The organism is Acinetobacter sp. YH12155 (assembly GCF_013418255.1).
GTDB lineage: Bacteria > Pseudomonadota > Gammaproteobacteria > Pseudomonadales > Moraxellaceae > Acinetobacter > Acinetobacter indicus.
The window spans coordinates 115,344-296,889 of record NZ_VPCK01000002.1; the positions used below are offsets into that span (position 1 = coordinate 115,344).

Here is a 181,546-nt window from a genome sequence, read left to right on the forward strand (position 1 = left end):
TTGGCAACTGTTTTAAATAGCCCAGAGAAACCAGGGTGCTGGTAATACGCGCCACGGTCGGTTTGGGCAAATTGGTCATTTGCGCAATTTCCTGATTACCTAACAACTGATTGGTCGCCGAGAAGCATCTTAAAATCTCAAGTCCACGTGCAATAGAGGCAATGAACTGCGGATTATTTTCGCGGTGAATATGCGAAATCGGATCCAAGCGAATTTCATCAAAGTTAGGGATTTCACCTGTTTTATTTTTTGTCATGTTCAGCATAAATAGAGTAAATTAATGAATATGATAGCAACTTAGTTTCACGATACAAAATAAAACACATAAATTATTGATAAATTGCACAAAAAATAAATGATTTTTATTCTGTATCGCGGCCAAACAGGTTGCGATAAATTTTTATAATACGATAAAAGTAACGTTTGTACTTTTAGAGTAAAACCTCCAATAAAGCAATGAATTTTATTGTTTAGTGCCTAATTTTATGGTCCCTTAATCATTTCTGATTAATATTCATCCTTAAATTTAAATTTTTAAAGAAATAATTTCGTATTATGAAATTTTATTCTATATTAATCAAAACAGAAATTCAGTAAAAATTTGCTTATTTATAGAAAAAATAAATTTTTTCATAAAATTTCTTGCTGAAATCTTAATTTTGTGATTATTTATTTCGTATTGCGAAATGAAAATAAGGGTGAAGGAATTTACCCAAACCAGATAAAACGGAGATTCCTATGATTCGTGATCCAGAAATGCTTGATCAACTTCTATCAACGATTCGCGATTTTGTGAAAAACGAGCTCGTTCCACTCGAGCATGAAGTAGAAGAAAATAATGCCATTCCTGAACACATTGTTGATCAGATGAAAGAACTGGGGCTGTTCGGTCTGACCATTCCTGAAGAATACGGCGGTTTAGGCATCACCATGGAAGAAGAAATTCTGGTGGCGATGGAGCTGGGCCGGACTTCTGCTGCTTTCCGCTCTTTAATTGGTACCAACAATGGTATTGGTTCAAGCGGTATCGTAATTGATGGTACAGAAGAGCAAAAGCAAAAGTATTTACCACGTTATGCAACGGGTGAAATCATTGGCTCGTTCTGTTTGACTGAGCCAGATTCTGGTTCAGATGCAGCATCTTTAAAAACCAGTGCGGTAAAAGATGGTGATTACTACGTTTTAAATGGAACCAAACGTTTTATTACCAATGCACCACGTGCCACCACTTTCACGGTCATGGCGCGTACCAATCCGGAAATTAAAGGCGCCAGCGGTATTTCAGCTTTCTTGGTTGAAGCAGGTACGCCAGGTTTAAGTCTGGGCAAAATTGATAAAAAAATGGGTCAGCATGGTTCATATACCTGTGACGTAATTTTTGATAATTGCCGCGTTCATAAAGATCAGCTGATTGGTGGAGTTGAAGGCGTTGGCTTTAAGACAGCCATGCGTGTACTCGACAAAGGTCGTTTGCATATTGCCGGCTATAGCGTCGGTATGGCAGAACGTATGCTGGAAGATGCCTTAAATTATGCGGTGGAACGTAAACAGTTTGGTCAGCCAATTGCAAATTTCCAGCTGATTCAGGGTATGTTAGCCGACTCAAAAGCTGAAATTTATGCAGCCAAATGTATGGTGCTAGATGCAGCACGTAAGCGTGATGCCGGTCAGAATGTCACGGTTGAAGCCTCATGTGCCAAAATGTTTGCCACTGAAATGTGTGGCCGCGTTGCTGACCGCTGCTTGCAGATTCATGGTGGTGCCGGCTATATCAGCGAATATTCAATTGAACGTTTCTATCGTGATGTGCGTTTATTCCGTTTATATGAAGGAACGACCCAGATTCAGCAAATTATCATTGCACGTGAAATGATTAAACAAGCGACTGCTTAATCGAAATAAGAAAGGATGATAGACATGACAAAAATTAGATTTGACTGGCAAGACCCATTCCTGCTGGAGCAGCAGCTGACTGCAGAAGAACGCATGATCCGTGATACTGCTGCGGCCTATTGTCAAGACAAGCTGATGCCACGTGTATTAGAACAGTTCCGTCATGAAAAAACCGATCCGACCATTTTCCGTGAAATGGGCGAGCTCGGTTTGCTGGGCCCGACCATTCCTGAGCAATACGGCGGTGCCGGTTTAAATTATGTCAGCTATGGTCTGATTGCCCGTGAAGTTGAGCGTGTTGATTCAGGCTACCGTTCTATGGCCAGTGTACAAAGTTCGCTGGTGATGGTACCGATTAATGAATTTGGCTCGGAAGAACAAAAACAGAAGTATTTACCAAAATTAGCTACGGGTGAATATATTGGCTGCTTTGGTCTGACCGAACCGGATCATGGTTCTGACCCGGGCAGCATGATTACCCGTGCCAAAAAAGTCGATGGCGGTTATCGTTTAACAGGCGCAAAAATGTGGATTACCAACAGCCCAATTGCCGATGTATTTGTGGTCTGGGCCAAAGAAGTTTCACCTGAAGGCAATGTCGGTGACATTCGCGGCTTTATTCTGGAAAAAGGCTGGGAAGGGCTGTCTGCGCCTGCGATTCACGGCAAGGTCGGTTTACGTGCTTCCATCACCGGTGAAATTGTAATGGATAACGTATTTGTCCCAGAAGAAAATGCTTTCCCAGAAGTCCGTGGCTTAAAAGGTCCGTTTACCTGTCTGAACAGTGCCCGTTATGGCATTGCCTGGGGTGCGATGGGGGCGGCAGAGTTCTGCTGGCATACCGCACATCAATACACCATGGACCGTAAACAGTTTGGTCGTCCTTTGGCTGCCAATCAGTTAATCCAGAAAAAACTGGCTGATATGCAAACTGAAATTGCTTTAGGTTTACAGGCCGCATTACGTTTTGGCCGCATGAAAGATGATGGTATTGCCTCGATTGAAGGAACATCTTTAATCAAGCGCAATAACTGTGGCAAGGCGCTGGATATTGCCCGTTTGGCTCGTGACATGATGGGCGGTAACGGCATTTCGGATGAGTTTGGTGTAGCGCGTCATCTGGTGAATCTGGAAGTAGTGAATACCTATGAGGGTACCCATGACGTACATGCCTTAATTCTGGGCCGTGCACAGACCGGAATTGCTGCGTTTGTTAACTAAAAAATTGATCCTCTCTAGCCGGCATTTGCTGGCTAGAACTCCTGCTGTTTTATGGACTTTGACCATGATTTAACTTCATCTGGCAAGAGTAAATACCAAAAAATGAAGTCGGAAAATGGAAATAAAAACTGGATGTTTTTAATTATTTTCCAAGCCAGAATCAGGGTTTGAATAACAGTCATCATCTCATCACAGGATGATAAGTTATCTCAAAAGTTCTGCAGGCACAGGAATGCTAAAGAAATATTAAGGACGCTATGAACACAATCAGCTCCCAACAACACCAGCTGGAAGGTGAAAACAGACCAAAGAAAAAAGTCTGGATTTTAGCCTTTATTTTCTCGTTTTTAGCATTATTGGTGGATGGGGCAGATATTGCCTTATTGGCCTATAGTCTGACCAGTCTTAAACAGGAATTCTCATTAACGAATATGCAGGCGGGTGCCTTAGGTAGCTGGACACTTGCTGGAATGGCCATTGGTGGCTTTTTTGGTGGTTGGGCTTGTGACCGCTTTGGGCGAGTTCGCGTGATTGTGATTGCTATTGCGCTCTTTTCAACCTTAACCTGCTGGTTAGGATTCGCAGAAAGCTATGATCAATTCAAGTGGTTACGTTTTATCTCTGCAATTGGCTTAGGGGCTTTATATATTGCCTGTAACACGCTCATGGCAGAATACGTGCCAACCAAGCATCGCTCGACGGTACTGGCGGCTTTAATGACCGGCTGGACCTTAGGTTCGGTGGTGGCCACGGCGCTAGCAGGCTGGTTATTGCCAGAATATGGCTGGCGTTATCTGTATTACATCGCCATTATTCCAATTGTATTGGCTGTAGTGATGCACTTTTTGGTGCCAGAACCACAGGCTTGGCTCGATGCGCGTAAAGCACGCCAAGAAGCAAAAGCCAGCGGTATTTTTCAGGAAAAGCCAAAAAATACCTTCAAAATGGTGTTTGAAGATGCCTTAAGCCGTCGCATGTTCATTCTCTGGTCATTCAGTACCGCATTTTTACAGTTTGGTTATTACGGTGTAAGTAACTGGCTGCCGGCTTATTTAGAATCTGATCTGGGCATCAAGTTTAAAGAAATGACCATGTACATGATTGGCACATTCCTGATCATGATGTGTACCAAAGTCATTGCCGGTTATATTGCTGACCGTATTGGCCGTCGTGCTGTATTTGCCTTCGGGACCATGGGCACCGCGATCTTTATTCCAGTTATTGTATTTGGCAATACCCCAGACAATATCCTTTGGTTGATGCTGTTCTTCGGTTTCCTGTATGGCATCCCATACGGTATTAACGCGACCTATATGACAGAAAGTTTCTCGACCAAAGTCCGTGGGACCGCGGTGGGTGGTGCCTACAACGTGGGCCGTTTAGGTGCAGTTTTCGCGCCATTAACCATTGGCTACTTTGCTCAAGGTGGATCAATTGGTACCGGTTTATTGATTATGGGCGTTGCCTATTTTCTTTGTGGTCTGATTCCCGCGCTCTTTATTAAAGACCGTTTATTTGACCCACAAAAAGCAGATTAATCTGTATATCGCAACATAGAAAAGATGCTAGGAAGCAAGATGATGAATAAAATCACACAGGATATCGAGGCAATACTGAAACAGATTCCTGATGGTGCGCACATTATGACCAGTGGTTTTGGTCTGGCAGGGCAACCGATTGAACTGATTGAAGCATTAATTGATCTTGGTCCGAAAGAATTAACCATTATCAATAATAATGCAGCGTCTGGCGATCGTGGACTGACCAATTTGCTGTTGTCTGGACTGGTCAAGAAAATGATCTGTTCTTTCCCGCGCGCCAATAATTCCACTGTATTTGAAGATTTGTATAAAGCCGGAAAAGTTGAACTGGAACTGGTACCACAAGGAAATCTGGCTTGTCGTATTCAGGCCGCCGGTGCAGGACTAGGCGCCATTTTCACACCAACCGGCTTTGGGACCAAAATCGCAGAAGGCAAAGAAACCCGCCACATTAACGGTAAAGACTATGTGCTGGAATATCCGATTCATGCCGATTATGCCTTGATCTATGCCAATCAGGCTGATCGCTGGGGTAATTTAACCTACCGCAAGGCCGCACGTAACTTTGGCCCGATTATGGCCAAGGCGGCCAAAACGACCATTGCCCAGGTGCATGAAATTGTCGAGCTGGGTGAGCTGGACCCTGAAATTATTGTAACGCCGGGCATTTTTGTACAGCATGTGGTTCAGGTTGGAGATATTAAATAATGAATATTCAAAAACGTACACGTGAACAGATTGTACAACGCGTCGCACAAGACATTCGAACCGGCTCTTTTGTCAATTTAGGAATTGGTTTGCCAACACGCGTGGCAGGCTATTTAAAACCGGAGCAGGAAGTCATTTTACATTCTGAAAATGGTGTCTTGGGTTTTACCGCCTTGGGTGCAGATGAACAGCCAGACAATGACCTGATTAATGCAGGAAAAGAGCTGGTCAGTATGCTTGAAGGCGGCAGCTTTATGAATTCTGCTGATTCCTTCGATATTATGCGCGGCGGACATTTAGACATCTGTATTATGGGTGCATTTCAGGTGGCAATTAATGGAGATCTGGCCAACTGGCATACTGGTGCTTCCGATGCGGTGCCAGCCGTCGGCGGTGCCATGGATCTGGCGGTCGGTGCGCGCTGTGTCTATGTTTGTATGGAGCATGTCACCAAAAATGGCGAAGCTAAAATTGTGGATGAACTGACTTATCCAATTACCGGTAAACACTGTGTTAACCGTATTTATACCGATTTATGCGTAATTGAGCTGAAAGACAATCAGGCTTTCGTACTTGAAATGGTAGATGGGCTGAGCTTTGACGAACTGCAGCAGCAAACTGGTTGTAAACTGATTGATGCGCGTCAGGTGGCTTAAAATCATCTCATTTCTTCTTTAGGTAATTAAAAAATCGCAGCTTCGGCTGCGATTTTTTATATTGAAATTATTAAATCTCTTTGATCAATCACAAAATATTCGTTTTATTCATATTTAAAAGAAGATTAAAAACGCCATCTCTTGTATCAGATATGGCTCAGGATGAAGATGGATCACAACCTTTTTCTTAGGGGCGATGCAGGTGATTTCTTGGTAGAGGAAGGAGCTTTTCTTGCTTTATTCTGCACATTTCTCATTTTAGTATTGCGAGCAGAAAGCAAGGCTAAGACAAAAAGACTCTTACTGGGCTCCAGTTTTAAAAGATCAATAATAAAAACCCTAAAACCAGTGCCATGAGTTTTAAAACCTAAAGATATGATTCCAGATCATCTCGTTTCCGCGGGTGAAATGAGGCGGTGAAAGCGCTAAGAGGTGAAGCTTTTATTTAGGAATCGACTTTAAAGTAGTTCAGACTTCGGTCTTGCTAAGCGCAAAACAGCAGTCTGAAAAGATCAGTCCTAAAGCCGATATATAAAGGACAGAATGACTAGACGGTCTGGATTAGGGTTGTGGCTGAATATTAATTAAATTCTTTTCCCGGCTTAAATCATAGCGGTTTACCGCAAAAATCAGGAGGGCGAAGGCACATCCCAACAGCACACAAGCCGACCAGCCATACATCTTCCATAAATTTAAAGATAAAAATGCGCCCAGGCCAGCACCGGAAAAATAGCAGGTCATATAAATGGCATTAATACGCGAACGCGCTTGAACTGAAAGGCGATACACCAGATTCTGGTTTAATACGTGTAAAGATGAAATACCAAAATAGGCAATAATCAAGCCTAAAATATACAGCTCTAAACGGTCTTGGGCAAAAAACAGGGGAATCCAGGCTAAAATTAGCCCGCTGGTTGCCAGCTGCGCCAGCCATTTTTCCCGGTGGCGGCCAATCATCTTCCCGGTCCATTGAGATGACCAGATTCCGACCACGCCCACAATCCCCATCAACCCAATCTCAAAATCATTAAAATGGTAGGGGGCTTCCGCCAGAATAAAGGTCATGGTGGTAAAAATAATACTGAGCATCCCAAAAGCCAAACCACCAATTAAGCTGCGGCGCATCAACATCGGTTCTGTTTTGGCGAAGGTAAATAAAGAGCGGTAAATCTGCAGAATACTCATTTTTAGCTGACTTCTGGCCGTGGGCAATTGATACCACATGGCAATGCTGAGCAGTAAAATTGAACAGCCACTGAACAGATACACCGCATGCCAGGACCATAAAGTTGAAATTAATCCGGCCACGGTACGTGCAAATAAAATACCGACTAGTACGCCACTCATTAGCAGGCCAACCACTTCGGCACTTTTTTCCCGTTGGCTCAGGTTTGCAGCAAAAGGAATCAGAATCTGGGTGGTAATGGAACAGAACGAGGCCAATAGGGTAAAGCCATACAGCATCTGGAGATTATCGCTGACAGACAGTCCAATCAGGGCCAGACCGGTACATAGCATCAGGCTACAGATATACAGACGCTTTTCAAATAAATCGCCCAACGGCACAAATAAAAACAGACCGGCTGCATAACCGATCTGTGTCAATACCACTGTCCAGCCCGATTGCTCTAGACTAATATTCAAGTCCTGGGCAATTGAATAAATTAAAGGCTGGTTAAAATAATTACAACCTGCGCAAAGTGCGCAGGTCATGGCCATCATAAACATAAAACGGCGCGAGGGTTGTTGCCCTTGGGTTGACATCCTTGTCTCCTGAAGCTTTAAAAACTATAGTTGGCAGAGAGGTTGATACGTGAAACATCCGCTTCTCTATTATCAAAAGTTTCACGTTTACCGTGATGGTACTCTGCACCGAGATTAATCTTTGGAACAGGAGAGTAGATCACGTTTGCTACATAGTCAGTTAAACGTTTATTGGTCTTAGGATTCGCGCGTGCATAGTCGCTGGAATCATCAAAATCAACAACGCTGGCATTGATGCTACTACGTAGTTTCGGCGTGAATTTATGCGTAAAGCCGATACTTAAACTATTAAACTCATTGAGCAAAAGTTCATTATTGATTGGATCAACTGAGTAATCTCCACCCCAGGCAGCACCGTCGGTGGTTGAACCTTGAGTCAAGAAAGCTGCAATACGCTGGTCGCCGACCATATGGAAATAGTTACCTTGGATCGAGTTCTGATCATTAAAACGGTAACGTCCACCAAGGCCTACACCCCAACCAACTTTTTCAATATCACCTGTATCAGTTTGTGCCTGCTTTTGATTGACAAAGCCTTGAGCCAATAAATGCAGCGGACCTGATTGATGAACATATTTAGTGGTTAAAGCAGGCAAGGCAGAAGAGCGATCGCCACCGGCCATATACTCCAGACCTACATTCCAGGTATTTTCCGGATCAAGTTTGAAAGCATAGCTGACTTGAGGCGTACGTAGGACTGATCCACCCAGCAATAAACTGTAGTCGACAGCTTCAGTACTAATTTCCGGTGTCGACATCAATGACCAGGCCTGACCAAAAGTCCAGTTATAGTATTTTAAATGTGCATGACGAATACGTAGTCCACCATCGCCTTTACCATTATTGGTCCAGAAGTCAGCTTCTAAACGTGCAGAAACATTCGGGTTTCCACCCAAGTCTTTCGCCAGGAAACCAATTCGGCTGGCAGCTGCAGTAAAATCTGAACGGGTAGAGTCAGGTTCAGTGAAAGGCACTTTATTAATCTGGTTAATGGTACGGCCACGAGCTTCAGTGGTACTTTTGAAATCGACTGCGCCATCAAAGCGGATCAAGCCATAAACATCGACATTATCCACCATCGAACTCAAAGTTTTAGAGTCTTGCGCTTTGGCTTCTTCCTGCTGGTTCTTTAACGCAAGTTGTGCAGCCTTTTGCTGTTCCAGTTCAGCCTGGATTTGCTTTAACTGTGATTCTAAAAACTGCATCCGGTCTTCAGACGCTTCTGCTGAAAATGCCTGTGCTGAAGCAATACCACATAATGTCGCTAAAACTAATTTTTTCATTTCTTAATCCCTAAAGAAATTTTCTGATATCTAAAAAGGAAAATCTTTCCTTGTCATTGCTCTCATTGCTAAATGCAGAGATGCTGACTTTTGAATGATGAATACGCGATCAGTTCAACCCGACACATCCTGATCAGATCAAAGCATATGGACTCGATATTAAAGTCATGAAATTTGGATTCAGGAGAGCCGTAAATACACAGCTCTCCTGATTTAAAACTTATTCTGCTTTTTGCGGATCGTATAAACGGTCCTTAATAAACAGGGCAGGAATCAAACCGCATAGGAAGTAAGCTGCACCCATAACCATCAGGCCGGTACCAATAGAACCATTCATGGCCAAATAACCGATGGTAATTGGAGCAAAGACAGCACCTACACGGCCAATGTTGAATGCACCACCAACCGCTGTACCACGCACCGTTGTTGGGAAACTCTCGGTCAGATAAGTTGCATTAATTGCGTATGGAATACCGTACAGGAAACCAAAGATCAGCATTAAAACACCGATATTTTCAGGGGTATGCATATACACCACCACTGGAATAAACAGCGCAGTTCCCATGGTGCCGAAAGCGAACACAATACGGCGACCAATTTTATCTGCCACATATCCGGCAATGACTTTGGCGAAAATCATGGTCAGGAAGGTACCAATCATGTACAGCGCCATTTCCTTGAATTTAATGCCTAATTCTGCTTCCAGGTAGGTTGGCAACCAGTTACTCACACCGAAGTAACCGAACAGCAGGAAACCAGAACTAAATGACCATAAGATAAACATCTTGCCGTGGGTCTTGTCTTTCAGAATGGTGATGTACGGATTACCTTTTTTCGCGGTAGTGTCCACAAGCTGGCCAGTACGTTTCATTTCACGCACGCGCTTCCAAGACTCAGGCTCAGGAACCAGGAAGTGCATTAGAATACCTAAAGCCAATGGCGCAATGGTGATCCAGTACAGCATACGCCAGCCGTATTCAGGAATAATCCAGCCAGACAGCATGGTGATAACCAGTGAACCCAGGGTAAAACCAGTCATCAGGGTAGCCAGTACCGTAGTACGATATTTGGTTGGGACATACTCTGACATCAAGGTATTACAGGCAATATATAAACAGCCCAAACCTAAACATGAGAGGGTACGTAAAATTGCAAATTCAGTATAAGACTGTGCAAAACCTGAATAAGCTGAAAGGATGGAGAAGGAAATTGTTGCCACAACAATTACCCGGACACGGCCAAAGCGGTCACAGGCCCAGCCGCCAATAAATCCGCCAATTCCCATACCAAATAACGACCAGCTCCCCAAAGCACCGGCCTGCATTGAGGTTAATCCCCATTCTGCTTTCAGACTGGTGAGACTGAAGGCCAAAATACCAATATCGGCACCGTCACAAAGCAAGATCAGGAACGCAAAGATAAAGGCAGTAACCCACAGACGTTTGGGTGCCTGCTTGATTGGTTCCTCAGCAGAGATGGGTTGCCTATTCTCTCTGGTTTCGATTGTTTCGGTTGTCATTGTTATATCCTCTACTTTATAAAGTAGCACTCCTGTGCTACCGCCTAACAAAGTCATGTATGCATGACTTCTGATTTATTCGGGCTTGAGAACACGCTCTTTTAACAGCACCGCTCAAACATCCTGGTTGAACCTGTTGTGTCTGCTATCGCGTCATTTAGATAACAACTATGTCATTTGTGATACATACTTATTATTCAAATGAACTAATATTTCGTTTCTCAACACTTACTTCTACATGAATGGTTCAATTCACTTGTAAAATTCCATCCAGCTTATAACCTCAATGCTCTGTTTATCTTGATCTGGTTTCAGGATATAAAAACTAAATCAATATAAAACAATGTCTTATTTATAAATAAGCCAATTGAAAGCTAAGCCAGCTACAAGCTGAAATTTTCAAGAAAAATTAAATAATCTCGTGTAATTTCGTTATACGAAATCAATTAATCATAAAACACAGTTTATAACAAGATATTTTGTCTATTTTTTAATAAAAATATCTTTTTTACGCTTTATCCGCAAAAAAACTTGCATTCCTGGGGAATAAACCTTAATTTTTATACAAAATAAATTTTCGCTATACAAAATAAATGGAGATTTGCATGGAACAGGTCGTTCAAGTAGAACAAATCAATGCTCATGTCGCACTGGTGAAAATCCATCGACCTGAAGCAAAAAACGCCTTAAATACTGAAGTACGCCAGAAACTGGCTGAAGCTTTTCGTCAACTGAATGATGATGCCAATATTCGCGCCATTGTACTGACCGGCGGAGAGCAGGATTTTGCTGCAGGTGCCGACCTGAAAGAGCTGGCCAATGCAGAAACCATTCAAATGATGCAGCGTCGTACTGAGCGTTACTGGCAGGCGATTGCACAATGCGCCAAACCGGTCATTGCCGCGGTTAATGGTTATGCCTTAGGTGGTGGCTGTGAACTGGCCATGCACGCCGATATTATTATTGCCGGCAAGAGCGCGACCTTTGGTCAGCCTGAAGTCAAAGTTGGGGTCATGCCAGGCGCCGGTGGTACACAGCGCCTGTTCCGTGCCGTGGGGAAATTCCATGCCATGCGCATCATCATGACCGGCTGTCTGGTGCCGGCACCAGAAGCCTATCAAATTGGTCTGGTCTCTCAAGTAACTGAAGACAGCGAAACCATTGCCACGGCCATCAAGATGGCTGAAGGTCTGGCAAAACTGCCACCAATTGCCCTGGAACAGATTAAAGAAGTGGCCTTACTGGCAGAAGATGTACCGTTGAATGCGGGGCTAAGCCTGGAACGCAAATCATTCCAGATGCTGTTTGCTTCTGAAGACCAGAAAGAAGGCATGCAGGCCTTTATTGAAAAACGTAAACCAAATTATCAGGGACGATAAGCATGACTGTACATATTCAGAAAATCGGGATTATTGGTGTCGGTACCATGGGTGCCGGAATTGCCCAAATTGCCATTCAGTCTGGCCATGATGTGGTCCTGTTTGATGCCAAAGCTGGCGCTGCAGAGCAGGCTCAGGAAAAACTGGCCAAAACCCTGAATACCCTGGCAGATAAAGGCAAATTCAGTCATGAAAAAGCCGCTGAAGATCTTGCCCGTCTTTCAATTGCCGAGCAACTGGAAGATTTAAAAGATTGTGATCTGGTGGTAGAGGCCATTATTGAAAATCTGGAAATCAAACAGAAGCTGATGCAACAACTGGAAGCGATTGTCAAACCGGAAGCAATTCTGGCGTCGAATACGTCTTCATTGTCGATCAGTGCCATTGCAGCCAACTGCAGTCAACCAGAACGTATTGCAGGCTATCATTTCTTTAATCCGGTACCGCTAATGAAAGTGGTGGAAGTGATTGAAGGCTTTAATACCCGTGCCGATATTCTGGATGCCTTGACTCAACTCTCGATCAAGATGGGCCATCGTCCAGTGAAAGCCAAAGATACTCCAGGATTTATTATTAACCATGCCGGCCGTGCCTTTGGCAGTGAAGCCTATGCTATCCTGAATGAAAATGTCACGCCATTTTATGACATTGACCGGATTTACCGTGATGGGATCGGTTTTAAGATGGGACCATTCGAGCTGGGCGATCTAACCGGCATGGATGTATCGCATCCGGTCAGTGAGTCGATTTATCATCAGTATTATGAAGAAGCACGTTACCGTCCAAGCGTAATTACCCGTCAGCGTTTTATTGCCAAGCAACTGGGCCGTAAAACCGGTAAAGGTTTTTATGACTACACTTCTGGCAGCAAACAGGGTGATGTTGCACCAGTACTGGCTGAAAAACTGGCGCAATATCCATCGGTCTGGTTAGGCACCGAATATAGCGACGACCGTCAGGCGCTGGAGCAATATCTGCAACAGTTCAATATTCTGGTGGAGCAGTCTGAACAGCCATCTCAAGATGCACTGGTGCTCATTGCCACCTATGGTGAAGATGCCACTTCGGCGGCTGTACGTTATGGCGTTGCCCCACAGCAGGTGGTGTGTATTGATCTGCTCTATGGCCTGAATAAACACCGCACTTTAATGCCGACTTTTGTGACCAAAGCTGAACTGACCCAGGCGGCGCAATCTATTTTTAATCTGGATGGTGTGACAGCCAGCGTTATTCAGGAAAGTGTCGGTTTTGTGGCGCAGCGTGCGTTGGCCATGATTGTAAACCTGGGCTGTGATATTGCCCAGCAAGGTGTTGCCACAGTTGAAGATATTAATATCGCCGTGAAACTGGGTCTGGGTTATCCGCATGGTCCAATTGAATGGGGCGATGTTTTAGGCGCGGAAAAAATTCTGAAAATTCTGGATCGCATGACCGATATTACCCGCGATCAGCGTTATCGTCCAAGCCCATGGTTACGCCGTCGCGTCCAGTTGGGTCTGCCACTTGTTCATAGTTCTAATTAATCTAAAGTTAAGGGAATAACACTCATGTTAAATGCATATATTTATGATGGTTTACGTTCACCAATCGGTCGTCATGCCGGCAGTTTGTCAAGTGTGCGTCCAGATGATCTGGCTGCAACCGTGATTAAAAACCTGCTGGAAAAAACCGGTATTCCAGCTGCCGATGTCGAAGATGTGATTTTCGGTAGCACCAACCAGGCCGGTGAAGACAGCCGTAACGTAGCACGTTTTGCCGCACTTTTAGCCGGTATGCCAGTGACTGTACCGGGCCAGACCGTAAACCGTTTATGTGCATCTGGTTTAGGTGCCGTGATTGATTCGGCACGTGCCATCACCGCAGGTGAAGGCGATGTCTATATTGCTGGTGGCGTAGAAAGCATGTCACGTGCACCTTTTGTATTGGCGAAAGCAGAAACAGCCTTTTCGCGTGATGCAAAAATGTATGACACCACCATCGGAACCCGTTTCCCGAACCGTAAATTTACCGCTCAATTTGGCGCACACAGCATGCCAGAAACCGGTGACAATGTAGCGGAAGAATTTGGCATTAGCCGTGAACAGGCCGATACCTTTGCCGCTGCATCACAGGCAAAATATCAGGCAGCCAAAGAAGCAGGATTCTTTGAAGGTGAAATTACTCCAATTGAAGTTTCACAAGGGCGTAAATTACCGCCTAAACAGATCACTGAAGATGAACATCCGCGTGCATCTTCAACATTTGAAGCATTAACCAAGCTGAAACCCCTATTTGAAGGTGGTGTGGTCACAGCAGGGAATGCATCAGGTATCAATGACGGCGCTGCAGCACTGATTATCGGCAGTGAAAAAGTTCAGGAACAGTATGGGTTAAAACCTTTGGCGCGTATCCTGTCTTCTGCAGCAGCCGGCATTGAGCCACGCATCATGGGTGCGGGGCCAATTGAAGCGATCAAAAAAGCAGTACAACGCGCGGGTTTAACCCTAGATGATATGGATATTATCGAGATTAACGAAGCGTTTGCCAGCCAGGTATTGTCCTGCTTAAAAGGTCTGGATGTGGCCTTTGATGATCCGCGGGTCAATCCAAATGGTGGTGCGATTGCGATTGGCCATCCACTGGGTTGTTCTGGTGCACGTTTAGCCTTGACCGTTGCACGTCAATTACAGCGCACAGGTAAAAAATATGCCGTGATCAGCCTGTGTATTGGCTTGGGTCAAGGTCTTGCAATGGTCATTGAAAACCCTGAAGCAGCCTAAACTGGTTTAAGTCGAAATTAAATGCCATGCATATCTAATATGCATGGCATTTTTTTGTTAAATATTTAGCCATAAAAAATCCCCGCAGATGCAGGGATAGGCTAGTTCTGGTCGGAATCAAGCGCGCTTGGTCACCAGTAAAGTGGCCGAACCAAAGGCATAGACTTTACCATCTTGATCGACAATACGACCTTCTGAAGTCAGTACGTTACGGCCGACGCGAATCACTTCACCAATGGCGGTATAGGTTTCGCCACTTTGCATGGCTTTGAGCATTTTTACGTTTAAATCAATCGTTGAAAAACTGACCCCGGCATCGACAGTGGTGTGTACAGCAGCACCCGTAGTACTGTCCAGCACGGTGGCACAAAAACCGCCATGAATACCGCCTTGTAAATTGAAATGGCGATGATCTGGTCGTACCTCATATTCCACATAATTTTCACGTACGACGGTCAGACGCATGGGAATAATTTCACTCATGGGTGAGCTGGCAATTTCACCATTCTTGATAGCGGTTAAATACGCGAGTCCATTCATTTGTGATGTCGACATACAGGCTCCTTCTTATTTATTATTTCGCTATATGAAATAATATTCTGTTTTATTAAAAGTATGATATAACATGAAAGTGAACATAATGCTATATATTCCAGGATGGAACGATGACAATAAAAAACCTTGTCACAGCTGCCGAATGGCAAGCCCGATGTGAGCTGGCGGCACTGTATCGCATCATTGCGCATTACAAAATGACCGATTTAATTGACACCCATATCAGTTTACGGCTGCCCGATCAGCCCGACTGTTTTTTGATTAACCAGTATGGTGTGGCCTTTGAAAAAATGCAGGCCTCCACCCTGGTCAAGATTAATCATGCCGGAGCAGTGGTAGAAAGCTATGAACAGGAAAAACCGGTCAATATGGCGGGTTTTGTAATTCATTCTGCAATTCATGCAGCGCATCCGCATCTGAATTGTGTCATTCATACCCATACCGCAGATGGAATTGCCGTGTCAGCCCAGAAACACGGTTTATTGCCTATTTCGCAGCATGCCTTGAAGTTCTATCAGTATTTGGCTTATCACGAGTATGAAGGCGTGGCATTGTCTACCGATGAGCAGGAACGCTTGATTGCAGATTTGGCCGGACATCGTGCCATGATTTTACGCAACCATGGTCTGCTGGTGGCTGGCGAATCGATTGCACGCGCTTTTCATGAAATTTATTTTCTGGAGCGGGCTTGTCAGGCGCAAATCAAGGCGCTGAGTGGCGGTGCAGAATTGCATTATCCAAGTGAAGAGGTTTGTGTTAAAACCGCCAAACAGTTTGCCAGTCCACTGGTTGAGCCGATTTTACAGCGTGCCTGGCTGGCGGCCTTGTCGCTGATTGAGCATCAACAGGCGGAGTACAGCGCATGATTGTCATTTCCAGTACGCTTCCCGATATCCAGAAGATTCTGGTTAAAGTATTTGAAAAATACGCTCCTCCAAACAGTTTTTGTGTTGCACAAAGTCCTGAAGCCAAAGAGGCCACCACAGCCGCATGCTGGTTTCCCGATATGCCATACTTGCAAACTCTGCCCAAATTGCAAGTGATTCATTCGATTGCGGCCGGGGTTGAACATCTGAACTTGAATGAAGTGAGTGCAGAGCAGTTTGTATGCCGGGTCTTAGATGAGCATCATCAAAAAGGTATGTTCGATTATTTGCTTTGGGGTGTGCTGTATTATCAGCGTTATTTCGACCGGATGTTGCAGCAGCAACAGCAGCAGATCTGGAAACAGCATCGTCAGAGTTATAGCCATCATATCCAGATTGGGATTATGGGGCTGGGACACATGGGCGGCTATGTGGCAGAGCGCTTTGCTGCCATGGGTTATCAGGTTTCTGGCTGGTCCAATTCGGTCAAAGATTTAGCCCAGGTAAAAAGCTATGTCGGGACCGAGCAGCTGGCGGAGTTTTTAGCTCAGAGTCAGATTCTGATTAATTTAATGCCCTTAACCGCAGACAATACCGCTATTTTATCTGAGGTCTTGTTTCAGCAGTTACCAGAGCAGGCCGTCTTGATTCAGGTCGGTCGTGGTCAGCATCTGGTCGAGCAGGACCTGCTCAACGCACTGGATTCTGGGCATTTACGCGGTGCAATTGTCGATGTATTTGATGAAGAACCGTTGGCCGCAGATCATCCATTCTGGCAGCATGACAAGATTGTGGTCACGCCACACATTGCCTCGCATGCTCCGATGTCGGTGGTAGTCGAGCAGATTCTGGAAAATGACCGCCGTATACAGGCCAATTTACCGTTATGTAATCAGGTCGATCTGACTAAAGGTTATTAGGATAAAACCAGAAGAATAAAAAAGGATATTAAAGAGATGTTCACAACCATTCAAACCGAAGTGAGCCAGGGCGTGGCGATACTGAGGTTCAATCGTCCAGACTGTTTAAACAGTTTTAATGTGACAATGCATCAGGAAGTTCAACATGCGCTCAAAGACTGGAGCCAAGATGCAGCAGTCCGGGTCATTGTCATTCGTGGCAATGGCCGAGCTTTCTCTGCCGGGCAGGATTTAAAAGAACGCTCCGGACAACTGGCACACATTCCTTTACCCTCAGAAGGCTCACTGGCCAAATATTATAATCCTTTGGTTGAGCTGATCCGGCATAGTCCAAAACCGGTGATTGCAGCAGTGAATGGGGTGGCTGCTGGTGCAGGCGCCAATATCGCTTTGGCCTGTGATCTGGTGATTGCCAAAGAAAGTGCCCAATTTATTCAGGCTTTTTGCAAAATTGGCTTAATTCCAGATGCCGGTGGGACCTGGATGTTACCACGCCTGATTGGTCATGCACGCGCGGCTGCATTAATGCTCTTGGGTGAGCCGGTATCTGCTGTTGAAGCGGCTATTATGGGCATGATCTGGAAAGCCGTACCCGATCAGGAATTTGACGATTATATTGTTGAAGTCGCCCAGCAACTGGCCAAGCAGCCGACCTATGCACTGGCATTAATTAAACAGTCCTTGCAACGCAGTGCTGAGCATAGCCTGAGCCAGCAGCTGGAACTGGAGCAAAACCTGCAATATCTGGCCTTAAACAGTCAGGACTATAAAGAAGGCGTACGGGCCTTTGTGGAAAAACGCCCGGCACAATTTATTGGCCGCTAAGGAGAGTATTCATGAGCATTCAAACCCGTGTAACCCAGATGCTGGGCATCCGCCACCCGATTATTCAGGGCGGTATGATGTGGGTCGGTACCGCAGAAATGGCCAGTGCCGTTTCCAATGCCGGCGGATTGGGCACCCTGACTGCCTTGACCCAGCCAAGCCCTGAAGCCTTGGCCCAAGAAATTGCCCGGTGCCGGGAAATGACCGATCAGCCTTTTGCCGTCAACCTAACCTTGCTGCCCGCAGTCAATCCGCCGCCGTATGCGGAATATCGGCAGGCAATTATTGACAGTGGTATCAAGATTGTTGAAACCGCAGGCAATAAGCCGCATGAGCATATTGAAGTGTTCAAGCAACACGGCATTACCGTCATTCATAAATGTACCTCGGTACGCCATGCCTTATCAGCACAGAAAATTGGTGCCGATATTATTTCCATTGATGGCTTTGAATGTGCCGGACATCCGGGTGAAGACGATATTCCAGGATTAATCCTGATTCCGGCCGCGGCTGATCAGCTCACAGTGCCGATTATTGCCAGTGGTGGCTTTGGCGATGGTCGAGGATTGGTAGCCGCACTGGCGCTTGGGGCAGAAGGTATTAATATGGGCACCCGTTTTTGTGCCACGCAGGAAGCGCCGATTCATGACAACATCAAACAGTTTTATTTAAACAATGATGAACGGGCAACGAATTTACTCTATCGGCAATTTAGAAATACCGCACGGGTCGCGAAAAACTCGGTTTCTGACCTGGTGGTACAAATGAGTCAGGACCCGAATCTGGAGTTTGAACACATCCGCCCTTATGTCAGTGGTTTAAAAGGCAAGCTGGCCTTGGAAACAGGTGATGTGGATGCCGGCCTGATTACCGCCGGGCAGGTTTTAGGACTGATTCATGATATTCCAAGTTGTGATGACTTGATTCAGCGGATGATTCAGGATGCCGAACAGATTATTCAGCAACGTCTGGCAGGGCTAATTCAGGCTTAAAGCTGCAATAGGGTACGCTAGAAATGAAGATGCCATTCAGCAGTGAATGGCATTTTTTTATGGGCAAAATTAAATTAAAAATCGAATTTTTGTGTCATGACTAGATTTTAGCTTTCAAATTATATTATAGTGGATTTAAAACATAGTTTCGTATTATGAAATATTAACTCATAAATACCGTAAACAGGACTCATACAAGGGAATTACGATGAGAAATTATATTGCACCATTAAAAGATATGAAGTTTGTGCTGAAAGATTTGCTGGATGTTGAACAAAAATATCAGGGGTATGCAAAATTTGAAGACAAAGTCTCTATGGACATTATGGAGCAATATTTAGAAGTTGCTGCTGATTTCTGCCAGAACGAGCTTTTACCTATTAATGCCACAGGCGACCAGCAAGGCTGTCGTTTAGAAAATGGTGTCGTGACCACACCAGATGGCTTTAAAGAAGCCTATAATAAATATGTTGAACTGGGCTTTACCTCATTAACCGGTGATGAAAACTACGGTGGTCAAGGTTTCCCGACACTGTACCGGATTGCTATTTCTGAAATTATTACGGCCACCAACTGGTCATGGGGCATGTATCCGGGCCTGTCACATGGTGCAATGCGTACCTTGGAACATCATGGCAATGACGAACAAAAACAGAAATTCCTGGTGCCACTGATTGCAGGGCGCTGGACCGGTACCATGTGTCTGACCGAATCACATGCTGGTTCAGATTTGGGCCTGATTCGTACCAAAGCGGTTCCAAATGCCGATGGCAGCTATAGCATCAGCGGTGAAAAAATCTTTATTTCGGCAGGTGAACATGACCTGGCTGAAAATATTGTGCATATCGTTTTGGCACGCTTACCGGATGCACCGGCAGGCACCAAAGGCATTTCACTCTTTATCGTACCTAAATTTAATTTAGATGAAGACGGTAATGTCGCAGAACGTAATGGCGTAGTCTGTAGTTCTATCGAACATAAAATGGGCATTCATGGCAATGCCACCTGTGTCCTGAACTTTGAAAATGCCAAAGGCTTCCTGATTGGTCCTGAAAACCGTGGCCTAAACTGCATGTTTACCTTTATGAACTCTGCACGTATTGGTACCGCCATTCAAGGTCTAGCGGCAGCTGAATCTTCTTATCAGGGTGCCTTGGCCTATGCCAAAGACCGTCTGGCCATGCGCTCACTGGAAGGTGCAAAAGCGCCGAATTTGCCAGCAGATCCAATTATCGTGCATCCGGCAGTACGTAATATGCTGCTGACGCAGAAAGTCTTTGCTGAAGGTTCACGTGCATTGGCTTATTACTTAGCCACTTATGCAGATATTGCTGAAGCGACTGAAGATGCAGCCGAGAAAAAAGCCGCGGATGACCGTCTGGCTTTATTAACTCCAATTGCCAAGGCTTTAATGACAGAAACCGGACTGGAAGCCGCCAAACATGGTATGCAGGTCTTTGGTGGTCATGGTTATATTGCCGAGCATGGCATGGAGCAAATTGCCCGTGATGCGCGTATTGCCTGTTTATATGAAGGCACCACGGAAATCCAGTCGATTGACCTGTTGGCACGTAAGGTTCTAGGTTCAAAACTCAGCTTATTAACAGCATTAACTGATGAAATTCAGGCCTATATTAAAGAGCAACAGGCCCATCCTCAATTTGCAGGCTATGCACAGCAGGTAGGTGAGCTGACCCAGCAATGGCTGGAGCTGACTCAACTGATCCAGACGCAGGCACAACAATCTGCCAATGAAATTGGTGCAGCCTCTGTTGATTATTTATATTTCTCAGGCTATGTGGTGTTTGCGTATCTCTGGCTCAAGATGGCGGTTGTGGCACAACAACGCGTCGATGAAGGACAAAGCGATCCGTACTATGCAGCTAAAGTAAAAACGGCTCAATTCTACTTTGAACGTATTTTGCCAAGAACCTGTACGCATCGCGCCAATATTCAGGCCGGTGGAGCAAGCCTGTTCCTGCTGACGCCAGAAGAATTTAAATTTGATTAATCCGCTTTTGCACCCACAGAGAGAGCCTACTGTGGGTGTATTTTTTTAAGCCTGTTCTCTATAGCAAAAATAGTTCAGGTTTCATTGCTTGAAGAGCATCACAAGTAGAATTTTACCAGATCAATTGCAGATAAAATAACAAGATCAGGAGTCTATATGGAATTAGACGCACGTTCACAACAGTTTCCCTATGCGAGTACCCAGCTGACCTATCATGAAGTCGGCCAGCCCTCCGTACATCCAACCATCATTTTAATTCATGGTACGGGTGGTAATACCCAAAAACATTTTAATTATATTTTCCCGATGCTGGGCATTCATCAGCGCGTACTTTCGATTGACCTCTATACACCGGAGAAAGCGGATTTAAAGCTGACAGATTTTAGCGAGCAGGTAGAAGCTTTAATTCAGCATGCAGTGGCGGAGAATGAACCGATTACCGTGGTCGGTTATTCTTTGGGCGCTGTGATTGCCGCCCAGGTCGCGGCCAAGTTACAACAACGAATTTCACAGTTGATTTTATTGGCAGGATGGGTCAAAACCAGTTCGGTGCAGCAACTGCGCAATACCATCTGGCAGCAGTTATTTAATGAACAATCCAAGGCATTGCCACATTTTGTAAATTACTGTTTATACAGTGATCACTACCTGTCTTTACGCACTGAACAGCAGGTTCTGGAGCTGGCACGCTTTGTTACGCCCTCTGCTGATGCAGCCAGACAGCGTGAAATGAACTATCACCTCGATATCAGCAATATTCTGGCTGATATTACCGCAGATACCTTAATTGTAGCCTGTCATGAAGACCGCATGATTCCTTTGGCTCAAGCCAAGTTACTGTTTGCCTCGATTGAACGCAGCCGTTATGTCGAAATTCATTCCGGACATGCCTTGCATATAGAAGCACCGGCGGAGATTGTGCAGCTGATTAACCAGTTTAATCAGCATCCCGAGCAATATCCGATTAACCAGAAAATCCAGCGATTTGCACCTTAAAGGAGAAGCAGCATGCAAGCTCATGTACAGCGTAGCAAAATTTTAATTGTCGGTAGCGGTTTTGGTGGCTTGGGCATGGCCATTCGGCTCAAACAACAGGGCATCGATGATTTTAAAATCATTGAACGGGCAACAGAAGTCGGTGGAACCTGGCGGGATAATACCTATCCGGGTGTGGCTTGTGATGTGCCGTCGCATCTGTATTCTTTTTCTTTTATTAAAAATCCGTACTGGTCGCGTATTTTTCCGCAAGGAGCAGAAATCCAGCGTTATCTGGTTCAATGTTGTGATCAGGAGCAAATCCGCCCGTATATTGATTTTAATACAGCACTGGAAAAAGCCCACTGGAATACAGCACAAAGAATTTGGGAAATTCAGACTTCACAAGGAGCGTATCAGGCCGAGTTTTTAATTACCGCCACAGGGCATCTGGCCGATGAGCATCTCCCGGATATTCCCGGTTTGGCTCAATTTCAGGGGCAGGTGATGCATTCTGCACGCTGGAATCATCAGGTTGATTTGGCTGATCAACACGTGGTGGTGGTCGGTTCCGGCGCATCAGCAATTCAGCTGGTGCCGGAAGTGGCGAAACTTGCCAAAAACCTAACCGTGTTGCAGCGCAGTGCACCCTATATTTTACCGCGACCGGACCGGCCTTATAGCGAAACGGAAAAACAGCTGTTTCGTAAAGATCCGGAAAGTATGGCGGCTTTACGCCATTCCTTGTTCTGGGATAATGAGTTTAATTTTGCCCAGCGCCGTAATTTAAAAAGTCATATTCAGCGGGTCAAAAAATCCTGCTTACAGTTTCTAAAACAGCAGATTGATGATGCTGAATTACAGCGTAAACTGACACCACATTATGAGCCGGGCTGTAAGCGGGTTTTATTATCAAATACCTATTATCCAACTTTTTTACAGCCGCATGTCACGCTGGAAGATTCCGCGCTGGCAGAAGTCACACCAGAAGGCGTGATCAGCCAGTCAGGACAATATTTCCCAGCCGATGTAATTATTTTCGCCACCGGTTTTGAAGCGGCACGGCCACCGTATGCAGCAAAAGTGCTGGGTAAACATGGCTTAAGTCTGGAACAGCAGTGGTCAAGTGGCATGCAGGGCTATCAGTCGACTACAGTACATAATTTCCCCAATTTATTTATTTTAAATGGACCGAATACCGGCAGTGGACATAATTCTGCCTTGTATTTTCTGGAAGTGCAGTTTGATCTGGTGCTGGATGCACTCGAATTTTTTGAACAGGAACAGATTCAGGTGTTTGAAGCAGATCAGGCCGCAGAAGATGCCTATATGGAGCAGTTACAGCAACTGTCTCAGGGCAGTGTCTGGCTGTCGGAAGGCTGTAAAAGCTGGTATCTTGATCCGGTCAGCCGCAAACTGACCTTAATCTGGCCGGACTTTGCTCATTCCTTTAGAGACAAGAACCGGCAGTTTATGCGCAGTGGCTATCACTTTCACTATATTGAGAATCCTCAGCAGAATGCTGTTTAAATGGCGTACCTGAGCTATTAAAAAACCAGTCATCAGACTGGTTTTTAATATGTTTAATTGGCCTTTTGCGGATCGTATAAACGATCTTTAATAAATAGCGCAGGTATCAGACCGCAGATAAAATAGGCCGCAGCCATAATCAGTAAGCCCGTTCCAATAGAACCGCCTTGGGCAAAATAACCAATGGTTAAGGGCGCAAATACCGCACCAATTCGGCCAATATTAAATGCACCACCGACTGCCGTACCGCGAATGGAGGTCGGAAAACTTTCAGTCATATAGGTGGCATTAATGGCAAAAGGCATGCCATAGAGAAAGCCAAACATCAGCATCAAATATAAAATATTGGTGGGGGTATTAAAGTAGATAATGACCGGCAAAAATAATGCCGTTCCCATGGTGCCAAAGGCAAATAACGCACGGCGGCCAAAACGGTCTGCCAGAATGCCGGCCACCACTTTGGCAAAAATCATGATTAAAAATGTGCCGACCATATAACCGGTCATTTCTTTAAAACTGATGCCAAGATCAGACTCCAGGTATGCCGGAAGCCAGTTACTTAAACCGGCATAACCAAACTGCAGGGCACCGGCACTTAAAATCCACAGCATAAACATCCAGCGATGTTTTTTGTCTTTTAAGATGACCAGATAAGGATTCTATTTTTTGATTTTCACTTTGCTATGTAAAGCTTCCTGACGCTTGAGCTCACGAGAACGTAACCAGGATTCAGGCTCCGGCACCAGAAAGTACATTAAAAAGGCAAGAAAAATAGGGAAAGTCGTAATCCAGTACAGCATACGCCAGCCATACTCAGGAATAATCCAGCCGGCCAGCAAAGTGGCACATAATGAACCTAAGGTAAAACCGGTCATTAAAGCCGCAAGTACCGTAGTCCGATATTTGGTCGGCACATACTCGGACATTAAGGTATTACAGGCAATATAAAGTGAGCCAAGGCCAATGGCTGCAATACTCCGCACAATCAGAAACTGATAATAGGAATCGACAAAACCCAAGGTACAGGACAAACTTGAGGCCAGAATCATATAAAATACAATAACTTTAACCCGGCCAAATCGGTCACAGGCCCATCCGCCAATTACACCACCCACCAGACTCTAGCTGCCCAGCGCACCGGCCTGAACAGTAGTAAGGTTAAATTCTGCTTTAATACTGGTCAGGCTGTAGGCGAGAAAAGCCAGATCAATCCCGTCGGCAAGCAGAATAAAAAAACATAAAATAAAAGCGGTTTTCCATATTTTCTCTGGCTGAGCTTGTACCTGCTCAGCCACCATCACTGAAGCTTTTTGCGTCATCACTGATATCCTTTCATCATTCGTTCTTGTTTTATGAATAATTTTTCATGGTTATTACTCATTATTCATGAGTTTAGTTTTCAGCAAAAAACCTTATATTTCGTATAGAGAAATCTTGTTTTTCTTTATTTTTAGACCAAAGACTAGGGTCTGTTGACATTTCATAATGGTAGCCAAATAAAGATACAAGCTAAGGCAACAGAATTTTCATAGCTTTGCTTTAGCTTGTCATAGCGTGTGGCAATTCCTCTAAATTGCTTTAATCTAGCAAAGGCATTCTCAATTAAATGCCTGATTTTATAAAAATACCAATCCACATGATCATTATTTGAAAGTGTATTGGATTTCTTGGGAATATTAGCTTGAGTTCCCGTTTTTTCTATCTGTTCTCTCAAGGATTCAGAGTCATAACCCTTATCGGCACAGAGAATTTCTGTCTCGTGCAGGTCTATATTGTTAACTAATTTCGGTGCCACTTTTACATCATGGGTCGTACCATCCTCTATCAAAAACTGAACAGGGTTCCCATGAGAATCAACTGCCAAATGAATTTTAGAACTATTTCCACCGATACTTTTTGAGATAGCCTGATCCTTGATTCCTGTAGCATGCTGATGAGCCCGCACATGGCTAGCATCAATAAATACCCACTCTAGATCAGCATCAGATGAAATTAACTTAAATATTTTTAATAACTTATTATCTTTCGACCACCGGGAAAATTTCTTGAATATGGAGTTTGGCTTTCCGAAGGCAGCAGGTAAATCCCGCCACGGGCAGCCTGTACGGATTCTATAAAGAATAGCTTCAATAAAATTTCGAAGATTTTGTTTGAGATAAATACGAAAATTACGGAAAATGTTTTCTAACTTAGACCAGTGTTGATCAGTCAACATTGTACGAGGCATAGCGAGGAGTAGATTTGGTTTGGCGATTAAATTCTACTTTCTCGCTATTTTTTTTGCACAGTAAATGTCAACAGACCCTAAAATATCACCACTAATGATTGATTTTAATTTGTAAAAAATTGCTAAAAAGCCGATCAAGCATTGATCGAAGGTCGAATTTAAAGCTATTATCAAATAATACAAAATATAGTTTCACTATACAAAATAAAAGAACGCAAGCGATAGGAGAGAGCTTCAATGAGCACACAGCCATGGATTGCTGAATATCAAAAATGGAATGTAAATCCTGAATTTACTCAGCCAGATCCCACCCAGACCTTGAGTCAGACCATCGCTGAAAATCTAGAGAAATTTCAGGATAAAACAGCCTTTATCTATTTAGATAAAAAGTTCAGTTATCATGATATTGATGTGTATAGCCAGAAAATGGCGACCTTTTTACAGAATTTGGGGCTAGAGGCGGGTAGCCGTATTGCGGTGATGCTGCCAAATATTATTCAGTATCCAATTGCAACCTTTGCCATTATTCGTGCCGGTTATATTCTGGTGAATGTCAATCCGATGTATACCCAGCGCGAGCTGTATCATCAGTTGCAGGATTCTGGTGCAGAAGCTTTATTTATCCTGAATCAGACTTTAGATCAGCTCAAGGATCTGGATGAATGCCAGACGCTTAAATATGTGATTTCGACCCATCCACTGGATCTGGTGAAAGCGCAAGATACCGCAGTGCATCCACAGGCAGCGCAATATCCGGCCAAGACATTCTTTGATTTTAAGCAGGCACTTGATCAGGTCGACACGATTGATTTTAAAACACCACCCCAACAGCAAAATGACACAGTCATTCTGCAATATACCGGTGGCACAACAGGTTTATCTAAAGGCGCTGAACTGAGTCACCGCAATATTTTATTTAATATTGCCCAGAACAGTACCGTGTTTATTAGCCATTTTGGCGACCGGATGGCAGAAGAACATGAATATGTATTTTGTGCCTTGCCGCTCTACCATATTTACGGGTTTACCATCTGTCTGTTCAGTTATGGCCTGAGCCGTGGTTTTGCCAATGTGCTGATTCCGAATCCGAGAGATCTAGACGCTTTAATTGACCAGTATGCCAAGCATCCTCCGACGGTTTTTCCGGGGGTAAACACCATGTTTAATGCCTTGGCACATCATCCACGTTTTAGAAGTCTGGATCATCGTCAGCTGAAGACCACCACCGGTGGGGGTGCGCCGGTACTGAAAGCCACAGCTGACCTGTGGTATGAAGTCACAGGCCGTTATATTTATGAAGGCTATGGTTTATCCGAAACTTCACCGACTGCAACTTTTAACCCGCCTTTAAGCCAGCGTTTTAGTGGCACCATCGGTTTACCTTTGGCAGGTACCGATATTCTGATTCTGGATGATGCAGGCCAACCGGTAGCGATTAACCAAGCTGGAGAAATTGCCATTCGCGGCCCACAGGTGATGAAAGGCTATTGGCAGCAACCGGAAGCCACGGCGCAGGTATTTACCAAAGATGGCTTTTTCCTGACTGGCGATATTGGTTGTATGAATGAACAGGGCTATATCAGTATCCTTGACCGTAAAAAAGATATGATTCTGGTGTCTGGCTTTAATGTGTATCCGAATGAACTGGAATATGTGCTGTCTCAACATGTCAAAGTGTTAGAAAGTGCCGTGATTGGAATTGATGATGAAAAGTCTGGTCAGGTCCCGAAAGCATTTATTGTTAAACAGGATGCTAGCCTGAGCGAAGATGAAGTCATGGCTTATTTAAGACAGCATTTAACCAGTTATAAACTGCCTAAATATATTGAGTTTGTGGCGGAGCTGCCAAAATCTGCAGTCGGAAAAATCTTGCGTAGGGAATTGCCAAAAACCCATCAGGCGGATGCTACAGCCTGTTAGTTCAGATTTAAGAGAGACGTAGGAGAGGAAATCCTCCAATAAAAAAGGAATCCGAGGATTCCTTTTTTATTGTCGGTGGGATGCAGCCTTAGCGCTGCTGGATAATCTTTTTGGCTTTATATGCCTGCATTTCTTCTGCGCTTAAAAACTGGCTTAAGATATTGTCGGTATCTTCACCTAAGCACGGTGGGGCTTTTTTATATTCAACCGGGGTTTTGGACAGTTTAATTGGCGAGCCAATTGAGGTGTAATCTTCGCGCAGGGTATGCGGCATCTGAATTACCATTTCACGTGCCAGCACCTGTTCTTCTTCCAGAGTCTGTTGCAGGTTATTGATCATGCCCACAGGGACCTTGACGGCGTGAATTAAATCGACCCAGGTTTTGGCCGGTTGGGTATAAAAATGTTGCTGTAAAATTTGGGTGACTTCTTCACGATGCATCACTCGGCCAGAGTTGCGACTAAAACGTGGATCTTTCGGTACTTCAGGTAGGCCTATGGCATCACACAGCGCCAAGAACTGCTGATCATTGCCGCAGGCAATAATAAATTCGCCTTCCTGCGCCTTAAATACCTGATAAGGCACAATATTGGCATGTGCATTACCAAAACGGCCCGGCACTTTGCCTGAGGTCAAATAATTCATGGCCAGCACCGATAAAGAGGCCACCTGAGTATCTAACAAGGCCATATCAATATGTTGGCCTTCACCGGTTTTTTCACGCGACAGTAAGGCGGCCTGAATGGCAATTGCAGAATATAAACCGGTGGTCAGATCGGCAAAAGCCAATCCAGCTTTTTGCGGGCCGCCACCGGGTAAATCATCGCGTTCACCGGTAACGCTCATCATGCCGCCCATGCCTTGAATAATAAAGTCATAACCCGGTTCATGAGCACGTGGACCATGCTGGCCAAAACCGGTAATCGAACAATACACCAGACGCGGGTTTATATGGCTCAGGCTTTCATAGTCCAGACCATATTTTTTCAAAGAACCGGCTTTATAGTTTTCAATGACCACATCACTGGTTTCAGCAATTTTTTTAATAATCTGCTGGCCTTCCGGGGTTGATAGATCAACAGCTACGGAATGTTTGCCACGATTGGCCGAAAGATAATAGGCAGATTCATGGGTATCTTGTTGCTGGTTGTTTTTAAGCCAGGGCGGTCCCCAGATGCGCGTATCATCGCCATGATCAGGCTTTTCAATTTTAATTACTTCTGCACCCAGATCGGCCAGAATTTGACTACACCAAGGTCCAGCCAAAATACGGCTGAGATCCAATACCCGAAAGCCTGTTAAAGCACCCATCTATTCTCACACTCCTTGTTCCGTTTTTATTTCATGTCTACATATTTTAATAATCACAGTAAACCTATATTAAAACGATCCAACACTCAACTATGCGACCGTTAATTTCGTATAACAAAATAATATATCAAAATTTGTTTAAAATTATTTTTATCTTGTCTACCCTGAGTGAGCTAAAAAGAACGACCAAAAAACAAACAGAGGCTGAGAAGTCTTCATGACAGCAACAAAAAGATCAGGAGCAGCACAGCTATGGATTGAAAAACGCAGCACAACAATAGGCTCACATCAGGAACTTCGTGAGCGATAAGCAACTGAAAAATAAACAAGGAATAGAAAGAACAAGGATATTTAATTCATGACGGATTTGGTAACTGAGCTAAAAAAGATTCAACCCACCACCAAAAGAACCCAGCAAATTGCATTTGTATTTGCCTTTCTGGCGCTGCTGGTCGATGGGGCAGACATGCTCTTGCTCTCCTTTAGCTTAAACAGTCTGAAAGCAGAATTTGGCTTAAGCAATTTACAGGCTGGTGCCCTGGGAAGCGCGACGCTGGCCGGCATGGCCGTAGGTGGTTTTCTTGGTGGCTGGGCCTGCGACCGGTTGGGTCGGGTTCGGACGGTAGTGATATCAAGTAATAAAAAAATGAGCCTTGAAAGGCTCATTTTTTTGATTCCAGAAGTCTTATCTTCAATGTTTAATCAAACGTCCGAAGCAGTATTCTTCTGGGCAATTTGAATGCTCTTTAGCCCATCATTAACTTTGTTTAACAGGTGAATCAGAGTCACCACATCATCAAAGGCCAATGTATTTAAAGCCTGGCCATAAAAATTAAAGAAGTCATCTTGCAGGCTGTCCCAGGTTTTAAGACCTGCATCGGTCAGCGCAACATTTTTTGCACGGCGGTCCTGTTCATTAATCACGCGCTGTACCAGACCTTCGCGTTCCAGCCGTTTTAATACGGCATCCAGGTTTTGACGGCTCACACCCAGATAGTCGGTTAAATCGGAAAATGACATTCCGGATAGAACCCGTGGGCGAGACAAAGCCCCTAAAACTGCCCAGTGCACCGGAGAAATCCTCAATTCGTTGGAGCATTTGCGGTCCAGTGTATTTCCCACCTGAAACAGTCTAAAAAAAAGTCTATTGTGGGCGGAATATAAGGATTGATCATATTTTTTTGTTAGAGCATCAGTCATTCTAAAAGACCACCCTGATCAAATTCATTCAATAAGCTGCATTATACTCAAAAGGTATCTTGTATAAATCAGTCTCTGTTTTCTATCTGGCTGTAATTCAGAGGGGATCAGCAATTTTTCTTTGCTGGTCGTGCCCACATTTTTGCGCCTCCGTTCAGTACTGTATAGATGAACCATCCTCTTTCTTGGTTCTGTCACATCTGCTTGCTTTACGCATAAAACTTAAGGTTAAAGCCAATTTATGTCAATGTGTTTATTTTTAATAAATCATAAATAATTGATATATTTAATTTAAATTAATTTTAAATTTTATTTTATGTAAATGTATTGACATAAAATTATTCTACTCCTATTGTAAAGAACATGGGTATTGAATAAAAAACGGCCAGGCAAATTGGCATAAGAACAGCGCAGGGAGACATAAATGAAAGGCTTAAAGGATAAAGTGGTTATTGTGACAGGCGGTGCAGGTGGAATTGGTTCAGCAACCTGTCGCCGGCTGGCAGAAGAGGGCGCTAAAGTCGCAATCTTTGATATGAATATGACCGCAGCAGAGCAGTTGGCGCAGGAGATTAACCAGCAGAACGGTCAGGCATTGGCAGTACAGTGTGATATTACCAATCACAATACAGTTGAGCAGGCTGTACAGCAGGTCGAAAGCCAGCTGGGGCCGGTAGATGGCCTAGTCAATAATGCCGGTTGGGATATTTTTAAGCCTTTTGTTAAAACCAATCCACAGGAATGGGACAAGCTGATCCAGATTAATCTGGTTGGTATGCTGAATATGCATTTTGCTGTCCTGAAGGGCATGGTTGAGCGTAATACGGGCAGTATCGTCAATATTGCATCAGATGCTGCGCGCGTCGGTTCTTCAGGTGAAGCGGTTTATGCGGCCTGTAAAGGTGGACTGCTGTCATTTTCGAAAACGCTGGCACGTGAGCATTCGCGTCATAACATCAAGATTAATGTAATTTGCCCGGGTCCAACCGATACAGCACTCTTGGCTGGCGTGACCGAAGGTGCATCGAATCCGGAAAAATTACGGGAAGCCTTTATCCGCTCAATTCCACTGGGCCGTTTGGGGCAACCTGAAGATTTGGCCTCTGCAATTGCCTTCTTTTTAAGTGAAGATGCCAGCTTTATTACCGGACAGGTGCTGAGTGTTTCAGGTGGTTTAACCATGAGTGGCTAAGTCGAAACCCGCATTAAAGGTCAAAAATAAAATCAGATGAGTACAGATAGGATTAATACAGGAAGTATAACCATGAATTTTGAAGATATTTTATATGAAGTGAAAAACGGCGTGGCCTGGATCACCATTAACCGCCCCGAAAAAATGAATGCCTTTCGCGGGACCACGTGTGATGAGCTAATCAAGGCTTTAAATAAGGCAGGCTATGACCGGGATGTGGGTGCCATTGTCCTGGCAGGAGCAGGTGAAAAAGCTTTCTGTACTGGCGGTGACCAGTCTGCACATGATGGTAATTATGATGGACGCGGCACCATTGGCCTACCGATGGAAGAATTACATACCGCCATCCGTGATGTGCCCAAACCGGTGATTGCCCGTGTACAAGGTTATGCAATTGGTGGCGGGAATGTGCTGGCGACCATTTGTGACCTGACCATCTGTTCTGAAAAAGCGATTTTTGGCCAGGTCGGTCCCAAAATGGGCTCTGTCGATCCGGGCTATGGCACAGCATATCTGGCGCGTGTCGTCGGTGAGAAAAAAGCCCGTGAAATCTGGTACTTGTGCCGCCGTTATAGCGGTCAGGAAGCGGTTGAAATCGGGCTGGCCAATAAGTGCGTACCGGCTGATCAGCTGGATGCCGAAGTACAGGCATGGGCAGAAGAAATCTGTCAGCGTAGTCCGACAGCAATTGCTATTGCCAAACGCAGTTTCAATATGGATACCGCACATCAGGCCGGAATTGCCGGGATGGGCATGTATGCCCTGAAACTGTATTACGACACAGAAGAATCACGCGAAGGCGTCAATGCACTTAAAGAAAAACGCCAGCCTGAATTTCGTAAATTTTATAAATAATAAGGAAAATACGTATGACTCAAAATCCTTATATCACGGAAGAACTGGCATTTTTAGCAGAAACGGTTGAAAAATTTGCACAAAAATATATTGCACCCGGTTTTTTAGCGCGTGATCAAAGTCGTGTCTTTGATCGTGATCTGGTGAAAAAAATGGGCGAGATGGGCTTTATTGCACCAGAACTTCCAGAACAATACGGCGGCCAGGACATGGGCCGGCTGGCTGCGGGTATTATTCATGAAGCGGTGGCCAAGGCCGATTTAAGTTTCTCCTATATTAACTTGCTGGCTTCCTTAAATGGACAGATTCTGGCGGAACATGGTCAACCTGAGGTGGTGGAACCGTGGCTGAGAAAGCTGACCGCAGGTGAAGCCATTTTCTCAATTGCACTCACCGAGCCACGTGGGGGTTCAGATGCCGCCAACTTGCGTTTGAAAATTGAACGTGAGGGAGATGAATATGTCATTAACGGTGAAAAAACCTCGATTTCTGCAGCCGATCAGGCTGATGCATCGGTGGTGTTTGGACGTACCGGTTCGGTTGAAGATGGTGCACATGGCGTAACGGCATTGCTGGTGCCGATGGACTTGCCGGGTATTAGCACCACACGTTTTGATTGTCATGGCCAGCGTGCCATTGGTCGCGGTTCCATTTTCTTTGATAACGTTCGGGTTCCGGTCAATCATCGTCTGGGAGATGAAAACAAAGGGTTTGTCCAGGTTATGCAAGGATTTGACTTTTCCCGTGCCTTAATTGGTTTACAGGTACTGGCTGTAGCACGGGTGAGCCTGGATGAAGCCTGGGAATATGCAGCGCAGCGCGAAGCTTTTGGCCAGCCTCTCACGGCATTTCAAGGTATTTCGCATCCTCTGGCTGAATATGAAACCCAGGTCGAAGCTGCACGATTATTGTGTCTGCAAACGTTATGGCTAAAAGACAACCATTTACCGCATACCTCTGAAGCCGGGATGTGTAAATGGTGGGGACCGAAACTGGCCTATGATGTGATTCATCAATGCTTACTGACCTTTGGTCATGCAGGCTATGACCGCGGAGTGATGGAGCAGCGTATGCGCGATGTACTGGGCTTCCAGATAGGTGATGGCACTGCGCAAATTATGAAAACCATTATTGCGCGTAAAAAAGCCGGACGTAAAGCTGTCCCGGCCTGATGGAAACAGGTCAGCATCATCGTTTATCAAAAGTACTGATCACAATCGCATACCACGTGTTGCTGTGCGATTGGTCAAGCAGATCTATCTACAAATAGTGCCTCACGCTTAAGCACTTTAACAAAGTGAACAGGCGGATCATGATAAAAATGGAGTTATGGAATGGATTTCGATGCGGTTCTTCTACCCCCACGCCGGGAAAAAATGGTGCAACAAGGCTACTGGTTAAATAAAACCATCCTGCAATCATTAGATGAAGCAGTACAGCAAGATCCAGATAAAATTGCCTTGGTCAGCTATAAAACTGAAAGTCAGTCAGAGCAAAGTTTTACTTACCGGCAAATGCTGGAGACAGCCAATAAAATTTCGTTGGGATTAAAACAGTTAGGTGTACAGAAACAGGATATTGTGTCTTGCCAACTCCCCAACTGGTGGGAGTTCACTTTATTGTATATCGCCTGTCGTCGGATTGGGGCCGTACTCAATCCGCTGATGCCGATTTTTAGAGAGCGTGAACTGTCATTTATGCTGAAACATACGGAAAGTAAGGTTTTTATTGTACCGAAAGTCTTCCGTAAATTTGACCATGAAAAACTGGCCTATCAGTTACAACGTCATCTTGAAAGTTTGCAACAGGTGATTGTGGTCGGTGGAGAGGGTGAGAATAGTTTTGAAAAATTATTACTTAACCACGGTCTGGAGAATGATCCGCAAATCCTGAATAGCCTGAATGAAGTCACCATCACCGCTGATGATATTGCACAGCTGGTCTTTACCTCCGGCACTACCGGTGAACCCAAAGGGGTGATGCATAGTGCAAATACCTTATTTGCCAATATTGTTCCCTATGCTGAACGTTTACATTTGAACCACAACGATGTGATTTTTATGGGATCACCAATGGCGCATCAAACCGGTTTTATGTATGGGCTGATCATGCCGGTTTTATTAAAAGCCAAAGCCGTCTTGCAGGATGTCTGGGATGTCAATCTCGCCATTGAGCTGATGCATCAGCATCAGGTGACTTTTACCATGGCGTCGACCCCATTTTTAAATGATTTATCTGAAGCCGTCTTACACAACCATCAGACTTTAGACAGTTTAAAAATATTCCTGTGTGCGGGCGCACCGATTCCAAGCACCTTGGTACAAAAAGCACGTCAGAATATAGGCGTTAAAGTCATTTCAGCTTGGGGTATGACCGAATGCGGCGCAGTAACCACCACCCGCCCTGAAGATGAGGATGAGCGTTCCTTTAATACCGACGGCTTGCCACTTCCTGGCGTTGAAGTGAAAGTGGTTGGCGATGATGGTGAAGAATTAGCACCACATCAATCGGGCACCCTGATGATTCGCAGTTGTTCCAATTTTGGTGGCTATATGAAGCGCCCACATTTAAACGAAACCAGTGCAGATGACTGGTTCGATACTGGTGATATTGCCTATCTGGACGAGCAAGGTTATATCCGGATTGCTGGACGTAAAAAAGATGTGATTATTCGCGGTGGCGAAAATATTCCTGTGGCCGAAGTTGAATCTTTAATTTATTTACATCCAGATGTGGCAACGGTGGCGTTAATTCCGTATGCAGATGAGCGACTGGGCGAGAAAGCCTGCGCCATCGTGAAGCTCAAAGAAGGCACGCAAACCATGCAGTTAAAGGATTTGGTCGAGTTCCTGAAAGCACACAATCTGGCAATTCAGTATATTCCAGAGCGTTTAGAAATCTGGGATGAAATTCCAATGACCCCATCAGGGAAAATCCAGAAATTTAAACTTCGGGAAATGCTGGCCCAGCATATTGCATCTGCCAGTTAATTCCTTTCATTAAAAGCAAAACTCCTGATAATTAATTCAGGAGTTTTCTATTAAGCACAAAAAGCGATGACGTCGATGTCTATGCTTATTTCGAGAATTTCAATAACGCTTCTGCGGTCGCCTCTGAGGAGGCCGGATTCTGTCCGGTAATCAGCAAACCATCTTGCTGTACATGCACCTGCCAGTCCTCGGCTTTTGAATATTGCCCGCCGTATTCTTTCAGCATATCTTCAACTAAAAAGGGCACAATATTGGTTAGCCCAACTGCATCTTCTTCTGTATTGCTAAAACCGGTTACAGTCTTGCCTTTGACCAGCGGTTGGCCATCCTGTGCTTTGACATGACGTAATACTCCCAGCGCATGACAGACCAACGCCACCGGTTTATTTGCTTGCAATGTTTGTTCAATCAAAGAGATGGAGTCCGGGTCTTCGGCCAAATCCCATAAGGGTCCATGACCGCCCGGATAAAACACGGCATCAAAATCGGCAATCGACACCTCACTGAGTTTGCGTGTCTGCGCCAGATCTTGCATGGCGGCGGTATCCGCCTTAAAACGCTCGGTGGCTTTGGTCTGAGCATCGGGTTCATTACTTTTCGGATCAAGAGGCGGTTGACCACCTTTAGGAGAGGCCAAGGTCACCTCGGCGCCAGCATCAACAAAAGCATAATAAGGGGCGGCCAGTTCTTCCAGCCAGAAACCGGTCTGTTTGCCTGTATCACCCAGACGGTCATGAGAGGTCAGCACGATGAGAATCTTCATATCATTTTCCTGAATGGTTCATATTATTCGGTTCATCGACTGTTAATTTAGCAAGCGTAATGGGCGCTAAGTGTTGTGATACGTTCAGTTGCTGTATCGGCATGTGTCAATCTCCAGATACTGCAAAGGATTTTAAGTGCCCATTAACAGGGCCTGCTGCACATCGGCCTGTTTGCGCAGGAAATCCCAGACCAGTTTGATTTTCGGCTCATGCTGTAAATCAACTAGGGTCAACATCCAGAAGGTATGGGTAAAACTGACCTGATCGCCCAGAACTTCTTGCAGATCGGGTTTATCATGCACCAGAAATCGCGGCAAAATTGCCAGTCCGGCGCCGGTACTGACCGCAATCTGCTGGGCCAGAATACTGTTACTGCGAAAACAAGCTGTCACTTGCAGCGGCAAACGTTCCAGCGAATACAGCGCCGAGCTATACACCAGATCATCAATATAATCGACAAATCGGTGCTGTTTCAGATCTTCCAGCTGTCTAATTGGTGGATTTTGCTGTAAATAGCTTTGACTGCCGTACAGTTTTAAACAGTAATTTGAGAGTCGGGTAATGATATAAGGCCCGGATTTGGGCCGGTCAATTGAAATGACAATATCGGCCTCACGATGTGAAAGTTTGATGGTTTTTGGCACCGGAATCAGGTCAATAGTCAGCGAAGGATAATGCTGTGAAAACTCCGCCAGCAGCCGGGCCAGAAACGCCGTCCCGAAACCTTCCGGCGCACCAATGCGTACCCGGCCTTGTAAAGGGTCATGGCGTTTATCAATCTGGATAAAAGACTGTTCCATCTGTTCGACGCGGGGCACCAGTGCCAGACCTTCCGCAGTCAGCTCATAGCCTTTGGCTTCACGTTTAAACAGCTGGGTACCCAAGGTATTTTCCAGCGCCTGAATGCGCCGTGCCACGGTGCTGTGTTCCACTTCCATCAGGCGCGCAGCATTGGTGAGGGTTTTGGCCCGGGCCAAGACCAGAAAAAAGCGTAAGTGATCCCAATCAACTTTCATTTTATGTTTAACATCCTGTTAAATCTCTGTGCAAATTTGCACAATCGTCGTGCGCCAATCTCTATTGGTGCCAAAAGTGTTCTTTGTTAGTCTGCTGAAACAGCGTAAAAATAATACGTTAAAAACAGCCAGTAAAGGCAGATAAAACGACAATAACAAACCAGCACGGAGCGACCATGAACGCGATTCATCATCCCCATTCGAATACCGGCCTCACCACGGCAAAACTGCTGATTAATGGTGAATTTATCGACTCCAGAACCAGTCATTGGCAAGATATTGTCAATCCTGCTACCCAGGAGGTTCTGGGTCAGGTGCCGTTTGCCACTGCAGAAGAAGTCAATGCCGCCATTGCCGCAGCCCAACAGGCTTTTGCCAGCTGGCGTGAAACACCTATTCAGGCCCGTATGCGGATTATGCTGAAACTGCAGGAGCTGATCCGTCAAAACTTAAAAAGTATTGCACAAGTCCTGACCGCTGAACAGGGCAAAACATTAGCAGATGCCGAAGGTGATATTCAGCGTGGCCTGGAAGTGGTGGAACATGCCTGCTCGGTCGGTTCGCTGCAAATGGGTGAGTATATTGAAGGCGTGGCGCGCGGGGTGGATACCTATACCATGCAGCAACCCTTAGGTGTCTGTGCCGGAATTACCCCGTTTAATTTCCCTGCGATGATTCCGTTGTGGATGTTCCCAATGGCCATTGTCTGCGGCAATACTTTTGTCTTAAAGCCGTCGGAGCAGGATCCGCTATCAACCATGATGCTGGTCGAACTGGCGATGCAGGCTGGTGTTCCTGCCGGGGTACTGAATGTGGTGCATGGTGGTAAAGAAGTGGTCGATCTGCTGTGTACGCATTCTGATATCAAGGCCATTTCCTTTGTCGGTTCTACGGCGGTGGGTACCCATGTCTATAACCTGGCAGGCCAGCATGGCAAACGGGTACAGTCAATGATGGGCGCCAAAAACCATGTGGTGGTAATGCCGGATGCCGATAAAGAACAGACCTTAAATGCCTTGGTTGGTGCAGCCTTTGGCGCCGCCGGTCAGCGCTGTATGGCCCTGTCTGTGGCGGTGATGGTCGGTGAAAGCAAGCATTGGGTCGATGAGCTGGTCAATAAAGCCAAAACCTTAAAGGTCAATGCTGGCCATGAACCGAATACCGATGTCGGACCGGTCATCTCAACCCGTGCCAAAGCCCGTGTGATTGACCTGATTAACAGTGGTGTCGAGCAGGGTGCAGAACTGCTGCTAGATGGCCGCGAGGTGCAGGTTGCCGGCTATGAGCAAGGCAATTTTGTTGGTCCGACCATTTTTAATCAGGTCACGACCGAGATGCGCATTTATAAGGAAGAAATCTTTGGTCCGGTCTTGGCCATCATTCATGTCGATACGTTAGAACAGGCTATTCAGCTGATTAATACCAATCCGTTTGGTAATGGCGTGGGCTTATTTACCCAAAGCGGCAGTACCGCACGTACTTTCCAGAACCAGATTGATATTGGTCAGGTCGGTATTAATATTCCAATTCCGGTGCCGGTACCATTTTTCAGTTTTACCGGTTCCCGTGGCTCCAAACTCGGTGATTTAGGCCCGTATGGCAAACAGGCCGTGCAGTTCTATACCCAGACCAAAACTATCACCAGCCGCTGGTTTGAAGATGATCAGGAAAGTGCTGGTGTGAATACCACCATCAGTCTGCGTTAAGGAGAATGACCATGAAAATTGCATTTATTGGTTTAGGCAACATGGGCGGCTCCATGGCACAGAACTTACTCAAAGCCGGCCATCAAGTGTTTGGCTATGACTTGAGCGAGATCGCTTTAGAACATTTTGCCCAGGCCGGTGGCGTGGTTTGCCAGAGTCCGCGAGATGCAGCCCAACAGGCCAATGTGGTGGTGACCATGCTACCTGCGGCCCAGCATGTACGCACGGTGTATCTGGGTGAACAGGGTATTTTAAACGTGCTGCCGGCTGGCAGTTTATGTATCGACAGCAGCACCATTGACCCGAAAACCATTCAGGTCGTGGACGCAGCCGCACAGGCTCGACAGATTCAGGTCTGTGATGCACCGGTGTCTGGTGGAACCTTAGGCGCCAAAGAGGGCACCTTGACCTTTATGGTTGGGGGCGATGCCGCCACATTTGAAGCAGTGAAGCCGGTACTGAGTGCGATGGGGAAAAATCTGGTGCATTGTGGTGCTATTGGCACCGGGCAGGTGGCAAAAATCTGTAATAACCTGATTCTGGGTATTTCCATGACGGCGGTCGCCGAAGGCATGGCACTGGGAGTAAAACTCGGGATTGATCCGCAAGCGCTGGCCGGAGTCATTAACAGCTCATCTGGGCGCTGCTGGAGTTCTGAAGTCTATAATCCGTGGCCAGATATCTGTGCCAATGCGCCAGCATCTCGTGGTTATACCGATGGTTTTGCCGCACAACTGATGCTGAAAGATTTAGGGCTGGCGGTTGATGCTGCACATCAGGCCGAGCATCCGATTGTTCTGGGCAGTCTGGTGCAACAGCTGTATCAGCAGTTGTGTCAGGAAGGTCATGCACATCTGGATTTCTCCAGCATCATGCATCATTATACCGCGCCAACAGCGTAAAAAAATAGCAACATGATGGAGCAGGGACAGGCTACATCCATACACCTTGTCAGTAATAACGATAAATTCAGGCTGAGGTACATATGTTAAATTATCAAAAAACGGTTCAGGAATTTGATCTCAATACGGTTGCACGCCAGTATCTGTCTGGCACCATGCAGGCACTTAATGCCTGTTTTGAATGCTGCGACCGCCACGCCGGTTCAGATGCGATTGCCTTGTACTGGCATGGTAAAGATGGCCGCAAAGAGCAGTACAGCTTTGCCGAGCTAAAAAAATATGCCAGCCAGTTTGCCAGCTTTTTAAAAGCGCAGGGTGTGCAAAAAGGTGACCGCGTTTCTGGCTTATTGCCACGCACTCCGGAACTGATCATTACTATTTTGGCCACCTGGCGAATTGGCGCGGTGTATCAGCCGCTGTTTACCGCCTTTGGACCCAAAGCCATTGAACACCGTATTCAGCTGGCTCAAAGCAAGCTGGTGGTCACCGATTTGGCCAACCGCGATAAATTGGTGGATATTGCGAACTGTCCAGACATTGTGACCGTGCATGCAGAGCGCCAGGCCGATGCCTATCCGCAAGATTTCAGTTTCTGGAGCGTATTGAAGGGTCAGGCCGAGCACTGTGAACTGGAAATGCTGACGATTGATGATCCATTTTTATTGATGTTTACTTCGGGCACCACCGGGCCGGCCAAACCGCTGAAAGTGCCACTAAAAGCCCTGATTGCATTTGGCGGCTATATGCAAAATGCCATTGGCCTGCAACCGGAAGATGCGTTCTGGAATATTGCAGATCCGGGCTGGGCGTATGGTCTGTACTATGCCATTACCGGGCCATTGCTACTGGGGCATTCGACCCTGTTTTATGAAGGTGGTTTTAATGCCGAAAGTGTCTGCGAAATTGTTCAGCAATATGGCATCACCAATCTGGCCGGTGCCCCGACGGCGTACCGGATGATGATGGCTGCCGATCAGGCACAGATGGCACAGCTACGTGGCAAATTACGCGTGGTCAGCAGTGCCGGCGAACCATTAAATCCAGAAGTAATCCGCTGGTTTGAACAGGTACTGGATGTGCCCATTTACGACCATTATGGCCAGACCGAAGTGGGGATGGTGGTGTGTAATCATCATGCCTTGGAACATCCGGTACGTTCAGGTTCAGCCGGCTTTGCCAGCCCGGGCTATACCATTGCCGTGGTTGATGAGCAGGGTCAGGCCTTAGCAGCAGATACTGCGGGCATTCTGGCGATTGATATCCGTCAATCACCAATGATGTGGTTTGGCGGTTATGATGAAAGCCGTAAGTCACCATTTGTTGGAGATTATTACTTAACTGGCGATACCGCCGAAATTCACGCCGATGGCAGCATGAGCTTTGTCGGACGTAGTGATGATGTCATTACAACGTCAGGCTATCGGGTTGGCCCATTTGATGTGGAAAGCGCCTTGCTGGAACATGATGCGGTGATTGAAGCCGCCGTGATTGGTGTACCGGATCCGGAGCGTACCGAAGTAATTAAAGCCTTTGTGGTGCTGGCCCAGCAGGTACAAGCCACGCAACAACTTGAAGAAGAACTGGGACAGTTTGTCAAAAAACGTCTGTCTGCACATGCCTATCCACGCCTGATTGAATTTGTGACTGAACTGCCAAAAACCCCAAGTGGCAAAATCCAGCGCTTTTTACTGCGTAATCAGGAAATCAGCAAATTACAGCAGGCCAAAACTGCATAAAACGCTAAAAAACGAAAACGCCAACAGATCAAGAAAGACATCTCAATAAGAAGATTAAGGGAAGCAGGTATGCAATTTACGGAAGAACAACAGCTGATTCAGGACATGGCCAAAAGTTTTGCCCAGGAGCAGATTAAACCGAATGCTGGCGAATGGGATGAAAAAGGCATTTTCCCGAAAGAGGCTTTGGCCCAAATGGGTGAACTGGGCTTTATGGGAATGCTGATTCCGGAAGAATGGGGCGGTTCAGGCACGGGAACGCTGGCCTATGTGCTAGCCCTAGAAGAAGTTGCCGCAGCCGATGGTGCGACATCGGCCATTATGAGCGTGCATAACTCAGTTGGCTGTGTGCCCATTCTCAAATTCGGCACCGAGCAGCAAAAGCAGCAATATTTAAAGCCACTGGCTCAAGGTCAAATGATTGGCGCTTTTGCCTTAACCGAACCACATACCGGCTCGGATGCTGCTGCTATTAAAACCCGCGCAGTTAAAGATGGCGATCATTATATTATTAATGGTGCCAAACAGTTTATTACCTCGGGCAACAACGCCGGCATGATTATCGTGTTTGCCGTAACCGACCCGAATGCCGGCAAAAAAGGCATGAGCGCCTTTTTAGTGCCACGCGATACACCCGGTTATGAGGTCATCCGGGTGGAAAATAAACTGGGCTTACATGCTTCCGATACCTGTCAGATTGCCTTAACCGATGTGCGCATTCATGAAAGTTTAAGGCTGGGCGCCGAAGGTGAAGGCCTAAAAATTGCCCTGGCCAATCTGGAAGGCGGGCGCATCGGGATTGCCGCGCAGGCGGTAGGTCTGGCGCGCGCCGCTTTAGAAGAAGCCAGCCGCTATGCGCATGAGCGTGTGGCCTTTGGCAAACCGATTTTTGAACAGCAGGCCATTTCTTTCCGGCTGGCCAGCATGGCCACCGAAATTGAAGCAGCACGGCAGCTGGTGCATTTCGCGGCCCGTAAAAAAGAAGCTGGTGAAAGCTGTTTAACTGAAGCCTCCATGGCCAAACTGTTTGCCTCAGAAATGGCAGAACGGGTTTGTTCCAAAGCCTTACAGATTTTTGGCGGCTATGGCTATTTAAAAGATTTTCCAATCGAGCGTATTTATCGGGATGCGCGTATTTGCCAGATTTATGAAGGCACCAGCGACATTCAGCGTCTGGTGATTGCACGTAGTTTATAATTGAACAGGGAGATTGATCATGCAATGGGAAACAATTTTACTTGAACAGCGCAACGGGGTTGGACTGATAACCTTAAATCGCCCAAAAGCCTTAAATGCCCTGAACCATCAGCTGATTGTCGAAGTTAATCAGGCGCTGGACCGGCTGGAAAAAGACCCGGATATTGGCTGTATCGTCATCACCGGTTCAGAAAAAGCCTTTGCTGCCGGCGCCGATATTAAAGAAATGGCAGATCTCACATTTCCACAAATTTATCTGGATGATTTTTTCAGTCTGGCCGACCGCATCGCCCAGCGCCGTAAACCGTTAATTGCCGCAGTCAGTGGCTATGCCTTGGGCGGTGGCTGCGAACTGGCGCTCATGTGTGACTTTATTTACTGTGCTGATAATGCCAAATTTGGCCTGCCTGAAGTGACTTTGGGTGTATTGCCGGGCATTGGCGGTACCCAGCGTTTAACCCTGGCAATTGGTAAGGCCAAAGCCATGGAAATGTGTCTGACGGCCCGCCAGATGGGCGCGCAGGAAGCTGAACAAAGTGGACTGGTGGCACGGGTGTTTGCCAAAGAGGAATTGTTAGAGCAAACTCTGCAAGCCGCAGAAAAAATTGCCGAAAAATCCCTGCCAGCAGTGATGATGATTAAAGAATCCATCAACCGTGCTTTTGAAGTCAGTCTGGCCGAAGGCTTGCGTTTTGAGCGACGTATTTTCCATTCCATTTTTGCCGGTCAGGACCAGAAAGAAGGTATGCAGGCCTTTGTCGAAAAACGCCCGGCCCAATTTAGCCATCAATAAAAATCATAATAGGAAAAATAAATGAGTACGGACAATAATTTAGCCATTCATGTGCAGGGTGGTCTAGGCATGATTAGCCTGGACCGGACCAGCCACTTAAATGCCTTAACCTTGCCGATGATTCAGGGTATTCAGGCACAACTGGAGCAATGGCGTGAGGATGCTGCGGTACAGGCCATCCTGATCAATTCCAACAGCCCGAAGGCCTTTTGCGCGGGCGGTGACATCCGTTATCTGTATGACAGTTATCAGGCCGGCAATACCCAATATCAGGATTTTTTTGCCACTGAATATCGTATGTTGAGCAACATCCGGAATTTTCCAAAAACCGTTATGGTGATGCTGGATGGCTATGTGCTGGGCGGCGGTTTTGGTCTGGCGCAAGCCTGTCATATCAAGATCAGCAGTGAAAAATCCCGTTTTGCCATGCCGGAAACTGCAATCGGCTTTTTCCCCGATGTCGGTGCCACCCATTTCCTGTCACGGCTAGATGATGTTGGTGTATATATGGCGCTGACCGGTGAACAGATCAGCAGCAGCGATGCCTTGTATTTAGATTTAATTGACTATCATGTGCCGAGTGCGCGCTTTGCTGAATTAGAAGCAGCGTTAATTGCAGCGCCGCTACTCAACCCGATTGAAATCCGCAAAATCATCAGCAGCTTTATTACCCATCCGGCAGAAAGTGAATTGCAAAAGCGTATCGAGCAGATCAATAGCCATTTCTCTTATGCAACGCTGGACGATATTGAACACAGTCTGGCTCAGGCAGGTACCGGTCCAGATCAGGAATGGGCGCAGAAAATGCTGGCTATTTTGCAGCAGCGTCCAGTAATGGCCAAACAGGTCAGCTTAAAGCTGCAACAGGTCGGGCAAAACTTGTCGCTGGAAAAATCAATGCAGCTGGAACGCAATTTACAGGATGTCTGGATGCAGCAAGGTGATTTTGTTGAAGGCGTGCGTGCTTTAATTGTCGATAAAGATAAAAATCCACAGTGGCAAACTGACAATACTGCTTTTGAAAAAGTACTGGAAACTTTGTGGCCGGTCTGGAATACCCAGCCGCTGGAACAGATTTCTTAAACAGTTAAATATCCAAACCTTAATAAAAACCCTCTTTCAGATTGAAAGAGGGTTTTTGTTTAGAGCATCTAAACTGGACGTTTAGCTCTGCATAATTCCGCTGACACCGGTCACAATCATATCAATGGCGATGGTCCCAATCAGCAAGGCGGCCAGACGCCCGACAATATCGACATACAAATCAATATAATTGGAATGTTTATGCTGCAAATGATCATGTGCATATTTCATTAAAATAAGCAGGCTACAGGTCAGAAACAGTGTCACAAAAATCACCAGCACCAGTTGCCACAGGCTTAGCTGAATTCCGGTAATGACCGCGGCGCTGATGGTTCCCGGGCCAATCATAAACGGCATGGCAATGGTGCCGGCCAAATGATGTGGCGCACCGCGCATCACCCCAATGGTATCGGCGCCTTCAAACACATAGCGATAACCAATCACCAGAAAAATAATCCCGCCAAAAATCTGGAAAGATTCAAAACGGACATGCAGGACATCATGAAAAAAGGCTTCACCGGTTTTGGCGAAAATAATAAACACCACAAAGCTGATTAAACTGCCCTGAATCAGGGCGCGATTAAACACTCGGGCCTCGGAATTACGGATAATGCCGAGCATATAAATACTCATTAAAAACGGGTTTAATAATGAGAAAAACAGTGCAAAGGCGTGAAGCGATTCAGACATCCTACAGATTCCTTATTGATCCGGGTCTGGAAAGAGCGGGCGCTTGCCTGGACTAATCCGGTTGATGTGCAAGAACATCAAATGGCGCTCGTATTTATCCAGAATGTCGTTAATGACCTGTTCCTTGCTATAACCCACCAGATCATTGCCTTGCGAGCCTTCAAACAGATAGGTTTCCAGACGGTAATAGTATTTCTTGGTGCGTTTGCCGCGTGAACTGAAGTTGGGTGTGTCATAACGGATTGGCCAGATCTGGTAAACGAAGTTTTCTTCTTCATCCAGCTGAATGGTTAAATCCAGATGTGACAGTTCCGGTTCATCATCCAGGGCTTTTTCCGCCAGATCGACCTGAATGCCTTTGTTGATGAATTCTGTGGCCACCGCCTGCATTGCCGGTTTACAGACCTCTTCCAGCATTTGCTGGGTCTGCGATAAATTGGCATGCAGCATTACCCGGCTGAGGCGTTTTTTCCAGTTAAAGATGTCGACATTGCCGACCACGGGCGCCGCATTCATGCTGGTACTGGCCTGACGGAAATCTTCCAGACGCAAGGACTTATACAGTCCGGCCATCACAAAGAAAATCACGAAACTAAAAGGCAGACCCATAATAATCGTGGTGTTCTGTAATGCTGTCACGCCATTCGCCATGAGCATTGCCAAAGTTAGCAAACCGATAGCAATGGCCCAGAACACACTGAGCCAGCGCGGTGAATCATGCTCAATATTAGTGAATTTAGTGGTGAAGTTCCCCAATACCAATGCCCCTGAATCCGCTGAAGTCACATAGAACAGCAAACCTGTAATGGTGGCGACACCTGCGAGAAATGTGAAACCTGGATACTGTGCTAGCAGATCATAAAAACCATGTGCCGGATTTTCTAAAACTGTCGTAGCAAGTTGAGTATTACCATCAAAAATCACGCTGTATAAAGCACTGTTACCGAAAATAGACAACCAGGTCAGGGTAAATAACAGAGGAATAACCAAAGTCCCGGTGACAAATTCGCGAATGGTACGACCACGGGAAATACGGGCCAGGAACAGACCAACAAAAGGTGACCAGGCGATCCACCATGCCCAGAAGAACAGCGTCCAGCTATTCATCCATTCTTTAGGCTGCTCAAAAGGAAAACTGCTTAAAGAGAGTTTCGGGAACTGGCTGAGATAATCACCAAAATTCTGAATTAGAGCCGCTAATAAAAACTCTGTATTTCCCATAAAGAGAATAAAGAGCAGCAACCCGATTGATACATAGATATTAATTTCAGACAGAACCCGAATACCTTTATTGACACCCGCAGTCACGGAAATAATAGTAATAATGACTGCAACACCAATTAATGCAGTTTGAATCCAGATATTTTCCGGCAAGCCAAACAGGACATGCAGACCGTAATTTAGCTGAACCACACCGATACCGCAGGTGGTGGCAATACCAAAAATCGTACCGAGTACTGCAGCTGTATCTACCGTATGGCCAATCGGGCCATTAATTCTTTTTCCAAAAATAGGATAAAGCGCAGAGCGAATTGTCAGTGGTAAATTATAGCGATAACTGAAATATCCCAACGCAACCCCAATCAGCGCATACATGCTCCAGCCGGTCAGACCATAGTGAAACAGGGTCCAGACCATAGACTGGCGTGCAGCTTCAAAGGTTTCAGCTTCACCGACTGGAGGACTCATATAATGAGACAGGGGTTCAGCGACCGAGAAGAACATCAAGTCAATCCCGATCCCGGCTGAGAACAACATGGCCGACCAGCTCAGCAGGCTGAATTCGGGTTTAGAATGTTTGGGACCAAGCTTGATTTCGCCATAACGCGACAGGGCAATAAACAGTACAAAGACCAGATATAAGGTGGCCGCCAGCAGGTAATACCAGCTAAAGGTCCGACTGACCCAGTTCAAGATTTGGGTAATGAGCTGATTCGCCTGGTCATTAAATAAAATCGTAACCAGCGAAAACAGCAGGATGAGTGTTGCCGAAAGAAAAAAGACAACTTTGTTCAGACTATCGGTCGTCTGTTCAGTTTTCTTTTGCATAAATCTGTGACCATATTTTTTTAATTCGGATCTACAGCGCAGTGTGTTTTGGCTTAACCAGACTATAGGCATGGCTCTCATTACAAACATTTGCAAATGAAAAACAAACTGAGCTGTACATCAGGAAGCAGACGGGACTATAATTTATTTTAATTGAACGTTCAATTAAAATAACGTTTTTATATGTTACCTTGCCTTGTGTATGATTTTTATTAGTCAGGTCGATCTTATGCCTAAAGTTGGTATGCAACCGATTCGTCGTCAACAGCTGATTGATGCCACCTTATCTGCCATTAATGAACTGGGTTTTGCTGAAGCGTCTATCAGCCAGATTGCCCAGCGGGCAGGTGTGTCTACAGGCATCATCAGTCATTATTTTCAGGGCAAGCATGGCCTGATTGAAGCGACCATGCGTTATTTGCTGCAACAGCTGGGCGATGCCATTTCGGCCAGTTTAAACGCCGCAGAAAATACCCCGGAGCAGCGCCTGATTGCGATTGTGCGTGCCAATTTCTCGGCCGAACAGACTGACAAAGCGGCCATGAAAACCTGGCTGGCATTCTGGGCCAACAGTATGCATCAACCTGACTTGCATCGTTTGCAGCAGGTTAACCATTACCGCCTGCATTCCAATATCAAGCATGAGTTTGCCAAACAGCTGGACCGCGATCAGGCCGAACGCGCCGCACAGGGTCTGGCCGCACTGATTGACGGTTTCTGGTTACGCGGTTCCTTAATGACCACTGAACTGGATGCCGATTTACCTATTCAGATTTGTGCCGACTATATCCGTCAGCAACTCAATATTCACTAAATTACGAGGAGAACCAATTGATGCAATTCAATACACAACGACCTTATATTCACGGTCAGTTTGTCGATGCTTCATCCTCTGAAACATTCCAAAGTATTAATCCGGCCAATGCTGAGGTGTTGGCCACCATTCAGGCATGTAACCAGGCCGATGTTGATCGGGCAGTACAGTCTGCCAAACAGGGACAAAAAGTCTGGGCAGCCATGACCACCATGCAGCGTTCACGCATTTTAAATCAGGCCGTAGCCATTTTACGGGCACGCAATGATGAGCTGGCAGAAATTGAAAGCCTGGACAGTGGCAAGCCTTTAAGTGAAACCCGGAGCGTCGATATTGTGACCGGGGCAGATGTGCTGGAATATTATGCCAGCATTTTACCAGCGCTCGAAGGCCAGCAAATTCCATTAAGAGAAAGTTCTTTTATTTATACCCGCCGTGAACCGCTGGGTGTGGTGGCCGGTATTGGCGCTTGGAATTATCCAATCCAGATTGCGTTATGGAAATCTGCACCGGCCTTGGCCGCAGGCAACGCCATGGTATTTAAAGCCAGTGAAATTACCCCACTGACCGCGTTAAAACTGGCCGAAATTTATAGTGAAGCCGGAGTACCGGACGGCGTCTTTAATGTGGTGACCGGTGGTGGCGATGTGGGTAGCTATTTAACTGAGCATCCGGAGATTGCCAAAGTATCCTTTACCGGCGGTGTGAGTACCGGTAAAAAAGTAATGGCACAGGCGGCGGCGTCCAGCTTAAAAGAAGTCACCATGGAACTTGGTGGAAAATCACCGTTAATTATCTGTGAAGATGCCGATCTGGATCTGGCTGCCGATATTGCCATGATGGCCAATTTCTACAGTTCTGGACAGGTGTGTACCAATGGAACCCGGGTGTTTATTCCTAGTGCATTAAAAGCCGCTTTTGAAGAAAAGATTCTGCAGCGCATTCCCTATGTGCGCATGGGTCAGCCTTTAGACCCGAACACTAATTTCGGGCCACTATCCAGCTTTGCCCATATGGAAAAAGTATTGCATTACATTGAGCTGGGCAAGCAACAGGGCGCCCGTCTGTTAACAGGTGGACAGCGCGCAGCGGCAGCTGAATTTGCGCACGGGGCTTTTGTCGAACCCACAGTATTTACTGATTGTCATGATGAAATGTGCATTGTTCAGGAAGAAATTTTTGGCCCGGTTATGAGTATTTTAAGTTATGACAGCGAAGATGAAGTAATCCGCAGAGCCAATGCCACCACCTATGGTCTGGCTGCTGGTGTGGTCAGTCCGGATTTAAGCCGTGCCCATCGTATTATTCATCAGATTGAAGCGGGGATTTGCTGGCTGAATACCTGGGGCGAATCTCCGGCAGAAATGCCGGTTGGTGGCTATAAACAGTCCGGTGTTGGCCGTGAAAATGGTCTGGTGACCTTACAGCACTATACCCAGACCAAATCGGTTCAGGTGGAACTGAGTCCTTTCCAATCTGTATTTTCAGCTTAAGGGAGGATCATGCTGCATGAACTATGACTATATTATTATTGGTGCAGGTTCTGCCGGGAATGTGCTGGCGGCTCGATTAACCGAAGATCCAGACACGACGGTGTTGCTCCTGGAAGCAGGTGGGCCGGACTACCGGCTGGATTTTCGTACCCAGATGCCTGCCGCGCTGGCTTATCCCTTACAGGGCCGGCGTTATAACTGGGCCTATCTGACCGATCCGGAACCGTATATGAATAATCGCCGTATGGAATGTGGTCGCGGTAAAGGCTTGGGCGGGTCCTCCCTGATTAACGGCATGTGTTATATCCGCGGCAATGCGATGGATCTGGAACAATGGGCCAGTTTGAAAGGACTGGAGCATTGGAGCTATGCCGACTGCCTGCCTTATTATAAAAAGGCCGAAACCCGTGATATTGGCGGCAATGACTATCATGGCGACAGCGGTCCGGTACAGGTCGCCACCCCGAAAGCCGGAAATAACGAGCTGTTTCATGCCATGGTCGACGCTGCGGTGCAGGCCGGCTATCCACGTACCGATGATTTAAATGGCTATCAGCAGGAAGGATTTGGTCCGATGGACCGTACCGTAACCCCACAGGGACGCCGTTCCAGCACGGCGCGTGGTTATCTGAATATGGCCAGACAGCGCCCGAATTTAACCATTCGCACCCATGCCATGACCAATAAAATTCTATTTAATGGCAAGCAGGCTATAGGCGTCGAATATTTTCAGGGACAAAGTACCGCGCAGCCACTCCAAGTCTTTGCTGAAAAAGAAGTGTTGCTCTGTGGGGGTGCCATTGCTTCCCCGCAAATTCTGCAGCGTTCCGGTGTCGGTAATGCCCAGCATCTAAAAAGCCTGGAGATTCCGGTGGTTCATGATTTACCGGGCGTGGGCGAAAACCTGCAAGATCATCTGGAAATGTATTTACAGTATCAGTGCAAAAAACCGGTCAGCTTATATCCAGCCTTAAAATGGTATAACCAGCCAAAAATTGGCGCAGAATGGCTGTTTTTAGGTCAGGGTGTGGGTGCCAGTAACCAGTTTGAAGCCGGTGGCTTTATCCGCACCTCCGATGAGTTTGCCTGGCCGAATATCCAGTATCACTTTTTACCGGTCGCCATTAACTACAATGGCAGTAATGCCATTCAGCAGCATGGTTTTCAGGCGCATGTCGGTTCCATGCGCTCTCCATCCCGCGGTCGGGTCAAACTGCGCTCCAAAGATCCGTTTCAGCATCCAAGTATCCTGTTCAATTATATGAGTACCGAACAGGACTGGCGCGAGTTCCGTGATGCCATCCGCATTACCCGGGACATCATGCATCAACCGGCTTTAGATGCCTATCGCGGCGAAGAAATCAGCCCGGGCAAACAGGTACAAAGCGATGCCGAGCTGGACGAATTTATCCGTAACCACGCTGAAACTGCGTTCCATCCATCTTGCAGCTGCAAAATGGGTGAAGATGATATGGCGGTGGTCGATGGCTACGGGCGGGTACATGGGCTGCAAAACCTGCGTGTGATTGATGCTTCGATCATGCCGCTGATTATTACCGGCAACCTGAATGCCACCACCATTATGATGGCCGAAAAACTGGCCGATCATATTCGCGCCAAACCGGCGCTGGCCAAATCTACGGCGCCATTTTACCGGGCCAATACGCCAGTCCGGTCAATCTAGCCGCAACAGAACGCTTTGATCTCTTAGATCATTTTGATGTGCATTTTTATACACATCCTTTTTTCTTAGTTAAAATCACATATCCAACCATCCGCACAGCTCACGGTCGGATGGTTGGCTGGGATTTTTACATTCAATCAGGTTAAATTTTAAAACAATGATTCCATTTACAAGAACGGTGGTCGCCGCCGGGTGTCTATCATGTATCAGCATGTCCAGCTGGGCCAATGATGCATCCTCTTCCTCTATTGATGTGTCTGGTCAGCTGACCGCAGTATCTAAATATGTGTCGCGCGGTCTGACCAATGCACCAGAAAATGAAGACCTGGCTTTGCAGGCCTCTTTAACCCTGGGTTACGGAAATTTTTATGCCGGTTATTGGGGCAGTACACTGGGTTATTCATACCGCGATTTACAACAAGGCCGGCAATACAGCACCGATAAAATGGAACATGATTTTATTGTCGGGCATGTGTCAGATTTTAAAGGCCTGACTTGGGATCTGTGGAATGCGACCTATTATTATCCGGGTGGGGACAGTACCACCTCCAATGAACTGGGCCTGCGTGTCAGCAAGAATGTGAATGATCAGGCTACACTAACCTTTGGCGTGTCGACCTATTTATATGATGTGGTGTATATGAATCAGGGCGATACTTATGTCAGCCTGAACTATGCCCATCAGCTCAGCGACAAATTAACTGGAAATCTGGCCGTTGCCGGTTCTTATTTTAATGACTCCGGCAAATATGAAGGTCAGGAATTTTTAGATACCCAGACCGATACTGCTTTCCGTTTTGCCTCGGTCGGGCTGGATTATGCAGTTGCGCCGAATGTGAATGTCTTTTCCGACTTCATTCTGGGTGGCTATGACCGCAGTAAAATCAAACAGAAAAATCAGGCGGTTTGGGGCTTAAGATATAGCTTCTAATCTAGTCCCCAAGCATCAACCCTTTAATTGAGCGTGGAAGAGGGCTGCTCCGGCCGAATGCGAATGCTTAAACCCTGAGGAAGGTTCAGGCTTAAATCCATCTGGTAGTGATGATGTTGGAGCAGCGCTTTCACCAAAGCCAGCCCTAAACCATGACCCTGTTGCTGGGCAGATTTACGCCAGAAGCGCCGGGTCATCTGGGTCAGTTCCGCCGCAGTCAGCCCCTGACCATCATCTTGTACCAGCAGTTGCTGATCATGCATGATAATTTCAATCCGGCTTAAGCCTTGGGCATGTAGCAGGGCATTTTCCAGCAGATTTTTCAGGATGGTATGCAAGCTCAGCGGTGGCAATTGCAGGGTTTGCAGACTTTCCCAATCGACCTGCAAGATAGTGTTTAAATGTGGATAAACCGGACTTAATTCCTCCATCACTTGCCTCAAAACCGGCGCGACTTCGGTGGTTTCCGAATCTGTGGCGGCTTGCGCTGCTTCATGATCGGTCTGGCTGAGTAATAACAACTGTTCCAGCAACTGCTGATAGCGCCAGATACTGTTTTCGGCCTGTTTCAGGTTTTCAATCAGCTTGCTGGCCTGCGCCGGATTCTGCTCGACCATCATCCGGCTGAGTTGTACATGGGTTTTAATTGCAGTTAAAGGACTACGCAGTTCGTGTGCGGCATAGGCGGTAAACAGTTTTTCATTTTCCAGACTATGATGCAGGTTCTGAATCAGCTGATTGGAATTATCGACAAAAGGCTGGACTTCTTTGGGAATTTTACGCGCATCCAGATGTTGCAAATAATGCGCCGCATCTGACAGCGAATGCTGTTTATCTGCCAGTTGCTGGGCCATATCATCTAAAGGGCGGAATTCTTTACGCAGAATATGAATCACCAGCGCCATACAGATCAATAGCGATAACACCAGCGGAATCAGCACCGATTGCAGAATCTGTTGCAATAAAGAGGCTCTAAGCACCAGCCGTTCTGCGGCCACCACCTGAATATCACCTTTACGCAGCACATAACTGCGCCATTCCACACCATTTTCCTGCCAGGTACTAAAGCCCGGTTGCTGTCCGGTTAGCTGCGCCGGCGCACCGCGGGTGCGAGCCACCACATACGGCCCCAAGGTAATATCCGAGCTAAACACCGACACCTCACAGGCAATCAGGTTTTGCGCATGATACTGTTCGGCCACCTGTTTTAAGGAATCGGGATTAATTTCCTGGAGCGGCAAATGCTGAATCAGCCGCGCCACCATTTGTGCAGAGGCAAACAGGCGCTGATCCAGCGTATCTTGCAGCCGCTGCTGCAAATCATAATACAGCCAGCAAAACACCAGACTCCACAGGCTAAGAAACACCACCATAAACATGCTGACCAGCCGCCATTTTAAACTGTAGTTCTGCATATTCAGCTCTCGGTTTCCGGTACTTTAAACATATAGCCCACACCACGAATGGTCTGAATCAGCTGCGGCTCTAGTTTCTGGCGTAAATGATAAATATGCACATTCAGCGCGTTGCTCTCGATACTGTCCTGATAGCCATACAGTTTATCGAGCAGCTGTTCATTTTTTAAAATCTGGTTGGGATGGCTCATCAGGGTTTCCAGCAGGCTGTATTCACGCCGTGACAGAGTCACCGGCTGCTGCTGGAACGTCACTTCCTGGGTATCGCGGTTTAACTGCAAATCGCCCAGTTGTAACAGATTGGAAGAAAAACCTCGATTACGCCGTGCCAGCGCATGAATACGGGCAATCAGCTCATCCAGTTCAAAGGGTTTGGTCAGGTAGTCATCGGCCCCCAGATTTAAGGCTTCTACACATTGCCGGGTTTGATGCCGGGCAGTTAGAACCAGTACCGGCAGATGAATTTTATCCTGACGCCACTGCTGCAGCAGTTCCAGACCATCCTGATCGGGCAGGCCCAAATCCAGCAGGCACAGGTCGACCGCACTTTGCCGGATAAAATAATCGGCAGCACGCGCAGTAGCCACATGCTCAACTGAAATATTTAAATAGTCCAGCGCTGAACAGATACTTTGGGCAATATAAGGATCATCTTCGACCAGAACCACAAACATAGTTACTCTCCACCTGAAATCCTATTTTATAAATAATGAGCTATGTTAATGTTCTCTTAATTTAATCTTTTTAATAATGAATCGGGTTTTCTACAGAAAAATGGACGTCATGATTACGCGTGTAAGTGCTTTGCTTGTGGTTCTTTGTGCATTCTGGCCAGTTTGGTCACAGGCGCAGGAGTTCTTGCCACCCGATCAAGCGTTTCAGTTTCAGGCGCGTTCTATTAGCGATGATCAGGCGGAACTGCGCTGGACCATCGCCGAAGATTATTATTTATATCATGATCAGCTACAGGTGCGTAGCGATGCTGGTGCGCTAAAATTACAGCTGCCGGTCCCGGAAGATAAGAACGATCCGACCTTTGGCCAGACCAAGGTGCATTATCATCAGGTCAAGACCACGATTACGGTCGCGCCAAACCAGCAATTTAAAATTCAGTGGCAGGGCTGTGCCGAAAGCGGTTTATGTTATCCGGTGCAACGCGCCAGCATTCAGACCGATGCGCAAGGCTTGTTGCCCCAGTCAGATGCACCTTCAAGCGAACGGCGTTTATTAAGCGCTGCCAAACCGGTCGCGCTGGATGCACCGGCTAAAATTGAAGCGGCACCAAGTAAACCTGAAAAAACAGTACTGACAACCACACCAGCTGTAGTAGAAGCAAATGTAATTGAAGATGACGCGATTGCCGCAGTAGAGAATACAGAGCCGACAAAACTCACTGATGCTGTCGCGGCTTCAGAAATTTCAGTCGTAGCGTCTAATCCGGTGCCGGCCAGTGAAATCGCAGGCGAGACACAAACGGCAGCCACCGCATCATTACAATCTGAATGGAACAACGACCAGTATTTTTTCAATTTACTCTCGGAACATCATTTATTTTTTAATCTGCTGATTTTTTTAGGTTTTGGTATTTTACTGGCCTTTTTACCTTGTTCTTTGCCACTGATTCCAATTCTGTCCGGTATTCTGGTACAGCGTCATCGCGGTTATCGTGCTGCGTTGATTGCGCTGGCTTTTGTGCTGGGTATGGCCGCAGTGTATGCGGTGATGGGACTGGCGGTTGCACAACTGGGCTATAGTTTCCAGCGCTGGTTCCAAAGCCCGATCTTTATTGGCATCTTTGCGGTGCTATTTATCTTGTTTGCCTTGAACCTGTTTGGGGTGTATCAGCTGTCCTTACCACAAGGTTTATTACAACGACTGGACCGATGGCAGCAAAAACAGCAGGGCGGTACGCTGGTCGGTGCTGCGTTAATGGGGATGATTTCCGCGCTGATTGTAGGTCCGTGTATGAGCGCGCCTTTGGCCGGTGCTTTGCTGTTCGTATCGCAACTGGATCAGCCGGTACTCGGCGCGACCTATCTGTTTGTACTGGGTCTGGGCCTCGGGATTCCTTTATTTATTGCCGCTGTATTTGGCGCCAAATATTTACCGAAACCGGGTTTGTGGATGGACCGGTTGAAATTCAGTTTCGGCTTTTTAATGCTGGCGCTGGCAGTTTATTTCGCCCGCCCATTGCTGCCGACTGTGGCCTATTTCCTGTTGATGGGCATTATTTTCCTGGCACTGGCGATTTACTGCTTCGATTTAATCCGCAGACATCTGCAAGGGAAAATTTCGCGTGTTGGCGTTATTGTGCTGGCGCTGGCCATGACCGCTATTGGTATTTGGCATATTCAACATGGCCTTCAGCAGATGGGTGCGGTCCATGCCCAGCAAACACTCAGCTGGCAAAAGGTGCATACCCAGCAGGAACTGGCACAGCTGCTACAGCAAAACAGTGGACGCAGTATCGTGATTGATGTCTATGCCGACTGGTGTGTGGCCTGTCAACCGGTAGAAAATGAAGTCTTGCCCCGTACCGATGTACAGGCCGCCTTGCAGGATGTGGTACGAATTAAACTGGATTTAACCGAGTATCATCCATCTCAAGATGCATTACTGCGTGACTGGCAGATTCTTGGCCCACCGACCATGATTTTCCTGGACAGCCAGCAGCAGGAACAGCGTACTTTGCGTTTAACCGGCACCTTTAGCGCGACCCAACTTATTCAGCGCTTACAGCAACTTCAGCAGGCAAAAACACCATGATGGTTTCTGCAACGGCGCTGCATATAGGCCCACTGATGTTGCCGTGGCAGATTGTGCTGCTGCTCACCGGATTAGTGCTGGTGTATGGGACAGGGCGATATTTCAGACACAAACAGCAATGGCCTGAACCTAGCTGGTGCATCTTTAGTGACAGCTTGTGGACGTCATTCTGGGTGGGATTAATTGCCGCACGACTGGTTTTTGTGCTGATGCATGCCGATCTTTATCTGGCGACACCACTGGATATAATCAAGATTCAGGACAAAGGCTTTCATTTTTATGGTGGATTGATTGCCGGCATTGGGTGGTTTTTATGGAAAAACCGGGCATTGGCCAATCTGCCTAAAGCGATATTGATCGCGCTATTTGTTGCGATCCAGCTTTGTCTGAACTGGGGTATTCAATCAGTCTTGCCACAGCAGAATCAGTATCCTGACCTGCAATTTCAAAATTTACAGCAGCAACAGGTGCCGCTACAGCACTGGGTTGGCAAACCGACCGTCATCAACCTGTGGGCCAGCTGGTGTCCGCCGTGTCACCGGGAAATGCCGGTTTTACATCAGGCCCAGCAGGATTATCCGGACATTCATTTTGTAATGCTGAATCAGGGCGAAACGACTGACACGGTACAGGATTATCTGCGTCAGCATGGTTTTAATTTCCAGCATGTCCTGTTTGATCCTCAAGGTGACATGGCCACCCAGATGAATATGTACGGCTTGCCAAGCACCTTGTTCTTTAATGCGCAAGGACAGCTCGTGCATCGGCATATGGGCGAACTGACCCAGCCGATGCTGCGTCGCTATATCAACGATCTTTCTGCTCCATCTTCAAAATAACAGGAAATTCTCATGAAAATGATTTATCCCGCTGCGTTGTTCCTGCTGCTGTTAAATACGACAGCATTTGCCCAGACTGATCTGAAAAAACAGATTGAGCAGGAAGGATTTAAATTTATCAAACAGATTGAAGCGCCAGAAAAAATGACCGGATGGGCCGGGCATATGCAGCAAAGTCCGGCAACCGTGTTTATTTCCAATGACCAGAAATATTACATTATTGGCGATTTGCACAATGCCAAGGGTGAGAACCTGACCATCAAAGCGCTTGAAACCCATGTCAAAGACGCCGTGCTGGATGATGTCTGGAAAAGTCTGGAAAACTCCACCTGGATTCAGGACGGACAAAAAGATGCGCCGCGGATTGTATATGTATTTTCAGACCCGAATTGTCCGTATTGCCATACCTTCTGGCAAAAGGCACGTCCGTGGGTGAAGGCGGGGAAGGTACAGCTTAGACATATTCAGGTGGCAGTCATTCGTGATGAGAGCCGCGGGCAAGTGGCGACCATGCTGATGGCTAAAAATCCGCAGCAGGTATTTACCAGTTACAATGCCAACAAAGGGCAAAACAAGTTAAAAATTACCAAGAATATCCCTGCTGATATTGCTGCAAAAATAGATGCCAATCAGGAACTGATGGCTAAATATGGTTTCTTTGCCACGCCGTCAATGGTGTGGAAAAACCAGCAAGGCGAGTTTAAGTCCGCCCAAGGGATGACGGAGGATTTAAGAGAGATTTTTGAGAAGTAAAAGGTTCATGAACAATGGCAGATGTTGTTTAGGTTATCACCTGTGGCTTAAAAATTCTCCCCTTGCGGAATGCTGTTCCTCACCTCTTTAATAAATAGGGGGTAGAGGAGATTAGATATAAAAAAGACCGTCGCTAAGGGCGGTTTTTGATCATAACTTGCTAATAATGACAATTGTCGCTATTATGTATTTAATACAGCCGCCACGCTTAGTTCTTCTTTTGAAGTCCGCGCAACCTTGGCGGTTTTTTATGCCTCGATTTTAGTGAATTATGTTAAAACCTTATAATAAAAAGCCTTTATCATATGCTGAGCAAGTGCATCATCTACAGTCTAAAGGATTGAGTATTCATAATGTTGCTTGGGCTGAAGGAATATTGGCAAAATATGGTTATTATCGCTTAAGTGCATATTGGTATCCTTACCGACTAAGGTCAGGAAATAATGTCTTAGATCGATTCAAGCCGGGCACTTCGTTTGAAAAAATTGTGCAATTATATGAATTTGATACTGAATTACGATTACAAATATTCGGTGCTATCGAAATTATAGAAACGTTTTTACGAACGAAATTAACGTATTATCTCGGTCATCAATATGGTGCATTTGGTATCTACAATGCACAAAATTTTTATCCCAAATTTAACCATAGAAAATTTTTAGAAACATGCAACAAAGAAGTTGGACGCTCTAAAGATACGTTCATTCAGCATTTTCAACAAAATTATGATGGTTTTCCTCAAATCCCAATTTGAATGCTGACAGAAGTTTTAAGTTTTGGTTCATTGTCATTTTTATATAGTGGTTTAATAAATAATAAGGCAAATAATAAAGAAGATAAGAAAGCAATCGCACAGTATTTTTCTTTGCATCATGAAAAATTAGCTGAATGGTTGCATATATTGACCTATGTAAGAAATATTTGTGCCCATCATGGACGGTTATGGAATAAAGAATTAGCAATTAAATCTAAAGCTGACAAAGATCCAAATTGGCAATCACCGATTACACCGACGAATAAACGTATCTTCTATGTACTCTTAATCTTAAAAACCTTGCTAAGACCGACAGGATTTGATTCAGAGTGGTGCTATCAATTGAATAAACTCTTAAAACCTATTGTGAAAGATGAAAATTGGCGTGTTGCGATGGGTTTTCCTGATAATTGGGAAGAACATCCTATTTGGAGCTTATGAAATATGGTAAAAAAAATACCAGAATTTTTAGAAGGTCGTAGCCCTGATCGTCAAAATCGCATTTTGGAAAATACAAAAATAATCTTAAAAGATTGTGTTATGGATGAGGTTTATTTATTACAACTAGCAGAAAAAGCGAAAAGTGAAGAAACTATCAGGGTAACTTTAGCTGACTTAAGAGTTCGAGTTCACAAAAACCGCACTTAAAAGTTTGATAAGCTGAAACCGCGTATCGCTTAGTCTATCAAGTCATTGACGCCAAAATTGTGGTGCTTGTCTTAGACGTTGACCGCCGTGACACCATTTTTAAAAAGATGTAAAAAAGACCGCTATATTGCGGTCTTTTTAGTATTTAGACTTTTATAATTTCACCAACTCCACCCGACGGTTTTTCGCCTTACCATCTTCAGTCGCATTATCTGCAACAGGCTGAGTATCCCCAAAACCTTTGGCTGTCAGACGATTTGTATCAATGCCTGCTTTGGTTAGAGCAGTCACCACAGCTTGCGCACGTTGCTCAGACAATTTTAAATTATGCGCCGCATCGCCTGTATTATCAGTATGTCCGTAAATGCCAAGTTTTAAATCATCGTTATCTTTCAGTAAAGCAATAATCTGATCTATTTGTTCTTGTGAGTCTGGCAAAATATCGGCTTGATCTGTGGCAAAGTTAATTTGCACACTCACTTTACTGTCCTGATCCAGACTTTGTTTCAGTGCACTCGACGTCAGTGCTTTGGCAGTGATATTTAAGGGCTGACTTTCCGCTACCATTAAACCCATATAGTGACCAGATTGCGCCAAATGGAACCAAATATTTTTATCCGCTTGTCGAATCACATACGTTTGCGCAGGGTAATTATAAATATCAGCCAAACCTGAACCATGTTGCACCCGAATGGCATCAGGCAGACTGTTGGCAAGCTCTTTGGGGATTTGACTATTGGCAACTTCTACACCGCCAAGCTGTTTAATTACCGCATCAAGATTACGCTGTATTTCTAAATAACTGCCTTCTTTATAATCTGATTTAGCGGTAATACCCGAACTAAACAGTTTTCCTTCAACCCAGTGAAAGTCATGTCCTGTCCAAAACGGCACACGTTCAAACTTTCGATTTTCATCATTCTGATAGCGATAACCCTGTGGTAACTCAATATAAGGAAACTCGCCAAGCACTGCGGTCGAAATGGGGATGTTATTCAGATCAAAATCTGAGCTGGCTTTGGCAGTTTCATTTGAATCCGATGTGATTTCAGAAGTACTGACTTCAGTTTCAGCCTGATCAGAAGCCGGTTTGGTACAGCCATACATAAGTGCCAGTACACAACTTAAACTTAGCCCCAAAATTGTTTTTTGAAAAGTCATCAGATATTTCCTTATTTTACTGATCTCAATATTCTGCTTATATTTTAAACAGTATAGCTGAGCCGGTTTAAATTTTCATTTCTTATAGAAGCTGAAAGTCGCAAAGTCGTTTCTCAAGGAAATTGGGCTACAGAAGAACACTGCATCTATTCGTTTAATAGGAAGGTAAATCACTGATTATTTACAAGCTAAACCCCTTGATTTTTCCTCATCTTCAACTGAGCCAAATTCATGTTGATGCTTTTATAGACATTTTTATATAAGCGCCGTTTGACCTAAACAGACCAGATCCAAATATTTAGGCGAGCCAATTTTTTATTCCATCAAGAAGCTCATTTTCTTCAACAAAATGTGAAGATGTTTAGCTACAATAAAAATTATAAATAATTGTTTTTATTAAAATTAAAAAAATATATTTTGATTCTAAATCTAGCTTTTTGGCCTTTTTCCAGCAAGAAAAATTGGACTCGATTGATGACTCATAGGGCAGTCTATTTTTCTATATTTTCGCCTTAAATAACGCTATTCAAATCAAAACATGAATTTAATTCACTATTAACTTAGATTAAATCATTTTTATTCATCTTAGGGTTCACGTATAACTAAAACCAGAAAGACATTCAGATTTTTATTTTTAGATATTTAAAGCGGTGGAACAGATGAGTCAACAGTTTGCATGTTCAATTCAACGTATTCGTTTTGATGAAAACTATCAACCAGCGGACAGTACCCGTTTAACAACCAACTTTGCCAATCTGGCGCGTGGTGAAAGCCGTGAACAGAACCTGCGTAATACGCTGCGCATGATCAATAACCATTTTAATGCCTTGGCACATTGGGACAATCCGAAGGGTGACCGTTATTCACTGGAAATTGATATTGTATCAGCAGATCTTGATGTCGAAGGCAATGGTAACGCCTTTCCAGCCATTGAAATGCTGAAATCGACGATTGTTGATCATCGTACCAATCAGCGTATTGAAGGCATGATCGGAAACAGTTTTTCATCGTATGTACGTGATTATGATTTTAGCGTGCTTTTATTGTCCCAAGGCTATAAAGCAGGGGAAATACCAGACAACTTTGGTGATTTGCACGGCAAGCTGTATCAGTACGTGGTGAATTCCGAGGCGTTCCAGTCACATTTTAATAAACAGCCGGTGATCTGCCTGAGCGTATCGACCACCAAAACCTATTATCGTACCGCCAATGTTCATCCGGTGCTGGGTGTTGAATATCAGCAAAATGAATACTCAAGAACAGATCATTATTTCGCTAAAATGGGTTTAACCGTTCGCTATTTTAAACCAGAAAATAGTGCTGCACCTTTGGCATTCTATTTTAGCGGTGATTTATTGGCAGATTATACCGATCTTGAATTAATCAGCGCGATTAGCACCATGGAAAGCTTCCAGAAGATTTATCGTCCTGAAATTTACAATGCCAACTCGACTGCAGGTCAGGTCTATCAACCTAGCCTGGAGTACCCGGATTATTCATTGACACAAATTGTCTATGACCGTGTCGAGCGTAGCCAGTTGGCCGTAAAACAGGGCAAATGGACAGAAGAACACTTTATCAAACCGTATCAGCACATCCTGGAACAGTGGGCTGCCAGCTACACCGTAGAAACCAACGCTGCTTAATTCAACGTATAGAGATAGAAGATTAGAGATGAGCATTTTACTCCCAACCTCAACCGCAGGCAGCTTACCGAAACCGTCCTGGCTGGCAGAACCGGAAAAACTCTGGTCGCCGTGGAAACTTGAAGGTGATGCACTGCGTGAAGCCAAACAGGATGCCTTGAGCCTGTCACTGCATGAACAGTTACTGGCCGGAATTGATATTGTAAGCGATGGTGAACAAACCCGTCAGCATTTTGTCACCACCTTTATTGAACATCTCGAAGGTGTGGATTTTGAAAAACGGGAAACGGTGCGTATCCGTAACCGTTATGATGCCAGCGTACCTTCGGTGATCGGTGAGGTGGCCCGGAAACAGCCGGTGTTTGTAGAAGATGCCAAGTTTTTACGCAGCCAGACCACTCAGCCGATTAAATGGGCTTTGCCGGGTCCAATGACCATGATTGATACCCTGTACGATGGTCATTACAAAAGCCGTGAAAAACTGGCCTGGGAATTTGCCAAAATCCTGAATCAGGAGGCAAGGGAACTCGAAGCGGCTGGGGTTGATATTATTCAGTTTGATGAACCTGCTTTTAACGTGTTCTTTGATGAAGTCAATGACTGGGGCGTGGCCACACTGGAACGCGCACTGGAAGGACTGAAATGCGAAACCGCCGTGCATATCTGTTATGGCTATGGCATTAAAGCCAATACCGACTGGAAAAAAACCTTAGGCTCTGAATGGCGACAATATGAAGCCGTATTCCCGAAATTGCAACAATCCAAAATTGATATTGTATCGCTGGAATGCCAGAACTCGCGCGTACCGATGGACCTGATTGAGCTGATCCGTGGCAAAAAAGTTATGGTTGGCGCTATTGATGTGGCCACCAGCCAGATTGAAACAGCAGAAGAAGTGGCCAATACCTTGCGTAAGGCCTTGCAATTTGTTGATGCCGACAAGCTTTATCCATCGACCAACTGTGGTATGACGCCGTTATCACGTCAGGTGGCGCAAGGCAAACTGCGTGCTTTAAGCGCCGGCGCCGATATTGTGCGTCAAGAACTGAGTGCTTAACACGTAAGCACATCATGTGGCATAGCTGATGGGAAGGGATGGGAAACACCTGATCCGGCCCATCCGCTTAACAACCATTTCAAGCATAACCCAAGAACATGAAGGAATCCGGTGATGATTGAAGCAGCAGACTTTAGAAATGCCATGTCTTTGCTCAGCAGCGCGGTCAATGTGGTGACCACGGCAGGGGCATCCGGTGTGCATGGATTTACCGCATCTGCCGTGTGTAGTGTAACCGATACACCACCGACCTTATTGGTTTGCATGAATCAGACCTCACGTTCACATGCTCATTTTATTGAAAATAAAATCTTGAGCGTGAATGTGCTAGGCGCGCAGCATCAACAAATCTCCAATGTCTTTGCCTCCAAAATGAAGTCTGAAGAGCGCTTTCAATATGGAACCTGGACTGAGCTGGAAACCGGCGCGCCGGTGTTAACAGATGCCTTGACCAGCTTTGATTGCGAGATTGAGCAGATTCAGCAGGTGGGTACGCATAGCATTTTTATGTGCCGTGTGCTGGCCATTCAGCACAGTCAGCAAGAACATGGTCTGGTGTATTTTAATCGTGCCTATCATCAGGTTGGTGAGCTGGAACTTGCTTAAGGCGCCTTGTCTTTAATTTCAAATTATTCAGTCAGTATTTCGTGGAAATTATCATTTTTTTAATTATCGGGGCATGCGCAGGTTTTGCCGCTGGGCTGTTTGGGGTCGGTGGCGGAACAATCATTGTACCACTGTTATATATCGTGTTTATGCAGATGGGTTATAGTCCGGATGTGATTATGCATTTGGCTTTAGGTACATCGCTAGCAACTATTGTGATCACCTCTATCAGTTCATTGATGGCGCACCATAAGAACGAGGCAGTGCTGTGGCCAGTCTTTAGACATCTAGCTCCGCCTATGGCCATTGGATGCTTTAGGTTCGGGAATTGGTTTTGCTTCAGCCATCTTTGGGATTGGCGGTGGCAGCTTGACCGTACCGTATCTCAACCGTTATGGCGTGGTCATGCAACAGGCAGTAGGCACATCTGCAGCCTGTGGTTTCCCCATTGCAGTTGCCGGTGCTTTGGGATTTATGATTTTTGGGATGCAGGCGCAGGTGAATGTGCCCAATACTATTGGCTTTGTTCATATTTATGCTTTTCTTGGTATTAGCATTATGAGTTTCTTTACTGCCAAACTTGGGGCGAAAACAGCACATGCATTATCGCCACAAATCCTGAAAAAATGTTTCGCCGTGTTATTGGTGATTGTGGGCTGTTTCTTTCTGGTTAAGGGTTTGGGTTAAGCTGAAGGCAATTGGAAGATAACGAATACGCTCATAATAGTGGTTTGATTATAGAGCGTATGCTTCTTAGCAGATTCATGATCTAAATAATTATCTTTAGAAGGAGCTTCCTGTTCAATTTGGATTACTTGATTTACTTAGAAGAAGTCGGTTACCTCAATTAAAAATAGATCAATAAATATTAATTTTTTTCATTTCAAAGCAGTGTTCATTGTCTGTTTTATGAAATTTTTCCTGTGAAGTTTCAAGCCAGGAAAGTACTCAATAAAATTTTTAAATAATAATTTTACATCATTAATAATAATGATTATCATTTGCCACAAAATTAACAATTGCAATCTAGGGAATGAAAATGCGGCGATCTCAATTTAATCTTTGTCTTCTCACAATCGCTATTTCTATGCATCTTTATGCAAAAGAGAGTAGCCCAGCAGCTGCACCAGAAAAACCGGATATCACTCAACTTTCAACAATGGTGATGACCGCCACACGTACACCTAAAACAATCGCCGAGATCGCAGGGACAGTACAAACCATTCATGGCGAAGCAATTGTTCAACAAGCTGGCGCAGGTCGAAAAGTCGCGGATATTTTAGCGCAGCTTGTACCATCTTTAGCACCTAGTAGTGGAACTACAAGTAATTATGGTCAGACCATGCGTGGACGTAATGTACTGGTCATGATTGATGGAGTTTCACAGACAGGTTCACGGGATGTTGCTCGTCAACTGAATAGTATTAGTCCAAATATGATTGACCATATTGAGGTGGTTTCCGGCGCATCCAGTATTTATGGTTCAGGTGCTACGGGTGGCATTATTAATATTATTACCAAACGCGCAGATAAATCTGAACCCGTAAGTTTTCAAACCAAGCTGGGCATCACATCAGCCGATAATTTCCGCCGTGACGGTTTAACTTACCAAGTAGGTCAAACTGCCTCATTTAGTAATGATCAAGTGGATGGATTTTTAGGCCTAGATTATACCCGCCGAGGTTCTCAATTTGATGGTCGAGGAGAGCGTATTTCATTAAGTCCTTGGCAGGGTAGCACAATGGATACCGATACCCTTGACATCAATGGCCGTTTAAACTTTGACTTAACAGATACGCAAACTTTCAGTGTAGGGGCGCAATATTATAAAGATAAACAGGATACAGAATATGGACCAGACTATTCCTACTTACAAACTGGTACTGAGCCTTCCCATAAAGCAATAAAAGGATGGAGCCTCGATAATCAGCCCTTTACAGAGCGCTATGCCGTTAATACCCAATATCAAAATCAAGATGTCCTTGGACAGACTTTGAATGTGGAGGCATATTATCGTAATGAAAAAGTACGCTTTGTACCTTACGGCTATTCGAAAGATGGGAGTAAGGTAAAGCAAAGCCAATCCAATATTGACTATGCCGGTATTCGTTCTACCATTCAATCTAATATACAGGTCGCAGATCGAGATTTAAAACTGACTTATGGCCTCGACTATGACTGGGAAAAAGACCATCAATGGGCAGATTACTATACACCTAGTCATAATGGTCTGGTTTATACCGCTACAGGGGAAAAACAGGGTTCCGGTCCTGATACAGAAATTCAGAATATTGGCACATTTGTCCAAGGAGATTATGCCTTAACAGATCGTCTAAATATTCAGGCCGGTGTGCGTTATCAATATGTTCAGGCAGACACTGACAGTTATTTAACCGCACGTAAACCGATTACTTTAATGGCGGCTGACTCCACCCATTCGGACAAATTTCTATTCAATTTGGGTGCAGTCTATGAGTTAACAGACGCGCAGCAAGTTTATGCTAACTTCTCACAGGGTTATAGTTATCCAGATGTACAACGGGTGCTGCGTGATGTGGCTGCTTATACCTTAACGACTTCTGGTATTGCACCGATTACAGTAAACAGCTATGAATTAGGCTGGCGTTTAAATCAGGACACGGGCTTAAATCTTGGCTTAACCGGTTTTTATAATACCTCGGATCAGGTGGTACAGTTTAATGCTGACCGTTCTGTAAACGTAGTAGATGCTGATCAAAGAGTATATGGTGCAGAAGCGACTGTCAGCTATCCATTTATGCAAAACTATAAGGTCGGAGGTACTCTAGGTTATACACGTGGGCAGTATAAAGATGTTGCCGACAATTGGCATGAATTAAATGCTTTTGCCATTTCTCCAACCAAAGGAACTTTATTCGCTGAATGGAATAACGACGCTGGCTATGGTGTCCGTGCACAAATACAGGCCATTAAAGGTACCAATAAAGCCTATAAGGATGACCAGCAATTAAAGACAGCCGGTTTGACTGACAGCAATAGTGCTGCAGATATTAAAGGCTACAGTACTATGGATGTATTGGCCCATTTTCCAATGGCAAAAGGGCGCGTAGATTTTGGTATTTATAATCTTTGGGATAGCCAATACAAAACTGTATTTGCTCAACAGGCTGCGGTAACAAATGCCAATTCTTTATTAGCAATTCCTGCCGAAGGCCGAACTTTTGCCTTAAGTTATACTATCAACTATTAATTTTAATGATGGTAGTTCTTGAACAAGTACTTAAGAATCGGATTATGAGTTCGCAACTCTATATACCTTTAGCAAATATCTCCAGTGAAGTTGTGCCAACATACAGTTTGTATAGGGCACAATCCCCGACATGCTATTTAACATAATATACATTATACGAAATATAGCATATTAAATAAAAGCCATCCTGTAGATGGCTCTTATTCCTTTAATGACCACTTAAATCACTTCAAACTCAATACGACGGTTCTTTTTACGACCCTCAGCTGTTGAGTTGTCTGCCACAGGTTTGTTGGCGCCTAAACCTTCCACACTCAAACTATCTGCAGGAATATTTTTGCCAATCAAATAATCTTTTACCGCCTGTGCACGCTCTTTACTTAAGATCAGGTTTTTATTGGCATCACCAGAGCTATCAGTATGGCCAATAATTTTCACCTGCTTGCCACCAACCTTATTTAAGGCAATCGCCATCTCATCAAGAATTTTTGTCCCAGATGCGGCTAAAACCGCACTGCCAGATTCAAATTCAATAATCCGGTTTTTCAAGGCATCATCAATAATTTTCTGTTCGGCCTGATTTACAGATAACTGTGCATTAAAACGATATGGCGCCTGTACCAAGCCCTGAAAAGCATTTGTGGTTGGCTGGATATCATTTTGATTGGACATTTTTCCATTTAAATCAATTTGCGTACCGCGTACCGACAATTGACCCTGCTTCACTTTTTTTAGGTCTGGCGTGATCATTCGTGTGACCGATTCGCTCCAGCCATTGGGTGCAGCAACCGATTTAACCTGAATTTTATCAATGACTTGGTCCGCACCATACACACTGTGCATTTTAGTCAGGATGGCCTGTTTGCTGGCTTCATTCGGGACCACGCCTTCAACTACAATCGGCTGTGCACATACCCAGCTACTAACACTGAACAAGAGTACAGACAGCCATTGTTTTTTATATGTATTTAATTGATTTTTAATCATTTTATCCATCTATAAAAGTCTGTCTAAAGAGTTTGATTCCCTGGCTTAAGCTAAGCTGGCGTTCACATAAAGCCTGTTCCAACGCCGCCAAACCTGCATTTTGCTCCAGATACGGATCAATCCAGCTGGCATTGACCAATGAGACCCAATGTGAACTGTCCAGGTTTTGGGTGAAAATTTCGCTTAAAGCCTGAATATCTGCGCCATGAAAGCCAAAAATCAGCAAGGGTTTGTCATAATGCAGTAAACCGACCAGCAATTCTGTGTTCTGATTGGCGACAAAACGGCTAATCAGACTGACCCAAAATGCTGCAATTTCATAGCAATAGGCATGATTATTAATCGGTAAAATCAGCACTTTATTTAATTTACTGGTGCCTTGATGGATCACCGGTTGCAGCAATAATCCCAGTCCAATCATGCTTTGTGCCAGCTCATAGGTGCTGATTTTCATCAACTGGGCAAAAGAATGTGTCGTATGATGTTCATAAAATGCTGCACTTTCATGCACATCAAACACCTGAATCTGGTTATTCAGTTTGGCCAGCTTGTCCAGCAAAATCTCAGGATCACGAATCGACTTGAGCACCCGGTTTTTCTGAAACAGATCAATCAGGGTCTGTTTATAGCGATAAGGCGCATACAGCAAATGCTCCAGGGGGACATCTACATCTAACAGATGGCTCAGTACCATCGGAAACTGTCGTCCCGAACTGTCTTCGCTGGCAATTAAGTTGGCCACCAGAAATTTATATTCCTGCGGATTGGCAATGAAAAAATCCAGTGATGGCAACTGCGTATAGCGCCTTTGAAACTCTGGAGATTGCATCGCTTTTTCCAGCGCCTCAGTAATCCACTGATCCAGTACCTGAATCAGTGAAGATTGGCCTTTGGTTTTCAAAAAATCGCCTCGGGCCGGACATTTACCATAATAAAATGGCAGGGTTTTCAGCTCATTCATCCCTGCTCTCCCACTCGCCTGTTCTGGCTGATCATGGCTGTACTCCTTCAATTCCTTTTAAAGGCGATGTGCTATTGGTGCGTGCAGTGGCAGGTGTCGGTGCTGTTTGCGCAGCCACAACACGTACCGATTTATTGGTAACCACCTGATCAACCAGCTGTAAACCCGCATAGCCACGGCTTGAGCCAATATTACCCGAGTTGCCGCTAATCAGTCGGAAGTTCAGTTTCACCGCAATATTCGGGTCCTGCTTGCTTTTCCAGACCATTTCAAAGCTGCCGCCTTGCTGGGTACGCTGAGCCGTGTCAATCAGACGGTTAATGCCGTACTCACCCGGTTCATCAAAGACGGTATGGGTTTTACCTTCTAAATCCACCGCTGTAATACGCGCACCCGGAATCGCACCCGGATTTGGCCAGACGAAATTCACCCATTGCTGAATGCCATTTTCATAAACCATACGCTGCCCATCAATATCAATGGTATAGGCCAGTAATTGCGGATTCTGTAATGGATAGAACTGGAAGTTGGACTGATTCACCGGTGCTTGCGCCGCGGTTTGAGACAATTCTCCTGTCGCCATGCCATTGCTAGGCGCGACATAGCTCTGGAAATTCATCACAAATTGCGGGTTCAGGCTGATACCTAAATCTTTCCAGGTTTTTGAGGTTAAGGTATAGCCACGACGGATCACCAGCGGATCTAAATACTCTTTCACAAAACGGGCGATACTGCCATTTTCACCAAAAATCTGGCTAATTTCATTGCTGGTCGCCTGTAAGGTCGCAGATGAATTAAACGGATATTTTTTGCTTAAATTGGCGCTAAATGGCTGATAAGCCTGCATGGTCCAGAGTTTATTGATTTCATCCTGTGCCGGAATTAACAGGCTTTCAAATGAATGCGTTAATGGACTGATCAACAGTTTTTGTAATAGCTGCTGGTCACGTTCATTTAAGCCCACCGTCATCTTCTCATCGACCAGTTTCTGGGTACTGTTAAACACCGAACTTTGATCATTGATGGTCTGTTTCACCAAGGTCATGGCCGATGGACCAATATCGCCCGCACTTTTCAGGTCATTGAACTTGCTGCGCACCTGAGCAATCGCTTGCATATACTCATCCAGTAAAGACTTGTTCTGCTGGTCATCACGCTTACGTACCAGCTGATAGAACATCTGGAATTCTTTGGAAATTGGTCCTTGTGCTCTGGCTACGGCCTGTTCCGCCATTTTCGCTTCATCGCGGTTCAACACTTTACGTTTAAACCAGGCAATAAAACCTTTTTGCGGTGCGGCTAGTTCTGCCTGAACCACCGGATTATCCCACGAGGTTTCCTGTGCAATCCGGGTAATCATCTGACGGATTGGTGAATTTTCCGGTTCACCCAGTTTTTCAATATTCTGCGCAGACTGTTTAAATTCCTTGCCTTTGGCATAGTGCACACCAGCCAGGAATTTACGCCATTCTGCAATATATTCCTGCTTGTACAGATCGGTCAGCTGTTTACGGATCTGATCGGGGCTGCCACTAAAGGTCAGGTCATCGGACTGGGTACTGTTTAACACCCAGTCTTTAGAATCTGTTGGCCGGTTGGAGACTTCATCAATGGCGGTTTCGACATATTCTGCCCAGGCTTTCTGGGTAAATACACCCGGTAAGGCATAACTGCCCAGCACCACCGCCTGATTATTCTCACCGACCATCTGTTTGACGGTTAAGGCCGGGAAACGTACCGCTGCACGCATTTTAATTTCGTTATAGACCCGATCACGTGCCGGCATACCACGCACCACAGACAATAACACCTGACGCGACTGATCAACCACCAAGGTATCCGCTTCCAGATTCGGGAATTTGGCATCATTGGCCAGGGTCATGGCATAAGATAAAATCTGCTCGGCATCTTTCAGCATTTGGCCGCGCGCCAAATCCCCCCGGTTGGCATCTAACCACGGACGCCAGAAACGCGTGACCTGATCACTTAAATGACCAGCTTCACGATATTCCGGATTGCTCATCATCAAGTAGGCTTTCAGTGCATTGTACGCATCTTGCGGATTACTGTCCGATGGCTCCAGATATTTCTGCTGGTTGGCCGCCTGCTTGATTTCCACATTGACATGATTGGCCTTCAGGGTTTCTTCATTGGCTTTTACCCGTTGCAGATACTGTGCCATGTTTTGCTGTGCTGGCTGCAGCACAATCTGCTGCACGCCTTGCAAATATTCAGTCTTCAGCTTTTCACGCAGCTCATTGCCCTGGTATAAACCAAAGCCAAATTTTAATGGACGATCTTCAGCAAAACTGTCCAGCTGTGACATACGGTTTTGCAGAATCAGCAAGGCTTCAAGCTGTCCGGCCAGTTCGGTGCCAGAGCGCTGCTCGATTTGCACGACTTTATTCAGGTCTTGCTGCACTTCGGCAATTAACTGCTGGTTATTGCGATACGACCAGACCCACAGTCCCAGAATAATCGACACACCAAATAATGCAGCAATAAAGCCAACATAACGCTGGCGTTTACGCAGTGGATTAATATGCTGTTTGACCAGATTCTTGTCTTTCAGAATCACATCAGAAAACAGCCCTTTCAGGAAGTAACCATGGTTTTGTGAAACTGAACGGGTCGGCACACCATGTTCACTGTTGGGAATCTTGGTCAGTAAAAAGTCTTGCGCAATCTGTTCGGTCATCGGGCTTTCAATGGTGCCTTCCTGTAAGGCACTGGTGAAATAAAAACCACGGAATACCGGTTTAAACTGGTACGGATTATCTTCAAACAAGGTACCAATAAAGGTTTTCAGTGCTGGCTTTAAGCTCTTGAATTCCAGCGGGAAAGTCATGACGCTTGGGGAAATATTCTGTGAATGGCGGCGACTTAAATGGGTGGTGCTCACGCCTTTTAAACCGTCATATAAAATGCCGTAATGCTTTTCAAACAACTCGACCGCATTTTGAGAAGATTCCGCATCATAAGGTAAGGTTGCGCCCCAGACCTGATCAAACTCATTCACTTCATAACATTCAAAGAATTCGGTAAAGCCGGCAATCAGGTCCATTTTGGAAAACACCAGATACACCGGTGGATAAATTTCCAGACGCTCGGTTAAATCCTGAATCCGGGCACGTAAATTCTTGGCCAATTTAATTGATTTTTCCGGACTCTGGCTAACCAGCTCGGCAATGCTGACAATTACAATCAGGCCATTAATTGGCGCCTGAGAACGGTTTTTCTTCAGTAAACCTAAAAAACCGAGCCATTCAGAATGATCTTCGGAATAGACCGAATAACGCCCGGCTGTATCCAGCAATACCCCTTCGGTGGAAAAGAACCAGTCACAGTTACGGGTACCGCTTAAACCGGCAGACACCATTTTCTGATGGCTTTCTTCAAAGGGAAATTTCAGACCGGAATTATAAATCGCCGAACTTTTTCCGGCGGCCGGGTTACCAATCACCATATACCACGGCAATTCATATAAGGCCGCATTGCCCTTTTTATCGCCCAGTTTAGACTTGCGGATCAGCTGAATCGATTCTTTCATTTGTTGTTGAATCAGCTGTAATTCTTCTTTATCTTTCTGCTTGCCGTATTCAGCTTCGGTGTCTTTACTGATGGCTTCGGCCAGCTCTTCGCCCTGCTTTTCATGACGATAACGCTGGATCAAGGCATAAATCCCGTATCCGACCACACCCAGAATATACACTGCCATCAGCGCCCAGAATAGATTGCGCGGAATGGTGTTATAAGATGCTATGAGTGCCACAAAAATAGACAGTGCAATAATCGCTTTCGGATTAGTCACATACTGCCAGACATAGCCTAAAATGGTATAAAACATACTGTTCTCGTTGTTCTAAAATTCGCGCGATACTGCAACATCAGCCTTGTGGGGTTTCATGAGAAACCGGCATAAAAAGTACGTGGGTGGCCGGATGTTCGGTACTGTAAATCATGGAAATAATTCCCTCTGGAAGATGCATGCCCAACATGAAAGAAAACACTTTCGATAAGTGTTGGGTATGACCAATACTTTGTTTTGTATATAAAAAATGATGAGTTTCGATTTGAGACTCAGCAAAACTCTGTTCAATCTGCTTCACGACTTTAATCTGGGTCGGATCATCCGGCATCAGCACAAAAGGCTGTTCCTGATCGAATTGCGCCAGTTCTGTCATCTGATGCTGCTGCAGGTAATGGGCAATATTTTTTTCATTCAACACCAGCTGCAGCATTTTGAATGGTTCTAACTGGTTAATCTGCACCGCGGTGGAGGCCACAATACAGCTAGAGACAAATTCAGCCGGTAAATAATGGTCGGTCAGCCAGGTTTTTTCATCAATCACGTCCTGATCAATTTCAGAATCGACCAGCACAATTAGTGATACGTCTTCGGTTTGTGCTGCGGTCTGTTCCAGCAATTCAAACCAGTCCTGATAGGCATTTTTACTGCCCCAGTAATGATGCTCGATATGAATCTGCTCCGGAATTACCTGAAAATCCTGGATAAACTCCATGATCATCTGCTGGCTGTCCATTTCATTCCACAAATGCAGCAAATCTTCTGCCAGCACCACATGAATATTAATCCGGTTTAAACGCATAACAGGTTGCACCGGCTCAGGTTCAAGGCTGTCATCTTCCTGATGGTTGGGATCAATCCAACCCGGATGCATACGGTACTGATAGGCCAGCTCGCTGTCATAGAACAGTGCCGACTGTTTTAAATGTTCGGCAATTTGCATCAGTACATCGCTGTGCTGAACCAGCTGCTGCTGGACCAGCCGGCGCATACGTAAACTGCGCTGGCTGTCAACGCTATATTCATCTGCATCGTCGTCCAGCTCAATTTCATCATCCAAGTCTTTAATCCGATAGGACAGAATTGGCAAGCCGTAGGCATTTAACAGCTGATGATCCAGCTCCGGACTGGTGAAATTTTTTAATTCTTCAACAATCTGTTCATTTTCACCAAAGGCATGCTGGCTATAACCACTGTACAGGTTCAGCGCCACCGTTCTGACCGGCTCCACTTTTTCTTCAGGAATCTGTTGCTGGGCAAGTGCCGCCTGCTCCTGCTGCTGTTTTTGTTCTTCCTGACGTTTTTTATAACGCTGGACTGCGCTATAAATGATGAAAGGTGACGTCAGCAGCAGCGTAATCGCCAAAGGCAAAAACACAAAAAATGCCAGCATATCTGCCGTATCGGGATCATGCTGAATATCGCGCCAGTAAAAGATAATGGCGGTGCTGACCAGAATAAAAATACTGACAAAAGTGCCAATGATCCACTTGATCATCTTTGATCCCCCAACAGCGGATAACAGCTATCACGATTATCTGCCCGTGCCTGTGGCATTAAAAAAGCCCCTTGCCCTAGCCCCGCATGATGACTGGAGTTCAGACACAAAGGCTGAATGTCTTCTTTGCTCAGCACCAAACGCAAGTCAACCATTAGAGTCGGACTGCACCAGGTCTGTAAGAGTTTTTTCAGTTTAGTGCTGGCTCGCTGTCCCGGTAAAAATTCCTGATATTGCTGCCGGTTTAAAGGTCCGACTTCAATTTCAATCTTGCCATCAATCTGGCGGATGGTTTCCCCACAAAAGGTATTTACTCCAAGCAAGGCCGGATTGCTGCCGCCTAAACAGGTTTTATGCGCATCATCCAGTTTGAATTTTTCTTCAATAAATTCATGTACAGTAAAATCGGTTTTGAAAATACAGTTCAGCACGGTTTTTAAGGCATGTGCGGTGTTGTTCTGGCCCTGCATCAGGCCTGAAAATTCTGCAAAATAATGATCCATCTCATCCTGTTCATGTTGTGAACGGATGTAACCATTGAGCGCATGCAGAATATCCAGATAATGATTGTCGTGTTCGACCTCATAACGTACCGGCAAGTTATAAGCCAAGCTGGCTTCAATATATTGGCCGGTCAGTTTGTTATTAAACAAACTGAGGAACTGCACGGTTTCTTCACGCTGGATACGTGGACTCTGGCGGATGCGCTGGGTATAGGTATACGGTAAGGCCCCCTGAATGCCGGTGAGTCCCACCATTAAATTGGTCAGCTGAATCTGATCATCTTCAACCGCCAACGTTTCAATTTCTGCCGCCGGAAAATTCAGATTGAGCGAGGTCTGAAACTGAAAGCCCTTTTTCCAGTCGGTCTGTACGGCCTGTTCAGGTGCATGACGCAGCAGCCGCGTGGCCTGAATAAACTCATACGCCGTCGGCTGTTCAACCAGATCTGCAATTACAGAAGTTTCTTGCCACCAACGTTCTGCACGCATTGGTATAACTCCTGTAAGCTGTTGGCATCGCGCACCACCACATCCACAAAGCTGTTCATCTGAACTTTTAAGTTAAAGATATGACTGAGCAAGGTACTGAAAATATAAAGGCTATGGCCACGAAATACCTGTGGATCAATATCCAGATGCACTTTCAGACCACGGACAAATAAAGGAAAGGGTTTAGCTTCGACCATTTTCTGGGTTAACGAAAACTCGACCGCTTTAATTGAGTCAATAATTAAATGATTTTCTTTAGATTTTGGTAGGTTATAAAGTTCAAGCAGCTCTTTGATATGACTGATCGCATCGCCTTTCATCAAAGACAAGGTGTTTAAGGATAAATGCGAGATCACCCGCCATTGTTCCATTTTATTCTGCTCAAAATAATACGGCTTATTCGGACGCTTCAGTACCAGAGCGCGCCGTGCCAGACTGCTGTCATTCAGATTTAAAATATTATTGGCTTGGCTTAAAGCCTCATGTGGCAAGTCACGGTTTGAGCAAAGCAGTTTGGCGCTGATAAAATCCGACTTGGTGTGCTGCGGTTGTAATTGCTTTGACAATACACTGTAGCCCGTTTCCACAAAACGGTTATGCAGCTGCTTGGCATTTAGGGCGTAATAAAACTGAATATCTTCATGCCGATAATGACTCATGGCAAAAAATGGATAAACCGGAAAAATCACCTGATCCTGATTGGTTTTTTCCCGGATCATGTTCATTTCCTGAATGCTGTACATCTGATAAAACTCAGGATGATGCGCATCGGTCACCAGTGGATATTCCAGCTGCTTGTGGTCAATTTTTTGCGGTTCGGCCTGCTTCTCAAACAGGTTCACCACCGGTGTGGCAAATAATTTAAAGTTGGCCACGTTCAGTTCGGAATAATTGCGAATCACCATCTGATCATTCAGGTTCAGTTTCAGATGAATCAGCAATTCAAACTGGCTCTGATCTTCAAGATAACACAGAAAATCCAGATTCAGACTCAGGAAATTAAACTTTTCCGGAAAGCAGAAATATTCCAGCAATAACCGGTAGGCATGATGGGTATGCTCATCTAGCGGCAGTACACTCTCCTGCTCATGCATGCCCATCAGCTGAAACGGATTAGCAATCTGAATTTGGCGCTGGCCAATTTTTAATGAAAATCCGGTACTGGGACTGAAAATACCATCGAGTACCTGAAGCGGAAAATTGGAAATCGCATCCAGATAAATTGGCAACTGCTGTTGTTGCAGCAATGTGTGTGCCTGATTAAAAATTTCAAAACCCAGACTTAAGGTTGCATTCTGGTTCAAGTGCATATGCGCACTCGGATTGCTCTTGAATTCCAGCTTGTTGAGCTGAATTGGCAATAAATTCACGCTGTGTGTGCTTGAAAACTCGCATTGAACGCCTTTGAAACTTCTGGATTTTAACGCCGTGCCTTTGGGAATTGTATGTGCTTCGGTCAGCTGTTTAATTTTATTGAGATCTTCAAAGCTGACCACAGAACAGGCCGGAAATGGCTTTAGGTACTGTGGAAACATGACCTCAAACAAGGCGCGGGTAAAAATGTCGTAGCTGTCTGCCAGTTTTTTATCAATACGCGCGGCTATTAGTGAAAATGCCTGAATTAAACGCTCGATATGCGGGTCATCAATCTGTTCCTGATTTAAAGACAGACGCTGGGCAATTTTAGGATATTTTTGGGAAAATTCACGAGATTGCTGGCCGAATTCTTGCAGCTGTTTTTCGTAATAAGGTAACAAGTCTTCAATCACAGGAATCCCACTTATGCACGTGCCGAAATAACATATTGTTGTGTTGTTGGTTTTAATAAAGCATCAAAAATCACAGGTTCATATAAAGGATGAATATTGATATAGGCCTGAATACTCAAGCACAATGCCCCCATATCCTGTTCATCTAATAACATTTCAACTTTAATCTGTCTTAAACGCGGTTCATGTGCCGCGATGGATTGTGCAATAGACTGGCAGATTTTATCGCGGTCACTTGGATTAGCGGTCGATAAGCCGACAAAATCAATAATCCCGAACTGCATAATGGACTTTTTGACCAGTGGAAAATCATCAATCTGTTCATGTAAAGATGCCATGCGGCTATTGAGCAGGTCTTCCAGATCTGCAGCGACAGATTCGCGAAGTTCCTGTAATGACAACCCCTTTAAATGATAATCTTCTGTAGTTAAAAGCCGGTCAAATAATGTAGTTCTAAAACCGTACGGATAAAGCTGGTCTAAATTCATGTATTACTAATTAAGCATAAAATCAGGTAGAGGCTGGCAGAACGCCAGCCTCCCGTGGTCATACAAATTAAGCAGCGTAAGAGGCTGTATTATTTGAAAGTGACCATTTTTTAGTAACTGCACCTTTTTGGGTACCGTTAATATCTTGCTGGTTATAAGTCCACTCGACTGCAGCATATTTCAAACCGAATGATTCAGTTGGAACACCTTCTTCATTCACGGTTGGCGTTACACTTGAAACCAGTACATGCTTCAGTTTGATTTGCAGGTACTTGATACGCTTGTCACCGTTAGCACGATAGAAATCGATCTGTACTTCATCGAAGGTATAACCCGCAGAACATGCTTCCCAAAGTTTTGGACTGGTTGCATCCAAATCTTTAACAAAAACCATGTCTGAGTGTTCTACACGCTCAGCAGTATGACCACCTACACTTGAAGAAGTCGCTGATTTAGGCTGACGGATATTGTGCGCCCAAGAATTTACTTCTAGCCAATCTTTGTGCTCTGCGTCACGCGATTCGCCATCAACTTTATACTTCCCTCGAAACTGTACGTAGATATCTTTCATTTTATAAATTTTCCTGTTTTAGTTAAAAGTTATTATAAGTTGCCTCAATTTGAGGACTGAGGTAACTCAGTAACAAGTCGCAAAGAAACCGACAACTCGTCCAACTGGAAATGTGGTCTTAAGAAAACCACAGACTTGTAGTGTCCCGGCTGAGCAGGATTTTCTACAACCTTTACCGATGCTTCACGAAGTGGATATTGTGCTTTCGCTTCCTGAGAGGCACCGTCGTCAAGCAAGACGTATTGCGATAACCAGTCATTTAAAAAGGCTTCAACATTGCCAGCAGAGGCAAAGCTGCCGACCTTGTCGCGCATCATGGCTTTTAAATAATGGGCAATACGCGAAACCGCCATAATATATTGAATCTGGCTAGATAAGGCCGAGTTGGCATTGGCGCTATCGCTGTCGTATTTCTTCGGTTTTTGTGCAGATTGCGCACCAAAGAACGCCGCGTAGTCAGTATTTTTACAATGTACCAGTGGAATGAAGCCTAAATCGCTTAATTCTTTTTCACGACGGTCAGTAATGGCAATTTCAGTTGGACACTTGAAGACCACTTCGCCATCGCTGGTTTTAAAGGTATGGACCGGCAGGCCTTCGACCAGACCACCACCTTCAACGCCACGAATTGCCGCACACCAGCCATGCATATCAAAGGCATTGGTTAAACGGGTACCAAAGGCATACGCCGCATTCATCCATAAATATTCATCATGGTTTTGGCCCGACACTTCTTCAATAAAGTTAAAGCCTTCAGTGGCTGCACCATCTTTCGGATGGAACGGTAAACGGCCCAATACACGCGGCATGGTCAATGCGACATAACGTGAATCTTCGCTGTCACGAAATGAACGCCACTGTACATATTCTGCAGTTTCGAAAATCTTGGATACATCACGTGGACGGTCAATATCGGTAAACGATTCCAGCCCCAGAATGCTCGGACTTGCCGCAGAAATAAATGGTGCATGCGATGCCGCAGCCACGTGCGAAATCTGCTCCAGCAGATACATATCTGAAGGCGTACGGTCAAACTCGAAGTCACCAATTAAAGTCGCATACGGTGCACCACCAAATGAACCATACTCTTCTTCATAGATTTTCTTGAACAAGGTACTCTGATCAAAATCAGTCGCGCCCTGGAAATCTTTGACCAGTTCTTTTTTGGTCGTATTCAGCATGCGGATTTTAATCAGCGGATTCGACGGTGTTTCCTGACAGAAATAATATAAACCGCGCCAGGTCGATTCAATTTTCTGGAACTGCTCATGATGCATGATTTTGCTGAGCTGGGCAGAAATCAGCGCATCAATTTCAGCGATACGTTTGTCAATCGACAAAGTCATGTTTTCAGAAACAGTGATTGTGCCGGCCATGACTTCTTTGGCCAGTTCACCAATCAGGCTTTTGGCACGGTCATGTTCTTCTTCATTGCGGGCAATCCGGCTTTGCTCGACAATCGAGTCCAGCAAAGTCAGTTCTTCTGCAGTCTGGGTTTGCGCCTGAACGGCCTGAGCATTAGTCATGATCTGCCTCCGCGCTTAATTTACGAATCTGGTCAGTATTTTTTAATACTTCATCCAGCAGATCTTCCAGACGTTCGCTATTGGAAATCTTGTTACGCAAATCGGTTAAACGCTCACGTGCTTCGACCAGTTTACGCAGCGGATCAACCTGTTGTACTACACTTTCCGGACGGAAATCTTCCATGGAAGTGAAGGTCAGATCCACCGACATGCGACCGCCCTCTTCAGTTAAGGTATTTTCCACATCGAATGCTGCACGTGGCGCCAAAGATTCCATCACTTCATCAATGTTATCCAGGTCAACATTAATGAATTTTTTATCTTTTAATTTGGTCTTTTCCAGTTCAGAAGCAGCAGAGAAATCCCCCAATACCCCCACCACAAAAGGCAATTCTTTCACTTCTTTACCATCACCCACTTCAACATCATAAGTCAGTTGAACACGTGGAGGACGAATGCGCTGAAGTTTCTTTTGTACACTTTCACGTTTAGCCATAATACAGTGATCCTGTTTTATTATTTTCGTAGCGATTCAAATGGATTATTTGAAGCCGCTGGTTTTGCTGCCGGAGCAGTTGTTCTTGTTGCAGTTGCTGCCTTGGTCGATGCGGTACGTGTGGTTTTAGCACGACTTGCATTACTGCTTGCTTTACGTGCTGCAGCACGTTGGGCTGCAGCTTTTTTGGCAAGCGATGCATTGGTAATGGCCTTGGCAGAACTGGTATCCGGAGCAGGCACTGAAGCGCGGATAGTATCCGATAATTCCTTGGCCGCTGGATAGGTCACTTCGTCAGATAAAAAGCGCATTTGCTCGGTACGCATATAGTTTAAGGCATTTTTGGCAATCGAAACGCCTGCTAAAAAGTGCGCATCAGTCAGGTCTGGATGGCGTACGCCCTGGTTTTCCAGCTGTTCTACCAGCTGCAGGGTCTTCATATTTTTACCAAGTTCCTGAAAACGTTTTGCGGCTTGAACTTGCAGTTCTTGTTTCACCTCTTGATTTTTTTTATTTTCTTTGGCACACACTTGCTGATAAATCCCCAACAATGCCTGATCAGTTTCTCCCTTAACCAGCGGATAATCCTTGATACAGCCTCGTTTTAGCTCAATCTGCTCATCTGCATAAGCAATTGGGGTGGCACAAAGTGTCGCCATTAGGGGAAAAAGAAGAATACTTTTTTTCAAAACGAGCCTCTAATTTCTAAATTCATTTATAGTGAATGGGTGTATTTGAAAACTGAACACGAACAATTTTTATCAAAAAAAACATCGCGCAAATTTAACAAAAAATAAACTTCTGGCGTCAAGACAAATTCTGCCAACTATCGACAATAATTGTCATACTTTTGTTTCCGGTAAAATTATTTTTGTCTTATTTGTTTTCATTTTTGAAAAAATTTTAGGTAGAATACTACAACCCTAATATTTATATCAATATAAATTATTGATATGTAAGTAAAATTTATTTTATTTACTGAAAACGATGTTCAGCCCATGGTCGCTACTTTAACCCATTTGGACTGGAATTATAACTAGAGCGTGTTATGAATAATTTAAAAATTTTGATTAATAAACTATCAAGTCATGCCAGAACAGCCTTAGAAAAGTCTGCCAATGCCTGTATTAATCAGCAGAACTACGAAATTGAAATAGAACACTTTTTCCTAGAATTATTAACCCAAGACCATAAAAATGACCTGAGTCTCCTTCTCGATAAATATAAAATTTTAAAAGATGATCTCATTCATGATTTAAAAGAAAGTGTCAGTCACCTGCCAAAGGGTAATTCTCGTACACCTATCTTTGCAAAATCTATCATTCGTCTGTTAGAGCAAGCCTGGTTATTAGCCTCGGCCGAGCAAAATCCGCAAATTCGTAGCGGTCACTTACTGGTTGCTTTGCTAACCGCACCTGATCTTTATCAGATTGCAGTGCGTGCTTCGAGCTTGTTTGACCTGTTCCCAATTGACACCATGAAGCACAAATTCTTAGATGTATGTGTCAAAAGTGTCGAAAATGAAAACGCTACTGTCCCGGAAACGGCTGAAACTGAAAGCATCACAGCTATCGAGCCTGCACCAAATAGCAAAAAAACACCTGCGCTGGATCAATACACCATTAACCTGACTGAAAAAGCCAGAACGGGCGCAATTGATCCGGTGATTGGCCGTGAATTTGAAATCCGTCTGATGCTGGACATTTTAATGCGTCGCCGTCAGAACAATCCGATTTTAACGGGTGAACCGGGTGTCGGAAAAACTGCGGTGGTAGAAGGTTTGGCACTTAAAATTGCCAATAACCAGGTACCCGATGCGCTGAAAAACGTGCATTTGCATGTGCTGGATATGGGCCTGTTACAGGCTGGTGCCAGTGTTAAAGGTGAATTTGAAAACCGCTTAAAACAGGTGATTCAGGAAGTTCAGGCTTCGACTCATCCGATTATCCTGTTTATTGATGAAGCGCATACCTTAATTGGTGCTGGTGGTCAGGCCGGTCAAAATGATGCCGCCAACCTGCTGAAACCAGCACTGGCTCGTGGTGAGTTACGTACCATCGCGGCCACCACCTGGGCGGAATATAAACAGTATTTTGAAAAAGATGCCGCGCTCAGCCGCCGTTTCCAGGTGGTCAAAGTTGAAGAGCCAACTGAAGAAGTCGCAATTGATATGCTGCGCGCCATGATTCCGGTGATGGCCAATCACTTTAAGCTGAATATTGATGATGAAGCAATTGTCACGGCTGTGCATGCCTCACATCGTTATATCAGTGGTCGCCAGCTCCCGGATAAAGCGATTAGTGTATTAGATACCGCCGCTGCACGTGTGGCGCTGACTCAAAATGCCCAGCCGGTGAAACTCGATCAGTTACAGGCGCAGCTGCACAATTTAACACTTGAACGCGAAATTGTTGAAAAAGAACATGCACACTTCCCGATTCATCATGAACGTTTAGACGGTTTAAATCAGAAAATTACTGCTCTTGAGCAGGAAATTGCCGATACACAACAGCAATGGCAACAAGAACTGGAACTGGTTCAGCAGATTCAGACGCTAGAACAGCAGACCGAAGCCGATGAAAACAGCCAGACCCAGATGCAGCAGTTACGCAGCCAGTTGCAGCAACTGCAAGGTCAACATCCGCTGGTATTTGAACGCGTCAATGCCCAGATTATTAATGAAATTATCTCGGACTGGACCGGTATTCCTGTCGGAAAAATGGTTAATGATGAAATCAAGCAGGTTCTGACCTTAGAAGATAAACTTTCTGAGCGTGTTATGGGGCAGGACTTTGCCCTGCATCAGCTGGTGCAAGGCATTAAAACCTCTAAAGCCAAGCTGGAAGATCCAAACAAACCGCAAGGCGTATTCCTGCTGGTCGGCCCAAGTGGGGTTGGTAAAACTGAAACTGCCCTGGCCTTGGCCAATGAGTTATACGGTGGCGAATCGCATCTGATTACCATCAACATGTCGGAATATCAGGAAGCGCATACGGTTTCATCTTTAAAAGGTGCGCCGCCAGGTTATGTCGGTTATGGTCAAGGCGGTGTGCTCACAGAAGCCGTGCGCCGCAATCCGTATAGCGTGGTTCTGCTCGATGAAATTGAAAAAGCGCATAGTGATGTGCAGGAGCTGTTCTATCAGGTGTTTGATAAAGGCATGCTCGAAGATGGTGAAGGTCGCCTGATTGACTTTAAAAATACTACCATCCTGCTGACCTCTAACGCCGGTTCCAGCGCCATCATGCAAAGTTGCCTGCCGCTGCCGGTAGATGAATGGCCAAGCGCAGAACAGCTGATTGAAAAGCTGAAACCAAGTTTGTACAAGCAGTTCAAACCGGCCTTTTTAGGACGTATGCGGATTGTGCCGTATTACCCATTGCATGATGATTTACTGGTGCAAATTATCCAGCACAAACTTGGTAAAATTACCGCGCGTCTGGAACAGCAGTACCAGACCAAAGTCAGCTATTCCGACGATTTAATTGAATTACTGCTGAGTCGCTGTACCGAAGTCGATAGTGGTGCACGTAATGTCGACAATATTCTGAATTCTTCGGTGCTTCCGGCCTTGGCGACAGAAATCCTGATGGCACTGGCCGAGCAAAAAATTCCGCAACTGATTCATATTGATGTCAAAGACGATGAAATCATCTATCAGCTCGATCCGGAACAAAAAACGGCCAAAAAACGAAGCAGTAAAAAAGCAAAGATGACTGAAGCGTGATCAAGGATTCAGAACAGCAATGAACCTCAACCTCGATGTATTGTTACACCCCATTTCGGCTGAACAGCCTTGCGGAGAAGACTATTCTTTTTCCAATGAGTTTCATGCCATTAAAAAGGCCAAAACTCAGGATGATCCGCTTCTCGATCAGGGCGATTGGGTCTCCGAACCCAAACAGGCCGACTGGGGCTTTGTACATAGCAAATCGACTGAATTACTGGAAAGTAAAACCAAGGATATCCGTTTATATGGCTGGCTGCTGGAAGCATGGAGCAATTTGTATGGCTTTGAAGGCATTGCTCAAGCCATACAACTCAGCCATCGCAGCTTAAATGAATACTGGTTGCAGCTGCATCCGGAAATTGAAGATGATGATCTGGACCAGCGTATTGGTTTATTACAAGGTTTGATCAACCAGATTCCGGTGCTGATTAAAACCGTGCCGATTGTGACTGCACCGCACCTGAGCCTGCGTGATTATGACAATTTTCTGTATCAGGACAATTTGCGTCGCAAGCAAAGTGAAGATTCATCTGATCAATCGGCTGCGCCACAGCTGGAACAGTTTGATCAGGCGCTGTTGAATACCTCGAAGTCGCTGCAATACCAGAATTACCAGCACTTTCTGGACATTTTGCAGCAGTGGTCAAGTTTAAAAGAAGTACTGGATCAATTAATGGGCCTGGATGCGCCAAGTTTTGCCGCTATTGACTCACAGCTTGATTCGATTCATTCCACGCTTAAAAAATTATATAAAACAGATGCCTTTGCCGCGCAGACTCTGGTTGAAGCACCTGAACAGAATAACATTGTGACTGCTGATGCCATTAATACTACAGCAGCCCCTGCCATAGCGATGCCCATCATGAATGCACCGACCGGTTTTCAACCGCAACCTCAAAACCATCTGGCCAACCGTGAACAGGCCATGCAGGTTTTACAGGAAATTGCCGATTACTTTCAGGCCAATGAACCCCATAGCCCGGTCAGCTACATGCTGCAAAAAACCATTAAATGGAGTCAGATGCCGCTGCATGAATGGCTGACTCAGGTAATTAAAAATGACAACCCGCTTGAAAATATTCAGGAATTACTGGGTGTGCAAAGCTCTAATGAAACAAATAGTGATTGGTAAGTGCCATGTTTAAAGCAGATAAAATTCTTTGGGGCGAAGGCTTATTTTTACGCCCGCAACATTTTCAGTTGCAAGACAGCTATCATGAACAGCGCCTGAACCATACTGTTCGTTCCACCATTCCATTTGCTTATGGTGTGCAATCTATAAAGTTTGATGAAGCTCAGCTAAATACCCATGTGCTGGCTTTAGAAAGTATTGAAATGCTGTGGCAAGATGGAGAAATCTATCAGGCGCCAGCACGTGATTTACTACCTGAACCGGTACAGCTGGATGACCTGAATCTGCGTGGTGAAATGCTGGTTTATCTAGCGCTACCGATTGTACAGCCAAATAAAAATAATGTGGTGTTTGAATCTGGCGCTCAACCGGGCCGTTACCATTCACATCTCACTCAAACCCATGATTTATTCACCGACGCTACCCCGGCAGATATTACCCTGCTGAAACGCCGTGCCGAATTTAAACTGCTGGATGCCCAGTTTGAACCAAATCATGAAATGGATGGCTTTATCTATTTGCCGGTGGCCAAAATCAAACGCCACAGTTCCGGCCATTTCGAGTTTGAGCGCAAATTTATTCCACCAATTTTACATATTGAATCGAGCGACAGCCTGCTGCAAGGCCTGCGCCGTACCTTGAATGTGATTAAAGCCAAAATCAAAACCATTCAAACCAATAACCGGGAAAATGAACAGAAACTGATTGAGTTCCGTTCTGGCGATATTGTTTCGTTCTGGCTGGTGAATGCCTTAAATACTGCACATGCGACTTTAAGTCATGTTCTGCAATATCCCCAGATTCATCCGGAACGTCTATTTTTTGAATTATTACGTTTAACTGGTTCTTTGCTGACCTTCTCGACGGCCTATGAAGTCGATCAGTTGCCGCGTTATAAGCATCATCAGCTACAGGACAGTTTTGAACAGCTGGATGTCATCCTCAGAGAATTGCTGGATACCATTATTTCCAGCCGTTATATCAGCATCGCCCTGAAAGAAATCCGTCCGTCTTATTGGGTCGGCAGTCTGGAATCCGACAAGATTACTCGCGATACCCGTCTGTATATTGCCGTGTCCAGCTCGATGATGCAGGCGCATGAACTGATCCAGATTGTGCCACTGCGTTTTAAAGTCGGTAATACGGTTGATGTTGAACAGCGCGTGATGGCTGCCTTACCGGCTATTCCAATTCATCACCTGATGCAGGTTCCGACCGCTATTCCGGTACGTTCCGGAGTGAGCTATTTTGAAATTGAGCCGAATAATGACCTGTATCAACGCATGCTCGACTCGGAATCGATCTGTATCTATGTGCCGGCCGGCTTCCAGGATCTTTCTATTGAACTTATTGCTGTCATGAACGGTTAAGGACATTTTTTCATGAATACTCCACATCATGCACCTTCCTTATTTGATGATGGTCAGATTGGTACTGGTCTGACCCCACCACAGGTCAACCCGAAAATTAGCAATAGTGCCAATCTGGTCGATTTACTTCATGACGGCTTCTATATTGTGTTCCTGATCAAGAACCAGTATGTGCCAGGCAATGTTGAAGCATTCCGTGAAAAAATCATGGATATGCTGAACCGCTTTGAAACCCAGGCAAAAAAACTGCAGTTTTCAGCCGATGATATTCACGATGCCAAATATGCGTATTGTGCCTTGCTGGATGAAACCATTGTGACCCAGCAGGACCCGCAATTTTTTGATTTGCAGAATCACTGGCTGATTAATCCCCTACAACTCAATCTGTTCGGTTCGCAGCTGGCCGGCTATCGCTTTTTTGAAATGCTGGAACAGCTCAGAAGTCGTGGCAAAGAACGTCTGGCGGCTTTAGAGGTTTATCATTACTGCATGCTGCTGGGCTTTCAGGGCAAATATCGTATTGAGTCGATGGAAGCGCTGAACCATATTGTGGCGCGTGTTGGCGATGAAATTGATTATCTGAAAGGCAAGAAAACCGCGTTTTCGCCTTTTGCCGCCTTACCGGATCAGATCAAACATATTATTCACCGTGAATTACCTTTTTTCTGGATTTTGCTGTTCTTAGCCCTTTTTGCCTTATTGTCCTTTGCCGGCCTGCGTTACATGCTGTCCAACCAGAACAGTAGCGCAATGAGCCAATATCAAAACGTGATTACTGCACCAACGGAACAGGCGCATATCACCATTCATTTACCATAAAATTTAGATAAAACATGGCAAACGAAAAACAAACTTCATTACGGATTTTACAAAGTAACAAGCCAAAATCGCCGTCGCCACTTTTATATAGTCTGGGCGGTTTTGTGGCGGGGGTCGTGGTCACCGGTTTAGCCGGTTATGCCTATTTTTATGCAGGCCAGCCATCGACAACACTAGCAGAGTCCACTCAGGCAATGGCCGCGCCAGCGGCTACTCCATCGGAACTGCCGGCAGAACTGGAAGAATTAAAAAACCAGATGACCGATCACTCTGGCAGTTTTGACGAGCTCGAAAATATGCAGGCTGAACATCCGGTTGAGTTTCAGCAACCCAATGATGGTGAACTAAGTAAAATCTTTGCCCATCAACCAGCAAAAGTTGCTGCCCAGCCTGCGCCAAATCAAGCGCGTGTAGCTCCGAACTTTCCGCAAGACATGGCCAGTGCTCCTGCGGCGACAGCAAAACAGCCATCTGTACAAAAACCAGCTCCAGCACCAGCCAAAGCTGTTCCTGCTAAACCGGCTGCACCGGTCGTGGTACCAATGGCCGCCGTAGAACCAGAAGAAACACCACAGGCCAGTGTCCAAATTTCGGTCACCCGTAAACCGGTAGAAAAAGTTGAAACTGTAAGCGTACAGGACACTGCTATTCATCCATGATTGCGGTTATTTTTATTGCCTTTGTGCTTGTTGCCTGCAGTTTGGCACTGCTATTGTCTTATGAACTGCGGGCCAAGGTATTATCCGGTTTTCAGGCACTTATTCCCAACGGCAAAAAACAGTTGAGCTCGGTGAAAAGTCTGGCTCAACAGTTTAATCATGCGGCTGCAGCAGAACAGACTCAAACCCATTGGCATATTCAGCAATGGTGGATTCTGATTGCCGGATTTTTTCTGTTTTCCAGCATCATCCTGTTTGCCTTTACCCGCCCGATTAGCGCCACCAAAATTGAAGCTGACTATTTAAGAGAAGTCGATCCTCAAGTTTATGCCCTGCTTGAAGGTGAAATGCTGTCGCCACCCCCTGAAGTAGAAGAAGCACTGGTTGAAGCCGCCGTGGTTGAGGCCATGCAACTGGAAAATCAGTGGGCGGCTGTGCCGGCAGATCAGCATAGTTATGATCCAGCGGTGGAAGATTTACATGCTCATTCTCATGTCAATCCATCAATTGTGAGCGCTGACCGAAAGTGGCATAAGATGAATCCGCGTTATAAACAGCGCCTGCTGATGGTGTTTAAAATCATGAAAGAACGCCACGGCTATGAGCTGGTGCTATTGGAGGGTTATCGTAGTCCGGAGCGACAAAACTCGCTGTCCAAAAATAAAAACACCACCCGTGCCCGTGGTTATCAAAGCTATCATCAATTTGGTTTAGCCGCCGATGTGGCCTTTAAACGCAATGGCAAAGTGGTGATTTCCGAGCGTGACCCGTGGGCAATGCGCGGTTATGAACTGTATGGCGAAGTGGCGGAGTCGGTTGGTCTGACCTGGGGTGGCCGCTGGAAATCCATTAAAGATTATGGTCATACCGAATACCGGATGCCAGGCTTAAAGAAAACCCGGGAAATGGCGGAAAAGCTGACCTCGGAAGGTCAGCTGATGGCCAATGCACTTGATTAAAACAATACCGGGCTTATGCAGATAAAAACTGCTGGATTTTATCAACCACTTCAGCAGTTTTCTCTGCATGCAGCCAATGGCCCGCATTTTCAACAGTTTCAATGCTAGCCTGACTAAACTGCTGTTCAATGGCCGCATAGTGTTCCGGTTTAGATAAATACGGAGAGGCGCCGCCACGAATAAATAAACTTGGTGCATCCACCTTGACTGACTGCCAAGATAAAATTTTCGGATAAGATGCATAAAGTGCATCAACATTAAATAACCACTGCCCTTTACTAAACGATTTCATCAGAAACTGAATCACTGCATCTTCACGCAAATGCTGCTGCATAATCTGGGTGGCATCCTGGCGTGATTCCACTTGTGCTTTTTTGACAGCAAATAGCGCATCAAACACCTGATCATGATGATTTTCCTGATAGGCAAATGGTGTCATGTCCAGCACCACCAGTTTTTCCACTCGCTCTGGTGCAAGGTCAGCCAGTTGCATGGCAATTTTTCCACCCATGGAATGGCCAATCACGATAAATTTTTGTACCTGAATCGCATCCAAGGTTTCCAGTACATCTTGCGCCATCTCGGTATAGCTCATGCTCTGGCAATGTTCCGATTTTCCGTGGTTACGCACATCAATCTGAATGACCGGATAACGTTCCTGTAACGCACGTGCCAGCACACCTAAATTACTCAAGCTGCCAAATAAACCATGAATAAGAACAACCGGAATGTCGGTGCTTGATAGATGTTGTTGTGAAGTCTGGAAATTGAGCAGCATTTTTGATTCCTTGAATGCATCGGTTTTGGCTATCTCGATATTATAGGATAAGTGTTTTATTAAAATTGTATTTTTGCTTAGGCTATTTTGTATCGGTTCAAAAATATCGGCCAGTTGCACGAAAGCATTGGCCGATCCAGTTTATTTGTTGAAATAATTGAGTGGCAGTTTCAGATAGCGCGTGCCATTGGCTTCCGGTTCAGGGAAATGTCCGGCCACCATATTGATCTGAATGGCAGGCAGAATCAGTTTTGGCATCGATAAACCGGCATCACGGCGATTACGCATTTCTACAAACTCAGCTTTTTGCGTGCCATCGTGAATATGGATATTCTCGGCTTTTTGCTGCTGGATACTGGTTTCGTGTATAAAGACCTCACGCCCTTCAGGCAGATAGTCATGACATAAAAATACCCGTGTCTGCGCTGGCAACTTATACAGTTTTTGCACAGAATCAAACAGTTGCTCTGCACTACCCTTCGGGAAATCGCAGCGTGCAGTACCATAATCCGGCATAAACAAGGTATCGCCGACAAAGACTGCATCACCAATCACATAGCTTAAACAGGCTGGTGTATGCCCTGGTGTTGGAATATTGTAGGCCGTTAATTCACCAATACTGAATTGCTCATGATCATCAAACAGATAATCAAAGGCTTGATGCGCATTCAAATATTTCAAATCCAGATTATAAATACGGCCAAACGTATCCTGCACCACAATAATCTTGTTACTGATGGCAATTTTTCCACCGAGCTTTTCTTTTAAATACTGGGCTGCGGTCAGATGATCTGCATGCACATGGGTTTCTAAAATCCATTCAACGCTTATGCTATTTTGCTGAATATAGCTAATGATTGCGTCGGCACCTTCAGTCGAGGTAGATGCCGAAGCCGCATCATAATTCAAGACGCTATCAATAATTGCACATTGCTGCGTGGCCGGATCAGTCACTACATAGCTGAATGTATTGGTCTCTTTGTCAAAAAAATGTTGTACAACTGGCGTAGCGGTCATGATTTTTTCCCTAAAAGTCGATGATGGAGATACATGCCATACATCATCGCAGCAATAAAGTACAGCGCCTGATAATAGCCCAACCCAATTAACGTAAAGCTAGGTGCAGGACAAATGCCGGCAATTCCCCAGCCAATCCCAAACAAAGCGCTGCCGATAATCAGTTTAGAATCTAGCTGATTTTGCCGCGGTAACTCAATGGCCTCATGATACACCGTCTTAGGTTCGGCCTGACGTACTGCCTTTTGAAACGGAATAAAAGCCACGGCGATGGCACCCATCATCACAAAAGCTAGACTGGCATCCCAATCCCCAAAAATATCCAGAAAACCTAGTACTTTTTCCGGATTGGACATACCCGAAATCATCAGGCCCAATGAAAATAATCCGCCAAATAGAAACGCCCAGATATTTTTCATTTTAGAATGCTCCTGTGATATGGCGGATGACATACACTGTCAATACGCCCGTCAGCATAAAGGTCAAGGTCGCTACCATCGAACGTTTGGATAAACGGCTGATTCCACAAATACCATGACCACTGGTACAACCCGAACCTAAACGGGTCCCAAAACCAACCAAAATACCGGCCACCACCATCATGAGTGGTCTGGCGTCAAGTTGAATCTGTGGCTGCTGCCAGATTCCATAAATAAACGGCGTAACAAACAGTCCCAATAAAAACCACAGCGCCGGTGTTTTAAAGATGGTGCTTGGCTGCATCACCTGAGCCAGCAAACCACTAATCCCTGCGATTCGTCCGTTCACATATAAATAGCCGACCACGGCGGCCCCTAATAAAAGACCACCTAAAAACGCAATCAGGAAATCATGCATCGCCATACACCCAAAACATTATATGTTTTTATAATATATAAAATATCAATAAATAGCTATCCTTTCTTACAAAGAGCTAACCATCCTCCCCCCTTCCTTTATTCTGGCTTTTGCGTTGTCATTTGCTGATTAAGGAGAGTATTGCTTAGGCTATTTTAGGGATAAAGGAATGAGAATGAAGCGTTTAAAAAATAAGGAAATAAAAAAGCTTCCAATGACTAGAGGCTTAGCGCGGCCAGCACATCTCTAAAAATAGGACTTGGATAAAGACTATTTTAGTTTAATAAACCGCCTTACAGGTTGTAAATGGAAAACAGTTTGCTAGAAAAATCATCTGAATTAATTAGCTGATCTTGATAGTTGAGCAAATTCCCTGAATATATCCTCGGGAAATTTTGTACTTCGGCATAATATTATGTAGTTTTGCTTTAATTTCTTGGCGTTTTAAAGCTGCTGATCAGAAATAGAGATGAGTACCCATCCAAGTGAACTGGCTTACTCAAAAGCATTTAAAACTTTCTCTACAAACCACTCTGGCAACACCTGCACCTCGGGATTTATTTTAACAGCTCGGCGTTTTCAATTTCGGCCAGGAACGATGCGGCTTGACCATCCGTTGAGTTATCAAAAAAGTAGGTTCGATCTGTGGCATCCACCGCCTGCATTAATAAATCCATACTGCGGTAGTAACGCTGTTTAATCTTCTGTTCAGGCACGCCATGCCCACCCTTCTCTACGCGATACTGCACCCGTGCAATATTAATCAGCGGATCAACCGTGGAAACATAGTACAGATAGGTTTTAAATCCCTGACGTTTTACCTCATGTAAAAATTCTACCTTGGAAATATGCGACATCACTGTTTCAAAGGTAAAACTCACCTTTAAACGTAAAAATTCCAGGCGAATATAATCAATAATACGCGCGCATAAATAGGAATCGATTTCTGCAGGATCAAACTGTACGCAGCTTGCACTAATCAGTACCGGTGGCTGACGTAATAAAGGCACCCATGTATTTGCCTGCGGTCGTTGTTTTTGTTCTAGAAAGAAAATTAAAGCAGCTGCATTCAATGCCCGATGATAATGGTCCAAATGCAAAACTGCAGAGTGTTTAAGCTGATATTCGAGTTCATCTGCATTTAAATATGCCCCAATATGATGGGGCAACAAATATTCCTTAATGGTACTTTTTCCTGAACCATTCGGACCTGCGAACATCCTGATGCGGGGTTGTGGCATAAATTAGTGAACGGTCTGTAATTTCTTTTTACGTGTCAAGGTTTTTGGAAGATGCTGCGCACTACGATAAGCCGCCGATACATCTTTCATTACGCTTTCCTGACCATTCGGCTGGCGCTGTACCAGTTGCTGATCTTTCACATACACCACAGTTGAAGACGCACATGCCTGCTTAAAGGCATCACGAAATGCGTGAATCGCCAGTTTTGGAATCATATCATCCTCCACCTTGCCTGCTTTCATAATCGTATAAGCTGTCATTGGACAACTCCTGTTCACACTGTGTGTAATATGTCTTTATCTTAGCACATCAGGGCTATTTGTCTATTTATACAGCACTTCGCCGATACAGAGTTGTCACAGGCTGAATTAGATAGATCTGCCTTATTTAGGCTAAATTAAGATATTCGTCGCTTTTAAGAAGATTTCCCCTTAATAAAGCAATACTGTTATTTTTTAATTCTAAAATCAAGGCCCTACTCGCCAAATCAGTTTAGGCAATACGTGAACTATCAAATTTTGCCAACCTTGCCTGAACGGCTTTCGTACAGAAAGACACGAAACTGTCTTTTTCAATGAAAGAATTGGTCAATGACTTCCTGAAAATAAATCCAACACTTTTGAATCCACTCTACTCTAATTCTCTTCACAATGACTGTTCATAATCAGGATTGCTCATCTCTTGTTAGCGTCTTAACCTATTCCCATACACCCTCTATCTGAAAGATCAGCCCAACTATTAAGCACATGCTAAACTGATCTAAACAGCACGCTAATGACTGATCTAAGTACTATATCCCAAGCACAGAATAAAGATAAATATTTGTAATTCAATAATAAATAAAGATAGCAACACGGTAGTTTAAAGCCAGATAAAACAGAATCTATAGCGGCAACCTCTCAGCAGATATATTGAATGGTATAAATTTTAAAACGCGGCCAATTCAATATAGAAATCAGGAGGAGGATAAAAACTCCCCAAATTCAGGGATAGCATTCCGGGGGAAATCCAGAGATAAAACCGGATGCACATGTAGGCCATCTACTTGGGCTTAAACTCATCAAACTATTTTGCGGCAAACCTGTGAATGGTTTTGGTCAATTCTCATTACAATGTAAAAAACCGTCATTTCGTGCAAATTTGGAATCTTTTAACATTGCGAATTGTATGCAAAGTTTGCATGATATAGCCATATTTTGCGACATGCTTTTCACGTAAATTTAAAGAAATTATAAAAAAAATGTGGAATTTCATGCCATAATAAGCAAACTTTGCAGACATCTTGCAAAGACTATTTGCAACTTATTAATTGGAGCAGGCTGGATGAGTTCAACCATTTTGGTTATTCATGGACCGAATTTAAATTTGCTAGGAAAGCGAGAACCTGAGGTTTATGGACACCTTACCCTTGAGGATATAAATCAGCAGCTCATGACACAAGCGCAAAATGCATCATTTTCGCTAGAAACTTTCCAGAGTAACTGGGAAGGTGCCATTGTCGACCGAATTCATCAGGCAGGTCAAGAAGGCGTTCAATTCATCATTATTAATCCTGCAGCCCTGACCCATACCTCAGTCGCAGTACGTGATGCACTTCTTGGCGTTGCCATCCCGTTTATTGAAGTCCATCTGTCTAACGTGCATGCACGTGAAGCATTTAGACATCATTCATATTTGTCCGATAAAGCTGTAGGCGTGATCTGCGGATTGGGTGCAAAAGGCTATGCTGCTGCACTTGACTACGTTATCGAAAAAATTCAACTCACTTCGCAATCTTAATTAGGAATACTGTCTCATGGATATCCGTAAAATCAAGAAACTCATCGACCTGATGATTGAATCTGACTTACAAGCGATTGAAGTTAAAGAAGGCGATCAGGCGATTGCGCTTACTCGTCGCAGTCCAGTAGTAGCGGCAGCAGTTCCAGCAATGCCTGCTCCAGCAGCAGATCTGCCATCAGCACCGAAATCTTCTCCACGTGGCGCAGTTGAAACTTCTCCTATGGTTGGCGTGTTCTATGCAGCACCTAGCCCAGGTGAAGCACCTTTTGTGAAAATCGGTCAAACCGTTTCTGCAGGTGAAACCTTAGGTATTATCGAAGCCATGAAAATCATGAACCCGATTGAAGCAACTCAAAGCGGCGTGATTGAAGAAATTCTAGTTAAAAATGGTGAAGTGATTCAGTTTGGTCAACCACTCTTCCGCTACCGCGCTTAAGACCACGGGGACTCACAATGTTGCAAAAAGTTTTAATTGCAAACCGTGGTGAGATTGCGCTTCGCATCACCCGGGCCTGCAAAACTTTAGGAATCAAAACTGTCGGTATCTATTCCGATGCCGATAAAGACCTGATGCATTTACGTTTCTGTGATGAAGCCGTGTGTATCGGTCCGGGCGCGAGCAGCGACAGTTATCTGAATATTCCTGCGATTATTACCGCAGCAGAAATTACCGGTGCTGATGCCATTCACCCGGGTTATGGTTTCCTGTCTGAAAATGCGGAATTTGCCGAAATTGTAGAAAGCTCAGGCTTTATCTTTATTGGTCCGCGTCCAGAACACATCCGCTTAATGGGGAACAAGGTTTCTGCCATTACCGCCATGCGTAAAGCCGGCGTACCGACTGTACCGGGTTCTGCTCATGCAGTAACACCACAAAATGCCCTGGCTGAAGCCAAAGAAATCGGCTTTCCACTGATTGTTAAAGCAGCTGCCGGTGGTGGTGGTCGTGGTATGCGTATTGTTGAACGTGTCGATACCCTGCTGGAATCGGTACAAGCGGCGCAGCGTGATGCGGAAATGTGGTTTGGTGATGATACGGTCTATATGGAACGTTTCCTGCAAAAGCCTCGTCACGTTGAAGTGCAAGTACTGGGCGATGGTAACGGCCATGCCATCCATCTGTATGACCGTGACTGCTCTTTACAGCGTCGCCATCAAAAAGTTCTGGAAGAAGCACCAGCACCAAACCTGCCAGAGCAAGCACGTGCAGATATTTTAGAAGCCTGTGTCAACGCCTGTAAGATGATGCAGTATCGCGGTGCCGGTACTTTCGAGTTCCTGTTTGAAGATGGCGAGTTTTTCTTTATCGAGATGAACACCCGTGTTCAGGTAGAACACCCGGTAACTGAAATGGTCACAGGGATTGATATTATTGAACAACAGCTGCGCGTTGCCGGTGGTTTAGGCCTCGACATTCAGCAGGAAGATGTTCAGGTGAAAGGTCACGCCATTGAATGCCGTATCAATGCGGAAGATCCATCGACATTCCTGCCATCACCAGGCAAGATTGAAAACTTCTACGCGTCTGGTGGTGCCGGTATCCGCTTAGATTCACATATCTATCCGGGCTATAGCATTCCGCCTTATTACGACTCGATGATCGCTAAACTGATTGCGCATGGTAAAGACCGTAGCACCAGTATTGCGCGCATGCGTCAGGCGCTGGATGAAATGATTTTGACCGGTGTGAAAACCAATATTCCATTACATAAAGATCTGATCTTGCAAGATGAAAACTTCTGCAAACAGGCAATGGATATTCACTACCTGGAAAAGCATTTGTTAAAGCAGCTTGAAGGTGCCAACAAGGAAGCCTAAGCGTTTCCTTGTGAAAATAAAAAAACCGCTGATTTCAGCGGTTTTTTTATGGCTGAATTTCAGCTTTAAGGCAAAACACGGCGCAAAGTGGCAAAGCACTGTTCGGCTTTTTCATTACTACAGAAATGAATAGTATGCGGGTTTTTCCATTGCACAAAATATTGTGAAATCTCCCCGGTCTGATCTTCCTGATAACCGGAACAATCGACCTCATTATTGTCATATTTAATTTGCATGATTAAGGCAGGTAAACTGCTGGCCGGATCTTCTGCCGGCTGATAGTCATAGATGCCAGACGACCATTCCTGACCGCTTTTGATAATGACATCGTTATCGCCCCGAAAATTATAATATTCAATACATTTGCGGTTATTTGGAATTTCCATGCCCCACAATCCCACAATTTCAGGACGGGTAATGACACGAACAGTATTGGCAATGACAGGCGCTTTTGCAGCAGTTGCGGCAGCACTATTTGTTGTTGTCGTTTTTGTTTCATTGGCCATCACGGCAGTGCAACATACTAACATTAAACTGGTGAGATAAAGTTTTTTCATACATTGATTCAATGATATAAAGTACCCGCTAACGTTAGCATATTTTTTGCAATAAACTTAGTGCATAAACATAACTCAACAATTTTTTTAAGCCCCAAAATCGCTAATTTTTACTGTTTAAATTTTAATCTCGCCTTGCAACTTTGCGTAAAATCTCTTACAACAGTTTCTGACAATTTATATTTTCAGGATTGAAAATGAAGTTACAAGAATATTTAAAATATGATGGTCTGGGGCTGGCCGAATTAGTGGCAAAAAAAGAAATTCAGGCATCGGAACTGCTGGAACTGGCCGTACAACGCGCCGAACAAAGCAAAAGCCTGAATGCAATTATTATTCCGATGCATGAACATGCCCAGCAACGCGTACAAGGACCATTGTCTGGTCCATTTGCTGGGGTACCCTTTCTGGTCAAAGACCTGTTTCAGGAATATGCGGGCTACCCAACTTCTTATGGCTGTCAAGGCTTAAAAAGAATGGGCTATATTCCCGAAACAAACGCTGAAATTGTCAATCGTTGGGAACAGGCCGGAATTGTGACTTTTGGCCGTACCAACACTCCTGAATTCGGAATCAAAGGCATTACCGAACCGGATGCTTGGGGCAGCTGTAAAAACCCGTGGCATTTAAAACATAATAGTGGAGGCTCATCGGGTGGTTCTGCGGCTACTGTGGCCGCCGGTATTGTGCCACTGGCCGGTGCCGGCGATGGCGGTGGCTCGATTCGTATTCCTGCCTCTTATTGCGGCTTGTTCGGTTTAAAGCCGAGTCGTGGCCGTACCCCATGGGGACCGTCCATGAGTGAAGCCATGCACGGCGCTGCCATTCAGCATGTGTTGACGCGCAGTGTCCGGGATAGCGCTGCCATGCTTGATGCAACCCACGGCGAAGAACACAGCTCTTTATTTAAGATTCAGCGCCCGGAAGGTCAATATCTGCAGCTGATGCAGCAAGCACCAAAAAAACTGAAAATTGCGTTTAGCACCCGCTCTCCAATTGGCACCGCTGTATCGAAAGACGCTATTCAGGCGATTGAGCACACTGTAAAACTCTTAACCAGCCTTGGGCATGAAGTAATTGAAGATCAGCCGGCTATTGATGGCATGCAACTAGCCAAAGATTTTATTACCACCTGGTTTAGTCAGTTCTCTTATATGCTCAGCCAGATTCGCGCACAGTATCCTTCACGTGATGATGATTTCGAGCTGGACTCACTGGCGCTGGCTGCATTTGGTGCCAAAACCTCTGCGCTGGACTATATTCACAACCTGAATAACTGGGGCGTTTATACCACGCAAATGAACCAGTTCTTTGACCGTTATGATTTATATCTGACCCCAGCCACAGCCTCGGTAGCTCCCCAGAATGGCGAAGTTAAAACGCCAGCCTGGCAAAAACCGGTGTTAAAAGCCTTGTTGAAAGTCGGACAGGCGCATCTGTTAACCCAAGGCAAACTGGTCGATCAGATTGTACGGGAAAACCTGAAATGGGTACCTTTTACCCAGCTGGCCAATATTACCGGCTTACCGGCGATGTCTGTGCCACTGTACTGGAATAAACAGCACTTGCCTTTAGGTTCTCAGTTTATTGCACCTTTTGCTCGTGAAGATGTATTACTACAACTGGCTGCACAACTGGAACAGGCTCAGCCGTGGTTCCCGCAATATCAGCACATCAAAATTTAAAGACTTGAATAGCCTGATTCAACAGCCGGTCGATATGACCGGCTTTTTCTATACCTGTTTTTGCAGCTGGTTCGGTAAACTAAAGACCAGTAACAAGCCCAGCAATGTAGATAAGCCAGCCCAGATAAAGACCGTTTGCCCTGAAAAAATATCCCAATAATAACCGGCCAGAATACTTCCCAACGCCACACCCATACCCCACATGGTGCTATAGATGGCTTGTCCTCGCCCTTGCTGCCCCAAACTGAAATTCTGAAAAATCACCCGCATCGCAATCACATGGAATAAGCCAAAACTAAAGGCATGGATGGTTTGGGCAAAAAACTGGGCGATAAAACTGTCAGGTAGCATACCCACAATAATCCAGCGTAAACCGGTCAGCAGCAAACAGGCCATCACCAGCGTTCGCCATGACCAGCGCGACAGAAAAAAGGTTGCATAAGCAAACATGATAATTTCCGCAATCACACCTACTGACCACAACAAACCAATTATTGAAGTACTAAAACCAGCCTGACTCAGATAATTGCTATAAAAACTGTAAAACGGCGCATGCGAAAATAGCAGAATAAACTCAATGAGGAAAAAACAGGCCACCACAGGCCGTTTTAACACCGGCCACAAAGGCTCCAGCTGTTTTTGGGAACTAGGTGCAGCGCTGGGTTCTTTAATACTAAAAGACCAGATAAATGCCAGAAACGCGATACATAGCAACAATACCGGCAGCATGGAGATTGGAATAATTTCCAGCAAGGCACCGATACCAAATACCGCAACAATAAAACCGACCGATCCCCATTTACGCACCTTGCCATACAGCTGTTCACGTTGATCGCCCAGCCAGAATAAAGTCACCCCTTCAAACTGGGCCAAAATGGCATTCTGGAAAAAGCTAAAAATTAGCATCAGCAACGCGACTGACTGAAAACTATTCGGAATGATAAACAGCATGAACCAGATACAGGCTTCCATCCAGGTGGCAATACGCACCAGCAACATGCGTTTACCGGATTTATCGGCAATCCAGCCCCAAATAAAAGGGGCAAAAAAACGGGTGATAATTGCAATGGAAGACAGAATCCCGATTTCCTGATAATTGAAGCCCTGATCTTCCAGATACAGGCTCCAAAACGGCATGAAGGTTCCAACAATAGCGTAGTAGAAAAAGTAGAAACCACCGAGCCGTGTACTGATTGCAAGTGATCGCATTAGCCGCCCAATCCTTGCATGTTAAATCTGTGATGGAACTTTATGAGTGCATTGGGTTGCATGTATTTTCCTTTGCTTGCAGTTGAGGATACTGCTGAGAAACTCTGCCGAATTTCAGTATTTTAGCACTTGCTTTGTGATGCAACTCAACAGATTGAAAAAAGAAATCCTTAAGATGAGATCAGATGCAGATCATTTAATATGCAGCCAGAAGCCCCTTATCTTTCGTGATCACTGATCATCTGGGCGATTTAACTCAATAAATCGTCTAGTAGCGCAATCTATTACAAGCTTCTTATCGAAGCCTAGAATTGACCAATGGGCGCTATTAAGATTGTTTATATAAGTCAAATTTTCTCATTTTTTTATCATCCCTAATCGAATGAATGTGTGATCCCCCCAAATCTGGAACGCTACGTTGCATTTGTCCGGTTTCCGAGCAAACAAGAACAGATTAGGATAAAACGGATCTTTTTATCCTCTTCTAGAATATGAATAACACATCACTCTACTACACCCGCACCGCCCAAGTCTTGCACTGGCTTATGGCAATTATTTTTATAGCGGCCTGGATTATTGGTTTTTTATAGCGGTAACTTTTTGAGTTATGAAGCAGATGGCAGCTTTAAAGGCGTTGTCATTAAATTGCATAAAAATATTGCCACCACGCTCATCTTCCTAATTGTCATCCGGATTTTCTGGCGCTATACCCATCCGGTGCCAAAACTCCCCGACACCATGTCACCACTTATGCAAAAACTGGCTCATCTGGGTCATTTAGCTCTGTACTTTATGCTACTGGCCTTGCCGATTACCGGCTGTTTATTTAGCTGGAGCGCCGGTCATCCGGCACCGGTACTTTATCTGTTTGAAATTCCACGAATGGTACAGGCCAATCTGCAGCTGTTAGCCATCGTCAAACCCTTACATATCTATTTATCCTGGGCAGCAGGCCTATTATTGATAGGTCATGTACTGGCGGCATTAAAACATCATTTTATTGACCGCGATCATGTCCTGAAAAGTATGATTTCGAGCGATAACTAAATATCGGTTTTAAATCAGAATAAATCAGGCAGTTTATCCACTTAAACTGTCTGATATAAATAGGACAAAACTGTCATAAATAAAATACCCTTGTATATAAATAAAACCCACGCCTCTCTTTATTCTATTTAAAAGCATGTAACCGTTTAATACGACGTGAATATCTGCCGCTGATTTGTATCGCTTTTATTGCTTTTCATCTTTTGCGCGATAGCTTGCATTAGAGTGAAAAAAATCCTGTTCTTGAGGCAGCAGTATGGCCAAGTTTCGTCATCATGAACTGCAACAACATGCGGAGGTCTTTACCGCTAACGGCGTTCATCTGGGCCAAATTGAACAGTTTCTGGATTTAGATCGAATTCAATTAAGTCAGGATGCCGAAGGCAAAGCACATCTGATCCCGCTATCCTGGGTGGGTGATATTTGTGAGCAGCGCATTATCCTGATTAAAAACCTGCAAGAAGTACAAGAAACCTGGATTGAAATACCGCAATAAATTTTGATATCAACCGGACTTTATTCGAGGATCTGCTTATGAATCAGCTGCCGCATCTTTCATCCGTTCAACAATCTTCGCTTTCAATACAGGCCTGTCTGGAATGCATTGTTGCCTGTCAACGCTGCGCAGATGCCTGTTTACACGAAGAACATGTGCAGATGATGCGAACCTGCATCCAGCGCTGTTTGGACTGTGTTGAAACCTGCAAACTCTGTGTTGCCTTTGAAGTTCGCAACTCGGAGCTACATCATTTAGCCATGGACCTGTGTGCCAAAGCCTGTGAACTGTGTGCCGAAGAATGTGGCCAGCATGAAGATGAACATTGTCAAAACTGTGCCCGCGCCTGTCGTGCCTGCGCAGAAGCCTGTCAGATTGAAGGTTAATATGGTTTAACGAATCTCAACTGGAAAATAAAAACCACCCGAAGGTGGTTTTTATTTTTAAAAGAGCACGACTCTGGTTTGCCCTAATAAGTAAATCAGACAGGTGATAATACATGAAGCACTCACCAGAACCGTAATATCTAAAGACCGTCGTGTATTCACTTTCATATCCATACTCCTTTCTTATTATTGTTCTATTCTTATAACAAGAAATAGTGATATGACCAATTGCATTATATTACAAAAGCTCACCTATTTATAATATACATCCCCCACATGTATATAAATCCAGAATACTTGGTAATTTATATTAAATTTCTATCACCAAAATTAGCAAAAAATAACATTTACTTTTTATCTATTTAAAAATCCAGATTATTCTTTTTCCACAAAACTTAATTCATACTCATCCTGGGTCACTTTTAGCTTGATTCCACGATAACGGCGCTTGTCCGGATCGAGTGCAGAATCTCGGACTTCCTTGGAAAAACGCATATCATGCATAAAATGCGCATACAATTTATAGCCCAAACGTAGTTTTTTCGGTTTCTTGCCCTCTTTTAGGCACTTATCAATGGCCTGATTTAAAAACTCCAAGCTGACATCGTTCATCTGCTTTAACCTCACTTTAACCTTTATTCATTAGTTTTAAATATAAGTAGCAAAAGTTTCATTTTTAAGAATATAGAAAAAATAATATATAAATGTATAATATAAAAAATATCAGTTATTTAACTTTGCTCGATTTTTACCATTGTTTAAAATATTTTAATAAATTACATTTCTATTAAAAACTGGACAAAAAAAAGAGTCCATACGAGGGATGTATGGACCCAAACTCATAAAGAGGAAAGTCAAGAGAAAATAATAACTTACAGCGCATATTTCCTGATTAAAATTGTCCTATTTTCCTGGATTTCCAGCATTGGCAAAAGCTTCCATTTTTTATTTTTTTAAACGATAAGTCATATTTTTCAAAGTAATTTCAAAACGTTACTTGTCACATTTTGTTGACTAAGGTGCTGGCGTTAGCTGATAACCCAAGCCTTGCGCCGCACCCAGTTGTGTGGCCGAAATGGTAAAGATGGCAGTCTGGCCGGTACTGGCACCACACACAGTAATATGTACCAGACCATCATGCCCGAGTGCTTCATTATAAACTTCTATCCCGGCCTGCTGCAGTTGCTCTTTCAGCTGCTGTAAACGCACTTTGGGATCATCCCCCTCACACTGCTTTAAACCTAAGGACTTGGTCACATCTACCTGTTGTGCTGGTGTAGAAGGTACGCTCTGACATGCCATTAGCGTACAACTGGCAAGCATGCCAAATAATAAACCGATCTTCATCTTGCATCTCCTTGATCAAACTGCTGCGAGCTCTGCGCTATACTGACGCTTCCTGTCCTGCAACACGTTTGATTTAACTATGAGAAATTAGGAGCCGATGGATAAGTCTCCTCCAGACTTAGCGCTGTACGGCGGTATCCTGTTTATCTCTTGGATGTTGTGGATGCGGATTCTTTTTATTTGGAATCACTTGTGAATCGGTCTTGGGTTGAGGTTGCTGTTGCTGGGTCTTTTCATTCGAGGTTTTTTCTGGTTTAGCCATCATCGACTCCTGTCTTTATTGTTGTGTTGAACTGTTTTTATTGTTCATGATTTAGGACAGCCGCGCTGTATGGCTTTGGTCAATATTTCAGCTTTCTTGTTAATTCAGGCTTTGTTCTTGCAACAGTTTTTAAAAATAAGGCGTATAAAAAAGCCGCCCGCAGGCGACTTTCAGTATTATGCCACAGTCACGACTTTGACAATAATACGTTGCAGGTTTTCTGGCTCTGCTGCATTCTGGACGCGTTTCAGTTCTTTACTAATCACTTTAAACTGATGGTTCTGATAAGAAATTACTTCAGGAATCTGGTCAAAATATAAAGCATCGGCCTGTAATTCTTCCTGGAAAAGTAAGGTTCCTAACTGGTAGTCGAGGTCTTTTAAGACCATATATTTCACAATCGTTTTCATTGTATTAACCTACTTTCACTAAGCACTTTATTTTTAGTTTTACCATTCTTTTGCAGCAGAATAAACCGATAATTTCGAGTTTCGCCTAACTGCTATACAATTGAAACCGGAACGCGCGATCTTTAGTGCTAAATGCCTGAATCCGCAACAAGATTGAGGCTGATCTCGCTTAAAATCGCTTGGAAAAGAAGAAGAAATGGAGATTCATCATGCTGAAACGCTGCTGTGATGCGCTGGAACAACAGCAACTGACCATTGCCTTTATTGAAAGTGCCAGTTCAGGCTATTTATGCAGCCAGTTTTCAATTTATAAAAATAGCGGCGCAGATATTTTACTCGGGGCGCTGGTCAGCTATGACCCGAGCATTAAAGCCAACCTGTTACAGATTGATCCGGCACTGATTGCGCATTACACGGCGGAATCTGCGGAAATTACCGCGCAGATGGCCTTGCATGGCCAGGCTCTGTTTAAACAGGCCAATATTGTGGTGGCCTGTACCGGCTTGCTGAAACCTGGTGGCAGCGCCTGCGCAGAGAAACCCGAAGGCACTTTTTATATTGCCATTCACTATCAGCAGCAATTGCATAATTTTCATTATCTGCTGGATGGTAGCCCGATTGAACGGCTGGATCAGCTGACCCAATTGGTGGCACAGGAAGTATTGGCACTTATTCTATCTTCACCTGCTTAGATACACTGTTTCTCATCTTTTCTCCATGATTTTAGCTTAAAGTAAAACCATATCCTGCAATGTGGAGTCGAAGTATGAAACTGGTTCAACCATTCTTATTTTCTGCTTTGGCCTGTCTGCCCATCATCAGTTTTGCCACCGTCGGCGGCCAGCAACGGATTGAAGTGCTGGGCTATGACCAGAAAGATCAAAAAGTCTATCTGCTGCGCCATTATGAAGATGGCCGTGGCCGTTTGCCACAGCTGTATTATTACAACTTTAAATCGAAACAGCCGAATCAGCTGGTTCAGGTCAACTCGCTGTATATTAACCCCAAAACCAAAAAGATTGACTATGACCAGCAGCCTACCCGCTTTAATGCCGAGTTGGCCAAAATTAAAAACCGCCTAAACCCCTTAACCAAGCTTAGAACGCAACAGGCACAAATTAAGGTTTTGCACAGTAGCAAACGTAGTGCCGACTGGATTAATGGTACGGAACCAGTGCCGCAGTGGCAGTATTGCTATCGGGTTGATGCGGGGAACTTCCGCAGTACGGTCCAGCAAGCCACCAGTTACAAGCAAGGCTTGAACATTCACCAGGTCTATAACATCCCGCAGCAGTCCAAAATGCTGGTGACTGTAAAATATTTAGGTATTCCGTTTGAAATGGGCTATCCAATTGAAGATCCGGTTCTGCTCAGCAACTCTCAATAACAGCAAAAATGGAGCGAAAAAATATAGCAGCAAAAAATAAAGCCTCAGATGAGGCTTTATTCAAGTACACGGTAGATTAAGCCGCCGAGGTACGCTCTGCAATTGGCACCACTTTACGCAGTTCTGGACCGGTATAATCCGCACTTGGACGGATAATACGGTTATCTGCACGCTGTTCCATCACATGCGCCGCCCAACCGGTCACACGCGACATCACAAAGATTGGCGTGAACAGCTTGGTTGGAATACCCATAAAGTGATAGGCCGAAGCATGGAAGAAGTCTGCGTTGCAGAACAGTTTTTTCTCGCGCCACATCACTTCTTCACAGCGGACCGATACCGGATAAAGCACAGTATCACCCACATCTTTGGCCAAACGCTCTGACCAGACTTTAATAATGCCATTACGCGGGTCATTGTCCTTATAAATAGCATGACCAAAGCCCATGATTTTCTCTTTACGCTCCAGCATGCCCAGCATTTCACGCTCAGCTTCTTCTGGAGAGGTCCAGTTTTCAATCATTTCCATAGCCGCTTCATTGGCACCGCCGTGCAGTGGACCACGCAGTGAACCAATCGCGCCGGTAATACATGAATGCATATCAGACAAGGTTGATGCACACACGCGCGCCGTAAAGGTGGATGCGTTAAACTCATGCTCTGCATACAGAATTAACGACACGTTCATCACCTGTTCATGCAACTCATTTGGTTTTTCACCACGTAACAGATGCAGGAATTGCGCGCCAATTGAATCATCATCGGTATTTTCATCAACACGTACGCCGTCATGGCTAAAACGGTACCAGTAACAGATAATGCCCGGTAAAGCGGCCAAAATACGGTCGGCAACATCTTGCTGTACATCAAACGACTGTTCGGTTTCCAGATTGCCAAGCATCGACACGCCAGTACGCATCACATCCATGGGATGTGAATCGGCCGGAATACGCTCCAGCACTTCTTTTAGTGCATCTGGTAACTGACGTAAAGATTTCAGCTTGGCTTTATAGCTGGTTAGTTGTTCGCTGGTAGGTAATTCACCAAAGAAGATCAGATAAGCGACTTCTTCAAACTGGCAGTTTTCCGCCAGATCCTGCACGTCATAACCACGATAGGTCAGACCCGCACCGCTTTTTCCAACCGTCGATAATGCGGTTTTCCCTGCGACTTGTCCGCGCAATCCAGCGCCAGTCAGTACTTTTCCTTCAGCCATTGTTTTAATTCTCCTGCTTGAACAGTTTATCTAATGTGTTTTCAAAGGTGTGGTAATCTAAAAATTCATATAATTCTTTGCGTTGCTGCATTTTATCCAGCACATGGGTTTGTGTGCCATGCTCACGAATCGACTGCATCACTTCCAGCGCTGCTTTTTGCATTGCACGTGTTGCCGACAATGGATATAACACCATACGCACGCCCTGCTCAGCTAGTTCATCAGTGGTGTAATACGGCGTATCACCAAATTCGGTAATGTTGGCCAGTACCGGTACACCGACTGCATCACAAACAGTTTTGTACATGGTAATGTCGGTCATGGCTTCTGCAAAAATGGCATCTGCACCTGCCTCGACACAGGCACAGGCCCGGTCAATCACCGCCTGCAAACCTTCTTTTTGCAAGGCATCGGTACGCGCCATCACCACAAAGTTGGGATCAGTTTTGGCATCGACTGCCGCTTTAATACGATCCACCATTTCCTGCTGGGTCACAATTTCCTTGTTCGGGCGATGGCCACAGCGTTTTTGCGCCACCTGATCTTCAATATGCACCGCAGCAGCACCTGCTGCAATCATTTGCTTGATGGTACGGCCAATATTAAATGCACCGCCCCAGCCGGTATCAATATCCACCAGCACAGGTGTATCGACACGTTCTGTAATACGGCGTACATCTTCCAGGACATTATCGAGGCTGGTCATGCCCAAATCCGGCAAACCGTAGGAATAATTGGCGACACCTGCACCCGATACATAAATGGCTTTATAGCCGACCTGTTTTGCCATCATGGCTGCATAGGCATTGACTGTACCGATAATTTGTAAGGGCTTTTCCGTGTCCAGCGCCTGTCTGAATCTTAAGCCTGCAGATGTTTGTTCTGTCATCGTCCTTTCCACAGTAGTTTCTAATTATTGAGGCTTGAGTATACTCAGAATCTTTGCCTAAACCATGACCAATTAGAATAAAGTCCCTAAAACTTTAGTCAAATATTCAAGTAAATCTGTAAGAAAAAAGTCAATACATTTCCGTCTACGCTATTCCATGCCAAGCGGTCATATATTTGCTACAATTATATTTATTCCTTACCAATTGGCGGCCTGCTCCCTGATTATGCATGATTTGGCTCAGTTAGAACCCTTTAGCAAAGATGTCCCTCCGACCAAGCGTGGGCATGAACGCTGTCTGGCTTTATTATTGAGCGCCAATGACCTGTTTCTGGAACATGGCTACGATGCTGTCTCGCTGGATGATATCGTGCATCATGCCGGTGGTTCCAAGGCCTTTATCTATAAATATTTTGGCAATAAAGAAGGCCTGTTTACCGCCATTTGTGATTATCGTGCGGAAAAGTTCTTTAAAGACATTTGCTTACCCTTTGAATCTTTTGAGGGTGATTTACGGGCTTATTTAATTCATACACTAGATAATTTTAAAAGCCATTTAAGTGTGCCGGCCAATTCTGCCTTTTTAAGGTTAATTTTGGAGCGCACCCAGCACAATGTGGAACTGGCGCGTTATATCTATGAACAAGGCCCCAAGCATTTGCAAACTTCCATTGCACATGCGCTGGATCATGCCGCCGCCCAGGGTCTGATTCGCTGTGAGAATTCACTTTATTCAGCGCAGCTGTTCTTTGGCATTCTGCGTAATCTGGAATGGCGGATTTTAATGGGCTTGCCTGTTCAGGATGACCCGCAAACCACAGATGACTATATTCATTACTGTGTCGATCACTTTCTGCAAGGTCACCAAATCGTCTAGTTTTTTGCAATTTCGATTCAATATAGTATATTAGCCGATTCCCTGTTTTATTTAACCAACCAACAACTAATTGTTGTTTTGATTTCAATTTCAGCAATTATTGTGGAGTAACGAATGGCTCTACGTCACTTTCTCACTTTACGCGACCTGTCGACTTTAGAACTTAACCAGATTTTGCAACGCGCAATTGAACTTAAACGCAAGCAGCATCAGCATGAAGTTTTCCAACCTTTTATTGGTAAAGTTTTGGGCATGATTTTTGAGAAGTCGAGTACCCGTACCCGTGTATCGTTTGAAGCTGGTATGAATCAGTTTGGTGGTAGCGCAATTTTCTTATCTCCACGCGACACCCAGTTAGGTCGTGGTGAGCCTATTGAAGATTCAGCACGCGTGATTTCAAGCATGCTGGATATTGTCATGATTCGCACCTTTGGACATGACATTGTGGAGCGTTTTGCTTCTTATTCCAAAGTGCCGGTGATTAATGCCTTAACTGACGATCATCATCCATGTCAATTACTGGCCGATATGCAAACCTTCCTTGAACATCGCGGTCCAATTGAAGGCAAAACTGTAGCCTGGATTGGTGATGGCAACAATATGTGTAACTCGTATATTGAAGCGGCACACATGTGGGGCTTCAAGCTGAAAGTGGCTGCACCTAAAGGTTATGAGCCACAAGAAAAATTCCTGTCTGAATTTGCTCACTGTGTTGAACTGGTCGATTCTGCTGAAGATGCCGCAGTCAATGCCGATTTAATCGTGACTGACGTGTGGGCCAGCATGGGGCAGGAAGAAGAACAGAAAATCCGTGAACAGGCATTTGCCAACTATCAGGTTAATGAACGCCTTATGGATCTAGCGCATCCAGATTGTCTGTTCATGCACTGCCTGCCTGCACACCGCGGTGAAGAAATTTCAGAAAATATGCTGGATCATAAAAATTCTGTGGTTTGGGATGAAGCGGAAAACCGTCTACACGCACAAAAAGCCCTAATGGAATTCCTGATCAACGAGCATTTAAAATAATTGCTAACCGCATCAAGATAAAAAAGCACCGTTCATTCCCGGTGCTTTTTTCGTTTTGATCAAGTCATGAAATCCGGATTAATGATCATCTTTTAAATAGCGCGCTTCACGAGGAATTTGCAGACTATAGAAGAAACAGATCACCAGCATCATAATCACATAGATAAAGAAACTGTTTTCAATACCGGCTGATTTAAACTGTAAAGCCACTGAAGGGGCTGAGCCGCCAAATACTGCATTACCAACCGCATAAGAGAAACCAACACCGAGTGCACGCACATGCGGCGGGAACATTTCCGCTTTTACAATTCCACTGATCGAGGTATACAGACTTAACAGCATCATCAGGAAAATCAACAGCAAGGCCACCATCATGGGTGAATCACTAAAGGCACGCATCCAGATTGCCATAACAGGATAAATGGCAATCGCCATCAGACCACTAAACAGCAGCATCGAATTTCTGCGACCAATCCTGTCTGATAAAATCCCGAAGAATGGCTGCGCCACCATCAGAATAAAAATACAGCCCGTCATGATTAGCCCGACCGTCTGCGAATCAATGCCGATATTGGTCAGATAGGTTTTGGAATAAACCGTAATCACATAGAAACTAAGTGAACCCGCCGAGGTATAGCCCACCACCAGCAAGAAAGTTTTCCAGTGATTTTTAAACAGCTCTTTTAAGCTGCCCGACTCTTCTTTATCGCTGTCTTCATGTGACAACGTTTCTTCCAGACGGCTTCGTGCCAGCAGTGAGGCAATGGCAGCCAGACCACCAATCACAAACGGAATACGCCAGCCGCCGTCTTGCAACTGCTGCTCGGTCATAAAACTCAGGAAAATTACACCCAGCAAGCTGGCCAGTAACTGTCCGCCGGTTAAAGTCACATATTAGAACGAGGCAAAAAAGCCGCGCTGACCTTTTAAACCCAGCTCACTCATATAGGTGGCAACCGCACCATATTCCCCGCCAACCGACAAGCCTTGTAACAAACGCACCAGCAACAGCAGGAACGGTGCCGCCATCCCGACTTGCTCATAAGTCGGCAATGCAGCAAACAGAAAGGAACTGAAGGCCATTAGGCAGATGGAAATCAACATGGACTTTTTACGGCCATGTTTATCGGCAATACGTCCAAACAGCCAGCTGCCAATCGGACGCATAAAGAAGCTTGCCGCAAATACCCCCCAGACATAAATGGCCTGGGTAGAACTATCCATGTTCGGTGCAGTCAGCGCTTGGGTAAAGTAAACAGCAAATACAGCATAGATATAGAAATCGAACCATTCGACGAGGTTGCCCGAGGCCGCCCCGATAATTCCCTTAATTCGACTGGCTTTTTCCTGTTTGGTATAAGCTTGGCTCAAGGTTTATCTTCCTCATTTTTAATTTATTGAAATTTCTCATGTATAGGCGATAAGCTCTTGCCACATAAGGAGATATTTTTGCTTAGATACAGCATAAGCGCGTTGCTAATATAACTTTTAGTGGAAACTTCACACAAAAAATAAAATGTAATTTTTGATCAATTTTTTAGTTAAAAAGTCTTTAAATATAAAAATTTACAGATAAATAGATTATATATTTCTTATATTTATAAAGATGAAGCCAGATCGGGTGGTTGCTTATCCTCCCTATTCATGTTGATATAAATACCTAAAATACAGCTCATAATGTGTGACTCGAATGAACAATAAAATCTATTTGTCGACAGTTTTAGCCCTCGGACTCAGTGCCCTTTCATTCACCAGCCATGCCAGTGAACTGGACCAGTATCTGCAACAAAAACAGATCATTGATGCCGAGTACAAAATCAAGAATACGACCGGACTTAATGAAATTCTGAATATTATTAGTGTGGAAGATTCACGCACCCTGCCGTATCAGGTCGATCAGAATACGATTATTGAACAGATGCAGCTATTTGCAGACCGAGTTGAAGTGAAAGGTTTGATTAACAGCCCGGATTTCGAGCAGTTTGCTCAGGATGTTGGCCATAGCGAAGTGAAAAAAATCATGAAAAAGAATTTACTGCAGAATTGCGAGATGATTTTTGAGCATCAGTTCCAACGCGTCAATCCCTACCGGATTGAGCTGCAGTTAAGCTCGGCGCAGCAGCAGTATCAGTTACAGCTAAAAAATTCGGAATGTAAATTCTAAACCAACCCGATTAATCACTAACTGCGGTAGTAGATCCTGCCGCAGTAAATTCCCATTTTCAGCCCACAATGACAATAGAAAAATTAACGCACCAGTCCTTGTGGCTGCAAAATAATAATCAGCGCGCCGCACATCACCACCAGACCACCCAGCAGATCCCAACGACTTAAACTGACTTGATCGACAAATTTCAGCCACATCAGCGCGGTAAAAATGTAAATTCCACCATAAGCGGCGTAAATTCGCCCTGATGCTGCCGGATGCAAGGTTAACAGCCAGACAAATACCGCCAAGGCCAATACTGTTGGTAACCAGAGCCAATGTGATTTCCCCTGATTCAAAATTAAATAAGGAAAGTAACAGCCCAAAATTTCCGCCACCGCCGTCACCAAGAACAGGCAAACCGTGGTCAGAATTTTAGTGATAGAAAAATCCATAAAAACTCACAATACAAGTGACGCGCAGCTTTCCAATAGAAAGGTAAAAAGATAAACCTTAAGCAAACAAAAGCCCGTGCGTACACGGGCTTTCATATTCAAGTACAGGATTAAGCCGGTTCAGCGGTTTGATCTTCAAATACTTCAAGTTTCAAACCGGTGGCTTTACCGTTTTCTTTCTTGACAGATACGGCTACATTGCCGCCGTGTTCAACCAGCTCACCAAACAGGATCATCTCTGCCAGTGGTTTCTTCAGGTGTTCCTGAATTAAGCGCTGCATTGGACGTGCACCCATTAAACGGTCATAGCCATGTTCAGCCATCCATTCACGTGCATCCTGATCTACTTCAAGAATGACTTTTTTCTCATCCAGCTGGGCTTGCAGTTCAGTCAGGAACTTGTCGACCACGCTTTCAATCACGCTGGTCGGCAAGGCTTTAAACTGAATCACACTGTCCAGACGGTTACGGAACTCAGGCGAGAAGGCCTTTTTCATTGCTTCCTGGTTGTCATTACTGTTGTCCTGTTCCATAAAGCCAATGCTGACACGAGAAATACTTTCTGCACCAATATTGGTGGTCAGTACTAGCACCACATTACGGAAGTCTGACTTACGTCCGTTATTATCGGTCAATGAGCCATGATCCATAATTTGCAGCAACAGGTTAAACACATCCGGATGGGCTTTTTCAATTTCATCGAGTAGCAGCACACAATGCGGATTTTTATGAATCGCATCGGTGAGCAAACCACCCTGATCAAAACCGACATAGCCCGGCGGCGCACCAATTAAACGGGACACCGCGTGGCGTTCCATGTACTCCGACATATCGAAGCGGACCAGCTCGACACCCAGCAATTTGGCCAGCTGCTTGGTGACTTCAGTTTTACCCACCCCGGTCGGGCCGGCAAATACAAAACTACCCACTGGTTTATCAGGCGATTTCAAACCGGCGCGTGACAGTTTGATGGCAGATGCTAACGCTTCAATCGCTTCATCCTGACCGAACACCACACGTTTCAGATCACGTTCCAGATGCTCAAGCACAGTCTTGTCATCTTTAGACACCGTTTTCGGTGGAATACGGGCAATTTTCGCCACAATATCTTCGATATTTTCCACGGTAATCAGACGATCTTCCTGCTCATCTTTCAGACGGCGCTGTGCACCGGCTTCATCAATCACGTCAATGGCCTTGTCTGGCAAGAAACGGTCATTAATGTATTTAGATGACAACTCAACCGCAGAAACCAGTGCTTTATCATCATATTGGACATGGTGGAAATCTTCAAATTTTGATTTCAGGCCACGTAAAATATCAATGGTTTCAGGAATTGATGGCTCATTGACATCAATTTTCTGGAAACGACGCGACAAGGCATGATCTTTCTCAAAGACCTGACGATATTCCTGGAACGTCGTCGAACCGATACAACGCAAAGTGCCATTGGCTAGCGCCGGTTTAATCAGGTTCGAGGCATCCATGGTGCTGCCCATGCTGGAACCGGCACCAATAATCATGTGGATTTCATCAATAAATAAAATCGCTTCCGGCTTTTTCTTTAACGCATTTAACAGCTGTTTCAGGCGTTTTTCAAAATCACCGCGGTATTTGGTTCCGGCCACCAAGGCACCAATATCCAGACTGTAAATTTCTGAATTGAGCAGTGGTTTTGGCGCTTTACCATTCACGATTAACCAGGCCAGACCTTCGGCAATTGAGGTTTTACCCACCCCCGGATCACCGACCAGCAGCGGGTTGTTTTTGCGACGGCGACATAAGATTTGCGCGGCGCGTTCAATTTCTTTTTCACGGCCAATCAGTGGGTCAGTTTTGCCCTTCACCGCTTCATTGTTGAGGTTGGTGGTATACAGCTCCAGCGGACCGCTATTGGCCGAAGTTGAGCTTTCCCCATCGAGTTCTTCAATTTCTTCTTCGGCTTGCGATTCTTCTTTACGCGTACCATGAGAAAGATACTGAGTTAAGGTTAAACGGTTAATTTGATGGCGTTTTAATAGATATACGGCAAAAGAATCCCGTTCCGAATACATCGCAACCAGAATATCTGCGCCTTCGACTGTGCGATCACCACCACTGGATTGCACATGGAAAATTGCTCGTTGCAAAATACGGTCAAAGCTTTCCGTTGGATGCGGTGCCTGATCGCTGTTTTCACCGAGTTTAGGGGTATGTTGTTCTACATATTCTTCAAGTTCTTTGCGCAGCACAATAATATCTGCCCCGCATGCTTTTAGCGCATTTACTGCAGAATCATTGTCGAGCAAAGCCAATAATAAATGTTCTACCGTCAGAAACTCATGTCTCTTTTGACGAGCCATGCTAACAGCCAAACGTAATGATACTTCTAATTGACGACTGAGCATGTAACCCCCTTAGTTTTTAGGCTCAATCTGACAAAGTAATGGATGACCTTGAGATCGAGCGTAATTATTGACTTGGTTTGCTTTGGTCTCTGCGATGTCTCGCGGATAAACCCCTGCAATACCTTTTCCTTCGTAATGTACAGTTAGCATTACTTGAGTCGCTTGGTCAAGATTCATTGCAAAGTATTGTTGTAAAATTTCAATTACAAAGTCCATTGGGGTATAGTCATCGTTCAATAAAACGACAGCGTATAGTGGTGGACGCTTTAATTCAGGCGGCGCCGTCTGTACGGCAATGTCTCCGTCCTCATGCTCATTCGGCTCATCCGTACTTAAACGCGGATTAAAATGCCAGTCCACCATGCCAGACTGCTGAAAAGACTGTTTGATTTCGTTTAAACAAATTGGTCGTTTGTTACTTCGCATAAGAGATTTATTTCACAGTTATTGCGCAGTGGCTTCTGCTTGCGGTATTTCAGAGATAAAGGCAGAAGGCGCTTCCGTGGCTTTTCCACGTGCCCAGCTGAATCGCTTGGTCACAGGGGTACTACCAGTTAAACGCACTTCAATAAATTGCGGACTAAAGCCTTTTGGCATGGTCCAGCGGCCGGTTAGGCGCTCATAATTATCAAAATTGAAATTATTGTCTTCCATGGGCACCACCAGCACCTCGGTGCCCTGAATCAGACGCAGTTCAACATTGCCTGAAGCACGGCGCTTATTCGGGCTGATTTGCACCAGATCGAGCTGATATTCATAGGCATTATCGGGTAAAGGTTTAATCCCAATATTCTGGATGGTCAGACTTAAACCACCCCGATTACGCAGCACTTCACGGTATAAATTGCCCATGCCATCGGCCTGGATTTTATCATTACGTGCCTGATTCAGGGCCGCATACAGGTCATTGGCATTGCTGACCGCTACATCACGCTCCTGAACCGCTGCATTCAGGGTTTTATTCAGGCTTTCCAGACGAACTTTCTGTTCCTGTACGACTTCAACCAGCTGCTCTGCATCGGCATCATAACCGACCACAGTCAAACCCTGACGATGCCCCACCGAATAGCCCAAAAAGCCGCTGCCTAACATTAATACAGCTGCACCGAGTACGAGAGGTAAATTGCTTTGCATAAAAGGTTTTTTCGGTGGCGTCGGTTGTGACGTGGTATTGGTATCCGTATTCTGCATCGTCATCTCTTGTTTTGATTGCATTCAAACCACACATTTAAATCGAAATCTAAATGTGTGTGAAGTCGAAAAGCGTTTCTTATGGTAATAGACCAATCACCTCGAGGCCAGCCTGCTCTGCAAAGCCAAACATCAGGTTCATGTTTTGTACTGCCTGACCTGCTGCACCTTTCACCAGATTGTCCTGCGCCACCAGCACCACCAGTTTCTTCGGTTGCGGCTTGTACAGCGCAATACGTAACTGGTTCGCGCCGCGTACTGAACGCGTTTCAGGTGAGCTGCCTGCTGGCATTACATCTACAAACTGCTCTTGCGCATAAAACTGTTCATATAGCGCCTGTACATCTGTCGCATCCCCTGCATCGGTCAGGTCAATATACATGGTGCTGAGCATGCCACGAATCATCGGCACTAAATGCGGTACAAACACAATGTGGTTAAACACATCTTTTTGACCAGAAATATTTTCCAATGCTTCCACAATTTCCGGATGATGACGGTGACCTGCCACCCCATAAGCCTTGAAGTTATCGGCATTTTCAGAGTAAATCATGCCCAGGCTGGCTTTACGGCCGGCACCAGATACGCCTGATTTGGCATCAATAATAATGCTTTTAGGTTTAATCAAGGTTTCAGTAGATTTTAATAATGGCGCCAAACCTAATTGCACGGTAGTTGGATAACAGCCCGGGTTGCCAATCACCTGTGCTGTTTTAATCTGCTCACGGTTCAGTTCAGATAAACCATAGACTGAATCTTTAAGAATGTCCGGACACGCATGTTCCATGCCGTACCATTTTTCGAATTGGGCCAAATCCTGTAAACGGAAATCTGCCGCCAGATCAATGACTTTGGTATTGGCCGCAACCAGATCGGCCGCGTGTTTCATGGCAACACCGTGCGGCGTGGCAAAGAACACCACATCACACTGTTTTAAATCTTCAATATTTAAATCTGAATAGCATAAATCGGTATGACCACGCAGACTTGGGAACATATCATCGACACGGCGACCAGCTTCAGTACGTGAGGTTAATACAGTGACCTGTACCTCTGGATGTCGTAGTAAAAGACGTAAAAGTTCAACGCCTGTATAACCTGTACCGCCGACAATACCTACTGAAATCACGTTCATACCTCAATCAAGTGTGCTATGTTCAATAAAGCAGTAGTATGACAGGAAGTTTGTGCTTTCTAAACCTTTTTACTCGGTATTGATGGTTTTTTGTCTTATGTATCTATTGGATCGACCAGAGTACTGATTTTTCAAGAAAATGAACGAGGAATGGGTGAGTTCAACAAGGATGATCCGGCACCCTCACCCCAACCACCAATACGGCAACTGAAAGCGTTTTAAAAATTGTCGATGCTGCTGAAACTCAGGATCATGCCGCGCCACCTCTGCCCAAAAGCGCGGGCTATGATCAAAATGGCGGGTATGCGCCAACTCATGCACACAGACATAACGACAAATCGCTTCTGGCATTAATACCAGCGCACTATTCAGCATAATATCGTGGCGGGCCGAGCAACTGCCCCAACGGGTTTTCGGCTGGCGGATATTACAGCCGTTAAAGTTCAGCCCAGTATCCAGACTTAACTGTTCTAAATACAGCGGCAAATGCTGCTTGGCATAGGCAATAATAAAAGTTTTTAAATAAGCTTCAGGATGTCGATCACTAATCCACAGCTGTAAAGCCGATTCATCCCAGATAAAATTCTGTTTCTGGCTCTGATAACCAATCTGAATAGGCGTATTGAGATTAAACAGTTGTAATTCAGCAGGCAGGCTCTGATCAACCCGCTGCAACTGGGCCTGTTGCGCTTGCCAGGTTTTTAACAGCCAGCTTTCGGCATCGGCAATAAATTTCTGGATTTGACGATTGCTACAAAAAACAGGCGCCGTGACTTTAATCTGCTGACCATCGACACGTAAACGCAGTCGCGTCGCACGAACATTACGGGTGATTTGAATTTCAGGAAGGTCGGATAATGTCATTATTGTTCTTTTTAGAGAGTCCTCCCCGGCCCTCCGTTAATCAAGGAGGGAGAAAAGCCCCTCTTTTTTAAAGAGGGGCTTGGGGAGATTAACTCTTAAAGCTGTTAAGTTTAAATTGCAGTACGCTCTTCAATACCGTTATTGGTTGCAACAATGGCAATATCAGCTTTGTTTAAAGCAAAAATACCGTTACACACCACACCCGGAATGTCATTGATGGTTTTTTCCAGTTCCAGTGCGTTCAGGATGTTCAGGTTATAAACATCTAAAATCACATTGCCGTTATCGGTTACCACACCTTCACGGTACGCCGGATCACCCCCAAGTGCGACCAGCTTGCGTGCCACGGCAGAACGTGCCATTGGAATTACTTCAACCGGTAGCGGGAATTCACGGCCCAACTGTTCAACCCATTTTGAATCATCAACGATACAAACAAATTTTTTCGCAATCGACGCGACAATTTTTTCACGGGTTAACGCCGCACCGCCACCTTTAATCATGTGCATATGACGGTCAATTTCATCTGCACCATCGACATAGGCATCTAAACCGCCCACGCTGTTCATATCCACGACCTCAATGCCCAGCTTTTTCAGGCGCTCTGCCGTTGCTTCAGAACTGGCCACAGCCGCTTCCAGTTGCAATTCTGGCAATAAATCGATGAGGAAATTGACGGTACTGCCTGTGCCTACACCCAGAATCCCGCCTTTAGGCAAATGTTTTAAGGCTGCTTTTGCCGCAGCTTGTTTCTTCTCATCTTGGGTTGCATACAGACTCATGACTTCGCTCAACTATTTTTTGACATTTGATGCTGATTTTACAGCCCAAATGTACAGGGGTTTGTTACAATAAACCCCTATTTTAAACTGTTAGATGGAAGATTAACATGCTGTCTCGTTTGGTTCGACAAATTTTACAAGCAACAGTCTACGATGTTGCAATCGAAACCCCACTCGAAGCAGCGCCACGAATTAGTGAACGACTGAATAACAACATCCGCTTCAAGCGGGAAGATTTACAACCGGTCTTTTCTTTCAAACTACGCGGTGCCTATAACCGTATTAGCCAACTACCTAAAGCGCAGTTAGAACGTGGCGTGATCACAGCTTCAGCCGGCAACCATGCTCAAGGCGTGGCTCTTTCAGGAAAAAAACTGGGGATTCGTGCCATTATCGTGATGCCTAAAACCACGCCAGATATTAAAGTACAGGCGGTAAAACGTTTAGGTGGCGAAGTAGTACTACACGGCGATTCGTTTGATGTAGCCAACAAATATGCCATTCAGCGTGCCCAGGATGATGGCATGACCTTCATTCCACCTTATGATGATGAACTAGTGATGGCCGGCCAAGGCACCATCGCCAATGAAATTTTACGTCAATGGCGCGATGTCGATTATGTCTTTGTTGCCGTAGGTGGCGGTGGCCTGATTGCCGGTGTAGCAGCGTACTTGGGTGATGTCGCTCCGCATGTCAAAGTCATTCCAGTGGAATATGATGAATCAGCCTGTCTGAAAGCAGCCTTAGAAGCTGGTGAACGTATTGTTCTGCCTTCGGTCGGTCTATTTGCCGATGGGACCGCCGTGGCACAGATTGGTGAAAAACCCTTTGATGTGATTCGTCTGCAAAAATCAGATAACTCTGGCCCGATTGTCGAACCGGATGTGGTGCTGGTGAATACCGATGAAATCTGCGCTGCAATTAAAGATACTTTTGATGAAAACCGCAGCATTGTAGAACCATCAGGTGCTATGGCGCTGGCCGGCATCAAAAAATATGTCGAGCAGCATGAGCTGATTGGTAAAAATATCGTGTCGATTGTTTGCGGCGCGAACATGAACTTTGACCGCCTGCGTTATATCGCCGAGCGTACTGAACTGGGCGAACGCAAAGAAGCGATTTTTGCAGTCACCATTCCAGAGCAGAAAGGTTCCTTCCTGAACTTCTGCCGCGCCCTGCAAGGCCGTAATATTACCGAGTTTAACTATCGTGCCAGTGATGCATCGGCCGCACAGGTCTTTGTCGGCATTAGCTTGAAAGGCGGTGAAAAAGAACGTCATGACATCTTTGAAGCCTTGAAAGTGCAATATGATGTTGATGATCTGTCTGATGATGAAGTGGCTAAGCTGCACATCCGCTATTTAATTGGCGGTCATGCCGATATTGAAAATGAACGTCTGTTCCGGGTGGAATTTCCGGAGCGTCCAGGCGCCCTGCTGACCTTCCTGGAGCGTTTAGGCCCGACCCATAACATCACCCTGTTCCATTACCGTAACCACGGCGCCGCCGAAGGCCGTGTGCTGGTTGGTCTGGAAGCCAGCGATGCCAAACAGAACCCGGACGGGCTGATTGAAACCCTGGAAAGCATTAGCTATCCATATGCGGAAATTAGCAATAACTTAGGTTATCAGCGCTTCCTGAAATAAAATCCAGTTTAAAAAACCGCCATTTGCTGGCGGTTTTTTTATTGGTTTACACAAACACCCTAAGAAAAATGATGTAAATATCCACCTGATCTTTAAAATAAATTTATATTCACGCTAACCATAAAAATGTAATTAGGAACACACTATGGCGCAATTTGCAGTCATTGGCTTAGGCAGTTTTGGTGCCACCGTTGCCACGCAACTGGTCAGCCTGAAACATGATGTGATTGGCATCGATATTAATAAAAAATATGTGGAAAATATTGCCGAGGAAATTACCCACGCCGTGATTGCCGATGCTACCGACGAACACGTGCTACAGGAGCTGAATATTCAGAACTGTGATGCGGTGGTGGTGGCCATTGGTGAAGATATTGAAGCCAGTATTTTATGTGTGCTGCATCTGAAAAATATGGGGCTGGAAAAAATTTATGTCAAAGCCAAGTCCAAAGCCCACCACATGATTCTGACCCATCTGCAGGTCAGCAAAATTATTCATCCGGAAGAAGATATGGGTGTCCGCATTGCCCAGTCACTGAGTTATCCGATGGTCAGCCGCTATATGGCGCTGGAAGATGACCACTTTATTGTCAAAGTGGAAGTCACTGAAGCCTTAAACGGTACGCGCTATCATGAGTTTATCGGTCATGCGCCAGAAGTGAAAACCCTGCTGCATAAACGCGGCAGCGAGATTCAGTTCAGCCTCGATCCGCAGTTAATTATGCAGCAAGGCGATATTCTGGTGCTTGAAGGCCAGGTTGAACAGCTGAAACGCTTATCCAAGCATTTTAAATAGCCATGAACCACATGACGAAGAATAAGACTGCCTATAAAAATACGGCGAAGCCCAGCACAGCAACCACGGTCAATTTAAGCCCGCCGAGTCTGCTCGCACTGGGATTTTTAAGCTTTATTGTGATTGGGACCTTGCTACTTAAACTGCCCTTTGCCCATGAGGGGGACCTGAGCTGGTTACAGGCTTTATTTACTGCCACCTCTGCGGTGACCATTACCGGCTTGTCGGTGGTCAATGTCGGCGAGGCCTATACCGTATTTGGCCAGATTGTGATTATGCTGTTGCTGCAATGTGGCGGGCTGGGCTTTATGACGTTCGCAATTCTGGCCGCCATGAGCCTGTCACCGAAAATTGGCTTAAAACAGCAGATGATGGCCCAGGAAACCATTGGTCAGACCAGTCTGGCGACGGTGGGCTTTACCATTAAAGGCGTATTACTCTATTCACTGTTTTTTGAAGGCATCGGCACCTTTATTCTGACCCTGGCCTGGCTGCAGGATTATGATTTTCTGGAAGCCTTTTTCTATGCCGCCTTTTACAGTGTCTCGGCTTTCAATAATGGCGGATTTTCATTATTTCCCAACAGTTTAATGAGCTTTGCCGACCAGTACCTGATTACCTTTACCATCAGCATGCTTTACATTATTGGCGGTGTGGGCTTTGTGGTGCTGATGGACATTAAAAAAACCCAGCGCTGGCATAAACTCAGCGCCAACAGCAAGCTGATCCTTTCCACTATTCTGGGTTTAAACCTGTTTGCTTTTATCACCATCTGGCTGCTCGAAGCCAGCAATCCTGCGACGCTGGCCGCCATGAGCCTGACCGATCAGGCCTGGAATGCCTGGTTCCATGCTACCGTACCCCGTTCTTCCGGCTTTAACAGTCTGGATATTGCCAGCATGAGTGATGCTTCCAATTTACTGACCATGTTCCTAATGTTTATTGGCGGAGGCTCTTTAAGTACCGCCGGTGGCATTAAAGTCGGCACCTTTATTATTGTGGTATTAAGCGTGATCAGCTTTTTACGACGCGCCGATGAAGTGCGGGTGTTTCATTATTCGGTACCGGAAAAAACCACCTTTAAAGCCTTGGCTGTGGTGTCAATTACTGCATTTTTAGTCTTTGCCGGGATTTTCAGCCTGTTGCTGCTGGAACCTGAACATGAGTTTATGGACTTGCTGTTTGAGGCGGTTTCTGCGGCCTGTACCGTGGGTTTATCTCGCGGGATTACCGGGGAATTACAACCCTTAAGTCTGGTGGCCTTAATGCTGCTGATGTTTGCCGGCCGTTTAGGCCCACTGACCTTAGCCTATTTAATTGCCACGCCTAAACGCAGCCGCCTGCAACATCCCACCACCGATATTCAGATTGGTTGATGCGCGAGTTCCGTTATCAACTGAAATTAAAAAAGCCACTGTCTACAGTGGCTTTTTGCGGGTGCATGCATTTAGAACCAGTTCATTAACGATACACCTAGGCCGACATAGGTCGCGCGGTGGTTATAATCAATCAGGCTTTCTCCATAGCCATCAAACAGCTGGAAATGCCCTCTTAATTTGCCGCTAATCGGGAATACCCAGTCAAACTGGGCAGCGCCATGCGCATCATCTCCACCTTTTAGGCTATGCCGTAACATCAGCGAGAAATCATGATCTTTCCAGCGGTAGAATGCCAGCATATCGCCACGGCCAATATAGTTTTTAATATCCGGGTTGTTGTCATCACTGCGGTCTTCTTCAATGCGATACCACGGACGCAACATCAGCGCAAAATTGTTCTTTTCAAAGCCCAGATTCAAAATGACCCGGTTCCAGCTCCGTGACAGCGGATCGGAACGGCCATTGGACTGATGGTTCAAGGTCAGGCCTAACAAGCGCCCATTCAAGCCCAGAATCTCATAATTAGTTCTGAACATTAAACTGGCTTCAGGTTCATAATTGGTTTCACGAAACGGACGTGATTCTTCACCATTATAAACCTGCCAGCGTGAGGACTGGGTATAACCGAGCCAGAGATCGCCATTATCGCCCAACAGGTTTTCAACCGCTTTGGTTTTTAGTGACAACTGAAATTTGGCTTCGGTTGATGTCAGGTTCTGCTGCTGTGCTTCAGTAACGGTATTGTTTTCATTGGGACTGGATGGACGTTCGTTTTTATCGGAGGTCCAGAAGCCCGGCATCAGATACACCGGTTGATAAGCCCGGATATTCCAGGTGCCCAGCTTGCTTTCGGGTGCCAGTTCCCAGCGTTTATCCAGTAACGACACATTCGGATCAATATGTGAGCCTTCCAGCGAAAACAGGTTGTTCACCCCGGCCACAATTTTTTCTTTAACGGTTTCTGGTGGAGGGGCCAATTGCTGCGCCGCCTGACGCTCGGAAACCAGATCAGCCTTTTCTGCTTCCGGCAACTTGAATAAAGCATCATAACAGGCTAAACGCTCGCCATTGGACTCCAGCGCCACACAGGCCTCCGGTGTCGGCGGAATGGTGACCACCGTTGCTTCCAGCGCCTGTACATGTGTCACAAACAAAGCGCTGAGTGCAGTAACACTCAGCGACCAGCTTGTGCGCTCAACAGGATTGAACGCCATAGAACTTCCTCTATTGTTTTTTTAATTGACTTGTTTGATCTGGAAACCCAGCTCCTGCAGCGCTTCACGTTTCGCCACCGGTGCCACCACCGATTTCACCGGGGTTTGCTGACGTAAATAAACGTCGGCCACACGTTTCAGATCATCTAAAGTAACCGCCAGTAAACGCTCACGCAGTTTGGTTCTAAAGGCCGGGGTGCGCGCATGCAGTAAGGCATAACATGCGGTAATTGCTTCACCGGCTGGAGAGCCTGGTTTATCCATGCTGGCAATCAAACCTAGAATGGCTTCTTCCAGCTGATGCGGTAACTGCTCGGTATTCAGCAACCAGTCCACACTGGCGTCAAAATCCTTAAAGGTTTCAGCCAGACGCGGGTCACGGTAGCTATAGAAACGGAACGAGCAGGCATTGCCATCATAGCTGGCACCGCCACCATAGGCGCCGCCTTTTTCACGGATGGCACTGTGCAGGAAGCCATTGCGCAAATACGCCGCCAAGACCATCAATGGTGCTGCATCTGGATGCGATACTTCCACCGCAGGATACGCTGCCGCACAGAACTGTACATTGGCCTGAATCAGCCAGGCTTCATCTGCATTGTTATTTTCAACAGGCACTTGAGTTAAAGCTGCCTCGTGCGGTTCAATTGCCAGCTTGTCCCACACGGTCTGGATTTCTTCAATCAAACGGTCTGATTGTGGCTCTTCACAGACCAGCAGGAACTGTTTTGGCGCTTGCAGCAACATACTGTGAATCAGCTTAAGCTCATCCATCAGCGCATCAAAAGCAGCATCATCCTGTTCAATTTTGCTGACCAGCTCGCTTAACCAGTTCAATGCACCCAGACCAGTATTGTGATAGTCACGCAGCGCTAAAGCACTGTGGTTACGTGAAGCGGCCTGCATGGCATAGCTATGTCCTGCACCCGATACCCGTGACTGCCAGCGCGTTTTACGTTGCTGTAATAGCTCGATAATCCGGTCTTTTTCATCAAAACGCAGTTGCTCAAAGGCAATTTTTAGCAGGCGGATGGCATCAAAATTATTCACCAGTGATTTGGTGGTTAAGGTCAGCCAGGCACTAATCCGGTTTTTGTCATCGACCTTAGAGCGTAAGGATGCCCCCATACCCAGACCGCCACTCACTGCAGTTTGCAGCTGTTGCAGTTCCAGATAATCATATTCACCGGCACCGACTTCACCCATTAAAATCGACAGCAGATTAAAATAAGGCGATTTCACGATCTCATCGGGAATACGCACCAAGACCTGCTGGTAATAAATACCGTTGGTACCGGCATGATACAGGTTTAATGGTGTATCAATGCGGTTGCAGATAATCTCACGTAGCTGCCCCTGTACAATTTGCAATTCTGCCGGCACATCTTCGAGGCCGACTTTTGGCAGCAGGTTTAAATCATCCGGGGTATCCTGATGCACTTTTAGCGCTTCGGTCTGGGCGATAATTTCTGCTTTTTGTGCTTCGGTCAGCTGCGCACCAATTTCAGCCAGACGGGCTTTTTCAGCTTCGGCATCTTTGGCTGATTTGCTGGCATCTGGGACCAGGGTCATTTGGACGCGATGCGGATTATCAATCAAGTGCTGCTGAATCAACTGAGACAGCCACATTGGATCTTTCAGTTCTTCTTTAACCTGTTCAATGGCACTGTCAACATCCCAGACATGCACCGGATCACTATGGTGAATCGCGCTGCTCAAGCCGTTTAGAATCAGGCTTAAACCGTATGGCATACCATCGCCGTTAATTTCACGCTGATGCAGCTCGATCTGGTGTAAAATGGCATTGACGGTATCGCTGTCGACCGGTTTAGACGCCACTTCTTGCAGTACCTTGAAGACGCCCTCTTTAAAGGTTGCTGCATGCTCAGGATTAGAACCTTGAATGGCACAGAAGAAAGTCATTTCAAAGTTGGAATCATCCACGCCCATAAATGGCCCGGTTGATTGCGCATAACCACAGGTTTCTAAATAATGACGCAGTGGTGAAGCCGAGTTTTCCAGTAACACACCTTCGACCAGACGCATGCCCAAACGCAGTTTAATATCACTGGCTTCTGGCAATAACCAGCTTAGAACATGGTAAGTTTTGTCTTTTAAATCTTCAGCATCGACCGCATAGCTTTCAGTTACGGTCACTGGCGCAGCCAAACGGCGCTCAGGTTTTGAATACAGGGTTTCGCCCTGTTCAAACTTGGCTAAAGCCAAGCTCTGGAACTGTTCTTGCAAGTCATACGCTGACTGATTACCAAAAGTCATAAATACCGCATTACTTGGGTGATAATGGGATTTATAGAAATCCACTAACTCTTGGTAAGTTAAGTCCGGAATATCTTTAGGGTCACCACCGGAATTGTAATGGTAGGTGGTTTCCGGGAACAAATGATGCGCCAATTGGTGATACAACTGATCTGAAGGCGAACTCATCGCGCCTTTCATTTCATTAAAGACCACGCCTTTATATACAGGCTCACCATTTTCCAGCTCGATACGAATCCCTTCCTGGGCAAAATCCAGTGGATTCAGGTTGGCTGCAAAGGCTGCATCCAGATACACCTCCAGCAGGTTCTGGAAATCTTTCTGGTTTTGGGTGGCAAATGGATAGGCTGTCCAGTCAGCTGCAGTAAAGGCGTTCATAAAGGTGTTTAATGAACGGCGAATCATCAGGAAAAACGGGTCACGTACCGGGAATTTTTCAGAGCCACACAGTGCAGTATGTTCCAGAATATGCGCTTCGCCCTTGGAATCCATAGGCTGGGTACGAAATGCCACCAGAAATACATTTTCATCATGATTGGTGGCCAAATGATAATGCACCGCACCGGTAACCCGATGCTTATATTCAGACACTAAAATGTCTAAGGCTTCAACATGGTGTTGACGTACCAACTGAAACGCAGGATGAACGGTTTGAGAAATGGTTTCAGTGACATCTACAGTCATGCGATCTCCTAATCATCAAAATAAAAAAACTAAAGCCATTATAGCTTTAGTTCTTGATATAATTCACGCTTAAATCCCGACTAAAATTATAGAAATTTGCAACCCAGGCAATTTTCAAACCCCAGTCCGAAGCTCATACTGCCGTTTAAACCAGATATTTAAAATAATTATAATTCGGATGGTTTTCGACATAGACATAATTCTGCTTCTGGTAAAAATGCGCCGCAGATTTGGTTTCGGTATCCAGACATAGGGCCGAAAAATGAGGACGCGCCTTTTTCTCTAAGTATTGCAATAACAGCTTGCCCACGCCATGTTTACGATATTCAGGCAATACATAGAAACGGCGCACCCGGCCAATTCCCTGTTCCACTTCCTGATCATTCCACTGCTGGTTCAGGCCACCACAGGCAATCAGCTTGTCCTGATCATAAGCAAAAAGTAAAAACTCCCCAGGCTGATCGAAACGATTCTTGGCACTCTGATACTCATCAATTAAACGCTGTACAAAAGCAAAACCCTCTTTCGATGCCTGTTTCTCAAGCTCTACAATTTGCTCTGGTAATCCTTGCGCTTCTTTTATCTCGATATTCATTTCACTATCCTGATCTGCTTTACTAACTTTCCTCAATGAATAAAACCGTCTAAAAAATGAATTTTATTCACAAATCTACAGCAATCCTGAGCATTGGTGTAAACTTAGCATTTATTTTTTGATGTGATTGAACGACATGGCAACTGTTGACCTCTTTGCAATTGGTAATGCACTCATTGACCAGGAATTTCAAGTCTCTGATGACTTCCTTACTCAACAAAATTTGCAAAAAGGCACCATGCAGCTGACCGATGGCGAAACCCAAGCAAATTTATACAACAACTTACAGCAAACGCAAAGCTATAAAGGTCAAGCTTCAGGCGGTTCGGCTGCAAATACAACAGTTGCCTTTAGCGCATTGGGCGGTTCTGCCTTTTATGCCTGCCGCGTGGGCAATGATAACTTGGGTGAAATTTACCTGAACGGCCTGAATGATGCGGGCATTCGCACCACCACAAAATCGGTCAGTGAAGGCGTAACCGGAACCTGTATGGTATTAGTCAGCCCGGATTCTGAACGTACCATGCATACCTATTTAGGTATTACCGCAGAACTCACCGATGCGCAAATTGACTTTGAACCCTTAAAAACCGCGAAATGGCTGTATATCGAAGGTTATTTATCGACTTCGGACAGCGCACGTCAGGCGGTAAAACAGGCGCGCGAAATTGCCAAAGCTCACCAGACCCAAATTGCCTTAACCTTATCTGACCCGGCAATGGTGCAATATGCGCGTCAAGGTTTAGATGAATTACTCGATGATGGCGTGGACCTGCTGTTCTGTAACCAGCAGGAGGCCATGATGTATACCGGCACCGAAACGGCAGAAGCCGCTTTGGAACAGCTGAAGCAAAAAAGCAAATACGTTGTCATTACAATGAGCGCACAAGGCGCAATGATTTTTGATGGTCAACATACCTTTAGCGTTGCAGGCCGTCAGGTGCATGCCATTGATGCCAATGGTGCGGGTGATGCCTTTGCCGGTGCATTCCTGTATGCCTTGAATGCCAACCTTGGCTTTAAAGCCGCTGCCGAGCTGGCCATTTTAATTTCCAGTGAAGTGGTGTCACAATTTGGTCCACGTCTAGAGGTTGAACAGTACGCAACCCTTCTTCAGAGCTATAACAAGGAATGTGCCTAATGCATAAAATCTGCATGACCGAAGATATCCCTGAACGCGAAGCACGCTCGTTCGAGCTTCCAGATGGCGATACCATTTTTATTACCCAACGCGATGGCATGTTCTATGCCTATCAGAACCTGTGCCCGCATTTGCAGGTCGAGCTTGAATTTCTGGAAAACCAGTTTTTAGACCGGGATCAGGAATTTATTGAATGTTCGACCCACGGTGCGCTGTTTGTGGTTGAAACCGGGGAATGTATTTCTGGCCCATGCCAAGGTCAAGCACTTGAAAAAGTAGAGATTACCGTGCATTCTGATGGCGGAATTTACTTAACAGAATAATTTTAAGCCCCATCTGCAGGTTACGCCATGCTTGAGTTTGTATTAGACATCGACTTAATTCCTTTTCATTTAAGTCTGATTGCGCTTGTCTTGCTCAGCCTGGCGGAAATTGTGGGGCATTATTTTAATCTCAAGCCCAGCGCGATATTCAAGCAGCTCTTTCCGCAGCGGCTGCTAGACTCTCCCTTACTCAATGTCAAATTCTCCAAACTGCTAATTTTCGTGTTTCTGCTCCTGAATTTTAGTGTTGCAGGCTATTTCCTGCAGTTTGCGCTCTATTCGCAGCAGCAAAGTTTTGTTCCATCGTACTATCTGATTTTACCGGCGCTTATCATTGCCCTGTTTTTTACCGTGTTTATGATTCACTGTCTGGATCAGGTGATTAAACCGCAAAAAACCATTCAGCATGTCAATTTGCTGGGCCGACTGGCCACCATTTCCAGTGGCAATGCCCGTCCCGGTTTTTCGGCTCAGGCCCGGGTTCGTGATGAATACGGCCAGCTGCATTACGTGCAGGTCGAACCGGAATTTGGTGAACTAGAATTTCAGGCGCAAGTGATTTTAATCCGGCAAAAAAAATCCTATTACATTGCCAAGAAAATTTCCGCCTCGAACAATCTGTTCTATGGCGAAAGTAGCAGCTGATTTAAGCTCGCTCATCTTTCAGCCACGAGTCAGATACACATCCTTACTTTGTCCAAGATAAAGCTACAACGCCATGTATCTCGCAGCTTTCCCTTCTTCCTTGCCGTGTACGTTCGTTCTTTCCGTTTAAGCTGCTCGATTCACTTTCTCTTGGCCTCAAGATCAGCTGTTCTGCACATTATGACCATCGCTGTGGTTGTTCGTTGTGATTGTTCACTCTGCCCTCCACGTTGAAGACTAAAAAAGAAATTTTCCGTGTCGCTGCTTATTGCACTTTTATCGCACTTCATTGTGCATATTTGCTACAAATTGCTTCATTTTGGTGCTTGATTGTTTTCCACGCAAATGCTTACACCTCAAGCCTTACAGCCATTTTTTGACACCCAACTATTGAATAAAAGTTAAAAATTAAAAGCTGGAATTTTTAATAAAATCGTCAAAATTTTCAAATATAACTATTTTAGTCAGAATTAAATTTTAATTCGCACCATTTTAGTCAGAATAATAATTACTATAAATACAAGCATTTTAGTCAGGTTTTTAACTGGAATTTTTTTGATTAAAAATTAAAAAAACTTTTTATAAGTTATTGTATTTTAATACATAAACAATATATTTTTATTTTAACTGTGCAGGCTATTTATTTTTTGTATTATTTTGTTTAATAATATAAGACACAGTTTAAAAAACAGGCTTGTTTCTATGAGCTTAGTCCCGAAAGATTTGAACCGTCGCGTAACCCGAGAAATAGCAGCCATTTTAATAATTAAGGTTGTTATTTTAATGGCGATTAAAAATATCTGGTTCGATGCCCCTACCATTCCTGAAAATTTTGACTCTCAAGTTGCTGAGCGTATTGCCAGCAATCCTTCCCAAATCAAGGAGACACGTTGATGATTTCTGAAAGCGTGGTCGATCTCTCGCGGTTCCAGTTCGCAATGACCGCGATGTATCATTTTATTTTTGTTCCACTGACACTTGGTCTTGCTTTTATTCTGGCCATTATGGAAACCACCTATGTGATTTCCGGCAAAGAAATTTATAAGGACATGACCAAATTCTGGGGAAAACTGTTCGGTATTAACTTTGCTTTAGGGGTAACTACCGGCCTGACCATGGAGTTCCAATTCGGTACAAACTGGGCGTATTACTCGCACTACGTGGGTGATATTTTTGGTGCTCCGCTGGCCATTGAAGGCTTGATGGCTTTCTTCCTTGAATCGACCTTTATTGGTCTGTTCTTCTTCGGCTGGGATCGTCTGTCCAAGGTACAACACTTGTGTGTAACCTGGCTGGTGGCCTTGGGCTCAAACATGTCGGCGCTGTGGATTCTGGTGGCTAACGGCTGGATGCAAAACCCGGTTGGTTCTGCGTTTAACTATGAAACCATGCGTATGGAAATGATTGATTTCGGTGCGCTGATTTTCAACCCGGTGGCACAGGTTAAATTCGTCCATACTGTTTCTGCCGGTTATGTTACAGGTGCGATTTTCGTTCTGGCGATTTCGAGCTACTACCTGCTGAAAAAACGTGACCTGCCATTTGCGCGTCGTTCTTTCGCGATTGCGGCTATCTTCGGTCTGGCATCTACCCTGTCTGTAATCTTACTAGGTGATGAGTCTGGTTATGAACTGGGCGATGTCCAAAAAACCAAACTGGCTGCGATTGAAGCAGAATGGGAAACTCACCCGGCACCGGCTGCATTTACCCTGTTTGGTATTCCAAATCAGGAAACTCAGACTACCGATTATGCGATTAAAATTCCGTATGTGATGGGTCTGATTGCCACACGTTCAACCACTGAAGAAGTGACCGGGATCAAAGACCTGATTGCCCAGCATGAAGTGCGTATCCGTAACGGTATGGTGGCTTATCAGCAACTTGAACAACTGCGTGCAGGTGACACCTCACCAGAACTCAAAGCGGCATTTGATGAATCTCAAAAAGACCTGGGTTATGGCCTGTTACTGAAAAAATATACACCTAACGTGGTAGATGCGACTGATGAGCAAATCAAACTTGCTGCAGCAGACACTATTCCACACGTTCCAAGCTTGTTCTGGGCCTTCCGTGCCATGGTGGCTTCTGGCTTCTTAATGCTACTCCTGTTCGTTCTGGCAACACTGGCTGTAGCAAAACGTAATGCAGAAAACAAACCTTGGTTATTAAAATTCGCCCTGATTGCCCTACCATTGCCATGGATTGCTGCGCAAACTGGCTGGTATGTGGCTGAAGTAGGTCGTCAACCTTGGACTATTGGTGAAGTTCTACCAACATATCTCTCTGCATCTAGCTTAAGTACTGGCGATGTATGGGGTTCAATCATTGCATTAGCATCGTTCTATACCGTACTGCTGATCATTGAAATGTACCTGATGATTAAATTCTCTCGTCTTGGTCCAAGCTCGTTACATACCGGCAAATACCATTTCGAAAAATTGGAAGCTGCCAAAAAAGCATCTGAGGAGACTCAAGCATGATCGAATATGAATTACTCAAAATCATCTGGTGGGTACTGGTGGGCGTACTGCTCATCGGTTTCGCCCTCACCGATGGTTTCGATATGGGCTCTATGGCGATCATGCCATTCGTTGGAAAAAATGATGAAGAACGTCGTGCGGCAATCAATACGATTGCCCCACACTGGGACGGTAACCAGGTCTGGTTCATTACTGCTGGTGGTGCACTATTTGCTGCATGGCCAATGGTGTATGCAACTGCCTTCTCGGGCATGTACTGGGCGCTGCTTTTAGTCCTGTTTGCGCTATTCCTGCGTCCGGTCGGCTTTGACTACCGCTCCAAGCTGGAAAACACTAAATGGCGTACTGCCTGGGACTGGGGTCTATGTATCGGTGGTGCAGTACCTGCGCTGGTATTTGGCGTAGCGTTCGGTAACATGTTCTTGGGTGTACCTTTTGAACTGGATGAGACTGTACGATCCAACTACACCGGCAGCTTCTTTGCCCTGCTTAACCCGTTTGCTTTGGTCTGCGGTATCGTGAGTCTGGCCATGCTGTGTGCGCATGGTGGTGCATGGTTAATGTTACGTACCGATGGTGCTTTACGCGAGCGTTCTGCTAAAGCCACCAAAATCAGCGGTATCGTGTTCCTGGTCTGCTTCCTGCTGGCAGGTGCATGGTTATACTTCGGTGGCATCCAAGGTTATACCCTGGTTACACCATATGACACCGGTAGCGTTGCAAACCCGTTAGCCAAAGAAGTGATGACCAATGCCAACCCGGGCTGGATGAACAACTACTCGGCTTACCCGATCACCATGATTGCGCCAATTATGGGTATTCTAGGCGGTATCATTGTGATTCTGGCAGCCTCTAAAGGTAAAGCAGGTTTAAGCTTCACTGGTTCTGCACTGGCAGTAACAGGTGCGATTCTGACTGCAGGTTTTGCCCTGTTCCCATTCCTGATGCCATCGAGCATAGATCCTGTATCTAGCTTAACCATGTGGGATGCGGTATCTAGTCAAAATACCTTAACGGTAATGACCGTTGCAGCCTGTATCTTTGTGCCAATCATTTTGCTGTACACCACTTGGTGTTACTACAAGATGTGGGGCGTGATTACCAACAAACACATCAAAGAGAATTCGCATAGCCTGTACTAAGGCTATGCTCTAAAGGAGTAAAGATTATGTGGTATTTTGCTTGGATTCTCGGTATTTTGATGGCCTGTTTTGCAGGTGTACTGAGTGCGCTCTATATCGAGCATCATCAAGACCTGGATGAGGAATAAGTCATGACAGAGGTTGTAATGGAAACTCCAGTAATCGAAAAAAAACCGAATAAACTTGCGATGGTCATTTCTTGCTTATTGGCCTTTCCATTGGCAGCCGTGTTATTACTTCATCCAGCTGCCATGTTGGATGCCGATGGCAATTATAGCCACAGTGCCATGATGTACATCATGATTGGCATTTCCGGCGGATTTATCCATGGTGTTGGTTTTGTCCCACGTTTCTGGCTGTGGAAATGGCTGTTTAGTCCATTTGTGGCCTGGCCATTAATGATCTGGGGCTATTACACCTGGTTCTTTTCTTGATGAAACAAGCTCCCTTCGGGGAGCTTTTTAATTTCTGGGAGATCCATTCTGATACAAAATGGGATCAGCACAATTTCATCACAAGATGATTTCCCACATCCTTTAAAAAAGATCAGCCCGATCTCTTTTAAAAATTAAAATCTATTTTTATCCAACCCCGCTTTTTATTTATATCTGAATTGATGTCTATATGGATGCTTAATTTAAGGTGGTGATAAAGCAACCAATATTTAGATTCAAGCTCAATCAACTTCTGTATTTATCTCATTAATCGTGGTATTTTCTTATGAAATTTCAAACGGATACAACCTATCGCCATAAAAAAAGCCGGACATTCAGTCCGGCTTCTTTAATCTGGGATAATTAAGGCTCAATCGGCGCAAATGGCGCCACCACATCGGCATTTTGTGCACGGTGACGTAAGAAATGATCCATCAGCACAATCGCCAGCATCGCTTCCGCAATTGGTGCAGCACGCACACCCACACATGGATCGTGACGGCCTTTGGTCAGTACATCGGTATCTTCACGGTCAATGGTAATGGTTTTACCCGGTGTGGTAATAGACGCCGTTGGTTTAAGCGCAATCGCCACACGAATGGTTTGACCACTGGAAATACCACCCAAAATACCGCCAGCATGATTGGCCAGGAAGCCTTGTGTGGTCAGTTCATCACGGGTTTCATGACCGAACTGTTCCGCCACGGCAAAACCATCGCCAATTTCTACGCCTTTAACCGCGTTAATCGACATCATGGCATGGGCAATATCGGCATCTAAACGGTCAAATACCGGCTCGCCCCAGCCTACAGGCACTTTTTCGGCCAGAATTTCCAGTTTGGCGCCACAGCTGGTGCCTTGTTCACGTAATGAAGTCACCAACGCTTCAAAACGTGGCACAGCATCGGCATCGCCACAGAAAAACGGGTTATTCGGCACTTCATTCCAGTCCAGCTTTTCCGCTTTTTCTGTACCAATTTGGGTCACATGACCACGAATCAGAATCCCGAATTTTTCTGCCAAATATTTTTTGGCAATCGCACCGGCAGCTACACGCATCGCAGTTTCACGGGCACTGGAACGACCACCACCACGATAATCACGGAAACCGTACTTTTGCGTATAAGTATAGTCGGCATGACCCGGACGGAAAGTCTGGGCAATGTTGCCATAATCCTTGGATTTCTGGTCGGTATTGCGAATCAGCAAGCCAATTGGTGTACCGGTGGTTTTACCCTCAAATACCCCAGAAATAATTTCAACCTGATCTGGCTCTTTACGCTGGGTTGCAAATTTGGAAGTCCCCGGCTTACGGCGGTCCAAATCGTGCTGTAAATCGGCTTCTGTCAGTTCCAGGCCCGGCGGTACACCATCAACAATGGCCATCAGGCCTACACCATGCGATTCACCACAAGTCGTGACACGGAAGAGTTGTCCAATACTATTACCTGCCATGTGCAACGACTCCTTTATGAATTAACAGATTGAATGAATAAATCGCGGTATTGACGGCACTGTGCTGCGGTTAGGGCAAAAATGCCTGAACCACCTTTCTGGAATTGTAACCAGTGGAAATCGACGGTATTAAAGTTCTGTTTCATGGCCCATTCAGAGTTACCGACTTCAATCACAATCAGGCCATCTTCGGTTAAATAGTCTGCCGCTTGGGCCAGCATTTTACGCACCAAGTCCAGACCATCCTGACCGGCAGCCAACGCCAGCTCTGGCTCATGACGGAATTCATCTGGCAGATCGGCCATGTCTTCGGCATCGACATACGGTGGATTCGACACAATCAGATCATACTGATTTTCTGCTGGAATTTTAGAGAATAAATCCGATTCAAGCAGCGCCACCTGATACTGCATGTTGTGATGTTCGGTGTTAATGGCCGCAACTTCTAAAGCATCTTTAGAAATATCGGTCGCATCCACTTCCGCATCCGGGAAAGCATAAGCCAATGCAATTGCGATACAGCCTGAACCGGTACACATATCCAGAATACGACGTGGCATTTGCGGATTTGGATTGGCCGGCAAGTTATTATTGGCTTCGCCCATCTGGCCATTTTCATCCAGACAATATGGCGCAAAACGGTTTTCGATAAGTTCAGCAATTGGTGAACGTGGAATCAATACACGCTCATCGACATAAAACGGTTTGCCATAGAAATAGGCCAGATTGAGCAGATAAGAGGTTGGCGTGCGTTCATTAATACGACGCTCCAGCAGACTTAAAAATTCCTGCTTTTCGCTCGGCAGTAATTTGGCATCCAGAATTTCTGCATCGGCATTCCAGTCCAGCGACAGGGTTTGTAATACCAACGCGGAACTTTCAGCAAAATAATCTTCTGTACCTTGACCTAGATGTGCATCATATTGACGTAATGCTGTTACACCAAAACGGATAAAATCACGAATGGTGACTAATGTTTCAGCGGCTTCCTGCAAATGTTCAGGGCTAATAGTCGGTCGATCCACCTAAGGTCTCTCCAGAGTCAATTTTTTAAAACGCCTTATGATACCTTGTTTTGTGCGCTTTTATAATGTCTCTGTGCGTAAAAGCCGGATTTCAATCTGATAAATTGATCTCAACTTTCACGGCCTTAGCCAGATTTGGAATAAAGCCCTGAAATGGTAAGTACACGATTAACGGGCAATAAATTTGCTCTGATAATAATTGGCCTGATCAATCACCTGTGCCAGCGTACAACGCGATTGCTGCAATTTGGCAACATCACCGTTCATGCCCCGATAGCATTGCTGCTTTAAACGCTGCTCCCACAGCGCATGTTGCTGGGCAATATTGGCCTGATGTGCCCCACTGGCCCGATAGTAAGACTTATAGCTTTTCTTTAAGCGTTTTTGCTGCTGTTTCAGTTCTTTATTGACACATTTTTGCAAGACCGATGTTTGCCCATAAGCATGATTGCTACATTGAATATACTGTTTTGAATAACTTTCCTGCGCATAGGCCGAACCCGCCAGCAGCGCCCAGGCCATTCCCCCGATGAATGCTAAACGCATCATATTCCCCTTGCTGCCAAACACAGCGATCATCTTTGTTTTAATTTATGTAAAGCATATTACTGAACTTCAAGCAAAAAACCTATAGCGATGAACAGGATAGAATTTCCAGATCTTCACAATTTCCTGCCATTTTGCGATTGAATCTGCAAAAATAGACCTTATATTGACTATGAGACTCCCGTGAACCTGTTGATATGAGTTACAAACACAATAACCTGCTGGCCATGCGTCAAAACTACTGGAATGACAACGATTCACCGCGTGTCTTGCAGGAAAAACAGTTTTTACAGCAGATGCTGGTGGAACGCGGCATTTTTCAGGACGCGACTTTGGATGATGCCAAATATCTGTTCTTTAACCTGCCCAGCATTATTATTGTCAAAGGCTATGCGCATGGTTTTCTGCATGAATCGGTACAAAGCCTGATTTTAAAATACATTGATGAAAACAAGCCGATGCTGCAACAAAAAAGTACCCTCAAGATTAAATTCCGGATGTGAGTGAGCGAAATTGCATCTTTATAGATTTTGCTTAGGCTATTTCATAGAGAATGCAAAACTTAACTCGACATTCAGCAACTTGAACTTTTTTAATACGTTAAGACCCGTTAATATTCGTTAAACTATGACCTTTCTGCGAATTGCTGATTGAAGGATTAAATTTACATGTCAGATCAGAACGATAAGCTTAAACAATTGAAAACTTCCTCTATGGATCGACGCTTATCGATCGCGAAGGCATCGTTGCTGGCCGGGACACGTTGGGCCGCCTCCAGCGCCGGTTCAATCTTTTCCAGTGAAGAAGAAAAAGAAAAGAAACGCAAAAAAGCCATGAAAGAACAGGCCGATTATCTGGTCGCAGAAATTGGCAAACTGAAAGGCTCTATCGTTAAAATTGGCCAGATGATGGCGCTTTACGGCGAACATTTCCTGCCTGAAGAAATCACCCAAGCCCTGAATACCCTGAATAACCAGACTGTTGCCCTGGCCTGGCCTGCGATTAAAACCCAGTTACAGGACCAGTTAGGTTCCAAACTTAATGATCTCACCATTGACCATGAGCCTTTAGGTACCGCCTCTTTGGCTCAGGTACACCGCGCCACCCGTAAATCTGATGGTATGGAACTGGTATTAAAAATCCAGTATCCGGGTGTGGCCGATGCCATTGATTCGGATATGAGTCTGTTTAAAAACATGCTGAAACTGACCCGCATGGTGCCGCAAACCCGCGAATTTGATCAGTGGTTTGATGAAGTCCGCGAAATGATGCACCGCGAGGTCAATTATCGGATTGAGGCAGCCACCACACGCCGTTTTGCCGAGCGTTTAAAGCAGGACCCGCGCTATATCGTTCCAACCATTATTGAAGATTACTGTACCGATCAGGTGCTGTGCATGACCTTTGAACGTGGCGTACCAATCAACAGTCCGGTGATGCTGTCTTTACCACAAGAACGTCGTAACCTGCTTGGTGAAGCCTCTTTAGAAGTGGCAGTGCGGGAAATTTTTGAATGGGGCGAAATGCAGACCGACCCAAACTTCGGTAACTATCTAGTACGTCTGGGCAATGGCGCAGATGTACAGGATAAAATTGTGCTGCTGGATTTCGGTGCCATTCGCCAGTTTGATGACAACCTGCTCTCGGTCGCACGTAACCTGATTCAGGCCGGCTATCAGCATGACGCGGAGATGATGGTGAAAGCCATGACCGGTTATGAGTTTTTTGACTCCATTCCACAAAGTATTAAGCCGGATATGGCCAAAGTCTTTTTACTGGCCACCGAAGCCTTTAGCAGTCCTGAAAACAACCCGGATTTACCAGCCGGTGTGATGGATGATCAGCATCGTTATGACTGGAAAAAAAGCCAGCTGCATAGCCGGGTGATGCAACAGGCCTCTAAATCCATGGCTTCACGTTATTTCAGTGTTCCGCCGAAAGAGTTTATGTTTATTAGCCGTAAATTTATTGGGGCTTATACCTTTATGACCGTGATTGATGCCAAAACCAATGTGCGCGACATGATCAAAAAATTCCAGTAAAGCCACACCCGACCCGAATGCAGCTAATGTCATTCGGGTCAATCCTCTCCCTTCCCCGCTCTTTCCAAAAATTAAAAATATAAACAGAAGCAACTATTTAGATTCCTGTTTCATCTTGCAACAACCGTTTATCTTTGACAATTGAGTATGTCAGTTCTGACATGGTTTTTTAAACAGCCGCGTGTCAGCATAAAAATAATCACCCGCATGATGGAACAACAACAATGACCAATATGGTAAACAAGGCCCAAGGATTTGGACTGTCGCTGCTCACTCGGCTTGCCAGCAGCGAGGTTTTAGACCAGCTCAAACTGCGTAAATTTGTAGAAAAATCTTTATATCAGGGTGCCAAAGCCGGCTTTAAAACCTTAAGCGTGACCCAGAAAGCTTTTCAAAAGCACGATGATGTACCCAGACAGCGTTTACCCCATCAGCAAAAATCCCTGTTTGATTTAAGCCTGAGCGAAGAACAGCAAATGACGGTAGATACCATGCAGCAGTTTGCCACAGAGGTGCTTTATCCACTGGCGCATCAGGCGGATCATCTGGAACAGTTTCCCGAAGTGTTATGGCGACACAGTCAGGATTTGGGCCTGAATGATTATGCACTGCCGGAGGCTTTGGGTGGCGTGGCCAGCGAGCAGAATATTGTCACTAATATTCTGATGGCCGAGCATTTGGCCCGGGGTGATTTCAGCCTGACCGCAGGTTTATTGTCGACCTTTGGGGTAATCAATGCCCTGACCCGCTGGGGTTCTGAAAGCATCCAGTCACGTTATCTGACCAGTTTTGCAGAAGATTCGGAACTGCGCGCCAGCTTTGCCGTGCAGGAAGCTACACCGGCTTTTGATCCGCTGCGTTTAAATACACAAGCCACTTTTAGCCAGGGCCAGTACTGGATTCAGGGTGAAAAAACTCTGGTAATGCTGGGTGAAACGGCGGACTTGTATCTGGTAAGTGCTGAATTCAATGGCCAGCCAGAAGTATTTGTGGTGAAACGCGACAGCAGCATTCGTGCACAAAAAAGCCCGGCAATGGGGCTGAAGGCCACAGAAACAGTCACCCTCAGTTTTCAGCATACCCCAGCCGAACGTCTGGGCGATGATGATTTTGACTATAGTGCTTTTATTGATTTGGGTAATTTAGTCTGGTGTGCCATGGCGGTTGGGTGCTGCGAAGCCGTGAAAGCCTATTGTATTGACTATGCCAACCAGCGCACGGCCTTTGGCGAGCCCATCTCACATCGTCAAAGTGTGGCTTTTATGATTGCCGATATGGCGATTGAAATTGATGCGATGCGCATGCTAGTGCTGAATGCTGCCAGTCTGGCCGAAGCTGGACAGGACTTTCATCGGGAAGCCTATCTGGCACGCTTGTTATGTGCAGAAAAATCCATGCAAATTGGCACAAATGGCGTGCAGATTCTGGGCGGTCACGGCTTTACCAAAGAACATCCGGTCGAGCGCTGGTATCGTGATCTGCGCGCGACCGCGATTGTCCAGTCTGGCCTGCATGCCTAAATAACCATAAAAATAAGGAACAGCCCATGAATTTACAGAACCCGAAAAAATTTAAACTGCTGATTGATCAGGCACATGAGGTTGCCCTGAATGTCCTGCGTCCAATTTCACGTAAATATGATAAGGCGGAACATGCCTACCCGAAAGAACTGGATATGCTGGCCTCAGTGGTCGACGGCATGAATGCAGGTGGCGATGGCATGAACGCCGGCGCTGCGGTGAATAAACGTGGCGATACCGCCAGTGGCAATAAAAATGGCGTCAATATGTCCACCGCTTTAAGTATTGTCGAAATGTGTTATGGCGATACCGGCCTGCTGCTGAGTATGCCGCGTCAGGGTCTGGGGAACTCCGCCATTGCTGCGGTGGCCAATGACGAGCAGTTACAGCGTTTTCACGGCACCTGGGCCGCCATGGCCATTACCGAACCCGGCTGCGGCTCTGATTCAGCGGCAATTCGCACCACAGCGGTCACAGATGGCGATGATTATATCCTGAATGGCGAGAAAATCTTTGTGACCTCGGGTGAACGCGCCGATGCCGTGGTGGTCTGGGCCACGCTGGATAAAAAGCTCGGCCGTGCTGCCATCAAGTCTTTTGTGGTGCCGAAAGGCACGCCCGGCATGACCGTAGAGCGATTGGAGCATAAACTCGGGATTAAAGCCTCCGATACTGCAGCCATCAGCTTTGTCGATTGCCGGGTGCCAGCCAGCAACCTGCTTGGCAATGCCGAGATTGATGTCTCCAAAGGCTTTGCCGGGGTGATGGAAACCTTTGACAACACCCGTCCTTTGGTCGCGGCCATGGCCATTGGCTGTGCCAAAGCATCCCTGGAACGGATAAAGCAGATTTTTAAACATGAGCTGGATGAGCATTATCAGACCGCCTATTTACACAGCTCCCAGATAGCCGCGCAGATTTATCGGATGGAAGCCGAATGGGAAGCAGCGCGTTTATTAATGCTTAAAGCTGCCTGGATGGCCGATAACAAGCAGCCTAATTCCAAAGAAGCCTCAATTGCCAAAGCCAAAGCTGGCCGTGTCGGGAATGAAATTACCCTGAAGTGTGTAGAACTGGCCGCCGCTGTGGGCTATAACGAAGATGAACTGCTGGAAAAATGGGCGCGCGATTCCAAAATCCTGGATATTTTTGAAGGCACCCAGCAAATTCAGCAACTGATTATTGCCCGACGTGAACTGGGCAAAAGTTCCAGTGAACTTAAATAAGATACCGAGTACAGCATCAAGCGACATTTAAAGTCCAATAGATGTGCCTCAAATCTGCTCAAGAGATGAATATTTAGTGATAAAATTCATCTCTTTATCTTTTAGCACTGCGCTTATGTATTTTTTACGCCCGATTCAAGCCCAAGACAATCCTGCACTGGCCCGTATTATTCGTGAGGTTTCCAAAGAATTTGGACTGGCGCCAGAATCCGGTTTTGCCGTGGCCGATGCTGCGGTCGATAATTTATATGCGGCGTATTCACAGCCACACGCACAGTATTGGGTCGTTACCAATGATCAGGGCGATATTTTTGGTGGTGGCGGAGCTGCGCCTTTACAGGGCGATGCAAGCCGCCTAGAAATCCAGAAAATGTATTTTCTGCCGAAGGTACGCGGCTACGGGTTTGCCAAACAGATTCTGGAACACGCTTTTGACTTTGCCCAACAGGCTGGTTTTCAGTCCTGCTATCTGGAAACCACAGCATCACTGTGGCAGGCAGTAAAACTCTATGAAAAGCTGGGGTTTGTACATTTATCTGCCCCACAAGGCCAGACCGGTCATAGTCATGCCTGTGAAATCTGGATGGAAAAGAGCTTTAAATGCAGATAAATCTGCATAACATCAACCGCCTGAGTACAAAAAAGCCCTACTCACCATAGGGCTGATTAAAACAGTCGAATGGATTTTTATACAATTAATCTGCCTTCAGGCCGAACTTTTTAAACAGGCTTAAACGGCGTTTCGGCTGGATATTGGCTTTGTTTAAATCACCTTTGTAATGCTTGAACACGCGCTTATCCATCATTTTAAACCACAGCGGTGGAATCAGCGCCGGCAGCAACATACTGGCATAACCGCTTGGCAATTCAGGCGCTTCATCAAAGTGTCGCAAGGCCTGAAATGGACGGGTCGGATAGGCATGATGATCAGAATGACGCTGTAACTGATATAAAAACAGATTGGTGACAATATTATTGTTGTTCCAGCTATGTTCCGGCTGGGTACGCTCATATTTGCCCTGCGCATCTTTTTGTCGAAGCAAGCCATAATGCTCAATATAATTGACCAGTTCAAACAGGCTGATGGCATAAAAGGCCTGCGTGCTTAAATACGGCACAATGCCTTTCCCAAAGCTGGCCAGCATTCCGGCATGAAACAGCGCACTCATGCCCCAACCTTGTAGCAATTCATTGTCTTTGGACCAGAAATTCTTGCCTTTGCGTTTTAAACGCTGGGTTTCAATTTCAATTGCCGATTTAAACGAGCCTTTCACCGTACGTGGCCAGAACTCATAAAAGGTTTCGCCCATACGGGAAGACGCCGGATCTTCTGGGGTTGCAGCACGTTTATGATGCCCATACGGATGTTCAATCCGGAAATGGTTATACCCCGATGGTACCAGTGCCAGATGCGACAGATAATGCTCCAGTTTGGAGGATTTATGGCTCAATTCATGCGCAGTATTAATCGCCACCCCATTAACCAGTCCCATCGACGCACCCAGAAAAATTTTATCCAGCAGCGAAGTCTCTTTACGCGATACCAGATAGGCCGCATAAATATTGGCGATATACTGCAAAGGAATAAAACTTTTTACCAAACGGGAATAATACGGATCCTGCTCCAAAAGCTTGACTTCTTCCGGGCTTGGATTGTGCTCATCTTTACCAACCAGAGTATCAATGCTGGGAATAATCACATGAATTAACAGTGGTCCACCTAGGGCAAATACAGTTTTAAATGGTTTCGGTGCAAACTGGTAACCGGCCAGAATCCCAATACCCAAAACCGGTAAAAATGGGCTAATCAGCCATAAATAACGTTTTTTATCTAAAGCCAGACCGGATTTTCCAAGTAAAAATTGCTGTTGTTGTTCTGTGAGCTGTAGCGGAGCATTCATTGCCTGCACTTCCATCCTGCTTAACTTATCTATATATTTCAGCAAACAAGCCACAGAGAACAGTTGCAAACGTCCAAAAAAGCTATGTAAACGTCTTTGGCCCACATTGCCTGAAATTGGCCTTTCATCACACGATAAATTCAGGCTTAATGACCAAATAGCTAAGCTCGAAATAAGAAGATATCAACCCGGTATGGATGCTTTAAGTAAAATTTTTGATGATATTCATCTCAACAAATCTGAATTTATCTATTTGAATCCACAGGGAAACTGGGCATTTCAATATCAGGATCACAGCGCCATTATTGCCTATGTGGTACTAAGTGGTGAATTATATCTGGAATTATCGACCCAGCGTCAGGTCTATGCGCAGGCCGGTGATATTGTGCTGATTCCTTCCGGCTGTAGCCATGTTGGCAAAAGTAGCACGCAACTGGAGTGGCTAGATGCCCTGGATATTAGTGACCTGTTTCAGCAGAAACGCCAGCAGACCATCGAGTTTGGTGAAGCATCCGGTGAAAAATCATTTATTTTAGCCATGCACGGCACAATGGACAGCATTATGGCCAAGCCGCTGTTAAATGCCTTGCCGGACTATATGCATATTCATCATATTATGAGCAGCACTGCGCCAGAATGGTTGCAAATTGGCTTACAGTTTCTGGCAGTAGAAAGCCATCAGATCCGGCCCGGCCGCGATAAAATTCTTGATCATCTGATCAGTATTTTATTTATTGAATGTGTGCGTGATTATATTGCCCAGCTGAATGATTCTAATAACTGGCTCAGTGCCCTGACCCATCCGGAACTGTCCAATGCTTTAACCGCCATTCATGGACAACCGGAAAAAAGCTGGACCGTCGAAACCCTGGCCGAACAATGCTGCATGTCGCGCTCAAAATTTGCCAATCTGTTTACCCAGATTGTTGGCGAATCTCCACTGGCCTATTTGCAGCAGCATCGCTTAAGGCTGGCGGCTCAATATTTACGTCATGGCCAGCTCTCAATCCAGCAAATTGCCTATAAAGTTGGCTACTCTTCTGAAACTGCCTTTAGCCAGACTTTTAAAAAGCAGTTTTTCCTGACCCCAAGCCAGTACCGGCAGCAGTTTCAGCAGGCTCTTATAAAATAGCCAGAATTGCTGCCACCGGGTCTTCACAATTGCCGGATAGCAGCTGTTTATGCATGGTACGATGCTGCATCACCTGAATTTGTGCAGCTTCAATATGCATCAGCTTTTCAATTTCATGCGCCAGACGCTCTGGTGTAGCCTCTTCTTGAATCAGCTCTTCAATGACTTTTTTGCCGGCAATAATATTCGGTAGCGAGTAATACGGAATTTTAACCAGCAGTTTGGCAATCCAGTAGGTAATCCGGTTGAGCTTATAAAAAGTCACCATTGGACGATGCAATAACATCGCTTCCAACGTTGCAGTACCTGAAGCCAGCGCAACAATATCCGCTGCATTCATGACCTGACGGCCAATTTTTGATTCTGTATCGGTATTTTCCAGCAGACTAACCCGTGATCTCAGATCAGCAGCACAATGCTGTAATAAACTTTCAATCTGCTGTTTACGCGCATCGTTAATGGCGGGAATTAAGAAGTGATAGTTTGGATATTTCGCAGCCAGAATTTCAGCGGCTGCCAGAACCAATGGCCCTAAACGCTCAATTTCACCACGACGACTACCGGGCAATAAGGCAATATGCTTTTGCGAAGCTTCCAGCCCCAGTTCCAGTTTGGCATCGGCCAGATTATTATCGACAGGCAACTGACTCGCTAATGGATGCCCGACAAAGGCAGCCGGAACCTGCCATTTTTGATAAAAGGCTTTTTCAAATGGAAATAAACACAGCACCAGATCAATATTGGCTTTAATGCCGTGGACACGGCCCTGACGCCATGCCCAGACCGAAGGACTGACATACTGCACGGTTTTAATGCTTGGACTTTTCTGCTTCAGGCTTTTCGATAAACGCAGGTTAAAATCCGGCGCATCAATCCCAATAAAAACATCGACCGGCTCCTTGCTCCACTGTTCAACCAGTCCATCACGCACGGCAAACAGCTTTTTAATGTCTTTTAAGACTTCAACAATGCCCATGACCGACAAAATATCCATCGGATAATAGCTTTTAAAGCCTTCAGCAATCATTTGCGGGCCGCCAATACCTTCAAATTCAGCCTCAATGCCTTGCTCACGAAAACGGCGGATCAGTCTGGCACCCAAGGTATCCCCAGAAACTTCTCCCACCACAATGCCTATTTTCAGTTTTCGTTTTTGCAAGACCTTGCTCCTTCAATTGCTGCGTGGAATTTTAACATATTCTGCTTGAAGTGACTGTAACGACTGTTTGTCCTGAGCTGAGAAAAAATTCAGGTTTTTCTATATTTTAACTGCTTTGTTTTTATCCAGTATGGCTATCAGGTTTGATTGATGATGCTGTGCTGGGCCCATTCATTTATCACGCTTTCACCGCTTTATCTCACTCTATTCCACCTGACTTGCAGTTTCATGACCATTAACTGCTTTTTATCATGCTGAAAGATTGATCAAATAAAATCCAAAACCCCAACACATGTCATCCCTATGTAATGACACTGAATACACAAATAATAATTTTAAAGTGAAATTTCCTGCTATTTTTAATCTTTTTATCTTTCCATTTTGCTGCGCTGTCATCACAAAATCCGTCTATTCGGCCCTGCACATCCTGATCTTTTTACTAAAAAATCCCCTTTTTTTCAGCTTTAAATCCAGCAGATTTCAGATAGATCTACTCCACGCTGTTTCACTATAAATGTTGATCTTTTTCTCATCTTTAGCATTTTTTAGAATAAGCAAATCATTAATCATGCCAACGACTTATATCCGAAAGTCATAAGATAAGCACGTTTTTTGATGTATGGCATATCCCCATGTTTGGTGCAGTTGAGTTTATTTTGGCAGGTGTTTTGGTTGGCTTCTGTGTAGGTGTGACCGGTGTAGGCGGTGGTTCGTTAATGACCCCGATTTTAATCAGCCTGTTTAAGATTGAACCGCACATTGCCATTGGTACCGATCTGCTCTATGCCGCAATTTCCAAATTCTGTGGTTCACTGGTCCATGCCAAAAAAATGAATATCGTCTGGCCAATTGTGATCTGGCTGTCTGTCGGCAGTATCCCGGCGTCTTTTGCAACGCATTGGGTACTCGACAACTATTTAAGTCAGTCCACGCATTATAAAGCTGTGCTGACCATGGTCTTGGGCTTTATGCTGACCCTAACCGGCATATCTATTATTTTCCGCAGCCAGATTGAAAAATTCTTCAACAAATATCGCAAACATGAATTGCCAGATATGACCCAAGACCTGGAAAAGGTCGACCTGAAGGCCACCAACAAACGTGTGATGATTGTGGTGATGGGAATTGTCCTGGGTGTGTTCGTCACCCTATCTTCGGTGGGTGCAGGTGCGTTTGGCATTATGGCGCTGGTGCTTATGTTCCCGAACTTGCCGATGATCCGCATTATCGGCTCCGATGTGGTCCACGCAGTCTTACTGACCTTTGTCGCCGGTATGGGACACATGACCTCGGGCAATGTCGATTTTGAGCTGCTGATGTGGTTACTGGTCGGTTCTATTCCAGCAATTGTGGTCGGTACTTTAGTCAGTTCACGTTTACCTGAAAAAATTATCCGTAAAGTGCTGGGCATTACCCTGTTTGCGCTTGGAGTGAACTTTATGCTGAACCCGGTCAAATCCAAACCGGCACAACCAGTTGAAGCGGCGATGGTGGTGAGCGCTGAAAAAACATCGCCAGTTTAATTTATCTCTGCGATTCATCACTTTTTTTTCAATAATCTATTGATCTTTTTTATAACAATAGGCTGCTATATTCGTGTTATATTCAGGCTATTAAACAATCTTGTATACGATTAAACCAGTGACGGCAATGAACACTTTACAGTCTAACCCTATTACACCTTCAGATATCGATGATGTGAATATTAAAAGCATCCAGCCACTTGTGACCCCTGCTGAACTCAAAGCAGAACTTCCACTGACTGACTCTGCTTATCACACCGTACTGAAAGGTCGTGAAACCATCCGCAATATTCTTGATGGTAAAGACAAACGTCTGTTTGTGGTCATTGGGCCTTGCTCGATTCATGATCCTGTGGCAGCACATGATTATGCAGACCGCCTGAAAGTGCTGAGCGAAAAAGTAAAAGATACCTTATACATCGTAATGCGGGTGTACTTTGAAAAACCGCGTACGACCGTGGGCTGGAAAGGTCTGATTAACGACCCGGACATGAATGACTCTTTCAATATTGAAAAAGGTCTGCGTATTGGCCGTAAACTGCTGCTGGAACTGAATGAAAAAGGTCTGCCTTGTGCCACTGAAGCACTGGACCCGAACTCTCCACAGTATTATCAGGATCTGATTTCCTGGTCAGCGATTGGTGCGCGTACCACAGAAAGTCAGACTCACCGTGAAATGTCTTCTGGCCTGTCTTCACCGGTTGGCTTTAAAAATGGTACCGATGGCGGCTTAACTGTTGCGACCAACGCAATGCAGTCTGTAAAACATGGTCATAGCTTCCTGGGCTTGAACGAACATGGTCAGGTGTCGGTAATTCGTACCAACGGTAACAACTATGCACACGTGGTATTGCGTGGTGGTAATGGCAAGCCAAACTATGATGCCGGTTCAGTCGCCGATGCAGAAGCAGCGCTCATTAAAGCCAAAGTCAGCACCAAAATCATGATTGACACCAGTCATGCCAACTCCAACAAAGACCCGTACCTGCAACCACTGGTCTTAAAAAACATCACCGAACAGATTTTAGATGGCAATAAATCAATTGTCGGGATTATGGTCGAAAGTCATTTGAAAGGCGGTCGTCAAGATATTCCTGCAAATCTTTGCGATTTGGAGTATGGTAAGTCTGTTACCGATGGATGCATCGACTGGGAAACCACTGAAAAATCCCTGCTTGAGATGCATGAAGCATTGAAAGAGGTTTTAGCCAGCCGCTAAAACTGACTCAAAAACGCCATCGTCAAGATGGCGTTTCCATTTCAGTTGCAGGAAATTTTATCTGATGAATGAAATTGAAACCGCTTTAAGCCAAATTGATCACTTTCAGTTTGTGCATGAACACCTGTACACATCCGGCCAGCCGAATGCGGAACAGTTACGTCAGATTAAAGAATATGGCATTACCACTGTGGTTAATGTCGCACTGAGTGATGCCGAGCAGCATCTAGCCAATGAAGATAAAATCTGTCTGGAACTGGGCCTAAACTATGTACAACTGCCCATCTCTTGGGAAACTCCATCTGACGCCCAATGTCTGCTGATTTTAGACCTGATTGATCATCTAGTGCAGGATCAGATGGTGTGGTTGCACTGCGGTACCAATCAGCATGTCAGCAGCCTGATGTATTTATATCGTCAGTATTATATGAATATGGACATGCCTACCGCGCAGGAAATGTTGCACCAGATCTGGGAACCGAATGAAACCTGGACCGGTCTGATTCATGCTGTTGCCTTACAACTTCAGGGCCGTAAAGCAACCCAGGAACTGCAAATTTCCTTAATGAAAACCGATCACTTTGCGTGACAAATTAACACCGTAGCTGTAGCCAGAATTCCTTCCTGACGGCCGGTAAAGCCTAATTTTTCCGTGGTGGTGGCTTTAATGCTGATTTGAGTCACATCCACATCCAGTACATCGGCAATGCTCTGGCGCATTTCCAGATTGTGCTTGGCCAGTTTCGGGCGTTCACAGGCCACGGTAATGTCGGCATTATTCAATAGATAACCGCGGTCTAAAATCAGCTGATAAACATGCTTCAGCAACACCCGGCTGTCAGCGCCTTTAAATTCAGGATCAGTATCGGGAAAATGCTGCCCAATATCGCCCAGTGCCAATGCACCCAATAAGGCATCGCATAGCGCATGCAAAATCACATCCCCATCTGAGTGGGCTTTCAGAGCATGGGTATGTGGAATTTTAACCCCAGCCAATGTCACAAAATCGCCTTCTTCAAAGGCATGTACGTCTATTCCCTGCCCAATTCGTATTTGTGCAACCATATTCAACTCCTTCAGAAATAAACGATTGAAATCTTGTATTCACAGTTTCTCTTTCGCTATAGTTAGCTTACGCAAGCTAATGAAAGTATAAGCGATCATGCTGTTGAAAACCGAGATGAATCTTATAAAAATCATTGGAACCCTGTTGTTTTTGGGCGCCGCGGGCACCCCGCTGTCGCATGCACAGAAAATCAATTGCGAGCAGGCCAACACGCCTGCTTTCAATAAAATCTGCCATGCCGATTTACAGGAGATTCGTGAGCAGCTCAATGATCAGTTTCTGACGGCTTTTCTGGTGACTGATGCCCCGCTGCGTATTCTGCAAGATACCCATCAGCTCTGGTTTAAACGTGCGCAGCAGTGTAAAACGACCGAGTGTTTTAAACAGCAGTTTGAAGCGCGTCTGGATCAGTTAAATTTCTTTAGCTCGATGAACCAGAGCATGACCCAGCATTATCTGAAATTTGAACAGGGACAACTGGCCAAGCAGCCGGTACATTTGCAGATTCATCAACTAAATAAAGACAGTATTAAAATTGAAGGTGTGGCCTATCGCAGTCCAAACAACAAGCTAGACACCCAAACCATTTCCTTACTGGCCTATACCTCACCGCAGCAAAAGCAGCATATTATTGATAATGAACATGACTGCAATTACCAGCTCGACTTCCAGAAGGCTTATTTAGCCGTGCGTACTGAACAAAAAGGCTGCGAGCGTTTTAGCGGTATTTATCGTCTCTATGATTAAAACCTGACAGCGCTTTACATCACCCACCACAAAATCAATGGCAAACTGAACGCCGCACACACAGTCTGCAGGCTAATCACACTGGCCATCAGCTGGCTATCTCCCCCTAAAACTTTGGTCAGAATATAAGCCGATGAGGCCGTCGGTAAGGCAAAAAACATCACCAGAATCTGGGTATGTAGGGCCGGCAGATTCAATGCCAGACAGGTCGCCAACGCAATCATCGGCATCAACAGCAAGCGTCCAAAAGTGTTTAATAACAAGGTCCGCAGATCTTTACGCAGCCCCTGAAACTGTAATGCTGCACCAATACACATCAAGCCCAATGGCAAACTGGAAATGGCAATCTGTTTTAAATAATTTTCAAAGCCAATCCATAAGCGTAAATTCAGCAGATTAAACACCCCGCCTGCAATACAGCCTAAAATTAAGGGATTTTTCAACAATGATAACAGGATGGATTGCAAGCGCATCCCTTCTGAATTGGTCAGAGCCAAAACCGAGAGAATATTGACCAGAGGAATGCAAAACACCAGCAGAATAGCAAACAGCGCCATACCTTGCTGATAAAACAAAGACGCCGACAGCGCCAGACCGATATAGGTATTAAAACGCACCATGCCCTGCATATACACGCCAAAACGTGCCGCTGCAGTGCCATACAGCGCCTTGAGGATATATAACAGACAAACCGCAATCAGCAGGGTCAGACCCGCTCCCAGCATCATGTGGCGAATTTCGCTGGCCTGAATTTCGGCATGCGCCAGGCCCAAAAACAGCATCACCGGGAACAGCAGATAGTAGTTGAGCTTTTCTGCACCGTGCCAGAATTTATCTTCTAAAAACCTAAAGCGCTTGAGTACATAGCCCAACGCAATCAGAAAGATTAAAGGAAATAGCGCAACCAGAATTATATTTGCCATCGTTTATCCATACATATCGCGGTCTGCCCAGGACGGCAGCATCTCAATCCATTTTTTTAATGGCAGTTCAAAATCTTAAAGCAAAAAGATATTTTATTTAAAGCCTGAGTATAAGCCAAATAGCCCGTTGAATTGACAGCGATTCGCTTCATTTTGATGGATTTATTTTGCCAGAACCCGGCAGATGATCAGCATCTCTCCTAAAGCCCTGTTACTTTAAAACAGAGCTTAACTGAATGTTCTCATTACCCGGTCACCGGATAATGCTGCGCAATTTCCTGACTAATCATCAATGCTGTCGCCGCAGATAAGGTCCAGCCCAGATGCCCATGGCCAGTATTATAAAATACCCGTGGATGCTGGCCCTGCCGAATCACCGGCATCATATTTGGCATCATCGGACGTAAACCTGCCCACGGCACCACGCTTTCGGTTGAAATATCAAAATTCCGCTGCACCCAGCGCACCAGTGGCTGAATCCGGTCATGGCGAATATCGCGATTATAACCATTAAATTCGGCCGTTCCGGCAATCCGCAGCCGATCTGTGCCTAAACGTGAGGTCACAATTTTGGCACTTTCATCTAGCAGACTGACCCAAGGTGCCTGCTTTTGGCTCTGTTCATCCTGTAAATTGACGGTAATGGAATAGCCTTTGACCGGATAAACATTGACCCGATCACCTACCTGTCGCGCCAATTGATAACTACTCACACCACCGCAAATCAGCACGGCATCGGCATGTAAGGTTTCTACCATCGGCTGATCTGCCAGAGGATCTTCAATGGCTGGCCGATAACTCAGCTGTACCTGCTGGGCGTTTAGCTCAATATCCTGAACATCCCGGCCAAAAATATAACGTACACCCTGCTGCATGGTGACTTGAGCCAGCCCCACCGTGAATTTATGAATATCGCCGGTGGCATCTCCCGGGCAATAAAAACCCGCATAATACTGTCCGGTTAAACTTGGTTCAATCTGGCGGATTTCATCCAGACTGACCTGATAACGCTCCAGCCCGCCCTGACAGAGCAAATCATTGACCCGAATTGCAAAGTCAAAATCCGCTTTATTATGATAAAAATGCAAAATTCCACGTTTTTCCAAATTGAAATCAATCTGTTCCTGTTCTGCAATTTCAAATAAACGTTTGCGTGCCAGAAGTGCCAGGCGCACTGTTTCCTGGGTATTGTGTTCATAATGGCGAATATTGCTTAAGAACTCGATCAGCCAGCCATACTTATGCAGATCAAATGCAGGATTTAATAAGAGCGGCGCCGACTTTTGCGACATCCATTTTAGGCCTTTCAGTACAGTGGCTTTCTGATTCCAGACTTCTGCATTACTGGCTGATAACTGGCCACCATTGGCATACGATGTTTCCATCGCCGGGTATAAATGCCGGTCAATCACCGTGACTTGATAGCCCAAACGCATCAGCTCATAGGCTGAAGTGACCCCGGTAATTCCTGCACCAATGACAACAACATGCGGCATAAAATGCTCCTTGGAACAGCTGTTCCAGACGTGATGCCCCATCTGTCAGGGTACCTGAGAGCTTCGATTGAACTGATGTTCAGCCCAACCATCCCCTTCGGTGAGCACTGCGCGTGCTTCTCTCCAGATTTTTGAATTATTACGGTCCTTTTGCCTGAGAGTTTCCGGGGTCGTTGCTCCTTCGGCGAGCATCAAGTGCCGCTCTCCCGCAATAATTTTTATTGTATAGCTTGAATATGAGCAAAATCCGGGCCAAGCACGAGTAGAAATTTGTATCTGATGTTCAAGAAACCTCAAAATCTGGATATAAAAAAACTGCCCCAATTGGAGCAGTTTTTTGAATCAGCTTCAAACAGCGTGTTAGCGTACAATCCCGCGTTTAGACTGTTCTAGTGAATCAATTAAACGCTGTGCTTCCGGCACTTCTGGCAGAATCTCTGCACGGATTTTCTGAATGGCTTCTTCAGTGGTTAATCCTGATTTGTAAATCAGTTTAAAGGCGTCCCGTAATCCTTGAATCACATTTTTCGACCAGCCTTTACGACGCATACCTTCAATATTCATAGCAAAAGCATGCGCAGGATTACCCGAAACCATCACATAGGCCGGTACATCTTTCAGAATTAAAGATGCGCCGCCAATCATGCTGTAAGAGTCAATTTTACAGAACTGATGAATACCCGAGTTTCCACCCACCACCACATAATCACCGACATGCACGTGCCCTGCGACACCAACATTATTGGCAAAAATATTGTGATCACCCACGATACAGTCGTGAGCAATATGCGTATTGACCATCAACAGGTTGTGGCTACCAATTTTAGTGATGCCTTTGTCCTGAACCGTCCCGCGATGTAAGCTGGAATGTTCACGAATCAGGTTATAGTCACCAATTTCCAGCCAAGTTTCTTCACCCTGATATTTCAGGTCCTGACAGACTTCGCCAACACTTGCGAACTGGAAAATCTCATTATGCTCACCAATACGGGTATAGCCACCCACCACCACGTGTGAATGCAGCTTTGTACCCGCACCAATGCTGACATTCGGACCAATAATACTATAAGGTCCAATTTGCACATCAGGCGCAATGACTGCAGAGGAGTCAATTATAGCGGTGGGGTGAATGAGGGGGTTATTGCTCATGCTTGCTCTGTTTTCTGATGCGAAATCATAATTTCCGCGGTTGCTGCAACAATGCCATCGACCGTGGCGATACAATTATATTTGTAAATACCACGTTTCTGCATTACTAATTCAGATTTTAATACAAGTTGGTCGCCTGCAACCACTTGTTTTTTAAATCTAACTTTTTCGGCACCGGCAAATAGGAATAATGCACCCGCAGTCGGTTTCTGATTATTCATAATAAAGCCAAGCACGCCTGAAACCTGTGCCAGCGCTTCTACAATCAACACCCCTGGCATAATTGGATATTCAGGGAAATGTCCTTGTAAAAACTCTTCATTAATCGAAACGTTCTTATAACCCACAATCCCATTGTCAGTTACATCAACGATTCGATCTACCAATAAGAATGGATAACGATGTGGCAAATATTCACGGATGGTTTGAATATGCATTGGCAATTCAGGTTTCGTAAATGTTGGGGTATTCGACTCAGTCATCATAATTATTTACGCAATTTTAAAGTTGATTCAAGGGACTCAATTTGAGTCTGCATATGATCGAGTCTTTTCTGCAATTGGGTCAATGGCACATCTGCTAATTGTCTAAAGCGAATCACCGCGCGTTTCCATTGCGCATTTGGTAATGCACCGGTGCCCGAAGAATAGGTTCCTGGTTCAGAAATACTCTTTGTGACCATTGACATTCCGGTTAAAGTCACGTTGTCAGCAATAGAAAGATGACCAGAGACCCCACACGCACCTGCCAGAATACAGTTTTTGCCAATGATGGTACTGCCGGCAATACCGCATTTTGCAGCGATAGCAGTATTGGCCCCCACTTTCACGTTATGCGCGATTTGCACAAGGTTATCAATTATGACACCATGTTCCAAAATGGTGTCATCCAGCGCACCACGGTCAATACTACAATTCGAACCAATTCGTACATCATTACCAATCTGTACTGAACCTAACTGTGCAATGCGGTGCCATTTGCCCTGATACGGAGCAAAACCAAAGCCTTCACTCCCGATCACGGTATTGGCATGAATGCGGACCCGGTCAGCAATTTTGGCTTCACCAGTGATGGTGACATGCGAATCAATAAAACATTCTTTACCAATTTCAACAAAATCATCAATTTTGCTATGCGATTGGATAATGGTTTTATCACCCACCACACAATTTTCACCCACCACCACATAATGGCCAATATAAGCACTTTCGGAAATGATCGCTGAGGGATGAATTTGTGCGGTACTTTCAATACCGGTTTGAGTGTGCTTACGCTCAAAGACATGGGTTAAAATTGCAAACGCCAAATAGGGATTTGCCACCACAATAAAGTTCTGATGCGTATCAAGCTGCTGCTGTAACTCGGGCGTGACAATTAAAGCACCCGCTTTAGATACTTTTGCCTGCTCCACATACTTGTCAGCATTGACAAAAGCAATGTGCTGCGGTTTAGCAAGCTCCAGGCTCGCTAAACCCTGGAGACCTAAATCGGCCTGACCGACCAGCTCGCCCTGGACCAGACGAGCAAGTTCTTCTAAGCGATAATGTTGATAACTCATTGATTACTTGATTGCATTAACCTTTTGAATCATTTTATCAGTTAAATCATACTTAGGGTCATAGGCAAGTGCTGAGTTTTTGTTCAAAACCACATCTAAATTATTTTCTTTACGCAATTGTTCTGCTGCCTGCTTGATGCGCTGCTCAAAACTGTCATTCATTTTTTGCAGATCAGCCTGCACTTTGGTCTGCAAACTTTGCTGTAAAGTATTAAATTCTTTTAACTTGGCCTGATACTGCGCCGATAATTTTTGCTTATCGGCTTCAGATAAGTTCGCTGACTGCTGGGCACGTTGCTGCAAATTTTCCAGCTCTTTACCCAGCTGTTCAAGTTTAGTGGTTTGAGGTTTAAGCGATTGTTGCAATGCACTATTTTGCTGTTTTAAATAGCTGCTGCTTTCAACCACACGCTCTAAGCTGACCACACCATAACCTGCCGCCTGTGCCGCTGCGGCACAGGACAGTGTGAAACCTAAAACCGCCAGTTGTATCTTCTTCATCTTGATCTATCCCTATTTCAAGCATCCATGAACAGACCGTACTTAGAACGTACGGCCAATTTCAAACTGGATATTCTTGGTTTCATCGCCTGGTTTTTCATTCAGCGGATATGCATAACTTAAGGACAATGGGCCAATCATGGTAATCCAGGTAAAGCCTACACCGACGCTATAACGCATATTGCCAAAGTCAAAGCCAAAGTTATCTTCACAGTACTGTTTACTACTTACTGAATCCCCATTTACGAAAATATCGTTATTAGAAACATTACATTGAGTATCGAATACTTGTGCACCTTCAGCAAAAATCACCGGACGAACCTGACGTGCCCAGTCCCCTTTAAATGGTACCGGCAAAGCCAGTTCAGTACCAAACTGTACTAAAGCATTACCACCCACTTCTTCTGGAGATGGATCAGTCTTTCCAATATCAGAGAAATAAACACCTGGATATTTTGGTCCTAAGGTACTGTTGTCATAACCACGTACCGAACCATAACCACCGGCATAGAAGTTCTTATAGAATGGTAAGTCATTACCATAACCCACCTTACCATAACCACGCAGCACAAAATCTTTACCCAGCGGATAATAGGCCTGCGCATCATAGGTAACTTTTTGATATTCCACATCACTGCCTGGTAAGGCAATTTCTGCATTCACCCGATGCGACATCCCCGTTGTTGGGAAAATCGGACGGTTAAGGGTATTATATGACCAACCTAAATTTAGGTTATAAGTCAGGAAGTCACCCTTAAACTCTCGACCATATGGGATGGTTTCAACTAGAGTTCCTTTTTCATCTACACACTCCCCATCTGCATTGATATTTGCTGGACAATGATCGCCTCTTTGTGTTTCTCGACCACCATGGCTTTCTAAATAATCTGCCACATAAGTCGATACATAAGGACCAGTTGTCACTTCAGTATTATCAATATTTAAACCAGCACTAATGCTCTGGTTTTCATCAATTGGATAACCAAAGTTAATTCCGCCACCAAAACTGTCGGTCACATAGTTGTTAACGTTATAGTCATCATCCAGTTTGGTTTTACGGTAGTACATATTATAACCGCGACGCACACCATCAATGGTAAAGTACGGATCGGTTACGCTTAGGTTATAGTAGTCCTGTGTTTCAGAACGCGACAAGTCAATCGACACGGCATTACCGGTACCCAGGAAGTTGGTCTGGCTTAAACCGGCCTGGAAAGTTACACCGCCACTTTGCGAGAAACCCACCGCCAAGGTACTGGTACCAGAATGCTGTTCTTCCACTGCAACGTTAAGATCAACCTGATCCGGTACATTCGGAACACGCACCGGTTTAATATCCACGGTTTTAAAGAAACCAGTACGTTCTAAACGGACTTTAGACAGGTCAATTTTTTCATTACTGGCCAATGCACCTTCCATCTGGCGCATTTCACGACGTAGCACTTCATCGGCAGTTTTGGTATTACCGCTGAAGTTAATCCGGCGTACGGTGACTTGCTGACCCGGATTAATGTAATAGTTCAGATCAACCTGTTTGGTTTCTTCATTAATTTGTGGCACCACATTCACTTCTGCATAGTAATAACCCGCATTACCATACTTGCGAAGCAGTAACTGTTTAACGGCATTAACCTTTTCTTGCGAATAGGTTTCACCATCTTTATAGATTTGCAGCGCTTTTAATTCTTCTGGTGCATATAAAGCATCACCCAGGAATTTGGTTTGACCAAATTTGAACTGCTCACCTTCATCAATCGACACTTCAATGAAGATGTGCTGTTTGTCTTCACTTAAGTTCAGGCTCGAATTATTGATATTAAAGTTGATATAACCACGGTTTAAATACAGCGCACGTAAAGCTTCCAAGCTTGCTGCCATTTTCTCACGCGCATAACGGTCATTACGTGAAATCACAGAAGCCCAGCCACTTTCTTTGACTGCAAAGGCCTGTTTAATTTCGCTGTCTTTAAAGACGGTATTGCCAATGATATTAATATCAAAAACTTTGGCCGCTTTACCTTCAATAAACTCGATGGTCAGGTCGACGCGGTTATTCGGACGTGCTGTGGTAATGACTTTGACATCGGCATCATAACGGCCTTGCTGCATGTATTGCTGTTCAAGTTCCGATTCTAGTGTTTGCAAAGCAGACTTTTTCAGCACTTCACCTTCAGCCACGCCCATTTTCTTTAAGCCTTCTTCAAGGGCTTCTTTTGGAATTAATTTATTGCCTTTAAATTCGACTTTCGAAATGATCGGACGTTCTACCACCTGAAACACCAAGGTATCACCTTGCTGGGCAGCTTTAATATCATCGAATAAACCTGTGGCATACAGGCTGCGAATTGCATTTGCAATGGTGGCATCGTTGACACGATCACCACTATTTACAGGAATCATTCCATAAACATTGGCTGGCGTTAAACGAACAAGTCCGTCAATTTGTATATCTCTTACGATAAATTCATCTGCTGCATATACTTGTTGTACTGCTGCCATAGCACTAACCAGTGCCAGAGGCATAAATAAATGTGTGTGCTGCATGCCAGTCTTTTCCAATGTTAAATTTATTGCCTATCCACGTTGTTATAAACGCATAAAATCATTAAATAATGCCAGAAGCATCATGCTACCGAGCAATACCATACCAATTTTTAAACCAACTAATTGTATTTGTTCAGAAACAGGTTTACCACGAATTAGTTCTATAAAATAATAAACCAAATGTCCACCATCCAGCATTGGAATTGGCAGTAAATTTAGAATACCCAAGCTTACACTCATTAGGGCCATAAACGAAATAAAAGTTTGCCAGCCCATTTCAGCGCTTTGTCCTGCCACCTTGGCAATGGTAATCGGACCAGACAGGTTATCTAAACCAATCAGACCACGCACCATTTTGACGATGGAGTTCAAAATCATCGAAGAGATTTGACCGGTTTTATCGACCGCCATCATTAAGGCTTCTGTAGGACTATATTGAATGGTTTGTTTATATTCTTCAGGAATTGTTATTTTTCCAGGGTCACTTTGTACACCTAACATACCGGTGGTGTTGCCCATATTGTCGCGTTTGGCCTGCGGCATAATTTCCAGCTGTACCCGCTGATCTTGACGCAATACGTCAATCTTTAACAGTTTCTCTGGCGATGCCTGTACCACTTGTACCACATCGTACCAGTCTTTCATGACAACACCGTCAATCGCTAAAATCTGGTCACCTTCTTTCATCCCTTGACGAATGGCAGCGCCATCTTCACTCAGTTTGCTGACCACTGCTGGAATATTCGGACGATATGGCGTAAAGCCCAGCACCTCAAGTGGTGACTGAGATTGATCTTTCAAGAAATCTTGAATCGGTAATTGAAAGTTTTGTGGCTGACCATCGCGGTTGGCCTGAATATGAATGGTACCTGTTTCACCGGCACGATCCACCAGCGCAAAATTCAGTTTTTCCCAGGTGCTAACCTGGGTACCATCGACTGCGGTAATCCGGTCACCCGGCTGCATATTCACTTCAGCCGCAGGCGTTTGTGGCAAGACTTTCCCAACACGGGTATTCAGCTGTTCCTGAGACGGTAAAAACAGAATCCAGAACAGTACAATCGCAAAAACTAGATTAATTAAAGGACCTGCCGCGACAATCGCGATCCGTTTCCACGGATGCTGACGGTTAAAAGCAAAAGGCAGATCTTCTTCTGCCACATTGCCCTCACGTTCATCCAGCATTTTGACATAGCCACCCAAAGGCAAAGCCGAGAGCTGATATTGAATACCGGATTTCTTCGAGGTCCATTTCAGCACTGTCGGGCCAAAACCAATAGAATAAACCAGGACTTTGACCCCCAGTTTGCGTGCAACAAAGTAGTGCCCAAATTCATGAATTGCAATTAACGGCCCCAACAAAAGAATGGCCGCAACAATAATAAATAAGGCACTCATGTCTTAGCTTCCTGTCTGAATCACACACTGCTGTGCAAAAGCACGGGCATTCTGGTCTGCCTGAAGAATGGTTTCAATTGAATCTGCGGCGCGATTGGCCAGATGATTCAGGGTCTGTTCAACAATTTCTGGAATCTGGGTAAACCCAAGCTGGTTTTGCAAGAAAGATGCCACTGCAATTTCATTGGCCGCATTTAGCAAGGTCGGTGCAATACCACCTGCCTGCATGGCCTGACGTGCCAGCTTTAAGGCCGGGAAACGCGTGGTGTCCGGTGCCTGAAAATTCAGCTGTGAATGGATAAATAAATCCAGCGGCGGAACATGCGTCTGCAGACGTTCCGGCCAGGCCAACGCATGCGCAATTGGCGTACACATATCCGGATTACCCATTTGCGCCAAAGTTGTTCCATCGACATATTGAACCATGGAGTGAATAATACTCTGTGGATGCACCACCACTGTAACAAATTGTTCTTTTACTGCGAACAAATGGCAGGCTTCAATCAGCTCCAGACCCTTGTTCATCAGGGTGGCGGAATCGACGGAAATTTTTTGACCCATAGACCAATTGGGATGTTTACAGGCTTGCGCCGGGGTCACACTGTGTAACTGTTCCAGACTATGATTTAAAAATGGCCCACCCGATGCGGTCAGCAGAATCTGCTGCACACCCAGTTTTGGTTGACCATTACGCTCGACCTCAAAATAGTTTTGCGGCAGGCACTGGAAAATTGCATTGTGTTCGGAATCGACCGGCAATAATAAAGCGCCATGATCACGCGCTGCCTGCATCATCAGGTCACCGGACATCACCAGGGCTTCTTTATTGGCCAGTAGCACGCGCTTACCGGCCTGCACTGCGGCCAACGTTGGCATTAAACCTGCGGCACCAACAATTGCCGCCATCACCACATCCACTTCAGGATGTGAGGCCACAGCTATTAAACCAGCTTCATCACAGAGGATTTCAATATCGGCAAGATTGGCCTGCTGTAACAGCTGTCTTAAGGAATCGACCTGTGCAGCAGGTACCACGGCCACTTTGGGATGAAACTGTTTGCATATTTCAACCAGCTCAGCAATACGACTGTGAGCCGTTACGGCATATACCGAATATTTTTCAGGATGTTGTTGCAGTATTTTTAAGGTGCTTTGACCAATTGAACCTGTAACACCCAATATACAAACAGCTTGTAACATCTATAAATCTACGCCAATAAGTTTCAGTACATACATGCTTGCAGCAAAGATTGGAGCCGCTGCGAGCAAGGAGTCAATGCGGTCCAGCACTCCACCATGTCCTGGCAGAATACGACCAGAGTCTTTAATTCCGGCACGGCGTTTGATCATGGATTCAAACAGATCGCCCAGTACCGAACTAAATACGGTTATCATGGACAGAATCAGGAATAAAATATGTTGGGTCAGGCTTAAGTCCAGATAGACAATTTCCACGAACAGCACAATCAGGATGGCGGTAAACACGCCACCATATAAACCTTCCACCGATTTGTTTGGACTGACATGTGGTGCCAGTTTCTTTTTACCAAACTTGCGTCCGACAAAATAAGCGCCAGAATCTGCACCCCAAACCAGCAGGAACAGATACATCAGCCACCACGGTGAATGGGTCCAGACCGCATAAATGGCAGTCACGGCGGCAGAAATCAGCACAAAGCCAATAAAGTTCAGGCTTGGATTGTACCAGCCATCATATTCAGGATAGGATTTGACCCAATACAGGCTGAGCAGCCAGGTTAAAATCGAGGCTGACCACAGCAATAACGCAATATCACTAAAATATAAAGCAAGCGCGGAAAGAGCGGCGGTCACCAGACCATAACCCCAAGCCATGGGCTTGATGACATATTTTGTTGTTCTTGGCATGAGTTTGAACCACTCATAGCCCGCAACCCCTGCTGCAAAAATCATCAGCACAAACATTGGATAATGGGACTGAGTTGCAAACATACAGCTCAGCACCACAGCGACCAATACCAATGCGGTAATTATCCGCTCTAACATGTATTAATTCTCAAGTTTCTCTTGTTGGATTTGCTCTGAAGTTTTTCCAAAGCGACGTTCGCGTCCTGCAAACACATGAAACGCATCATCCAGCTCTTCCACACTAAACTCTGGCCACAAGGTCGGAGTAAAGTACAGTTCGGCATACGCGGCCTGCCAAAGCAAGAAATTGGACAGCCGATAATCACCACCCGTACGAATCAACAGGTCCACAGGCGGTAAATCGCCCAGGCACACATATTGACCGAACAGCGTGCTATCAATCTGTTCCAGCGCGACTTTATTGGCCAGCACATCAGCCGCAATCTGTTTGGCTGCTTCTGCCATATCCCACATGCCACCATAACTGATGGCAATGGTTAAAGTCATGCTACTGAACTTAGCAGTCCTTTGTTCAGCATGCAACATCAAGTCACGTAGATGTGGGGATAAACGGCTGCGATCACCAATAAAACGCAAGGCAATCTGGTATTTTTCCATGCGCGGCATTTGCTCATGAATCGTGTCTTCCAGCAATTGCATGAGTAAATCAACTTCATATTGCGGACGATTCCAGTTTTCACTTGAAAATGCAAAAACGGTGAGTGCCTGAATGTGTTTGCTGCGACAATAGTCAACAATCGGATCTAGAATATTTTTACCTTCACGGTGACCGTCGCCTTTTTGCAATTGATTTTTCTTGGCAAAACGGTTGTTGCCATCCATGATGATGGCAACATGTTTTGGAAGCGTCTGACAGTCTTCAGATGTGGTCATCGACAATTAGACCTTCATCAACTCAGCTTCTTTAGCAGCCAAACGCTTGTCGACTTCAGCAACATATTTGTCGGTGATTTTCTGGATATCATCACCTGCACGACGTTCATCATCTTCAGAAATTTCTTTTTCTTTCAACAATGCTTTGATATCGCCCAAGACGTCACGACGGATGTTACGAATCGCCACTTTGGCATTTTCCGCTTCAGAACGCGCAACTTTCTGCATGTCTTTACGGGTTTCTTCGGTTAAAGCTGGTAGCGGCACACGAATCGAATCAGCGGTAATCGGGTTCAGACCGAGGTCAGACTCACGAATCGCCTTGTCAATTGCAGACACCATGGTACGTTCAAATGGCTGTACGATTAGAGTACGTGAATCTTCAACACCCACGTTCGCCACCTGGTTTAACGGCACATCTGAGCCATAGTAAGGAACCATCACACCGTTTAAGATTGATGGATGGGCACGGCCGGTACGAACTTTGGCAAAACCTTGCTCCAAAGACTCCAGAGTCTTTTGCATACGCTGTTCGCTGTCTTTTTTAAGATCGTTAATCATATGATCTTCCTTACTTAATTCTTAAAGATGTAATTACTAAAATAGCGTGTAGTATAAAGAGCTTTCAGGCCCACGTACATTAGTTCGTAACGTGAGTTCCTTCTTTTTCACCCATAACCACTGAAAGTAAAGCGCCGGCTTTATTCATATCGAATACCTGTAACGGTACATTGTGGTCACGGCATAAGCAGATTGCGGTTAAATCCATCACGCCGAGCTTTTCATCTAACACCTGATCGAACGTCAGGGTGTCATATTTCACCGCATCTTCGTATTTGCTTGGATCTTTATTATAAACGCCATCTACCTTGGTGGCTTTCAGAATCAGATTGGCTTCAATTTCAATACCACGCAAGCAGGCAGCTGTATCTGTGGTAAAGAACGGGTTACCTGTACCGGCAACGAATACGCACACTTCACCTTGAGTTAGGTGGCGAATTGCATCACGGCTTGAATAAGATTCTACAACGGTACCAATTGGTAGTGCTGAAAGCAGACGTGTTTTAATGTTACGGCGTACTAAAGCATCACGCATGGCCAGACCGTTCATCACAGTCGCCAGCATACCCATCTGGTCACCAGTCACACGACCGACCAGACCGTCTTTTTGTAACTGGCTGCCACGGTACAGGTTACCGCCACCAACCACGATACCCACTTGCACACCCAGACCGACTAGGTGCGCAATTGCCAAAGACATCTGATCAAGGATTTGGGCATCAATCCCCATATCCTTGTTACCCGCCAGTGCCTCGCCTGAAAGCTTCAGCAAAATACGTTCATAACGTGGTTTTTTAGAATCCAACATCATCAAACTCCAAAGTATTTAATTTAAATTTTTTCTGTATATCAGTACTTAAGCAGATTTGATCGCAATCAGCTTGGCAAATAAATCGTATTCATCTGCATCGGTAATTTCGACTTCAAGCAAATCGCCTGCTTTAATTTTTGACTTGTCGATATCTTCAACAAACACGTTACCATCAATTTCAGGTGCATCTGCATAAGAACGCGCAACGGCAACCGGGAATTCTTCTTCCAGATCATCCACCAGCACAGTCATGGTCTGACCAATACGTTTTTGCAGTTTTGCGGCTGAAATTTCCTGCTGCACCTGCATGAAACGTTCATAACGTTCCTGCTTGATTTCTTCCGGCACATGATCTGGCAAATCATTCGCAGTTGCACCTTCTACTGGTGAATAGGTGAAGCAACCGACACGATCCAGCTGCGCTTCTTTCAACCAGTCCAGCAACATCTGGAAGTCTTCTTCGGTTTCGCCCGGGAAGCCAACCACGAAGGTGGAACGAATCACCAGATCCGGACATTTTTCACGCCATACATTTAAGCGCTCTAGTGTATTTTCACTGTGCGCCGGACGTTTCATCAGTTTCAGGATTTTCGGACTGGCATGCTGGAATGGAATATCCAGGTACGGCAAGATTTTGCCTTGCGCCATCAGGTCAATCACAGCATCGACGTGCGGATAAGGATAGACATAATGCAAACGGACCCAGATACCCAACTGGCCCAGGGCTTCACACATGTCATAGAATTTGGTTTTAACTGGCTGGCCGTTCCAGAAATCTAGCTTGTATTTGGTATCCACACCATAAGCTGAAGTATCTTGAGAAATGACCAGAACTTCTTTTACACCAGCACGTTTCAGCGCTGCGGCTTCCTCCAGAACAGAACCGACCGGACGGGAAACTAAATCACCACGCATGCTCGGGATGATACAAAAAGTACAACGGTGGTTACAGCCTTCTGATATTTTCAGGTAAGCATAATGTTTCGGGGTTAAACGGATCCCCTGTTCTGGCACCAGATCAATAAACGGATTGTGCTTTGGTGGCTCCGGCACATACTGATGCACGGCATCCATAACTTCTTCATAGGCTGCTGCACCAGTCACTTTTAAGACATTCGGATGCATTTGACGAATCTTGTCTTCGTCTTTACCTAAACAGCCAGTCACAATGACGCGACCATTGGCATTCATGGCTTCGCCAATGGCGTCTAAAGACTCTTGTACTGCAGATTCAATAAAACCACAGGTGTTAACCACGACTAAATCAGCACCGTCATAATCCGATGCGACATCATAACCTTCAGTCTTTAACTGAGTTAAAATTCGTTCAGAATCTACCAATGCCTTAGGACAACCTAAAGAAACAAAACCGACTTTGGGGGACTTCATGAATCTGCGCTCCACTAGAATGCGCGTATTGTATGACTTTTCTGGCCATAAAAATAGAGAAATAGCCCACTCTTTGCATAATGCACCAAAATACAACCACTAAAGCCGGCTTATACACAATATTGCACCATTTTGACTCACTTTTGGTTTACAGCACTGGCGTTATCCGCTATACCTGAATCAACCCGTCCATTTCAGCGCATTTTTCTCATAAATTGGCTTGATTTACAGGAATTTGAACAAAGTTGGCGTGCATTTTGCTTAATTTGCATCATTAACGTTCTTAATTCAGAAACCTATTGCTTTATGAAGATACCATTGCGCTATTTTAATACAGGATGCCACCGCTAATGGATCAAAGCCCGGCTATCGACTATCGCCTTTTAGTGGACAATTTGACCACTGCCATTTTACTGGTTGACAGCAACCTGAATATTTTTTACCTCAATTCATCTTGTGAGGCGCTGTTTGATATCAGTTTATTACGTGCTGCCGGACAGCCGGTAATGAATTTACTGCATCTCCCGACCGATGAATTTAATACCTACGAAGCACTACAGAATACTTTAAGCACCGGACAGCCTTATACCCGCCGTGAAGCTACCATTAATGTCAACTTTAAAGACATTCATGTCGATTACACCGCTTCGCAGCTGAATGCGGGCAAAAGCTATCATCCTTTATTGCTGATTGAACTGAATCCGATTGACCGGATGCTGAAAATTTCCAAAGAAGAAAACCTGATTCAGCAGCATCAGGTCGCGCGGCAACTGGTGCGCGGCGTGGCGCATGAAATTAAAAATCCACTGGCCGGGATTCGCGGTGCAACCCAGCTACTAGCACGCAGTCTGAATGACTCTCAATATGCCGAGTTTACCGACATTATTATTAATGAAGTCGATCGGCTCAGAAATCTGGCTGACACCATGCTGGGTTCACGTCAGTTACCGAGTTACGAACTGGTCAATATCCATGAACCACTGGAACGCGTGCGCTCGCTGATTGCCAACCAGACCAAGAAAAAAGTCAAAATCATCCGGGATTATGACCTGTCGTTGCCGGAAGTGATGGCGGATCGTGACCAGCTGATTCAGGTCATGCTGAATATTAGCGTCAATGCGGTACAGGCCATGATGGAAAACAAGGAGTTCTTTGTAGAACATCAACCCGAACTGATTTTAAGAACCCGTATTCAGCGCCTGGTCACCATTAATGGCGTGATTCATCGCTCGGTGGTACGGGTCGATATTGAAGACAACGGCCCCGGTGTGCCGGAAGAAATTATTGAATCGGTGTTCTATCCGCTGGTTACGGCGCGCGCCAAAGGCACCGGACTGGGCCTGAGCATCGCACAGAATATTATGCATCAACACAACGGAATGATTGAGTGCCAATCTGTTCCAGGAAAAACAATATTTAGCTTATATATACCTTGGGAGTCTAACCATGTCGCGAAATAAAATTTGGGTAATTGATGATGATCGTGCCATGCGCTGGGTACTGGAAAAAACCTTCAAGGAAGAAGGCTTTGACGTTACCAGTTTTGAAGAAGCCCAATCTGCCCTGGAGCAACTGGGTGTCGATGCACCGGATGTAATTCTGACCGATATCCGTATGCCGGGTATTGATGGCCTGACCTTCCTCGGTAAAGTCAAAGCCAGCTATCCAGATTTACCGGTGATTATCATGACTGCACATTCGGATCTGGAATCTGCAGTGTCGAGCTATCAAACTGGTGCCTTTGAATATTTGCCAAAACCGTTTGATATTGATGAAGCGCTGGCGCTGGTGAATCGTGCCATTTTGCATATCACCAAATTACAGCAACAGGAATCAGCCAAAACCGCACAGCCCATTCAGTCGACCGAAATTATTGGTGAATCACCGGCAATGCAGGAAGTATTCCGTGCCATTGGCCGTTTATCACAATCGCATATTACCGTACTGATTAATGGTGAATCGGGTACCGGTAAAGAACTGGTGGCACATGCCCTGCATCGCCATTCACCGCGTAGCAGCAAACCGTTTATTGCGCTCAACATGGCCGCCATTCCGAAAGACCTGATTGAAACCGAATTATTTGGTCATGAAAAAGGTGCCTTTACCGGCGCCAACACCCAGCGTCAGGGCCGTTTTGAACAGGCCAATGGCGGCACCTTGTTCCTGGATGAAATTGGCGATATGCCATTTGAAACCCAGACCCGTTTATTACGTGTTTTAGCCGATGGTGAATTCTACCGTGTTGGTGGCCATATTCCGGTGAAGGTAGATGTGCGTATTGTTGCAGCAACGCACCAAGACCTGGAAAAGCTGGTACATGAAGGCCGTTTCCGTGAAGACTTGTATCACCGTCTGAACGTGATCCGGATTCATATTCCAAAACTGGCGCATCGTAGTGAAGATATTCCAATGCTGGCGCAGCACTTCCTGGCGCGTGCCGGTAAAGAGCTAGGCGTGAGTCCGAAAATCTTGCGTCCGGAAACCCAGGAGTATATGCAGCAACTGCCTTGGCAAGGCAACGTGCGCCAGCTGGAAAACACCTGCCGCTGGTTAACCGTCATGATTACCGGCCGTGAAGTCTATCCGGAAGATTTACCTTCGGAACTGAAACAGATTCCAATTGAAAAATCAGGCGATGTACCGTCCAATCTGCATTTAGACCGCGTCTCGATCCATCACTGGGATGAGCTGCTGGGTCAATGGGCCGTACAGAAACTGAAAAACGGCGAAATGAAAATTCTGGACATCGCCACACCGATGTTTGAACGCACCCTGATTAATGCCGCGCTGCAACAGACCCGTGGCCGCAAACGCCATGCCGCTGAACTGCTGGGCTGGGGACGTAATACCCTGACCCGCAAGCTGAAAGAACTGGGCATGGACAGTGCTGATGATGATGTCGAGGAAGAAATTGAAGGCTAAACCAGCCTGATCTTTATGATAAAAAATAAGCTCCTTATGGAGCTTATTTTTTTAATTGGATTCCGGCACAGCAATGCCGATATAACGCGATAAATCCTGCACACCCAAATCAGTGCGAATGATCAGATAATGCGGAAAGCTGGCTGTGGTCAGTTCCTGAAACATATTGAGCTGATCATCATGTGCGTGAATTTCATCGACACTACGCGCCATGGTTGCTTCAAATACATCGGCAATATATTCAAAACCCAAATCCAGCGCCACAAACAGCGTATGCTCACAGGGCTGAATATACTGCTCTTGTGACCAGTCAATAATCGCCTGCTGGCAGCAAGGACAAATCACGTTGGCATCGGCATCGGGCTGTTGAATCAGTTGATAAGACATGTATTGATCATCTCATGGACTTTATCCTTAGTGTAAAGGATTTGTAGCCATAACTTAAGCTCACCAGACATGACAACGGCGAAAAGAGACGCTGCAAAAACCTCACAAATCAAATTGACAGCCCAGAACAATCATAATTTAATCTGCTTATCGTTGCATAAATGGAATAACTACACATGCTTTCGGACCTCGATGATTTTTACTGCTTTGCCCAGGTGGTTGAGCATGGCGGTTTTAGCGCCGCAGAACGTGCAACCGATATCCCCAAATCCAAACTGAGCCGCCGTGTGCACAATCTGGAAGAACGTTTGGGCGTGCGCCTGATTCAGCGCAATTCCCGCCATTTTGCCGTAACCGATATTGGCATGAACGTGTATCGACATGCACAGGTGATGGCCAATGCAGCACAGGCAGCGCATGATCTGGTTGATCATCTGAGTATTCAGCCGCGCGGCCTGATTAAAGTTAGCCTGCCGGTCTCCATTGCCCAGAATGAAATGTCCAGAATTCTGCCGGAATTTTTAAAGACCTATCCGGAAATTAAAGTCCAGCTTCTGGTCAGTAACCGCCGGGTTGATCTGATTAATGAAGGGATTGATCTGGCCTTACGTGTGCGCAGCAATCTGGATGATGACCCAAATCTGGTGATTCGTACCTTTGAAACCATTGAACAGCATCTCTTTGCCAGTCAGGCCTATTTAAACCAGCACGGCGACCTGAAACAGCCGGAAGATCTGGCCAAGCACCATATTCTCAGTATGGCTGATGATCATGTCGATCAGCATATTGTGGTCTATGATGAACATCAGCGGCAGAAGAAAATTAAAGTCAACCCGACCGTAATGGGTTCGGATCTGATGCTACAGGCACAACTGGCCCGTCAGGACTGTGGGATTGCCCTGCTCCCGGACAATATTGTGGAACCCTATATTCAGTCAGGCGAACTGGTACGCGTGTTACCAAACTGGCGTGCGCCGCACGGGGTTTTTCATGCCGTGTATCCATCCCGTCGCGGCCTGTTACCGGCAGTACGGGTGTTTATTGATTTTCTGGTGGAAAAACTGTCACAGCGTTAAAGCCAACTCAAATTTCAGGCAAAAAAAAAGCTTATCCAGGGATGGATAAGCTATAAAAACCAGAAACTACAGCAAGAATCTATAAATACATAATATGTACAAAAGACAGCATTAACAAATAGCTAATTTATATCACTTAATACTTTTAAAGTATAAATAAGCCGTTTTATAGCTAGATTTCCGGGTATTCTCCAGTACCTTCCGGCCACGGCGACAGCACTTCAAAGCCGGTTTCAGTCACGGCAATCATATGTTCCCACTGTGCAGAAAGTGATTTATCGGTGGTCACGACGGTCCAGCCATCATTGAGCTCTTTGACTCTGGAGCCGCCGGCATTAACCATCGGTTCAATCGTGAACACCATACCTGGCTTGAGTTGTAGCCCCTGACCCGGCTGGCCATAGTGCAGTACACTTGGCTGTTCATGATAAATTTTACCAATACCATGCCCGCAATATTCACGCACCACTTTATAGCCGGCCTGCTGCGCGACAGTTTGAATTGCATGACCAACATCGCCTAAAGTCGCACCCGGTTTCACCGCATGAATCCCTGCGACCATTGCCGCATAGGTGGTTTCGACCAGTCTTTTCGCTTCCGGCTTGATCGTGCCGACGTAATACATGCGACTGGTATCGCCGTAGTAGCCGTCTTTAATTACCGCCACATCAATATTGATAATATCGCCATCTTTAAGCACAACCGACGCAGATGGAATACCGTGACAAACCACTTCATTCGGTGAAATACAGGTGGTTTTGGTATAGCCGCAATAGCCAACATTGGCCGGAATCACCTGCAAGGTATTGACAATATAGTCGTGGCACAGGTCATCTAGATATTCAGTGGTTACACCCGGCTTGATATGCTCCCCGATCATCGCCAAAACCTGAGCAGCCAAACGACCTGAAACACGTAATTTTTCTAAATCCTGCTCGGTTTTAATCGATACGGCAGACGCTCTCATGCTTAAAATCCCCTATGAAACATTTGCTTAGTATAGTCCTTTTCAGTGACTTTTGTTTGATCACAAGCGGTTCCATCTGCCACAAACCCACTACTGCTTAAATATTCAACAATTAAAAACCTTTATATTTATTGACTGTTTTTTCAAATTTATCTTTTGATATTTAACAGTTTTCATCTTTTAAAAATTAAATCAACAATATAGTTTCACAAATTTTTGACAACCCGATCAATTTCCCAAGCCAAGATATAAAAATAATTCATAAGATTTATAAAATAAATTAGCCAAAGCAGTTGCCATGTTCTAGAATCGCTTTCTTTTGTTTAACCGATCTATCTCCCTTATGACGAGTTTACGTACACGGGATATTATTGCCTTAGGTTTAATGACCTTTGCACTATTTATCGGTGCCGGCAATATTATCTTTCCGCCTATTGTTGCACAGCAGGCAGGTGAACACGTTTGGTTAGCAGCTTTCGGCTTTTTAATTACAGCCGTGGGCTTGCCGGTGTTGACCATTATTGCCCTGTCTCGTGTAGAAGGTTCGATCCAGCTTTTAAGTTCGCCACTGGGCAAAGCAGCCAGTCTGATTTTGACCGTGGTGTGTTATTTAGCGGTAGGCCCTTTATTTGCCATTCCCCGTACCGCAACCGTTTCTTATGAAATTGGTTTCTCCTCTTATTTTGGTGCAGCTCCGAGCAGCTTGCTGATTTACAGTCTGATCTACTTTATTGTGGTGACTATTGTTGCGCTGTATCCCAACAAGATTCTGGATACGGTGGGTTATTTCCTGTCGCCCCTGAAAATTTTATCGTTAATTATTCTGGGTGTTGCAGCAACGTTCATTCCCGCGGGTCATATTCCGCCAGCCATTAATAACTATATCAACAGTCCAGTCTCTGAAGGTTTCGTCAATGGTTATTTAACCATGGATACCCTGGGTGCCTTGGTATTTGGTATTGTGATTATTAATGCCATGCGTTCGCGTGGGGTCAGCGATAAAAAGCTGATGACCAAATACGCCATGATTGCCGGACTGATCTCTGGTATCGGTTTAACCCTGGTGTATTTAAGCCTGTTCAAACTGGGCTTGGGCAGTCATGAAGTAGCACCGAATGCAGCCAATGGCGCAGTGATCCTGCATGCCTATGTGCAACATGCTTTTGGTGACTTAGGTTCACTATTCTTAAGTGCCATGATTTTCATTGCCTGTATGGTAACCGCGATTGGCCTGACCTGTGCCTGTGCAGAATACTTCTCGCAAATTACCCGCATTAGGTATCGTACTTGGGTATTTGTATTAGTCGGTTTCTCGCTGGTGATTTCCAACCTCGGTCTGACCAAACTGATTGCACTCTCAGTGCCGGTATTGAGTGCGATTTATCCGCCTGCGATTGTAGTGATCTTACTGGGCTTTTTCTGGAAAAACTTCCATTCTCCAGCGCGTGTAATTCGTCCGGTCACCGCAGTAGCCTTATTCTTTGGCGTGATTGATGGCTTAAAAGTGGCGGGGTTAGATGGCTTTTTACCAGAAGCTTTACTGAACTTACCGTTAAGCGCGCAAAACCTGGCCTGGCTGATTCCATCTACCATTGTCCTGCTGATTTGTATTGTGATCGACAAGGTTAAACACTAAGCCTTAACCCGAGTCGTTAAAGTCTGGTTTTACCCAAACCCGATTTTAAATTGCTCAATAATGGTCAAGTTTTACCCAAACTGACTCTTATTGTGTCACTTTCTTTCAGTCTGGTTTAGCTCAATCTTGCTCAACTTCCAGGTCAATTGAAGTAAGCTCATCCACTTTCGCTTCTCCTCATTCTCTGAAACCCTTCAATTCAGCGCAATGCTGCTCTTTACCCTCTTTTTGCATACCTTCTACCAAAGCCTAATAGCTGCCCTATTGTTAAGCTGGCATAAATAATGCTACATCTTTACTCACTTCTTTACAGTGATGCCCTAATATTCCGTAAATAAATGAACTGAATTCGAGCATTTATTTATACACACTATGTTCTTTCAAAATATTGCGATAGGCGCTTGAAATACACTGCAATTCGCAGTACAACTAAACAAACTAATCCGATCAAAATAGTCTGTTTTTGATCAAAATACAGGAGGGATGGAGATGTTATCATTACATTTCAATAAGCAAGTCTTCATTAACGCTCTGAAGGCAAATAACAATTTAGTGACTTTCCTCAGCACCACCTTTGCGCTGCTGCTGACGCTGGTCTTTCAAGGATTGATTCAGGGCAACCTGAAACCGGCGTATTTTATGTACGCACTAATCGTCTGTATCGCCTTCTATATTTGGGCTGTGGTCGATGAAAAATATCGACAGCCGGCTCCCATTGATCAGCACAACTCTTAATTTTTAACCGACCCAGATGGATGAGCCTTCATCCATCTGCTCAGAATCAGAAAAATAGCTTTTTATACTGCTTGGCAACACACCCTTAAGCCCATAAATATAATCCCGCACCCACCACCAGTAGCAAGGTGGCCAGTACCTCACCCAGTACCAGCAGCAACATCGCCAGACTCATTAAACTTTTTGGCAGATGCCATTTGCCCAACTGATGCGGAGTTTTAAACTGATTGGTGGTGTCCTTTAAATAACCATGCAGTGCATAACTCAAGATTGAAAAAGCAAAGAAAAACAGGTTAATTGCCACCAGTAGCAAATTCAGTTCGGTGGACCATACCGAAAAATAAGCCATGGCTGCCAGAATCAGACTGGCCGGCGCATAGAGCAAACTGCTACGATGCGCAATATCGACATAATAATGAGCACGCGCCTGTGGTGAATGCCGAATCTGCCAGTATTTCCATACCCCGGTCAGCATGCCCACCCATAAAAATATACCGCTGGCCAGAATCGCCCCTTTCACCGCAACATCAAGATCCATTGCATTCATTTCGTTTTGTCCTTATTTGAATTGCCTTACTGCATGACCCCGAAGTCAGAGATTGCAACTGCATTCACAGCAAACTCCTTTACATTAGAGTCATTCACTTTTTTTAATGTTCATCCTATGACTTCGTTTGACCCCGTCCATATTACCTGCGCAGATGGCTATCAGCTGAGTGGGCGCTTCTACACCCATCAGGCTAAAAAGCAGCCTTACCCTGTCCTAATTTGTCCCGCGACTGGCATCACGCAAGGGTTTTATCATCCTTTTGCCGAGTGGTTAAGCCAGCAAGGTTATGACGTGCTCAGTTTTGATTTTCGCGGTATTGGCGGCTCTTTACAAGGGAAATTAAAGCACTCACAAGCCAGTATTGTCGATTGGGGCCAACTGGACATTGCAGCCGGTATCGAGCATCTATTGCAACTGAGCCAGGCCGAACAGGTGATTTTATTGGGACATAGTGCTGGCGGCCAGCTGCTGGGTATTTGCCCCAACCATGCCAAGGTGGCCAAAGTTGTAGCGGTATCGGGTTCGACCGGCCATGTCAAAGGCCTTAAAGGACGCACCAAACTACTGGCGCCACTAATGTTTCAGGTCATTTTCCCGATCGCCCGCATTACCCATGGATATGGCCCAACCCAGGCCATTGGTATGGGCGAAAATTTACCGAAAAATGTGGCCCGGCAATGGGCCGAGTTTTGTGGCAAACCCGGTTATGTGATCAATGCTATTGGTAAAAGTGTATTTGAAGATTTTCATGCTGACATCCGCAGCCCGATGAGCGTGCTCTGGAGTTCCGATGATGAAATTGCCACCGAAGCCAACGTCAAAGATTTACTGCGCCTCTATCCTAATGCTGCTACCCGAATGATTGAGCTAAAACCGCAGCAGTATGGCCACAAGGCAATTGGTCATATGCTGATGTTTAAACGCTCTCACCAGAACCTGTGGCCGGTGATTGCAGCTGAACTGCGTATCTAAAACTGTAACGCTCTTGAGAAAAATGAACTTTAGATAAATACCAGACATGAAAAAGCCCCACATCAGTGAGGCTTTTTTGATTTACCAACTTTTGGCAATTAAGCGTAGGTAATCATCACGGTTTTAATGCGGTTACCTTCCAGTTCGGTGACTTCAAAGTGTACACCCTGATAGTCCAGATGCGTACCGACTTGTACATCACCCTGGGTTTTATCCAAGATTAAGCCGGCAACACTAATATAGCCTGCATCTTCTTCCACCAGATCCAGCATACCCAGTTCCAGCTCAAGCTGATAAACGTCCAGCATACCGGTCGCTTTCCAGGTGGTCTCGTTAACACGGATTAAATCTGGCTGTTCATCGGCATCCGGGAACTCACCGGCAATCGCTTCAAACACATCCAGCGGCGAAATCAGACCTTGCACATTACCAAACTCGTCACTCACCAATACCAATGAACCTTTTGAAGTACGCAAAGTATTGATCGCATCAATGACTTTCATTTTTTCAAAAATGTAAATTGGACGGTGACGTTTCACCAGCGCCTTAAAGGCTTCTTCATCATCCAGCACATCCAGTAGCTCTTTGGCACGAACAATACTGATGACTTTGTCAAGGCTACCACGACACACCGGGAATAAACTGTGCGGTACCGACAATACCTGCTCACGAATCTGTTCTGGTGTATCTTCAATGTTCACCCAGGAAATCTGGTTACGCGGCGTCATAATCGACGCAACCGAACGTTCTGCCAGCGTTAATACGCCGCCAATCATATAACGCTCTTCATGCGCAAAGGTTTCTTGTGCTTCACTTGAATGCATGTCCGTAGTTTCAATACGGCCGCCCATTAACTTCAGAATCGAATCTGCAGTACGGTGACGCAGCGGAATTTTCGCTTCATGTTTTGCCGCATTACGCTGCCCAAACTGGTTAAAGGCTTCAATGGCAATGGCTACACCAATACCTGAATAGATATAACCTTTCGGAATGTGGAAACCAAAACCTTCTGCAATCAGGCTGATACCAATCAACAGCAGGAAGCTTAAACACAAGATTACCACGGTTGGATGACGGTTAACAAAGGCTGTTAGCGGTTTAGACGCCATTAACATGACCGCCATTGCTACAATCATGGCGGCCATCATCACATAGATGTTGTCGACCATACCAATTGCGGTAATAACAGAGTCTAAAGAGAATACGGCATCCAGGATTACGATCTGGGCAACCACTGCGGTGAAGCTGGCATAAACCACATTGGTGGTCACTTTAACTTCCGGCTTGCCTTCCATCTTCTCGTGCAATTCGGTCACGGCCTTATAGACCAAGAACAAACCACCGAACAGGAGAATCAGATCCCGCCCTGAGAATGTTAAATCAAATATCGAAATAAGCGGTTGAGTCAAGGTGACTAACCAAGAGATTGCGAATAATAACCCCAAACGCATGAGCAAGGCCAAAGACAAGCCAATCACACGGGCTTTATCACGCTGCTCAGGAGGTAATTTTTCTGCCAGAATGGCAATAAAGACTAGGTTATCAATACCTAGAACAATTTCTAAAATAATAAGTGTTATTAAACCAACCCAAATTCCCGGATCTAATAAAAACTCCATTAGTTCATCTCTCCGATAGGGTTAGCGTGTAATTCGAAATATAGACCTGGGCCCGGCGACGGATCCATAAATTTAACCTTTTCAACTGTAGATAAAAACATTATGCATAATCTTCTATTTTTGTAATCATTTTTTCGGAATTTTTTTGGGGTAAATTCCTGTATTGGTTAAATTAAGCCAAGTTTCCTGCTTAAAAAAAGTACAAGTTTGTAATTAAATTTCAGGTTTTATTAAAATTACCACAGAGAGATAAATGACTACAATCAGAGCAAAAATCGGGGCTATATTTCACAACTCAAATATAAATGTTTGATTTTTATTATCTTATTAAATAAATCAATTCCAAGATGTTAATTTTCTATCTCAAGGACTCAAATTTCTAGTACTGAAATAAATGCAGCCCAGTTTTCAATTTGTTACTTTTACTTAAACAGCTTGAAAATAAGTCCTGAAGAAAGATAAGCAAGTCCCTGACTCAAATGCTTTACTCTTAACAGCATCATGATCATTTTCATGCAAAAATAACGGATAAAAATATATGACAATACAACAAATATACGTTTATCAAAGTACTGCGCGAGAGAGGTGTCACGCTCTATCAGTTGCTATTTCAAGCAGAAAAAAACAGCCAATTAAGATCAAGTGAAATTGGTTGTTTTTTAGGAGACAAGACCTTGGGGTGTTTTGGGCAGAATGATTGCTGGATAAAACGCGCATCGTCATTACTCATACTTTAAAAATACGCATCTTTAAGATGAAATACTGAAGTTTACACAGAAGATTATGACCATTTATCAGGACTAAAATAGGGATGATCTCTCCCTAACTATTCCGGTCTAAGCCAGCTGATCTCCCGATAAAAACGCTTTGCCTCAGCCTTTTATTGACGAATACGATTAAAACAACTTGCTAAGCATATGACATTTCAAATAAAATGTGATGGGATTTCACACAAATACAATTAAAAATGCAAGGAATAACTAAATGACCAAGAAATATTCCAAATTTCTGCCTTCTACTGAAGACTTCAATATTGAGCAGTTTCCTTATTACTGGGTAACCCAAGTCCATGCTCAATATGTGTTAAATGTCGATCATGCACTCAAGAAATATGGTCTGGATAACTCACGCCGCCGCATTCTGATTGCGCTAAAAGCCAAACCGAATGCCAGCGTTTCCGACCTGTCAGACATGGTGGTATCAAAGATGTCGACCACCACCAAAATTGTCTATCGCCTGAAAGAAGAAGGCCTGGTGGAGACCTACTCCTGTGAAGATGATGCGCGCATCACCCGGGTTATTCTGACCGATCAGGGCCATGCCATGACCGAAAAAATCAATGATCTGACCGGTGTAGTACTGGAACAGTCCTTTGAAGGTTTAACCCCGCTACAGATTGAAAAAATGATGGACAGTTTGCGTCATATTTTTAATAACTTATCGCGTTAATCATCCAGCATTCTACACACTGCTTATGACAAAGAATCGAAAAAGTTCAGTTGGGGACTAACTTTTTCGATTTTTATTTTTGGCACATGCGAGCATTCAAACTCTTCAACTGGAAAGCCTTCGACAAAACGCTGAATATCCGGCTGAGTTTGGCCAAGCCATTCTTGTAAACGTGCATGTGGAATCACAATCACCGAACGTTTGACATTGCCCGGCTCATGAAAGTCTTTCATCATTGGGTGGTCGATCGCGTCCATGGTAATCATGGTGCAGGAACGAATAATCTCATCCTGAATTTTGCAAATTTCATATAAAGCCGCAATATAAAACGCCTGCCCATCTTTACGGCGCACGCCCCAGCGCTGCGGTTTATTGTCAATATATTTGGATTCATAAAACTCCGTTACCGGAATGACCCCAAACTTGCGTTTCAGCACCGCTTCCTGAAAGCTGGGTTTCTGTAACAGGGTTTCATTACGGGCATTATAGGTTTTATGGGCAATACTCTTATCTTCCGCCCACTTCGGCACCAGACCAAACATCACCTTACGCCATTCCAGTCCCTGTTCAGATTTGAACAGTAAAGGCAAGTGATAACCCGGATAGACCTCATCTTCATATTCAAAAGGAATATCCGGGAGATTTAAATCCTGTCGCTGTTGTGGTGTAAGCGGTTTAAAGTTGGCACACATGACAATATGGCTGCTCAGTTTAGACAGCTCTATTATACGCCTTCAGGCGGTTAAGTTGCGTCTGTGCTTTAACTGGGTAGCGTTAACCAGTGGGTGCGACAAAACTCCTCCAACACCCATTGACCATTAAAACGTCCCAGACCTGAATTTTTCTCACCGCCAAAAGGTGCATTCGGATAATCGGCTACGGTAATGGCATTGATATGCGTCATCCCGACGTCAATCTTTAAAGCAAAAGCTTTGGCACGTTCAATATTGGCGCTACAGACCGCGCTCGATAAGCCAAAACGTGTGGCATTGGCCAGCATCAGTGCTTCGGCCTCATTTTGTGCTTTAATCACGGGCAGTACCGGCCCAAAACTTTCTTCTTGCGCCAGACTCGACGCCGGGTCAACATCAATAAAAATATGCGGTGGAATCACATGACCGCGCGTGGCACCTTGCAGTACCAGTGTCGCACCGGCCTCTTGCCCTTGCTGGATAATACGCTGAATCTTCTGCACCTGATCGCGGTTAATAATTGGGCCAATCACCGTAGCCTCATCATTTGGATCACCAAAAGGAATGCTTTTACTGCGTTCAACCAATTTACCAACAAAACTGTCATGCACTTTTGCATCGACAATAATGCGGTTGGTACTCATACAAATCTGGCCCTGATGCAAAAAGCGCCCCATCACCGCCAGTTCTACTGCCAAGTCCAGATCGGCATCATCCAGCACCACCAAAGGTGCGTTTCCGCCCAGCTCCAGCGCCAGCCGTTTTAAATTCGGGCTACCCACTGCCAATTGCCCTACGCGCTTGCCCACTTCGGTAGAACCAGTAAAGGAAATCAGTTTCGGCACTTCATGTTCAACAAAATAATCACCAATTTCACTACCTGCACCTGCCAGCACACTAAGGCTGCCCATCGGAGCACCGCCTTCTTCAAACAGTTTCGCCAGTAGCAGGCCACCGGTAATTGGCGTATCACTGGCCGGTTTCAGTACCACAGTGTTGCCCAGCGCCAGTGCTGCAGCCACCGAACGCATACTTAAATGAAAAGGAAAATTCCATGGGCTAATTACCGCCACCACACCCAGCGGTTTACGTACCGCATAGCTTTGACGGGTCGGATCGGGAGATGGTAGTTCCTGAGTTAACATGCGCTCCGGGAAAGTCGAGCTTTCTTTTAAAATGCCTATTGCTGCATCGACTTCAATATTGGCTTTTAAACGGGTACTGCCCGATTCCTGAATCAGCCAGTCGATAATTTCCTCCCGACGCGCCTGAATAATCTCAATCACACGCAGCAGCAGGTTTTTTCGTGCTTCAGCTGAACTGTCTGCCCACTTTGCGGCATACTCCAAAGCCGCCGCATAGGCACTGTCGACATCGACAATACTGGCACCTTGTAATTTTAAAATGCTTTCTTGGGTATAAGGATTCAGATTGTCCAGGATTCGGGTTGAAGTGCCCTTGATCCATTCACCGGCAATAAACTGTTGATCAAGAAATTGATACGCGCCCATAACATCTTCCAGATTTTGATGATTTCCTTCACTCTAAAAGGTCTGCACAGAAAGTTCTAGTGCTGTTCGGTGTGTAATTATTGCCATAAAAAAAAAGCCTTCCGAAGAAGGCTTTTTAGATCAGGCAAATTCAGGATTAGTCACCTGTATAACCTTTTAATTTTAAACGCGCAGCGTGTAAAAGTGGCTCTGTATAACCAGAAGGTTGCTCACCACCTTTAAAGATTAAGTCAGACGCAGCTTGGAATGCGATGTTGTTCTCAAAGTCGTTAGACATTGGCGTATATAATGGATCGTTGGCATTTTGCTCATCCACAATTTTAGCCATACGCTGCATTACTTCCTCAACTTGCTCACGTGTCACGATACCGTGACGTAACCAGTTGGCAACGTGTTGTGAAGAAATACGTAACGTTGCACGGTCTTCCATCAAGCCAACATCGTTGATGTCTGGAACTTTAGAACAACCTACACCTAAATCTACCCAACGTACAACGTAACCCAAGATACCTTGACAGTTGTTTTCAAGCTCTTTAGTTTTTTCTTCGTCAGACCAGTTAGTGTCTTTCGCCAATGGCGGAGTTAACAAGTCATCTAAAGATAAAGGCTCAGTTGCCAACAATTCTTGTTGACGGTCTGCTACGTTCACTTGGTGATAGTGGATAGCGTGAATCACAGCACCTGTAGGTGATGGAACCCATGCACAGCTTGCACCCGCTTCAGGATGTTCAGTTTTGGTTTTGTACATGTCTAAAAGCATGTCTGGTTTTGGCCACATGCCTTTACCAATTTGTGCTTTACCACGTAAACCTGCTTTCAAACCAATCATCACGTTACGGTTTTCATACGCTGGGAACCAAATTTGACCTTTTACTTCGCCTTTACGAACGAATGGACCTGCTTCCATGAAGGTATGGATTTCGTCACCTGTACGGTCCATGAAACCAGTGTTAATGAAGATAGTACGGTCTTTAGCTTGAGCAATACAGTTTTTCAAGTTTACAGAAGTACGACGTTCTTCATCCATGATACCGATTTTTAAAGTCTTCGCAGGCAAGCCAAGTACTTGTTCAGCACGTTCAAACAATTCAACTGCAAATGCAACTTCATCTGGACCATGCATTTTTGGCTTCACGATGTACATAGAACCTTGACGTGAGTTCTTGATCGTGTTTTCACCGCGAATGTCAGCAAAAGTCAATAATGGAGTGATCAATGCGTCCATGATCCCTTCATAGATTTCTTGACCATCAACCAAAATTGCAGGGTTAGTCATTAAGTGACCTACGTTACGTAGTAACATTAATGAACGACCATGAACTTTAGTTTCACCGCCTTCTAGGTTTTTGAAAGTACGGTCAGCGTTCAATGTACGAGTCATGGTTTTGCCATTTTTCTCGATTGACTCTGATAAAGTACCTTTCATTAGACCTAACCAGTTACGGTAGCCTTCAACTTTTTCTTCAGCATCTACAGCTGCAATTGAGTCTTCCAAGTCTTGAATTGTCGTTACAGCAGCTTCAAGAACTACGTCTTTAACACCAGCAGCATCAGTTTGGCCAATTGGGCTGTTGGCATCAATCTGGATGATGACGTGCAGGCCGTTATTTTTCAGCACAACTTCAGTTGGTGCAGCCGCTTCGCCGTTATAACCGACAAATTTAGCAGCATCTGCAACAGTCGTAGTTGAGCCATCTTTCAGGCTAACAACCAGTGCATTGCCTTCAACCGCATATTTTGTTGCATCTGCGTGTGAACCTTGCGCCAATGGGAAAGTTTCATCCAGGAAGTTTTTCGCGAATGCGATAACTTTCTCACCACGTTTCGGGTTATAGCCTTTGCCTTTTTCTGCGCCATCTTCTTCAGAGATTACGTCAAAGCCGTATAGTGCGTCATATAGAGAACCCCAACGTGCATTGGCTGCGTTCAGGCAGTAACGCGCATTACGTACAGGGACAACTAACTGTGGGCCTGCCAGTAATGCAATTTCTTCATCTACATTTTCAGTCGTAATTTGAAAATCTTCTACTTCTGGTAATAAGTAGCCAATTTCAGACAAGAAGGCTTTGTAAGCTTCTAGTTCAAATGTGTTATTGCGATGCCATTCGTCAATCTTCGCTTGCAGATCATCACGTTTGGCAAGCAATGCCTTGTTCTTAGGCGTAAGGTCGACAACGACTTGCTCAAAGTTTTTCCAGTAGGTGTCACTGTCTAAACCAGAACCTGGTAATGCTTCATTTTCGATGAAATCGTAAAGTTCTTTAGCAATCGCTAACTTGCCTTTTTGAATACGTGCAGTCATTGTCTTTCCTGATATTGCTACTTTTTATACAAGAGATTCTAGTATACCGATTTATATTTGGCTGAATAGTATTATCACATTGCTAAATAGTGATCATTTTTTATTAAATAAATATTGCTATTTAAAAATAAAATAATCTTAGGATGTGACATTATCATTAAGCGAAATATATAACCTACAGTGTATAAAGTTTTTGAAATGTCGAAATTAGACTTAAGTTCAGAATTGTAAAGAAAATTCGGCACTTCAGCCCTTCCGGGTTTTATTATTAGCCAAGATTAAGCCATGAATTGAACAAAATGTCGATAAAAGCAGCAAAGATTTTTTGCTACAAAAAAAGCGCCCGGTTGGACACTGCTGTCCCATAGTTTGCTTTAAATAAAAAAACCTGAGTCCTAACAGTTAAAATATGAGTGCAAACAAACACTTTAACGACCAGGATTCAGGTTTTGTCACATCAGAATACCGTATTTCATGAG

159 protein-coding genes, 7 pseudogenes and 1 riboswitch (1 of these 167 running past the window's edge) are annotated in these 181,546 nt (G+C 45.1%); of the genes and pseudogenes, 87 read left to right on the forward strand and 79 right to left on the reverse strand.

Annotated features, from left to right (window positions below; all coding sequences use genetic code 11):
• Nucleotides 1–256, reverse strand: partial view of an IclR family transcriptional regulator gene (locus tag FTU86_RS01960; RefSeq protein ID WP_034597686.1) — the 5' portion only. 581 nt of this gene lie to the left of the window's left edge; the window shows 256 of its 837 coding nt (coding positions 1–256); the start codon lies at nt 254–256; the stop codon falls past the left edge of the window.
• Between the two features lie 482 nt (nt 257–738).
• Between FTU86_RS01960 and FTU86_RS01965 the strand changes: the two genes are divergently transcribed.
• The 5 genes from FTU86_RS01965 (at nt 739) to FTU86_RS01985 (ending at nt 6,019) form a co-directional block, all read left to right on the forward strand.
• Nucleotides 739–1,893 (forward strand): acyl-CoA dehydrogenase family protein, encoded by a 1,155-nt coding sequence (locus FTU86_RS01965; protein WP_005178038.1) that lies wholly within the window; start codon nt 739–741, stop codon nt 1,891–1,893.
• A gap of 15 nt (nt 1,894–1,908) precedes the next feature.
• Nucleotides 1,909–3,114, forward strand: a complete 1,206-nt coding sequence (locus FTU86_RS01970; protein WP_034597549.1) for an acyl-CoA dehydrogenase — start codon at nt 1,909–1,911, stop codon at nt 3,112–3,114.
• A gap of 257 nt (nt 3,115–3,371) precedes the next feature.
• Entirely contained in the window at nt 3,372–4,652 is a 1,281-nt protein-coding gene (locus FTU86_RS01975; RefSeq protein ID WP_168405865.1) for an MFS transporter, read from the forward strand.
• 39 nt (nt 4,653–4,691) lie between these two features.
• Nucleotides 4,692–5,363, forward strand: coding sequence for a 3-oxoacid CoA-transferase subunit A (locus FTU86_RS01980; RefSeq protein WP_005178033.1), 672 nt, complete (start codon nt 4,692–4,694; stop codon nt 5,361–5,363).
• Nucleotides 5,363–6,019 carry a 3-oxoacid CoA-transferase subunit B gene (locus FTU86_RS01985; RefSeq protein WP_180036353.1) on the forward strand — a complete coding sequence of 219 codons (657 nt, stop codon included), beginning with the start codon at nt 5,363–5,365 and terminating at the stop codon, nt 6,017–6,019. Before FTU86_RS01980 ends, FTU86_RS01985 begins: the two co-directional genes overlap by 1 nt.
• 561 nt (nt 6,020–6,580) lie before the next feature.
• Here the strand turns inward: FTU86_RS01985 and FTU86_RS01990 are convergent.
• The 3 genes from FTU86_RS01990 to FTU86_RS02000 all read right to left on the reverse strand — a co-directional run bounded on the left by FTU86_RS01990 (nt 6,581) and on the right by FTU86_RS02000 (nt 10,585).
• On the reverse strand, nt 6,581–7,783 hold the full coding sequence (locus tag FTU86_RS01990) for an MFS transporter (protein ID WP_180036352.1): 1,203 nt from the start codon (nt 7,781–7,783) through the stop codon (nt 6,581–6,583).
• Between the two features lie 17 nt (nt 7,784–7,800).
• A complete protein-coding gene (locus FTU86_RS01995; RefSeq protein ID WP_180036351.1) occupies nt 7,801–9,066 on the reverse strand; it encodes a DcaP family trimeric outer membrane transporter in 1,266 nt (421 codons plus the stop codon).
• Between the two features lie 220 nt (nt 9,067–9,286).
• Nucleotides 9,287–10,585, reverse strand: a complete 1,299-nt coding sequence (locus FTU86_RS02000; protein WP_005178018.1) for an MFS transporter — start codon at nt 10,583–10,585, stop codon at nt 9,287–9,289.
• Nucleotides 10,586–11,190: 605 nt separating this feature from the next.
• Between FTU86_RS02000 and FTU86_RS02005 the strand changes: the two genes are divergently transcribed.
• Genes FTU86_RS02005 through FTU86_RS02015 form a run of 3 tightly spaced genes read left to right on the forward strand, consistent with a single transcriptional unit; the run spans nt 11,191 to nt 14,723 of the window.
• Nucleotides 11,191–11,964, forward strand: coding sequence for an enoyl-CoA hydratase (locus tag FTU86_RS02005; RefSeq protein ID WP_005178015.1), 774 nt, complete (start codon nt 11,191–11,193; stop codon nt 11,962–11,964).
• 2 nt (nt 11,965–11,966) lie between these two features.
• Nucleotides 11,967–13,487, forward strand: a complete 1,521-nt coding sequence (locus FTU86_RS02010) for a 3-hydroxyacyl-CoA dehydrogenase (protein ID WP_104489418.1) — start codon at nt 11,967–11,969, stop codon at nt 13,485–13,487.
• Nucleotides 13,488–13,511: 24 nt separating this feature from the next.
• Nucleotides 13,512–14,723 carry a 3-oxoadipyl-CoA thiolase gene (locus FTU86_RS02015; RefSeq protein ID WP_180036350.1) on the forward strand — a complete coding sequence of 404 codons (1,212 nt, stop codon included), beginning with the start codon at nt 13,512–13,514 and terminating at the stop codon, nt 14,721–14,723.
• Nucleotides 14,724–14,840: 117 nt separating this feature from the next.
• Here FTU86_RS02015 and FTU86_RS02020 read toward each other — a convergent pair whose 3' ends face one another.
• On the reverse strand, nt 14,841–15,278 hold the full coding sequence (locus tag FTU86_RS02020) for a PaaI family thioesterase (RefSeq protein WP_104473214.1): 438 nt from the start codon (nt 15,276–15,278) through the stop codon (nt 14,841–14,843).
• Nucleotides 15,279–15,388: 110 nt separating this feature from the next.
• Here FTU86_RS02020 and FTU86_RS02025 point away from each other — a divergent pair, with 110 nt between their 5' ends.
• The 7 genes from FTU86_RS02025 (at nt 15,389) to FTU86_RS02055 (ending at nt 23,397) form a co-directional block, all read left to right on the forward strand.
• Nucleotides 15,389–16,144 (forward strand): class II aldolase/adducin family protein, encoded by a 756-nt coding sequence (locus FTU86_RS02025; protein ID WP_104491841.1) that lies wholly within the window; start codon nt 15,389–15,391, stop codon nt 16,142–16,144.
• On the forward strand, nt 16,141–17,064 hold the full coding sequence (locus FTU86_RS02030) for a glyoxylate/hydroxypyruvate reductase A (RefSeq protein ID WP_180036349.1): 924 nt from the start codon (nt 16,141–16,143) through the stop codon (nt 17,062–17,064). Before FTU86_RS02025 ends, FTU86_RS02030 begins: the two co-directional genes overlap by 4 nt.
• A gap of 36 nt (nt 17,065–17,100) precedes the next feature.
• The gene (locus FTU86_RS02035; RefSeq protein WP_104473217.1) at nt 17,101–17,889 is read left to right on the forward strand and encodes an enoyl-CoA hydratase-related protein; all 789 of its coding nucleotides are present in this window, start codon (nt 17,101–17,103) and stop codon (nt 17,887–17,889) included.
• Nucleotides 17,890–17,900: 11 nt separating this feature from the next.
• Entirely contained in the window at nt 17,901–18,881 is a 981-nt protein-coding gene (locus FTU86_RS02040; protein WP_104489415.1) for a nitronate monooxygenase family protein, read from the forward strand.
• Between the two features lie 208 nt (nt 18,882–19,089).
• On the forward strand, nt 19,090–20,892 hold the full coding sequence (locus tag FTU86_RS02045; RefSeq protein WP_104489414.1) for an acyl-CoA dehydrogenase C-terminal domain-containing protein: 1,803 nt from the start codon (nt 19,090–19,092) through the stop codon (nt 20,890–20,892).
• A 156-nt stretch (nt 20,893–21,048) separates the two neighbouring features.
• The gene (locus FTU86_RS02050; RefSeq protein ID WP_104473219.1) at nt 21,049–21,888 is read left to right on the forward strand and encodes an alpha/beta fold hydrolase; all 840 of its coding nucleotides are present in this window, start codon (nt 21,049–21,051) and stop codon (nt 21,886–21,888) included.
• A 12-nt stretch (nt 21,889–21,900) separates the two neighbouring features.
• Nucleotides 21,901–23,397, forward strand: a complete 1,497-nt coding sequence (locus FTU86_RS02055) for an NAD(P)/FAD-dependent oxidoreductase (protein WP_104473220.1) — start codon at nt 21,901–21,903, stop codon at nt 23,395–23,397.
• Nucleotides 23,398–23,450: 53 nt separating this feature from the next.
• Here FTU86_RS02055 and FTU86_RS02060 read toward each other — a convergent pair.
• Together FTU86_RS02060 and FTU86_RS02065 are read right to left on the reverse strand one after the other, a co-directional pair.
• Nucleotides 23,451–24,716: pseudogene (locus FTU86_RS02060) on the reverse strand (MFS transporter).
• 161 nt (nt 24,717–24,877) lie between these two features.
• Complete coding sequence (locus tag FTU86_RS02065; RefSeq protein ID WP_127799590.1) at nt 24,878–25,624, reverse strand: IS5 family transposase; 747 nt, start codon at nt 25,622–25,624, stop codon at nt 24,878–24,880.
• A gap of 237 nt (nt 25,625–25,861) precedes the next feature.
• Between FTU86_RS02065 and FTU86_RS02070 the strand changes: the two genes are divergently transcribed.
• The gene (locus FTU86_RS02070) at nt 25,862–27,544 is read left to right on the forward strand and encodes an AMP-binding protein (RefSeq protein WP_168406547.1); all 1,683 of its coding nucleotides are present in this window, start codon (nt 25,862–25,864) and stop codon (nt 27,542–27,544) included.
• Between the two features lie 88 nt (nt 27,545–27,632).
• Here the strand turns inward: FTU86_RS02070 and FTU86_RS02075 are convergent, their stop codons facing one another.
• Nucleotides 27,633–28,856, reverse strand: a complete 1,224-nt coding sequence (locus tag FTU86_RS02075) for a CaiB/BaiF CoA-transferase family protein (protein WP_005177978.1) — start codon at nt 28,854–28,856, stop codon at nt 27,633–27,635.
• Nucleotides 28,857–29,214: 358 nt separating this feature from the next.
• Here FTU86_RS02075 and FTU86_RS02080 point away from each other — a divergent pair.
• Nucleotides 29,215–29,490, forward strand: a pseudogene (locus FTU86_RS02080) (MFS transporter); the annotation flags it as partial.
• A gap of 68 nt (nt 29,491–29,558) precedes the next feature.
• Here FTU86_RS02080 and FTU86_RS02085 read toward each other — a convergent pair.
• The gene (locus FTU86_RS02085) at nt 29,559–30,056 is read right to left on the reverse strand and encodes a MarR family winged helix-turn-helix transcriptional regulator (protein WP_180036348.1); all 498 of its coding nucleotides are present in this window, start codon (nt 30,054–30,056) and stop codon (nt 29,559–29,561) included.
• 424 nt (nt 30,057–30,480) lie between these two features.
• Between FTU86_RS02085 and FTU86_RS02090 the strand changes: the two genes are divergently transcribed.
• The 4 genes from FTU86_RS02090 to aliA all read left to right on the forward strand — a co-directional run bounded on the left by FTU86_RS02090 (nt 30,481) and on the right by aliA (nt 35,093).
• On the forward strand, nt 30,481–31,248 hold the full coding sequence (locus FTU86_RS02090; protein WP_005177943.1) for a glucose 1-dehydrogenase: 768 nt from the start codon (nt 30,481–30,483) through the stop codon (nt 31,246–31,248).
• Nucleotides 31,249–31,320: 72 nt separating this feature from the next.
• Complete coding sequence (gene badI / locus FTU86_RS02095; RefSeq protein WP_005177941.1) at nt 31,321–32,103, forward strand: 2-ketocyclohexanecarboxyl-CoA hydrolase; 783 nt, start codon at nt 31,321–31,323, stop codon at nt 32,101–32,103.
• A gap of 14 nt (nt 32,104–32,117) precedes the next feature.
• Nucleotides 32,118–33,275 (forward strand): cyclohexanecarboxyl-CoA dehydrogenase, encoded by a 1,158-nt coding sequence (gene aliB / locus FTU86_RS02100; RefSeq protein WP_180036347.1) that lies wholly within the window; start codon nt 32,118–32,120, stop codon nt 33,273–33,275.
• 162 nt (nt 33,276–33,437) lie between these two features.
• Nucleotides 33,438–35,093, forward strand: coding sequence for a cyclohexanecarboxylate-CoA ligase (aliA, locus tag FTU86_RS02105; protein WP_168405817.1), 1,656 nt, complete (start codon nt 33,438–33,440; stop codon nt 35,091–35,093).
• Between the two features lie 85 nt (nt 35,094–35,178).
• On the opposite strand, the gene FTU86_RS02110 is transcribed toward aliA, so the two are convergent.
• Together FTU86_RS02110 and FTU86_RS02115 are read right to left on the reverse strand one after the other, a co-directional pair.
• Nucleotides 35,179–35,856, reverse strand: a complete 678-nt coding sequence (locus tag FTU86_RS02110) for a type 1 glutamine amidotransferase domain-containing protein (protein ID WP_180036346.1) — start codon at nt 35,854–35,856, stop codon at nt 35,179–35,181.
• Nucleotides 35,857–35,988: 132 nt separating this feature from the next.
• A complete protein-coding gene (locus FTU86_RS02115; protein ID WP_104471333.1) occupies nt 35,989–36,873 on the reverse strand; it encodes a LysR family transcriptional regulator in 885 nt (294 codons plus the stop codon).
• A gap of 176 nt (nt 36,874–37,049) precedes the next feature.
• On the opposite strand from FTU86_RS02115, the gene FTU86_RS02120 reads away from it, so the two are divergent.
• From FTU86_RS02120 to FTU86_RS02145, 6 genes are all read left to right on the forward strand, one after another.
• Nucleotides 37,050–38,579, forward strand: coding sequence for a CoA-acylating methylmalonate-semialdehyde dehydrogenase (locus FTU86_RS02120; RefSeq protein ID WP_168418666.1), 1,530 nt, complete (start codon nt 37,050–37,052; stop codon nt 38,577–38,579).
• Between the two features lie 11 nt (nt 38,580–38,590).
• Entirely contained in the window at nt 38,591–39,481 is an 891-nt protein-coding gene (gene mmsB / locus FTU86_RS02125; RefSeq protein WP_180036345.1) for a 3-hydroxyisobutyrate dehydrogenase, read from the forward strand.
• 83 nt (nt 39,482–39,564) lie between these two features.
• Nucleotides 39,565–41,217: an AMP-binding protein gene (locus FTU86_RS02130; RefSeq protein WP_180036344.1), complete on the forward strand. Its 1,653-nt coding sequence runs from the start codon at nt 39,565–39,567 to the stop codon at nt 41,215–41,217.
• A 69-nt stretch (nt 41,218–41,286) separates the two neighbouring features.
• Nucleotides 41,287–42,414 carry an acyl-CoA dehydrogenase family protein gene (locus tag FTU86_RS02135; RefSeq protein ID WP_104470213.1) on the forward strand — a complete coding sequence of 376 codons (1,128 nt, stop codon included), beginning with the start codon at nt 41,287–41,289 and terminating at the stop codon, nt 42,412–42,414.
• A gap of 19 nt (nt 42,415–42,433) precedes the next feature.
• Nucleotides 42,434–43,207, forward strand: a complete 774-nt coding sequence (locus FTU86_RS02140) for an enoyl-CoA hydratase (protein WP_104470214.1) — start codon at nt 42,434–42,436, stop codon at nt 43,205–43,207.
• Between the two features lie 21 nt (nt 43,208–43,228).
• Entirely contained in the window at nt 43,229–44,290 is a 1,062-nt protein-coding gene (locus tag FTU86_RS02145; RefSeq protein ID WP_180036343.1) for an enoyl-CoA hydratase/isomerase family protein, read from the forward strand.
• Nucleotides 44,291–44,371: 81 nt separating this feature from the next.
• On the opposite strand, the gene FTU86_RS02150 is transcribed toward FTU86_RS02145, so the two are convergent.
• Nucleotides 44,372–44,980: a MarC family protein gene (locus FTU86_RS02150; RefSeq protein ID WP_005177911.1), complete on the reverse strand. Its 609-nt coding sequence runs from the start codon at nt 44,978–44,980 to the stop codon at nt 44,372–44,374.
• A 12-nt stretch (nt 44,981–44,992) separates the two neighbouring features.
• Nucleotides 44,993–47,029: a choline transporter gene (locus tag FTU86_RS02155; protein WP_180036342.1), complete on the reverse strand. Its 2,037-nt coding sequence runs from the start codon at nt 47,027–47,029 to the stop codon at nt 44,993–44,995.
• A gap of 229 nt (nt 47,030–47,258) precedes the next feature.
• Here FTU86_RS02155 and betI point away from each other — a divergent pair, with 229 nt between their 5' ends.
• From betI to FTU86_RS02175, 4 genes are all read left to right on the forward strand, one after another.
• Nucleotides 47,259–47,843: a transcriptional regulator BetI gene (betI, locus tag FTU86_RS02160; RefSeq protein ID WP_168400231.1), complete on the forward strand. Its 585-nt coding sequence runs from the start codon at nt 47,259–47,261 to the stop codon at nt 47,841–47,843.
• A 17-nt stretch (nt 47,844–47,860) separates the two neighbouring features.
• Nucleotides 47,861–49,336: a betaine-aldehyde dehydrogenase gene (betB, locus tag FTU86_RS02165; RefSeq protein ID WP_171525513.1), complete on the forward strand. Its 1,476-nt coding sequence runs from the start codon at nt 47,861–47,863 to the stop codon at nt 49,334–49,336.
• A gap of 16 nt (nt 49,337–49,352) precedes the next feature.
• Nucleotides 49,353–51,020, forward strand: a complete 1,668-nt coding sequence (betA, locus tag FTU86_RS02170; protein WP_180036341.1) for a choline dehydrogenase — start codon at nt 49,353–49,355, stop codon at nt 51,018–51,020.
• Nucleotides 51,021–51,177: 157 nt separating this feature from the next.
• On the forward strand, nt 51,178–51,951 hold the full coding sequence (locus FTU86_RS02175; RefSeq protein WP_075166629.1) for a TorF family putative porin: 774 nt from the start codon (nt 51,178–51,180) through the stop codon (nt 51,949–51,951).
• A 23-nt stretch (nt 51,952–51,974) separates the two neighbouring features.
• Here the strand turns inward: FTU86_RS02175 and FTU86_RS02180 are convergent, their stop codons facing one another.
• Together FTU86_RS02180 and FTU86_RS02185 are read right to left on the reverse strand one after the other, a co-directional pair.
• Nucleotides 51,975–53,366: an ATP-binding protein gene (locus FTU86_RS02180; RefSeq protein ID WP_180036340.1), complete on the reverse strand. Its 1,392-nt coding sequence runs from the start codon at nt 53,364–53,366 to the stop codon at nt 51,975–51,977.
• A gap of 2 nt (nt 53,367–53,368) precedes the next feature.
• Nucleotides 53,369–54,040: a response regulator transcription factor gene (locus FTU86_RS02185; protein WP_171431915.1), complete on the reverse strand. Its 672-nt coding sequence runs from the start codon at nt 54,038–54,040 to the stop codon at nt 53,369–53,371.
• Nucleotides 54,041–54,149: 109 nt separating this feature from the next.
• Between FTU86_RS02185 and dsbD the strand changes: the two genes are divergently transcribed.
• From dsbD to FTU86_RS02210, 5 genes and pseudogenes are all read left to right on the forward strand, one after another.
• The gene (dsbD, locus tag FTU86_RS02190; protein ID WP_180036339.1) at nt 54,150–56,132 is read left to right on the forward strand and encodes a protein-disulfide reductase DsbD; all 1,983 of its coding nucleotides are present in this window, start codon (nt 54,150–54,152) and stop codon (nt 56,130–56,132) included.
• Entirely contained in the window at nt 56,129–56,971 is an 843-nt protein-coding gene (locus FTU86_RS02195; RefSeq protein WP_180048348.1) for a TlpA disulfide reductase family protein, read from the forward strand. Before dsbD ends, FTU86_RS02195 begins: the two co-directional genes overlap by 4 nt.
• A 12-nt stretch (nt 56,972–56,983) precedes the next feature.
• Nucleotides 56,984–57,724 carry a thiol:disulfide interchange protein DsbG gene (dsbG, locus tag FTU86_RS02200; RefSeq protein ID WP_075175219.1) on the forward strand — a complete coding sequence of 247 codons (741 nt, stop codon included), beginning with the start codon at nt 56,984–56,986 and terminating at the stop codon, nt 57,722–57,724.
• Nucleotides 57,725–57,995: 271 nt separating this feature from the next.
• Nucleotides 57,996–58,919 (forward strand): annotated as a pseudogene (locus FTU86_RS02205) (Abi family protein).
• A gap of 3 nt (nt 58,920–58,922) precedes the next feature.
• On the forward strand, nt 58,923–59,126 hold the full coding sequence (locus tag FTU86_RS02210) for a hypothetical protein (protein WP_180036337.1): 204 nt from the start codon (nt 58,923–58,925) through the stop codon (nt 59,124–59,126).
• Nucleotides 59,127–59,279: 153 nt separating this feature from the next.
• On the opposite strand, the gene FTU86_RS02215 is transcribed toward FTU86_RS02210, so the two are convergent.
• Nucleotides 59,280–60,287 (reverse strand): OmpA family protein, encoded by a 1,008-nt coding sequence (locus FTU86_RS02215; RefSeq protein WP_180036336.1) that lies wholly within the window; start codon nt 60,285–60,287, stop codon nt 59,280–59,282.
• Nucleotides 60,288–60,946: 659 nt separating this feature from the next.
• Here FTU86_RS02215 and FTU86_RS02220 point away from each other — a divergent pair.
• The 5 genes and pseudogenes from FTU86_RS02220 to FTU86_RS02240 all read left to right on the forward strand — a co-directional run bounded on the left by FTU86_RS02220 (nt 60,947) and on the right by FTU86_RS02240 (nt 66,825).
• Nucleotides 60,947–61,933: a DUF1852 domain-containing protein gene (locus FTU86_RS02220; RefSeq protein ID WP_180048347.1), complete on the forward strand. Its 987-nt coding sequence runs from the start codon at nt 60,947–60,949 to the stop codon at nt 61,931–61,933.
• A gap of 28 nt (nt 61,934–61,961) precedes the next feature.
• A complete protein-coding gene (locus tag FTU86_RS02225) occupies nt 61,962–62,990 on the forward strand; it encodes a methionine synthase (RefSeq protein ID WP_005177880.1) in 1,029 nt (342 codons plus the stop codon).
• A 114-nt stretch (nt 62,991–63,104) separates the two neighbouring features.
• A complete protein-coding gene (locus FTU86_RS02230; RefSeq protein WP_180048346.1) occupies nt 63,105–63,596 on the forward strand; it encodes a flavin reductase in 492 nt (163 codons plus the stop codon).
• Nucleotides 63,597–63,637: 41 nt separating this feature from the next.
• Nucleotides 63,638–64,283, forward strand: a pseudogene (locus FTU86_RS02235) (sulfite exporter TauE/SafE family protein).
• A gap of 352 nt (nt 64,284–64,635) precedes the next feature.
• Nucleotides 64,636–66,825, forward strand: coding sequence for a TonB-dependent receptor (locus FTU86_RS02240; RefSeq protein ID WP_180036333.1), 2,190 nt, complete (start codon nt 64,636–64,638; stop codon nt 66,823–66,825).
• Nucleotides 66,826–67,044: 219 nt separating this feature from the next.
• On the opposite strand, the gene FTU86_RS02245 is transcribed toward FTU86_RS02240, so the two are convergent.
• The 11 genes from FTU86_RS02245 to FTU86_RS02295 all read right to left on the reverse strand — a co-directional run bounded on the left by FTU86_RS02245 (nt 67,045) and on the right by FTU86_RS02295 (nt 80,580).
• On the reverse strand, nt 67,045–67,812 hold the full coding sequence (locus FTU86_RS02245) for an OmpA family protein (RefSeq protein ID WP_075175237.1): 768 nt from the start codon (nt 67,810–67,812) through the stop codon (nt 67,045–67,047).
• A 1-nt stretch (nt 67,813) separates the two neighbouring features.
• Complete coding sequence (gene tagF, locus FTU86_RS02250; RefSeq protein ID WP_168381391.1) at nt 67,814–68,773, reverse strand: type VI secretion system-associated protein TagF; 960 nt, start codon at nt 68,771–68,773, stop codon at nt 67,814–67,816.
• Nucleotides 68,774–68,804: 31 nt separating this feature from the next.
• Entirely contained in the window at nt 68,805–72,620 is a 3,816-nt protein-coding gene (gene tssM / locus FTU86_RS02255) for a type VI secretion system membrane subunit TssM (protein ID WP_180036332.1), read from the reverse strand.
• 40 nt (nt 72,621–72,660) lie between these two features.
• Nucleotides 72,661–74,079 (reverse strand): hypothetical protein, encoded by a 1,419-nt coding sequence (locus FTU86_RS02260; RefSeq protein WP_168399662.1) that lies wholly within the window; start codon nt 74,077–74,079, stop codon nt 72,661–72,663.
• A complete protein-coding gene (gene tssG, locus FTU86_RS02265) occupies nt 74,076–75,071 on the reverse strand; it encodes a type VI secretion system baseplate subunit TssG (RefSeq protein ID WP_160243206.1) in 996 nt (331 codons plus the stop codon). Before tssG ends, FTU86_RS02260 begins: the two co-directional genes overlap by 4 nt.
• Complete coding sequence (tssF, locus tag FTU86_RS02270; RefSeq protein WP_180006510.1) at nt 75,035–76,840, reverse strand: type VI secretion system baseplate subunit TssF; 1,806 nt, start codon at nt 76,838–76,840, stop codon at nt 75,035–75,037. Before tssF ends, tssG begins: the two co-directional genes overlap by 37 nt.
• A gap of 11 nt (nt 76,841–76,851) precedes the next feature.
• Nucleotides 76,852–77,328, reverse strand: a complete 477-nt coding sequence (gene tssE, locus FTU86_RS02275) for a type VI secretion system baseplate subunit TssE (RefSeq protein WP_045795669.1) — start codon at nt 77,326–77,328, stop codon at nt 76,852–76,854.
• 67 nt (nt 77,329–77,395) lie between these two features.
• Nucleotides 77,396–77,899 (reverse strand): type VI secretion system tube protein Hcp, encoded by a 504-nt coding sequence (locus FTU86_RS02280; RefSeq protein ID WP_005177807.1) that lies wholly within the window; start codon nt 77,897–77,899, stop codon nt 77,396–77,398.
• A 44-nt stretch (nt 77,900–77,943) separates the two neighbouring features.
• A complete protein-coding gene (gene tssC, locus FTU86_RS02285; RefSeq protein WP_005177804.1) occupies nt 77,944–79,425 on the reverse strand; it encodes a type VI secretion system contractile sheath large subunit in 1,482 nt (493 codons plus the stop codon).
• The gene (tssB, locus tag FTU86_RS02290; RefSeq protein ID WP_045795670.1) at nt 79,418–79,921 is read right to left on the reverse strand and encodes a type VI secretion system contractile sheath small subunit; all 504 of its coding nucleotides are present in this window, start codon (nt 79,919–79,921) and stop codon (nt 79,418–79,420) included. Before tssB ends, tssC begins: the two co-directional genes overlap by 8 nt.
• Before the next feature lie 20 nt (nt 79,922–79,941).
• Nucleotides 79,942–80,580, reverse strand: coding sequence for a hypothetical protein (locus tag FTU86_RS02295; RefSeq protein WP_104483770.1), 639 nt, complete (start codon nt 80,578–80,580; stop codon nt 79,942–79,944).
• A gap of 389 nt (nt 80,581–80,969) precedes the next feature.
• On the opposite strand from FTU86_RS02295, the gene tssH reads away from it, so the two are divergent.
• Genes tssH through FTU86_RS02325 form a run of 6 tightly spaced genes read left to right on the forward strand, consistent with a single transcriptional unit; the run spans nt 80,970 to nt 88,590 of the window.
• Nucleotides 80,970–83,648, forward strand: a complete 2,679-nt coding sequence (gene tssH / locus FTU86_RS02300; protein ID WP_180036331.1) for a type VI secretion system ATPase TssH — start codon at nt 80,970–80,972, stop codon at nt 83,646–83,648.
• A gap of 19 nt (nt 83,649–83,667) precedes the next feature.
• Nucleotides 83,668–84,783 carry a type VI secretion system protein TssA gene (gene tssA, locus FTU86_RS02305; protein WP_180036330.1) on the forward strand — a complete coding sequence of 372 codons (1,116 nt, stop codon included), beginning with the start codon at nt 83,668–83,670 and terminating at the stop codon, nt 84,781–84,783.
• Between the two features lie 5 nt (nt 84,784–84,788).
• Entirely contained in the window at nt 84,789–86,153 is a 1,365-nt protein-coding gene (gene tssK / locus FTU86_RS02310) for a type VI secretion system baseplate subunit TssK (RefSeq protein WP_005177795.1), read from the forward strand.
• 12 nt (nt 86,154–86,165) lie between these two features.
• The gene (gene icmH, locus FTU86_RS02315) at nt 86,166–86,972 is read left to right on the forward strand and encodes a type IVB secretion system protein IcmH/DotU (protein WP_075175230.1); all 807 of its coding nucleotides are present in this window, start codon (nt 86,166–86,168) and stop codon (nt 86,970–86,972) included.
• A 14-nt stretch (nt 86,973–86,986) separates the two neighbouring features.
• Nucleotides 86,987–87,631 (forward strand): hypothetical protein, encoded by a 645-nt coding sequence (locus FTU86_RS02320; protein ID WP_180036329.1) that lies wholly within the window; start codon nt 86,987–86,989, stop codon nt 87,629–87,631.
• Entirely contained in the window at nt 87,628–88,590 is a 963-nt protein-coding gene (locus FTU86_RS02325) for a M15 family metallopeptidase (RefSeq protein ID WP_180036328.1), read from the forward strand. Before FTU86_RS02320 ends, FTU86_RS02325 begins: the two co-directional genes overlap by 4 nt.
• 13 nt (nt 88,591–88,603) lie before the next feature.
• On the opposite strand, the gene FTU86_RS02330 is transcribed toward FTU86_RS02325, so the two are convergent.
• The 6 genes and pseudogenes from FTU86_RS02330 to FTU86_RS02355 all read right to left on the reverse strand — a co-directional run bounded on the left by FTU86_RS02330 (nt 88,604) and on the right by FTU86_RS02355 (nt 92,724).
• Nucleotides 88,604–89,368, reverse strand: coding sequence for an alpha/beta fold hydrolase (locus tag FTU86_RS02330; protein WP_180036327.1), 765 nt, complete (start codon nt 89,366–89,368; stop codon nt 88,604–88,606).
• Between the two features lie 141 nt (nt 89,369–89,509).
• On the reverse strand, nt 89,510–90,385 hold the full coding sequence (locus FTU86_RS02335) for an MBL fold metallo-hydrolase (RefSeq protein WP_180036326.1): 876 nt from the start codon (nt 90,383–90,385) through the stop codon (nt 89,510–89,512).
• Nucleotides 90,382–90,804, reverse strand: a complete 423-nt coding sequence (locus FTU86_RS02340) for a DUF6691 family protein (protein ID WP_005177782.1) — start codon at nt 90,802–90,804, stop codon at nt 90,382–90,384. Before FTU86_RS02340 ends, FTU86_RS02335 begins: the two co-directional genes overlap by 4 nt.
• A 1-nt stretch (nt 90,805) precedes the next feature.
• The gene (locus FTU86_RS02345; protein WP_168384171.1) at nt 90,806–91,222 is read right to left on the reverse strand and encodes a YeeE/YedE family protein; all 417 of its coding nucleotides are present in this window, start codon (nt 91,220–91,222) and stop codon (nt 90,806–90,808) included.
• 495 nt (nt 91,223–91,717) lie between these two features.
• Nucleotides 91,718–92,463, reverse strand: a pseudogene (locus FTU86_RS02350) (zeta toxin).
• A 3-nt stretch (nt 92,464–92,466) separates the two neighbouring features.
• Nucleotides 92,467–92,724 (reverse strand): hypothetical protein, encoded by a 258-nt coding sequence (locus tag FTU86_RS02355; RefSeq protein ID WP_005177774.1) that lies wholly within the window; start codon nt 92,722–92,724, stop codon nt 92,467–92,469.
• A 1,063-nt stretch (nt 92,725–93,787) separates the two neighbouring features.
• Between FTU86_RS02355 and aroQ the strand changes: the two genes are divergently transcribed.
• From aroQ to accC, 3 genes are read left to right on the forward strand one after another with little or no spacing between them, the layout of a single operon-like run.
• On the forward strand, nt 93,788–94,243 hold the full coding sequence (gene aroQ / locus FTU86_RS02360; RefSeq protein ID WP_005177772.1) for a type II 3-dehydroquinate dehydratase: 456 nt from the start codon (nt 93,788–93,790) through the stop codon (nt 94,241–94,243).
• Nucleotides 94,244–94,259: 16 nt separating this feature from the next.
• Nucleotides 94,260–94,682, forward strand: coding sequence for an acetyl-CoA carboxylase biotin carboxyl carrier protein (gene accB, locus FTU86_RS02365; protein WP_005177770.1), 423 nt, complete (start codon nt 94,260–94,262; stop codon nt 94,680–94,682).
• Nucleotides 94,683–94,699: 17 nt separating this feature from the next.
• Nucleotides 94,700–96,064 (forward strand): acetyl-CoA carboxylase biotin carboxylase subunit, encoded by a 1,365-nt coding sequence (gene accC, locus FTU86_RS02370; RefSeq protein WP_005177767.1) that lies wholly within the window; start codon nt 94,700–94,702, stop codon nt 96,062–96,064.
• 65 nt (nt 96,065–96,129) lie between these two features.
• Here the strand turns inward: accC and FTU86_RS02375 are convergent, their stop codons facing one another.
• Nucleotides 96,130–96,621: a hypothetical protein gene (locus FTU86_RS02375; protein WP_180036324.1), complete on the reverse strand. Its 492-nt coding sequence runs from the start codon at nt 96,619–96,621 to the stop codon at nt 96,130–96,132.
• A gap of 197 nt (nt 96,622–96,818) precedes the next feature.
• On the opposite strand from FTU86_RS02375, the gene FTU86_RS02380 reads away from it, so the two are divergent.
• Nucleotides 96,819–98,306 carry an amidase gene (locus FTU86_RS02380; protein ID WP_180036323.1) on the forward strand — a complete coding sequence of 496 codons (1,488 nt, stop codon included), beginning with the start codon at nt 96,819–96,821 and terminating at the stop codon, nt 98,304–98,306.
• A 48-nt stretch (nt 98,307–98,354) separates the two neighbouring features.
• Here the strand turns inward: FTU86_RS02380 and FTU86_RS02385 are convergent, their stop codons facing one another.
• Entirely contained in the window at nt 98,355–99,515 is a 1,161-nt protein-coding gene (locus FTU86_RS02385) for an MFS transporter (RefSeq protein ID WP_180036322.1), read from the reverse strand.
• A gap of 491 nt (nt 99,516–100,006) precedes the next feature.
• Here FTU86_RS02385 and FTU86_RS02390 point away from each other — a divergent pair.
• The 3 genes and pseudogenes from FTU86_RS02390 to FTU86_RS02400 all read left to right on the forward strand — a co-directional run bounded on the left by FTU86_RS02390 (nt 100,007) and on the right by FTU86_RS02400 (nt 101,444).
• Nucleotides 100,007–100,562, forward strand: a pseudogene (locus FTU86_RS02390) (cytochrome b).
• A 256-nt stretch (nt 100,563–100,818) separates the two neighbouring features.
• Nucleotides 100,819–101,058 (forward strand): DUF2171 domain-containing protein, encoded by a 240-nt coding sequence (locus FTU86_RS02395; protein WP_005177756.1) that lies wholly within the window; start codon nt 100,819–100,821, stop codon nt 101,056–101,058.
• A gap of 38 nt (nt 101,059–101,096) precedes the next feature.
• Complete coding sequence (locus FTU86_RS02400; protein WP_016658164.1) at nt 101,097–101,444, forward strand: four-helix bundle copper-binding protein; 348 nt, start codon at nt 101,097–101,099, stop codon at nt 101,442–101,444.
• Between the two features lie 375 nt (nt 101,445–101,819).
• Here FTU86_RS02400 and FTU86_RS02405 read toward each other — a convergent pair whose 3' ends face one another.
• From FTU86_RS02405 to FTU86_RS02420, 4 genes are all read right to left on the reverse strand, one after another.
• Complete coding sequence (locus FTU86_RS02405; RefSeq protein ID WP_005177751.1) at nt 101,820–102,056, reverse strand: hypothetical protein; 237 nt, start codon at nt 102,054–102,056, stop codon at nt 101,820–101,822.
• Nucleotides 102,057–102,458: 402 nt separating this feature from the next.
• Nucleotides 102,459–102,791 carry a hypothetical protein gene (locus tag FTU86_RS02410; protein WP_075167745.1) on the reverse strand — a complete coding sequence of 111 codons (333 nt, stop codon included), beginning with the start codon at nt 102,789–102,791 and terminating at the stop codon, nt 102,459–102,461.
• A gap of 118 nt (nt 102,792–102,909) precedes the next feature.
• Nucleotides 102,910–103,053, reverse strand: a complete 144-nt coding sequence (locus FTU86_RS02415) for a hypothetical protein (RefSeq protein ID WP_005177747.1) — start codon at nt 103,051–103,053, stop codon at nt 102,910–102,912.
• Nucleotides 103,054–103,229: 176 nt separating this feature from the next.
• Entirely contained in the window at nt 103,230–103,463 is a 234-nt protein-coding gene (locus tag FTU86_RS02420) for a hypothetical protein (RefSeq protein WP_005177745.1), read from the reverse strand.
• 209 nt (nt 103,464–103,672) lie between these two features.
• Between FTU86_RS02420 and FTU86_RS02425 the strand changes: the two genes are divergently transcribed.
• Nucleotides 103,673–104,155 carry a CinA family protein gene (locus FTU86_RS02425; RefSeq protein ID WP_104470139.1) on the forward strand — a complete coding sequence of 161 codons (483 nt, stop codon included), beginning with the start codon at nt 103,673–103,675 and terminating at the stop codon, nt 104,153–104,155.
• Nucleotides 104,156–104,229: 74 nt separating this feature from the next.
• Nucleotides 104,230–104,850: an aminotransferase gene (locus FTU86_RS02430; RefSeq protein ID WP_180036321.1), complete on the forward strand. Its 621-nt coding sequence runs from the start codon at nt 104,230–104,232 to the stop codon at nt 104,848–104,850.
• A gap of 76 nt (nt 104,851–104,926) precedes the next feature.
• On the opposite strand, the gene prpC is transcribed toward FTU86_RS02430, so the two are convergent.
• Both prpC and prpB read right to left on the reverse strand, forming a co-directional pair.
• Nucleotides 104,927–106,066 (reverse strand): 2-methylcitrate synthase, encoded by a 1,140-nt coding sequence (gene prpC, locus FTU86_RS02435; RefSeq protein WP_104513285.1) that lies wholly within the window; start codon nt 106,064–106,066, stop codon nt 104,927–104,929.
• 4 nt (nt 106,067–106,070) lie between these two features.
• The gene (gene prpB / locus FTU86_RS02440) at nt 106,071–106,955 is read right to left on the reverse strand and encodes a methylisocitrate lyase (protein ID WP_016658168.1); all 885 of its coding nucleotides are present in this window, start codon (nt 106,953–106,955) and stop codon (nt 106,071–106,073) included.
• 226 nt (nt 106,956–107,181) lie between these two features.
• Between prpB and FTU86_RS02445 the strand changes: the two genes are divergently transcribed.
• Nucleotides 107,182–107,832: a TetR/AcrR family transcriptional regulator gene (locus tag FTU86_RS02445; RefSeq protein WP_075167741.1), complete on the forward strand. Its 651-nt coding sequence runs from the start codon at nt 107,182–107,184 to the stop codon at nt 107,830–107,832.
• A 114-nt stretch (nt 107,833–107,946) separates the two neighbouring features.
• On the forward strand, nt 107,947–108,861 hold the full coding sequence (gene argF / locus FTU86_RS02450; RefSeq protein WP_005177730.1) for an ornithine carbamoyltransferase: 915 nt from the start codon (nt 107,947–107,949) through the stop codon (nt 108,859–108,861).
• A gap of 78 nt (nt 108,862–108,939) precedes the next feature.
• Here the strand turns inward: argF and FTU86_RS02455 are convergent.
• Nucleotides 108,940–110,232, reverse strand: a pseudogene (locus tag FTU86_RS02455) (MFS transporter).
• A 319-nt stretch (nt 110,233–110,551) separates the two neighbouring features.
• Between FTU86_RS02455 and FTU86_RS02460 the strand changes: the two are divergent.
• The gene (locus tag FTU86_RS02460) at nt 110,552–111,025 is read left to right on the forward strand and encodes a hypothetical protein (protein ID WP_075167739.1); all 474 of its coding nucleotides are present in this window, start codon (nt 110,552–110,554) and stop codon (nt 111,023–111,025) included.
• Nucleotides 111,026–111,108: 83 nt separating this feature from the next.
• Here the strand turns inward: FTU86_RS02460 and FTU86_RS02465 are convergent, their stop codons facing one another.
• The 7 genes from FTU86_RS02465 to rpiA form a co-directional block, all read right to left on the reverse strand.
• On the reverse strand, nt 111,109–111,462 hold the full coding sequence (locus FTU86_RS02465; RefSeq protein ID WP_005177718.1) for a YnfA family protein: 354 nt from the start codon (nt 111,460–111,462) through the stop codon (nt 111,109–111,111).
• Nucleotides 111,463–111,572: 110 nt separating this feature from the next.
• Nucleotides 111,573–113,849 carry an ATP-dependent Clp protease ATP-binding subunit ClpA gene (gene clpA, locus FTU86_RS02470; protein WP_180036320.1) on the reverse strand — a complete coding sequence of 759 codons (2,277 nt, stop codon included), beginning with the start codon at nt 113,847–113,849 and terminating at the stop codon, nt 111,573–111,575.
• Between the two features lie 9 nt (nt 113,850–113,858).
• Nucleotides 113,859–114,275, reverse strand: a complete 417-nt coding sequence (gene clpS, locus FTU86_RS02475; protein ID WP_035363010.1) for an ATP-dependent Clp protease adapter ClpS — start codon at nt 114,273–114,275, stop codon at nt 113,859–113,861.
• Between the two features lie 18 nt (nt 114,276–114,293).
• Nucleotides 114,294–115,040, reverse strand: coding sequence for a DUF6776 family protein (locus FTU86_RS02480; RefSeq protein WP_005177701.1), 747 nt, complete (start codon nt 115,038–115,040; stop codon nt 114,294–114,296).
• Nucleotides 115,041–115,119: 79 nt separating this feature from the next.
• A complete protein-coding gene (gene argC, locus FTU86_RS02485) occupies nt 115,120–116,175 on the reverse strand; it encodes an N-acetyl-gamma-glutamyl-phosphate reductase (protein ID WP_171502408.1) in 1,056 nt (351 codons plus the stop codon).
• 183 nt (nt 116,176–116,358) lie between these two features.
• Entirely contained in the window at nt 116,359–117,039 is a 681-nt protein-coding gene (locus FTU86_RS02490) for a M48 family metallopeptidase (RefSeq protein WP_160241336.1), read from the reverse strand.
• A 110-nt stretch (nt 117,040–117,149) separates the two neighbouring features.
• Nucleotides 117,150–117,821, reverse strand: coding sequence for a ribose-5-phosphate isomerase RpiA (rpiA, locus tag FTU86_RS02495; protein ID WP_005177689.1), 672 nt, complete (start codon nt 117,819–117,821; stop codon nt 117,150–117,152).
• A gap of 107 nt (nt 117,822–117,928) precedes the next feature.
• Here rpiA and ilvA point away from each other — a divergent pair, with 107 nt between their 5' ends.
• The 3 genes from ilvA to FTU86_RS02510 all read left to right on the forward strand — a co-directional run bounded on the left by ilvA (nt 117,929) and on the right by FTU86_RS02510 (nt 121,639).
• On the forward strand, nt 117,929–119,467 hold the full coding sequence (gene ilvA / locus FTU86_RS02500) for a threonine ammonia-lyase, biosynthetic (RefSeq protein WP_005177685.1): 1,539 nt from the start codon (nt 117,929–117,931) through the stop codon (nt 119,465–119,467).
• A gap of 145 nt (nt 119,468–119,612) precedes the next feature.
• Nucleotides 119,613–120,263 (forward strand): TrkA family potassium uptake protein, encoded by a 651-nt coding sequence (locus tag FTU86_RS02505; RefSeq protein ID WP_005177682.1) that lies wholly within the window; start codon nt 119,613–119,615, stop codon nt 120,261–120,263.
• Between the two features lie 11 nt (nt 120,264–120,274).
• Complete coding sequence (locus tag FTU86_RS02510) at nt 120,275–121,639, forward strand: TrkH family potassium uptake protein (RefSeq protein ID WP_180036319.1); 1,365 nt, start codon at nt 120,275–120,277, stop codon at nt 121,637–121,639.
• Nucleotides 121,640–121,710: 71 nt separating this feature from the next.
• Here the strand turns inward: FTU86_RS02510 and FTU86_RS02515 are convergent, their stop codons facing one another.
• The 3 genes from FTU86_RS02515 to FTU86_RS02525 form a co-directional block, all read right to left on the reverse strand.
• A complete protein-coding gene (locus tag FTU86_RS02515) occupies nt 121,711–122,856 on the reverse strand; it encodes a phospholipase A (protein ID WP_160241337.1) in 1,146 nt (381 codons plus the stop codon).
• Nucleotides 122,857–122,877: 21 nt separating this feature from the next.
• Nucleotides 122,878–125,817, reverse strand: a complete 2,940-nt coding sequence (locus FTU86_RS02520) for an insulinase family protein (protein ID WP_180048345.1) — start codon at nt 125,815–125,817, stop codon at nt 122,878–122,880.
• Nucleotides 125,818–125,962: 145 nt separating this feature from the next.
• Nucleotides 125,963–126,412, reverse strand: a complete 450-nt coding sequence (locus FTU86_RS02525; protein ID WP_005177673.1) for a GNAT family N-acetyltransferase — start codon at nt 126,410–126,412, stop codon at nt 125,963–125,965.
• A gap of 136 nt (nt 126,413–126,548) precedes the next feature.
• Here FTU86_RS02525 and FTU86_RS02530 point away from each other — a divergent pair, with 136 nt between their 5' ends.
• The 8 genes from FTU86_RS02530 to FTU86_RS02565 all read left to right on the forward strand — a co-directional run bounded on the left by FTU86_RS02530 (nt 126,549) and on the right by FTU86_RS02565 (nt 132,577).
• Complete coding sequence (locus tag FTU86_RS02530) at nt 126,549–127,553, forward strand: adenosine kinase (protein WP_160241339.1); 1,005 nt, start codon at nt 126,549–126,551, stop codon at nt 127,551–127,553.
• 14 nt (nt 127,554–127,567) lie between these two features.
• The gene (locus FTU86_RS02535; protein ID WP_171065079.1) at nt 127,568–127,876 is read left to right on the forward strand and encodes a Rieske (2Fe-2S) protein; all 309 of its coding nucleotides are present in this window, start codon (nt 127,568–127,570) and stop codon (nt 127,874–127,876) included.
• A 27-nt stretch (nt 127,877–127,903) separates the two neighbouring features.
• A complete protein-coding gene (locus tag FTU86_RS02540) occupies nt 127,904–128,521 on the forward strand; it encodes an OB-fold-containig protein (RefSeq protein WP_104489428.1) in 618 nt (205 codons plus the stop codon).
• Between the two features lie 702 nt (nt 128,522–129,223).
• Nucleotides 129,224–129,415 (forward strand): cytochrome oxidase putative small subunit CydP, encoded by a 192-nt coding sequence (cydP, locus tag FTU86_RS02545; protein WP_005177663.1) that lies wholly within the window; start codon nt 129,224–129,226, stop codon nt 129,413–129,415.
• Nucleotides 129,415–131,001, forward strand: coding sequence for a cytochrome ubiquinol oxidase subunit I (locus tag FTU86_RS02550; protein WP_005177660.1), 1,587 nt, complete (start codon nt 129,415–129,417; stop codon nt 130,999–131,001). Before cydP ends, FTU86_RS02550 begins: the two co-directional genes overlap by 1 nt.
• Nucleotides 130,998–132,143: a cytochrome d ubiquinol oxidase subunit II gene (gene cydB, locus FTU86_RS02555; RefSeq protein WP_160241340.1), complete on the forward strand. Its 1,146-nt coding sequence runs from the start codon at nt 130,998–131,000 to the stop codon at nt 132,141–132,143. The genes FTU86_RS02550 and cydB overlap by 4 nt, the downstream gene beginning before the upstream one ends.
• A 26-nt stretch (nt 132,144–132,169) precedes the next feature.
• Complete coding sequence (gene cydX, locus FTU86_RS02560; protein WP_002120988.1) at nt 132,170–132,271, forward strand: cytochrome bd-I oxidase subunit CydX; 102 nt, start codon at nt 132,170–132,172, stop codon at nt 132,269–132,271.
• A 3-nt stretch (nt 132,272–132,274) separates the two neighbouring features.
• Nucleotides 132,275–132,577, forward strand: coding sequence for a cyd operon YbgE family protein (locus FTU86_RS02565; RefSeq protein ID WP_005177656.1), 303 nt, complete (start codon nt 132,275–132,277; stop codon nt 132,575–132,577).
• Between the two features lie 363 nt (nt 132,578–132,940).
• On the opposite strand, the gene aroC is transcribed toward FTU86_RS02565, so the two are convergent.
• The 3 genes from aroC to FTU86_RS02580 form a co-directional block, all read right to left on the reverse strand.
• The gene (aroC, locus tag FTU86_RS02570) at nt 132,941–134,032 is read right to left on the reverse strand and encodes a chorismate synthase (protein ID WP_016658184.1); all 1,092 of its coding nucleotides are present in this window, start codon (nt 134,030–134,032) and stop codon (nt 132,941–132,943) included.
• Between the two features lie 14 nt (nt 134,033–134,046).
• The gene (gene prmB / locus FTU86_RS02575) at nt 134,047–135,057 is read right to left on the reverse strand and encodes a 50S ribosomal protein L3 N(5)-glutamine methyltransferase (RefSeq protein ID WP_045795711.1); all 1,011 of its coding nucleotides are present in this window, start codon (nt 135,055–135,057) and stop codon (nt 134,047–134,049) included.
• 168 nt (nt 135,058–135,225) lie between these two features.
• Nucleotides 135,226–135,603, reverse strand: coding sequence for a lysozyme inhibitor LprI family protein (locus FTU86_RS02580; protein ID WP_034597667.1), 378 nt, complete (start codon nt 135,601–135,603; stop codon nt 135,226–135,228).
• A gap of 197 nt (nt 135,604–135,800) precedes the next feature.
• On the opposite strand from FTU86_RS02580, the gene FTU86_RS02585 reads away from it, so the two are divergent.
• The 5 genes from FTU86_RS02585 (at nt 135,801) to FTU86_RS02605 (ending at nt 141,001) form a co-directional block, all read left to right on the forward strand.
• Nucleotides 135,801–136,106 (forward strand): hypothetical protein, encoded by a 306-nt coding sequence (locus FTU86_RS02585; protein ID WP_180036318.1) that lies wholly within the window; start codon nt 135,801–135,803, stop codon nt 136,104–136,106.
• Between the two features lie 165 nt (nt 136,107–136,271).
• A complete protein-coding gene (locus tag FTU86_RS02590; RefSeq protein ID WP_005177645.1) occupies nt 136,272–137,645 on the forward strand; it encodes an AarF/ABC1/UbiB kinase family protein in 1,374 nt (457 codons plus the stop codon).
• Between the two features lie 224 nt (nt 137,646–137,869).
• Nucleotides 137,870–139,165, forward strand: coding sequence for an acyl-CoA dehydrogenase family protein (locus FTU86_RS02595; RefSeq protein ID WP_005177643.1), 1,296 nt, complete (start codon nt 137,870–137,872; stop codon nt 139,163–139,165).
• A gap of 26 nt (nt 139,166–139,191) precedes the next feature.
• The gene (locus FTU86_RS02600; RefSeq protein ID WP_180036317.1) at nt 139,192–140,391 is read left to right on the forward strand and encodes an acyl-CoA dehydrogenase family protein; all 1,200 of its coding nucleotides are present in this window, start codon (nt 139,192–139,194) and stop codon (nt 140,389–140,391) included.
• A gap of 115 nt (nt 140,392–140,506) precedes the next feature.
• Nucleotides 140,507–141,001: a GNAT family N-acetyltransferase gene (locus FTU86_RS02605; protein ID WP_104498771.1), complete on the forward strand. Its 495-nt coding sequence runs from the start codon at nt 140,507–140,509 to the stop codon at nt 140,999–141,001.
• Nucleotides 141,002–141,086: 85 nt separating this feature from the next.
• On the opposite strand, the gene FTU86_RS02610 is transcribed toward FTU86_RS02605, so the two are convergent.
• Nucleotides 141,087–142,292 carry an alkane 1-monooxygenase gene (locus FTU86_RS02610; protein WP_168381374.1) on the reverse strand — a complete coding sequence of 402 codons (1,206 nt, stop codon included), beginning with the start codon at nt 142,290–142,292 and terminating at the stop codon, nt 141,087–141,089.
• A 193-nt stretch (nt 142,293–142,485) separates the two neighbouring features.
• Between FTU86_RS02610 and FTU86_RS02615 the strand changes: the two genes are divergently transcribed.
• A complete protein-coding gene (locus tag FTU86_RS02615; protein WP_180036316.1) occupies nt 142,486–143,424 on the forward strand; it encodes an AraC family transcriptional regulator in 939 nt (312 codons plus the stop codon).
• Here the strand turns inward: FTU86_RS02615 and lpxB are convergent.
• A complete protein-coding gene (gene lpxB, locus FTU86_RS02620) occupies nt 143,414–144,583 on the reverse strand; it encodes a lipid-A-disaccharide synthase (protein ID WP_045795717.1) in 1,170 nt (389 codons plus the stop codon). The genes FTU86_RS02615 and lpxB overlap by 11 nt on opposite strands.
• Before the next feature lie 632 nt (nt 144,584–145,215).
• Between lpxB and FTU86_RS02625 the strand changes: the two genes are divergently transcribed.
• The 3 genes from FTU86_RS02625 (at nt 145,216) to FTU86_RS02635 (ending at nt 147,914) form a co-directional block, all read left to right on the forward strand.
• Nucleotides 145,216–146,106, forward strand: a complete 891-nt coding sequence (locus FTU86_RS02625; protein ID WP_104490724.1) for a sulfite exporter TauE/SafE family protein — start codon at nt 145,216–145,218, stop codon at nt 146,104–146,106.
• Nucleotides 146,107–146,233: 127 nt separating this feature from the next.
• Nucleotides 146,234–147,325 (forward strand): 3-deoxy-7-phosphoheptulonate synthase, encoded by a 1,092-nt coding sequence (locus FTU86_RS02630; protein WP_180036315.1) that lies wholly within the window; start codon nt 146,234–146,236, stop codon nt 147,323–147,325.
• Nucleotides 147,326–147,389: 64 nt separating this feature from the next.
• On the forward strand, nt 147,390–147,914 hold the full coding sequence (locus FTU86_RS02635; RefSeq protein WP_160243251.1) for a protein tyrosine phosphatase family protein: 525 nt from the start codon (nt 147,390–147,392) through the stop codon (nt 147,912–147,914).
• On the opposite strand, the gene ispF is transcribed toward FTU86_RS02635, so the two are convergent.
• Nucleotides 147,902–148,390, reverse strand: a complete 489-nt coding sequence (ispF, locus tag FTU86_RS02640; protein ID WP_005177629.1) for a 2-C-methyl-D-erythritol 2,4-cyclodiphosphate synthase — start codon at nt 148,388–148,390, stop codon at nt 147,902–147,904. The genes FTU86_RS02635 and ispF overlap by 13 nt on opposite strands.
• Before the next feature lie 97 nt (nt 148,391–148,487).
• Here ispF and FTU86_RS02645 point away from each other — a divergent pair, with 97 nt between their 5' ends.
• Nucleotides 148,488–149,138: a hypothetical protein gene (locus FTU86_RS02645; protein WP_005177627.1), complete on the forward strand. Its 651-nt coding sequence runs from the start codon at nt 148,488–148,490 to the stop codon at nt 149,136–149,138.
• 14 nt (nt 149,139–149,152) lie between these two features.
• On the opposite strand, the gene FTU86_RS02650 is transcribed toward FTU86_RS02645, so the two are convergent.
• From FTU86_RS02650 to rimO, 14 genes are all read right to left on the reverse strand, one after another.
• Nucleotides 149,153–150,061 (reverse strand): AEC family transporter, encoded by a 909-nt coding sequence (locus FTU86_RS02650; protein WP_005177626.1) that lies wholly within the window; start codon nt 150,059–150,061, stop codon nt 149,153–149,155.
• Between the two features lie 245 nt (nt 150,062–150,306).
• On the reverse strand, nt 150,307–151,557 hold the full coding sequence (locus FTU86_RS02655) for a D-amino acid dehydrogenase (RefSeq protein ID WP_168405388.1): 1,251 nt from the start codon (nt 151,555–151,557) through the stop codon (nt 150,307–150,309).
• Between the two features lie 132 nt (nt 151,558–151,689).
• A riboswitch (glycine riboswitch) is annotated at nt 151,690–151,776 on the reverse strand.
• Between the two features lie 141 nt (nt 151,777–151,917).
• On the reverse strand, nt 151,918–152,706 hold the full coding sequence (lpxA, locus tag FTU86_RS02660; protein ID WP_016658197.1) for an acyl-ACP--UDP-N-acetylglucosamine O-acyltransferase: 789 nt from the start codon (nt 152,704–152,706) through the stop codon (nt 151,918–151,920).
• Nucleotides 152,703–153,188 (reverse strand): 3-hydroxyacyl-ACP dehydratase FabZ, encoded by a 486-nt coding sequence (gene fabZ / locus FTU86_RS02665; RefSeq protein ID WP_087662207.1) that lies wholly within the window; start codon nt 153,186–153,188, stop codon nt 152,703–152,705. The genes lpxA and fabZ overlap by 4 nt, the downstream gene beginning before the upstream one ends.
• Nucleotides 153,189–153,193: 5 nt before the next feature.
• Entirely contained in the window at nt 153,194–154,264 is a 1,071-nt protein-coding gene (lpxD, locus tag FTU86_RS02670; protein ID WP_075174889.1) for a UDP-3-O-(3-hydroxymyristoyl)glucosamine N-acyltransferase, read from the reverse strand.
• 3 nt (nt 154,265–154,267) lie between these two features.
• Nucleotides 154,268–154,765, reverse strand: a complete 498-nt coding sequence (locus tag FTU86_RS02675) for an OmpH family outer membrane protein (protein WP_016658199.1) — start codon at nt 154,763–154,765, stop codon at nt 154,268–154,270.
• Nucleotides 154,766–154,807: 42 nt separating this feature from the next.
• Nucleotides 154,808–157,309: an outer membrane protein assembly factor BamA gene (gene bamA / locus FTU86_RS02680; RefSeq protein WP_180036314.1), complete on the reverse strand. Its 2,502-nt coding sequence runs from the start codon at nt 157,307–157,309 to the stop codon at nt 154,808–154,810.
• A gap of 42 nt (nt 157,310–157,351) precedes the next feature.
• Nucleotides 157,352–158,707, reverse strand: coding sequence for an RIP metalloprotease RseP (rseP, locus tag FTU86_RS02685; RefSeq protein WP_104498766.1), 1,356 nt, complete (start codon nt 158,705–158,707; stop codon nt 157,352–157,354).
• Nucleotides 158,708–158,710: 3 nt separating this feature from the next.
• The gene (ispC, locus tag FTU86_RS02690; protein WP_005177604.1) at nt 158,711–159,907 is read right to left on the reverse strand and encodes a 1-deoxy-D-xylulose-5-phosphate reductoisomerase; all 1,197 of its coding nucleotides are present in this window, start codon (nt 159,905–159,907) and stop codon (nt 158,711–158,713) included.
• The gene (locus tag FTU86_RS02695) at nt 159,908–160,732 is read right to left on the reverse strand and encodes a phosphatidate cytidylyltransferase (protein ID WP_045795728.1); all 825 of its coding nucleotides are present in this window, start codon (nt 160,730–160,732) and stop codon (nt 159,908–159,910) included.
• A gap of 3 nt (nt 160,733–160,735) precedes the next feature.
• Nucleotides 160,736–161,488 (reverse strand): polyprenyl diphosphate synthase, encoded by a 753-nt coding sequence (uppS, locus tag FTU86_RS02700; RefSeq protein ID WP_005177599.1) that lies wholly within the window; start codon nt 161,486–161,488, stop codon nt 160,736–160,738.
• Between the two features lie 6 nt (nt 161,489–161,494).
• Nucleotides 161,495–162,049, reverse strand: coding sequence for a ribosome recycling factor (gene frr / locus FTU86_RS02705; RefSeq protein ID WP_005177597.1), 555 nt, complete (start codon nt 162,047–162,049; stop codon nt 161,495–161,497).
• 79 nt (nt 162,050–162,128) lie between these two features.
• Nucleotides 162,129–162,857 (reverse strand): UMP kinase, encoded by a 729-nt coding sequence (gene pyrH, locus FTU86_RS02710; protein ID WP_005177594.1) that lies wholly within the window; start codon nt 162,855–162,857, stop codon nt 162,129–162,131.
• A gap of 48 nt (nt 162,858–162,905) precedes the next feature.
• Nucleotides 162,906–164,249: a 30S ribosomal protein S12 methylthiotransferase RimO gene (rimO, locus tag FTU86_RS02715; protein WP_005177586.1), complete on the reverse strand. Its 1,344-nt coding sequence runs from the start codon at nt 164,247–164,249 to the stop codon at nt 162,906–162,908.
• A gap of 350 nt (nt 164,250–164,599) precedes the next feature.
• Here rimO and glnL point away from each other — a divergent pair, with 350 nt between their 5' ends.
• Nucleotides 164,600–165,709, forward strand: coding sequence for a nitrogen regulation protein NR(II) (gene glnL / locus FTU86_RS02720; RefSeq protein WP_005177582.1), 1,110 nt, complete (start codon nt 164,600–164,602; stop codon nt 165,707–165,709).
• Nucleotides 165,696–167,171 carry a nitrogen regulation protein NR(I) gene (gene glnG, locus FTU86_RS02725; RefSeq protein WP_005177581.1) on the forward strand — a complete coding sequence of 492 codons (1,476 nt, stop codon included), beginning with the start codon at nt 165,696–165,698 and terminating at the stop codon, nt 167,169–167,171. Before glnL ends, glnG begins: the two co-directional genes overlap by 14 nt.
• 51 nt (nt 167,172–167,222) lie before the next feature.
• Here the strand turns inward: glnG and FTU86_RS02730 are convergent, their stop codons facing one another.
• Entirely contained in the window at nt 167,223–167,558 is a 336-nt protein-coding gene (locus tag FTU86_RS02730) for a hypothetical protein (RefSeq protein ID WP_005177579.1), read from the reverse strand.
• 176 nt (nt 167,559–167,734) lie between these two features.
• Between FTU86_RS02730 and FTU86_RS02735 the strand changes: the two genes are divergently transcribed.
• On the forward strand, nt 167,735–168,634 hold the full coding sequence (locus FTU86_RS02735; protein WP_016658206.1) for a LysR family transcriptional regulator: 900 nt from the start codon (nt 167,735–167,737) through the stop codon (nt 168,632–168,634).
• Between the two features lie 172 nt (nt 168,635–168,806).
• On the opposite strand, the gene map is transcribed toward FTU86_RS02735, so the two are convergent.
• Complete coding sequence (gene map, locus FTU86_RS02740) at nt 168,807–169,601, reverse strand: type I methionyl aminopeptidase (RefSeq protein WP_104488974.1); 795 nt, start codon at nt 169,599–169,601, stop codon at nt 168,807–168,809.
• A 343-nt stretch (nt 169,602–169,944) separates the two neighbouring features.
• On the opposite strand from map, the gene brnQ reads away from it, so the two are divergent.
• On the forward strand, nt 169,945–171,237 hold the full coding sequence (gene brnQ / locus FTU86_RS02745; RefSeq protein ID WP_160243258.1) for a branched-chain amino acid transport system II carrier protein: 1,293 nt from the start codon (nt 169,945–169,947) through the stop codon (nt 171,235–171,237).
• Nucleotides 171,238–171,726: 489 nt separating this feature from the next.
• Nucleotides 171,727–171,972: a hypothetical protein gene (locus FTU86_RS02750; protein ID WP_005177570.1), complete on the forward strand. Its 246-nt coding sequence runs from the start codon at nt 171,727–171,729 to the stop codon at nt 171,970–171,972.
• A gap of 85 nt (nt 171,973–172,057) precedes the next feature.
• Here FTU86_RS02750 and FTU86_RS02755 read toward each other — a convergent pair whose 3' ends face one another.
• Nucleotides 172,058–172,519, reverse strand: coding sequence for a hypothetical protein (locus FTU86_RS02755; protein ID WP_005177567.1), 462 nt, complete (start codon nt 172,517–172,519; stop codon nt 172,058–172,060).
• Nucleotides 172,520–172,636: 117 nt separating this feature from the next.
• Here FTU86_RS02755 and FTU86_RS02760 point away from each other — a divergent pair, with 117 nt between their 5' ends.
• Entirely contained in the window at nt 172,637–173,494 is an 858-nt protein-coding gene (locus FTU86_RS02760) for an alpha/beta fold hydrolase (RefSeq protein WP_035363003.1), read from the forward strand.
• A 98-nt stretch (nt 173,495–173,592) separates the two neighbouring features.
• Here FTU86_RS02760 and FTU86_RS02765 read toward each other — a convergent pair whose 3' ends face one another.
• On the reverse strand, nt 173,593–175,113 hold the full coding sequence (locus FTU86_RS02765) for a transporter associated domain-containing protein (RefSeq protein WP_104488977.1): 1,521 nt from the start codon (nt 175,111–175,113) through the stop codon (nt 173,593–173,595).
• 984 nt (nt 175,114–176,097) lie between these two features.
• Between FTU86_RS02765 and FTU86_RS02770 the strand changes: the two genes are divergently transcribed.
• Nucleotides 176,098–176,562 (forward strand): MarR family winged helix-turn-helix transcriptional regulator, encoded by a 465-nt coding sequence (locus FTU86_RS02770; protein WP_005177561.1) that lies wholly within the window; start codon nt 176,098–176,100, stop codon nt 176,560–176,562.
• Nucleotides 176,563–176,585: 23 nt separating this feature from the next.
• Here the strand turns inward: FTU86_RS02770 and FTU86_RS02775 are convergent, their stop codons facing one another.
• The 3 genes from FTU86_RS02775 to FTU86_RS02785 form a co-directional block, all read right to left on the reverse strand.
• Nucleotides 176,586–177,254: an SOS response-associated peptidase gene (locus tag FTU86_RS02775; RefSeq protein ID WP_005177558.1), complete on the reverse strand. Its 669-nt coding sequence runs from the start codon at nt 177,252–177,254 to the stop codon at nt 176,586–176,588.
• A gap of 68 nt (nt 177,255–177,322) precedes the next feature.
• A complete protein-coding gene (locus FTU86_RS02780; RefSeq protein ID WP_180036313.1) occupies nt 177,323–178,765 on the reverse strand; it encodes an aldehyde dehydrogenase family protein in 1,443 nt (480 codons plus the stop codon).
• Between the two features lie 136 nt (nt 178,766–178,901).
• Complete coding sequence (locus FTU86_RS02785) at nt 178,902–181,067, reverse strand: malate synthase G (protein WP_180036312.1); 2,166 nt, start codon at nt 181,065–181,067, stop codon at nt 178,902–178,904.
• Nucleotides 181,068–181,546 lie beyond the last annotated feature (479 nt).

Bases quoted from the DNA above. Each gene is read 5' to 3' on its own strand.
- glnG (WP_005177581.1), top strand. From the start codon at position 165,696: ATGTCGCGAAATAAAATTTGGGTAATTGATGATGATCGTGCCATGCGC.
- tssG (WP_160243206.1), bottom strand. From the start codon at position 75,071: ATGCGTGCAGAACGTTGGTGGCAAGAAACTTCTGTAATTGCAGATCTG.
- dsbG (WP_075175219.1), top strand. From the start codon at position 56,984: ATGAAAATGATTTATCCCGCTGCGTTGTTCCTGCTGCTGTTAAATACG.
- FTU86_RS02185 (WP_171431915.1), bottom strand. From the start codon at position 54,040: ATGTTTGTGGTTCTGGTCGAAGATGATCCTTATATTGCCCAAAGTATC.
- FTU86_RS02750 (WP_005177570.1), top strand. From the start codon at position 171,727: ATGTTATCATTACATTTCAATAAGCAAGTCTTCATTAACGCTCTGAAG.
- cydB (WP_160241340.1), top strand. From the start codon at position 130,998: ATGATCGAATATGAATTACTCAAAATCATCTGGTGGGTACTGGTGGGC.
- FTU86_RS02050 (WP_104473219.1), top strand. From the start codon at position 21,049: ATGGAATTAGACGCACGTTCACAACAGTTTCCCTATGCGAGTACCCAG.
- FTU86_RS01985 (WP_180036353.1), top strand. From the start codon at position 5,363: ATGAATATTCAAAAACGTACACGTGAACAGATTGTACAACGCGTCGCA.
- FTU86_RS02460 (WP_075167739.1), top strand. From the start codon at position 110,552: ATGAACAATAAAATCTATTTGTCGACAGTTTTAGCCCTCGGACTCAGT.
- tagF (WP_168381391.1), bottom strand. From the start codon at position 68,773: ATGAATGAGCTGAAAACCCTGCCATTTTATTATGGTAAATGTCCGGCC.
- cydX (WP_002120988.1), top strand. From the start codon at position 132,170: ATGTGGTATTTTGCTTGGATTCTCGGTATTTTGATGGCCTGTTTTGCA.
- FTU86_RS02590 (WP_005177645.1), top strand. From the start codon at position 136,272: ATGTCAGATCAGAACGATAAGCTTAAACAATTGAAAACTTCCTCTATG.
- FTU86_RS02645 (WP_005177627.1), top strand. From the start codon at position 148,488: ATGCTGTTGAAAACCGAGATGAATCTTATAAAAATCATTGGAACCCTG.
- FTU86_RS02330 (WP_180036327.1), bottom strand. From the start codon at position 89,368: ATGCTGCTCAATTTCCAGACTTCACAACAACATCTATCAAGCACCGAC.
- FTU86_RS01980 (WP_005178033.1), top strand. From the start codon at position 4,692: ATGATGAATAAAATCACACAGGATATCGAGGCAATACTGAAACAGATT.
- FTU86_RS02010 (WP_104489418.1), top strand. From the start codon at position 11,967: ATGACTGTACATATTCAGAAAATCGGGATTATTGGTGTCGGTACCATG.
- FTU86_RS02425 (WP_104470139.1), top strand. From the start codon at position 103,673: ATGCTGAAACGCTGCTGTGATGCGCTGGAACAACAGCAACTGACCATT.
- FTU86_RS02490 (WP_160241336.1), bottom strand. From the start codon at position 117,039: ATGACATTATCCGACCTTCCTGAAATTCAAATCACCCGTAATGTTCGT.
- FTU86_RS02580 (WP_034597667.1), bottom strand. From the start codon at position 135,603: ATGCGTTTAGCATTCATCGGGGGAATGGCCTGGGCGCTGCTGGCGGGT.
- FTU86_RS02355 (WP_005177774.1), bottom strand. From the start codon at position 92,724: ATGACAGCTTATACGATTATGAAAGCAGGCAAGGTGGAGGATGATATG.
- FTU86_RS02155 (WP_180036342.1), bottom strand. From the start codon at position 47,029: ATGCAAAAGAAAACTGAACAGACGACCGATAGTCTGAACAAAGTTGTC.
- FTU86_RS02110 (WP_180036346.1), bottom strand. From the start codon at position 35,856: ATGAAGATTCTCATCGTGCTGACCTCTCATGACCGTCTGGGTGATACA.
- FTU86_RS02695 (WP_045795728.1), bottom strand. From the start codon at position 160,732: ATGTTAGAGCGGATAATTACCGCATTGGTATTGGTCGCTGTGGTGCTG.
- map (WP_104488974.1), bottom strand. From the start codon at position 169,601: ATGAGAGCGTCTGCCGTATCGATTAAAACCGAGCAGGATTTAGAAAAA.
- FTU86_RS02195 (WP_180048348.1), top strand. From the start codon at position 56,129: ATGATGGTTTCTGCAACGGCGCTGCATATAGGCCCACTGATGTTGCCG.
- FTU86_RS02605 (WP_104498771.1), top strand. From the start codon at position 140,507: ATGTATTTTTTACGCCCGATTCAAGCCCAAGACAATCCTGCACTGGCC.
- FTU86_RS02600 (WP_180036317.1), top strand. From the start codon at position 139,192: ATGAATTTACAGAACCCGAAAAAATTTAAACTGCTGATTGATCAGGCA.
- FTU86_RS02480 (WP_005177701.1), bottom strand. From the start codon at position 115,040: ATGCAGAATACGGATACCAATACCACGTCACAACCGACGCCACCGAAA.
- FTU86_RS02225 (WP_005177880.1), top strand. From the start codon at position 61,962: ATGAGCATTTTACTCCCAACCTCAACCGCAGGCAGCTTACCGAAACCG.
- FTU86_RS02345 (WP_168384171.1), bottom strand. From the start codon at position 91,222: ATGCATGATTTCCTGATTGCGTTTTTAGGTGGTCTTTTATTAGGGGCC.
- FTU86_RS02065 (WP_127799590.1), bottom strand. From the start codon at position 25,624: ATGCCTCGTACAATGTTGACTGATCAACACTGGTCTAAGTTAGAAAAC.
- prpC (WP_104513285.1), bottom strand. From the start codon at position 106,066: ATGGCTGAAGGAAAAGTACTGACTGGCGCTGGATTGCGCGGACAAGTC.
- FTU86_RS02780 (WP_180036313.1), bottom strand. From the start codon at position 178,765: ATGGGCGCGTATCAATTTCTTGATCAACAGTTTATTGCCGGTGAATGG.
- FTU86_RS02615 (WP_180036316.1), top strand. From the start codon at position 142,486: ATGGATGCTTTAAGTAAAATTTTTGATGATATTCATCTCAACAAATCT.
- frr (WP_005177597.1), bottom strand. From the start codon at position 162,049: ATGATTAACGATCTTAAAAAAGACAGCGAACAGCGTATGCAAAAGACT.
- FTU86_RS02260 (WP_168399662.1), bottom strand. From the start codon at position 74,079: ATGATCAAGTGGATCATTGGCACTTTTGTCAGTATTTTTATTCTGGTC.
- FTU86_RS01990 (WP_180036352.1), bottom strand. From the start codon at position 7,783: ATGTCAACCCAAGGGCAACAACCCTCGCGCCGTTTTATGTTTATGATG.
- glnL (WP_005177582.1), top strand. From the start codon at position 164,600: ATGGATCAAAGCCCGGCTATCGACTATCGCCTTTTAGTGGACAATTTG.
- aliA (WP_168405817.1), top strand. From the start codon at position 33,438: ATGGATTTCGATGCGGTTCTTCTACCCCCACGCCGGGAAAAAATGGTG.
- FTU86_RS02115 (WP_104471333.1), bottom strand. From the start codon at position 36,873: ATGAAAGTTGATTGGGATCACTTACGCTTTTTTCTGGTCTTGGCCCGG.
- aroC (WP_016658184.1), bottom strand. From the start codon at position 134,032: ATGGCAGGTAATAGTATTGGACAACTCTTCCGTGTCACGACTTGTGGT.
- uppS (WP_005177599.1), bottom strand. From the start codon at position 161,488: ATGACCACATCTGAAGACTGTCAGACGCTTCCAAAACATGTTGCCATC.
- lpxA (WP_016658197.1), bottom strand. From the start codon at position 152,706: ATGAGCAATAACCCCCTCATTCACCCCACCGCTATAATTGACTCCTCT.
- ispC (WP_005177604.1), bottom strand. From the start codon at position 159,907: ATGTTACAAGCTGTTTGTATATTGGGTGTTACAGGTTCAATTGGTCAA.
- FTU86_RS02090 (WP_005177943.1), top strand. From the start codon at position 30,481: ATGAAAGGCTTAAAGGATAAAGTGGTTATTGTGACAGGCGGTGCAGGT.
- FTU86_RS02015 (WP_180036350.1), top strand. From the start codon at position 13,512: ATGTTAAATGCATATATTTATGATGGTTTACGTTCACCAATCGGTCGT.
- FTU86_RS02385 (WP_180036322.1), bottom strand. From the start codon at position 99,515: ATGCGATCACTTGCAATCAGTACACGGCTCGGTGGTTTCTACTTTTTC.
- tssK (WP_005177795.1), top strand. From the start codon at position 84,789: ATGTTTAAAGCAGATAAAATTCTTTGGGGCGAAGGCTTATTTTTACGC.
- FTU86_RS02610 (WP_168381374.1), bottom strand. From the start codon at position 142,292: ATGAATGCTCCGCTACAGCTCACAGAACAACAACAGCAATTTTTACTT.
- FTU86_RS02405 (WP_005177751.1), bottom strand. From the start codon at position 102,056: ATGAACGATGTCAGCTTGGAGTTTTTAAATCAGGCCATTGATAAGTGC.
- FTU86_RS02280 (WP_005177807.1), bottom strand. From the start codon at position 77,899: ATGAAAGATATCTACGTACAGTTTCGAGGGAAGTATAAAGTTGATGGC.
- FTU86_RS02410 (WP_075167745.1), bottom strand. From the start codon at position 102,791: ATGAAGATCGGTTTATTATTTGGCATGCTTGCCAGTTGTACGCTAATG.
- FTU86_RS02515 (WP_160241337.1), bottom strand. From the start codon at position 122,856: ATGGCGTTCAATCCTGTTGAGCGCACAAGCTGGTCGCTGAGTGTTACT.
- FTU86_RS02325 (WP_180036328.1), top strand. From the start codon at position 87,628: ATGATTGCGGTTATTTTTATTGCCTTTGTGCTTGTTGCCTGCAGTTTG.
- accC (WP_005177767.1), top strand. From the start codon at position 94,700: ATGTTGCAAAAAGTTTTAATTGCAAACCGTGGTGAGATTGCGCTTCGC.
- FTU86_RS02135 (WP_104470213.1), top strand. From the start codon at position 41,287: ATGCAATTTACGGAAGAACAACAGCTGATTCAGGACATGGCCAAAAGT.
- FTU86_RS02530 (WP_160241339.1), top strand. From the start codon at position 126,549: ATGGCAACTGTTGACCTCTTTGCAATTGGTAATGCACTCATTGACCAG.
- FTU86_RS02120 (WP_168418666.1), top strand. From the start codon at position 37,050: ATGAACGCGATTCATCATCCCCATTCGAATACCGGCCTCACCACGGCA.
- FTU86_RS02295 (WP_104483770.1), bottom strand. From the start codon at position 80,580: ATGGCGACACTTTGTGCCACCCCAATTGCTTATGCAGATGAGCAGATT.
- tssB (WP_045795670.1), bottom strand. From the start codon at position 79,921: ATGGCTAAACGTGAAAGTGTACAAAAGAAACTTCAGCGCATTCGTCCT.
- FTU86_RS02240 (WP_180036333.1), top strand. From the start codon at position 64,636: ATGCGGCGATCTCAATTTAATCTTTGTCTTCTCACAATCGCTATTTCT.
- tssE (WP_045795669.1), bottom strand. From the start codon at position 77,328: ATGAATTTAGACCAGCTTTATCCGTACGGTTTTAGAACTACATTATTT.
- FTU86_RS01975 (WP_168405865.1), top strand. From the start codon at position 3,372: ATGAACACAATCAGCTCCCAACAACACCAGCTGGAAGGTGAAAACAGA.
- icmH (WP_075175230.1), top strand. From the start codon at position 86,166: ATGAATACTCCACATCATGCACCTTCCTTATTTGATGATGGTCAGATT.
- bamA (WP_180036314.1), bottom strand. From the start codon at position 157,309: ATGCAGCACACACATTTATTTATGCCTCTGGCACTGGTTAGTGCTATG.
- FTU86_RS02030 (WP_180036349.1), top strand. From the start codon at position 16,141: ATGATTGTCATTTCCAGTACGCTTCCCGATATCCAGAAGATTCTGGTT.
- FTU86_RS02730 (WP_005177579.1), bottom strand. From the start codon at position 167,558: ATGTCTTATCAACTGATTCAACAGCCCGATGCCGATGCCAACGTGATT.
- FTU86_RS02630 (WP_180036315.1), top strand. From the start codon at position 146,234: ATGAACACTTTACAGTCTAACCCTATTACACCTTCAGATATCGATGAT.
- FTU86_RS02055 (WP_104473220.1), top strand. From the start codon at position 21,901: ATGCAAGCTCATGTACAGCGTAGCAAAATTTTAATTGTCGGTAGCGGT.
- FTU86_RS02595 (WP_005177643.1), top strand. From the start codon at position 137,870: ATGACCAATATGGTAAACAAGGCCCAAGGATTTGGACTGTCGCTGCTC.
- FTU86_RS02565 (WP_005177656.1), top strand. From the start codon at position 132,275: ATGACAGAGGTTGTAATGGAAACTCCAGTAATCGAAAAAAAACCGAAT.
- FTU86_RS02525 (WP_005177673.1), bottom strand. From the start codon at position 126,412: ATGAATATCGAGATAAAAGAAGCGCAAGGATTACCAGAGCAAATTGTA.
- FTU86_RS02180 (WP_180036340.1), bottom strand. From the start codon at position 53,366: ATGCAGAACTACAGTTTAAAATGGCGGCTGGTCAGCATGTTTATGGTG.
- tssH (WP_180036331.1), top strand. From the start codon at position 80,970: ATGAATAATTTAAAAATTTTGATTAATAAACTATCAAGTCATGCCAGA.
- FTU86_RS01995 (WP_180036351.1), bottom strand. From the start codon at position 9,066: ATGAAAAAATTAGTTTTAGCGACATTATGTGGTATTGCTTCAGCACAG.
- argC (WP_171502408.1), bottom strand. From the start codon at position 116,175: ATGAACGTGATTTCAGTAGGTATTGTCGGCGGTACAGGTTATACAGGC.
- FTU86_RS02375 (WP_180036324.1), bottom strand. From the start codon at position 96,621: ATGAAAAAACTTTATCTCACCAGTTTAATGTTAGTATGTTGCACTGCC.
- FTU86_RS02540 (WP_104489428.1), top strand. From the start codon at position 127,904: ATGCTTGAGTTTGTATTAGACATCGACTTAATTCCTTTTCATTTAAGT.
- rpiA (WP_005177689.1), bottom strand. From the start codon at position 117,821: ATGAGTCTGTATGCAACCCAAGATGAGAAGAAACAAGCTGCGGCAAAA.
- aliB (WP_180036347.1), top strand. From the start codon at position 32,118: ATGACTCAAAATCCTTATATCACGGAAGAACTGGCATTTTTAGCAGAA.
- FTU86_RS02415 (WP_005177747.1), bottom strand. From the start codon at position 103,053: ATGGCTAAACCAGAAAAAACCTCGAATGAAAAGACCCAGCAACAGCAA.
- FTU86_RS02130 (WP_180036344.1), top strand. From the start codon at position 39,565: ATGTTAAATTATCAAAAAACGGTTCAGGAATTTGATCTCAATACGGTT.
- FTU86_RS02585 (WP_180036318.1), top strand. From the start codon at position 135,801: ATGAGTTACAAACACAATAACCTGCTGGCCATGCGTCAAAACTACTGG.
- rseP (WP_104498766.1), bottom strand. From the start codon at position 158,707: ATGAGTGCCTTATTTATTATTGTTGCGGCCATTCTTTTGTTGGGGCCG.
- clpA (WP_180036320.1), bottom strand. From the start codon at position 113,849: ATGCTCAGTCGTCAATTAGAAGTATCATTACGTTTGGCTGTTAGCATG.
- FTU86_RS01965 (WP_005178038.1), top strand. From the start codon at position 739: ATGATTCGTGATCCAGAAATGCTTGATCAACTTCTATCAACGATTCGC.
- tssM (WP_180036332.1), bottom strand. From the start codon at position 72,620: ATGTTTTATACCATTTTAGGCTATGTCTGGCAGTATGTGACTAATCCG.
- rimO (WP_005177586.1), bottom strand. From the start codon at position 164,249: ATGAAGTCCCCCAAAGTCGGTTTTGTTTCTTTAGGTTGTCCTAAGGCA.
- FTU86_RS01970 (WP_034597549.1), top strand. From the start codon at position 1,909: ATGATAGACATGACAAAAATTAGATTTGACTGGCAAGACCCATTCCTG.
- FTU86_RS02220 (WP_180048347.1), top strand. From the start codon at position 60,947: ATGAGTCAACAGTTTGCATGTTCAATTCAACGTATTCGTTTTGATGAA.
- FTU86_RS02320 (WP_180036329.1), top strand. From the start codon at position 86,987: ATGGCAAACGAAAAACAAACTTCATTACGGATTTTACAAAGTAACAAG.
- brnQ (WP_160243258.1), top strand. From the start codon at position 169,945: ATGACGAGTTTACGTACACGGGATATTATTGCCTTAGGTTTAATGACC.
- betI (WP_168400231.1), top strand. From the start codon at position 47,259: ATGCCTAAAGTTGGTATGCAACCGATTCGTCGTCAACAGCTGATTGAT.
- FTU86_RS02505 (WP_005177682.1), top strand. From the start codon at position 119,613: ATGGCGCAATTTGCAGTCATTGGCTTAGGCAGTTTTGGTGCCACCGTT.
- FTU86_RS02785 (WP_180036312.1), bottom strand. From the start codon at position 181,067: ATGACTGCACGTATTCAAAAAGGCAAGTTAGCGATTGCTAAAGAACTT.
- pyrH (WP_005177594.1), bottom strand. From the start codon at position 162,857: ATGTTGGATTCTAAAAAACCACGTTATGAACGTATTTTGCTGAAGCTT.
- FTU86_RS02760 (WP_035363003.1), top strand. From the start codon at position 172,637: ATGACTTCGTTTGACCCCGTCCATATTACCTGCGCAGATGGCTATCAG.
- FTU86_RS02000 (WP_005178018.1), bottom strand. From the start codon at position 10,585: ATGACAACCGAAACAATCGAAACCAGAGAGAATAGGCAACCCATCTCT.
- FTU86_RS02150 (WP_005177911.1), bottom strand. From the start codon at position 44,980: ATGTCTGAATCGCTTCACGCCTTTGCACTGTTTTTCTCATTATTAAAC.
- mmsB (WP_180036345.1), top strand. From the start codon at position 38,591: ATGAAAATTGCATTTATTGGTTTAGGCAACATGGGCGGCTCCATGGCA.
- FTU86_RS02420 (WP_005177745.1), bottom strand. From the start codon at position 103,463: ATGAAAACGATTGTGAAATATATGGTCTTAAAAGACCTCGACTACCAG.
- FTU86_RS02040 (WP_104489415.1), top strand. From the start codon at position 17,901: ATGAGCATTCAAACCCGTGTAACCCAGATGCTGGGCATCCGCCACCCG.
- FTU86_RS02655 (WP_168405388.1), bottom strand. From the start codon at position 151,557: ATGCCGCATGTTGTTGTCATTGGTGCAGGAATTACCGGGGTCACTTCA.
- FTU86_RS02075 (WP_005177978.1), bottom strand. From the start codon at position 28,856: ATGGGTGCTTTAACAGGCTTTCGGGTATTGGATCTCAGCCGTATTTTG.
- tssA (WP_180036330.1), top strand. From the start codon at position 83,668: ATGAACCTCAACCTCGATGTATTGTTACACCCCATTTCGGCTGAACAG.
- FTU86_RS02765 (WP_104488977.1), bottom strand. From the start codon at position 175,113: ATGGAGTTTTTATTAGATCCGGGAATTTGGGTTGGTTTAATAACACTT.
- clpS (WP_035363010.1), bottom strand. From the start codon at position 114,275: ATGCGAAGTAACAAACGACCAATTTGTTTAAACGAAATCAAACAGTCT.
- FTU86_RS02430 (WP_180036321.1), top strand. From the start codon at position 104,230: ATGAAACTGGTTCAACCATTCTTATTTTCTGCTTTGGCCTGTCTGCCC.
- badI (WP_005177941.1), top strand. From the start codon at position 31,321: ATGAATTTTGAAGATATTTTATATGAAGTGAAAAACGGCGTGGCCTGG.
- accB (WP_005177770.1), top strand. From the start codon at position 94,260: ATGGATATCCGTAAAATCAAGAAACTCATCGACCTGATGATTGAATCT.
- FTU86_RS02520 (WP_180048345.1), bottom strand. From the start codon at position 125,817: ATGACTGTAGATGTCACTGAAACCATTTCTCAAACCGTTCATCCTGCG.
- FTU86_RS02755 (WP_005177567.1), bottom strand. From the start codon at position 172,519: ATGAATGCAATGGATCTTGATGTTGCGGTGAAAGGGGCGATTCTGGCC.
- ilvA (WP_005177685.1), top strand. From the start codon at position 117,929: ATGCTGTCTCGTTTGGTTCGACAAATTTTACAAGCAACAGTCTACGAT.
- FTU86_RS02025 (WP_104491841.1), top strand. From the start codon at position 15,389: ATGACAATAAAAAACCTTGTCACAGCTGCCGAATGGCAAGCCCGATGT.
- aroQ (WP_005177772.1), top strand. From the start codon at position 93,788: ATGAGTTCAACCATTTTGGTTATTCATGGACCGAATTTAAATTTGCTA.
- FTU86_RS02005 (WP_005178015.1), top strand. From the start codon at position 11,191: ATGGAACAGGTCGTTCAAGTAGAACAAATCAATGCTCATGTCGCACTG.
- cydP (WP_005177663.1), top strand. From the start codon at position 129,224: ATGAGCTTAGTCCCGAAAGATTTGAACCGTCGCGTAACCCGAGAAATA.
- FTU86_RS02175 (WP_075166629.1), top strand. From the start codon at position 51,178: ATGATTCCATTTACAAGAACGGTGGTCGCCGCCGGGTGTCTATCATGT.
- FTU86_RS02340 (WP_005177782.1), bottom strand. From the start codon at position 90,804: ATGAAAAATATCTGGGCGTTTCTATTTGGCGGATTATTTTCATTGGGC.
- FTU86_RS02625 (WP_104490724.1), top strand. From the start codon at position 145,216: ATGTTTGGTGCAGTTGAGTTTATTTTGGCAGGTGTTTTGGTTGGCTTC.
- argF (WP_005177730.1), top strand. From the start codon at position 107,947: ATGGCTCTACGTCACTTTCTCACTTTACGCGACCTGTCGACTTTAGAA.
- FTU86_RS02020 (WP_104473214.1), bottom strand. From the start codon at position 15,278: ATGTCGACATCACAAATGAATGGACTCGCGTATTTAACCGCTATCAAG.
- FTU86_RS02445 (WP_075167741.1), top strand. From the start codon at position 107,182: ATGCATGATTTGGCTCAGTTAGAACCCTTTAGCAAAGATGTCCCTCCG.
- FTU86_RS02465 (WP_005177718.1), bottom strand. From the start codon at position 111,462: ATGGATTTTTCTATCACTAAAATTCTGACCACGGTTTGCCTGTTCTTG.
- FTU86_RS02230 (WP_180048346.1), top strand. From the start codon at position 63,105: ATGATTGAAGCAGCAGACTTTAGAAATGCCATGTCTTTGCTCAGCAGC.
- FTU86_RS02140 (WP_104470214.1), top strand. From the start codon at position 42,434: ATGCAATGGGAAACAATTTTACTTGAACAGCGCAACGGGGTTGGACTG.
- FTU86_RS02245 (WP_075175237.1), bottom strand. From the start codon at position 67,812: ATGATTAAAAATCAATTAAATACATATAAAAAACAATGGCTGTCTGTA.
- lpxD (WP_075174889.1), bottom strand. From the start codon at position 154,264: ATGAGTTATCAACATTATCGCTTAGAAGAACTTGCTCGTCTGGTCCAG.
- FTU86_RS02650 (WP_005177626.1), bottom strand. From the start codon at position 150,061: ATGGCAAATATAATTCTGGTTGCGCTATTTCCTTTAATCTTTCTGATT.
- fabZ (WP_087662207.1), bottom strand. From the start codon at position 153,188: ATGACTGAGTCGAATACCCCAACATTTACGAAACCTGAATTGCCAATG.
- FTU86_RS02145 (WP_180036343.1), top strand. From the start codon at position 43,229: ATGAGTACGGACAATAATTTAGCCATTCATGTGCAGGGTGGTCTAGGC.
- FTU86_RS02735 (WP_016658206.1), top strand. From the start codon at position 167,735: ATGCTTTCGGACCTCGATGATTTTTACTGCTTTGCCCAGGTGGTTGAG.
- FTU86_RS02395 (WP_005177756.1), top strand. From the start codon at position 100,819: ATGGCCAAGTTTCGTCATCATGAACTGCAACAACATGCGGAGGTCTTT.
- dsbD (WP_180036339.1), top strand. From the start codon at position 54,150: ATGATTACGCGTGTAAGTGCTTTGCTTGTGGTTCTTTGTGCATTCTGG.
- FTU86_RS02770 (WP_005177561.1), top strand. From the start codon at position 176,098: ATGACCAAGAAATATTCCAAATTTCTGCCTTCTACTGAAGACTTCAAT.
- tssC (WP_005177804.1), bottom strand. From the start codon at position 79,425: ATGACTAATGCTCAGGCCGTTCAGGCGCAAACCCAGACTGCAGAAGAA.
- FTU86_RS02070 (WP_168406547.1), top strand. From the start codon at position 25,862: ATGAGCACACAGCCATGGATTGCTGAATATCAAAAATGGAATGTAAAT.
- FTU86_RS02675 (WP_016658199.1), bottom strand. From the start codon at position 154,765: ATGAAGAAGATACAACTGGCGGTTTTAGGTTTCACACTGTCCTGTGCC.
- FTU86_RS02045 (WP_104489414.1), top strand. From the start codon at position 19,090: ATGAGAAATTATATTGCACCATTAAAAGATATGAAGTTTGTGCTGAAA.
- FTU86_RS02085 (WP_180036348.1), bottom strand. From the start codon at position 30,056: ATGACTGATGCTCTAACAAAAAAATATGATCAATCCTTATATTCCGCC.
- FTU86_RS02510 (WP_180036319.1), top strand. From the start codon at position 120,275: ATGACGAAGAATAAGACTGCCTATAAAAATACGGCGAAGCCCAGCACA.
- FTU86_RS02380 (WP_180036323.1), top strand. From the start codon at position 96,819: ATGAAGTTACAAGAATATTTAAAATATGATGGTCTGGGGCTGGCCGAA.
- FTU86_RS02210 (WP_180036337.1), top strand. From the start codon at position 58,923: ATGGTAAAAAAAATACCAGAATTTTTAGAAGGTCGTAGCCCTGATCGT.
- FTU86_RS02035 (WP_104473217.1), top strand. From the start codon at position 17,101: ATGTTCACAACCATTCAAACCGAAGTGAGCCAGGGCGTGGCGATACTG.
- betA (WP_180036341.1), top strand. From the start codon at position 49,353: ATGAACTATGACTATATTATTATTGGTGCAGGTTCTGCCGGGAATGTG.
- FTU86_RS02335 (WP_180036326.1), bottom strand. From the start codon at position 90,385: ATGACCGCTACGCCAGTTGTACAACATTTTTTTGACAAAGAGACCAAT.
- FTU86_RS02215 (WP_180036336.1), bottom strand. From the start codon at position 60,287: ATGACTTTTCAAAAAACAATTTTGGGGCTAAGTTTAAGTTGTGTACTG.
- FTU86_RS02550 (WP_005177660.1), top strand. From the start codon at position 129,415: ATGATTTCTGAAAGCGTGGTCGATCTCTCGCGGTTCCAGTTCGCAATG.
- ispF (WP_005177629.1), bottom strand. From the start codon at position 148,390: ATGGTTGCACAAATACGAATTGGGCAGGGAATAGACGTACATGCCTTT.
- FTU86_RS02535 (WP_171065079.1), top strand. From the start codon at position 127,568: ATGACCGAAGATATCCCTGAACGCGAAGCACGCTCGTTCGAGCTTCCA.
- FTU86_RS02400 (WP_016658164.1), top strand. From the start codon at position 101,097: ATGAATCAGCTGCCGCATCTTTCATCCGTTCAACAATCTTCGCTTTCA.
- prpB (WP_016658168.1), bottom strand. From the start codon at position 106,955: ATGACAGAACAAACATCTGCAGGCTTAAGATTCAGACAGGCGCTGGAC.
- FTU86_RS02635 (WP_160243251.1), top strand. From the start codon at position 147,390: ATGAATGAAATTGAAACCGCTTTAAGCCAAATTGATCACTTTCAGTTT.
- FTU86_RS02775 (WP_005177558.1), bottom strand. From the start codon at position 177,254: ATGTGTGCCAACTTTAAACCGCTTACACCACAACAGCGACAGGATTTA.